Source organism: Enorma burkinafasonensis, assembly GCF_902150035.1.
GTDB lineage: Bacteria > Actinomycetota > Coriobacteriia > Coriobacteriales > Coriobacteriaceae > Enorma > Enorma burkinafasonensis.
On record NZ_LR597502.1, the window covers coordinates 1 to 227,265 of the forward strand.

A 227,265-nucleotide genomic window follows, 5' to 3' on the forward strand; every position below is an offset into this window, starting at 1 on the left:
CCGGTGTCCCGGGCGATCGAGGCGACGGTCGCCCCGTTCCTCCCGAGCTTTCTGATATCGTCGATCTTGTCCACGCCGATCATTTCCTCTCTGGCCCCCAATCGTCGTAACCGAAGCAACGACAACGGTAGGCCGAACGGGACGGTCGGCGTGCCCGCGCTCAGACCCGAAACTTTTTCGCGCTCATTCCCGAAAGATCACCGCGCCCAAACCCGCAAGACGGAGGCTATCAAACACATTTTTGTTGCGATACATCGGTCATCCGTCCAATTGAGAGCGACTTCCGCTCTTCAAGTTTTGGGCGGCGAGTTCTTCATTCCTGTTTAAACAAACAACTTCAATCATCTTTCGTCATCGTCTATACGTGACTGGATAATCCCTCTATTCAAGACTCGTGAACTTCTATTCCGATATTTGCAACCGTCATCCATCATTACCGTTGCAAGCGAGTTTAAAGTCAATTTCTGGGATATACGTAATATCTGATGAAGTATGCAGAACAATCTATTCGATGCATGAATATTGGGAACTATTCATACTTGTTCGTTTTTGGTGCAGTGCTTGTCCGCTGATTCGGACAATATGATTCGTTGAGGTCTATATCCGCGGTTGGCATGATGAATCTATGAAAGGAGTCGTGAATGTCTGACCGCATTATCGCTGTTATCGATTTGCTGCAGCAGGCACATGGCCTCCTCAGGATCAACGAGCTCTCCGCTCAGCTCGGAGTAGGCGATCGGTCGGTAAGGCGCTACATCCAGAAGGCTAACTCCCTGTTGGATGGCTCAGCGAAGATCAATGCTGTACGACCCGGTCTCTATCAGCTCAAGATCTACGATCAAGATGAGTTCTCCCAAGCGCTCAATCGCGCCAAGCATATCTCGGCTGCGCCGGATTCGCCTGAAGAGCGCGTCTCATATCTGGTAAACGACCTTCTGTCGAGAACCGATTGGGTGACGCTCGATACGCTCGCGCAGATACTCTACGTCTCGCGTCGCACGATCTCAACGGACTTGCGCGAGGTCGAGTCCATGCTCGCGCGATTCGATCTCTCATTGGAGAGCCGCCCGTACCGCGGTATCCGTGTGGTCGGGGATGAGGCACGCAAGCGGCTGTGCCTGTCCAGCATGGCATTTCAGCGCATGATCGATTCGCAGGGCGAGAGCTCTCGCGGCGTCACGGTGGAGAGCATCAAGGACTGTGTCGATCGAGCGCTCGAGGGCAAGCACCTTGCGTTCAGCGCCATCAACTACCATAACCTCCTGGTGCATATCGCCATTGCGGTCATGCGCATCCGCGCGCATGCGTATGTGCCGATGGAGGGTACGGACCTCGAACATATCAGGGGTACACGGGCTTATGCGGCTGCGCAGGATGTCGCCGGCGAGCTGACGGTACGCTTCGATGTCGATCTTCCTTCCGAGGAAATCGCCTATATCGCCCTCCATCTCGCAGGGAAGCAGATGCCTGTCGAGGGGTCCGCCTCGCAGCCTTCGGGCCCGGATCGGCAGCTTGCCGCGATCTCCGATGAGGTCTGGGATGTTGTTTCCGATATGGTCGATGTCGTCTGGAGCATCTATCAGATCGATTTCCACGATGACCTTGAGCTCCGCATGAACCTTGCGCGCCATGTGGCCCCGCTGTCGATCCGCCTGCGTCATCACATGGTCGCGGAGAACCCTCTTACCGACGAGATCCGCGCGCGCTTCCCGTTGGCGTGGTCCATGGCGGTGGACGCATCGCACGTGCTCGAGCGCCGCTACGGGTCCGAGCTCCAGGCTCCCGAGATCGGCTATCTCGCGCTCGCGTTCGCGCTCGCCATCGAGCGCTCCGGCAGCGAACCGCCGAAGAAGAGTGTGCTCATCGTTTGCGCCTCCGGTGCCGGGACGGCAAGGCTGCTCGAGTACCGTTGCCGCAAGGAGTTCGGCGCATATGTCGACTCCATCAGGACGTGCGACGTCAGCCAGGTCGAGCGCATGGACTTTTCCGGCATCGACTATGTGTTCACCACGGTCCCGCTCGGGATCGAGGTTCCGGTCCCGGTGCGCGAGGTAAGCGCGTTCCTCGATCCCTCCGATGTCGTCGACATCATCGAGCTGTTGCGCAGGGACTGTCCCGAAGGTCTGCTGCGGTACTTCCCCCATGAGCTCTTCTTTGGGCATATGGCCGGAGAGTCCAAGGAAGAGGTTCTCAGCGCGCTGGTCGATAAAGCGATCGAGCATTTCGGGCTCAATGAGGAGTTCCGCGAGCTCGTGTTCGAGCGCGAATCCATCGCCCCGACAGCCTTCGGCAACCGCGTCGCGCTGCCGCATCCGGCGCGCGCCGTGGCGGGCGTGCCGTTCGTCGCGGTGGGGCTACTCGAGCACTCAATCGCCTGGGGCTCCCATGAGGTACAGGCGGTCTTCCTCGTCTCGTTTTCCAACGATCCTGGATTCAATCCAGATGAATTCAACGACGGCATTGCCGCCTTGCTCTCAAGCGAGGAGGCGATCGGCCGCCTCCTCGAAGAGCGAAGCTATGAAACGCTCCAGGCGCTACTCAGCCCAGCTGGGGATGCGCGCCGATAGGGTATCTCGGCGCCGGGCCCGCGCCAGATCATAGGTAAGTCCGATGGATTGGAAGGAGAGGACATGGCGGTAGACAAGAGCTTCCTTTGGGGCGGCGCCACGGCGTCGTATCAATGCGAGGGCGCTTGGGATGCCGATGGCAAGGTCGAGTCTATTTGGGACTGGTACCTGCACGAGCGCGAACTCCCTGATGCCGATGTGGCATGCGACCACTATCACCGCTTCAGGGAGGATATCGCCCTCGCGAAGGCGGGCGGCCACACGGCATACCGCTTCTCGCTCGCTTGGCCGCGCATTATCAGCGACCGCGAGGGCACCGTCAACCCGCGCGGCATCGCGTTCTACAACGACCTCATCGACTGCTGCGTCGAGGCGGGCATCGAGCCGTATGTGACGATCTTCCACTGGGACCTTCCCATGTATTGGGAGGAGCTCGGCGGCTGGACGAATGATGCGACGGCGCTCGCTTTCGAGCACTACGCCCGCGTGTGCTTCGACGCCTTCGGCGACCGCGTACGCTTCTGGGTGACCATGAACGAGCCGAAGTGGGTTACGTCGCGCGGCTACATGGGCGGCGATTACCCGCCGTTCCATACGGATGTCCAGGAGTATATCAAGGCCGGTTTCCACATCATGCTGGCGAGCGCGCTCGGCGTGAAGGCGTTCCGCGAGGGTGGCTATCCGGGTACGATCGGCATCGTGCACAGCTACACGCCGGTCTACGGCGTCGATGATGACATCGAGACCAAGATCGCCGTGCGCTACGCGGACAACTTCAACAACAACTGGGTGCTCGATACCGCCGTGTTCGGCGAGCCGCCCATCGACCTCATCGCCGAGCTCGCCAAGAGCTACGACGTCTCGTGCATGAAGCCCGAGTACCTGAAGATCATGCGCGAGAACACCGTCGATTTCCTGGGGCTCAACTACTACTCGAGCGCCGACATCAAGAAGTACGAAGAGGGCGAGAGCTGCGTCACCTTCAACACGAAGGGCAAGGGCGGCGGCCGGAGCAAGATCGTCGTCAAGGGTTGGTTCGAGCAGGTGAACAGCCCTAAGCGTAAGGCGACCGAATGGGGTATGGAGATCAACCCCGAGGGGCTCTACTGGGGTCTCAAGCGCGCATGGAAGAAGTACCAGGTGCCGATCTTCCTTACCGAGAACGGCATGGGCTGCTACGAGGAGATCGGCGACGAACCGGTAGACGATGCCTACCGCATCGCGTTTCTCCAGGACCACATCGCGGCGCTGCTCGACGCCATGGACGACGGCGTCGACATGCGCGGGTACTTCGTGTGGTCGCTCATGGACCTCTATTCGTGGATCAGCGGCATGGAGAAGCGCTACGGCCTCATCGGCGTGCAGGACGGCACGTTGAAGCGCGTCCCCAAGCGTTCCTATGGCTGGTTCAAGGAGGTAATCGAATCGGGCGGCGACATCGTCGACCGATCGAAGTACAAGTCGGATGACATGGCAACCGAGTAACGGAAAGGACGGATCTCATGGCATCGATCAACGAGACGATTGAGCGGAAGCTTCTGCCGATCGCGAACAAGATGGCCAACTGGCGCTATCTCAAGGCGATTCGCGACTCGTTCCTCACACTCCTGCCCATCACCCTCACGGGTGGCATCGCGTCGGTCCTCGGCGCGGCGCCGTTCGCCAAGGAGGAGGCCGAGGGCTTCTTCTATGTGTGGGCGGTGTTCGCCGAGAACGCGAACTTCATCCTCACCTGGATCAACACCGTGACCATCGGTGCGCTGGCTTTCTACTTCGGCATCGGCATCACGTACTATCTGTGCCGTCACTACAAGATCCACCCGTTCACGCCGCTACTCGTGAACATCGTGGGTTTCCTCATGCTCGTGGTGGGGCCGCAGACGCTCGGCTGGGACGGCACGATAGCCGACCTGAGCTATATCGGCGGCAAGGGCCTCATCCCCGCCATGATCATCTCCATCTTCACGGTGGAGGCGTACCGCTTCATGACCGCCAAGAACTTCGGCCGCATCAAGATGCCGCCGAGCGTTCCCGAGGTCCTGAGTGATACGTTCGCGAACATGGTTCCCTGCATCGTCATCATCCTGGTGTTCTCGCTCGGCTTCGTGCTCTTCCACAGCATGGGCACCACGATGGCGGGCTTCCTGTACATGGTCATCGCCCCGTCGTTCGCCGCGTCCGACAATATCGTCTTCCTGACGCTCGTGATCCTCGTCACGCACTTCCTGTTCTTCTTCGGCATCCATGACACCGCCATCACCGGTTTCGTCGGTCCCATCCGCGAGAGCAACCTCGCCGTGAACGCCGCCGCGCAGCTCGCCGGCGAGCCCCTGCAGTTCATCTACACCACGCCGTTCTGGGTGTACTTCGTGATCATCGGCGGGTGCGGCAGCGTGCTGGCGCTCGGTATCCTGCTGCTGCGCTCCAAGTCGAAGATGTGCAAGTACGTTGGCCGCATCGGCATCATCCCGAGCTTCTTCGGCATCAACGAGCCGATCGTCTTCGGCCTGCCTGTCGTGCTGAACCCCATCTTCTTCATCCCGTTCATGCTCGCCCCGCTGGTGAACGGCATCGCCGCCTACCTGCTCATGAGCGCCGGGATTCTGGAGAAGACGTTCGCGCTCCTCTCGTGGAACATGCCCAACATCTTCGGTGCGTTCCTCTCCACCATGGACTGGAAGGGTGTGGTCTTCATCATCGTGTTCACAATCGTCGACGCGCTGATCTACTACCCGTTCTTCAAGGTGTACGAGAAGCAGCAGATCCAGCTCGAAACCGAGGGCGAGGGCGAGGAAGACGATGAGTAACGACACGACGATGGACGAGGTCCAGCTTGCCTGCTTCGACATCATCGCGCACGTGGGCGAGGCCAAGTCGTGCTACATGGAGGCGCTCCGTGCGGCGCGCGCCGGCGAGTTCGACCGCGTCGACGAGCTCATCCAGAAGGGTTCCGAGCTGTTCGTCGAGGGGCACAACACGCACATGGCGCTCATCCAGCGCGAGGCCGAAACAGGTGACGTCCCTTCGTCCCTCATGCTCATGCACGCGGAGTCCCAGCTCATGGATGGAGAGAGCTGCAAGACCTACGTCAAGGAGTTCATCGAGGTCTATCGCGAGCTCAGCGAGCTGAGATCCTAGGCTAACAAGTGCGCCTGCCGCGTCGCTTGCAGGGTATCGTGGGCGGCGGTCCCTCCCCACCGCCGCCCTGATCCAGGTTTCACGCGACACAGGTCGCGCGAGTGGGCTCGGGGTCGTTCACCGCGAGCCATGAAGGCGGTCCGACGGAAGTCGTCGGGCACGAGCAAAGGAGTGTTTGCTATGGAAAAGATCATGCTGGTCTGCAACGGCGGGATGTCGACGAGCATCATGGCCCGCCAGATCCGCGAGGCTTCCGAAGGCCGCTACGAGGTCAAGGCGTACTCCGAGAGCGTCTACGCGAACAACCTCGAGGACGACATCAAGGTGATCCTCATCGCCCCGCAGATCCGTTTCCTGGTGGATGACATCCAGAAGATCGCCGGCCCGAATCGCGTGGTCCAGGCGATCGACATGCAGACCTACGGGCTCATGGACGGCAAGAAGGTCACGAAGCTCATCGACAAGATCTACAAGGAGCACAACCTGTAGCGATCGGTGCCGGCTGCCGCGGCCGATCGCGGCCCGGCGGTCGTCAGGTCGTCCAGCCATCGATCCCGCGTCCATGCGAGCGGAAAAGAGCCTTTGGATTTCCAAAGGCTCTTTTGCTATCTAGCGCGCCTGTTGCGTGCGATGGACTATGATACCTAGGCGTTTCCTACCGACATCCGCACTCAAATCGAACTCGTTTTGGTGGTTTCAACCTGATGGATACCGTTTTCGTCATCGGCACGATAGCTTCGGGCAAGTCGACGGCCGCCCGCTACTTCGAGCGCCTCGGCGCCCGCCGCATCGACCTCGACCGCTTCGCTAAGGACCTCTACCTTCCGGGCTCCGAGCTCGTGGGCGAGCTGGCCGCTGAATTCGGCGTCGAGGTCATAAGCGAGGACGGCGGCATTGACACCAAGCGCCTTGCCGCACGGGCCTTCGGGACCGCGGAATCCACGGTGCGTCTCAACGAGATCGTCCATCCCGTGCTGCGGGAACGCCTGGCGCAGGTGCTGCTTCCCGTGCCCTGCGCGTCGATGGCCGCTCCCCGCTGCCCGTTCACGGTCGTCGAGGCGTCGGTGCCCGCAGCCGTGCGCGACCTCTTCCCGCTCGCCGACGAGGTCCTCGCCATCGTCGCCCCGCTCGAGGTGCGCCGTTCGCGCGCGATCGGGCGCGGCATGGACCCTGCGGACTTCGACCGCAGGGCGGCGCTGCAGCCCTCCGACGAGGGGATCGCGGCCATGGCGACCTCCGTCATCGAGAACACCTTCGAGGACGAGGACGGCTTCACCGGTGCGCTCAGGCGATGGCTGCTTGCACGCGGCGTCGCGATCGATGCCGACGAGGCGGCGGTGTCCCATGCCTAGCCTTTTGCTCTCGTCGCGTCCGCGCTTCCTCGCCTGGTACCGCATGCTGCCCTTGGTGGCGGTGCTTATCTTCGGCGTCTGCGCCTGGGTGTACTCCTATGCCCCGACGCCCTTGCTCGGCTGGATGTACCCCTTGAAGTACGAGGACTATATCGCCGAGGCCAGCGCCCGCTACGATGTCGACCCCTTCCTTGTCGCGGCGGTCATCGAGGCTGAGTCCAACTGGGATGCCGGCGCGCGCTCGGCCCGCGGTGCCGAGGGCCTCATGCAGGTGATGCCCGCGACGGCCCGCGATATGGTCGCGCTCGAGTTCGTCGACGGGGAGGCCTACCCGGCAGACGACCTCTTCGACCCCCGCGTCAACATCGAGTACGGGTGCGCCTACCTGTCGTATCTGCTCGAATACTTCGACGGGTCGGTCGACCGCGCCATCGCCGCCTACAACGGCGGCATGGGCAACGTCGACGAATGGGCCGACGAGGGCACGGCGCTGCACAACGCCATCACGTTCCCCGAGACCCAGGCGTATCTCATACGTGTCACCAACGCGCACATGCGCTATCGTGAACTCTACGGGGACCGCTTCGTCCCCGACGGGTCCCGGGGCAGCGCACCCATCTAGGCGGGGCCCGCACACGGTGCCATAGATCCAAAAGGAGGGGCTTCATGCCTGCATTCGAGGTCGAACGTGTCGGCGGCGAGCTCAAGCGCTTCGGGCTCACGGGCGATCCCGTCGAGTTCAAGGTGGAGGCCCCCTACGACCCCGCGGGCGACCAGCCCCAGGCGATCGCCTCCCTCGCCGAGGGCGTGCGCCGCGGCGACCGCTATCAGGTCCTCTTGGGCGTCACCGGTTCGGGCAAGACCTACACCATGGCCAAGACCATCGAGGCGGTCGGCAAGCCGACGCTCGTCATGGCCCCCAACAAGACCCTCGCCGCCCAGCTCGCGAGCGAGCTCAAGGAGTTCTTCCCCCATAACGCGGTCGTCTACTTCGTCTCGTACTACGACTACTACCAGCCCGAGGCCTACGTCCCGCAGAGCGACACCTACATCGAGAAGGACGCGTCGATCAACGAGGAGGTGGAGATGCTCCGCCACCAGGCGACGGCGCAGCTCTTGAGCCGGCGCGACGTGATCGTGGTGGCGAGCGTCTCGTGCATCTACGGCATCGGCTCGCCCGAGGACTACGCGGGGCTCGCCCCCAACGTCGACAAGAAGCAGCCGCTCGAGCGCGACGACTTCATCCACTCCCTCATCGACATCCAGTACGACCGCAACGACTTCGATCTGGCGCGCGGCACGTTCCGCGTGCGCGGCGACGTGGTGGACGTCTTCCCGCCGTACGCCGAGCACCCCCTGCGTTTCGAGTTCTTCGGCGACGAGGTCGAGCTCATCGCCGAGATCGACGAGGTGACGGGCGAGATCCTGCGCGAGTACGAGGCCATCCCGGTGTGGCCCGCCTCGCACTACGTGACCGAGAAACCCAAGGTGACCGCGGCGCTCAAGACCATCGAGGAGGAGCTCGAGGCGCGCGTCGCCGAGCTCAAGGCCTCGGACAAGCTGCTCGAGGCCCAGCGCCTGCAGCAGCGCACCGACTACGACCTCGAGATGCTCGAGACGATGGGGTACTGCAACGGCATCGAGAACTACTCGCGCCATCTCGATGGGCGCGCGCCCGGCGAGCCGCCCTTCACGCTCATCGACTACTTCCCCAAGGACATGCTCTGCATCATCGACGAGAGCCACGTGACGGTGCCCCAGATCCGCGGCATGCACGAGGGCGACCGCTCGCGCAAGGTGACGCTTGTGGAGCACGGCTTCCGCCTGCCCTCGGCCCTCGACAACCGCCCGCTGCGCTTCGACGAGTTCGAGGCGCGCGTGCCGCAGTTCATCTACGTCTCGGCCACGCCCGGCGACTATGAGCTGCGCGTGAGCCAAAACGACGTCGAGCAGATCATCCGCCCCACGGGACTCCTCGACCCCAAGATCGACGTGCGGCCCGTGCGCGGCCAGATCGACGACCTGCTCGACGAGATCCGCGAGCGCGTGGCGCGCCGCGAGCGCGTGCTCGTGACGACGCTCACCAAGCGCATGGCCGAGGACCTTACCGACCACCTGCTCGACGCGGGCATCAAGGTGAACTACATGCACTCGGACACGGCGACGCTCGACCGCGTCGAGATCCTGCGCGACCTGCGCCAGGGCAAGATCGACGTGCTCGTGGGCATCAACCTTCTGCGCGAGGGGCTCGACCTGCCCGAGGTCTCGCTCGTGGCGATCCTCGATGCCGACAAGGAGGGGTTCCTGCGCAACCGGCGCTCGCTCATCCAGACGATCGGCCGCGCGGCGCGCAACGCCGACGGCGAGGTGGTCATGTACGCGGACACCGTCACGGACTCCATGCGCGAGGCCATCGACGAGACCAACCGCCGCCGCAAGATCCAGATGGCGTTCAACGAGGAGCACGGCATCGAGCCAAAGACCGTGCGCAAGGCCATCAACGACATCTCGAGCTTCATCGCCGAGGCCACGGACAACGTGGGCAAGCGCAGCCGCTCGCGCGGCGACTCGCTCGGCCACGGGGAATTCTTCACACCCGCGGGGGACAGCACCGAGGCGGCGCCCGCCTCGCAGGAGTCCACCGGCCAGCGCCTCGCCGAGGAGCTGGCGAGCCTGCCGCACGACGAGCTCGTGCGCATCATCCAGACCATGGAGGACGACATGCGCAGCGCCTCCGAGGCCATGGACTTCGAGGAGGCGGCGCGCCTGCGCGACGGCATCGTGCACCTCAAGGCCATCGTCGAGGGCACGACCGAGGACGAGGTGATGGAGGCCCTGCGGCGCACCGCCCGCAAGGGGAGCGTGTTCGGCGGCGGGCGCAAGCGCCAGGGCTGGAAGGGCAAGCACTGAGGAGGGCCGGCTCCCGGGCGGCGTGCGGTGCGGATGCCGCGCCGTCCGCTTTCGACCTCACCTAGGAATGCCGTCTGACCGCGTCCGGAAAGCTATACTAGGCGTATGACATGGCGTGCCGGTGCGGCATGCTGAACGGGAATCACCCTGTCGGGGAGCGGGGAAGGGGAGGCTGCGATGTCGAGGTTTCTGGACGATTTGGTCTTGGCGCCCGTGGCGCGGGCGATGGCCGTGGGGGCGGCGGCGCTTCTGATCGCCGTGGGCGCGCCGGGGTGCAGCTCCGAGGGCGTGTCCGCGCAGACGGGCGACGCCCCGGCCGCCGAGGAGCAGCAGGAGGCCGCGCCCGCCGAGGCGGATCGAACCCCTGAAGCCGGTTCGGATGTCAGTGGTATGAGCTGGATCGAAATCATCGGCGAGGAGCAGCGCGACGATGACGGTGTCCTGCTCACCACGCAGGAGCTTGCCGGCTACATAGGTGTTGAGCCATCGGAAATTGCGGTGAATAGCCCTACGCCATTCATTACCTGCATGGAAGAATGGTCCGATTTCAACGATTTGGATACGGCGGGCAATGATCTTATCGAATACGAGGGTCAAGAAGCGCCTTTTCTGACTACGGGGTTCCGCGCGGAAAATGGCGTGTATATCAGCATGATGATTGGAATAAGCCCGAATTCCGGCAATTTCGTGCTCCGTCTGAGCGCTCCCGCAGAGACGGACAATTTCTACCTCTTTGAAGATGACGAAATACCTTCAACGGATATCCTTGCTACGATTGTCGATGAGAATGTTCTCTAACGTTTAGAAGCGCACTTGAACGGCGTACCGGTGTGATCAATGCCCCATGGGGGATTGAGGGGAGGGGGTTCCGATGTCGAGCTATCTGGATGCGCTCGGTCTGAGGTCGGTTGGACGAGTGCTGGTCGCGGGTGCCGCGGCGGCGCTCCTCGCGGTCGGCGTGCTGGGGTGCAGTTCCGGCGGTGCTGGCTCGCAGACGGGCGACGCCCCGGCCGCCGAGGACCAGCAGGCGGAATCGACTGCCGTGGAGAGCCAGGCCTCCGACGCCGGTGTGGACACCAGCGGCAAGAGCTGGATCGATATCATTGGCGAGGAGCAGCGCGACGATGATGGCATCCTGCTCACCATTGACGAGCTGGCGGCATTCATCGAGGCGGATCCGAAGGAGCTCGCTAGCGATTATGCGACCACCGTTTGCTCCCGTATGGAAGAGTGGGCGGAGTTCAATGACATGGATGTTATAAACTGCGAGGTCGGGCCCTATCAGGGCGATGACATACCCCAGCTCTCTGCCAATTTCTATATGAGCGATGATTCCGTGGGAGTTCTCACGGTGGCGGTCGGAATGGACGGTACCTTTATTATCCAGGTGCGTACGACATCGGGAGATGGCGAGCCCTATCGATTCACGTCCGACTCCATTCCGGATATCGCTGAGCTTGAACGCCTCATGAAGGACTACGTTATCAGCTAAGCTTCAGCCTACTAGTGAGTGCTGTGTATGTGAGTGGGACTTTAAGACCTGGTGTTAACGTCCTACTTTGTTCAGAAGGCGCGGAAACGGGCGTAGCGGGCGGCGAGGAGTTCCTCGGTGGCGAGGGAGCCAAGCTCGTCGAACGAGGCCGTAGCGAGCCTCACGATGCGGCTCGCGAGCTCTTCGGGACTGCATGCGTCGTCGATGGAGCCCTCCACGATGCCGAGCTCGCAGAGCCGCTCCGCCGTGAGGCCGAGCGCCTCGGCGGCTTCAGCCGCACGGTCGGTGCTCTTCCACAGGATCGAGGCGCAGCCCTCGGGGCTCACCACGGAATAGGCGGCATGGTCGAGCATGTAGACGCGGTCGCCCCCTGCGAGCGCGAGCGCGCCGCCGCTCCCGCCCTCGCCGGTGATGACGCTCACGAGCGGGGTGCGAAGCCCCGCCATGGTCACCAGGTTCGAGGCGATGGCCTCGCCCTGGCCGCGCTCCTCGGCGCCGATGCCGCAGTAGGCGCCCGCGGTATCGATGAGGCAGAGGACCGGCCTGCCGAAGCGCTCCGCCTGCCGCATGAGGCGCTCGGCCTTGCGGTAGCCCTCGGGGTGCGCGGAGCCGAAGTTGCGTGCCACGCGCTCCTTCGTGGAGCGGCCGCGCTCGGTCGCGATGACGGTCACGGCGCGCCCGTCCTTCCAGGCAATGCCGCCCACGATCGCGGGGTCGTCCCCATAGCGCCTGTCGCCGTGCAGCTCCACGAAGCCGTCGAAGCCGAGCTCGATGAGCTCGAGCCCGGTGGGGTGGTCGGCCGAGCGGGCGGCGCGCACGATATCGTAGGCACCGGCCGGCGCCTTGCCGCCTTTGCCGCCGCGCTTCACGATCTTGGCGAGGAGCGTGTGGGGCTTGCGCCCGAGCTCGAGACGGTGCGGCGCGTCCTCGGCGGGTGCGCGGTGCCCGTGGAGCGCGAGCAGCTCGGACAGGGTGGCGGGGACGTCGCGGCGCTCGACGATGCGGTCGATGAAGCCGTGCTCGAGCAGGAACTCGGAGCGCTGGAACCCGTGGGGCAGGCGCTTGTGCGTCGTCTGCTCCACGACGCGCGGGCCGGCGAAGGCGACGAGCGCCCCGGGCTCGGCGAGGATGATGTCGCCCTCCATGGCGAAGCTCGCGGTGACACCGCCCGTGGTGGGGTCGGTGAGCAGGGCGATGTAGGGGAGGTGCGCCTCGGCGAGCCGGCGCCGCGCGGCCGAGACCTTCGCCATCTGCATGAGCGAGAGCGTGCCCTCCTGCATGCGCGCGCCGCCGGACACGGTGATGCCCACGACGGGAAGCCCCTCGTCGCACGCCCGCTCGAACGTGCGGCAGATCTTCTCGCCCACGACGGTGCCCATCGAGCCCATCATGAACTCGCCGTCCATGACGAACAGGGCGCACGGCTCGCCGCCGATGCGCGCGGCACCGCAGACGACCCCCTCGCGCATGCTCGACCCGTCCTTGGCGGCATCGAGCTTCTCCCGGTAGCCGGGGAACGCGAGCGGGTCGGGCGTGGGGAGGTCACAGAACCATTCCTCGAAGCTCCCCTCGTCCGCGGTGGCGCAGATCCGCTTGCGCGCGGAGAGGCGCAGATGGTGCCCGCAGCGGGGACACACGTCGAGCGAGCGCTCGAGCAGCTCCTGGTCGATGATGCGGCGGCAGCCCGGGCATTTCACGTAGGCGCGGCGCTGGGGCATCTCGACGGGCACGTCGGTGACGGGACCCTCGAGTTTGTTGATGGCGATGCGTTTAGCGCTCATACAGGTGCTCCATGAGGTCGGTGTGGTAGCAGCCCGACAGGAATTCGGGGTGCGAGAGGATATCGAACATGAGCGGCGCGTTGTGGCAGACGCCCTCGATCGTGAGCTCGGACAGGGCGGCGCGCATCTTGCGGATTGCCTCCTCGCGCGTCCCCGCGCGCACGATGAGCTTGCCGAGCATTGAGTCGTAGTACGGGGGGACCGAGGCGCCGGGGAAGAGCGCCGAATCGAAGCGCACCCAGGGGCCGTTCGGGACGTGCAGCGTGCTCACGGTGCCGCACGAGGGCACGAGCTCGGGCGTCTCGGCGTTGATGCGGCACTCGATGGCGTGCTTCGAGATCGCGATGTCGTCCTGCGTAAACGGCAGCGCGACGCCCGCGGCGACGCGCAGCTGCCACTTCACGAGGTCGATATCGCTCACGAACTCCGTGACGGGGTGCTCGACCTGCAGGCGCGTGTTCATCTCCATGAAGTAGAACTCGCCGTCATCGGTGTAGAGGTACTCGATGGTTCCCGCGCCCTCGTAGCCCACCGCGCGGGCGAGGTCGCGCGCGGCGGCGTACATGCGCGCGCGGGTGTCGTCGCGGCCGTCGAGGCAGGGGGCGGGGCTCTCCTCGACGAGCTTCTGGTTGCGGCGCTGGACGGAGCACTCGCGCTCGCCGAGCGTCACGACGTGGCCGTGCGCGTCGGCGAGGACCTGCACCTCGACATGGTGCGCCCGGGCGATGAACTTCTCCATGTAGCACTCGCCGTCGCCGAAGGCGGCCTCGGCCTCGGCCCTCGCCTCGATGAACGCACGGCCGGCGTCCTCGGCGCGCTCGACCTTGCGGATCCCGCGCCCGCCGCCGCCGGAGCGCGCCTTGATGAGCACGGGGCAGCCGATGCGCCGTGCTTCGGCCTCGGCCTCCTCGGCGGAGGAGATGAGGTCGCAGCCCGGCACGACGGGCACGCCGGCCTCGCGCGCGGTGCGTCGCGCGGCGTCCTTGTCGCCCATGCGGTCGATGACCTCGGGCGCAGGCCCCACGAAGACGATGCCGTACTCCTGGCAGCCGCGCGCGAACCCGGCGTTCTCGGACAGAAAGCCGTAGCCCGGGTGAATGGCGGTCGCGCCGCTCTTCGCGGCGACCGTGAGGATGGCGTCCTCGTTGAGGTAGCTCTCCTGCGGGCGCGGCCCGCCGATGCAGTACGCCTCGTCGGCGAGGCGCACGTGGAGCGCGCCGGCGTCGGCGGTGGAGTGGACGGCGACGGTCTGCACGCCCATCTCCTTGCAGGCGCGGATGACGCGCATCGCGATCTCGCCGCGGTTGGCGATGAGGATCTTTTCGAACATAGTGGCCTCCCTACCGAGCGGCGTCTCAGCCGGCTGTCCCGTCGCTCGGCATGAGCGCGAACGACATGTCGGCGACGCAGCAGAGCTCGCCGGCGACATGCGCCTCGCCATGGGCGAAGTGGAACGGTCCGCGCGAGCGCGTGATGCGGCACGTGAGCTCGACGGTGTCGCCGGGGCGGACGGGGTGCTTGAAGCGCACCTTGTCGAGGCTCGTGTAGAAGGGCGTGACGTCCTTGCCGGCGAGCCCCTCGCCCATGAGCACGCAGCAGTTCTGCGCGAGCATCTCGCACAGGATCACGCCGGGCACCACGGGGTTGCCGGGGAAGTGCCCCTGGACGAAGAACTCATCGCCCGTGACGGTGATGCGCCCGCGCGCCTCGCCGTCGACCACCTCGGCCTCGTCGAGCAGGAGCATGGGTGCGCGATGGGGGAGGATCGCCTCGAGTTCCGTGCGGTCCATCACGCCTCACCCCCTACGGCGTCGGGCTCGATCGCCATGATGCGGGCGCCGAACTCGACCAGGTCGCCGTCGGCGGCGTCGATGGCCACGACGGTGCCGTCGGCTTCGGCCACGACCTCGTTCATGAGCTTCATGGCCTCGATGATGCAGAGCGTGTCGCCGCGCTTGACGTGCGAGCCGAGGGTAACGAACGGCTCGGCCTCGGGCGAGGGGGCGGCGTAGAAGACGCCCACCATGGGCGCGGTGACGGGCACGGCGGTTGCGGTCGCCGCGGCGCCGCCGTCTGCGGGCGCCTCCGCCACGGGGCGCTCATGCACGGGCGCCGCCGCCTCCGGCGTGCCCGCCGCGGAGGCCGAGGCGGCCTCCGCAAGGGGGAGCGGGGCCACGATGGTCGCCGCGGGCGCCGGGGGCACCGGGGCCATGCGCTCGAGTTCTATGACGCGGCCGTCCTCCTCTGAGAGCCGGACGCGGGTGAGGCCGTGGTCCTCCATGAGGGCCGCCACCTCGTTGAGCTTCTGGGAATCGATCTTCATGGTCAGTCCTCGTATGCCTTGAAGGCCAGCGCCGCGTTGTGCCCGCCGAACCCGAGGTTCGTGGAGAGCGCCCAGCGCACGGGGGCGCTGACGGCGTGGCCGGGTGTGTAGTCCAGGTCGCAGTCGGGGTCGGGGTCGGCGAGGCCGATCGTCGGCGGGATGGTGCCGTGTTCGAGCGCGAGCGCGCAGACCATGGCCTCGAGCGCTCCGGTGGCGCCGAGCATGTGCCCCGTCATCGACTTGGTGGACGAGATGTGCGCGGCCCGCGCCGCGTCCTCGCCGAGGGCGCGCTTGAGGCCGAGGGTCTCGGTCTTGTCGTTCAGGGGCGTCGAGGTGCCGTGCGCGTTGACGTAGAGCCCCTCGGAGGCATCGAGGCCGCTCTCGGCGACGGCGAGCTCGATGGCGCGGGCGATGCCGGCGGCGTCGGGCGCGGGGCTCGTGATGTGGTAGGCGTCGGCGGTGTTGCCGTAGCCTGCGACCTCGCAGTAGATGTGCGCCCCGCGCGCCAGGGCGTGCTCGAGCTCCTCGAGGACGAGTACGCAGGCGCCCTCGCCCATGACGAAGCCGTCGCGGTTCCTGTCGAACGGGCGGCAGGCCGTCGCGGGGTCGGGGTTGCGCGTGAGGGCCTTGCAGTTGGTGAAGCCGGCGATCGCTTCGGGGATGATGCAGCCCTCCGCGCCGCCCGCGAGGATCGCGTCGGCGTAGCCGTGCTTGATGGCGTGGAACGCCTCGCCCACCGTGTGGGCGGAGGTCGCGCAGGCCGTCACCACGGGCAGGGTCGGGCCGGTGAGCTTGTGGCGGATGGACACCTCGCCCGCCGCCATGTTGGCGATCATCATGGGGATCATGAAGGGCGGGCAGCGGCGCAGGCCGCGGTCGCGCATGGTGTCGAGGGCTGCGGTGTAGGAGGCCATGCCGCCGATGCCGGACCCCACGTAGACGCCCACGCGCGTGCGGTCGAGCCCTTCGGCGTCGCCGAGGCCGCTTGCGGCCATCGCCTCGTCGGAGGCGGCGAGCGCGTACTGGACGTTGAGGTCCTGGTGGCGGACGTCCATCCCCAGGCGCTCGGCGCCGTCGAAGCCCTTGACCTCGGCGCCCACGGTGACCTTGAGGCCGTCCGTGGCGCAGTGGGCGAGCGGGGCGATGCCGCTGGTGCCGGCGACGAGCGCGTCCCAGGTCTCGGCGGCGGTGTTGCCGACGGGCGAGACGGCGCCCATGCCGGTGATGACGACTCTGTGTTCCATCTGTTCTGCTCCTTGTGCGAATCTGGTGCGCGGCGCATCCCGCGCGCGGCGATCTTGCGCCGGCTACATCGCCATGCCGCCGTCGACGCGGATGACCTCGCCGGTCACGTAGGCGGCGGCGTCGCTTACGAGGAACGACGCGACGGCGGCGACCTCCTCTGCGCTGGCGAGCCGGCCGAGCGGGATCTCGCGCTCGTAGCGGGCGCGGACCTCCTCGGGCAGGACCGCCGTCATGTCCGTCTCGACGAAGCCGGGCGCGATGGCGTTCACGGTGACGTTGCGCCCGGCGAGCTCGCGGGCGACGGACTTGGTGAGGCCGATGACGCCGGCTTTGGACGCGGCGTAGTTGGCCTGGCCGGCGTTGCCCATGAGGCCCACGACGGACGTCATGTTGACGATGCGCCCGCCGCGCTGCCGCATGAACGTGCGCATGAGCGCACGGATCATGTGGTAGCTGCCCTTGAGGTTGACGTCGATCACGCGGTCGAAGTCCTCCTCGCGCATGCGGGCGACCAGGCCGTCTTTGGTGATGCCGGCGTTGTTGACGAGCGCCCAGATGCCGCCGAAGTCGGCGAGCACGGCGTCGACGCAGGCGGCGACCTCGTCGGCGTCGCTCACATCGCAGCGGTAGTCGCGCGCCGCGGCACCCGCCTCCTCGACGGCCGCGACGGTCTCGCGCGCCGCCTCGTCGTTGCCGGCGTAGACGACGGCGATGTCGTAGCCGTCGCGCGCGAGCGCACAGCAGACGGCGCGGCCGATGCCGCGCGAGCCGCCGGTCACGAGGGCGCAGCGGCGCTGTTCGGTGGTGGCCATGAAGATCACGCCTCCTGGTTGGTCGCGGCCGCCCCGAGCTCGGAGAGGACCGCCTCGAGTTGGTCTGGGGTCTCGCACGGCAGCGCGCGGACGCCCTCGAGCGTGCGCTTCACGAGGCCGGTGAGGGTCTTGCCGGGCCCGACCTCGATGAAGGTGTCGATGCCGCGGCGCTCGAGCTCGCGGAGCGTCTCGACCCATTGCACGGGGTTCGCGACCTGCTCGGCGAGGAGCTCCGCGCGCTCGGCACCCGCGGCGGGGCCGTCCGGGTAGGCGCGGGCGGTGCGGTTGGCGATGACGGGGAGCTCAGGCGATGCGGGCTCGCGCCCGTCGGCGAGCAGGTCGGCGAGCGCCGTGGCGGCCTGTGCCATGTAGGGGCTATGGAAGGCGCCCGACACGGCGACCGGCATGGAGCGCCCGCGCTCGGCCTTGACGAGGGCGTCGAGCCGCTCGAGGGCATCGGGCGTCCCGGCGACGACGGTCTGCTGGGGGCTGTTGTAGTTCACGGGCCAGGCCTCGCCCGCCTCGCGGGCGAGCTCGCCCACGCGCTCGGCGTCGAGCTTCATGACCGCGCGCATGGCGCCGGGGTGCCGGCGCGCGGCGTCGGCCATGAGGGCGGCGCGGTGGCAGACGAGCTCGAAGCCCGCCTCGTCGGTGTAGGCGCCGGCGAACGTGAGCGCGGCCACCTCGCCGAGCGAGAACCCGGCGACCGCCTGGGGCTCGACGCCGCGCTCGACGAGCGCGCGGGCGCAGGCGAGGTCGACCGCGAAGACGCAGGGCTGCGTGTTCGCGGTGTCGTTAAGCTCATCCTGCGTGCCCTCGAAGCACTGCGCCGAGGTGCCGGGGCGCCGGGCGTCGGCCGCGCCGAAGACCGCGCGTGCCGCGGGCGACGCGGCCGCGAGCTCGGCGCCCATGCCCGGATGCTGGGCACCCTGGCCGGCGAAGAGGAACGCTACGCCACCCATGACGGCGCCCCCTTGAGCAGCCTCTCGGCGCCCTCGACGAGGTCGTCGACGATCTCGCGGGCGGTGGCACGACGGCTGACGAGGCCGGCGATCTGCCCGCACATGAACGAGCCCTCCTCGTAGTTGCCGTCCTGCGCGGCCTTGCGCAGGGCGCCGGCGCCCATCTGCTCGAGCTCCTCCACCGGCGCACCCTCGTTCTCGCGACGGGCGAACTCGTTGGTGAAGGGGGTCTTGAGGCAGCGGACGGCGTGCCCGGTGCGCCGGCCGGTGACGATGGTCGAGATGTCCTTGGCCTTGAGCACGCGCTCCTTGTACTCCTCGGAGACGGTGCACTCCTCGGCCACGAGGAACCGCGTGCCCACCTGGACGCCCTGGGCGCCCAGCATGAAGGCGGCGGCGACCCCGCGCCCGTCGGCGATGCCGCCGGCGGCGATGACGGGAATCTTCACGGCATCTGCGACCTGCGGGACGAGCGCCATGGTTGAGGCGTCGCCCACGTGCCCGCCCGACTCGCCGCCCTCGGCCACGACGGCCGCGGCGCCGGCGCGCTCGACCATGCGGGCGAGGCCCACGGAGGCGCAGACGGGCACGACCTTGATGCCGGCGGCGACCCAGGCCTTCATGTACTTGGTGGGGTTGCCGGCGCCGGTGACCACGACGGGCACCTGCTCGTCGACGACCACCTGGGCGACCTCGTCGGCGAACGGGCTCATGAGCATCACGTTCACGCCGAAGGGCTTGTCGGTCCTCTCGCGAAGCTCGCGGATCTGGCCGCGCAGCCAGTCGGCGTCGGCGTTCATGGCCGCGATGATGCCGAGGCCGCCCGCCTCGGACACGGCGGCGGCCAGGCTCGCGTCGGCGATCCAGGCCATGCCGCCCTGGAAGACGGGCTTCTCGATCCCCAGGATGTCGCAGATGGCGGAGCGCAGCATCCTAGTTCTCCATGAGGGACTCGATGAGCTCGACGAGCTCGCCCACGGTCTCGGGGTTGGACTCGGTCTCGATCTCGATGTCGAACTCGTCCTCGCAGGCGATGACGGCCTCGACGGTGGCGAGCGAGTCCAGGCCGGCGTCGGCGAGCTTGGTCTCGGGGGTGAGCTCCATCTCGGTGCCGCCGTTGTCGCGGATGATGGTGCAAATGCGATCGAAGGTGGTCTCTGCCATGGTGTTCTCCTTTTCTATCTGCCAAGCGCGGGTGCGCTGTGGTCGCGGTGATGGGGTGCGTCAGCTCCAGCGCATGAGGCACGAGCCGACGTCGAGGCCGGCGCCGAAGCCCACGAGGGCGACGAGCTGGCCGGGGGCGAGGCTTCCCTCGCGCACGAGGGCGTCGAGGGTGAGCGGGATGCAGGCGCTCGAGATGTTGCCGGTGGTGCTGAGGGTGCGGGCCACGCGGGCGTCGTCGATCTTGAGCCTCGAGGAGGCGGCGGCGAGGATGCGCTCGTTCGCCTGGTGGAACACGAAGTGGTCGATGTCGCCGAGCTCGACGCCGGCGTCATCGGCAAGCGCGCGCACGGCGTTGCAGATCGCGTTCACGCCGAACTTGAAGACGCGCTGCCCCTCCATCGCGAGCACGCTGCGCGCGGCCGCTTGCTCGGGGCAAAACGGCGAGGTGCCGCCGACGCCGGGAACCGAGAGCGCCCTAAGGTCGGGGTCGCAGGAGAGCTCGAGCGCCAGCGGGCTCTCGCCCCCGGCCTCGAGCACGCAGGCGGCAGCGCCGTCGCCGAAGAGCACGCAGGTGGCGCGGTCCTCCCAGTCCAGGAGGCGCGACATCTTCTCGGCGGCGACCACGAGCGCGCGCCGCGCCCGGCCGCGGGCGAGAAAGCCGTCCGCGACATCGAGGGCGTAGACGAAGCCGGCGCAGGCGGCCGAGATGTCGAACGCGGGGCAGGCCGCCCCGAGCCCGTGCGCGACGGCGCAGGCCTCGGCGGGCATGAGATGGTCGCCCGAGGTGGTGGAGCACACGATCAGGTCGAGGTCCGCGGCGCGGATGCCGGCGGCCTCGAGGGCGCGCCCGCTCGCCGCGACCGCGAGCTCGTCGAGCGTCTCGGTCGTGCAGATGCGGCGCTCCCTGATGCCGGTGCGCGTGAAGATCCACTCGTCAGAGGTATCGAGGAAGCGCGAGAGGTCGTTGTTCGTGACGCTTCGCGCGGGCAGCGCGGAACCGGTGCCGATGATGTGGAAGGACATGATCCTCCAAGTGGCCGTCGTTTGCTATTGACGTTTTGACAATAATCGTCAACCGTATATACGCTAGCAAAGGACGGGGATTTCGCAATCCCGGGCGGGCGCACGCGCTCCCGCCGCCACGGGAAGTCCATGTTTGACGAATGGTCAATTGCAGGTAGATGGCCTAATCGCGCGGACGGCTCGCGCAGCTAGCGGCCCTCGGGCGCGAGGCGGTCGAGCACCGCGCGGGCGCAGCGGATGCCGTCCGCCGCCGCGCTCATGATGCCGCCCGCGTAGCCCGCGCCCTCGCCGCAGGGGAAGAGGCCCGGCGCGTCGAGCGCCTGGCAGCCCCGGTCGCGCACGACCGTGACCGGAGAGCTCGAGCGGGTCTCGACGCCGGTCATCACCGCGTCGGCGCGGTCGAAGCCGGCGAGCTTGCGCCCGAGGCGCGGGATGCCCGCGCGGAGGGTATCGGTGATATGGGAGGGCAGCAGACCGTCGAGGGCGCACCAGGTCACGCCGAGGGGATAGGTGGGCGCGACCGACCCGGGGCCCTCGCTGGGGCGCCCGGCGATGAAATCGCCCGCGAGCTGCGCCGGGGCGCGGAAGGCCCCGCCGCCCGCCTCGAAGGCGCGCCGCTCGCAGTCGCGCTGGAGGCGCACCGCGGCGAGCGGGTCGGTGCCGGGCAGGTCCTCGGGCGTGACGTTCACGAGGAGCGCCGAGTTGGCGTTCTCGCCGGCGCGCGCGAAGCGGCTCGCCCCGTTGGTCACCACGCCGCCCGGCTCGGAGGCCGCGGCGACCACCTCGCCGCCCGGGCACATGCAGAACGAGAAGAGGCTGCGGCCGCCCGGCAGGTGGTCGACGAGCTTGTAGGGCGCGGCGCCCAGGCTCGGGTGCCCGGCGGCGGCTCCGTACTGGGCGCGGTCGATGGCGGCCTGGGGGTGCTCGATGCGCACGCCCATGGCGAAGGTCTTGCGCTCGAGGGCGAAGCCGCCCGCGCGCAGAAGCTCGAACACGTCGCGCGCGGAGTGCCCGCAGGCGAGCACGAGCTCCGAGCAGGGAATGCGTTCGATGCCCGCATCCCCGGGGCCCGAGACGGCGATGGCGCGGATGGCGCCGGCGCGCGGGCGGGCGCGCTCGATCTCGACGAGCTTGGTGCGGAAGCGCACCTCGCCGCCGAGCTCGCGGATGCGTGCCACGATGTTCTCGACCACGTCGGGCAGGATATCCGACCCGATATGGGGCTTCGCGTCCCAGAGGATGCAGCGGGGCGCCCCGCAGGCGACGAAGGTCGAGAGGATCTTGCGGTGCGCGGCGTTCTTGGTGCCGGTGGTGAGCTTGCCGTCAGAGAAGGTGCCCGCGCCGCCGAGGCCGAACTGGATGTTGCACTCGGGGTCGAGCTCGGCGGTCGCGATGAATCGCTCGATGGCGGCGGTGCGCCGCCGCGCGTCGTCGCCCCGCTCGATGAGCAGCGGCTCCGCGCCCGCCTCGGCGAGCTCGAGCGCGCAGAAGAGCCCCGCGCAGCCCGCGCCGACCACGACGGGGCGCGGACGGGGCGCGCAGGCGAGGCGGGGCGCGGCGGGCTCGGCTCTCTCGACGACGCGGACGCGCCGGCGGTCGGCGGGGGCGACCCGTGCGAGCATCTCGGCCTCGTCGACGCCGCGAGCGAAGGTCACGCGCACGCTCAGGATGAAGTGCACGTCGCTCTTCCTGCGCGCGTCGATGGAGCGGCGGTGGAGCTCGATCGTGGCGAAGAGGTGGGGCAGGCAGCCGAAGACGCCCATGGCGGCGCGCAGCCCCATGGCGAGGCAGCTCTGCTCGCCCGCGCCCTGGGCGAGCGTGGCGCGGATGTCCGAGATCTCGATCATGCGCGCACCTCACCCGATGGCGCCTCGGTGCGCGCGGGCCGGGGCGCCGTCGCGCCGAGTGTCGAGCGCGCCGCCGCCGTTCCCGCGCGGGTGCCCGAGAGCCACGCCCATGCGAGGTTGAACCCTCCGCAGTCGGCGTCCATGTCGAGTGCCTCGCCGCAGGCGAAGATGCGCCCGCCTGCGGCAGACGCCACCTCGAGGGTAGCGGTGTCCACGGCCGAGAAGGGGATGCCGCCTCGGTGCACCTGGGCGGATTTGGGCTCGGTCGTGCCGCGCACGCGGAAGGCGAGGTGCTTTGCGACCTCGGCGCAGCGGTTGCGCACGCCGGCCGCCTCGATGACGGCCTTGCCCAGGTCGGGCGCGAGCACGCCGTCGAACCAGTCGGAGCGCTTGGGCGCGAACGCCCCCACGACGGCCTCGCGCTCGCGGAGGCGCTGCCTGAGGGCGTCCTCGTCGAGCGCGGGGAACAGGTCGACCTCGATGACGTCGCCCGGCTCGATGCGGCGCGAGAGGTTGAAGGCGGCGATGCCCGAGAGGCCGTAGGCGCGGAAGAGGACCTCGCCCCCCTCGCTCCAGAGCGGGATGTCGTCGCGGACGAGCGTGAGCCTCACGTCGGCGCGGATGCCGTCGAGGCGCGCGAGCCCGTCCGCGCCGAGCGCGGGGCCCGCGCCCGCCGGGGCGCAGGCGATGGGGCAGAGTGCGGGGCGCTCCTCGATATGGGGGACACCGAAGAGCTCGGCGGCGGCGCCCGCGCCGCCCCCGGGCGCGAGGACGACGGCCGCCGCCTCGACGGTGGCCGAGGCCAGGGCGGTCGAGGCGAGGGCGCGGCGGAGCGCCCGCAGGCGCGCGTGCTCGTCGCGGGCGCGGGGCGCGTGGAGGGGAGAGGTGGGCGCGAGCGCCTCGAGACGCCAGCGGCCGTCCCCGGCATCCCACGAGGCGCGCATGAGCTTCCAGCCGCTCAGCATCTCGATGCCGGCGCGGCGGCAGGCGCCGAGCAGGGCGTCGCGCACGGACGCGGCGCGCTTGCTCGCCGGGTAGAGGCGGCCGTCCTCGGACGCCGTCCAGATGCCGACCGAGGCGAACCAGGCGGCGAGCTCCTCCTCGGGATGCTCGCCCATCACGGCCCGCGCGATGACGGGGTGCCGGTAGCGCGCCGGGCGCAGGTTCTCGTTGGAGAGGTTGCAGCGGCCGTTGCCGGTGGCGAGGATGGGCAGGCCGCACTCGACGTCGCGCTCGACGATGGCGACGCGTGCGCCCGCGCGCGCCGCCGCGAGCGCCGCGGCGAGCCCCGAGGCCCCGCCGCCGATCACGACGGTGTCGTAGGTTCTCGTCTCCTTGCGGGCCATGTCGCCCCCTCCTTTGCCGTGGCACCGCCCGTCACCCGGGGTCGGGCGGCGGGCGGTGCGCTCGTCAGACGGTGTCCCGTGCCTTCGCTTACGCCCCCTGCTCGGCGTCGCCGGCGGGCTCGTGGGCGGGTACCGCCTCGACCGCCGCGAGCGCCTCAGGCAGGAAGCCCTGAGGCAGGGCCTCCTCGATGGCGCCGGCGTCGCAGGCGAGGGCGAGCGCGGGGTCGATGGGCACGCGGCCGAGGACCGGGATGCCGTAGCCCTCCGCCACCTCGTCGAGTTTGCTCGGCCCGAAGACCTCGATCTTCCTGCCGCAGTCGGGGCAGGTGATGTAGCTCATGTTCTCGACCACGCCGAGCACGGGCACGTTCATCTTGTCGGCCATGTTCACGGCTTTGGCGACGATCATCGAGACGAGGTCCTGCGGGCTCGTCACCACGACGATCCCGTCGACGGGCAGCGACTGGAAGACGGTGAGCGCCACGTCGCCCGTGCCCGGGGGCATGTCGACGAGCAGGTAGTCCAGAGGGCCCCACGAGGTGTCGCTCCAGAACTGGCGGATGGCGCCGGCGATCACCGGGCCGCGCCAGAGGACCGGGTCGGTCTCGCGCTCGAGCAGCAGGTTCGACGACATCACCTTGATGCCGGTGCTCGAGATCTCGGGGAGCAGCAGCTTGCCAAGGCCGTGGGCGCGCTTGCCGCTCATGCCCATCATCTTGGGGATGGACGGGCCGGTGATGTCGGCGTCCAGGATGCCCACCGTGTGCCCGCGGCGCGAGAGCTCCACGGCGAGCGCCCCCGTGACGAGGGACTTGCCGACGCCGCCCTTGCCCGAGAGCACGGCGATGACGCGCTTGGTCTCGGACAGGCTGTTCTCCTCGAACTGCGTGGGCGCGCTCTGGCCGCCCGCCGCGTTCGCGTGCTCGCATGTTGCCATGGGATGTCCTTTCATGCTGAGCCCGGCACCAGCGGCGCCGGGCGCGTGTGTCATGGCTCCATTGTACCCATCTCGCCGCGGGAGGGCGGGGACGCCGCGCACCGGCAGGGACGGGGCCGGCCGCGCCGACCGCATGGGCCGGAGGCCGGCTGGCCCGCGCGAGCCCTCACATGACGCGCGTGCGCTCGAGCTCCTCCTCCATCCAGGCGGTGAGCCGCATCACGGGGCGTCGGCCCGCGATGCCCAGCAGCAGCGCGGGCACGAGGTAGGCGGCGGTGAGGGCGAGCTGGACCGGGTAGTCCGCGCCCCACAGGCCGAACAGCGCGGCGCGCATGGCGCCCTCGGCGTGCACGAACGGCAGCCACCGGTAGACGTGCTGGAACGCGACGGGGAGCATCTGCTCGGGGAAGGTGCCGCCCGCGCCCGCCACCTGGACCACCATGAGCACCACGGCGATGGCCTTGCCAACGTCGCCGAAGGAGGCGGTGAGCGCATGGATGATGCCCACGAAGGCGAGCGAGGCGACCCAGCACGCCACCAGGAAGAGCGCGGGGTGCGCGCACTGCACCTCGAGGTAGAGCACGTCGCCCGCCCAGATGAGCGTCGCCTGCAGAAGGCCGATGCCCGCGAAGAGCGCGAGCCGCGCGAGGTAGGCCTGGGTGGTGCTGCAGCCCGTCTCCCGCCGCGCGCGCTCGCTCGGCAGGGCGCGGACGAGCGCCGCGAGCACCACGCCGCCGATCCAGATGGAGAGCGTGGTGTAGAAGGGCGCCATGGCGGAGCCGTTGTTCTCGACGGGGAAGATCGCGGTGCGGTCGAGCGCGACGGGCCGGGAGACGAAGGCCGCGAGCGCGGTGGGACTCGTCGCGAGCACCGCGCGGAGCGCGTCGGCGTCGCCCGCATGGTCTGCCGCGGCGATGCGCCCGCGCAGGGCCTCGAGACCGTCCGCGCCCTCGTCCAGGCGCTGCGCCGCCTCGCCCAGGGTGCCCTGGACGTCGCCGAGGCTGCCCGCCGTCGCGGTGAGGGCGCTATCCACGGCGGAAGCCGTCTCGTCGAGGCCCGCGCCCGCGCCCTCGAGCGCGTCCGCCGGCACGCCCACGGCCGCCGCGAGGTCATCGAGCGTCCCGGTGGCGGCGCCGGTGTAGGCGTCCCGCGCCTGGCCGAGCTCCTCCCGCGCGTCCTCGACGAGCCCCGCGAGCTCGCGCCGGGCGCCCTCGGCATCGGTCTTCCCCTGCGCGAGGTCGTCCACGGTGCGGCCGATGCCCTCCGAGAGGTCCGTGAGGCTCTCGTTCAGCTTGCCGAGCCTCCCGGCGAGGCCGTCGAGCGCCTCGGCTGCCGCGGCGACCTTCTGCTGCGCCGTGCCGCCCTCGGGGAGCGCCGCCGCGAGGTCGCGGGCTGCCGCCGCCTGGTCGGCGACCGCCGCGGCGAGCGAGGACGCCCCCGCGGCCTGGTCGTCGATCGCGGCCTGCGCCTGCGAGAGCGCGCCTTCCAGACCCTCCACCTGGTCGCCCGCGGCGGCGAAGGCGTCGTCTAAGGCGGCGTCCACGGCGTCCATGCCCGAGGCGGCGCCGTCGAGCGCGCCCGCGACCGACGAGGACGCGCCATCGAGCGCCCCGCGCACGCCGCCCAGGTCGCCCGCGGCGTCGCGCAGGGCGTCGTCCGTCCCTGCGAGGGGCTCGAGCGCGGCGCCGAGGGTGCGCGAGCTGCCCGCGAGCAGGTCCTGCGTCGAGGCGAGGAACCCCGCGAGGGAACGGGCCTGCCCGGCCGCGTCGGCGAGCGATGCCGCCGCGTCGGCGAGCGAGCCGTCGAGCCCGCGCGCGATGTCGGCGAGACGATCGTCGCCGAGGGCGTCCGCGAGCTCGGTTGCCGCGCCCGCGCCCACGTCGGTCACCGCCTGGGTGAAGCCCTCGTCGACGGAGCGCTCCACGGCGGCGCCCGCCTTGTCGGTCACGATGGTCGCGATGGCGTTGGCCTTCTCGTTCTGGTAGAAGAGCACCTGCGCCCGGCGCGGCTGGCCCCCGAAGCCGCTCAGCAGGCAGGCGGAGAAGTCCTCGGGGATCACCACCGCGGCGTAGTAGGCGCCGGAGCGCACGCCCTCGAGCGCCTCGTCCTTCGAGACCGCGACGTAGCCGATGCTTTCGGACGCGATGAGCTCGGAGACGACCCGGTCGCCGAGGTTCAGGCGCACCGGCACGAGCTCCCCCTCGTACCCCTCGTCCGCGTTGGCGACCGCGACGGTCACGTTGCGCGTGCTGCCGTAAGGGTCCCAGCTGCCCGCGATGTTGAACCACGCGTAGAACGAGGGGACGGCGATGATGCCCGCCACGACGACGATGGTCACGGCGTTGGCGCCGAGCTTTCGGATGTCGTGGCGGAGCAGGGCGAGAAGGTGCGTCAACGTGACCCCTCCTTGCGGGTCCGGTCGATGAGCCCGTGGAGCTCATCGGGCGAGAGGCCGGCGAGCCGCAGGGTGCGGGCGGCCTGGTCGCGCAGGTACTCGATGACGATGAGGTAGGCGCTGGCTGCCGCGAGCGACGCGATCCAGCAGATGAGCAGGGCGAAGGTGCGGTGCAGCACGAACATGAGGCCGAGCAGCACCAGGGGCACCGCGACGAGCGCCGCCACGCCGCGCCGCACAAGGTGCGGGTACGCGCGCTCGAAGCGCCGCGCGCGCAGGGCGGCCTCCTCGCGCAGGCCGGGCTCGAGCGCGAGCGCCTGCGCGAGGGCGGCGATGCCCGGCCGCGCGCCCTCGAGGTCGTCGCGGTCGCAGAACATGAGGCCGCTCTCGGCGAGGCGGCGGTCGAAGAGCGCGTTCACGTTGACGAGCCGCTTGCGGGCGATGAGCCCGATCGCGAACGCGGGGACCAGGAAGAGCAGGAGCATGCCGAGGTCATGCGGGTAGTTGGCCCCGAAGAAGCCGCCGACCGCCTCGCGCATGGCGCCGATCCCGTAGGTGAAGGGCAGCCAGGGCCCGATCGCGCGGAAGAACGGCGGCATCATCTCGATGGGATAGGTCCCCGATGCTCCGGGGATCTGGAGCACGACGAGCAGCACGCCGAGGGCCTTGCCGACGTGCTTGAACGCGACGGCGAGCGAGAACACGAACGTCACGTAGACGAACGAGGCCACCATGCCCGCGAGCACGTACGCCCAGGGCGCCGTGCACTGGATCCCCAGCAGGATGTCGCCGGTGCAGCAGATGACGGCCTGCACCTGGCCGAGCGCCACGAGGAGCAGCCAGCGCGCGAAGAAGGCGCGGCGCGGGGTGAGCTCGCCGGGGCGCAGCCCCTCGCGGTCCACCTCGAGCTTGTAGATCGCGACGAGCACGAACCCGCCGACCCACAGCGCGAGGTTGGTGTAGAACGGCGCCACGCCGGAGCCGTAGTTCGCCACCGGGAAGACCGCCTCGGTCGTAAGCTCCACGGGCTGCGCCAGGTAGGAGCCGAACGCGGCGGGGTCGAGCTCGCCGAGCTCGCGCAGGCGGGCGAGCGCCTGGCTCCCGGAGACGACCGAGAGGTCCCGGGCGAGGCCCTCGAGGTGCCCGGCGTCCTCGCGCAGGCTCGAGGCGCCGTCGGCCGCAGCCGTGCCCGCCTGGTCCAGGACGGCGTCGAGCCCGTCGATGGTGCCCGCGGCCTGATCCGCCAGGCCGGCGAGCCCCGCCGCCGTCCCGCTCGCGCGCCCGCCGAGGTCGGCGAGGTCGTCGAGGGCCGCCGAGAGGTCGGGGAGGACCGAGGTCTCGAGGTCGCTCGAGAGGCCGTCGAGCGATGCCGTGCCCGCGGCGATCGCGTCGTTCACCGCGCCCGCGAGCCCGCTGGCGCTCTCGGCGCCGGCCTTGATGTCATCGGATGCGCCCTCGAGGCGGCCGAGCGCCGCGGTCTGGTCGTCGATGAGGGCCTGGAGCGCGGCGATCGCGCGGTCGAGCTCGGCGACGATGTCGCCTTGGGCCGTCTGGGCGCCGCCGGCGGGAGCCTCGGCCCCCGCGATCGCGTCGCGCGCGTCCTCGAGCGCGCCCTTGAGCTGCGACAGCGATTCTGTCGCGGACGCCATCTGCGTGAGGGCGGCGTCCAGGCGGCCCTGCGCCCAGCCCACGTCGCCGGCGATGCGGCCGACGTCGTAGGACGCCTCGGACGAGAGCTCGGCGAGCGCGCCCGCGCCGCCCTTGAGCGCCTGGGCGAGCGACGCGGCCCCGCCCTGGACCTCTGACCGGGCGTCGCCCATGCCCGCGAGGGCGTCGTCGAGCGCGCCGGCGACCGTGCGCGAGGAGCCGGCGAGCCCGTCGAGGGTGGTCGCCGCCGATGCCACGGCGTCGCGCGCGGCGGAGACGGCGCCCCCGGTGCCGTCGAGGTCGTCGGCGACGTCGCGCAGGAGGCCCGCGGTGTCTTCCAGCGCGCGGGCGGTGCCCGCGACCGCGTCGTCTCCCCGTTCCGCCGCGTCGCGCGCGCCCTCCGCGATGCGCTCGGACACCGTCTCTCCCGCGACGCGCGCGAACTCCGACGAGATCTGGGCCTCGAGCGTCGTGGCGCCCGTGTCGGTGACCTTCGGCGCGATGGCGTTCGCCTTCTCGTTAACGTAGTAGGCGATGTGCGCCGGCTCGGTCGCGCCGTCGAGCACGCCGGCGAGCGTGGCGGTGAAGTCGCGGGGGATGACAAAAGCGGCGTAGTAGGTGCCCGCGCTCACGCCGTCGTCGCCCGCGCGCTCGTCGTCGACGAACGTCCAGCCGAGCTGGTCGTTCTCCTCGAGGCGCTCGCGAATCATCTCGCCGGCGTTCATCGCGCCCATGCCGGGCAGCTCGGCGCCCTCGTCCTCAATCACCACGGCGATGGGCACCGTGGAGGTGTTCGCGTAGGGGTCCCAGTTGGCGAGGATGTTGATCCATGCGTAGAGCGAGGGTATGAGGCAGACGCCGACGGTCACGATGACGGCGACGGGGCGTGCCGCGATGCGGCGCGCGTCGCGGGCGAGGATATGGAACACCGTGTTCACGGACGCTTCCTTTCCGGCTGCAGTGCTTCGGTCCATGCGGTGGCGCCATCATACCCATATATGGAATATTCCACAGATGTAGATTAAGATGATGTGAGTAAGCAACGAAGAGGGCCCATCTGTTGCGTAACCCACGAAAGGAGGGCGCGTGATGACCGAACTCCGCCGGGAGGACCGCCGCGTGCGCAGGAGCAGGAAGCTGATCGTGCAGGCGTTCGAGCGGCTGCTCGGGGAGCGGCCGTACGCCCAGATCACCGTGAGCGCCATCGCGCGCGAGGCCGATATCGACCGCAAGACGTTCTACCAGCACTTCGGGAGCATCGACGGCCTCCTCGCGGCACTCGCCGACATGCTGGCGGAGCAGGTCCTGGACCAGGTGGCGGCCGAGCTCGGCGAGGCGGGCGTCGCCCCGGATGGCGACCGCGCGCTCCGCGTCTTCTTCCGGGCGCTTGCGGAGCATTTCGAGCAGGGTGCCGCGCGCGACCGGCGCTATGCCGAGCGCATCCCGTTCGACGTGCTCTACGGGCACCTGACGCGGGCGTTCGAGCGGCAGATCGTGCGCCGCGGCCTGCTCGACGAGGTTGTGGGGTCCGGCGAGCGCGACGCGTGCCTCGCGTTCATCCTGGGCGGGCTCTTCTCGCTCTTCCGGTCGTGGCTTCTCGCGGAGCGCCCCTGTTCGGCGGAGGAGGTCGCGGCGACCGCCTGCACGCTCACCGAGCACGGCCTCGCCGGCATGGCGGCGCGCGGCCCGGCCGCGGGCCGCAATCGATCTGCGGGCAGGATATAGCAAGAAAGGGCCCGCGGAAGGCGCCTCTCCTGCTAAATCGCGCCCGCAGAATCGAACAAGGCTTGGGGTTCCCGTGGTCCGTGCGCGGCGGGCGCGGCGGAGGGCGTGCGCCTGGGGGCGCCTGCGCTAGAATCGGGGGTTGCGAACATATCCGGGCCCCGCCGCCACCGGGAAACCGCTCCGGTGCGCCGCAGCCGGCAGGGCCCGCAGCCGGAAAGGATAGCCATGTCCGATTCCTCCATCCGCATCCGCGGCGCCCGCGAGCACAACCTCAAGGACGTCGACGTCGAGATCCCGCGCGACGAGCTCGTCGTGATCACCGGCCTCTCCGGCTCGGGCAAGTCGAGCCTCGCGTTCGACACCATCTACGCCGAGGGCCAGCGCCGCTACGTCGAGTCGCTCTCGAGCTACGCCCGCCAGTTCCTGGGCCAGATGGACAAGCCCGACCTCGACTCGATCGACGGCCTCTCGCCGGCGGTGTCCATCGACCAGAAGACCACGAGCAAGAACCCGCGCTCCACGGTGGGCACCGTGACCGAGATCTACGACTACTTGCGCCTGCTCTTCGCGCGCATCGGCACCCCGCACTGCCCGGAGTGCGGCCGCGTGATCGAGCGCCAGACCACCGACCAGGTGGCCGACAAGATCCTCGAGGCCGGCCAGGGCCGGCGCGCCTTCGTGCTCGCGCCCGTGGTCACGGACCGCAAGGGCGAGTTCGCCAAGCTCCTCGACGACCTCAGGAGCGAGGGCTTCTCCCGCGTGCGCGTCGACGGCGAGGTGCGCTCGCTCGACGACCCCATCGAGCTCGACAAGAAGTTCCGCCACACCATCGAGGTCGTGGTCGACCGCATCGTGATCCGCGAGAACTCCGTGGGCCGCATCGCCGAGGCGGTGGAGCAGGCGACGGCACTCGCGCACGGCCGCGTCGCGGTCTACCTGCTGCCCGATCGCGACGCACCCGAGGGCACCCAAGGCGAGCTCCTCACGTACTCGCTCGCGCTCGCCTGCCCGGAGCACGGGCACTCCATCGACGACCTGCAGCCGCGCGACTTCTCGTTCAACGCGCCCTACGGCGCCTGCCCGGAGTGCGACGGCCTGGGCTTCAAGAAGGTCGTCGACGCCGAGGCCCTCATCGAGGACCCGACGCTCTCCATCGAGGAGGGCGTCTTCGGCAGCTTCTTCGGCAAGTCGAACTACTACCCGCAGATCTTCCGCGCGCTCTGCCTGCACCTGAAGGTCGACCCCGCGACCCCGTGGAAGGAGCTCCCCGCGCGCGTGCGCAAGATCTTCCTCGACGGGTTGGGCGACAAGAAGATGCGCGTGGACTACCACACGCAGGACGGCCGCGACACGCACTGGTTCACCAAGTACTCCGGCGTGCGCAACATCCTCTACGAGCGCTACATCGAGACGACGAACGAGAACACGAAGGCCAAGCTCGAGCGCTACATCCGCGAGGAGCCCTGCCGCACCTGCCACGGCGCGCGCCTGCGCCCCGAGATGCTCGCCGTCACGGTGGGGGACAAGTCGATCTACGACGTGTGCTGCATGAGCTGCCGCGAGAGCCTCGCGTTCTTCGAGGGGCTCGAGCTCACCGAGCGCCAGCAGTTCATTGGCGGGCGCATCGTGAAGGAGATCCTGGAGCGCCTGCGCTTTCTGGTGGACGTGGGCCTCGACTACCTCACGCTCGACCGAGCCTCGGCCACGCTCTCGGGCGGCGAGGCGCAGCGCATCCGCTTGGCAACGCAGATCGGCGCCGGCCTCATGGGCGTGCTCTACATCCTGGACGAGCCGTCGATCGGCCTGCACCAGCGCGACAACGAGCGCCTCATCGCCACGCTCGAGCGCCTGCGCGACCTCGGCAACACGGTGATCGTGGTCGAGCACGACGAGGACACCATCCGCGCGGCCGACTTCGTGGTGGACATGGGCCCGGGCGCGGGCGAGAACGGCGGCGAGGTGGTGTGCGCCGGCACGCCCGCCGACATCATGGCCTGCCCCGCCTCGCTCACGGGCGCCTACCTCACCGGCAAGCGGATGATCCGCCTGCCCGAGGAGCGCCGCAAGCCCGGTCGCGGGTGCCTGAAGATCACGGGCGCGCGCGCCAACAACCTGCAGAATGTGACGGCAAAGATCGAGTTCGGCACGTTCACCGTGGTGACGGGCGTCTCGGGCTCGGGCAAGTCGAGCCTTGTGACCGACACCATCGCGCCTGCGCTCACCAACGCCATCCACCGCTCGGCGCGCCCCGTGGGGCCGTACAGGAAACTTGAAGGGCTCGAGCAGATCGACAAGGTCATCGACATCGACCAGTCGCCCATCGGGCGCACGCCGCGCTCCAACCCGGCGACCTACATCGGGCTCTGGGACGACCTGCGCGCCCTGTTCGCGAGCGTGCCCGAGAGCAAGGCGCGCGGCTACAGCCCGGGGCGCTTCAGCTTCAACGTGCCCGGTGGCCGCTGCGAGGCCTGCAAGGGCGACGGCCAGATCAAGATCGAGATGCACTTTCTGCCCGACATCTACGTGCCGTGCGAGGTCTGCGGCGGCAAGCGCTACAACCGCGAGACGCTCGAGGTCACCTACCGCGGCAAGTCCATCTCCGATGTGCTCGACATGTCCGTGACCGAAGCGCTCGCCTTCTTCGGCAACATCCCGCAAATCAAGCGCAAGCTCCAGACGCTCTACGACGTGGGCCTGGGCTACGTGCGCCTGGGCCAGCCGGCGACGACGCTCTCGGGCGGCGAGGCGCAGCGCGTGAAGCTCGCCAAGGAGTTGCACCGCCGCCAGACGGGCAAGACCTTCTACATCCTGGACGAGCCCACCACGGGCCTGCACTTCGAGGACGTGCGCCAGCTCATCGACGTGCTGCAGCGCCTCGTGGACGCCGGCAACACGGTGCTCGTGATCGAGCACAACCTCGACGTGATCAAGGTCGCCGACCGCATCATCGACCTCGGCCCCGAGGGCGGCTCGGGCGGCGGCACCATCGTCGTCTCGGGCACCCCCGAGCAGGTCGCCGCCTGCCCCGAGAGCTACACGGGCCGCTTCCTCGCGCCCATCCTGGAGCGCGACCGCGCCCGCCAGGCGAGGTAGCCCCATGGCCAAGCGCGAGAAGCTCCAGAAGACCAACGCGATGCGCGAGCTCGAGCGCGCGGGCATCGCCTTCGAGGTCCGCACCTACGAGGTGGACGAGAGCGACCTGTCCGGCGTGCACGTGGCCGAGCAGCTCGGCGAGGAACCCGGCCAGGGCTTCAAGACGCTCGTGACCGCGAGCCCCCAGGGCGGCCACGTGGTCTGCTGCATCCCCGTCGCCGAGGAGCTCGACCTCAAGCGGGCGGCGGCCCAGGCGGGTGAGAAGTCGCTCTCGATGCTCGCCGTGCGCGACCTGCTGCCCGTGACCGGCTACCTGCGCGGCGGCTGCTCGCCCGTGGGCATGAAGAAACGCTTCCCCACGATCATCGACGAGAGCTGCCTTATCTGGGACCGCATCTTCATCTCGGGCGGGCGGCGCGGCATCCAGCTCGTGCTCGCGCCCGAGGACCTCGTGGCCTTCACCGGGGCCACCGTGGCGCCCATCACGCGCGGCGCGTAAGGCGGCCGCCGGGGCCGTCGCGTAAGCCGGCGCTTCAAGCTCGGGGCCGGCGCGCATCCCACCCCCCGCGGCGTCCCGCGCCCGGCCGTGCCGTGGCTAACGTGTGAAGTGTTTAGCCCGGGCGGCGATGGCTGGTATGATGGTGCCCATATCCTAGGCATACCGCTGCGGAAGGATCTAGATGAAGCTCATACACACCAACGCCTTTCTCGCGGGCGGTGCCCGGCGCTGCGTCGCCGCGGCGCTGGCCGTCACGCTCGGCCTCGGCTGCATCGCGGCCGTTCCCGCACCCATCTACGCAACCGAGAGCGAGGACCTGCAGGCGCAGGTCGACGAGGCGCAGGAGCGCCTCGGCTCGCTGACCCACCAGCTCGAGGAGGCCCAGGCCCAGGTCGACGCGACCGCCTACGAGCTCGAGGAGACCCAGGCCCGCATCGCCGAGCTCGAGGACGAGATCGCCGCCAACCAGGAGGAGCTCGCCGCGGCCCAGGGCGACCTTGCCGACCACGTCGCCGACTCCTACAAGACGGGCGGCATCTCGCTCGTGAGCATCCTGCTGTCGAGCGACTCCTTCAACGACCTCACCTCGCAGCTCTACTACGCCGGCCGCGTCGCCGACGCCGAGAGCGCACAGATCACGAGCGTGCGCGAGCTCCAGGCCGAGCTCGAGTCGCAGCAGACCGAGCTCACCGACCGCGAGACCGAGCTGACCGAGCTCCTCGACGAGCAGACGCGAAGCCAGGAGGAGATGGAGGCAGCCACCGCGGAGGCCAACAGCTACTTGAACGGGCTGTCGAGCGAGCTGCAGGAGGCCCTCGAGGCCGAGCGCCAGGCCGCCGCCGAGGAGGAGCGCCGCCGCGCCGAGGAGGCCGCGCGCCAGGCCCAGGAGGAGCTCGAGCGCCAGGAGCAGGAAGAGCAGCAACAGCAGCAACAGCAGAACCAGCAGCAGAACCAGGGCTCCACGGCCCCGTCCGGCAACGAGACCGTCACCGTGCCGTCAGGCGGCGGGTCGGGTGGCCTCACCGCGGCCCAGCGCCAGACCATCGTGAACGCCGGCATGTCGCAGATCGGCGTCGACTACGCACTCGGCGCCTACCAGCCGGGCGTGCTGCTCGACTGCTCGGGGCTGACCACCTACGCCTACGCGCAGGCGGGCATCTCGATCATCCATCAGTCGGGACGCCAGTTCAACACGGTCGTCAACGCGGGCAACCTCAAGACGAGCATGAGCGCGCTCGAGCCGGGCGACCTCGTGTTCTACGGCCGCCCGAACATCTCGCACGTCGCCATCTACATCGGCGGCGGGCGCATTGTCCACGCGAACGGCTACGGCCGCGGCGTCATGACGTCGCGCGTGGACTACAACAGAAACTTCCGCGGCGGCGGGAGCCCGATCTGATCTAGGGGATGGACCTTACGCGGCGGGCACGTGCCCGCCGCATCTCGGTATGGGGAAGGACTGGTCGACACATGCGTGCGTTGCACGATGAGGCGGAGGTGCGCGAGCGCCTCGTGCCGGTGATTCTTGGCGCGGACATCTTGGGCTACAGCTTCGTGCGGGGGTTCCACGAGACCTACGGGCTCACGTCGATCGTGCTCTCGTCCTCCGACATCAAGATGACGTCGTCGAGCCGCTTCTGCGACTACCGCATCATCGAGGGCATCGACGACGAGGAGCGGCTCCTCGCCGAGCTCGCGCACATCGGCACCGAGATCGACGCCGCCGGCAAGACGGGCATCGTCGTGGGCAGTGGCGACTGGTACGCCCGGATCCTCTCGTCGCACAAGGCGGAGCTCGAGCGCTGGTACCACGTGCCCTACATCGACTTCGACCTTCTGGACGAGATCACGCAGAAGGAGCGCTTCTACGACATCTGCGAGGAGCTCGGCATACCGTATCCCCGCACGTGGAAGTTCGACTGCGGCGACCCCAACGCCGAGATCTGCGCCGAGCGCTTCACCTACCCGCTCATCGCGAAGCCCTCGAACTCCGCGCGCTACCACTACGCGAAGTTCCCGGGCAAGAAGAAGATCTTCGAGGTCGAGGACGCCGCCGAGCTCACGCGCATCTTCGGGGCGCTCAAGGACTCGTGCTACGACCGCGAGCTCATCGTCCAGGAGTTCATCCCCGGCGCGGACGACGGCCTGCGCACGATCACGATCTACATGAACGCCGACGGCACGCCCGCGATGACGTGCTCGGGGCGCGTGGTGCTGCAGGACCACCACCCGGCTGCCATCGGCAACCCGGTCTGCATCATGTCCGAGCGCGTCGAGGGCGCCATCGAGGACGCCGTGCGCTTCCTCGAGCACGTGGGCTACCGCGGCTTCGCCAACTTCGACGCCAAGCTCGACCCGCGCGACGGGAAGTACAAGTTCTTCGAGGTCAACACCCGCCCGGGGCGGAACACCTTCTACGTGAACCTCGCCGGCGCGAACTTCGTGAAGCTCATCGTCGACGACTGCGTGCTCGGCCGCACCGCGGAGCGCTTCGACGCCTGCGACCCGTTCCTGTTCGCCTGCGTGCCGCCCTACGTGGTGAAGCGCACCGTGGAGGAACCCATCTTGCGCGAGCAGGTGCTCGGCATGTACCGCGACGGCCTGGCCGAGTTCCCGCTCTTCTACAAGGCGGACACGCTCTCCCACCGGTTCTGGTCGGCGATCACCTACTACCACCAGATCTCGAAGTTCAAGCGCTACGTGTGGGATACCGGCGGCAAGCAGGCGTCGGTCGACTGAGGACGCTGGGCTGACGCGGGCGCGCCCGGTGCGCCCATGAGGCTGCGGTCGGGGAGGGGCCCCGTCCGCGGCGGGAGGGGGAGATGACGCATGGCTGACGACATACGGCTGCGCGGGCGGCATTTCGCCCCTGCGCGCGACGAGGACTTCTCCGGCTCGGGCGACTACGAGAGCGTCGGCCGGTCCGCGAGCCTCATGACCGGGCTCATCATCGTCTCGCGCGTGACCGGCTTCGTGCGCACGTGGGTCATGGGCATCGCGTTCGGCGTGTCCTACCTCGCCTCGTCCTATAACATCGCCAACAACCTGCCCAACATGCTCTACGAGCTCGTCATGGGCGGCATGCTCGTCACGGCGTTTCTGCCGGTCTACCTCGACGCGCGCCGCAACGGCGGGCGCGAGGCCGCGGATGACTATGTGGGCAACCTCCTCTCGGTCCTGCTCATCGTGCTCGGCGGGGTGTCCGTGCTCGCGATCGCCTTCGCGCCCGGCCTCATCTGGACGCAGTCGTTCATGAGCGACGGGTCCGAGATGGACACGGCGGTCTACTTCTTCCGCATCTTCGCCGTCCAGGTGCTCTTCTACGGCCTGGGCTCGGTGTTCTCGGGTGTGCTCAACGCGCACCGCGACTACTTCTGGAGCAACTTCGCGCCGATCCTGAACAACGCGGTGGTCATCGCGAGCTTCGCGGTGTTCCCGTGGCTCGAGGGCGTGAACGAGGGGCTCGCCATCACGGTCGTGGCCCTCGGCACCACGGGCGGCGTCTTCGTGCAGATGGCCTGCCAGATCCCCGCGCTCGGCCGGCACGGCGTGCATCCGCGCTTCCACGTGGACCTCCGCGACCCGCTCCTGCGCAAGACCGTGTCGCTCGGCGTGCCCACGCTCGTGGCGACGCTCTGCACCTTCGTCACCGCCTCGGTCCAGAACTCCTCGGCGCTCGCGGTGCAGCCCGGCACGGGCGCGTCGGTCATCGCATACGCCCGCCTGTGGTACACCCTGCCCTACGCGCTGCTCTCCGTGTCGCTCAACACGGCGCTCTACACCGAGCTCGCGCGCGACGCGGCCCGCGGCGACGACGGCGCGGTGCGCGCCGGCATCTCGCGCGGCATCGGGCACCAGCTGTTCTTCCTCATCCCGTTCGCGCTCTACCTCATGGTGTTCAGCTTCCCGCTCAACATGATCTACTGCTCGGGCAAGTTCGACGTGACGGGCGTGGAGCTCGTGTCGACCTACCTGCGCTACCTCGCGGTCGCGCTGCCGCTCTACGGCGTGTGCATGCTCATGCAGAAGGGCTGCTCGGCGCTCATGGACATGAAGCCCTATGCGGTGTTCATGACGCTCGGCGCGCTCACGCAGGTGGTGTGGTCGCTCACGCTCGGCGTGGGCCTCGGCGGCGGGATGCCCTTCATCGCCCTTTCCACCGCGGCCTTCTACGTGGTGGCGAACGCCGGCGCTATGGTCTGGATGCGCCGCCGCCTGCACGGGCTCCAGCTGAGGACCATCCTGCACGGCGCGGCCTGGGGGCTCGCGCTGGGCGGGGCCCGCCGCGCGGCGGGCGGGCTCGTGCTCTGGCTGCTCGAGGCCCTCGTTCGGCCGCTCGTCACCGTGGCCGCCGACGGCGCCGTCGCGACCGCGGGCACCCTCACGACCTTCCTGTACGTCGCCGTGGCCGGCATCGTCTCGCTCGCGGTCACCTTCGTGCCCGCCGTGGCGCTCAAGCTGCCCGAGGCCTCGATGGTCTCCTCGATCGTCCGGCGCTTCAAGAGGTAGCCCGTGGACGCGCACGTGGAGCCCACGCTCGCCGAGCAGGTCGCCCAGGTCCCCACCCAGCCCGGCTGCTACCTGTGGAAGGACGCCGAGGGCACGGTCATCTACGTGGGCAAGGCCAAGAACCTGCGCGCCCGCATGCGCCAGTACGTCCAGCTCACCGACGACCGCGCCAAGATCCCGCTCATGATGCAGCTCGTGCGGAGCTTCGACTACATCGTGGTCGACACCGAGCACGAGGCGCTCGTCCTCGAGCGCGAGCTCATCGGCCAGTACCGGCCGTACTTCAACGTCGACTTCAAGGACGACAAGAGCTATCCCTTCATCGCCATCACGCGGGGCGACACCTTCCCCGCGATCAAGTACACGCGCGAGCGGCACAAGGCGGGGACGCGCTACTTCGGCCCCTACACCGACAGCCGCGCCGCGCGCGAGACCATCGACACGCTACGCAAGGTCATCCCCATCTGCAGCGCCACGTGCGCGGAGTGGAAGCGCACGCGCCGCCTCATCAAGGCGCACGCCGAGGACGAGGACATCATCGGCCTCATCTGCGCGCAGCACGGCAGGCCCTGCTTCGACTACCATGTGGGCCGCGGGCCCGGCGTGTGCGTGGGCGCCATCTCACCCGAGGACTACGCCAAAAGCGTCCGGCGCGTGGAGCGCTTCCTCGCGGGTAGGCGCGGCGAGGTGGTCGACGAGCTCAGGTCCGAGATGGCCGAGGCCGCCCAGGAGCTCGATTTCGAGCGCGCGGGCCGCATCAAGCGCCGGCTCGAGGTGATCTCGGGCCTCGACGACCGCCAGCAGGTGGTCTTCCCCTCGAGGATCGACATCGATTTGGTGGGCTTCTACCGTGAGGAGACCATCGCGGGCGCCTGCGTGTTCGTGGTGCGCGAGGGCAGGACCGTGCGCAGCTGCGAGTTCATCCTGGACAAGGGGCTCGACGTGGCCGAGGACGAGCTCGTCTCGGGCTTCATCAAGCGCTACTACGACGAGACCTCGGACATCCCCGCCGAGGTCGACGTGGCCATCGACCTCGCGGACGCCGAGCTTCTAGGCGAGTGGCTCACCGAGAAGCGCGGGCACGTGTGCCGGCTCCACCGGCCGCAGCGCGGCGAGAAGCGCCACCTGCTCGAGACCTGCGAGCGCAACGCCCGCCACACCCTCATGCGCTACATGATGCGCACGGGCTACGCCGACGACCGCACCAACCAGGCGCTCCTCGAGCTGGAGAGCGCGCTCGCGCTGCCCGCGCCGCCGCTGCGCATCGAGTGCTTCGACATCTCGACCATCCACGGCGCCTTCACCGTGGCGTCGATGGTGGTGTTCACCAACGGCCGCGCGGACAAGGCGCAGTACCGGCGCTTCCGCGTGCGGAGCGTGACCGGCGAGGCGAACGACTTCCTCTCCATGCAGGAGGTGCTCGGCCGCCGCTACGCACCCGAGCGCATGGCCGACGAGCGCTTCGGCGCCCGGCCGGACCTGCTGGTGGTCGACGGCGGCAAGCCGCAGCTCACCGCCGCGCTCACGCAGCTCGAGGAGCTGGGGCTCGACATCCCCGTGTGCGGCCTCGCCAAGGCCGACGAGGAGGTCTTCGTGCCGTGGGACGACACGCCCGTGGTGCTGCCCAACGGCTCGGCGTCGCTCTACCTCATCAAGCAGGTCCGCGACGAGGCGCACCGCTTCGCGATCACCTTCCACCGCGAGCTGCGCGACAAGGCGATGACCGTGTCGGTGCTCGACGAAGTGGAGGGCGTGGGGCCCACGCGCAAGAAGGCCATCATGCGGCACTTCGGGTCGATGAAGCGGCTGCGCGCGGCGAGCGTGGAGGACATCGCCGCGGTGAAGGGCGTCTCGCGCGCCGTCGCGCAGGCGGTGTTCGACACGCTGCGCGCTTGGGACGAGGAGCGCGCCCGGGAGGGGAGCGGGGAGTAGCCGATTCGGCGGCTCGACATGGCACCCGGTGTACGCTCGTTGCGGAATTCGGTGTGAACATCGGCGGCGTGCGCTGAGCCCCGATTGCGCCGACGCTGCTACCTGCGGATTCTCTAACGCAAGATTCCCGTATCGGGAGGCACCCCGGTTTCCCACACCGAATACCGCAACGAGTTGCCACGACGTCGCCGAAAAGGCGCCGCGGCCATCGCTCGCGGCGGCCGAACGCGCCGTGAAGCCCCTCCGCGGCGGGCGAATGGCGGGCGAATGGGTCGCGGAACCGTCCCCGGGCCCGCGGCGGGCAGCCCCGGGAACCGCCGCCCGCGGCGGGGGCGGCCCGCGGGGTATACTTGAGACCGGACCGGGAACCCGGCACAACCCGGCGAGGAGGAACCATGGCAGACACCAACCCCCAGGCGATCACGGCGGCGGAGCTCGCCGACCGCGTGCCCGACATCGTGGTCATCACCGGCATGAGCGGCTCGGGCCGCACCCAGGCCATGCATGTCTTCGAGGACATGGGCTACTTCTGCATCGACAACCTCCCGCCGAGCCTCGTGCTCCAGCTCGCGCAGCTCGTGGGCATCAACACGGGCGTCGGCCGCCATCTCGCCGTGACGTGCGACCTGCGCAGTCAGGGGCTCTTCGACGAGCTTTTGGACACCATCCAGACGCTGCGCGACCACGAGATGAGCTGCAAGGTGGTGTTCCTCGAGGCGTCCGACGAGGTGCTCATCCGGCGCTACAGCGAGAACCGGCGCCGCCACCCGCTCGCCAAGCCCGGCGAGACCACCGCCGACGCGATCCAGCGCGAGCGCGCGCAGCTCGCCGACGTGCGCGAGCACGCCGACATGATCATCGACACGAGCCGCCTGCGCACGAGCGCCCTGCGCGCCAAGCTGCACCAGGCGTTCTCGGAGCTCTCGGACGAGCAGCTCATGGAGATCCAGGTGTTCTCGTTCGGTTTCAAGCACGGCATGCCCGTCGAGGCCGACCTCATGATCGACGTGCGTTTCCTGCCCAACCCCTTCTACGACCCCGAGATGCGCCGCCTCACCGGCCTCGACGAGAAGGTCGCGCGCTTCGTGCTCGACCACCCCAACACCCAGTCGTTCCTGCGCGCATGGTACCAGCTGCTCGACGCGGTGGTGCCGGGCTACATCGCCGAGGGCAAGCCCAAGCTCTCCATCGCGATCGGGTGCACGGGCGGGCAGCACCGCAGCGTCGCGATCGCCGAGGCGACGGGCCGCTACCTCGAGCGCCGCCAGTACCACGTGAGCATCTCGCACCGCGACCTGCCCCGGGCCAACATGACGGCGAACGGGGAGGCCCACTAGGGCCCGCCCGCGAATCCGAAAGGGGTTGTGCGTCCATGTCCTATACCGCCGAGGTCCGCGACGAGCTCTCGCGCTGCGAGCCCGCCTGCGAGTACTGCGACCTCGCCACGCTCGCCGCGCTCGTGCGGGTCTGCGGCACGCTCTCCATCGCGGGGCCCGACCGCTACCGGCTCACGGTGGCGACCGAGACCGGCGCCGTCGCGCGCACGATGATCAACCTCGCGCACAAGATGCTGAAGCTCAGGACCGAGTTCACGGTGCGCCGCTCGGTGCTGCACAAGGTGAGGAACTACCTCATCGCCCTGCCCGACCAGCCCGGCCTCGACAAGGCGCTCGTGCTTCTGGGCGTGCTCGATCGGCAGGGCGGCCTCGTGCAGGGGGTGCCCCGGCACGTGGTCGCGCGCCCGTGCTGCCGGCTCTCGTTCATCCGCGGCGCGCTCATCGCCGGCGGGTTTGTGGCCGACCCCCGCGGCGACTTCCACCTCGAGATCGCCGTGCAGGGCGAGCAGTTCGCCCGCGACCTCGCCCGGCTCATGCGCCAGATCGACGTCAACGCCCGGGTGAACCGCCGGCGCGGGGCGTTCGCGGTCTACGTGAAGAGCGCCGAGGACGTGCGGCGCCTGCTCGACGCGGTGGGCGCCGAGCGCAGCGTGCGGATCCTGGAGGACGCGCGCGCGATGAAGTCGGTGAAAAACGACGTGAACCGCAAGGTGAACGCCGAGCTCGCCAACCAGACGCGCAGCGCCGGCGCCGCCCAGCACCAGCTCGAGCTCATCGCCGAGCTCGAGGAGCGCGGGCTGCGCGCCACGCTCCCGCAGGCGCTTAGGGACTTCTGCGACCTGCGCGAGGCCTACCCGGACCTGTCGCTGCGCGACCTCGGTGCCATGTGCGACCCGCCGCTCTCAAAGTCCGCGCTCTACCACCGGGTGCTCCGCTTGGAGAAGCTGCTCGAGCGCTAGGGGTGCCGGGCGGGGGTGCCGAGGTGCGCCCTTGAGGCGTTGAAGCGCTTCAAACTTCTGTGACCTGCAATTTTAAAACGTTTCAGACGTCAGGTAATCGTCAAAAAGTGCGCATTGCCGTGCATGGGCAATCGAAAAAAAGGTATATTTGACGAGTGGTTAGTTTGTGGGCCCGATTGGTGGGGAAGGACCGCCGGGGTCCAACGAAAGGAGACACACATGGCAGTAAAGGTTGCGATTAATGGCTTCGGCCGCATCGGTCGTCTCGCGTTCCGTCAGATGTTCGGTCATGAGGGCTCCGAGATCGTCGCCATCAACGACCTCACCTCGCCCGACATGCTCGCGTACCTCCTGAAGTACGACTCGACGCAGGGCAACTACAGCCGTGACCACAAGGTCGAGGCCGGCGAGAACTCCATCACCGTCGACGGCAAGGAGATCACCATCTACAAGGAGGCCGACGCCAACAACCTCCCGTGGGGCGAGCTCGGTGTCGACGTCGTGCTCGAGTGCACCGGCTTCTACACCTCCAAGGAGAAGGCCCAGGCCCACATCAACGCAGGCGCCAAGAAGGTCGTCATCTCCGCTCCCGCGGGCAACGACCTGCCGACGATCGTCTACAACGTCAACCATGAGCAGCTGACGGCCGAGGACAACATCATCTCCGCCGCCTCCTGCACCACCAACTGCCTCGCCCCGATGGCCAAGGGCCTGAACGACTTCGCGCCCATCGTGTCCGGCATCATGACCACCATCCACGCCTGGACCGGCGACCAGATGCCGCTCGACGGCCCGCAGCGCAAGGGCAACAAGCGCCGCAGCCGCGCCTGCGCCGTGAACATCGTCCCCAACTCCACCGGTGCCGCCAAGGCCATCGGCCTGGTGCTCCCCGAGCTCAACGGCAAGCTCATCGGTGCCGCCCAGCGCGTCCCGACGCCCACCGGCTCGCTCACCAACCTCTACGCCGTGGTCGACAAGGAGGTCACCAAGGACGAGGTCAACGCCGCGATGAAGGCCTACGCCGAGACCATCTCCGAGACCTTCGCCTACAACGAGGACGACATCGTCTCCACCGACATCATCGGCGAGACCCACGGCTCGATCTTCGACGCCACCCAGACCATGTGCGCCCCGCTCGGCAACGGCCAGACGCTCGTGCAGGTCACCTCGTGGTACGACAACGAGAACTCCTACACCTCGCAGATGGTCCGCACCATCAAGTACTTCGAGAAGTTCGTGGCGTAACGCCCGTGCTTCGCGCGGCGCTCATATAGGCGTCTGATGGAGGGCGCGGCCCCATGGCGTGGAACGCGTCGGGTCGCGCCCTTGTCATGAACGGGGGTACCTCGCCCCATGCGGCGCCCCCGAGTCCGAATCGACCCGAAAGGTAGGTCAGCTATGGCTTTCACCAAGAAGACCGTCCGCGACATCGATGTCGACGGCAAGCGCGTCCTCATGCGCGTCGACTTCAACGTGCCGCTCAAGGACGGCGTCGTGACCGACGACACCCGCGTCAAGGCCGCCATCCCCACCATCCAGTACCTGAAGGAGCACAACGCCAAGATCATCCTCATGAGCCACCTCGGCCGCCCGAAGGGCGACGGCCCGGAGCCCGAGCTCTCGCTCAAGCCGGCCGCCGACAAGCTCGCCGAGCTCACCGGCTATGAGGTCAAGTTCGTCGAGGACACCTACGGCGAGGCCGCCAAGGCCGCCGTCGACGCCCTCGAGCCGGGCGACATCCTCGTGCTCGAGAACGTCCGCTTCGACAAGCGCGAGAAGAAGAACGACCCCGAGATCGCCAAGACCCTCGCCTCCTACGGCGACATCTTCGTGCTCGACGCCTTCGGCACCGCGCACCGCGCCCAGGGCTCCGTGGTGGGCCCCGCCCAGTACCTGCCCGCCGTGGCCGGCTTCCTGCTCGAGAAGGAGGTCGACACCCTGACCTCGATCTTCGCTGAGCCCGAGCGCCCGTTCGTCGCCATCGTCGGCGGCTCCAAGGTGTCCTCCAAGATCGGCGTCCTCGACCACCTCATCGACTCCGCCGACACCCTCATCATCGGCGGCGGCATGGCCTACACCTTCTTCCTCGCGCAGGGCATGTCCGTGGGCATGTCCCTCAAGGAGGAGGACTGGGTCGAGCGCGCCGGCGAGATGCTCAAGAAGGCCGAGGAGAAGGGCGTCAAGATCCTGCTCCCCATCGACAACCGCGTCGCCGACCACTTCGGCGAGGACGCCGTGCCCGAGGTCGTGGCCTCCGACGCCATCCCCGATGACCGCGAGGGCATGGACATCGGCCCCAAGACCGAGGAGCTCTACGCCGAGGCCATCGCCGGCGCCAAGACCGTCTTCTGGAACGGCCCCATGGGCGTCTTCGAGTTCGACAACTTCGCCCACGGCACCCAGGCGGTCGCCGAGGCCGTCGCGGCGAACACCGACTGCACCTCGATCATCGGCGGCGGCGACTCCGTCGCGGCCGTGAACAAGTTCAACCTGGCCGACAAGATGTCCTGGATCTCCACGGGTGGCGGCGCCTCCATGGAGCTCGTCGAGGGCAAGGCCCTTCCTGGAGTGGAGGCTCTCAATGACGCAGAGTAAGCGCACCCGTCTCATCGCGGGCAACTGGAAGATGAACAACAACCTCGACGAGGCGAGCGCGCTCGCCAAGGAGCTCGTGGCCGCCATGCCCGAGATCCCCGAGGGCGTCGAGGTGTGCGTCTGCCCGCCGACCGTCGACCTCAAGATCGTGTCCTGCCACGGAGGCATCGCCGACAGCCCGATCAAGCTCGGCGCGCAGAACGTGTACTGGGAGGAGAAGGGCGCCTACACCGGCGAGACCTCCGTCGACATGCTCAAGTCCGTGCCCGTTGACTACTGCATCATCGGCCACTCCGAGCGCCGCGACTACTTCAAGGAGACCGACGAGGACGAGAACAAGAAGGCCAAGGCGCTCATCGCCGGCGGCATCGTCCCGATCTTCTGCTGCGGCGAGTCGCTCGAGACCCGCGAGGCGGGCGAGCACGTCGCGTTCGTGACCGGCCAGATCAAGGCCGGCCTCGCGGGCGTCGAGATCGCCTCGGGCAATCAGCTTGTCATCGCCTACGAGCCCATCTGGGCCATCGGCACCGGCAAGACCGCCACGGCCGATGACGCCCAGGAGGTCTGCGGCGCCATCCGCGCGACCCTCGTCGAGATCTTCGGCGAAGAGATCGCGAGCGGCATCCGCGTGCTCTACGGCGGCTCCGCCAAGCCCGAGAACATCGCCGGCTTCCTCGAGAAGGAGGACGTCGACGGCGCGCTCGTGGGCGGCGCCTCCCTCAAGGCCGACAGCTTCTCCGCGATGGTCGAGAAGGCGGGCGAGTAGGTCATGCCCAAGCGTCATCTTCCTGCGCTCCTGGTGATCATGGACGGCTTCGGCCTGGCGCCCGCCGGCGACAACAACGCCGTCTGCAAGGCCAAGAAGCCCTTCCTGGACAAGCTCTGGGAGGAGTACCCGCACACCACGCTCGGCGCCTCGGGCGAGGACGTGGGCCTGCCTGCGGGCCAGATGGGCAACTCCGAGGTCGGGCACCTGAACATCGGTGCCGGCCGCATCGTGTTCCAGGAGCTCTCCCGCATCAACAACTCCATCGTCGACGGCTCGATCGAGGAGAACCCCACCCTCGCCAAGGCCATGGAGGACGTGGCGGCGCATAACGGCACCGTGCACCTGCTGGGCCTCGTCTCGCCGGGCGGCGTGCACTCCATGCAGCGCCACGGCGAGGTGCTCTCGGTGCTCGCGGCCATGCACGGCGTGGAGCGCATCCGCTTCCACTGCTTCATGGACGGCCGCGACGTGGACCCGCATTCCGGCGCGGGCTACATCGAGACCCTGAAGGAGAACCTCGAGGCGCTCTCCAAGTACACGGGCGTCGACGCCCGCATCGCCACGGTCTCCGGCCGCTACTGGGCCATGGACCGCGACAACCGCTGGGAGCGCGTCCAGCGCGCCTACGACGTGATCACGCAGGCGTCCGACGCCGACGTCGACCCCGTCGAGGGCGTCAAGGCCTACTACGAGCGCGACGAGCGCGGCGACGAGTTCGTCGAGCCCTTCGCCTGCCATAGCGAGGGCGTGCACGACGGCGACGCGATGGTGTTCTTCAACTTCCGTCCCGACCGCGCCCGCGAGATGACCCGCGCCTTCACCGAGCCCGACTTCGACGGGTTCGAGCGCGCGGTCGCGCCCAAGCTCAGCCACTTCGTCACCATGACGGAGTACGACGACACCTTCAAGAACGTCGAGGTGGCCTTCCCCAAGACCTTCCCCGAAAACGTGCTCGCCGACGTCATCGCGCAAAACGGGCTCAAGCAGCTCCATACCGCGGAGACCGAGAAGTACGCACACGTCACGTTCTTCCTGAACGGCGGCGTCGAGGAGCCCAAGGAGGGGGAGGAGCGCGTGCTCGTGCCCAGCCCCAAGGTCGCGACCTACGACCTGCAGCCCGAGATGTCCGAGCCCGAGGTCACCGAGAAGCTCGTCGAGGCCATCAACGAGGACCGCGCCGACTTCTACATCGTGAACTACGCGAACTGCGACATGGTGGGCCACACCGGCGTCTTCGACGCGGCGGTCAAGGCCGTCGAGGCCGTCGACGACGGTCTCTCCAAGGTGATCCCCGCAATCCTCGCCAAGGGCGGCTTCGCGCTCATCACCGCCGACCACGGCAACGCCGACCACATGTACGACGTGGACGAGGCGGGCGAGAAGCACCCCTTCACCGCCCACACTACCAACCGCGTGCCGTTCATCGTGGTCGACCCGGCCGCCAAGCTCACCAGCATCGAGGACGGGCGCCTGTCGGACATCGCGCCGACGATGCTCACCCTCGCCGGGCTCGAGCCCTCGGCCGAGATGACCGGTCGCGTCCTCGCCACCGAGGAGTAACCGGGTACCGCCAGCCCATCGGCTGCCATCGCGCCCCCTGCCGGAGCCCATCCGGCAGGGGGCGTTTCCGTGCGGGGGGGGGTTGCCGGTCGGTCTGGGACCTGTCCGCATCGCCGTCCTTCATCGAGATACTGCGGAATGGACGGAATCAGCCTCTTGAAGCGCTTTAAATGTCCATATTCCAGTATCTCGATGTGGGGCACGGGCCCCATCAAGAGGCCCCGAGGCACCCAACCGTGCGTCAGCGTCCCCGAGTGTGTCGACGTTCCGTGCGTCGCGGCTGCCGAGCGAACGCGCTCGAACCTTCGCGCGGGCTGTGGTATCATACCGCCTGTTAGGCCGACTATCCACTAGCAGGAGCTATACCATGGGTCCGTTCCAGATCATCATCTTCGTCGTGTGGGCGCTTTCCGCCCTCGCCCTCGTCGCCCTCGTGCTCATGCACTCCGGTAAGGGAACCGGCGTGTCCGACATGATCGCGAGCTCGCTCTACAACTCCAGCACCGCCACCGGCGTGATGGAGCGCAACCTCGACCGCCTCACCGTGATCGTGGCCGTCATCTTCGCGGTCTGCGTGCTGCTCTGCATGTTCTTCTTCCCGCAGGGCGGCGTCTACGGCGTCGACTTCCTCTAAGGGGCGGCCCGGCTCTCCGGGCGCATATATCTAGGTTCGATGGGCCGGTGCGAGAGCGCCGGCCCTTTTGGTAAGCTGATGCGGAAAGATGGCGTCGAGGACGTGAAGAGGGCGGGCGCATGGCCGATATGAGAGAGCGTTCGATGGATCGTCGCACCCTGGTCGCGGGGGCGCTCGCGGCGGAGGCGCTCGGCATGCTCTCGGCGTGCGCGTCGCTCGATGGCGTCCAGGGCAGCGACGAGGTGACGGTCGAGCAGCCGTTCACGGCAGGGATCGTGCGGCCGCGCTCGATCGACCCCTTCGACGCGGTCGATGACGGGGGCCTCACGGTGGCCCGCCAGCTCTTCGAGCCGCTGTGCGCCTTCGAGTACGGCACCGGCGAGCTCGTCTGTCGCGCGGCCTCCTCCTATGAGGTGTCCGAGGACGCCCGCACCTTCACCTTCCACCTGCGCGCTGCGGCCTTCCACAACGGCGACGCGGTCACCTCCGCGGACTTCAAGCGCGCCTGGGAGCGCCTCATCGACCCGGATGCGGCGGTCGCGAAGGAGCGCGGCGCCTCGCCCCATGCGTACCACCTGTCGCTCGTGGAGGGCTATGACGAGCTGCGCGCGGGCGACGCGCGCGAGCTCGCCGGCATCTCCTGCCCCGACAACGCGACCCTCGTGGTGACGCTCGCCGCGCCCTATGCGGACTTCCCGACCGTGACGACGCACCCCGCGCTCGCCCCCGTGCCGGCGCTCGCCACAGACGACCCCGAGGCCTTCGCCACCCGCCCGGTCGGCAACGGCCCCTTCAGGCTCGAGGGCGACTGGACCGCCGACGTGGGCTCGCTCTCGCTCGCCCGCTTTGATGAGCACTTCGACTCCGCGGCAGACCTCGCGCGCGTGGTGCTCAGGCTCGAGGCCGACACCGATGCCGCCTACCAGGACTTCCAGACCGGTGAGCTCGATGTGAGCCCCTGCCCGGTGAACGAGGCGAGCGAGGCGGCGTCGAGCCACGGCCGCTCCGAGGACGGCCGCACCATGACGCTCGGCCAGCGCTTCGTGTGCGGCCCCGCGCTCGCGACGTATTGCCTCGTCTGCAACACCGCGGCGGGCCCGTGCGCGGACGCCGCGGTGCGCCAGGCTCTCTCGCTCGCCATCGACCGCACGTACCTCGCCGAGACCGTGTTCAGGGGGACGCGCCTCGCCGCGGACGGGATCATCCCCCCGCCGGTGCCGGGCTACCGCCTGGGAGCCTGGGCCTACACCGCCTTCGACCGTGAGCGCGCCGCGGCGCTGCTGGAGAGCTCCTATCCCCTGGGGACGGACGATACGCGCCCGCTCTCCGTGCGCCTCATGTACCTCGCGGGCGGCGGCCACGACGACGTGGTGGACGCGGTCGCAGGTGACCTCGAGCGGCTTGGCGTGGCCTGCGTGCCGGAGGCCGAGGACCTCGAGACGTTCCAAGCGCGCCTCGACGCGGGCGACTTCGACCTGGTGCGCCTCGACTGCACAGCCGAGGTGCCCGTGGCCGAGCGCCTGCTCTTCCCGTGGTTCCACTCGAGCAGCCGGGAGGGCGCCAACCGCTCCGGCCTCGCCGACGCCCAGATCGACGAGCGGCTCGATGCGGTGCGCTCGACGGTGGACGCGGCCGCGCGCGTGGCCCTCATCGAGGACGTCGATGCCGAGATAGGCCGCCGGTGTCCGGCCATACCGCTCGTCTTCCACGCCCAGTGCCAGGTGGGCTCGGACCGCGTGGCGTACCTCACCGTGGACCCCGCGGGTCAGGTGGACTTCGCGGGCGCCGAGCTCGAGGAACGCTAGGGGAGAGCTGGCCTTTCGTGCCATTGCGCGCCCCGCGGCGGATTTTCTCGAAATTACCCCTTGCGCATCCCGGGGCATTTGGGTACTATTCTTCTTGCTGCTTTTGTCGGAGTGGCGGAATTGGCAGACGCGCTAGCTTGAGGTGCTAGTGACCACTTTTCGGTCATGCGGGTTCAAGTCCCGCCTCCGACACCACGAACTCTCAGAGCCTCTCCGGAGGCTTTTTTCTTGCCGATTTGCTCCGTGAGAAGTGGGCTTATAGGACAGAACCTCCTTGCAGGTAAAGATTATCCAAAATAGAATAATGCTGTATAGAATAATCTCTCAGGATAGTTATGCTGCTGAGGAGGTCGCGATGCGTGCCTTTGTCGATCGAGAGCGAGAACTGCAGACCCTTGAGCGCGAATATGCGCGAGAGGAGGCTTCCTTCGTGGTGGTCTACGGTAGGCGCCGTGTGGGAAAGACCGAGCTCATCTCGCGTTTCATTCAGGACAAGCGCGCCCTCTATTACCTTGCGACGGAAGAGCCCGAGCTCCAAAACCTCGAGAGCTTCCAGGCGGTCGCGGCGGATTTCCTGGGGAGCGACTTGCTGCGCTCCGTGCGCATCTCTCGTTGGGAAGACGTCTTTCGCGAACTCGCCCGCACGTGCGATGCCGCGCGCGAGCGCGCGGTGATCGTCATCGACGAGTTCCAATACCTCGGCAAGGCGAACCCGGCATACCCCTCGATATTCCAGCGCATCTGGGACACGATCCTCAAAGACGCGAACGTGATGCTCATTCTTTGCGGCTCGCTCGTCTCGCTCATGAAAGACCAGGTGCTATCCGAAGAAAGCCCTCTGTACGGGCGCAGGACGGCGCAGATCCGGATGGGGCAGATTCCGTTTTCGCATTACCGCGAGTTCCTTCCGGGGCATACGACGCGCGCCCTCGTGGAGCACTATGCCGTGACCGGCGGCGTGCCCAAGTACATCGAGCTGTTCGAGGACGAGGATGACATCTTCGCCGCGATTTCCGCGAACGTGCTCGATCGCAACGGGTTCCTCTATGATGAGCCGAACTTCTTGCTCCAGCGTGAAGTGCCCGATATAGGTACGTATTTCGCGCTCATCCGTGCGATCGCGGGCGGCGCGCACCGTCCGAGCGAGATATCGCGCGCGTTCGGTATGAAGCAGACGAGCCTGAACAAGTATCTCAAGACGCTCATCGATCTGGATGTCTTGCAACGAGAGGTACCGGTTACGGAGGGCAACCCCGACAAGAGCAAGAAGAGCCTGTACATCATCAAGGACAACTTCCTGCAGTTCTGGTTCAAATTCGTATTGCCCAACGTAAGCTACCTGGAGACAGGTCGGACGGCTGCGGTAGAGCGACGCATCCGGGAGCATTTCATCGATAACCACGTTGCGTTTGTGTACGAGGGCGTCTGCCGGGAACGGTTGTGGGATATGGTCGATTCCGGGGCGTTGGGTTTCGTTCCGGAGCGCGTCGGCCGCTGGTGGTCGGGTGGTGGCGAGATTGATGCCGTCGCCCTAAGTGCCACCGAGAAGCGTGTCGTATGGGGCGAGTGCAAGTTCTGGAAGGACCCTGTGGGGGCAAATGTGCTGCGCGATCTTGAGGGCAAGGCGGCGCGCGTCCCATGGGAGAAGGGCGACCGCACGGAACAGTTCGTGCTCTTCAGCGTGAGCGGGTTTACCAACGGGTTTCGCAAAATCGCAAGCGCCAGGGACAACGTGCTGCTGGTGGATGATTCGATTGAGGAGGCGTTATGAGCCATCACAGAGTCGATGACCCGGTTCTTTCTTGTTGTTTGTCCCTATGGAACAGGGGGTTTGAAAGAGTGCGGGACAAGCGGCATGTCGCTAAGCTTGCTGGGTTGATTATCCTATGGGCGGTGACGTTAATCGCCGGCTTGGGCCTTGCGCTCCAGATGTCAATTTGTATCGGGAGCGCCGTCCTCTTCCTGGCATTCATCCTTGTGGCGTGTTTGAAGAGCGCGTTGCCGTACGTTTTTGTGCAGCGAGAACCTGATTGGCCTTCTGGTAAGCAGAAGGCTGCTATGTCTCGATTCATTGCTAGCTTGAAAAGAGAGGGCGGGTTTGAAGCGTCCGATCTATCCAATTTGATTGCTTTGGTGGACAAGCAGGTGGAATCCATTGACAAGGAACGGAATGATTTACAGATGCTCATGACCGGTGCTTTTGCTACGGGTGTATTCGGAGCAGTTTGTTCCCTGGCTTTGGATCTCGACGAGCCAATCGCTTGGGCTTCTATGTGGGAGACCGCTGTGTTAATTCTCGCATTCGGGACGGATTTATTTGTTCTCGGTTCGTTGCTCGCGGAGTTCCTGCAGCGCTGTGTCATTGAACGCATCTGGATATCCAGATCGGATCTCGGTTCCTGTAGGAGCGCTCTATACCGCGCGGGCCTGAGCTGCTTCGCAGATTGCTGGATGGAAGGCGAGCGCATCGGTAAGCATGCGAGACACGCCTGATCGGACTGAATGGCTCAGATCACGCGAGGGATGTTGCGTAGGAAAACGGGACAATGCAGCGCATATCTCTCTTGTGCTTGAAGCCATCAAGTGGAATGAATCGTTCGATTTGAGTATACAATATATGACAAAGTAGGACATTGTAGTAAGGAGTATCCATGGCCACCGCAGCTGCGACCGAGTCCATCTCTGCGAAGCTTCGCAAGGACGAGAAGGACCGCTTCACCATGATCTGCGACGAGATCGGTACCTCTCCGAGTAACGCGATCCGCATGTTCGTGTCTGCGTTCAACCGCCGCGGCGGCTTCCCATTCGATCCGTCCAATCCGTATGGGTTTAGCCGGGAGACGCTTGCCGCGATGGATGATGCGGTGACGGGCAGGAACCTCTCCGGCCCCTATCGCACCGTCAAGGAGGCACTGGCCGCGCTCGACGAGGAGTAGGCCATGCTGGAGCTGAAGTTCACTGCCAAGTTCAAGAAGGACTACAAGCGCGTGAAGCGGCAGGGCAAGGACCTCTCGAAGCTCGAGCGGATCCTAGAGGCGCTTATTCGTGAGGAGGCTCTTCCCGATGCGATGCGTGACCATTCGCTCGGCGGGGCATATCACGGTCATCGCGAGTGCCACATCGAGCCTGACTGGCTGCTTATCTATCGTGTGTATGAGGAAGGGCTCGTCCTCATCGCTACACGCACGGGGAGTCATAGTGAGTTGTTGGGGCTGTAGGGGTCGGTAGAGAGCAAAGAGGTTGTTTCGCGCGGCGCTCGAAGACGCGGTCGTTGTGGTAGTGGATGAAGTCGAGGCTCGGCCAGGTCGACTCGTCGCTGCCTGGCAGGGCGATCTTCCTCCCGGCGAAGGCGTAGAGCCACTTCTCGTTCGCGGGCGTGTGCGGCACGTGCGAGGAGACCACGACGCGGTAGCGGTCGTCGAGCGTGATGAGGCCGCGGTCGAAGGCGCGGTCGTGCAGCGCGTTGAGCAGAAGACCGTTCGACGACATGAGGCGCTCGCTCGGCGTGGCCGCCGCCCACGGCTTGATGTGGCTCGCCGTGAGCAGGGCGGGAATGTCGATGCCCGTGAGACAGCAGGTGCCGCCATAGTTGGAAAGGAGCACGCTGCGGAAGTAGTCCTGGTTGACGCGTGTGCAAACCTGCTCAACGCGTTCCAGTCCGAGCTGCTGTGGCTGATTGGGGCGAGAAGAACCTGAGGTCTCGATCTCCCCGTCGTAGGAGATTCGGATCCCGATCTGCTCGAGCTCCACATCGCCTCAAACATGGTCGCGTCCGGATCGGCGAGGTACTCGCTCATCACCTGCGCGTCCATTGCGTCAGCATGGGTAAAGCCGCTGCCCGAACGGTTGGGATCACATGCCTTGAGGTTGGCAATCTTGTAGCAAACGGCTGAGACCTTGCGGCTTATCGCCCCTGCGAAGAGCTGAATCTCGGCGTCGCTGTCATCCCAGTTCTTCCGGGGAAGGGGAGGGCACAGGTAGAAGGCAAGCGCCATGAGGGTCTCTTGGCGTGACCAGTTCCTGCGGGACATCGCTCCTCCTCTCATCTGCGTTCAGGATACCAAGAGGAGCCAATTGCTCATAGAGGTCATCTGCTCTTCGGCGGAGCCACCTGTGGAGGTTGCCCTCTATTCGTTTGGAAGAAGATAGAGAGCCTTCGAGTCAGCGGCAATTGCTAGAGGCTTCTCGCGTAGCGAGGCGAGGGACTCGACTCCTTGCTGTAGGGGGAGCACCTCGGGAGAGCTCATGCTGCGCAGTTGAGCCATGAGGGAATCGGTGATTCCCTCATTGAATTTGCCGATCTCTTCCCCAGCGCCCTTGAGTGCTTCGTCAACGGGGGTTGCCTCTCCGAGGGGCGTCTGCGAAAGAAATCCGCCGAGCGCTTTACCGGCATCAGCAATGCCACCCAGTACGGCAGAGTCAAGCGAGTTGCGAGCGCCCTCTTCAACGGCGTTATAGCACTCGGTATAGAGCTCGCGATACGCGAGGCCATGGGCGGAGATTCGCTCGGACACCGAGCGCAGGTAGGCAGCGTCGTTGTTTCTGCTTAGAAGAGGCTCGAGGAACGATGAGAGGGCGTGGGTGTAGACTGCGAGACGGTATTCAGCAAGATGGTCAACAAGCTCGGAGAGACGAGCCTCTACGGATGCCCTTATCTCGATGGGACCTCCGTTGAGCTTTCCTCTGATCTGAGCTCGTTGAAGCGTTGCGATAGCATCAGCCTGTTTTCTGATTTCGAGTACCTGTGCGTGCGAGCTCTGCATGAAGGTGTCGTTCGACCAGTTGAAGCGATAGTCCCGAGCAATATCGGCAAGAGCCTGGAGAGCTCCTCGGAGCTCGGCTTTGTCTCGCTGCTGTAGGTACTCGAACATTTCTTCCTGCGCGCGCTGCATCGAGTCGAGCTTTTGCGACACAACCATGAGAGTGGCGGCCATCATGAGCGTTACGGGATCAACGACGACGGCGGTAGCCTGCGCAGCCTCGGCAACATGGAGGCGCGCCTGTCCAAAGCCTTTTATTGGATCCCGGAAGGAGCCGAGAAGCCCGGACCCATCATTGAATGCCTGTAATACAGCGGGAGGTATCGGATTGCCGACGGCGTCAGTGACTGTGAAAAGGACCGGTGCCGCAGCGGAAGCAACAGCGGGAGCGAGTGCGCTGGCCAGTGAGGATAGCCCCAGTCCAAGAGCTGGCAACCGGTCAAAGGGGATGCAAAGGGCATCATCAGTCTTAACCTCGATGTCGGTCGGAACGAGGCCGAGGACAAGCTCGTCGGGCTTCTGGATGCTCTTCTTCTCGCACATGATTTACCTCTCGACCCACTTGATGTTTACGGGATTTTGCTTGGGTTTCCACGTGACCCGTTATGAGAGAATTATGTCAGAAATCTGAGCTCGCGATATTGAGGGGGCAAAAGATGTCTGCCAAGCTTCCGCTTAGTGAGATTGAGCAGGTACGACTTCGAGATATATGGCCTAACGAGGCGAACGACTTCACTACGTGGCTTGCTGTTCCAGAAAACCTTTCCAAGCTCGGAAATGCGTGTGGTATAGAGTTGGAGCCCTACGAAACCGAGAGCGCGGTGGGCACCTTCTCAGTGGATATCTTTGCTCGAGAACTTGATACCGAGCGACCAGTTGTCATCGAGAATCAATTGGAGGACACCAATCACGACCATCTTGGCAAGCTCATAACGTACGCGGCTGGCAAGGACGCTGGCATCATCATCTGGGTTGTTAAGAGGGCCCGCGGTCCGCATCGCAAGGCAATCGAGTGGCTAAACAATCACACAGTTGGGAGCTATGCGTTCTTCCTGGTTGAAGTCGAGGCCTGGCGAATCGATCAATCTAATCCAGCAGTTGTGTTCAAGGTCGTTGAGTCTCCAAATGATTGGGCGCGAGATGAGAAGGGCAAGACAGGCCTCACTCAAACTGAACGTGCGGCGTTCGAATATTGGCAGACGTACTATGAGCTGGCCAGCTCAGATGCCTACGGTGACTCCGACGAGCTGTTGCCAGATGCAAGCAAGAAGCTCTGGATAAAACTTAACGTCGGATCTGCGAAGTACTTCCTTGCTGTTCAGATTTACTCTCAATATAAGAGGGTGAGCGTTGAGGTTCGTATGACGGACGACGCGTTCTCTTCCTTCATCAACGCGCACATTGACGAACTCATGTTGGCGCTGGGCCAAGACTATGATGAATATGAGACGCGGAAAGAGAACAAGGGGATTGTCTTTCATAAGACCGGCTGCGACGTGGTGAATGGGCCTCGCGAGAAATGGCCAGAGTATATCGGCTGGCAGCGAGATAAGCTTGGCAAACTATATGCTGTGGTGGGCAAGCTTGAGGCTGAATTCGAACAGGGGAGCACGTCGTGAGCAAAGGCGTCATCTACATCCTCACCAACCCGAGCTTCCCGCAATACGTGAAGATTGGTTACGCGAGCAACCTGCAGCGTAGGCTCCATGAGCTCAACCGCTCCGAGGCGCTCCCGTACGCGTTTCGGGCATACGCGACCTACGATGTCGACCACAAGCTGACGGATAAGGCGCTCCACGAGCTCATCGACCAGCTGAATCCCGACCTTCGCACCATCGAGACCTTCAATGGGAAGACCCGTACCAAGGAGTTCTTCGAGATGTCTCCCGAGGATGCCTATGCCATCCTTGAGGCCATCGCCCGCATCTCGGGAACGGAGGGCAGGCTCCATCGCGTCACTCCCACTGGCGGGCAGATTGAAGAGGAGCGCGAGGCGGAGGAGGCCCGCCATGATGCAGAGACTGGAAGGCGAACTCGCTTCCGCTTCTCTATGGTTGGCATCAAGCCTGGCGAGAAAGTGGTTTTCGCAAACGACCCATCAAAGGTGGCGATCGTTGTTGACGACACGCGCGTCGAGTACAAAGGCGTAACTACTTCGCTCTCTGCACTGGCCAAGGAGTTCCTGGGCCGCAATAGCGGGGTGCAGGGGCCGCTTCACTTTACTTACGAAGGGGAGCGTCTCTCTGAGAGAAGACTTCGCATGGAGGACGAGAAGAAACTCTGATTGTCTGTGTTACCCAGTTTTCTGCTACATGAGAAGATGCTGGCGATTAGCTGGCGAGTCATTCATCTACACCGCTTCCGATGGGTCGCCCTATGAGAAGCGCGTGGACGCCAAGGGGCGCGTGCTGAGCGACGAGAGCATCGCGGACGAGGTGCCGTTCGAGCTGCCCGAGGGGTGGTGCTGGGCGAGACTGGAAAGCGTAATTGACATCGCTTCCAACCTTGTTAACCCAAGAGAATATGAAACCGTCGCGCACGTTGCTCCGGACAACATAGAAAAAGGAACTGGTAAGCTCCTAGATTGTAGAACGGTTCTTGAGGATAGCGTAAAGAGCAGTAATCACCGCTTCTCATCTGGACAGATTCTCTATTCAAAGATTCGGCCTGCGCTAAAAAAAGCTGCTATTGCCCCGTTTGACGGCCTCTGTAGTGCAGACATGTATCCACTCGATTCCCATCTGGACACCTCATTTACTCTAATCCTTGTGCTCAGCGACATGTTCACCCGTCAAGTGCTCAAAGGTGACACACGCGTCAAGATGCCCAAGACCAATCAGAAAGCGCTACGCGTTGTTCTATTGCCTATTCCGCCCCTCGCCGAGCAGCGCCGCATCGCGGAGCGCGTCTCCGAGCTCATGCGCCTCGTGGACGCGTACGGCGAGCTGGAGGACGCCCGCGAGGAACTGGACGCGGCCCTGCCGGACCGCCTGCGCAGGTCCGTCCTCCAGGAGGCCGTCCGGGGCCGCCTGGTGCCCCAGGACCCCTCGGACGAGCCCGCGGGCGAGCTGCTCGGGCGCATCCGCGCCGAGCGCCGCGCGCTCGCCGCCGAGGGGAAGGCGAAGCTGCCAAAGGGCGGCGACTCCGTCATCTTCACCGGTTCCGATGGCCGCCGCTATGAGAAGCGCGTGGACGCGAAGGGACGGGAGCCCGAGCCGGTGTGCATCGAGAGCGAGATCCCCTTCGAGATCCCGGAAGGCTGGGAGTGGACGAGGCTCGGCACTGTCTTTTCAATGCAGGCTGGAAAAAACATCAAGGCGTCCGATATTTTAGATAATAAGTCCGTGGAAGCTCTGTATCCGTGCTTTGGTGGGAATGGGATTCGAGGATTTGTCTCCAAACCCAATGTCAGCGGAGACCATCCGCTAATTGGGCGACAGGGAGCACTTTGCGGAAATGTTCAGAGAGCAACTGGCGCGTTTTATGCCACCGAGCACGCTGTTGTTGTTACTACGTTTGCAAGTACGAATGTCGCTTGGGCATGCATGTTCTTAAAAGCGCTTAACTTGAATCAGTACGCAACAGCAACAGCCCAGCCCGGTCTTGCGATTTCGAAGCTATGTGAGGTCCTCATTCCATTTCCACCTCTTATGGAGCAGACCCGCATCGTGACCGCCTTAGAAACGACGTTGGACGTATTCACCAATCAATAGTTGCATCGACTGCGGCGCGCTGTTCGGACGCGGTGCGCCGCAGGTAGATTCGAGTCGTCTCGAGGCTCTCGTGTCCCATGAGATCAGCCAAGAAAGCAATGTCAGGGTTCCTCTCTATAAAGTTCTTCGCGAAGCGATGACGAAAGGAATGCGGGTACACCACATCTTGATCAATGCCGTACCTGGCGGCGCACCGCTTCAAGCCGAGCGAAAGTCCTCTCGCTGTCATGGGCACACTACCTTTCGACGTGAAGATGTAGCCATTCACCTTCCCAGATTGCATGAACCATTCAATAGCATCCCGCTGCAAACTCATCGGGATATAGATGCGCCTTAGCTTCTGTCCCTTCGATACCAAGTCAAGGTAGCCGCTGAGCACTGATTCAACAGTAAACTGTCGCAGCTCGCTGATGCGGGCGCCGGTTCCTGCCAGGAACCGGATTACGAAATGCCAGAACAGGTCGCCGTCACGTTTCAGCGAATCTCGCAATAGCTCGTAGTCACTTTGGCTAATTACGTTATCAAGATAGGGCTTCTGCTGCACACGCAGGCTCTTCAGGCGCATTCCATCGTATCCGACGAAATCGAGATAGCTGTTAATCGCAGTGATTCTAAGGTTTACGGTCTTCGCGGCGTAACGCGAAGCGAGCCAGTCCTTGTGTGCGAGCAACGCTTCATTAGAAAGCCCGTCGCACATCCTGCTCTCAAGCTGCTTTGCAGCATAGAGGTAAGACGCAACCGTATGGTTTGAAAACCCGCAATCGAATAGATGGGCTTTGAAATCCTCCATGATTGACCCCTTTCATCAGTCATGGAGGATTGTCTACTCAAGAGCGCCCAGCAGAGTGTTAGCTCGATCCATTATTCGTTTCTGTTCTTTTGCCGGGGGAACTGCGAACAGCAACCTGTCGAGTGCCCTGGCGGATAAGTGCTTTACGGTCGTTTTGCTCGTCTGCTTCCAAATCTGGTTGAGATACCAGTTGATTGTAAAACTGACGTAATCACGGTCCACTGTTTCACTGAGATAACGGAAGCAGCAAACTCGCTGGTTCAGCAGGGCATCTGGACCTCTCCATCGCTTACAGATGAACTCCCCGTCCATTCCGACGAGGTCGTCACCCGAGCGAATTAGGTACTCTTCCGACCACTCTCCCGAATAATTTACAGTTGTATGTACGAGATCACCAGAATTTACATCACGAATACGGATGAGCCCAATAGATTCATCCGTTACGAACTTCGAAGAGTCTGCCGCAAAGCCGTACTGGACAGGAACGACTTGAGTAAATCGTGCCCACGCCCAGCCCTCCGGGATCTCGAAGGGGATCTCGTCCTCGATGCACGCCGGCTCGGACTCGCGTCCCTTGGCGTCCACGCGCTTCTCATAGCGGCGGCCATCGGAACCGGTGAAGATCACCGAGTCGCCGCCCTTGGGGAGCTTCACCTTCCCCTCGGCGGCGAGCGCGCGGCGCTTTGCACGGATGCGCCCGAGCAGCTCGCTCGCGGGCTCATCCGAGGGGTCCTGGGGCGCCAGACGGCCCCGGACGGCCTCCTGGAGGACGGACCTGCGCAGGCGGTCCGGCAGGGCCGCGTCCAGCCCCTCGCGGGCGTCCTCCAGCTCGTCGTAAGCCTCCACGAGGGGCATGAGCTCGGAGACGCGCCCCGCGATGCGGCGCTGCTCTGCGAGGGGCGGGAGGGGATATAGAAACGCCTGAAAATCTCTTGCCGCAAGATTCGGCTGAGCAGTTCCATTGTTATATCGTTTTATTTCTTGTGTAGTAACTGGAGAGTCGAACAGCAACTCGATGTATTGAGTGAGTACTAAGTCAGAATTGATAGGACGGACGATCACCAGAGAAGATGCAATGGCACCGCGCTCAAATGGAAATACGCCGTGCTTTCCCAATGAACCTCTTATGCAGAAAACAGAATCACCCTGCTCGAGCTTGCCTGCCCGCAAGGCTCGATACTGGCCTTCGCTTAAGTAGAGCATTTTATTATCTGTAACCCGCCCGTCCTCAATATTGAGAGCGCTGACAAAAGGAATGCCCGAGTCATGTAGTTTTGACTTTGCGGGATAACTCTTACCCCTATCCCCATTTAAGAGCATGGATATCGATTCAAGCCTCGCCCAGCACCACCTCTCGGGCAGCTCGAACGGCACCTCGTCCGCGATGCTCTCGTCGCTCAGCACGCGCCCCTTGGCGTCCACGCGCTTCTCATAGGGCGACCCATCGGAAGCGGTGTAGATGAATGACTCCCCGTTCTTGGGGAACTTCGCCTTCCCCTCGGCGACGAGGCGATGCTTCTCCTCGCGGATGCGCTCAAGCAGAACGCTCGCGGGCTCGTCGTCGGGATCCTGCGGCACGAGCTTGCCTTCGACCGCCATCTGGAGTATCGAGTTCTTGAGATCCTTCGCCTTCATCTACGCCTCAATTCCCAGAATCTTACAGATTTGTGCAAGCTTCTGGTCGATTTCCGCATCGAGTCTCGCACGCTCTTCTTTGTAGTTCCGGATAAGCTCGTCCGGCGGCAGAATCTCCTCCTCCTCGTGAGGGTACCCACACAGGTCAAGGTTGAAGTTGCCGCTTCTCAGCTCGTCGACGGTGTAGAACTTAGCCTTAGGGTTGCCTTCAACGACGATTTCATGGCGGTCGTCCCACCACGCCTTTGCGTTGTCGAAGTGCTCAAGCCTGATTGGCTTGGTCTTTGAGAAGTGCTTGTGGCCCTCGGGCATGTCCATGCGGTAGAACCAGACTCCTTCGGAGGGGCTCGTGTTCTCGAAGAAGAGGATGTTGGTGGTGATGCTCGTGTAGGGGGCGAAGACGCTTTGTGGCATACGCACGATGGTGTGCAGATTCATCTCCTCCAGAAGGCGGCGCTTGATTTCCACCTTGGCGGCATCTTGGCCGAAGAGGAAGCCGTCGGGGATGATGACCGCCGCACGACCGCCCTTCTTGAGGCGGTAGAGGATGAGTCCTAGGAACAGGTCAGCCGTCTCAGAGCTGCGCAGTGCTGTGGGAAAGTTGTTCTGGATCGACGCGCTCTCTGATCCTCCGTAAGGTGGATTCATGAGGACAACATCGAACTGTCCGTCTTGCTTGTGTCGCCACTCGCGTACGTCGCTCTCAAGGGAGTTGTCGTGGAAGATCTCCGGGTTGTCGATGTCGTGCAGGAGCATGTTGGTGACGCATAGCAGATAGGGCAGCTGTTTCTTTTCAACGCCGTAGATAGAGTGCGTGTAGAGCTCCTGGTCGGCCGGCGTTTTCACCTGCTCCGCGAGAATCTTGAGTGCGCTCGTGAGGAAACCTCCGGTGCCACAGGCGAAGTCGGCGACGCGCTCACCGAGCCTCGGAGCGAGCGCCTGCGCCATGAAGTCCGTGACGGCGCGCGGTGTGTAGAACTCGCCCGCGTTGCCAGCCGATTGGAGATCCTTGAGGATTGTTTCGTAGATCTCGCCGAAGGCGTGGCGCTCCTTGTACTCGGTGAAGTCCACGGCGTTATCTATCTCGTTGACTACCTGGCGCAGGAGGATGCCGTCCTTCATATAGTTGTTTGCGTCGGTGAAGGCCGCCTTTACCACGACTTGCCGTAGAGGAGCGTTGGGCGAGAGCTCGAGATTGGGCAGCGTCTTGAACAGGTCGTTGTTCACGAAGTCGAGAAGCGCATCGCCGGTGAGGGCCTTGCCGTCCTTATGGTCTACCGCCCAGCTGTGCCACCGCAGTCTCTCGGGGATGATCGACTCATAGGAGTCGTCGTGGAACTCCCACTCTTCCTCCTTGGCATCGTAGATTTTGAGAAAGAACAGCCAAGTCATCTGTTCGATGCGCTGGGCGTCGCCGTTGATGCCTGCATCCTTGCGCATGATGTTCTGAAGGGTCTTAACAAGAGTTCCGAGGGCCATGTAGCGCTCTGCCTTTCGCTATGCGACGTAGAGCTCGTTCTCGAGCTTGCGGGTCGCCTGAATGTATTCCTGTTTTCCGCCAAACGCCTTGACGATCTTCATCGGGCTCCCGAAGCGGCGGAACTCCTCCAAGTCGAGCACGCGGGTGTCGTCGAGATCAACAAGGTTGGAGGTCGCGAACTTGTCGAGAAGCGTCTCAAGGACCTCGCGAGCCACTCCCGAGTACTCGTAGAGGATGCCTTTTTTCTTGACGTTGTTTGCGCGCTCGCTCCGGGTGAGCGGCTTCTGGTCGTAGGCGATGTGACAGATGAGGTCGAAGTCGCTCATCTGGTCCTGCCCGGACTCTCGGCGCAGCTCATCGAGAAAGACGCCGTGGGCGCGCAGCTCGTCGATGATGGCCTGCTTCCGGTCCTCGGCGCTCCATGCGACGAGGAAGTGATCGAGGGTGTCAAACTCGCCGAGAATGTTTTTACGCGTGTAGTCCTTTAAGCTCTCCGTCACGAGCTGGCCGTCGGAGGAATAGTATTCCACACGCTCTGAAACGATATGGACATCCACGCCGTGGACGTGATACTTGATGCGTTTCTTCTCGGCATCGCCGCCCGGGCCGTCGGGCCAATCGGGAGGTGGCGTCACGTCGGGAGGGGAGTCGGGTTTATCCTCATCGGGTACCATGGGCCCGTCGGGCGCCGGCTCGAAGATCACGGCGGGTTCCCCGTCGAAGTCGGGGTCGGCGAAGAGGCGCGACGCATCTCGGAAGTCGAGGATGGTGAAATAGCGCTTATCGTATTCCTCACATATGCGCGTGCCACGTCCGACAATCTGCTTGAACTCGGTCATGCCGTGCTCGCCGAACTTGTTGTCGAGCACGACGACCTTGCACGTCTTGCAGTTCACGCCCGTGGTGAGGAGCTTGGAGGTGGTGACGATGGTCGGGAACCGCTCGTCGGGGCCAATGAAGTTGTCGAGCTGTGCCTTGCCCTCTTTGTCGTCCCCCGTGATTTTCATCACGTAGGTCGGGTGGTCCTTGACGATGTCGGCGTTCTCGTTGACGAGCGCCCTGCGCATGTTCTCTGCATGCTCGATGTCAACGCAGAACACGATGGTCTTTGCGTAGCGGTCGGTTTCCTTGAGGAACTGCGTGATCTTCTTGGCAACCTGCTCGTTTCTCTCCTTGATGACGATCTCGCTGTCGAAGTCCTGCTTCTCATAGACCCGGTCGGGAAGCTCCTCGCCCCGGTCGTCGATCTTTCCGGCTTCGGGGCGGTATCCGTAGACGTCCACGTTCATCTTGGGTCGGATGACCTTGTAAGGGGCGAGGAACCCATCCTCGATACCCTGCTTGAGTGAGTAGGTATAGACGGGCTCTCCGAAGTAAGTGATGTTCGAAACGTCCTTTGTCTCCTTGGGTGTTGCGGTCATGCCGATTTGGATGGCGCAGTCGAAGTACTCGAGAATCTTGCGCCAGGCGGAGTCTGCCGCTGCGCTTCCCCGATGGCACTCGTCGACGATGATTAGGTCGAAGAACTCGCGATCGAACTCACGGAAGATCTCCTCGCCCTTCTCGCCCACGAGCTGCTGATAAAGCGAGAAATAGATTTCGTACGCGGGGTCGAGCTTTCTGTTCTCGACCTTAGTGGTTACCTTCTTGAGCGGCTTGAAGTCGCCGTCGATGGTTTGGTCAACGAGGATGTTACGGTCGGCGAGATAGAGAACCTTGGCGACCTCGGTCGTCATACGCAGACGATGGACGATTTGGAAGGCGGTGAAGGTCTTGCCTGTGCCCGTCGCCATAACGAGGAGGATGCGATCCTGTCCCCGCGCAATCGCCTCAAGGGTCTTGTTCACGGCGTTCCGCTGGTAGTAACGCGGAGCGTTCCCGCTGTGCTCCTGGTAATAGGGGGCGGTAACAATTTCCTGGGCATGCTCGTGCTCCAGCCCCTTAGCCTTCGAGTAACGTCCCCAAAGCTCTTCGGGTGTTGGAAACTCGTCCATGGCAAGGCCGCGCTCCTTGCCAGTGAGGAAGTCGTGCTCGATGAAGCCCTTTCCATTTGTGCTATAGGCAAAGGGAACGTTGAGAGCTTGGGCGTATCCCATGCCCTGTTGAAGGCCTGCCGAGATCGTATGCTCGGTGTCCTTAGCCTCGACTATGGCGATGGGGATGTTGGGGGCGTACATGAGGAGGTAGTCGGCTTTCTTCCTTTCCTTGCGAGTCACGAAGTTACCGCGCACGATGATCTCGCCGTCGGTGAAGTAGTACTCGGTAAAAACCTGTCGATCTCTGTCCCACGACTTCATGATCGCAGGATCTATGAGTTTCAATCTTGTGTCTGATTCGTTCATAGGTGACGCGCCCTTCGAAACAGCGACACATTTCGCGAGCCCTACACGTTGAGTCTATCATTACGTGTTGTAGTAGAGTCCGAATTGGTGGTCCGCGGGCTTCGCCGAAGTGCATCGAGGAGACGCCCGGTGCCGATAGCTATGACGAGGTCTTCGACGAGTTCCTCCGCAACTGGCCCACGGTCATCAACGCCCCAGCCAGCACACCACTCGCGACGTGTACTGCCTGTTCAAGCGTCATGTGACCGACAACGGGTCCGACAGGCCCGGACAGATGGCAAACCTCCTCAAGGTGATCCGTCGCTTTGCCGGGCATTACGTCTGCATTACTGATGGTGCCTGTGAGGATAAGGAGCTCCGCGTTCTTCTCGCCCGCATACGTGCGCTCGATATCTCCGTGGTGAACCCGCTACTCATGTCCTTCTTTGAAGACCTATGTCAGCGGCCCCTCCTCACATGACGACTTTGTCTCCATGCTAAGGTCCGCGGAGAGCTATCTTTTCTGCTGAACCGTGCGTGACACCGCGACGAACAGTCTGAACAAGTTCTCCTCGTCCGGGATTGCGCGGCTGAACGTGGTGAGGGCGACGGCGGCAACATCCGCGAGACTTACGAGGCTATCCTCTTGGGCGAGGAGGGGCGGCGCGGCGCATACCGAGCGATGCGGAGTTTGAGCGGGCGCTCAGGACGCGCGACTGCTACGCGTTCAAGAGGGGCTTCAACCTGCTCACCACGATCGAGAACAGCTGGCACGCGAAGGGCCTGCTGGGCTTCTCGGGTGGCTCCTTCTCCATCGAGCACATCATGCCGCAGAACGCACTCGACAGTGTGGAGTGGCGCGAGATGCTCGGGGACGACTGTGAGCACGTCTACGAAGAGCTCATCAACACGCTGGGCAACCTCACGCCTACGGCGTACAACCCCGAGCTCTCGGATGCGCCCTTTGCGGAGAAGAAGGCGCATCTTAAAGGGGGTCAACAGGTTTGCTGTTGCGGGCCGGAACGCGTGAGGGCCCCGGCCCGCAACGCGCGGCTCCTTAGGACGCCTGTTTTGCGAGCATCTTCTGGAAGAACTTGGTGTTGTAGAGGGGGAGCGCAGCCGGAACGTCGAGCTGGTTCTTTGCCATGCCCAGGACCTTCTCTCCGTTGTGTCCCATGTCGGCGATGAACATGAGTCCTGAGACGAAGCTCGCCATATCGGAACCGAGATACACGATGGGGTCTGCCATCTCACGCGACGTGGCAAGGCGCCCGATGGCCCCGTTCTCCTTGAGGAGCTTGTCGGCGCCGCCCGCCATTTTCTCGAACTCTGCCTTCATGCCCGTGTCGGTCGACCCGGGCAGCACGGCGTTGACGCGAATGCCGCGGCTGCCGTACTCGACCGCCTTGAGCGTCGTGTAATAGTTCATGGCGCGCTTGGAGAGCGTGTAGGCCATGATGCCGACGCCGTTTCTCGGCGAGACGCGCTTCATGAAGGCGACCATCTCGTCCCAGGTGGCGCAATCCATGATCTTCACGTACTCGCGCTTCCACTTCTCCCACATAAGGCCGCCCGTCGAGGTCACGTAGACGATGGCTCCGCCCGCGGCCATGCGCTTATCGAGATGGGTATCGGTGATGTACTTGTTGGCGATGAAATTGACCGTGAAGGTGGTCCAGTAGTCGGTCTTCGCGCCCGAGAGGCCGGCTACACCGAAGAAGCAGTCGATATGGCTCGGGATCGCGGTAAACGCCTCGTCGATGCTTTGCTTGTTGGAAAGGTCGCACGTGAGGAACGCCTTCGATCCGGGAAGCTCGACGATGTTTCTGTCGAGTGCGTACACCTCGGCACCGAGCTCGATGAGCAGCTCGCAGGTCGCCTTGCCCATGCCGCTTGCCGCTCCGGTAACCACGCACGTCTTGCCCTGATATCCCAGCAGATCGTTCAAGATGCCCTCCTTCGAAATGAGACAAATGTATATTGACCATAGGGCAGGGCTCCCCCGCGGGTAGGTGGCGGTGGGCAAAATGAGACAGAAGGGGCGAGTATTCTCATGAGACGGAGCTATGTGAAAGAGAGCCTTACCCAAGCGTTGCTGCGCCTGCTCGAACGAAAGCGTTTGGACGAGATCAGCGTGAGCGAGCTTGTCGCGGAGGCGGGGGTGTCGCGCGCGTCGTTCTACCGGAATTTCATCTCCATTCGGGATATCGCCGACAGATTCGTCGCCGATCGGTTCGCCGAGCTCTTCGCTCGCAACACCATGACAGCTAAGAACGTATCCCAAGTTGTCGAGTGGATCTTCCAAGGGATTTATTCATATAGACGCGAGTTCACGGTGCTGTATCGAAGAGGCCTGCTTGCCGGGTTGGACGATCTGTTCTATGTGTGGACTGTTGAGCAGATCGAGCGCTTGGGGGTTCTCAACAACCGCTACCAACCTCATTACTTCGCGGGCGCTTCGTCCGCTTTGGTGAAGGCGTGGATAGGATACGGCTTTGAGGAGAGTCCGTGCGAGATGGCGCGCATTTTCGCCCGGTCGCTGGAGGGGTATCTCTAGGAAAACAACCTCTCGCCGGCGTGTGCCGAGCGGCTCCGGGGGCTCGGTCTCGATGAACCAGTGGTCCTCAAGATAATCGCGGATGTAGACCCCTTGCTGCTTGCTTTGCGCTGCTCGCGAAATAGATGATGTGCGAGCCCGCGAGCGACTGCTCGCGAATAGGGGTGCCCGGACCAGGGTGCCTCCTCGAGGACGGGGTTAGGTGCAGTCGATTTCGCGTTAGGTGCAAATGGTCTGAGAAAAAACTCGAGGGCGCCTGAGATGTCCCTGCTGGTTTGCACCTAACGCGAAAAGAGGCGCACCCAACGGGAAAAGGGGGGCGCGGAACGGGGGATGCGGGGTCCCGCGCTGCGGGGGAGAGGCCTGCCATGACCGCATCAAATATGGAGATAGGCGGGTATGGAGATTCTGCTGGCATTTCGCACGCGAGACGCGTATCATACCGACCTGTATTGACCGGCTCCTGTCGGCTATTCGTCATGCCCCGGGGCAGCCATCCCGGGACGCGGCGCGGCAGGAGGCACGAGGACAACCCAGTGTGGCCAAGCCCCGTGCTTAAAACCCCAAAGGAGTTGACATGGCTGAGGAGAAGTACGTCCCGCGTCTCAAGACCAAGTACCAGAACGAGGTCCGCAAGCAGCTGCAGGACAAGTTCCAGTACAAGAACGTCATGATGATCCCGAAGATCGAGAAGATCGTCGTGAACATGGGTGTCGGCGAGGCCGCCACCGATTCCAAGGCTATCGACGGCGCCGTGCGCGACCTGCGCGCCATCACCGGCCAGCAGCCGATGGTCACCCGCGCCCGCAAGTCCATCGCGTCCTTCCGCCTGCGCGCCGGCATGCCGATCGGCGCCAAGGTCACCCTGCGCGGCGACCGTATGTGGGAGTTCCTCGACCGCCTCACCGCCGTCGCGATCCCCCGTATCCGCGACTTCCGCGGCATCTCGCCCAAGAGCTTCGACGGCCGCGGCAACTTCTCCATGGGCGTGACCGAGCAGCTCATCTTCCCCGAGATCGATTTCGATTCCGTGGACCACACCCGCGGTATGGACATCACCATCGTCACCACCGCCCAGACCGACGAAGAGGGCCGCGCCCTGCTCGACGGTTTCGGCTTCCCGTTCAAGAAGTAACTTTTTGCCTCGCACCCGGGCGGCGGGCACCGAGCCCGCCGCCTGCGGGGCATGTGGATATCTACGTAAGGAGGAAATGTGGCTAAGAAATCGATGATCGCCAAGCAGCAGCGTGAGCCGAAGTTCTCGACGCGCGCGTACACCCGTTGCCAGCGTTGCGGCCGTCCGCATTCGGTCTACCGCAAGTTCGGCCTGTGCCGTGTCTGCTTCCGCGAGCTGGCGCTCAAAGGCGAGCTTCCCGGCATCAAGAAGGCCAGCTGGTAAGTCACTGCCAGTGTCCGGGTAGTGCAGCCCGGGCAGGGAAGAGCGTGCACGGCAGGCTCGACCGCTATGGGTGGCCGAGGACCGGTTGCACGAGTTCATCTAGAACGAAGGAGAATCTGCATGAACCTCACTGACCCGATCGCAGACATGCTTACGCGTATCCGTAACGCGAATGCTGCGAACAAGGCCACGGTCTCGATGCCGAGCAGCAAGAAGCTCGTCGAGATCGCGCGCGTTCTGTATGAAGAGGGCTACATCGAGAGCTACACCGTCGAGGATACGGTGCCTCAGAAGACCCTCGACATCACCCTTAAGTACGGCCCCAAGAAGCAGAAGGTCATCTCCGGCATCAAGCGCATCTCCAAGCCCGGTCTGCGCAAGTACGCCGGCGTCGGCGACCTTCCCCGCGTGCGCGGTGGTCTTGGCACCGCCATCGTTTCCACCAGCAAGGGCGTCATGGCCGACCGCGACTGCCGCAAGGCCGGCGTCGGCGGCGAGATCGTCGCGTTCGTCTGGTAAGACGACTGGCGAGTAGAAGGAAGGAGAACACCGTGTCCCGTATCGGTAAGAAGCCTGTCCAGATTCCCGCCGGAGTCGACGTGGCAGTCGACGGTTCGCATGTGACCGTCAAGGGCCCCAAGGGCCAGCTCGAGCTTGACATCTACAGCAAGCTCTCCATCTCCATCGAGGAGAACGTGCTCACCGTGATCCGCCCCGATGACGAGCGCGAGACCCGCGCCCGCCACGGCCTCACGCGCGCGCTCATCCAGAACATGGTCACGGGCGTGTCCGAGGGCTATACCAAGTCCCTCGAGCTCGCCGGTGTCGGTTACCGCGTGCAGCTCAAGGGCAAGGACCTCGAGCTCTCGCTCGGTTACTCGCATCCCGTGAACTACCCTGCTCCCGAAGGCATCACCTTCGAGGTGCCCGACAACACGCACATCCACGTGAAGGGCATCGACAAGCAGCAGGTCGGCCAGGTCGCCGCGGAGATCCGCACCAAGCGTCCGCCGGAGCCCTACAAGGGCAAGGGTATCCACTACGTCGGCGAGCACATCCGCCGCAAGCTCGGCAAGGCCGCCAAGTAGTAGGTACGCCCGACTGGTAAGACCAGCACCCCGTCAGGTGCTGGCAAGATCCTCTAAGGAGATTCAAGGATGGATAAGAACAAAGCGAAGCTCGCCGGCCTCAAGCGTCGCCAGCGTCGCGTCCGCGGGAAGATCTTCGGCACGCCCGAGCGTCCGCGCCTGCGCGTGACCCGCACCAACGCAAACATCTACGCGATGATCGTGGACGACACGAAGGGCCACACCCTCGTCTCGGCCTCGACCCTCGAGCCCGAGTTCAAGGGCACCCACACCTCGAACAAGGAGGCTGCCGAGAAGGTCGGTAAGCTCGTTGGCGAGCGCGCCATCGAGGCCGGCATCAAGGCCGTCACCTTCGACCGCGGTGGCCGTATCTACCATGGCCGCGTCAAGGCCCTCGCCGACGGCGCCCGCGCCGCCGGTCTCGAGTTCTAGGAGGTTTGAGCATGGCTCGTAATCGTGACAACAAGCAGCGCGAGGCCTCCGAGTTCGAGGAGCGCGTCGTCTTCATCAACCGTGTGGCCAAGACCGTCAAGGGTGGCCGCCGCATGTCCCTCGTGGCGCTCGTCGTCGTCGGCGACGGCAAGGGCAACGTGGGCCTGGGTATGGGCAAGTCCGCCGAGGTGCCCCTGGCCATCTCCAAGGCCTCGCTCGACGCCAAGAAGCACATGTTCCACGTGCCCGTCACCGAGACCGGCACCATCCCGCATGAGGTCGAGGGCCACTTCGGCGCCGGCCGCATCATCATCAAGCCCGCTGTCGAGGGTACCGGCGTGATCGCCGGCGGCGCCGTGCGCCCCCTCTTCGAGCTTGCCGGCATCAAGAACGTCCTCTCCAAGTCGCTCGGCACCGATAACGGCCTGAACATCATCAAGGCCGCCGCCGAGGGCCTCAAGGAGCTCTCGAGCCCTGAGGATGTCGCGGCCCGCCGCGGCATCACGGTCTCCGAGATGTTCGTGGGCAAGAAGGAGGCTTAAAGATGGCAGACACCATCAAGGTCAAGCAGGTCCGTAGCACCAACGGCTGCAAGCAGGATCAGGTCAGGACCATCAAGGCCCTCGGCCTCGGGAAGATCAACCGTGTTCACGAGCTTCCCGACAACGAATCTGTCCGCGGAATGATCTTCAAGGTCAAGCACCTTGTTGAGATTGTAGAGGAGTAGCAATGCAGCTTCATGACCTCACCCCCGCGCCGGGGTCGACCCACAGGCGCAAGCGCATCGGCCGCGGTAACTCCTCCGGCCATGGCACCACGGCCGGTCGCGGCCAGAAGGGCCAGCTTTCCCGCTCCGGTGGCGGCAAGGGCTCGGGCTTCGAGGGCGGCCAGACGCCGCTCGCGATGCGTCTGCCCAAGCTCCCGGGTTTCCGTAACCCCCGCCGCATCGAGTTCGCGGCCGTGAACATCGCCCGCCTGGACGAGAAGTTCGAGGACGGTGCCGTGATCGACGGCGCCGCGCTCAAGGCCGCTGGCATCATCAAGAAGGAGTTCCAGCCCGTGAAGGTTCTTGCTGAGGGCGAGACCACCAAGAAGTTCACGGTGCGCGTCGACAAGGTCTCGGCTGCCGCCAAGGCCAAGATCGAGGCGGCTGGCGGAAAGGTCGAGCTCCCGTGCTAACTGGCCTGAAGAACGCGTTCCGTGTCAAAGACCTCCGGGATAAGATTCTCTTCACCATAGCGATGCTCGTCGTGTACCGCATCGGTGCACACGTTCCCGTGCCCGGTGTCCCCTTCCAGGGGATGCTGGGCCTTTTCGGCGACTCGGGCGCTATGTCGCTGCTGAATCTGTTCTCCGGCGGGGCCCTGAGCTACGTCTCGGTGTTCTCCCTCGGCATCATGCCCTACATCACGAGCTCCATCATCATGCAGCTTTTGCAGAGCGTGATCCCGAGCCTGCACGAGCTCGCCCGCGAGGGCGAGGTCGGCCAGACCAAGATCACCCAGTATTCTCGCTATCTGACGCTCGGCTTGGGTATCCTCAACTCCATCGGCTACCTGTTCCTGTTCAAGAGCTACGGGATCAGCTTCGCCGACGCGGGCGCGCCCGAGATCATCTTCGACATCATGATCGTCGGCACGCTCACCGCGGGCGCGATGCTCATCATGTGGATCGGTGAGCTCATCACCCAGCGCGGTATCGGCAACGGCATGTCGCTCATCATCTTCGCGAACATCATGGCCGGTCTTCCGCAGTCCATCGTCGCCTCCATGTCGGAGGGCTCGATGGGCCTCGCGATCACCGCGCTCATCCTCGTGGTGATCCTCTGCGTCATCCCGTTCATCGTGTACCTCGAGCGCGGCCAGCGCCGCATCCCGGTGCAGTACGCCAAGCGCGTCGTGGGCCGTCGCATGATGGGTGGCCAGTCCACCTACCTGCCGATCAAGGTCAACACCGCGGGCGTCGTGCCCATCATCTTCGCGAGCGCGCTTCTGTACTTCCCGGCGCAGCTGGCGGTCTTCTTCCCCAGCGTCGGCTGGGTGCAGGCCGTCGCCAACGCGCTCGCCACGGGCTGGATCAACTGGATCCTTAACGTGGTGCTCATCGTGTTCTTCGCGTACTTCTACACGTCGATGATCTTCAACCCCGATGAGACGGCCGAGAACCTGAAGCGCCAGGGTGGCTTCATCCCCGGCGTGCGCCCGGGACGCGCCACGGCGAACTACATCAAGAACGCCCTCAACAAGATCACGCTCCCGAGCGCGATCTTCCTGGCGCTCATCGCCATCGTCCCGTCGATCGTCTTCTCGGCGACCGGCAACCAGCTCATCCAGTCGTTCGGCGGCACGTCCGTCCTCATCATGGTGGGCGTGGTCCTCGATACCATCGACAAGGTGGAGGGCCAGCTCAAGATGTACGACTACGATGGGTTCTTCAAGTAAGTGAGAGAGGAGTCACCCATGAACATCGTTCTGTTGGGAGCCCCCGGTGCCGGCAAGGGCACCATGGCCCAGAAGCTCGTCGCCGAGTTCGGCGTCGCGCACATCTCGACGGGTGACCTGCTCCGCGCCGCCGTCAAGGGCGGCACCGAGCTCGGTGTCCAGGCCAAGAAGTACATGGACGCCGGCGAGCTCGTGCCCGACCAGCTCGTGATCGACCTGGTCAAGGAGCGCCTCGCCGCCGACGACGCCCAGCGCGGCTTCATCCTGGACGGCTTCCCCCGCAACACGGTCCAGGCCGTGACGCTCGACTCCGAGCTCGCGGGCATGGGCCGCTCCATCGACTGCGCCCTGCTCATCGACGTGGAGCCCAAGGTCATCATCGACCGCCTCTCCGCCCGCCGCACCTGCCGCGCCTGCGGCTACACCGGCACCGCCGCCGACGCGGTGTGCCCCTCCTGCGGTGGCGAGATGTACCAGCGTGATGACGACAAGCCGGAGACCATCCAGAACCGCCTGGACGTCTACCAGAACTCGACGGCCCCGCTCGTCGAGTACTACCGTGGCCAGGGCCTGCTCAAGGCTGTCGACGGCGCCCGCGCCATCGACGAGGTCTATGCGGACGTCAAGGAAGCGCTCGGTCTATGATCAAGATCAAATCCGAGCGTGAGATCGAGGAGATGAAGAAGGCCGGAGCGCTGTCCAAGATGGCGCTCCGCCACGTTGGCGCCATGGTGCGTCCCGGCGTCTCCACCTTCGAGCTCGACCAGCTCGCCGAGCAGATCATCCGCATGCACGGCGGCAAGCCGGCCTTCAAGGGCTACGGCGGGTTCCCGGGGACCATCTGCGCGTCGCTCAACGACGCCGTGGTCCACGGGATCCCCAACCCCGACGTGATCCTGCGCGACGGCGACATCCTGTCCGTCGACACGGGAGCGGTCGTGGACGGCTGGGTGGGCGACAACGCCTGGACCTTCTACGTGGGCAACCCCGCGCCCGAGGTGAAGGCGCTCTGCGAGTGCACCCTCGACTGCCTGAAGGCGGGCATCGCCCAGGCCGTGCCGGGCAACCGTATCGGCGACATCGGGCACGCCATCCAGTCGCTCGCCGAGTCGAACGGCTACGGGGTGCTGCGCGAGTACGTGGGCCACGGCGTGGGCCGCGTGATGCACGAGGAGCCCAACGTCCCCAACTTCGGCAAGAAGGGGAGGGGCGTGCGCCTCGAGGTGGGCATGGTCATCGCGATCGAGCCCATGATCACCTTGGGCACGCACCACGTCTCGACCGGTCCCGACGGCTGGATCGTCACCACGAACGACCACCTGCCTGCCGCGCACTACGAGAACACGATCGCCATCACGGCGGACGGTCCCGTGGTCCTCACGCAGGATGCCCAAGGGCCGTGGTGCTCGCTCCGGGGCGGGGTCATGTAAGCCCAAGTGCCACCTCCCGCGCGGCTGCGGGGGAGTTATGAAGTCATTACGAAAAATCCACGGTACAGCACGAAGTGTTGTATCATTCGCTGTTGCTGTCGTTTCCTAGAGAAAGATGTGCCTGTGAAAAAGGAAGATGCAATCGAACTCGAGGGTAAGGTCACCGAGCCGCTCCCCAATGCGATGTTCCGCGTCGAGCTCGAGAACGGTCATTCGGTGCTTTGCTCCATCTCGGGCAAGATCCGCATGAACTACATCCGTATCCTCCCGGGCGACAAGGTCGTGGTGGAGCTCTCCCCCTATGACCTCACGCGCGGGCGCATCACGTATCGCTACAAGTAGCGACAGCCCCGCCCGCTGAGCGGGCATTCCAGCTTTGGGTATTCACGTCTGCGGCTGGACGAGTAGATAGTAGGCAGTGTTTCGCGTATCCGAAAGGAAGCATCATGAAGGTACGTCCTTCGGTCAAGAAGATGTGCGACAAGTGCAAGATCATCAGGCGCCATGGCAAGGTGCTCGTCATCTGCGAGAACCCGCGCCACAAGCAGCGTCAGGGTTAAGAGAGGAGATTGAAAGTTGGCCCGTATCAATGGTGTCGACCTTCCGCGCGAGAAGCGCGTCGAGATCGGTCTGACCTACATTTACGGCATCGGCCGCACCACCGCGTCTAAGATCTGCGCGGAGACTAATATCAACCCGGACACCCGCGTCCGCGACCTCACCGACGAGGAGGTCGACGTCCTCCGCAAGTACATCGACGAGAACCACCTCATGGTGGAGGGCGACCTCCGTCGTGAGCGCAACCAGAACGTCAAGCGCCTTATGGACATCGGTTGCTACCGTGGCCTGCGCCACCGCAAGGGCCTGCCGGTCCGCGGCCAGCGCACGCACACCAACGCTCGCACCCGTAAGGGCCCGAAGCGTCAGATCGGTGCAAAGAAGAAGAAGTAAGGAGCGCTAGATGGCTACTGCAAAGAACAAGCGCGGCGCTGTCACCCGTATCAAGCGCGCCGATCGCAAGAACATCGCCGTGGGGCAGGCGCACATCCGCTCCACGTTCAACAACACGATCATCTCGATCACCGATCCCCAGGGGAATGTCATCGCGTGGCGTTCCGCCGGCCAGGTGGGCTTCAAGGGCTCCCGCAAGAGCACGCCCTTCGCTGCCCAGATGGCCGCCGAGGCCTGCGCCAAGGCCGCCATGGAGCACGGCATGCACAAGGTCGCCGTGTTCGTGAAGGGCCCCGGCTCCGGCCGCGAGACCGCCATCCGCTCGCTCCAGGCCGCCGGCCTCGAGGTCACGAGCATCCAGGACAAGACCCCCATCCCGCACAACGGCTGCCGCCCCAAGAAGCGTCGCCGCGTGTAACTGAAAGGATCGCATTACCATGGCAATCGACAGGACTCCTGTTCTTAAGCGCTGCCGCCAGCTCGGGGTCGATCCCGTTGAGCTGGGCTACAGCAGCAAGAAGGAATCGAAGCGTCAGCCCAAGCGCCGCCGTAAGGAATCCGAGTACGGCATGCAGCTGCGCGAGAAGCAGAAGGCTAAGTTCATCTACGGTGTGCTCGAGAAGCAGTTCCACCGCTACTTCGAGCGTGCCCGCCGCATGAAGGGCGTCACGGGCGACAACCTCATGACCCTTCTGGAGAGCCGCCTCGACAACGTCGTGTTCCGTCTCGGCTTCGCCCGCACGCGTCGCGAGGCCCGTCAGACCGTCACCCACGGCCACTTCACCGTGAACGGCGTGCGCGTCGACATCCCCTCCTACCAGGTCAAGCCCGGCGACGTCGTCGCCGTCGGCGAGAAGTATCGCGACCTCCTTCCCATCAAAGAGGCCCTCATCCAGTCCGAGCGCTTCGAGGTGCCCGGCTGGCTCGAGGTCGATATCGAGAAGCTCTCCGGTAACGTGCTCTCGCTGCCCACGCGCGAGCAGATCAGCACTGATATCCAAGAGCAGCTCATCGTCGAGCTCTACTCTAAGTAGTCCATCCGGGCTGCTGAGGCTGGAGGTTAATACATGTCAGAATTCATTAGGCCTCAGGTTCAAGTCGAGGAGATCGATGCGACGTCCGCTCGCGTCTCCGTTGAGCCGCTCGAGCGCGGGTACGGCGACACGCTGGGCAACTCCCTGCGTCGCGTGCTCCTGTCCTCCCTGGAGGGCGCCGCGGTCGAGGCGATTCAGATCGATGGAGCCCAGCATGAGTTCATGACCATCCCCAACATGGTCGAGGATGTCACCGATATCGTCCTCAACGTGAAGGGCCTGGTCTTCCGTGCGCTGGGCACCAGTGCGGGCGAGGGTACGGCCACCATCTCCGTCGATGGTCCGTGCGAGGTCACCGGTGCGGATTTCTTCATCCCCTCCGAGTTCGAGCTCGTCAACCCAGAGCAGCACATCGCCACGCTCAACGAGGGCGGTCACCTCACCATGAGCATGCGCATCGGCTACGGCCGCGGCTATGTGTCCTACGAGGGCAACAAGCGCGATAACGACCCGATCGGCGTCATCCACGTCGACTCGCTGTTCTCGCCCGTGCGCCGCTGCGCCAAGCTCGTCGAGGCGTGCCGCGTCGGCCAGCACACCGACTACGACCGCCTCGTCCTCGAGATCGAGACGAACGGCGCCATCGCCCCGCGCGACGCCGTGGTCCAGGCTGCGAACATCATCAACCAGCACATGAGCGCGTTCATGAACCTCGCCGAGACCCCCGAGGTCGAGGAGGAGGCTTCCATCTTCGCTCCCGAGGTCACGAGCGATAACGCCGAGCTCGACAAGCAGATCGAGGATCTCGATCTCTCGGTGCGCTCCTACAACTGCCTGAAGCGCGCGAGCATCCACTCCGTGCGTCAGCTGGTGGAGTTCTCCGAGAACGATCTGCTTAACATCCGCAACTTCGGCGTTAAGTCGATCGAGGAAGTCAAGGATAAGCTTGAGTCGATGGGTCTGAGCCTCAAGGCATAGGCTCTGCACATAGAGGAGAAACGAGACCATGCGTCACAACAAGAAGAAAGGCCTGAAGCTCGGCACCGACGCGAGCCACACCAAGGCCATGAAGAAGAGCCTTGCCAAGGCGCTCTTCGAGAACGACCGCATCAAGACCACCGAGACCCGCGCCAAGGCGCTGCGTGGCTACGTCGAGCCCATCATCACCTGGGCCAAGAAGGGCGACCTGCACTCCCGCCGCCTGGCCATCGCCAAGCTCGGCGACAAGCAGCTCGTCGCGGAGGTCTTCGACAAAGCCGCCCAGGGCATGTGGGCCGACCGTGACGGCGGCTACACCCGCATCATGAAGCTCGGTCCCCGCAAGGGCGACAACGCCCGCATGGTGATCATCGAGATCGTCAGCGAGCCCGTGGTCAAGAAGGCCGCCAAGGCCGCGCCCAAGAAGGCCGTCGCCCCCAAGAAGGTCGAGAAGGTCGAGGAGGAGGCCGCTCCCGCCGAGGAGGAGGTCGTCGAGACCGAGACCGCCGAGGTCGTCGAGGAGGCTGCCGAGGAGACCGCCGAGTAACCGGCTGCCACAAGGTTTTGGCAAGGGCCCCGCAAGGGGCCCTTTTTCTTTGCGCGGGTGCCTCGGAGGTATCCTGACCGGGCCCGGCGGGGCATTGCTGGGGAATCTCTGCATGACGCGCGGGCCGGGCGCGCTGTCTGCGCGTTCTGCTATCGTTGCGGGGGCACGTACAAACGGCGGCGACCCGGTGCGCGGGCGCCCGGACCATGAGGGCGAGGTTGGCCATGCTCGAGGTCATCGACGCGACCGTGACATACGGCGACGCCGCGCTCGAGGGCGCAGGCGAGCGGGAGCGCCGTGCGCCCGCGCTCGCCGGCGTCAGCGCGGGCGTGGCGCCGGGGGAGCTCGTGGCGCTCATCGGCCGTAACGGCTCGGGCAAGTCGACGCTCGCACGGGTGCTCTGCGGCGCTCAGGCGCTCGATACGGGCACGGTGCGCGTCACCCGGGCAGGCGCCGCCCCGATTGAGGATACGGACGGAATACGGCATCTGGTGGGCCTGGTGGGCCAGAACCCCCATGACCAGGCCGTGTCGACCGAGGTGCTCGACGAGGTGGCCTTCGGCCCCAGGAACCTCGGCCTCGATGAGGGCGAGGTCCGCCGCCGCGTGGAGCGTGCGCTCGCCGCGGCGGGCATCGAGGGCCTCGCCGGGCGGCAGGTGGCCTCGCTCTCGGGCGGGGAGCTGCAGCGCCTGGCGCTCGCGGGGATCCTCGCCATGCAGCCGGAGTACCTCGTGCTCGACGAGGTGACCGCCCAGCTCGACAGCGCCTGCCGCCCGGCCCTGAGGAGGCTCTTCCGCGCGCTCGCCGAGGGTGGCGCGGGCGTGGCCCTGGTCACGCACGACCCCATCGAGGTCTTGGCCTGCGACCGTGTGGTCGCGCTCGATGGCGGCCGCGTCGTCTGGGAGGGCTCGCCGCGCGAGCTGCTCATGGGCGCGGGCGGCGGCCTCTGGGACGCGACGCTCATCGCCAACCCCTATATCGACGCCGTGCGCCGCTGCGTGGAGCTCGGCTACGACCTCGCGCGCGGCACCGAGCCCGAGGACCTGACCGTGTGGCTTAGCGAGGACGCCCCGCGCGGGGCGCGGGAGGCTGTGCTCGGCGCCTGCGGGGGCGTGGCGGACGGGCCGCTCGCGGCCCCCGGGGAGGCCTGCGGCGCCATCCGGGTCGAGGGCGCGCGCGTGGAGCTCGGCGGCACCATCGTGCTCGAGGACGCCGACCTCGCGGTCGGCGCGGGCGAGGTGCTCCTCGTGGCCGGGCGCTCGGGCGCGGGCAAGACCACGCTCGCGTGCCTCGTCGCGGGGCTCGTCGAGCCCTCGGCGGGTACGGTCGAGGTCCTGGGCGAGCCTCCCCGCCCGGGGGACGTGGGCCTCGCCTTCCAGAACCCCGAGCAGCAGTTCTTCCTGGAGAGCGTCGAGGCGGAGCTCGCCTTCGCGCCGCGCAACCTCGGTCTTGGGGAGGACGAGGTGGCCGCGCGCGTGGCGGACGCCGCGGCGCGCCTGGGGCTCGACGTGCCGCTTGCGGCGGACCCCTTCGCGCTCTCGGGCGGGCAGGCGCGGCGCGTGGCGCTCGCGAGCGTCGTCACCATGGGGCCGGGGGCGCTCGTGCTCGACGAGCCCACGGCGGGCCTCGACGCGACATCGCGCGCGTCGCTCCATCGGCTCGTCGCCTCCTTCGCCCGCGCGGGCCTGCCGGTCATCGTGGTCAGCCATGACCTGGAGGAGTGGCTGCCCGAGGTCGACCGCGTCGCGGTGCTCGCTCAGGGGCGCATCGTCTGGGCCGGCGTGCCGCGGGAGCGCGCGGGCGCTGCGGCGGCCTTCCGCCGCGCCGGCATGGAGCCGCCCGAGTCGTGGCGCCTCGCCGAGGCACTCGACGGCATCGCGGCGCCCGCCGCCGCGACGGCGCCCGAGGCCGCGCCGGTGCAGGACCGCCCGCAGCACGCCGCCGGCACCCCCGCGGCGCCCCCGCTCGGCCGCATCGACGCCCGCGTGAAGATCGTGCTCCTGCTCATCGCCACGGTCGCGGTCTTCGTCGCCCACGCACCCTGGGCGCTCGCGTTCTGGGCCGTCCTCGTGACGGCGGCGCTCGCCGCCTCGGGCGCATCGCTCAAGAGCCTCGCGCGCACGCTCAGGCCGGTCGCGGTGCTCCTCGTCTTCATCGTCTGCGCGAACCTGGTGTCGTGCGACGGCTCGGGGGACATCGCGCTCACGGGCCCGGTGGGGCTCAGCACGGCGGGCGCGGCGCGTGCCGGCGGCGCGGTCGCGCGCATCGTGCTGCTCGTCTGCCTCGCGCTCGCGGTATCGTCCTCGACGACCCCCACGGCCCTCGCCGAGGGGTGCGTGCGGCTCATGCGGCCGCTCGCCCGGGTGGGCGTGCCCGTGGGCGATGTGGGCCTCATGCTCTCGATGGCGCTCCGCTTCATCCCGCTCGTCAGCGAGGAGGTGCAGCGCATCCGCCTAGCCCAGGCGGCGCGCGGCGCCGCCTTCGACGAGGGCTCGGTCCTGCGGCGCGTGCGGGCGTGGGCGTCGGTGCTCACGCCGGTGGTCGTGGGCCTCTTCAGGCGGGCGGACCGCGTGGCCGAGTCGATGGACGCGCGCCTGTACGGCTCGTCCGCGCGGCGGGGCCCCCGGCCGATGCCGCTCGACGGTGCGAGCCGTGCGGTGCTCGCCTTGGGCGTCGCGCTCATGGCGCTCGCGGTTATCATGTCCTGGATAGGGTAGGCGCCCCGTGCGCGGGCGGAAGGAGCAGGTGGTTCACATGGCACTCGACGCGGTCGACCTCTCGGCGGGCACGGTGGTGCTGCGCGTCGCGTACGCGGGCGGCGCCTACAGCGGCTTCGCCGAGCAGCCCCAGCCCGGCGTGCGCACCGTCGCCGGTGAGCTCAGGCGCGCGCTCGAGACCTTCCTGCGCCGGGGCGTGGAGCTCACCTGCGCCGGCAGGACCGACGCGGGCGTGCACGCGCTCAGCCAGTACGTGAGCCTCGCCGCCACGGCCGCCGAGCTCGAGATCCCCTCCCGCCGGTGGCTGCGCGCCATGGACGCGCTGCTGCCGCGCGACATCGCCGTGAGCGCGGTCTTCCACGCCGCGCCGGGCTTCTCCGCGCGCTTCGACGCCGAGGCGCGCACCTACGCCTACCGCATCGCCGACCGCCCCGAGCGGCCGGTCCTCACGCGCGATAGGGTCTGGTGGCTGCGCACCCCGCTCGACGACGGGGCGATGCGCCGTGCGATGGGCTGCCTCGTGGGCGAGCACGACTTCAAGAGCTTCTGCAAGGTCGCCTCGGCGGCGGGCAAGCCCACCTGCAGAAACGTCATGGAGGTGGGGCTTTCGCGCACTTGCGAGCTCGACGAGGAGCTGCTCGAGTTCACCATCACCGGCAACGCCTTCCTGCACTCCATGGTTCGCACCATCGTGGGGACGCTCGCCGAGGTGGGACAGGGCCGCCGGCAGCCCGAGTGGGTCGCCGAGGCGCTGGCCGCGCGCGACCGCGCCGCCGCAGGCCCCACGGCGCCCGCGGACGGGCTGGTCTTCCGCGCCGTGCGCTACCCCGAGGGCGCGCTCAAGCCGGCTCCCTAGCGGCATGCCCGCCGAGCTGCGCTTTTCCTCATCGCACACCTGTCTGTGCCCCGCGGAATAATGGACATGGCGTGCAGCCGGCCGCGCCGGCGCCCGGGCATTTTCCGGGTGCTACCATAACGGATATCAGGCTGGTCGTTCCTTGTGAGGGGAGGCTCGGGTCCCGTGTCGCGCCGCGCTGCCAAGCAACCGTTCGTGTCCGTCGTGATGGCGGTCCGCGATGCCGAGCGGCATATCTCCCGCGCGGTCGACAGCGTGCTCACCCAGGACTGCCCCGACATCCAGCTCGTCGTCGCCGACCGCGCCTCGCGCGACGGCACGCTCCGCATCCTCACCGGCATCGCCGAGCGCGAGATCTCCCTCGATGTCATAGCCTGCGACGACGCCGACGGGGACGCCGCCCTCGATGCCGCCGTCGCCGCCGCGCGCGGCCGCTACGTGCTCGTCATGGAGCAGGACGACTGGCTTGCCCCGCACGCGCTCGCCGCGCTCACCCGCGCGCTCGCCGCGGGCGACCTCGAGCTCGGCATCATGGCCCTCTCGATCGACACCTACGTCGGGCACGGCGAGCGCATCTCGCAGATGCTCGACGTCCCGCTTTCCGCCACCTCGTCGAGCGCGGCCTTCCGCGCCGCCGCGGCCCCGCTCATCGAGGAGGGCATGCTGAGCCTCCTCAAGGGCAAGGCGCTTCTGCGCTCGCGCATCGACGCGCTGGGACTGCGCATGGCGCTCTGCGCGAGCCAGGTCTCCTACCTCGCCTCCTACCTCGAGGACGTCGCGCGCGTCGCGGTCGTGCCCGAGGCGGTCTACCACGCCACCGCGGTGCCCGAGGGCGCCGAGCTCGCCGGCGGGGCCGGCCTCGCGCGCCGCGAGCGCGACCACGAGCGCCTGCTCGGCCTCATCGCCAGCTGGCATATGGAGGACGACCGCACGCTGTCCGGCGCCGTGCACCGGCTGCACCTCCGTCAGATCGTCGCCGCCATCGAGCGCATCGTGCTCGCGCGCGGGATCTCGTCGATCGAGCGCACCGAGCGCGTCCGCGACATCCTCGAGGCGCCGAGCACCCAGCGCACGATCCAGGCCCTCGACAAGGGCAAGGGCCCTGTGGGCCTCATGTACCGGCTCGTCGCGCGCCGCAACGTCATGGGGTGCTGCCTGGGCGCGCACATCGGCAAGCTCGCCCGCGTCTCGCACCTGCCGCTCGCGCGCCATCCCTTGAGCATGCTCGGCCTTATGTAGGGGAGCCCCCGCGCTTTTGCGCCGCATTTCCGCCCGCTCACCTCATCTGTTTGTTAACGAACGTTTACGCGGGGATATTACGGGATAATATTCATGGCAGCGCCCTATTTTGAGTAAGATATGCAAAATCGGGTTGTACCGTCAGGTGCTCGGACGTCGCGATGGGAGTGCGCTATGGCAAAGAAGCGGAACGGTCGTCAGGATGCGATCAGGGAGATCGTGCGCAACAAGAACGTCCGCACGCAGCGCGTTCTCGTGGAGGAGCTCAAGGCGCTCGGTTTCGACTGCACGCAGGCGACCGTCTCGCGCGACATCGCCGACATGGGCCTGCGCAAGCTCCCCGAGGGCGTCTACGTGCTCGCCGAGGACCTGCACCTGCAGCGCATGGTGTCCGAGCTCGTGGTCGAGGTCGTGCACGCCGGCAACCTGGTCATCGTGAAGGCCCAGCCCGGCACGGCCTCCGGCATCGCCGCCGCCATCGACGCCGCGGAGCTGCCCGAGGTCCTGGGGTCGCTCGCCGGCAACGACACGATCCTCGTCGTCACCAGCACCGACGAGGACGGCGCGCGCCTGGAGCAGATCATCTCCAAGCTCTGCGACCCGCGCTACTAGGGGAGGCGGGAGGGCCCGACCGGGCCGCCCGCGCGCCCCGGCGAGGCGCGGCCCCAAGTGGCATCCAGAGCGCGGCCATCATAGCCAGGAAAAAGGCCACCGGCGCGATGCCGGTGGCCTTCGTCGTCACAGCTGCGTCTCGCGCCACGTCACTGCGTGGCGTTGCCGGTGCCGTCCCCCGTGTTCCCGGGGGGCGTCGTGGAGGTGACGGGCGGGTTGGGATCGGTTGTGGATGCGGGCGGCGTGGGATCGGTCGTGGACGCTGGCGGGTTCGGGTTCGAGGGCGAGGTGACGGGCGCGTTCGGCTCCGTCGCGGGCTGCTCGGTGGTCGGGACCTCCTCGGTCTCCGGTTCCTCGGTCTCCGGTTCCTCCGTCTCGGGCTGCATGCTCAGGAGCGGCTCGCCGTCGACCTCCCACACGTCGTCGTCCTTGTAGGTGGGGGTGCCGCCCTCGGGGAACTCCTCGTGCTCCACGCCCTCGAGCGCGGCGTTCAGGAAGTCGCGCACGATCGGCAGCGGGAGGTCGGCCGTGGTGGCCTGGCGGCCCCAGACGGTGATCTTGGTCGAGCCGCCGCTGTGGCCGCACCACACGGCGACCGAGTACTGCGGTGTGTAGCCGCAGAACCAGAGGTCTGACGGCAGGTCGGTCGTGCCGGTCTTGCCGGCGAAGGGCTGGTTCACCGAGAGGCGCGCCGTGGTGGCGGTGCCGCGGGAGACGACGCCCTCGAGGATCTCGGTCACGGTCGAGGCGACGTCGGCGTCGAGCACGCGCTCGGAGGTGTCCTCGCTCTCGTAGATGGTCTCGCCGTCGCGGTTCTCGATCGAGGTGATCGCGATCGCATCGCGGTGGATGCCGCCGGTGGCGAAGGTGGAGTAGGCCTCGGCCATCTGGAGGGTCGAGAGCGACTGCGTGCCGAGCGTGAGCGACGAGTAGGCGTTCATGTGGTCCTCGATGCCGAGGTTGTGGCACATGTCGACGATGTTCTGCACGCCGATGGCCTTGGCGACCTGCACGTAGCCGGTGTTCGAGGAGACCTCGGTCGCGCGGGCGAGTGAGATGTAGCCGTAGTTGTGGTTGCCGTAGTTCTGGACGGGGTAGGAGCCGTCGTCGAAGGTCATGGGCGAGCCGCAGTTGATGGTGATGTTGGGGTTCATGCCCTCGTCTATGGCGGTCGCGAGCGTGAACGCCTTGAAGGCCGAGCCGGTCTGGCGCTGCGCCGTGGCGTGGTTGATGTGCTTGGAGTCGGCGTAGTAGTCCTTGCCGCCCACCATGGCGACGATGCCGCCGGTCTCGTTGTCGATGACCGTCATGCCGGCATCGAGGTCGGGCTCGTCGTAGACGGCGAGCCGCTCGGTGACCGCCGCCTCGGCGGCCTGCTGCACGTCGGGGTCGATGGTGGTGTGCACCGTGAGGCCGCCCGAGAAGATCTGGTCGTAGCCGAACTCGTCCTCGAGCAGGCTGCGCACGTAGTCGACGAAGTAGGGGTAGGCGTTGATGTTCACGCCGGTGTCGGACATCTCGGTGACGTTGAGCTCGAGCGGCGCGGCCTGCGCGGCGTCGTGCTCCTCCTGCGAGATGCAGCCGTTGCGCAGCATGCGGTCGAGGACCGTGTTGCGGCGCTGGACGGCGAGGTCGGGGTTGACCGTGGGGTCGTACTGCGACGGCGCGTTGGGCAGGCCGATGAGCAGCGCGGCCTCGGCGAGCGTGAGGTCGGCGGCGCTCTTGGAGAAGTAGGTCTGCGAGGCGGCCTCGATGCCGTAGGCGCCGTGGCCGTAGTAGATGGTGTTCAGGTACATCATCAAGATCTCCTCTTTCGAGTAGATCTCCTCGACCTTGAGGGCGAGGTAGGCCTCGCGCACCTTGCGCTCGAGGGTGATGTCGAACTGCTCGTCGGAGAGGATCGTGTTGCGCACGAGCTGCTGCGTGATGGTGGACGCGCCCTCGGAGCCGCCTGTGAGCTGCACCATCACGGCGCGCATGATGCCCACGAAGTCGACGCCGTTGTGGTCGTAGAAGCGCTCGTCCTCCGTGGCGACGGTGCCGTCGAGGACGTACTTCGACACCTGGTCGATCGAGATGGTCGAGCGGTTCTGGGTATAGAAGCTCGCGATCTCGTTGCCGTCGGCGTCGAGGATGACGGTCGGCTCGCTGTTGAGGTACAGGTCCGCGTTCTCATAGTCGGGCAGATCCTGCAGCCAGGTCTCGACGACGCCGATCATGCCCACACCGAACGCGATGCCGGTGAGGAGCAGGAAACCGAAGATCGAGGCGACGATCATCGATGTGGCGTGCGTCTTCGCGCGCGAACGCATATTGCGCTGACGTGGGCCCATGAAGACCTCCTGAGTGGATGGGCCGCCGCGGGTGCGCGGCGGGGCGGGTCGTCAAACATACATGCTCACACAATACCGCAACACATGCTCACGCGGCGTCGTGTATCCTTGTCCGAGGTAAATTACAGACCTGCTGCATACCTGGCACGCGCCGTCCGCGATGGGAGCCTATGGAGACCGAGCTGGAACATACCCCTACCGTCGCCGCGCACGCGGCTGCTGCCGCCCCGGCGCATACGGGGCCCGCTGCCGGACGCGGGGCGCACGGCGCGCCGGCGCATGCCCGCCGCGTGGACCCCATCGCCGTCCTCGCCTGCGCGCTCTGCCTCGTCACGGCGGTCGCGCTCGGCGTCATGGTCGCGATCTCGGCCTTCGACCACAGCTTCGCGGACGACTGGCACTACGGCGTCGACGCCCATCTCGCGCTCGAGGCGGGGGAGGGCCTCGCGGGCGCCGTCGCCGCCGCGCTGCAGCAGACGATCGACACGTTCGGGACCTGGCAGGGCACCTACTCGGCGATCTTTCTCATGTCGCTCCAGCCCGGCGTGTTCTCCGAGTCGCTCTACGGGCTGGGCGCGGTCCTCATCATGGCCTCGCTCGTGCTCGCGACCGCCTATGCGGTGAGCATCGCGGTGCGCGGCGGGCGCGGCGGCGACCGCGCGTCGTGGCTCGCGCTCACCTGCCTCGTCCTTCTGCTCCAGACCCAGCTCGTGCCGAGCCCCGTCGAGGCGTTCTGGTGGTACAACTCGGCGATCTACTACACCTTCTACCATGCGCTCATGCTCGTGGGCGCGGGGCTCTCCGTGCGCCTGCTGCGCGGCCGCACGCGGCGCGGGGAGCTCTCGGGCGCGGGCACGGCCGTGCGCACGCTTTTGCTCGCCGTCGTCGCGTTCGTGGTTGCGGGCGGCAACTTCGTGACGGGCATCGTCTGCGTGCTCGCGCTCGCCGCGGCGACGGCCGCGGGTATCTGGCGCGTGCGCGGCCGGGCGCTCGCGCTCGTGCCGGCGCTCGTCATCCTCGTGGCGGGATTCGCGTGCTCCATGGCGGCGCCGGGCAACGCGGCCCGGCAGGAGACGCAGTTCCCGGGCGACGGCGCAGGCGTCGTCGGCACAATCGTGCGGAGCGGTCTTGCAGGCGTCGAGTACAGCGTGCTGTGGGTGAACGGCCTGCTCGTGGTCGCGCTTCTGCTCGCCATCCCCGTATTCTGGCGCATCGCGCGCCGAGGGAGCGCCTCCTTCCGCCTGCCCGCCGTGCCCGCCGCCGTCGCGCTCGCGCTCTTCATGGCGAGCTTCACGCCGACCTTCTTCTCGATGGGCAACGTCGGTCCCGGCCGCGTGCAGAACATCCGCTACGACTTCTTCGTGCTGGCGGTCTTCTTGTGCGCGGGCTGGCTCGTGGGCTGGCTCGCCCGGCGGCGGGAGCGCTCGTGCGCGGACGCGGCGGTCGCGGGGCCGAGGGCGCGCAGCCTGCCGCCTTCTCGCGCGCTTCCCGCCTACCTCGGCGCGGTCATGCTCGCGCTTGCGGTTGCGATCGCGGCCTTCGCCGTCGACGAGCGGCACCGCGACGACCTCACCTCGCTTTCCGCCGCCGCGTCGCTCATCTCGGGCGAGGCGGCAGACTACGACGAGCAGGTGCGGGCGCGCCTCGCCTACCTCGAGGAGTCGCCCGAGCGCTCGGTCGAGGTCGCGTACTACACGGCGGGGCCCAAGGTGCTCTTCATGGGCGATATCCGCGACAACATGGACAACTACATGAACTTTCGCCTGGCGCAGTGGTACGGCAAGGATTCCGTGATCGGGTACAACCCCGACCTGCGCTAGGGGTGCGCCGCGCGGCGCCTTGAAATCCGCGAAAAGGCGGCGCCGGCCTTGGTCGGGATGCGAAACTCGGCTACACTGGAAAAGTTGCCAATCCAGCACCGCCCGGCGGCTTCCGGGCGAGGGCGCTAGATACGAGCAGGAGGACCAACCTTGCTTTCAGTCGACGAACAGATGCGCATCATCACCTCGGGCGCCGCGCAGATCGTGCCCGAGGCGGACCTCAAGAAGAAGCTCGAGCGCGGTGTGCCCCTGAACATCAAGCTCGGCGTCGACCCCACCTCGCCCGATCTGCACCTGGGGCACGCGGTGCCGCTGCGCAAGATGCGCCAGTTCCAGGACCTCGGCCACAAGGTGACGCTCATCATCGGCAACGGCACGGCGATGATCGGCGACCCGTCGGGCAAGAACTCCACGCGCCCGCAGCTCTCGCAGGAGCAGGTCGAGGCCAACGCGGCCACCTACGTGAGCCAGGCCATGAAGATCCTCGACCCCGAGAAGACCACCATCGTCCATAACGGCGACTGGATCCTCTCGCTCGACCTCAAGGGCATGCTCGAGCTCTGCAGCAAGTTCACCGTGGCGCGCATCCTCGAGCGCGACGACTTCACCAAGCGCTACCAGTCGCAGACGCCCATCGCCCTGCACGAGTTCCTCTACCCGGTGATGCAGGCGTTCGACTCCGTCCAGATCAAGGCGGACGTGGAGATGGGCGGCACCGACCAGCTCTTCAACCTGCTCGCCGGCCGCGAGCTCATGGAGAAGATGGGCATGGAGCCGCAGGTGGCGCTCACGATGCCGCTCCTCGAGGGCACCGACGGCGTGCGCAAGATGTCCAAGAGCTACGGCAACTACATCGGCCTCACCGACGAGCCGGCCGATATGTTCGGCAAGACCATGTCGATCCCGGACGAGATGATCGGCAAGTACTACCGCCTCGCGAGCTCCAAGACGCCCGATGAGGTCGACGCCATCGAGGCCGCGCTCGCCGACGGCTCGGCCGACCCCTACGAGCTCAAGCGCGCGCTCGGCCGCGACCTGTGCGACACCTACCACGGCGCCGGCGCCGGCGACGAGGCCCAGGCCGAGTTCGACCGCGTGTTCAAGGAGTCACAGCTGCCCGAGGACATCGCCGAGGTCGCGGTCGACCTCACGCCCAACGCCGAGGGCCTCGTGTACCTTGCGGGCGTGCTCAAGGAGGCCGGGCTCGCGCCGTCCGCGGGCGAGGCGCGCCGCCTCATCGACGGCGGCGGCGTGAAGATCGACCAGCAGCCCGTGGCGCCCAAGAGTTACAACGTGGACCCGGCGCTGCTGCATGCGGGAGCCGTGCTCCAGGTGGGCAAGCGCAAGTTCGCGCGCCTGGCGTAAGCGCCGCCGCGTCCTTGCGGTCCCGGACCCCTCGTCCGATCGTTGAGGAGGGGATCTGCGGACGCGGGAGGGGACCTGCGGACGCGAGAAGGGCATCTGCGGGCAGGATTTAGCAGGAAACGGTCTTGGAAACACCCTTTTCTTGCTATTTTGCGCCCGCAGATTCGTTCCCGTAGACGGGACTCACGGAACCGGTCGCCGGGTTGGCGGCCGGTTTCGCCTGGTCCTGGGGTAGGGTGGCTCCATAGTACACGACGCGCGGGCGACTTTCCGGTGGGGAGGCCGCCCGCGTCGCGTTTGCGGGGTTCTGCCGGGGTGCGGCGGCGTGCGCGGGAGCTTCCCGCCGGGGCGCCGCGCCGTGCGGCGCTAGCCCTCGTAGTCGTGCAGGACCGCCTCGATGTTGTTGCCCTCGGGGTCGTGCACGAAGCAGGCGTAGTAGCCGGGATGGTAGTCGCGCGGGCCGGGTGCGCCGTTGTCGGTCCCGCCGTCGAGCGCGGCGTCGTAGAACGCCTGAACCTCGTCGGTCGTCTTGGCGCGCCACGCAAAATGGCTCGGCGTCGGCGCCTGACCCTCCTCCGCGGCCGAGATCCACACCGAGTCGCCGGTCGCGTCATCGACGAACTGCGTGCCGCCGGGGTACTCGACGCCCTTGCGGTAGCCGAGCGTGCCGAGCACACGCCCGTAGTAGGCCGCCATGGCCTCGGGGTCCGCGGCGTGGATGGTCAGATGGTCGAGCATGTCTCCTCCTTGCTCTCGGGCGCCGTTGCCGCCATTGTGCCCGCGTGCCGGCGCGCGCTTGCACCGCTATCGGCGAGCGGTACGTCCGGGAGAGGTTCCGGAGGGCGCCTACTCCGCCTCGAGGGAGACGTGGATGTAGGCGGAGCTGTACTCGCCGAAGTCCTCCTCGGAGTCGGTGTAGAACGCGACGATGAGATCGCACGGGTCGCCGTCGCTCTCGTCGAGGACGCTCATGAAGATCTCCTCGTAGGGCGAGCCGGCGAGGTAGGCCTGGCGGAACTCCTCGGGCAGGGTGTCGAAGGACGCGAGCTCGTCTGCCGACACGGCGACGCCGCTCTCGGCGATGAGCGGGGCGAGAGCGGCGAGGTCCTCCTCCGCGCGGGCGAGGCTCTCCTCCAGCGGCAGGGTGACGTCGATATCGAGGGTGTAGGTCACGTCGCGCACGACGCCGTCGGGGTCGACGGTGGCCGTCACGGTGGGGTCCAAGGGCGAGTCGTAGTCGAGCAGGTGCCCGGTCACCAGGTACCCGTCATCGTCGTAGCTCTCCTCGGGGTCGTTAGCCGTGGTCCAGGAGCAGGCACTCGCGAACGTGCGCTCGAGGTCGTGGACGGGGCCTGCGGCCTGCGCGCGCTCCTGGCGGATGCCGGCGATCCGGCCGACGTAGCCCGGGACGAACGAGAGCGCGAGCACGGCAGCCACGGCCAGCACGGCCGCGCGCCCGCGGGCCTTCGCGTTGGGCAGCGGCACGCCGAGGCGCCCCGCGACGGCAGCGATGTGCCGCTCGAAGGCGGCGAGCATCGAGGACGCCCACCGGATGCTGTCGACGGAGCCGGCGAGCACCGCGGCGTCACCCAGGTTGTCGAGGGCGGGGTCGGCCGATCCCCGCATCATGCTGCCCATCGCCGCCGTCGCGCGCCCGCGGGCGATGCCCATCTGCTGCTCCGCGAGGTCGGGGACGGTGCCGCGCGCCCGGTCGACGAGTGCCCGCCAGGGCTCCTTCTGCAGACCGGTCCTAAGCGAGACCATGCCGTAGCAGCAGTAGATAAGGGCGCCCGCGACCAGGGCGAGCATGGCGACGGTACCCGGGACGTAGAGGCGGTGCGCGGTGAGCACCAGGTCGTCCACCATGACGAGCACGATGAACTCGATGAGCAGGATGCCGATCGCCCCCATCATGCTCCGCGAGAGGCGGGCGCGCGTGTAGTAGCTCTGGATCAGCTTCTGCTCTCCGGCGGTGACCATGGGGCGCTCCCGGGTGTCGAGGGGGGTTACATTTGCATCTCCCATTATGCCAAACCGCGCGGGCATGCGCCTGAGCGCTCCGATGAGCGACGCGCGGGCCGTCCACGGGGCCGCGTTCCGTCGTATACTGCTGGGCGTCCGGCGCGGCGCGACGACAGGAGGGACCATGGCGGAAGCGCGCACGCTCTATATCGATGCCGACGCGTGCCCGGTCACGCGCGAGGCACTCGCCTGCGCCCGGCGCGCCCGCGTGCCCGTCGTCATCGTCGGCAACACCACGCAGAACCTCGAGCGGCATATCCGCCGCGACGACCCGCGCGACGCCGCAGATGCCCGCGGGCGCGACGGCGCCCATGCCGGGTTCTGGGTCGAGGTGCTCGACGTCTCGGTGGGTGCCGACAGCGCCGACTTCGCGATCGTCGAGCGCCTGAAGCCCGAGGACGTCGTGGTCACACAGGACATCGGCCTCGCGAGCATGGTGCTCGGCCGCGGCGCGGCGGCCATCGGCGTGCGCGGCCGCGTCTACACGAAGGCGACGATCGACATGGACCTCTTCATCCGCCACGAGGAGAAGAAGGTGCGTCGCGCGGGCGGGCGCACGCGGGGTCCGGCGGCCTTTACCGCTGAGGACCGCGAGCGCTTCAGCCGCAACCTCGCCGAGCTGCTGCGGTGATGCCGTTGTATCGAGATACTGTCTGGTGGACGGTTTTGCCGTCTTTTTGGGCCGATTCTGTCCATCTGGCAGTATCTCGGTGAAATCAACTGAAATCGAGATACTGAAATCCGTACACCCTGAGGGGCAGCCGGTGTCGGCGGGTCCGCGCGCGGGCGGCTTCCCACGGGGCATGCGCGACCCCGGCGCCTCACATGCTGCGGAAGACGAGGAACGACACCGCGAGGGCCACGGCCCAGAAGCCGGCGGCATACCAGGCCGCGGGCGCGAGCGCGGCGACGAGGACGCACGCGACTGCGACGATGGCGGTGGCGGCCTCGCAGGAGAGGCGGATGCGCCCGCGCGCGGGGTCCGCCGCGGAGGCCGCCCCGCAGAGCGCGAGCGCGAGGTCGAGCGCGGCGGAACCAAGGAAGAGCTCAAGGGCGTCGATGGCCGGCATCCCGAGCGCCATGACCGCCGCCGAGACCGCGCCGGACGCGACCAGCGCGACCGCGAGGGCGGGGAGCGTCGCGAACGCGAAGAGGGCGGGCGTCGACACGGGCAGGTGGTCGCGGATGAAGCGGTTCCGGGCATCGGCGATGAACACGCGGGCGAGCGCGCGCTGCACGTCGGCGCCCTGCACCGCGAGCATGATCCAGCTCGCGGTGCCCATGACGCGCGCGCCGATCTCGCCGCCGAGCAGGCCGAGCGCCGCGCTCTGGCTTGCGAGCGCGCCCGAGAGCAGCAGGGCGCCTAGCGGCGCGACGAGCGCCCCGGCGAGCAGCAGCTGGGGCAGCGTCTCGTAATGGCGGACCGTCGAGATGGCGGCGCGCGCCAGGACCGCGGCGCTTCCGCGGGCGCGCGGCATGCGGCCGAAGGGGCGTCGCGCCGCCGAGCGCTGGCTCCTGACGAGCGAGCGGTAGAGCTTGGGGTCGTAGACGGCCATGCGGCGCACCGCGTAGAGCGAGGCGTCGGCGGCGGCCACGCGGGTGAGCTGCGCCGGCGTGATGCGCCGCGCGAAGAGCAGACTCGCCGCGATGCAGATGCCTGTCGCCGCGCCCGTGGCGAGGACGATGGCAGCACCTCCGCCCGTGCCTTCCAACAGCATGCCCGCCGCCGCGACGAGCTGCGGGAACGCTATGACGGGCAGGGCCGCGAGCGCGATGGCCGCCGCGCCGGCGACAGCGAGCGGCACGCGGCGCCCCTCTCTGCCCGCGCGTATGCGCGCCTCGCCCGCAAGCCAGGCGAGCGCGTGGACCGCACTGACACCGAGCCCCATGGCGAGCGCGTAGGGCAGGCACGCGCTGGGGCCGGCCCCCAAGCCGCAGGCCGTCGCGGCATAGGCGGCGACGAGGTAGCCGAGAAGACCGCCGACGACACCGCGCACGAGCAGGCGGGGGACGAGCTCGCAGGCGCTCCAGCCCGCGACCGGTACCGGCAGCTGCGCGAGCCAGGCGGCGTCGGGGGCCGTGGGCACCCAGGGTGCGCGCCACGCGGCCCTCACGAGCTCAACGGCGCCTATCCAGGCAGGGATCGCGATCGCCGCGCCGGCGGCCAGGCGCGCGAGGTCCGCGGTGAGCGCCGCCATCTCGGCGCCCTCGACCTCGGCCGCACCGCATACGAGGCCGAGCAGCCAGAGCCAGCAGGCGCCGGCGGCCGCGGCGGCGATCGCCACGATGTAGAGCAGGTAGATGCGCTCCATGGCGTCGCGGGTGTCGTCGAGGTCGGCGCCCGCGGCCCAGAGCCAGAAGTTGAGCTCCGCGCGTAGGTGCCTGCCCTTCAACCAGAGCACGGTTGCAAGTCCCCGGAACATGGCGCACCTACAGCGAGGCCCAGAGGGAGGCGTCGCGCACGGCCGCGCCGTCGAGCTCCTCGATGGCGCCGTCGCCCAGCTTGAGCACGCGGCGGGGTTCGAGGACCTCGAGCTCGCGGTGACAGCTCATGAGGATGGCGCACCCGCGCGACGCGGCCGCGGAGAGCTCCTCCTCGAGGATGGCGGCCGAGGAGGGGTCGAGCGGACCCGTGGGCTCGTCGAGCAGCAGGCAGTCGGGTGCAAGGGCGAGCGCGAGCGCGCAGGCGAGCTTCTCGCGCATGCCTCGGGAGAAGCTCTGCGGGTACTGGTCGCAGAAGCGCGCGATGCCGAAACGCTCGAGCAGCCGGTCCGCCTCGTCCCAGCGCGCGTCGTCCCACAGGTTCGCTCGGCCGAGCAGCTCGACGTGCTCGTAGGCGGTGAGGTCGTCGTAGAACGCGGGAACGTCGGCGATGAACGCCATGCGGCTGCGCTCGGCGGGGGAGAGCGCGTCGAGCGGCTCGCCCCGGAACGCGACCGTCCCGGCGCGCAGGTGCTCCCAGCCGGCGAGACAGCGCAGGAGCGTGGACTTGCCGGCGCCGTTCGCGCCTACGAGTAGGGCGACCTCGCCGGGCTCGAGGGAGAACGACACGTGCTCCCACACGTTGGCGCGGCCGTAGCCGAACGCTATGTCGCGGACCTCGAGAACGCCCATCGCGGCCTCCCTCACCATCGTCCCGCAGCGCAGCGCGCCGCGGCGTGTTGGCGACATGATACCCCCTTGGTGCCGGACGGAAACCGGTCGCGAACATGCGAGCGCGCCTCGGCGTGCCGTCTCGTCACGATGCGGCGAACGCCTCGAGCACGGCGATGCGCGGGCGCAAAACATTTCGAGGTCAGCGCCGGCTGTCCCGGAACCGCCGCAGCGCCCATCCGCAGACGAGGCCGATGACGCCGGGGGCGAGCCCCATGAGGAAGGCAGCGAGGCCGACGGGCGCGATGTTCGCGATGCCGAGGGCGGTGGAGAGGCTGAACGTCAGCAGCAGGGCCGCGACGTAGAGCACGGCTCCGGCGAGCGGCGCGACGAGGCGAGCCGCCCCGAGCTCCCGGCGCCAGCCCGCCAGCGCGCAGGCGACCGTGGCAGCGCTGGGCAGCACCAGGTAGTACACGACAAGCGTGTAGGCGAAGATCCCGCCGCCGGAAAACGGCATGCCCAGCCAGAACCAGAGGATGCATGCCAGCCAAAGGAGCGCATAGACGATGGCTGCGATGGAAAGCGCCCGTCCGGCGCGTGCGAGCAACGCCTTCATACCCGATCACCCCCGGTGGTCGTATGGACCCTCAGTCGGATGATACCCTCATCGAACCGGGGGCGATCAGGCACGAGTACGTACGGGGCCGAGCGCGTCACGGCGCGACGGGAGCCTCCGGCGCCTCGGGCGCGGCGATGCCGGAGGTATCGATCTCGCCCAGCTCCGCGAGCTGCTCGATGAGGGGGAGCCCCGTCGGGTCATCCACCTCGACGCCGCCAAGGACGATGCTGTCGTCGCGCGTGTCGATCTGCGTCGAGAACACGGCCGGGTCGAACCCTGACGCGATGAACCCCATGGCCGCGATGACGATGCCCGCAGCGACGAGCCCGCCGGCCACGGCGAGGAAGGTCTTCTTTGCGATGCTCATGGTTCCCCTCCTAGTTATGTGCCATGACAAGATGGCCGCTGTGATCTGCATCCGCTTCGCTTGCGGGACCGCTCTCCCTGATAAGGGAGGTGTAATGGCGTCCGCCACCATCGCCGTTCCGGTCCTTCCAGAAGGGCGAGACGGCCTTTTTCACCCAGAGCGCCGAGATGCGCGCGATCTGCTTGGAGATGACCCATGCCGCGGCACCGACGAGCAGCGCGCCGCCGATGAGGGCGAGCCCCGAGCCGAGCATGGCGAGCGCGTACGGCACGTTCCCGATGGCGATGCCCGCGGCCACGAGCGCGAGGACTGCCAGCCCCACGGCGCCGAGCGCGGCGGCGACGACCCACACGCAGAGCGCCAGCGCCCAGATGCACACGTATACGCTCAGCGCCACGGCGGCAAAGGCGACCAGCAGCGAGAGCCACACGGGCGACCCCAGGATCACGAGCACCCAGAGCAGCACGTTGCTGCGCCGGCGCGTCCGCGCGATGGCGCGCGGCACGGCGGGCAGGTCGTCGAGCGTGGCCTCGGCCACCTCGCCGGGCGTGCCCAGGGCCGCTACCGCCTCCTTTTCGGTCATGCCGTCCTCCATGCGGTCGGCGATGGCCTCCGCGTAGAACGCCTTGGTGTCCTCGATCTGCTCGGCCGGCAGACAGGCGAGCAGCTCGCCCAGCCGGTTCAGGAACTCTTCCCTCGTCATGATCGCGCTCCCTCCACGTAGCGGTAAATCTCCTGCACGGACGGCCACTCGGCGAGAAACTCGTCGATACGTGCCCGGCCGGCATCGGTGATGCGGTAGTACTTGCGCAACCGCCCGTTGTGCTCGGCGGAGCGCGCCGCGATGCATCCGGCCTTCTCCAGGCGCTTCAAGAGCGGGTAGAGCGTGGACTCCGTGAGCCCCATGCTCGCCGGCACATCCTTGACGATCTGGTAGCCGTAGGACTCCTCGTCGCGTAAGGCCGCGAGCACGCATGCCTCGAGGAACCCGCGCTTCATCTGGGCTTCCATCCGCACACCTCCTTTCGTCCTATACTGTACGACGCATACTATACGCTACATAGTATATGACGTCAACAGTTGTGCGAAAGGAAAATGATTCAGTTCGGGAGGGGGGAGAACGGGCCTCTCCGTGGCGCTACGCCTCGCTATCGTGGTGCATGATCTGGACGAGGGCGAGGCACGCGACACCGATGCCGAGAAGCCCAAGCGCGTTTCTCGGATCCACCTCGTCCATGACGGTGAGCGCGGTCACGCCCACGCCCATGGCGAGCGCGACCGCCTTGAGGACGAGCTCCACGAGCGCGGGCACGCGGGACCCCGCCGGCTTCTCCTGCGCGGCCGTCTTCACCTCGAGCAGCTCATCCACCGAGGTGCCGAGAACCTCGGCCAGTTTGGGCAGCGATGCCACGTCGGGAAACGACAGGTCGCGCTCCCACTTGCTCACGGCCTTGTCCGTGACGCCCATCTGCCGGGCGAGATCGAGCTGCGTCATGTCCTTCTCCTTGCGGAGGGCGGAGATGGTGGCGCCGAAGGTCTGCTTGGTCATGGTGGTCCTTTCGCTGGGATTCGGCTGGCAGGCTCATCTTCACGCGACGCCGTCTCGCACTCAACCGACCGTCAGTTGAGCCGGCTCGATCGTTGGTAGAGTCCCAGTTTACGACAGGTAACCTTGCGAAGCCGTTAGGGGAGCGTAAGCCCGGGCGATGGGGCGCCTGGCGGGTGAGAAGGACGATGGTCCTGTTACTGACGCAGCACGAAAGGAGCTGCCCTGGCGTCGCGCTGAGCAATGTCTAGCGCTGCGCGCGCGACTGCTTATGCCTCATGCTTGTGCGCCAGCTCGCAGGTGGCGTGCCGGACGAGGTGCTTCCCGCCATCGCGGACGGCTCGGTCGTGGACGCGCTCGGGCTTCTCGCCCTGTACTACCTGCTCCGCGTCCGTGAGTACTCGCGCCTACTATGCTGCCGAATAGACTACATGATGGTCTAATGTGGTATAAATAGAATCATACGATGACACTTGGACAATCTGAAGGGGAGGTCCCATGGCAACGACAATGACGTCGCTCAACACCAAGCTGAGCGCCGAGGAGAAGGACGCCTTCGTCAGAAACACCGCTGCCCTGGGCCTGACGCCGTCCGCTGCCATCAAGGTCTTCGTCCACATGTTCAACGAGTGCGGTGGTTTCCCATTTGAGGTTCGCAGGCAGGTGAGCGATGAGACCACGACCTACCTCTCCGCGGACGACTACGGGCGCTTTGTGAATGCCCTCGACTCCGCCGTTCCCGCGGCCACCCGCGAGCTGCTCGATCGCGAGTTCTCATGGGAGGACTAGCGTTTCGTCGCATCCGCCCGCTTCTCGACGAGGAAGATGTGAGCGGGTTCTTCTCGGGCAACAGTGACAATGACGCCTGGCTCAAGGAGCGCGCACATCGTGCGATGCGCGACGGGACGGCACGGGTGTACGTCCTGCCCCTCGCTACGGGTGAGATTTGCGGCTTTTATGCCCTGAGCGCCCATGCGGTCGCGCGGGTCGGGACGGTTGCTGGGTCGTTGCGCCGAAACGCCCCGAACCCTATTCCCTGTACGCTGCTTGGCCAGCTCGCTGTCGACGAGCGCTATCAGGGAGAGTCGGCAGGAGCTCGACTGCTGCAGGACGCCATTCGCCGCGCGGCCGCGGCGTCGCGCATCGTTGCGTCGCGGGCGCTTGTCGTCGACCCGGCCGACGAGCACGCGGAGGGCTTCTACGCCCACTTTGGGTTCCAGCGCCTGGCGAGCGATTCCCATCGCATGTTCGTGCGGCTCTAGGGTAGGGAGTAGATCTTCGGTTGACCGCGTACGCGAAACGTCAACCAGCACTCCTTTGATTCCACTGCTGCTCGACCTCATACTGGAGGTGTCAGTCGGTCGCAGCGTTAAGGGGAGCCATGAGCGAGATCGTAAACATTAGTCGTACCATCGCGCGGGAGCGCCGCCGCAAGGGCGTCACGCAGGAGGCCCTCGCCGCCCACCTGGGTGTCTCGAAGGCCGCCGTGAGCAAGTGGGAGCTCGGGCAGAGCCTCCCGGACGTGAGCCTGTTGCCGCGCATCGCCGCGTACTTCTCGCTCACCCTGGACGAGCTCTTCGACTGGCGTGACGAGCTTTCTAGTGAGGAATCTGCCACGCTCTACGCCGAAGTCTATGCATTGGGCGAGAAGGACCTCGGCGCTGCGCACGAGCGGCTGCGCGCGCTTGCTACGGAGCATTACTCAGACGCGAGCCTACTGCTCATGCTTGCCTCGCTTCTCACGATCTGGGCGGCTGGCATGGCAACGCCGTTCTCGCCGGCTGACGAGAAGGACGGCGTGCCTGATGCCGACGCGCTCACCGACGAGGCAATTGCCCTGCTCGACCGTGTCCTCGAGGTGGCGACGGACCCCTCGAACCTGTATCTCGCGCAGCAGCAGAAGGCCACGACGCTCTTCCAGGCAGGTCGCTACGAGGAGGCCGCCTCGCTGCTGGAGCCGCTCGTGCGCCGACAGGACGCGGGTGCCCCTACGATGCTTCTCGCCTCCGCCTACCGCAAGCTGGGCCGCGACGACGAAGCCCTCGACCTTTTGCAGGCGGAGCGCCTAAGGGCTGCGAGCTTCGTGCTCTCGTCGCTCATGCAGGAGGTTGGGATGCGGGGCGACGCTGCGTTCGCGCGGACGGCCGGAGATGCCGCGGAGACGGTCTACGCCGCGCTCGACATGGGCGCGGTGAACCCGTTCTTCTCGGCAACGATGTCCCTTGAGGTTGCAGAGACCCTACGACGCGCCGGCGAGAAGGACGGTGCGCTCGATGCTCTTGTTCGCGCCGCCGACGCCATGCGCGCGGTCCCGGCGCACCCGGCCCCGTCCGGCTCTCTGCTCTGGGATCGGATGGCCGACCGTCTCGACCCCGCCCAGGCCGGAGAAGCTTGGTCAGCCCACAAGGCGCACCAAGCGGACGAGGCGGCATCGCTCATGCACCAGGCGTTCGCCGAGCGGGTGTCGTCTTCCGAGTGGCGCGAGCTCGCGGGCGCCGATCCACGCTTTCTGAGCGTGCTTGCGGCAGCCGAGAAATGGTCAGCTTCCGAGGACAGCGCCTAGCGCGTCGCGCCTGTCGCAAAGGGCTCAATCCATGGCAACCTCTCAGACAGACGCGCCGTCTTTGCGATTCTGGTACGGCTGCCCTCGTCAGAGACCCGTTGGGTCGGGAGAATCTTAGCACAGGCGCGGGGAAACGAGGGGCGTGCGTCCGGCTGGGTTCCCGACTATTACTTGGCCGCGCAACGGGTTGTTTCTTGTGCGGCTTCGGGCACGCAGCGACAATGGCCTTACCGAGAGATCCGAGCAAGGAGGACCCATGGCCATCAAGGACGTCATCGCCGCCATCCGCAAAGAGGCGAACATCACGCAGGAGGAGATGGCGCGCAGGCTCTACGTGACGCGGCAGGCTGTGAGCCGGTGGGAGACGGGCGAGACCGCGCCGGGGATCGACATGGTGAAGCTCATCTGCGTCACCTTCGGCGTGCCGCTCGAGCGCTTCTTCGACATGCCCATGAGCTACTACTGCCAGTGCTGCAGCATGCCCATCCCCGACGAGGAGATGCACGGCACCGAGGCGGACGGCTCCCGGAGCGCGGACTTCTGCAAGTACTGCTACGACCACGGCGACTTCACCGCCAAGGGCATGACGATGGACGAGTTCATCGAGGCCACAGCCCCTATGGAGGCGAAGGCGCTCGGCATCTCGCTCGACGAGGCGGTCTCGCTCATGGCCACGCTGCTGCCGCATCTCAAGCGCTGGCGCGAGGTGGAGGAGAACGAGGAGGCCTTTGGCGAGGAGGTTCGGGCTGCCTACGGCGACGAGGTGATGGACGCCGCCAACGAGAAGTACGTGGCGATGGGGGAGGCGGCGCACCTGCAGGCTGATGAGCTGGCACTGGCTATCAACGAGCAGCTGCGCCGCGCGATGGAGGCGGGCGACCCGGCCGGCCCGGAGGCGCGCAGGCTCGTGGCGATGCACGGCCACTGGCTGCGCATGTACTGGCCGGACGGGCTCTACACGCCCGAGGCCCACAGGGGCCTGGCCGACGGCTACGTCTCCGACGAGCGGTTCCGCGCCTACTACGAGAAGGTGGCCCCAGGCGCCGCTCAGTTCCTGTGCGACGCGATCCACGCGTGCGCGTAATCAGGTCTTCCTATCCCACCTCGGGGAGTATGCATCATGTCAGACAAGGTGTTCATCCGTTGGATGCGACAATGCGCGCGGCGAGCTCATGCGGCATGAGGCCGGTGGTGTCTATGAGCTCCGTGTCGAGGTCGCGATAGCGCGGGAGGTAGGAGAGCGAACGTGCCACCGCCTCTTCGTCGCGCAAGCCCGCGCGAACGTCCCCCTCGATGCGCCGGCGTAGCTCGTCCTCGTGGGCAATCAGGGAGATGACTCGGAGCTTGGCGCCGCACTCCTCGATAGGCAGTCGTTCGAGTATTTCGTCGATGATAGCGCGCTCGTGCATGACCCAGCAGAGGATGACGTTCTCGTACGCGCTGCAGCGCAGGAAGTTGCCGAGCAGGTGGCAGATGTTGTCGAGCACCATGAGCTTGGTCTCCGGGGTCACCTGGAACGGGTCGGCGCACCAGCACCAGTCCCCGTCGAGCATGACGGAGGCGGGCAGCATCCGGTTGAGCTCGCGGCAGACGGTGGTCTTGCCCACGCCCATGGGACCGCCGATGAGGTACAGGGTCTTTGCCAAGTGAGTCCCTCCGAGACGCTTGGATAGTCGTAGCATATTACTGCAGGTAATCAAGCCTGTAAACCACTTTATACTGCATCATGGACCCCCCCCTCGGCTACGTTGGGAGCGTCGAAGAGGCCGCAGCGGAAGGAAACGCATGGACGTCGGAAACCAGATCAGGGAGCGCAGGCAGGCGCTCGGGCTCTCCCAGGAGGAGCTCGCGCAGCGGCTCTACGTGAGCCGCGTCACGGTGAGCCACTGGGAGACCTCGAAGACCCTGCCCGACGTCCAGAGCATGCTCCTGCTCGCGAACCTCTTCGGCACCACGATCGACGAGCTGGTGAGAGGGGACGTGGACGAGATGCGCGAGATGGTCGAGAAGAACGAGCGGAGGACGAGGACCCTCGCGGTGGCGCTGGCCGCGGTCGAGGTTGTCGTGGTCACGGCGCTCGCCGTGACGGCGGTCGCTGGGCGCGAGTACCTGGAGCCGGCGCTGCGCCTGCTGCTCGCGGTGCTGGCGCTGGCGTTCTCGGTGGCCGTTCTGGCGGCGCGGCGCGGGAGGGGGGCGAGGACGCGAGGAGCGCCGCCGAGCTTCTCGGCGCGGCCACGGGCGAGCCCGTGGAGGCCGCCCGCGCGAGCGGCGCCGCCCTGGGGATGCGGGTCGTCCTGCAGGTCTTTGTCGGCCTCGCAGTCGGCGTCGGCGTGCTCGTGGCGGCAGACGTCCTCCTCGACCCCGTGACGTTCCGAAAGCTGGCGGTCGTTCTCGCCGTCGCCGTCGTGCTCGCGGGCTCCTTCGCCCTGGGGCGCCTCGCCCGCCCGGCCTGGACGGCGGCCGTCCTGCCGGCGCTCTGGGTGGCGGGCGCCGTCGCCCTCGGCGCCGCGACGGGCGGCCTCGGCACGCCCCGGGACTGGTTCACCGTCGTGGGCGGCGCGGTGGTGCTCCTCGCGTTCTATGCGATCGGGCGGAGCCGCCGCGGGTAGGCGTGGCATCGTCCCGTTGCCCCGCCTGGCTCCGCGTGCGAGAATGTAAGAAATACATTCCACGGCAGGCAAGAGAGGGGGGGTGCGGCGGTGGCCAAGCAGAGGTACGCCTTCGAGAGCAAGATCCACGTGTACCGCGCCACGCGGCGCATGACGCAGGCCGAGCTCGCCGAGGCCGTGGGCGTCTCGCGCCAGACCATCGTCCAGCTCGAGCGCAACCGCTACAACCCCTCGCTCCTGCTCGCCTACAGCATCGCGCGGGTCTTCGGCGTCGCGGTCGAGGATCTCTTCGACTTCAGGGAGGCCGATTGATGGACGCCCTCGGAACCGCCATGTACCAGCTGCTCGACAGCGTTCTCGCGCTCAACGTGGGCGCCTGGTTGTGCCTGCCGCTCTCCGTCGCCGTGATCGTCATGGTCGCCCGGCCCAAGAACCGCGACGAGCGCGGGTGGCAGATCTTCGGCAAGGCGGGGGTCGTCGCCTTCGCGGTGTTCTTCGTTGCGGTGAACCTCATCGCCAAGTCCTCGGGCGGCGTGCCGATGGAGATCTCCTACGTCTTCTACGCAAGCACGCTCCAGTGGCTCTACAACCTGGTGCTCGCCGTGTGGATCGTGGCCGTCCTGGTGCTGCGCCGCGTCATGTAGCGTCTCCGGCTCCGCTGCGGCGGAGCCATCTCTTTCACTCAGGATGACAGAAATAATTGACATGGAGCGAGAAATACCGGATACTCCGGCCATGGACAGACAGCCCGGAAGGGCGCGAAAGAAAGGAGCCACCCATGGCCGAGACCACCGCAGCAGCCATCGAGAAGGACGTCGAGAGGGGCGCTGCCACCGAGGACCCGCGCCCGGCGGACCTCTTCGTCGTCGGCGCCGTCCTCGTCGCCGCGCTCGCGGCCTTCGCCCTCTACTTCTGGCGCCTCGCCGTGGGCGACGCCGCCGGGGCGAACAGCGTCACGCCGCTCCTCTTCGCCCTCAGCTGCGTGTACCTGTGCTTCGAGGCGCCGCGCCGCCGCACCGCCAGCGTGCGGGCGGTGAGCGCGCTCGCGGGTGTGGACGCCGTGCTCCTCTGCGCCTGGGCGCTCGTCCAGGTCGTGCAGGTGGCGCTCTCGTAGGCGCGGCGATTTGCCCCAGGGTGCGGGCGATGGGATAATGGACGCGTCTGCACGCGGCGTCTGGAAGGAGTCGGCCTTGGACACGATCGCCGCCCTGCTCGACAGCCCCCTCGCGCTCAAGGTCAACGTGGGCGTCGGCGTGGCGCTGTTCGTGGCCTTCCTCGTCTACTGGTTCTCCCGCGAGGGGCGCGACGAGCGCGGCCGCAGGGTCGTCTCCGTCGCGGCCCTCGCCGCCTTCGTCATGCTGTTCGCCGCCCTCAACGCCTTCGGCGTGCTGTACCCCTGGATGGTCGAGGGCGGCTGGGTCCGCGTGGCGAACTGCCTCCAGCTCGCCTACGGCGTCGTGCTCCTCACGGCGGACGCGGCCATCCTCGTCGCCCGCCGCTCGAGGTTGGAGTAGGCGCGCCGCAGGGGGTTGCCCCCTCTTGCTCAGAGGTGCCATCGGGCGCCCCGTGGGAGCCTCCCGCGGGGCGCCCTCGCGTCTCCATGCATCTATATCGCTTTTCACGGGTACAATCGCATCGATGTAGCCGCACAAGGAGACGCGTATGACGACTTCCCTCTAGCCGACCAGCCTGACAGCAGTGCGGGCCGCTCTCCCCGGCGACGCCGGGGCGGTTCCTCGTGGCCTGCAATCGGATAGAGAGAAGAAAGCCATGGCCAAGAACGCCAACACCTTCGCTTCAATTCATCCCGTCCCGTTCCCGCAGGCGCGCGCAGCGGCCCTGCGGGTGCTGACCGCGCCCGAGTTCGCCGGGAGGGCTTTCCTCGAGGGCGGCCTCGTCCCCTGGGTTGCCTCCGGACGCGACTCGGGGCGCCTTCACGGTGACGTGGACATTTCGGTTCGCATGGCCGACATGCCGGCCGTGCGCGCATGGCTCGCCGCCGAGGGCCTGTACAATCCCGCACTCGACTCGCTCAACCTCCCGTGCAACGCGGATCACGGGGACTTCGGCGTCCATGCCGTGGCGGGCGGCGTGCTCGTGAGCTTCTGCCCGTTCCGCTTCGAGGGCGGCGATCTCCGCCAGCGCAACGCCGCGCTCGCGGCGACCGACGGCTTCGACGCCCTGCTCGAGGCGACCGTCCCCGGCGCCGCGGAGGGCGACCTCTTCGAGGTGCGCGCGCTGCCGGGCGGAGCCGTCGTCGGCTGCGCCACGCTCGAGTCCGTCCGCGCCGCCAAGGTCGCGAGCGGGCGCGAGAAGGACGCGACCGACATCGCCGAGATCGACCGCATCGGGTACGACCCCGCGCGGTACACCCGCGTCGCCGCCGCCTACGCTGCCATGCGCATCGAATGCGTCGCCCACGGGGAGTAGGCGACCCTCTGGTACAATCTTTTCTCCAACGAATCAGGGGGTGCGCCTTGTGAAGCCCGTTACCGCGCAGATGGCCAAGCAGGTGCTCGGCCTCATCTACATGGCCGTCCGTTACGACGACCGTCTGCCCGACCCCGCGACGGGTGCGTCGTCGGTCGCGTACTCGTTGCCGTTCTCGGGCGCGTGGACCGTGCTCAACGGCGGCGTCGACGAGGCGACCTCCCACTCCTGGGACGTCTACACGCAGCGCTACGCCTACGACTTCGTGGTCGTCGGGGAGGACGGGCTCACCTACGCGGGCGACCCCGCCGACGTCCGGTCCTACCTGTGCTACGGTCTCTCCGTCCTTGCGCCTGCCGACGGCGAGGTCGTCTGCGCGCGCGACGCCGACCGGGACACGCCTCCCGCGCCTGAGGGCGGGGAGCCGGGCTGCGCCGGTGACGATATCAGGGGCAACTTCGTTCTCATCCGCCACGCGCCCGGCGAGTACTCGTGCCTCGCGCACCTGGCGCCCGGCAGCGTTGCGGTCGAGGCCGGCCAGCGCGTGGCGCGCGGCCAGGAGGTCGGGCGGTGCGGATGCTCCGGCAACAGCTCGGAGCCGCACCTCCACTTCCACGTCCAGGCGGGCGAGAGCTTCTACACGTCGCCCGGCGTGCCCGTGAGGTTCCCCGGCATCGACGCCCGCCCCGCTCCGGGCTACGACCGTATCGACCCGCGTCCGCAGCCGGCCGACCCTCTCGCCGCCTTCCCACCCTTCATCGCGCGCGGGCTCGTCGTGTCGAACGGAGTGAGGCCGCCATGGACCTCTCTCGCATAGACGCCCGCCTGCTCTCGCGCCCCGGCGCCACCAAGGCCCTCCACGAGAAGTGGGGATGGATGGTCTACTGGGTGGGCGGCAGGCAGTTCGCCTGCGAGCTCACGGCCTCGCCCGAGGCCAAGCCGCCCTACGCGGGGCGCCACCTGCTCTCGCTCAAGTGCGACCCCGACCGCATCCTGGAGCTGCGCGCCGAGCACCCGGAGGCCGTGCTGCCCGGCTACTACTCCGACGGGCGCACGTGGGTCTCCGTCGACCTGGACGCAGACCTGCCCGAGGAACTCGTGCTCGGCCTGTGCGAAATGAGCTACGACCTCGTCTTCTCCAAGCTGTCCAAGCGAGTTCAGCGGGAGCTCGCGGGCGTGTAGCGCTACCCCGCGAGCGCGCGCAGCGAGTCGGCTGCCGCCCGCGACGTGATGTGGAGCCTGAGGCCGATGGGGCTCACCTCGAGCTCTACGACGGGTGACCCCTCGTAGGTGGTGACCTCGAGCACCTTGACCTCGTCGAGGTCGTCGGCGCTCTGTCCGAGCCTCTGCGTCTCGGGCTGCCACAGCTCGAAGGCGTACTCCGCGTCGGCGTCCGGCTCCGCGGCCAGTCCGTTCTCGTCGGAGAGCGGGTCGAAGGCGCCCTCGATCTGGTCTTGGTCGGTCAGCTCGCGCACGACCTCGCCGGTCCTCGCGTCCCTCACGACGAGGCGGGAGATCTTGCCCCAATCGACGCCCGAGAGCGTGTCGGCGAGCTCCTGCGCCTGCGAGGCGAAGTCCTCCGCCTGGTCAGCGATGTCAACCGGCGCGGGCAGGCCGAAGCACCCCGCGAGGGGCAGCGCGACGGTCGCGGCGAGCAGGGCGGCGATGGCGGTGCGTGCTCTCATTGGTCTCCTTCCGGCGGGGCTCCCGCCTATTCTACCCCCCGGGGCCGCCCCCGCGGGACCTCTCCCACGGGGGCGTCTCGCCCAGGGGCCGGGGCTCGTGGGGACTGTCTTTTGGGCCCTGGCCTAGTTGTCCCGGGCGAGCCTGCGGTAGAGGGCCGCGAAGACCGCGGCGCCGGCGACGGCCCACGCGATCGTCACCGCCATCGGGGCCAGGGAGTCGGACGTGAGGAGGCGGCCGTCGGCGGCGAGGCCGAGCAGGTCGTAGACGCCCCCGAGCGGCGTGAACGCGGCGATCGCGTCGACGGCGTCGTTCGCCATCCCGAAGGTGGGCACGAGGGCCAGCAGCAGCACGGGCACGCTGTAGAAGCCCGCCGTCATCTGGTCGCGCGAGGCGAGCCCGAGCACGAGCGACACGAGCACCACGGGCACGGCGCCCAGCGCGGTGAGGGCGAGGTAGGCGGGCAGCAGCGCGGGGTCGCCGCCCGCGACGGCGAAGCACGCCGCGCCGACCGCGACCACCGCGGCGAGCGTCACCCCGCCCTTGGACGCGGCCACCTCGCCGGCTCCGACGTTGGCGAGCATGAGGGTGCGCAGGGTGTGCTTCTCCTTCTCCTCGGCGATGCCGTAGATGAGCACCATCGAGGCGACCATCCCGACGCTCATACAGAGCCCGGAGCCGAGCAGGAACTTCTGGAACTCGCCCTCGACGGCGGCGAGCCCCGCGCCGGCGAGTCCCGCGTCCGCCGCCGTGTCGCCGATGACGAGGCGGAACAGCAGCATGAAGCCGATGGGCATGAGCAGCACCACGAGCATCGTGGGGTTCTTGAAGAGGTCGGCGAGGTCCTTCGCGGCGAGCGCGCCGATGCGCCTCATCGTGGCGTCCATCCTACAGCTCCCTTCCGGTCAGCTCGAGGAAGACCTCCTCGAGGTCGGGCTCGTCCGAGTGTATCGAAAGCACCTCGTCGGCGGCGAAGAGCTCGCGCGCGGCGTCGGCGGACGCGGCGTCCTTCGTGAGCTCGACGGCGCCGCGGGTGCGCGTGGCCACCACGACGCGGTTGCGCGCGTGCTCCATGGTGAGCTCCGCGGGCGCCCCCGTCGCCGCGATGCGGCCCTCGTTGAGGATCGCCAGGCGGTCGCAGCAGCCCTCGGCCTCGGCCATGTCGTGCGTGGTCAAAAAGACCGTGGTCCCGGCGCGGCGGAGCTCGGCGAGCATCCGGTGCACCTCGGTGCGGGCCGCCGGGTCCAGGCCGCTCGTCGGCTCGTCCAGAAAGACGAGCTCCGGGCTGTGGACGAGGGCCGCGAGCAGCGCCGCCCTCTGGCGCATGCCCTTCGAGCAGTTCTTGACGAGCGTCTTGCGGTCCCGCTCGAGGCCCACGCGCTCGAGGAGCGCCGGTATGCCGCGCTCGCCGCGACCGCGCACCTTCGCGTAGAGGCGCAGGTTCTCCTCGATGGTGAGCCGCTCGTAGAGGGCGCTCGTGTCCGAGAGGATGCCGATGCGGTCGTAGTCGGCGCCCGACGCGTTCTCGATGGGCCTGCCAAAGAGGGTGATGCGCCCGGTGTCCGCCGAGAGCTGGCGGGTGAGCAGCTTGATCGTGGTGGTCTTGCCGGCGCCGGAGGGGCCGAGGAACCCGAAGCACTCGCCGCGCGCGACGGCGAAGGTGAGCCCGTCGAGCACGCGCTTGGCGCCGAAGGAGAGGCAGACGCCCTCCATCGAGAGCACGGGGCTATGCGTCGCAGCCATCGTCGCCCTCCTTCCGGGGAGCCTCCCCGCTCCCGCCCCTCTCGTCCTTCCGGTCCTTCTTGCGCCTGCCGGTCTCGAACACGCCGGCGGCGAAGCAGCACGCGATGATGATGACGCCCATGATCGCGGGGTCCATGCTACATCGCCTCCCTCGCGGTGCGGTTGCCGGCGGCGAGCGCGGCCTCGAGGCTCTTGATGCGCTTCTCGGCGCGGGCGATCTGGTAGCCGAGCCCCGCGGCGAGGAGCACCGTCGCGATGGCGAGCACCATGAGGAGCGCGGAGAGCTGCTCCAGCGTGAGCGGTGCGTTGGGCCCCAGCGCGTCGGCCACGATGTCGAGGATCTGCTGTTCGGTCATGGCGTTTCCCTTCTCGTCTCCCCGGCGCCCCCTCGGGCGGGGCCGGGTGCCTTTCCGATGGCACCATCCTCGCCGGCGCGACGCGCCGCCTCAAGGGGTTTCGACCATCAGGAGCTGCGGAAACGACGAGAGGAGCAATAGGGGCCACGAGAGGAGCGCCGGGGGCGCGCCTACCTCCACCCGTAGCGGTCGCGCATGGCCTCGGCGCGCCCCTTGGCGAGCGGGATCTGCGTCGCGGCCGCGTCGGCCAGCGTGAGGTTGAAGCTGTTGCGCGTGAAGCGCTCGACCTTGGCGACCTTCTGGACGTTCACGATGTAGGAGCGGTGGCAGCGGAAGAAGCCGTAGCGCTCGAGCTCGGCCTCAAGCTCGTCGAGGGTCATGCTCACGGGGTAGAGCTCCCCGCGCACGGAGGCGAAGTTGGCGCGGTTCACGCTCTCCACGAAGTCGACCTCGCGCGGGTCGAACAGCAGCGTCGCCCCGTCGGACCTCGCCGGGACCTTGAAGACGCGGACCTCGTCGCCGGCGAACCCCGCGCCGTCCTCCTCGTCCCCCTCGACGGCCGTCTTGGCCTCGCGGATGAGGCCGTCCTCCTCGTAGAACGCCGTGCCGGGCATGAGCAGCGCCTCGCGCAGCGGCTCGCCCGCGGTGATGAGGACGCCGCCGGCGTCCGCGACCTGGCCCATCCACGCGGTGACGAGGCCGCGCGTGGCGGGCGTCACGTCGGCGAGCGGGCGCTCGCAGAAGACCACCTCCGGCTCGGAGAGGCTCATGCGCGCGAAGTTGAGCAGAGCCCGCTGCTCGCTCGTGAGGTTCTTGACCTGCGTGCGCGCCGCCGGGGCCAGCCCGAAGTGGGCCATGGCGTCCTCGGGCGCGACGGCGCCGCCCGCGAGGCGCGAGAAGAGCCTGAGGTAGGAGCGCACCGTCTCGCGGTCGAAGCCGCGGTCGGTGCTCACGTAGAACGCGCACCGGCGCCGGGCGTAGCGCCCGTGCACGAAGCGCACGGCGCGGTCCACCGTCTCGCGGCGGCACTCGAGGTGGACGCTCTCGCCCTCGCGGTCCGCGAGCAGGTCCTCGACGGTCTCGTACGATGCTGTGTCCGGCACGTGCCCCTCCCGGTCCCTCGTCCAATGGAAAGTAAACCAAGTATATCGGGTATCATGGGGCGCATGGGAACAAGCGCACTCCGAAACATACGCGCGCTCGTCGCGCGCGACCTCCTCGACGCCGTCCGCAACCCCACGACGCTCATGTCGTGCGCCGCGGGCGCGCTCATCGCCGCGTTCTTCGGGCGCGTGGTCGCCGGCGCGCCCAGGCTCTCCGCCGCCGAGGGCGACGCGTTCGCGCTCGTCGCGGCCCTCTGCATCGCCCCGGCGTTCGCCGGCTGCGTGGTGGAGCTCTACGTCATGGCGGAGGAGCGGGAGCGCGGCGCCTACGTCACGCTCGCCGAGGCGGGCGTGGTCCCGGGCGAGATCGCCGCCTCCAAGTGGGCCTCCGGAACCATCGCCACGCTCGCCACCCAGGCGGCCTCGTGCCTGCTCCTGGGGCTCCCGCCCGCGACCGCGGCCGCGCTCCTCGCGCTCTCCGCCGCGGGCGCCCAGCCCCTCCTGCTCGCCGGCCTCGCCGCCGGGCTCTCCGCACGCGAGCAGATGGCCTCGAGCCTGCTCGCCGTGCCGCTCACGGTCGTCGCCGTCGCCCCCGTCCTCTCGTTCGTCTCCGGGACGGTCCGCTCCTTCACCTGGTTCTGGCCCCTGGGCCCCGCCGCCGAGGCGGTGCGCGCCGCATGCGGCGCGGGCACCGCGGCGCCGGCCTCCGCGCTCGCCGCCCTCGCGGTCGCGTGGACGGCAGCTGCCGCCGCGCTCGCCGCGCGGGGGTGCCGCCGTTTCGCCCGTGAGCTCGCCGCCGAGCGCGACCGGCTGGCGTAGGTGCCGGCACAGGCGAGACCCGCTGTCGACCGAAGTGGCGCCAGAGACGCACGCCCCAAGCCTATGCTCCCCGTCGAGCAGCAGATTGCCCACATGAGGGGAAGGCATAGCGTTCGGCCTCGCCAGACCCCAGGCCGCCCTACGCGGGGCGCCACCTGCTGTCGCTCAAGTGCGGCCCCGATCGCATCCCGGAGCTGCGTGCCGAGCACCCAGACGCGGTGCTGCCCGGCTACTACTCCGACGGGCGCACGTGGGTCTCCGTCGACCTGGACGCCGACCCGCCCGAGGGTCTCGTGCTCGACCTCTGCGACATGAGCTACGACCTCGTCTTATCCAAGCTGCCCAAGCGCGTGCAGCGGGAGGTCGCCGGCGAGTAGCCGTGCAACGATCTGTTTCTCGACGGGCGGTCCGGCCTCAGGGACAATGGGCGAGAAGGATCCAGACGAGAGGAGCTCCCGATGATCATGCTCAAGGACGCCCTCGCCCGCCTTCGCCGCGAGCGCGGGCTCACCCAGGAGGAGCTGGCGCGCCGGCTCTATATCACCCGCCAGGCCGTGAGCCGCTGGGAGACCGGCGCCACCGAACCCGGCATCGACATGCTCAAGCTCATCGCCCGCGAGCTGGACGTGCCCGTGACCGCCCTTCTCGACATGCCCGAGCACTACTGCCAGAGCTGCGGCATGATGTTCACCGGCCCCGGCCAGCGCGGCCACGAGGCCGACGGCTCCGAGGCAGAGGATTTCTGCCGCTGGTGCTATGAGAACGGCGTCTACACGTACGAGACCTCGATGGACGAGATGATCGAGGATTGTGCGCCGCGCATGGCCGAGGCGATGGGCTGGACCGTAGACGAGGCGGCGTCGCTCCTGGGCGCGGTGTTGCCGACACTCCGCCGCTGGCGCGAGGTTTCCGAGAACGAGAAGACTTACGGCGAGGAGACTCGCGCGGCCTACGGCGACGAGGTGATGGACGCCGCCAACGAGAAGTACGTGGCGATGGGCGAGACGGCGCACCTGCAGGCAGAAGAGCTGGCGCTCGCCATCAACGAGCAGCTGCGCCGCGCGATGGAGGCGGGCGACCCGGCCGGCCCGGAGGCGCGCAGGCTCGTCGCGATGCACGGTCACTGGCTGCGCATGTACTGGCCGGACGGGCTCTACACGCCCGAGGCCCATAAGGGCCTGGCGGACGGCTACGTCTCCGACGAGCGGTTCCGCGCCTACTACGAGAAGGTGGCTTCGGGCGCCGCGCAATTCCTGCGCGACGCGATCCACGCGTGCGCGTGATGGGGATTCGGTGGCTTTCGGTATAATCCCATGGCACCCACCAGCATCTTCGAAGGGAATCCCGTGAAGTCGGTACTGCTCGTCGGACAATCCAACATGGCCGGTCGCGGCTACTTGGACGATGTTCCCACCATCTGCAACGAGAACGCGTTCATGCTGCGCAACGGCCGTTGGCAGCTCATGACCGAGCCGATCCATTTCGACCGGTCCATCGCAGGGGTCGGCCCTGCGGGCTCGTTCGCCGCTCTGTGGTGCCAGGACCATCCGGGCGAGCAGATCGGCCTCATCCCCTGCGCCGAAGGGGGAAGCTCTATCGACGAGTGGACACCCGAGGGCACCCTGTTCCGCCACGCGGTGAGCGAGGCCCGCTTCGCGCTCGAGAGCTCCGAGCTCATCGGCATCCTCTGGCATCAGGGCGAGAACGACGCGCGTGGGGGCGGGTACCGCACGTACCGCGAGCGCCTGGCCGGGGTGGTGCGCGCTGCGCTCGGAGCTCGGGGCGGAGGGCCTGCCGTTCGTGATGGGCGAGCTGGCCGATTTCCTGGGCAAGAGCGGATTCGGGCTCAGTGCCTCGGAGCACGAGCGGATCAACGGCGAGCTGCGCCGCTTCGTCGAGGAGGAGCCGGGGTGCTACCTCGTCTCCGCCGAGGGGCTCACGTCCAACCCCGACGGCATCCACATCGACGCTGCGTCCCAGCGCCGCTTCGGGGTGCGCTACTACCGGGCGTTCGCGGAGCGGCGTAACGTCGCCTCCGCCCTTCCGGATGAGGACGAGCTGCTCGATGCGTGCATCAACCGCCACGTCTTCACGCGGACCGAGCAGCTGAACCTCGATATGACCGCCTTCGTCAAGGGACGCATGTCCTTCGAGGACCTTGCAGCGAGGTTGAAGCCGTCGGCGTAGGTGCCCCCGGCAAGATCGCCGGGGACGATTCTCATAATAGTCACGAACACGTGTTCGGTTTATGATATAATCCCCCCTAAGGTACGAGGACGAGCAAGAGCCGGCACGGAGGCCCCCACTGGTACGTGTCGGCGGGTATGCCAGATACCGCCTAGAGCAAAGAGGCTGGCTGCACTGGTTCGACCTCGGGCGGTGTAGCGCTCCCGCTCCCCGGCGCCCGTCAATGCCGGGGCTCACAAGTTGGTATGTTTGGAAACCGACGATGGGACGGGTGATTCGCTATGGCGCATGAGGAATTCGGGCATCTCGATCAGACGCATGGGAACGCGGACGACCAGCGTATCGTGCTGTTCGAATCGCAAGACGGGGAGGTGGCCCTTTCCGTCAATGTGGAGGAAGAAACCGTTTGGCTCACGCAGGCTCAGATGGCTGAGCTGTTCGGACGCACGCAACCTGTTATCGCGCGGCATATCTCGAACGTATTCAAAGAAAAAGAGCTGGTAAAAGAGGGTAATATGCATTATTTGCATATTGCTTCCTCGGCTAGGCCGGTCGCGCTTTACAGTCTCGACGTCATCATCTCGGTGGGCTATCGCGTGAAGTCCCAACGCGGCGTCGAGTTCCGCCGCTGGGCGACCGAGGTGCTCAAGCGCTATATCCTGAAAGGCCATGCAGAGAACGAGGGGCGTCTGCGCCAGCTCGGCGAGATCGTCCAGATCATCGAGCGCCTCCCCGGAGAGCTCGGGTCGCGCGAGATCCTCGATATCGTGGAGAGCTATACGGATGCGTACGAGCTGCTCGATGCCTACGACCGCGAGGCGGTGCCGCGCCCGAAAGGCGAGCGGTCGACGTACGTTCTCGATTACGACGAGTGCACGTCGCTCATCGCGCAGATGCGCCCGCGGTTCGCGAGCGACATCTTCGGCCGCGAGAAGGATGACTCGTTCCGCAGCAGCATCGCTGCCATCTACCAGTCGTTCGGCGGCGAGGAGCTCTATCCATCCCTCGAGGGGAAGGCTGCCAACCTGCTGTACTTCATCATCAAGAACCACTCGTTCGTCGACGGCAACAAGCGGATCGCGTGCAGCCTCTTCCTCTATTTCCTCGACCGCAACGGTGCGCTGTTCCGCGGCATCGAGAAGCGCGTATCCGACAGCATGCTCGTGGCGATGGCGCTCATGATCGCCGAGTCGCGTCCCGAGGAGAAGGAGACGATGGTCTCGCTCGTGATGAACTTCCTTGTGTGAGGTTTTACGTGCACGCGCGCTGCGCGCAAGCGCATTGGACAAGATGGTAGATGGATTTGCTGGCGCGATGATGCGCTCTTCGAGAGAATGGGGGAGGCGGGGTTCTCGACAGGAGGGCCTTGCCTCCCGATCGGAGGAGGGCCGACGATGATAGCAGACAAGCTGCTCGCGCTGCGCAAGCGCTCGGGTTTGAGCCAGCAGGAGGTCGCGGCCGCCATCGGCGTGACGCGGCAGACAATCAGCAACTGGGAGCTCGGGCAGGGCTCGCCCGCGCTCGACAAAGCCGCCGAGCTCGCCCGGCTCTACAGGGTATCGCTCGACGACCTTGCGAGCGATGAGGTGGACGTGGTCAGCTCCGGCAAGGCAGCGCGCATCCGCGACCTCCATGTCGTGGAGGGGCTCGTGGGCAAGGTCGCGACGGTGGAACTCGCAGACGGCGAGGGCGCCCTCACGCACGCGCTCATCCGGGGCGTGGGTGCCGGTTGGATCCGGCTGGAGTGCGACGCGCCCCGGGCCGTCTTCCCGACGCCCATTCTGCGCGAGAAGGAGCCGCCGCGCCGCGTCCTCAAGCTCGTCGACCTCGCCGATGTCGCCGGCTTCACAATCGAAGGGGGCGCTAGCTGATGGAGTACACGATCCTCGCGATGGCGGGCGCGACGTTCGCCATGGTCGTCTACATCATGGCATCCATGCCGACGAAGAAGGACCTGCGGAAGCTCGCGGATGATGCGCGCCCGCGCGAGGCCGAGCTCGAGCGGATGCTGCGGGAGCGGATCGGTTCTGTGTGTGAGCTCGTCCTCGCCGAGGCGGGCGTCACGGCGGGAGGCATGCGCCTTGCCGGCACGGTCCTGGATGTCGACGACGAGTGGGTGCTCATGGAGTGCCCAGACAAGAAGGGCGGGGCCCAGCTCAAGGCCCTGCGAATCGCGCTCGTGGAGGGCGTCGAGTCTGCCTGATGTGGGCGGTTATAATTCGATCTGCATTCAGCAGTCGAATCGAACGCTATGCAAGAGGAGGGGAATGGCTGAACCAATGGACCGGGACCGCTCTGCAGGAGCTTCGAGATCATGGATCACAAAGCTCGCCTTCGTATGGGGCGGCGAGCTCGTGTCCGTGCTCACGAGTTCCATCCTGCAGATGGGCTTCGTGTGGCACATCACCATCACCACCAACTCGGCGAGCATGCTCTCGCTGGCGTCGCTCGCTGGTTTTCTGCCGCTGGCGCTCATCGGCACCTTCGCGGGGACCATCGTGGACCGCCTGCCGCTCAGGGTCACGCTCGTCGGGGCGGACCTCTTCATCGCCGCGGTGAGCGCCGTCGTGGCTGCGGTCTCGCTCACGGGGGCGCTCCCCGTGTGGGTGGTCATGGCCGCGCTCTTCGTGCGGGCGATCGGAAGCGCCTTCCACACGCCCGCCTTCCAGGCGCTCACGCCGCTCGTGGCGCCGGCCGAGCACCTCACGCGCCTTTCGGGCGTGACACAGGCCGTCCAGTCCGGCGGCTACATCCTCGGTACGGCCATCGCGGCGGTGATCTACCCGCTCTGGGGGCTCACGGCCATGATCGCGCTCGACGTCTTGGGCGCGCTTTTCGCCACGGTCGCGGTGCTGGCGGCGCGGCTCGACGTGGGCGGCTCGGCCAAGGACGCTTCGGCGGACGAGGGGAGCCTCGGTCTTCGCGACCAGGTTCGCGCCCTCGCGGCGGAGACGGCCGACGGCTATCGCGTTCTGCGCGGGTACCGCGGGCTCTTCGCGCTGCTCTGGTGCGGCTTCGTATTCACACTCGTGTTCTCGCCCATCTCGGCACTCTTCCCGCTCATGACGCTCGACCACTTCGGTGGCACGACGGGCGACGCCGCTACGGCGGAGATCGTGTTCGCGGTGGGCATGATCGCGGGCTCGGCGCTTCTTGCCGGCTGGGGCGGGTTCAGGAACCGCGCGCTCACCGTCTGCTTCGCCACGGCGCTCTACGGTTTCGCGACGCTGGTCGCAGGTTCCGCGAGTCCGAGTGCGGGCGGTATGCAGCTCTTCTTCGTGATGAGCTTCCTCATGGGGTTCAGCTCGCCGTTCTACTCCGGCCCGCAGACCGCCCTCATGCAGGAGAAGGTTCCGGCAGAGTACCTAGGGCGCGTCTTCGGCCTCTACGGCGCCATCATGTCGTGGGCGATGCCGCTGGGGCTTGCGTTCTCGTCGCTTTTCGCGGATGCGGTGGGCGCTCCGGCGTGGTTTGCCGGCGCGGGCGCCGCGATGGTCGTTCTCGCCTGCGTTACCTGGGCGATTCCCGCTATCCGCCATATCGAGAGCGCGGCCATCGGGTAGGGCGTCATGCAAGGGAAACTCACCCATAGCGACTACGCCCGCTTCGCGCGCCAAACGCCCGAGGAGCTGCTGCGGGACTGCACGGTCCAGGTGTTCCGAGCGACCGGTCCCGGAGGCCAGGGCGTGAACACCACGGATTCGGCGGTCCGCATGACCCATGTCCCCACGGGCGTGACCGTCGTGTCGCGCGAGACGCGCAGCCAGCACAGGAATCGGGAGCGCTGCCTGGAGAAGCTCATCGAGATCCTGCGCCGCCGCTCGCATCCGCCCAAGCGCCGCATCAAGACGAAGGTGCCCGCGCGCGCCAAAGAGAAGCGCCTGAGCCAGAAGCGCAAGCAGGCGGAGCTCAAGCGGCTCCGGCGCCGCGTCGAGGCGGAGTAGGCCGGCGGCTCTACGTTCCGTAGGTGGCGCGAGCGGGCGCGCGCCCGCATACTGTGGGCGACAGGGAAAGGCGCCGGAGAGCGGCGCGCTACCGAAAGGACCCATCATGGCAGCCTATCTGACCTCAGAGACCATCAAGAGCCTCCGCGAGCGGCGCGGGCTCACGCAGCGCGCCCTCGCCGATGCCGTGGGTGTGACCGACAAGGCGGTGAGCAAGTGGGAGTCCGGTCGTGGCCTTCCCGACATCTCGCTCGTGGAGCCCCTTTCCTCCGCGCTCGGCATCTCGGTCGCCGAGCTTCTGACCGGCGACGTTCGCCAGAACGCCAACCGTTCGGCCAACCTCATGCGCTCCAAGTTCTACGTGTGCCCCGTCTGCGGCAACGTGGTCCACGCCTTGGGCGAGGGGTCGTTCTCGTGCTGCGGCGTGCAGCTCGTGCCCTGCGAGGCGGAGGAGCCCGACGTCGACCACGCGATCGCCGTCGAGCGCATCGAGGACGAGTGGTACGTCACGCTCGACCACCCCATGACCAAGGACCACTACATCAGCTTCATCGCCTACGTGACTACCGGCGGCATCACGTTCGCCAAGCTCTACCCCGAGCAGGAGGCAGCCGCCCTCTTCCGCGCGGGCATGTCCGGCGCGATCTTCGCGTATTGCAACCGGCATGGGCTCTTCCGGGTCCCCACGCCCCGTCGGGCGCGGTAGGTTCGACCGCCGATGTGGGTAGAACCGTTAGCGACCCTATCGGTTCCCCGGACATCCAACGAGGTGGAAACCATGAAGCATATCCTGCTCGTCGTCGGCTCCCTGCGCCGCGCATCGTTCAACCGCCAGCTCGCGGAAGAGGCGTCATCGGCGCTCGACGGCCGCGCGACCGTCGAGTTCCTCGACTACGCCGACCTGCCCTTCATGAACCAGGACATCGAGTTCCCTGCGCCCGAGGCGGTCGAGCGCGTGCGCCGATCCGTCACCGCCGCCGACGGCCTGTGGATCTTCAGCCCCGAGTACAACTACAGCTACCCCGCCGCGCTCAAGGACCTCATCGACTGGCTGAGCCGCCCGGTGGTGGCCGGCGACCGCTCGACGGCGGTGATCGCGGGCAAGAAGGTGGCACTCAGCTCGGCTGCGGGCAGTTCAGCCGGTGCCGGCACGCGCGGCATGCTCGCCAAGCTCATGGCCGCCGTGAACGCGCAGCTCATGGAAGAGCCGCAGACCGGCGTGAGGCTCGACCGCACGGCGTTCGAGACGGACGTACTCGCGCTTTCGGAAGACGACCGCCGCGCGCTCGCCGCCGAGGCGGACGCGTTCCTGGCGTTTCTGGAGCGCTGACCCCGGGTGCGCGGGCGGCGCCCCGCCCGGCGCGATCCCGCATCCGGGGCCACGGCCACGCCCGCGCGCGACCCTTACATAAACGTTAGCCGCGCGTAAGGTATATCGATGGCAGGGATGCCACCCGTTCCGGACAATGGTGCCGTGCCGCTCCGGGCGCGTGCTCGCGCCTGTGGGCGGCTGGCTCAAGAACCGGTTCCGGCTCTCGGGAGGCGCCCATGCTCATCAAGCTCGCCTTAGGGAACGTGCGCCGCAGCGTGCGCGACTTCTCGATCTACTTCGCGACGCTCGTCTTCGCCGCCTGCCTTCTGTACTCGTTTTTCGCATCGACCGACTACCTGCTCGCCCTCGACCTCACGGCCGGCCAGCGCGGGGCGTTCGCGCGGGCGGGTGAGGTGCTGCGGGCGTTCGCCGTCTTCATTGACGTGATCTTCTGCTTCCTTCTGGGATACGCGAACGCCTTTCTGCTCAAGCGCCGCAAGCGCGAGTTCGGGACCTACCTCCTGCTCGGTATGGGGCGGCGCCATGTGGCGCTGGTGCTTGTCGCCGAGTTCGCCCTCGTGGGCGCGGCGTCGCTCGCATGCGGCCTGCTGCTGGGGTGGGTGCTCTCGCCGCTCGCCTCGCTCGTGGCGGCGTTCGTGTTCGGGGCGCCGTGGGCGCCCGCGCTCGTCTTCTCGTGGGCGGCTGCCGGGCAGTGCGTCTGCTCGTTTGGCGCGATCAGCGCCCTCGCCGCGCTCGCGGCGGTGCGCTCCGTCTGGAGGCGCCCACTCGTCGAGCTCATGCGCGCCGCCCGCGTGCCCGAGCGGCGGCACCTCGCGGGCACCGTGGCGCTGCGCGCGCAGAAGGTCGCGGCCGCGCTGCTGCTCGGGCTCGTCTGGGGCACCTGCCTGCTCAACCCCGGCTACTTCATGGTCTTCATCATCCCTCTGGGCTTCGTGGCCCTGTTCGGCTCGTACTTCCTCATCCGCGCGGTGGCGGCCTCCGCTCCCGAGCGGCTGCGCGCCCGGGCGGAGCACTACTGGACGGGGCTCGTCCCGTTCACGGTGCGCCAACTCGAGGCGCACGCCGAGACGGGGAGCATGGCCGCGGCGGCGGAATGCGTGCTTCTGGCCGCCTCGATCTGCATGACGGTCGCCGGCCTCGTCTTCAGCGTGGGGCTGCGCACGGGCGAGCTCGCCGACGGGGGCCAGGCGCTGCTGCCCGTCGCGTACTCCTGCGTCTTCTACGGGGCGGCGTTTCTCGTCGCGGCCGCCGCCGTGCTGGCCCTGCAGCAGCTCTCGCGGGCGGTCGATGCCGGGCGGAGCTACCGTGAGCTCGCGGTTCTCGGCGCCCCGGGCGGGATGGTCCGCGCCTCCGTGCGGTGCGAGGTGGGCGTCTGCTTCGGGGTGCCCGTGGCGCTCGCGCTCGTCCACTGCGTCTTCGGCTTCGTGCTCATCGGCGTGCTCGGCATCATGTTCGGCGCGGAGGGGGTCCTCGCGTTCATGGGCGGCACGATCGTGCTGACGCTCGGCATCCTGGCGCTCTACTACCTCGGCACCGTCCGCGCGATCGAGGCGCGCCTCTAGGGCCGTTACCCGATGATCGCATCCATGAGCGCGGCTCCCCAGTAACCGGCGAAGGCGCCGACGGCCATCGCGAGGAGCGTCCAGCCGACCGTGCGGACGGCCCTCATCCAACACGGGATGAGCCGCTCGCGGCGGCCGCGCGGCGTGTCGCGGTCCACCGGCTCGCCCTTCCAGTAGGCGAGGATCTCGCCGTAGGTGATGAGGTCGTGCGACTTCTTGATGCGCTCCACCCAGCAGGCGGCGAACATGGCGATGCCCCAGAGCACGAGGGCGAGCACGAAGGTGGGCACCATCTGCTCGAGCGGCCAGTCCCAGGCGAACGCCTGCACGGCGATCCATATCACGGCGCCTATCATGAGCAGCAGAAAGGCGAGCATTACGTAGCTCAGGCGCTTCATGGTCTCGATGTCGCGGTCGATGGTCTCGTTCATGGTGTCCACGTCTCCTTTGATGAGGGAGTCCACGGTCGCACCGAAGATCTCGGAGAGCAGGAGCAGGCTCTGGACGTCCGGGTAGGTCCTGTCGTTCTCCCAGGACGAGATCGTCTGGCGGCTCACGTACACGCGCGCCGCGAGGTCGTCCTGCGACATCCCCGCCCGCGTGCGCCGCTCGCGGATGCGCTGCCCGACTTCCATGGCCCCTCCTTCCCGGTCTCGATGCGGCCCTTGCGGCATCGACCATGCCACCGTGTGCCGCATCGTACCATCAAATGGGGCCGACACGGCGTCCGCTCGAGCCCGATGCGCGTGTCAAGAGTTCTTGACAGCCCGTCTACCTGCAGAGATGAGCGTGCGGAGCCGCCCTGCCGGACCGATCGCCCCGGGGTGCGGCAGCTTCCGTGCGGCACCCGTCGCCCGCGGTCGCGATGGCCTTGGGAACGTGCCCTACAGCTCCCGCACGGCGCCGTCGCGTACCTCCCAGGTGCGGCCGGTGCAGGCGGCGAGGAACGCCCGGTCGTGGCTCACGAGCACGAGCGCACCCGGGTAGGCGGCGAGCGCGCGCTCGAGCGCCTCGACGGAATGCAGGTCGAGGTGGTTGGTGGGTTCGTCCATGACGATGAGGACGGGTGCGCGCAGCATGCCGAGGGCGATCATGAGCTTGCGGAGCTCGCCGGGGCTCGTGCTGCCGCCCTCGAGCAGGCGGTCGGGCTCCGAGTTGAGCTGCGCCACGGTGGAGAGCACCCGGCCGCGGTCGGCGGGGGAGAGGCCGCGGGCATCCTCGATGACGCGCGAGCGCTCGCCCGCATCGAGCTCCTGGGGGATGTCGAGCACGGAGAGGTCGCCGGCGATGCGCGTGCGCAGGTGCGCGAGCAGCGTCGACTTGCCCGCGCCGTTGGGTCCCACAATGCCGATGTGGTCGGTGTTGCCCACGTAGAGTTCGGGGATCTCGAGCGCGCCCTCCCCGCAGGGGATGCTCGCCGCCGGGACACGGAGGAGCGTCTTGCGCGGGCTGGGCTCGGCGTCGAGCCAGAGGTCCCCGTCGTAGCGCTTGTGCACGTACGCGCCGGCGACCCGCTCGCGCGCCGCCGCCATGCGAGCGTCCATCTGCGCCGAGAGGCGTCCCGCCTGGCCGTCCTTGCCGGTGTACACCGCGAGGTCGATCTTGGCCTTGGCGGACTTGTCGCCGGGGTCGAGGTGCCGCTTGCTGCGCCGCGCCTGGGCGCGGGCCGCCTCGTGGTCGCGGCGGCTCCGCTCGGCGGCGAGACGGGAGAGCTCGGCCTTCGCCTCCGCGCGCTCCCGCACGGTCGCGGTGCGCTCGAGCTCAGCCTGCCTGCGCGCTGCGGTGTAGCCGCCTGGCCGCACGACGAGCGCGCCGCCGGGCTCGAAGGAGGCGCAGCGGCCGGCGAGGGCGTCCAGGAGCTCGCGGTCGTGGCTCACCAGGATCCCGATGCCGCGGAACCGCGCGAGCGCCCGGGCGAGCTCGGCGCGGGAGTCCCCGTCGAGGTGGTTGGTGGGCTCGTCGAGGGCGAGCACGTCGGGCGCGGCCCAGAGCGCGCAGGCGATCTGCAGCTTCTTGCGCTCGCCGAAGGAGAGCTCCCCGAAGCGCCAGGGCATGTCGTCCTCGATGCGGAAGGCCTCGCGGAGCATCCGGGCGTCACGCCCGAAGTCGAGCGCGAAATCGGCGAGGTTTCCGGGCGCCACGTCGGCATCCTGCGGGCAGAGCGCCGAGACGAGCCCGCGCGTCACCGAGCCGGCGTCCGGCGCGAGCTCGCCGCAGGCGATGCGCACGAGCGTCGACTTGCCGCAGCCGTTGTCGCCCAGAAGGCCGGTCCAGCCCTCGGGGAACGCGACGGTCACGTCGCGCAGGATCGGCTCCGTGGCCGCGGGATAGGTGTAGGTGATATGGGATAGCAGCAGCTGCATGGTATGTCCTCCGTTGACGTGCCGGACGCTCCTTCGCCGCGCGGCCGCCCGATGGGGCCCTACCGCGTCGTGTTCTCTTGCGTCTAACGGATGCGCACCTGCTCCTGCCTTTCCGCCCGTCCGATGGCGTCGCCACACGCGCTGCGGGCCCAGCTGCCCACTCGGCGAGCGCCCCCAGTATAGGCCATGGGTCCAGGCCGTGCCAAGGGGTGAGGGACGCTTTGGGTATGGGGTGCGCGGGCGCTCGGGGTCCCTGGGTGCCCGCGAGATCGGTGCGCCTACAGCTCCTTGATGAGGAAGCGGTCCATGGTGCTGTGCGCGGTGGGGACGGGCTGCTCGATCCGCCGGTAGCCCAGATGCCCGTAGAACCCCACGGCCGTCGCCAGGCTGTGATGCGTTTCCAGGTAGATGCGCCGGTAGCCGAGCCCGCGGGCGCGCGCCTCCACGGTCTTAAGCAGCGCGCGGCCGAGGCCTCTGCCCTGGAGGTCATCGATGAGGTAGATCTTCTGCAGCTCGCAGCAGCCCTCGACCCCGGGGAACTCCGCGAGGCCCGCCCCGCCGCCCACGCTGCCGTCGGGGCATTCGAGAATGAAGTAGGAGCGCTCTTCCGGCCGCTCGCCGTAGTAGGCACTCAGATGGTCGAGCTCGGGGTCGAAGTAGGCGGTCCCGGGAATCGCGAGGCCGTGCGCCGAGAGGCACGCGCGCACGATCGCGGCGATGGCGGCATCGTCGGCGGGCCCGATGGGGCGTATGCGAAAGCCGCCCTCGAGCGAGCGGGCGGCGGTTGCGGCGGTGGGTGCCACGGGATCCTCCAGATGACGGTTCGGGTCGGAGTTGCCGGGCCCGCGCGGCGCCCGACGGCTCCACGCTAGCAGATTCCCGGCCGGCCGGCGTCCCGCCACAGAAACTCAACCGCATGTTGCTCGTTGGGTGGTCGCCGCGACCGCGGCGCCTGTGTACATCGCGCGCTGCTATAGTCGAGACGATGCGCGGCAGGTGCGCAGCGATGCGCCCGCCCACGCGGCGCACGGTAACCCTTTCGGGAGAGGAGACCCCTATGAGATGCACCCTAACCGGCGATTCCGATTGCCCCATCGCCCGCATCGCCCTTTCGCAGGGCGAGTCGGTCAAGACCGAGAGCGGCAGCATGGTGTACTCGCGCGGAGTCGAGATCACGGGCGGTCTCAACTCCAAGAAGAAGGGCATCGGCGGCGTGCTCGGCGCCATCGGCCGCAGCATCACGAGCGGCGAGTCGATGTTCATCACCACCGCGACCGGCACCGCCCCGACGGGCGAGATCGCGGTCGCGCCGCCGGTCCCGGGCAAGATCGTCCAGCTCCCCATCGATGATGCGCACCGGTACCGCCTCAACACGGGCGCGTTCCTCGCCTGCGACGAGACCGTCGAGTACACGATGGTGAGTCAGGGCATCTCCAAGGCGGTCTTCGGCAACACGGGAGGCCTGTTCGTCATGGAGGTCGGCGGCCAGGGAACGCTTCTGGTGTCCGCCTTCGGCGACATCCTCGCGCTCGACGTGGCGCCCGACATGCCGCTCACGGTCGACAACGAGCACGTCGTCGCCTGGGACGCCGCGCTCGACTACCACATCGAGGCCGCGAGCGGGATCTTCGGCTTCACGACGGGCGAGGGCCTGGTCAACACGTTCACCGGCGCGGGTCGGGTCTACATCCAGACCAGGAACCTCGCCAACCTCGCGCAGGCGATGCATCCCTACCTGCCTACGAGCTCGAACTGACGCGGGCCCTGCCGCTATGGAACGGGCGCCCGGGAGATCGGATTGACCCCCGGGTGCCCGTGCGCTGCATCCCGGATGTAAACAACCTATTGACACACAACACCTAGCGCGCTCGCGCGCCGCCGGTGCCCGTGCTTTTCGGGGGCGCTTCGGGTAGAGTTTCCCTGAGTTCGCGACGAGAAGGGTTCGAGATGGACATATCGATTGTCGAGGTGCCGAGCGCGGCGCGCGACGGCGCGCTTGTGGCCGGCCTCTTCGCCGTGTGGGAGGCCTCGGTGCGCGCCACGCACGATTTCCTGCCGGCGGGCGAGGTCGAGCGCATCGGCGCCATGGTTCCCGAGGCTATCGCCGGCGTCCCGACGCTGCTCGTCGCGTACGCGGGAGGCGAGCCGGCTGAGGCGGCGGCGCTTCCCGCGACGGAGCCGGCGGCGCCCGCGGAACTGCCCTCAGGATGCGAGCCGGTCGGCTTCCTGGGGCTCGACGGGGCCTTTATAGAGATGCTCTTCATCGAGCCCGGGCGGCGCGGCGGCGGGATCGGTCGCGCGCTGGTGGAGTTTGCCCGGGACCGCTACGGTGCGGACGAGGTGTCCGTCAACGAGCAGAACCCCCAGGCGGTCGGGTTCTACGAGCACATGGGGTTCCGGGCCTATCGCCGGACCGCGACCGATGCCGAGGGCGGCCCCTACCCGCTGCTCTATATGCGCCGCGACGCCTAGGGCGCACCCGTCGCCCCGTGCGGGCCCCGGCGCCGGGTGCCCGGGCATCATGAGGGTACCTGGTGGCGTCGGCGCGAGAGGGGGCGGCATGCGCGTCATCATCGAGACGCAGGGGCGCGTCCGCGCGCGCGGCCGCCGGCGCTTCAAGCGCCTCGCGCGCCGTGCGTTCTGCCTGCTCGCCGGCGTGCCGATCGAGCTTCCGCCCGACTCGGTGACGTTTCGCCATACGTCCCGCCTCCGTGCGCGCGTGCGCGACCTCGTGCCCGATCCGCTCGTGGCGAACCGCCGGGCGCAGGCGATGGTCCTAGGGCTCGTCTTCGGGGTCTTCCACGTTGCCTTCGCGCTTGCGAACGTCGTGCTCGGGCTCATCGTCCGCTCGCTGTGGACGATCTCGGTCGGGGTGCTCGTCGCCGTGCTCAACGCCGGAAAATCGTATCTCGCCTCGGGCGCCCTCATGGGAGGCGCCCTGGGCCGCGGCCCCGAGTCCACCGAGTCGCTGCGCCGCTGCCGCAACGCCGGGTGGGGACTCGCCCTCGGGGTGATCGCGCTGTCGGGCACGGTCGCGCGCCTCGTGGTCGAGGGCACCGGCCGGCCGTATCCCGGAGCGCTCGTCTACGGGTACGCTGCCTACGCGCTCGTGCAGGTGACGCTCGCGCTGGTGAACCTCGTCCGCACGCGGCGCGAGGAGCTCGTCGCGGTCAAGGGCGTGCGCGCGTTCAACCTGGCGTGCGCCCTTGTGTCGATCTTCGCGCTGCAGGCGGTGCTGCTCTCGCACGTGGCGTGGGGGAGCCTGCCTGTCGCCGTGTCGCGCGGGCTCGTGGAGACCGCGCTCGGCGGTATCGTCTGCCTGTGCATCATGGGGCTCGGGTTTTGGCTCGCCCGAGCTGCCGGAGCGCGCCTGGCCCGGCGGCGGGGCGACGCGGCGTGAGAGGTCGGGGTGAGCTTGCCCCGGCCGCCGGGTGCCGTGCGGCCCGGGACGGCCCGCGGTGTGCCCTCGCGCGCCGCGCGGACGGCGCCGCTACAGGGCGACGACCCGCACGGGCGCGCCGGCCGCCCGCAGCACATCGATAAGGTCACCGGTCGCGACGAGCACGGTCGCCGTGTTGTCGCAGGGGTGCACGGCGACGCGCCCGAGGTCCACGAGCTTTTGGTCGATGATCACCTGGACCGCATGCTCGGCGTCGTTGAGCGCACCGAGCGGGGTCACCGCCCCCGGTATCAGCCCGAGCTTGCGCTCGAGGTCGTCCGCCGAGGCGAACGAGAGCCGCCGCGAGCCGATGGCGGCCTGGATCCCCTTCAGGGGCACCTGCTTTTCGTCGGGCATGGTCACCAGGTAGTAGGCGCGCTTCTTGTCGTCGCGCAGGAAGAGGTTCTTCGCCCCGAAGGGGGCGAAGGGGACGCCTACCGCATGCGCCTCCTCCACGGTGAAGACCGCGGGATGCTCGGCCAGCTCATAGCGTGCGCCGGCGCGCTCGAGCGCCGCGAGCGCCTTCTCTCGCCCGGACAAGCCCTATCGCTCCATCTTCTCCGCGACCTCGATCGCGGGGTCGACGGCGGCGGCGAAGGCGTCGAAGTCCTCGGGCGCGCCCACGACGCTGCCGTAGTGGGTCGGTATCGCGACCTCGGGCCGGATCTCGTTCACGAACGCCGCCGCCTGCGCGGGGTCCATGGTGTAGGTGCCGCCGATGGGGACGAGCGCCACGTCGCAGGAGACCCGGGCGTTGTCGGGGTTGCGGTCGGTGTCGCCGGCGATGTAGACGCGCGTCCCGTCGACCGTAAGCACGTAGCCCAGCCAGGCGTTCGCCTGGGGATGGAGCCCGAGGCGCCCGGGCTCGACGTTGTAGGCGGGCACGGCCTCGATCGCGATGCCCGCGACCTCGATCCGCTCGCCGGCGCGCATGGGGTGGACCGCCGTCATGCCGAGGCCGGCGACCTCGTCGGCGAGCGACGCGGGCGCGACGAGCTCGGTTGCCGCCTGCGCCACGCGGGCGATGTCCTCGGGCGAGAGGTGGTCGTAGTGTCCGTGCGTCACGAGGACGAGGTCCGCGTCGTGCGCGGCGTCGGCATCGGTGAGGTCGAACGGGTCGGCGTAGACGACGGTGCCCGCCGACGTCTCGATGCGAATTGCGCTATGGGTGATCACGCGGATGCGGTCAAGTGCCTCCATGGGCTGCCTCCTGCCGGTAGCTGCTAGAACGTGACGGTGCGCGGTTCCGCGGTGAACGAGCAGAAGGTCGCCGTCGCGTTCTCCAGCGCGAAGACCTCGCAGTTCCCGTCATCGGCGGCGTACATGCCCTGGAGATCGGGGTACTCGTCGAGCACCGCCTGGCGCGCCTCGACGCGGTCGTCTTCCACGGCGTCCGCCTCGATGCGCAGCCAGCCGCCCTCGACGTCGGCGGCGCAGATCGCGATGCGCGGGTGGGCGTGCATCTGGCGCGACACCGCCTTCACCTTGCCGGTCTGGATGAAGAGCCTCCCCTCGAACTTGGCGATGGTGCCGAAGGGCCGGACCTGCGGGTTCCCTTCCTCGTCGACGGTCGCGAGGAAGTAGGTGGGGTTCTTCTTGAGGTAGGCGAGTACGTCGTCCATGCTGGCTCCTTCCCTGGGGCTGCCCGGGCGCGCCTCGGCCGGGGCGCGGGCGCGCCGCTTTGCGCAATATGTACCCCATTCGGGTGCCGCGCCGCCGCGATCGGCGCGCCTTTTCGTGTCCGCCGCGCACGTTCGTTGCGGAATTCGGTGTGAACTTTTCCGATGGCCGCGGAGACGGCTGAGACGCAAGACTGCGACCTGCGCTTTTATCATTTCGAATCATCGGTCTCAGGGGCCATCCCGATTCTTCGCACCGAATTCCGCAACGAGTGTGCGGGATGGGGCACCGGTCCGCGTTTGCCCGGCGCCGCGAGCGGGTATTCCCACCATATCCGCCCAGCGAGGAAGGAGACCCGATGGCGCACATCACCGAGACCTATGTCGATTACGCGGGATTCAAGACGTACTGCAAGACGTTCACGCCGGAAGACCCCAAGCCCGGCAAGAAGCCGCTGCTCGTGCTGCACGGCGGCCCGGGCATGTGCCACAACTACCTGCTCACCTACGGCCAGCTCGCCGACCGCGCGGGCCGTCCCGTCGTCTTCTACGACCAGATCGGGTGCGGCAGGAGCGCCATCCCCCATCAAAAGGACGACTTCTACACCTACGACCTCTGGATCGATGAGTTCTTCGCGGTCCGCGAGGCCCTGGGGCTGGACGACATCCACCTGTTCGGCAACTCGTGGGGCGGCATGCTCGGGCTTCTGTGCATGCTGCGGGACGATGCGGGCGTCAACTCGTTCGTGATCAACAGCTCGCCCGTGTTCATCGACACGTGGCTCTCGGAGGCGCGCCGCCTCATCGAGTACCTGCCGCGCGAGATGCAGGATGCCCTGATGGAGGCTGAGCGCACGGGCGACTACGCCGCGCCTGCCGCCGCCGCTGCGGCAGACGAGTACTACAAGCGCCATGTGGTCGGCCTCTACGAGCGCGACTATCCAAAAGACGTGCTGGACTCCAACGCCGGCACGGGCGAGTGCTACATGGTCATGCAGGGCGCGAGCGAGTTCGTCTGCACGGGCAAGATGAAGGACTGGGACATCCGCGAGGACGTGAAGGGCATCCGCGTTCCGTGCATGGCGCTCTCCGGCACCGACGACGAGGGCACGCCCTACACCATCAAGGAGGGGGTCGACCTCATCCCCGGGTGCGAGTGGACGCTCATCCAGGGCGCGCCGCATATGGCGAACCTCACGCACCCGGACGCGTGCCTCGACGCGGTCGAGGGCTTCATCAGCCGCTTCGAGTAAGATTGCAGGGGCAGCCGTCGACGGGGCGGTGCGGCCGCGCGCGTGAGAAGGGGTGGGCATGGAGCTCGTGACGCTGGGGCTGTTCCTTGCGGTCCTCGTGGCATGCGTCGCGCTCGGCGTGCCGACCATCTGCGCCCTGCTCATCGGGCTCGCGCTCTTCTGCATCTACGCTTGGCGCAGCGGGAGCGCCCCGCGCGCGGTCGCCGCCATGTGCTGGCACGGGATCCGGCCCATCTGCCGCATCCTCGGCATGCTCCTCACCGTGGGCGTGCTCACCGGCATGTGGCGCGCGTCGGGCACCATCCCGGCGATCGTCGCCTACACGGTGCCGTTCGTCTCGCCGGCGCTCTTCCTCGTGATGACGTTTCTGCTTAACTGCCTGGTGTCGGTGCTCACGGGCACCTCGTTCGGCACGGCGGCGACCATGGGCGCCATTTGCGTCTCGCTCGCCTCCGGCATGGGGGTGCCGCTCGTGCTCGAGGGCGGCGCGGCGCTCTCGGGGGCGTTCTTCGGCGACCGGTGGTCGCCCATCTCGACGAGCGCCCTGCTCGTGGCGAGCGTGACGGGCACCGAGTTCTACGGCAACCTCCGCCGCATGCTCCGCACCGCTGCCGTGCCGTTCGTCGTCACCTGCGCGGTCTTCCTCGCGATGGGCGCCGCCGTGCCGGCGGAGGAGGGGTCATCCGAGCTCGTCCGGGCTCTCGGCGAGGCGTTCGAGCTCGGCCCGGTGGCACTCGTGCCGCCCCTTTTGGTGTTCGCGCTCGCCGCGCTGCGCGTGGACATCCTCATAGTGATCGTCGCGGGCATCGCGTCGGCCGTGCCGCTCTGCCTCGCCGTGCAGGGCATGGACGCGCTCGAGGTCGCGCGGACGGCGGTCTGGGGGTTCGCGGCTCGATCGCCCGCCACGGCGGCGAGCGCGGGCGGCGGCATCGTCTCGATGGTCTCGGCGATCGAGATTGTGTGCGTGACCTCGGCTTACGCGGGCATCTTCGAGGAGACCGACCTCCTGAGCGGGGTGGAGGGGCTCGTGGGCGCGCTCGCTGAGCGCGTGACGCCCTTCGCCGCGACGCTCGGCATCGCCGTCGCCGCCTCGGCGGTCTCGTGCAACCAGACGCTCGCCATCATGCTCACCCACCAGCTCGGCCGCGACCTGCCCCGCGCGCGCACGCAGGAGGCGCTCGACCTCGAGGACTCCGTCGTGCTCGTGGCGGGGCTCGTGCCCTGGTCGATCGCCGGCGGGGTGCCGCTCGCCTCGATGGGGGCGCCCGTGGAGAGCATGGCGCTCGCGGTCTTCCTCTACGCCGTGCCGCTCTGGCGGCTCGTGGCGGAGCGCCTGCCCGGGCGGCGCGCGGCCCGATCTTAGCGCCGCCGGCCCGCAGCCGCGGCCCGCCGCCCGGTCGCGGCTGCGGGCACGTTCGGCCGCGCCCGCGTGCGGCCGCGCCCGAAGTCCGGAGATTCTGTTGCGCGGGCGCGACGGCGCGGGACGGCTCGGCGGGCATGCTAAGATTGCCTCGCCCATCGCGGCGGTGCCGCCGCGGTAGCGTCCGGGCTCACCCGGGGAGGCGCGCTTCCAGGCGCGTGGATGTATCCGCGTGCGTACCTGGGAGGTCTCGCGTGTCGTTTCAAGAGGGTTCTGCTGCCCCGTCCCGTCCCCAACCGAATAAATGGGTGGTGCTCTTCACCGTCGTGGCCATGACGTTCATGTCCACGCTTGACAGCAGCATCGTCAACATCGCGTTGCCGGTCATGCAGCGCGAGCTCGCCGCCACGGCCGCGGGCATCCAGTGGGTCTCCACGGTGTACCTGCTCGCGTGCTGCGCCACGGTGCTCATCTTCGGGCGTCTGGGCGACGCCCTGGGCAAGGTGCGCCTGTTCCAGCTCGGCGTGGCGCTCTTCACCCTGGGGTCGCTCCTCTGCGGGCTCTCCACCACGCTGCCCGTGCTCATCTGCGCCCGCGCGGTGCAGGGCATCGGTGCGGCGAGCGCCATGGCCAACAACATGGGCATCGTGACCGAGGCGTTTCCCACCGAGCAGCGCGGCCGCGCGCTCGGCATCGTCTCGACGTTCGTCTCGCTCGGCATGATGTTCGGCCCCACCGTGGGCGGCATGCTCGTGGCGGCGTTCCCGTGGGAGTCCATCTTCCTCATCAACGTGCCCATCGGCCTCGCCGCCTTCCTCGTGGGGCTGCGCACGCTCCCGCGCGACGCCGTCTCGGGCGGGCGCGGCGGCATGGACGTCGCCGGCGCCGTGCTCATCGTCCCGGCGATCGTGCTGCTGTTCTGCGCGGTCACGTTCATCACGCAGGGCGTCACCCCGGCGATCCTCGCCATGCTCGCCTGCGGCATCGTGCTCTTCGGCATCTTCATCGCCGTGGAGCGCCGCGCCGCCCACCCGCTGGTGCAGCTCGACGCCTTCCGCAACGTCCCCTTCTCGGTGAACCTCGTGACCATGCTCATCTGCTTCTCGGCGGTGGGCGCCACCGAGTACCTGATCCCGTTCTTCCTGCAGGACGCCTGCGGGTTCTCGTCGAGCGTCTCGGGCCTCGCGCTCACGGCCATCCCGCTCGGCATGGCTGCCGTGGGCCCGATCTCCGGCGCGCTTTCGGACCGCATCGGGAGCGCCTTGCCGTGCTGCGTGGGCCTCGTGATCTACGCGGCGGGCATCGCCTTCACCGGCAGCCTGCCCGCCACGGCGCCGCTCGCCGTGATCGTGGGCGGCATGGTCTTCCTCGCGGTGGGCACCGGGCTCTTCCAGTCGCCCAACAACTCGCTCGTCATGGGCACGGTGAGCCACGAGCACCTGGGCTTCGCGGGCAGCGTGGTGTCGCTCGTGCGCTACCTCGGCATGTCGCTCGGCGTCACCTGCGGCACGGCCCTGCTCTACGGGCGCATGAGCGCGCTTGCGGGCCGTACCGTGACGACGTACGCCGAGGGCGGCCAGGAGCTCTTCACCGCGGGCTTCTCGTTCGCGTTCTACGTGTTCGCCGCGCTCGCGCTCGCCGGCGCGGTGATGACCGCCGCGGTGTCGCTCCGCCGCCGGCAGGCCCGCCGAGGCGCCCGGGAGCAGCGCGCGTAGGCGCCCCGCGCCCGGTCCCGCGCCGCGGCCGGCCCGTGCGCCGGGCCATCCCAAACGGATAGGGCAGGAGGGAAGCCGAGCCGGCCCCTCCTGCCGTTTTGTGCTTTCGGTCGCGCCCGCGCCGGCTCCTGCCGCCCGCGGGCGCGCCGGGCGCATATCCGCTACAATACCTCGGGTTCAGATAGGGGGTCCACCATGCCGAGTATCGCCGACGAGATCGCGTCGCGCCGCACGTTCGCCATCATCTCTCACCCGGACGCGGGCAAGACCACGCTCACCGAGAAGCTCCTGCTCTACACCGGCACCATCCAGAGCGCCGGCTCGGTCAAGGGCAAGGCGAGCGCCAAGCACGCCGTCTCGGACTGGATGGACATCGAGAAGCAGCGCGGCATCTCCGTCACGTCGTCGGTGCTGCAGTTCACCTACGACGGATGCTGCGTGAACATCCTCGACACCCCCGGCCACCAGGACTTCTCGGAGGACACCTACCGCACGCTCATGGCCGCCGACGCCGCCGTCATGGTCATCGACGGCGCCAAGGGCGTCGAGGCGCAGACCGTGAAGCTCTTCCGCGTGTGCGCCCTGCGCGGCATCCCCATCTTCACCTTCGTGAACAAGCTCGACCGCGAGATCCGCGACCCCTTCGAGCTTATGGAGGAGATCGAGAACGTGCTGGGCATCGGCACGTGCCCCATGATGTGGCCGATCGGCTCGGGCAGGAACTTCCGCGGCGTCTTCGACCGCGCGCACCGCCGCGTGATCGCCTTCGAGGGCGACGGCCGCGCCAACGCCGCTAAGAAGGTGGCCGAGGTCGAGGCCGAGCTCGGCGACCCGGCGCTCGACGGGCTCATCGGCGAGGAGAACCACCGCGCCCTCATGGACGACATCGAGCTTCTGGACGGCGCGGCCGACGAGTTCGACCTCGACGCCGTGCGCTCGGGCAAGCTCTCGCCCGTGTACTTCGGGTCCGCCCTCACCAACTTCGGCGTCGAGCCGTTCCTGCAGGACTTCCTGCGCTTCGCGCCGGCGCCGGGCCCGCATACGGACGCCCTCACTGGCGAGGAGGTGGAGCCCACGGACGAGTTCTCGGGCTTCGTCTTCAAGATCCAGGCCAACATGGACAAAAACCACCGCGACCGCATCGCCTTCGTGCGCATCTGCTCCGGCCGGTTCGAGCGCGGCATGGACGCCTGGCACATGCAGGGCGGCCGCAAGATCAAGCTCGCCACGGGCACGGCCATGATGGCGGACGACCGCGCGACCGTCGACGAGGCGTACGCCGGCGACATCGTGGGCCTCTTCGATCCGGGCATCTTCTCCATCGGCGACACGCTCTGCGCGCCTAAGCGCCGCGTGCAGTTCGCCGGAATCCCCACGTTCGCGCCCGAACACTTCGCGCGCGTGACGCAGGTCGACACCATGAAGCGCAAGCAGTTCGTGAAGGGCATGGAGGAGCTCGCCCAGGAGGGCGCCATCCAGATCTTCCGCGAGCTCGGGGCCGGCATGGAGAGCGTCATCGTGGGCGTGGTGGGCGAGCTGCAGTTCGACGTGCTCGAGCAGCGGCTCAAAAGCGAGTACCACGTGGGCGTGCGCCGCCAGCCCCTGGGCTACACGGACATCCGCTGGATTGCCAACGAGCCGGGCGAGGTGGACGTGGCGTCGCTCAACCTCACGCGCGACACGCTGCGCGTCGAGGACATGCGCGCGGGCAAGCTCCTGCTCTTCACGAGCCCGTGGAACGTGGACTGGGCGATCGAGCACAACCCCGATCTCAAGCTCTCGGAGTTCGGCAACGTGACGTTCTAGGGCTCGCGCGGGCGGGGGTGCGGCCCGCGGCGCGTGTGCCGCCGTCGTGCCGCGCCCGTCGCCATTCCCGCCGCCCCGTGCGGAAAAGTGTGCGTCTTTCCGAATAGAACAGTCCCCTCATCTGTGCCATAGTGTTCGCGAGAACGAATAGACGCCGGGCGGCGACGCGTCCGGTGCGGGCTCGCGCGCCCGGGGGAGGATTGCCGTGGAGTACATGACCGTTCGCGAGGCCGCGCGGCGGTGGAACGTCACCGAGCGCCTGGTGCAGCGGCTCTGCGCCGAGGGTCGCATCGAGGGCGCCGCCAAGTTCGGTGGCTCGTGGGGCATCCCCGTGAGCGCGCATAAGCCCGACGACCCGCGCCGCGCCGCCATCGAGCCGACTGCCGCGACCCGCCCGCGCCGCGTCCCCGGCGCCCATGCGAACCTCATGCCGCTCATGAACACGGCATTTGAACCGGGACGCTGTCGGGAGTTCGCCGAATCCTTTGAGGCCGGTCCACGGCGCGATATCGCGCAGGCGGAATACGCCTACTTCAGCGGTCGTCCCGAGGAGGCCGTCGCCGTGGCGGGCCGCTATCTGGGGAGCGGGGATTTTGACACCCAGCTCTCGGCCTGCCTCATCTGCGCCTACGCGAACCTGCCGCTGGGCCGGATCGACCAGGCGAGAAGCGCACTCGAGGCGGCGCGCGGGACCATCGCGGCGGAGTCCGCAGGCAACCCGCAGCTCCGTGCCGCTGAGTCGTTCATCGCGAGCACGGCGAGCGTGCTGCTGCACCTGCCCGCCCCCGACAACCTGCTCGACGCCCGTTCCGTCTTCCCGCTGCTGCCGTCGGGCCTGCGCACCTTCGCGTGCTACGTGCAGGCGCACATGGTGTACCTGAAGGGAAGCTACGCCGAGAGCCTCGGCATCGCCGAGGCCGCCCTCATGATGCAGGAGGACGTCTACCCGATTCCGGCTATCTACCTGCACCTCGTCGCCGTCATGGACCTCATGGGCCTGCGCGAGACCGAGCGCGCCCGCGAGCACCTGCTCGCCGCCTGGGAGCTCGCGCGCCCGGACGACCTCATCGAGCCCTTCGGCGAGCACCACGGGCTTCTGGGCGGCATGCTCGAGGCGGCGATCAAGCCCGCCTGGCCCGAGGACTTCAAGCGCATCATCGCCATCACGTACCGCTTCTCGGCCGGCTGGCGGCGCATCCACAACCCCGAGACCGGCGACGACGTGGCCGACGACCTCACCACCACGGAGTTCGCGGCATCCATGCTCGCCGCGCGCGGCTGGACCAACCACGAGATCGCGCGTCACATGGGCGTCTCGGTGAACACCGTGAAGAGCTACATCTCGCGCTCGCTCGCCAAGCTCGGCATCAAGCGCCGCCAGGACCTCGGCAGGTTCATGCTGTCGTAGGTTTTATGCCGTCATAGATTGTTCTGCCCTTCCGTCACCCGTTTTGCCCTGGCGCAGGAAGGATGTGCCCCCTCAACCTTTCGCTGAAAATGAGTTGACTATGTGCGCTTCCGGCGTGTGATGGCCTGGCGAGAAGGATGGTGGGGCATGAGGAAGAGATTCGTGGCAATGCTGGCGTGTGTGTTGGCAGCGTTGCTGCTGTTGCCGGCGACGGCGTTCGCGGATGTCTTTACGATTACGATTCCCGAGCGCAGCGATGCGATTGTGTCGGTGACCGTGGGTGGCGTAAAGTACGAAGAGGGCGAGACGATTAGCGTTGAGGCTGGCGCGCAGGTGAGCGCCCAAGCCATGCAATACAGCTCCACGGGAAGCATGTTCACCGGCTGGTCCGTGACGCCTGAGGGCTCGCTCGCGCTTGAGGATACGAAGATCGTTAAGTTCACCATGCCCGAGCAAAACATCACGCTCGAGCCGGTCATCAAGCAGTTTGAGGCGAATGCCGGCGTCGATGCGAACGGTGTGCTCACATGGGAAGAGCCGGTTGCCGGGTATGTGAGCCGCGTATACGTGCTACCCGCCTCTTCCTCCGATGCGATCACGAGTCGCGTTGCGGAAAGTGGGTGGGTCAGTGCGGAGCAGGGGCGCTATACGGTCGATGTCCGCGAGCTTCTTGAGGAACAGGCCGATGCAGACGAGCTTTCGGAAGGTGCTGAATACAGCATCTATCTGGAGTACGTTGCCAACGAGGCCGAACTCAGCCCCAATGGTATCAGGGGGTCGTACTTCAACGCCGCAACGTATACCTATCACGCTGTCGACTATCATCTCGCCGTCGAGCGCGTCGATGTGACGAGCGCGAATGCGGCGGATGTGCTCGGCGACGGCACGGTGTCTTACGACCCGGACACGCAGACACTCACGCTTAACGGCGCGAAGGTTACGCAGGGTGAGTACAAGGGTGCGGCCATCTACTGCGAAACGGGCAATCTCGGCATTGAGCTGGTAGGAGACAATCGGGTTGTCGGTCCAGACCTAGATAGCGGAAATCCGGTTTACAGTCGAGGCATCTACGTCTACGACGGGACGTTGAACATCTTCGGTGACGGTAACCTCACGGTCGAGGGTGGCGATGTTTCGGTTCCGTATGGCATGGCCTATTCATATGGTATGTGGGCTGCTGGGGATGTTGAGATCTCGAGCGGAACGGTGACTGCGACGGGCGGTGCGGTAACGAACGGCAACGGTACTGCCGGCAGTTACGGTATCTCTGCCAACCAAGACGTCGTCTTCTCCGGCGGTACCGCTGAGGTGGCGGGAGGAGACGCGAACACACTGAGCTACGGCGCGTACGCTGCGCTCGGTGACATCGCGTTTACTGGTGGGAAGCTCACGGCTACGAGCGGTCAGGTCGGAACGCAGATTCAGCCGGAGAGCCACGCGCTTTACGGATTCAGCGGTGTTACCGTTGGCCCGCAAGAGGGCGAGATGATTACCGTTGCCGCGGGTATGACGGTTGGAGACGCTGTCGATCTCAACGATTCGCCGTTCCGGGAAGAAGCAGAGATTGCCGACGACATTGACGGCAAACGTTGTGTTCTCATGGAGGCTACTGAGGCAACAGCGCCGCTCTACGAGCTGCGCGTCCAGGGCGGCACGGGCGGCGGCATGTACGCCGAGGGTACCGAGGTGACTATCTCCACCGTTGAGTTCGACGAGAACGGGCATTTCACCGGCTGGTACGTGGTGGATACGGGTGGCGGCGACTTTGAGGATTGGCACGACGCTACGACCACCTTCACGATGCCGGCGAATGACACGAATGTCGTTGCTGGCTATGAGGAGCATACGTTGGTGCACCACGACGCTAAGGCGCCCACCTGCACCGAGCCCGGCTGGGAAGCGTACGTCACCTGCGAAGGGTGCGCCTATACGACGTACAAGGAGATTCCCGCCACAGGTCATGCGTACGAGGACGGAGTGTGCGTCGACTGCGGCAAGGAGGATCCTAACTACGTTGCGCCTGAAGATCCAGCTGAGCCGTCCGATGGAGGTTCCGATTCTGAGGGCGACGGTGCGATTCCCGCAACGGGCGATGCTGCCGCGCTGGCGGTAGGTGTTCCTGCTGCGTTGGGAGCGGTAGCGCTTGCAGCTGGCGCGGTTGCTCGCCGTCGCCGGTAGGGATGCTGTGGGGTAGCGCCCGGGTCGCGCTGGGTTAATCGGTAGGCCGAGAGTTTAGACAGATGGAAAATGCGGGGAGGCGCTATGTGGTGGTGCCTCCCTGCTTTGCTGAGTGCGGGCAGAGAATTTGCCATTATAATCGAACACATGTTCTAAATATGATATAATCTACTACAAAGACAAACAGGCTTTAGGGTGATTAGGCAGGCAAAATCGTAACAGCAAATTAAGTCAATATGTATTGATTTGTGGTATCAATAGGGGTAGAAATGAAGTATCGCCTACTGAAGAAGCTTATCACCGAGCACGCTCGCGAACGGGGTCTAGATGTTGAATGGTCTGAGGGAGCGAATCATATGAAAGTGCGTGTCGGAAGCGTGAAGACGACGATTCCCCGGCATAACGAGGTGAACGAGATAACCGCACGCTCCATCCTGCGTTATCTCTTTGGAGGTAGATGATGTCCGCTCAAAATGTGCATGCAAAAGTTACACGCAATATGGGCTGGTGGGCCATTTCGGTCGATGAGATTCCCGGACTGTTTTCTCAAGCTCGCCGTTTAGATCAGGTTGATGCGATGGTTCGCGATGCCGCGGCGATGCTTGGTTTTGAGGTCGCGAATGTGGAGATCGTTCCCATCCTTGACGCCGATGCTCAAGAGATGCTCGAGGAGCTTGAGAGGGCTCGTCATGATGCGGAGGAGAAGCAGAGGGCCGCATCCGATCTTACCCGTCAGGCAATCAGCCGATTTCGTGGGGAGGGGTTAACGCTTCGGGACATAGCTTCCTTGGTTGGTCTTTCGCAGCAGCGCGTCTCCGTGCTCATGAAGGAAGGCTAGCGTACCGGCGAAGCAAGAAGACGGGACGGACGGCGGAGCTGTTCGGGTGCTAGATCGTTTGCTCGGCATCGCGGGGAACGTTCCTGTCGTCTAGAATGCGGGACGGGCGTATAAGGTTTCAATCCGTGAGTTGAACGCGGGGCAGGAGGAGACACTCCATGGCTTTGCTGCGAAAGATCCTGCTCGGCGGCGAGCTCGACCCCGAGGTCGTGGCCGCGGCGGAGCGCTCCGGTTTCGTGACGGTCGACGACCCGCTCAGGCAGTACTCATCTTTTTTCCTGCGGCTCGTGGTCGCCACGGTCATCGCCACGGCGGGCATCGCGGCCGACTCGGCGACGACCATCATCGGCGCGATGCTCGTGGCGCCGCTCATGTCGCCCATGCTCGGGTCCGCGCTCGCCACGGCGGTCGGCAGGCCGCGGCGCACGCTCGCGACCTTCGCCCTCACCGTCTGCGGCATGGCGGTGGTCTTCGCGGTCTCGATCGGCGTCACCGCCATCATCCCCGTCGATGTCGACATGAGTACGAACTCCCAGGTGCTCGCGCGCACCTCGCCGCGCCTGGTCGACCTCATCATTGCGCTCGCCGCCGGCTTCATGGCGGCCCTCGCCTCGATGCGCCGCGACATCCCCGACGCCGTGCCGGGCATCGCCATCTCGGCGTCGATCGTGCCGCCGCTGTGCGTCGTGGGCGCGGCGTTCTACGAGGGCGCACCCGCCGCCGCGCACGGCGCCTTCCTGCTGTTCGTCACCAACTATGTGGCCATCCAGATTGCCGGCGCTGCGGTCTATTTGCTCGCGGGGCTGGGGACGCGCGCGTTCTCGGTCATGGAGGGCAAGGCGCGCGAGATGTGGTACCTCACGGTGGCGTTCGCCGCGGTGGTGATCGCCTTGCTACTGGGTGCGTCGAGCATGGGCGTCATCCATGAGAACGACCAGCTGCGCCGGGTCCAGGACATCGTGTCGGCGTGGGCGGGCGATTCGGAGTACCGGGTTGCGCGCTTCGAGTTCGAGGACGGCGTCCTGCGTATAGAGATCGCCGGTTCGGGGAACGTTCCCGATGCCGAGGAGCTCGACGACGACCTCATCGACGCCGGTGTCGAGATCAGGGAGCTGTCGCTCGCCGTGGTCGAGGAGCATCGGATTTTGCATGGATGACCCCTTCGAATCTCCGGTAGCTCCGGCAGCGGTCTTGCCTCAAGGTTCGCTGGGTATAGGGGAGAGGATTGAGAGGAGCAGTGCGATGGAGATGGATGCAACAGGCAGGCCGGCTTGCGGCAATGGGTTTCAAGACCGGCTCGCCCTTGCGCAGACGGTGGTCGACCTCGATGTCGAGCGCCGCGGCGAGGACGGCCTCATAGACCGGTTGCTCGCAGATGCCCGCACGCGCGTGATGCTGGTCGATGGCGGACTCGTGGCGGTGCCGCGCCGCGCGCACGGCTTGGCTCCGGAGGCGCTGGACTGCGCGGATGACCCCGCTGCTCCCCGACCGGATGCCAAGGCGCCCGCAGGCGAGGTTCCGCTCGCCTTCATTGAGCCCGCCGAAGCGCGCTCGATCGCAGCGCTTGAGGGCTGCCTTGCCATCTACCTCGGCATCGACTGCGCTGCGGAACCTGAGGTTCCCTACCTCGCTCTCGATATCACGCGCGCCACGGACGTGCCGCCCGCGAGCCATCGCGGTGCCGACGCCGAGTTCGGTGCCGCGGGCATCCCGATGCTCGGCACGGTGCGCCGGCGCTTCGATTGGGTTGAGCTGCGCTCCTTTGCGCCGGGTGCTTCCCAGCTCGACGCCGGCCTCGCTACGAGCGCGGTGGCGGTGAGCATGTGGCACGCCGGACAGCGCTTCTGCCCGGCATGTGGCGCGCCCGTGAAGTCCGCGCTCGCTGGTTGGGCTCAGACCTGTTCCAACCCTGCCGACCCCGATCGGCTTCTCTTTCCGCGCATCGAGCCGGCGGTCATCACGGCGATCGTGGATGATGACGACCGGATTCTCCTGCAGAACAACACCGCGTGGCGACCGCGGTTCTTCTCGGTATCCGCGGGGTTCGTGGAGGCGGGCGAGAGCCTCGAGCACGCGGTTGCCCGCGAGGCGATGGAGGAGGTGGGTATCGAGCTCGACCAGATCCGCTATCTGGGTTCCCAGCCGTGGCCGTTCCCCGCGTCCATCATGCTCGGTTTTCGCGCTCATGCCCGTACGACCGATGCCCGCGTGGACCACGAGGAGGTCGCTTCGGCGCGTTGGTTCACGCGGGCTGAGCTCGCGCGCGCCGTCGAAGCCGGAGAGGTCGAGCTTCCCGGACGGGCGTCGATCGCACGCCACATGATCGAGGACTGGTTTGGAGCCCCGCTCGGCGGGATTGGCTCCCCGTCGTAGGCGCGGATCGTCGACGTGCGCGCCCTAGATGCCCGTAGCTTTTTCGAGCGGCGACGCCGCTGCTTGGTTCAAGCAGGACAGTAGCTGCTCGAGAATCTGCTGTCGCCGGTTGATGAACATCTCCATGACCTGGTAGTGCTCGGTCTCCTCATAAGTGACCTCATGGATGCGCCCGTCATCGAACGAGAGGATGCGGGCGCCGGGCATGCCTATCAGGATGGGGGAATGCGTGGCGATGACGAACTGCGCGCCGTGCTGCGCGAGCAGATGGAGCTCGTAGAGCAGCGTGAGCTGGCGCATGGGGGAAAGCGCCGCCTCGGGCTCGTCGAGCAGGTAGAAGCCGTTGTCGGTGAACGTGTTCTGCACCAGCGCAAGGAAGCTCTCTCCGTGCGATTGCTCGTGGAGCGACTTGCCACCGTAGCGCGCGTAGTAGATCTCCTTCGGCGTGAGGGATAGACCGTCGTCGCGATACGACTCGGCGGCGCTGGCGACGTTGTAGAAGCTTTCCGCGCGCAGGAAGTAGCTCGTTTTGGGACGGCGAATGCTCCTGGTGAGGTGGACCGCCTCATGGAGCGAGCCGTGCGAGTCGTACGTGGTGAAGCGGTAGCCCTGGGAGCCGCCTTCGGCGTTGAGCCCAAAGGCCACCGCCATGCTTTCGAGCAGGGTTGACTTACCCGACCCGTTCTCGCCGACGAACAGGGTGACAGGGGTGGTGAAATCGATGGGCCTATCGAAGTGGAGGGCGGGGATGCCGTGGGTGTAATCGCCGCTTGGGACGACATCCCAATCGATGGAGACACGGGTGATAAACGGCTGGATGTCCATGGCGCCTCCTTTGTTCGCGCAGTTCCATCATATTCTGCGGTGCGGACATGGTTGTGGCTCGGGTGCCCCAATGTGGGAATGATGGCGAACAGATGTTCTTACTATTGGTATAATCGACATGAAAGTGAGAGGTTTATGGCATGGCTGCGTACGAGAGCCCCTGGTAGTGGTGGGTAATTTGCATATTTTGCAAATTACCCATCTTGGCATTTCTGCTGGTAGTGGCCAGTAATATGCATGTTTTGCATATTGTTCATGTCGTATAGGCCTTCCAGTTGTCGCGCAAATTGCGACAACTGAACTAATGAAACGCTGAAGCCGTGATGGGGGAGGTGGGCGCGCATGATCATCAACACTGGCGGGCGGACGGATACCGTGCAGTATTACACGGACTGGCTGCTCAGGCGGTTTGCCGAGGGCTACGTGCTGGTGCGGAACCCGCGCTTCCCGGAGAAGGTCACGCGCTACGAGCTCGACCCGTCGGTGGTGGACTGCGTCGTGTTCTGCTCGAAGAACTACGCGCCCATCCTTTCGCACCTGCACGAGATCACGGACCGCTTCAACACGTATTTCTTCTACACCATCACCGCGTATGGGCGCGACATGGAGCCCGGGGTTCCGGATGTCGATGCGAGTATCGAGACGCTTATCGAGCTCGAGCGCATCGTAGGGCGCGAGCGGATCGTCTGGCGCTATGACCCGGTGCTCTTAAGCGAGCGCTACACCACGGAGGCGCATCGGCGCACATTCGACGATATGGCCCGCCGCCTGGCGCCGCATGTGAGCCGCTGCGTGTTCAGCTTCGTGGAGCCGTATCGAAAACTCGACCGGAACATGCCCGAGCTTTTGCCCCTTATGGAGGAAGAGCGCATCTACATGGCGGAGCTTTTGGGCGGCATCGCGCGCGAGCGCGGGCTACGCTTGCAGGCGTGCGCGACGCGAAAGGATTACTCCGCTTATGGCATCGCACAGGCGGGCTGTGTGACCCTGGAGGCGCTCGGCGCGGCGAACGGCGTCACATGCAGGCAGCTCGCACATCGCGGCATGCGTGAGGGCTGCGCCTGCATGGAGATGCGCGACATCGGGGCGTACAACAGCTGCCCCAACGGGTGCCGGTATTGCTATGCGAACGCCGACGCTCGCGGAGCGGCGAGGGCGTTTCGCGACCAACACGACCCGGAGTTCCCGCTCATGCTGGGGCATCTCATGCCGGGTGATGTGGTGACGCAGGCAACGCAGCGGAGCTACCTTGCGGCGAGAGCACGGGCGGCTGCGGAGCAAGAGCGGCTTGAGCTGTAAGACGGCGGTGTCCGCGTGCAACGATCGCCCGTGCTGGGGTACACGTTGGACGTGACCACAACGTGTCCTGCAGAAGGAACCGACCATGAAACATCAGTGCAAGGTGACGGTGCTCGAGACCAAGTGCTTCCCTGAGTTGCAGGAGCGCTATCTGGCGGATCCGGCGAGCGGGCCGCGCCCGTGCTTTGCGGTGGGGTAAGAGTATCTGTTCGAGCGCGAGGACGGCAAGGACGACTTCTGGCACTTCGGGCGCGATCTGGACCCGAAATTCCCCTGCGCGGAGGCGTGGGACTGCATCAGCCGCTATATCTACACGGCCATGCAGGGTGGTTCCATCATGCACGGCTGGACCGCGGACGACCGCATGATGATTGCCTGCTGCAACGACGGCACGCGCCCCGTGGTGTTCAAAATTGAGCGCATTGACATCCCCGAGACGGACGCCGAGCGCGCCTAGCTCGTCGAGCAGGATTTCTCCAATAGCACGGAGGACGCGTATACGGGAGCGTAGGGGAGCGACAGCCAGGCCCTTTAGGTCGGCTGCATCGGGGTTAACCGTAGGCAGGAGCAACAGTTTCGAGGAATTTTTGGAACTCCGATTCAGCTTTCCGAGCTGCGAGGAACAATGCTGCATCGGCACCCTCTTCTCCCGCCTCGACGACCTCATCGCCCTTCACCAGCGTAATGGCAAGGGGCGCGACTGATAGACGCGCTGCGGTAGCGCGATCCGGATATTGATAGATGGAAGCAAACGCCATGCCCAGGGGCTTAATTTACTGCTCCGCTAGACAGAACGCCATATACGTCGGCACCCTCAACCCGTTCTCATCCACCGAGAGCGATTTCGGATGCACGATATAGGAGGCACCGATCCGTTTGCCGAAACGCTTCTTGAACGCGCCATAGGAAATGGCCGAGTAATTCTTCGACGACTTCACCTCGATGGGGTAGACCTTCACGTTGGTCTTGCTGCCGTTCGACAGCAAGAAGTCGATTTCGATGTCGTTTCGATGTTTCTGCTTGCTGTAATGTGCATAGAAATAGAGCTTTCTTCCCGCAGAGGCAACGGTTTGAGCGATGAGATTCTCGTGCAGCATACCCTCGTTGAGTGAGAGCCGTCCGTTTATTATCTGACGGTACAGCTCCATCGAGCCTAGCTCGTTCTCCGAGAAGGCCAAGCTCACCAGCAGCCCTGTGTCCGCCATATAGCACTTCACCTTGGTCTCATTTCTGGTGAGGGCGAACCCGACGTTCGGGTCATTGCACCCAAAGCACAGGTTGCACATCATCGAGTCCCCCAACCAAAAGATGGGATCGTCGTAGCGATCGAAGGTTCCGCCTGTGTCGACCTTGCTGAGTGTCACCTTTTTCTCATGGGTGGAGAGATAGCCGGGGATGTACTCGAACAGCGCCGACACCTTTGACTTGTACCTCTTCGCCGCCTTCTTTATGTCATCGCGGTAAAGATCGAGGATTCGCCGCTTCTCCCTATCTGCTGAGAAGAAATCGCGCCCTCCCTCAAAGTAGGCAACGACGCTCTGGGGCATACCACCGACCAGCATGTACTCTCTGACGAGATGCGAAGCCCTCTTGTGGAAGGCGTCCTCAAGCGGCTGGTGCAGCTGGAAACATTCGCGGATGTAGGAGAGCAGGGGCTCTTCCCCCGCCGCCGTCAAAAACTCCGGGAAGGTCAGCGGGTACATCTTGAGACGCTCTTCCTCTGACGGGATCACGATGTCCTCGACGTTCTCGCGAATGGAGATAAGGGAGCCCGTTTCGAGAATGTCGTAGCGTCCGTCGGCGACGAGGTATTTCACCGCCTCGCGCGCCTGCGGAAATCGTTGCACTTCGTCGAAGACAATGAGTGATTCGCGGGGGAACAGGCGGGTACCGTACTCGAGGGAAATCGTTTGGAAGAACCTGTCGAGATTCGTGAGATTATCCGTAAAATTATCCCGCACCGTCTTTGGTGCGACGGCAAAGTCAATGATGACGAAGGAACGATAGTTTTCCCTGCCGAATTTCTCAGCTATGGTCGATTTTCCGATGCGGCGCGCCCCCTCGATGAGAAGGGCGGTCCTGCCCTGGGAACGCTCCTTCCACTCCACGAGTTTGCTGTAGATGGTGCGTTTGAGTTCCATCGCAACTCCTCATCGTCGATCGGATCGGCACAAACCGAACATAGCTGCCATGTGGAGACGTTTCAATAATACGCAATCTATTATAGCCAAGCAGAATCAATAATACGCAGTTTGCAGATGATCGATATATCCAATAATACGCAAACTTCTGAGATGGACGTGACCAATACGGACAATCCTTGGGAACAGCGTAGGCTGGGATGTAGCAGGACAAGTGAAGGATGCGTATGCGGGGGTCATGGGAGCTTCCGTTAACGATAGAAATGAAGCGAGCTCTCGCCGAACTGGGAAATCCAGCTCCCGCAGCCGCGCGCCAAGCCTTTGCTCAGCGTTGATCAGCAAATTGCCCACATGAAAGCAAAGGGAATCAGCTTCGAGCTTTGCTCCGAGGATGAGGCCAAGGCGCACCTGCGAACAAAGTGCCAGTTCTTCCGCGTCTACGCATACCGGAAGCTCTTCCCCAAGCATGTTGGCGGCCCACGGGACGGCCAGTACGTAAACCTCGACTTCGGGCACCTGAGGACTCTCTCCAACCTCGACCGCATGCTGCGCGACGTCTCGTTGCATATGGCTCTCGACGTCGAACACTTCGCGAAAGCCCGCCTGCTCGCCGCTGCAGAGGATCATGAAGAGGATGGCTATACCCTCATGCGTGACTACCGCGAGAGCCTTTCCGACAGCGAACGTTCCCGCATCGAAGGGGAGTTCAAGAGGCGAAGGAATGACCCTTATACGGGTGGAGTCGTGAGGAGACATTTCGGCGACATGCCCATCTGGGCGTTCTGTGAGGTTGTGCCTTTCGGTATGTTCGCAGACCTAGTCCGGTTCTGCGCCGATAGGTGGGGCGATAAAATACTCAGACTCGCTCACTACCAGTACAAGGACGCGAGACAGGTCCGTAGCGCGGGAGCCCATGGCGCATGTATTCTCAACGAAATTACTTCGGCTGACGTTTCCGCCAAGCCGCCTGCGATGCTCGTCAACGCTATGAACTCTTACGGAATTCCCAGGCGCTTGCGTGTCAAGTGGCTCCATGGGCGCCGGATGGTACAGATTTGCAGCTTGATACACCTCTATGCCACTACCGTGCCCGATGGATCGGTCCGCGCTGATCGCAAACATGAACTCTTCGATTTTGTTCGAAGCTGTTGAGGCGAGCGGGCTTGCACTCGAGAATCCGGCGATTGCGGCATGGCGCTTCCTGCGTCGCTTGACAGACGCTGCAGGACTGTTACAGAAAACATGCGTTACAAAGCCTTCGGGCTTATCGGGGCGGGACTGCAAGAGCGGTTCTGCCCCGTTTTCGTTCGAGCGTAGCTGGCGCTTTATCGGTCGACAGCGTATCTCACGTGCTGGCAACTGCAGCGATTATGAAGTTTCATCCATGTTTTCGACCGTCAGATGTCGCCCTTGACTTCGACCCAACTCCAAGGAGTTGAATGGTGGCGATCCACATCCATCACCCAGCCAGGAGGCCGCTATGAGCACCCTCGTCGTCTACTATCGCTATCCAACGGGAACACGGAGCGCATCGTGGAGCGCTGGATCGATTCGCTGAAATAGCGGCACGCAGGCGAAAGGCCGCTGGCGCCCGCCGCCCTGCTCGTGCTATCCCCTGAACCCGATCTGCCTGAGCGCCTCGTACAGCACCACGGCCGCGGCGTTCGACAGGTTGAGCGCGCTGATGCGCACCTCGTTGGGGTCGATGAAGTTGCCGCAGATATCCTGCCGCTTGAGCGCCTCATGCGCCAGGTCCTCGCCTGCGGGCGTCTTCCACGACGCGGCGTTGTCGAGCGATTCCGCATCGGGCAGCATGGGGATGCGCTCGCAGCACGCAGGATGCGCCGCCAGGACCTCCTCGGGGATGCCGGAGCTCTCTTTGCCTAGCACCAGGTAGTCGCCGTCGCGATACGTCGCCTCGGTATAGAGCCGCTGCGCCTTCTTGGTGAGGAGATGCAGCTGCGGCGGTTGCGCCTCGCCCGCCAGCCCGCAGCGTTCGAGGTAATCCTCCCAGTTCTCATAGACCGCGACGTCGAGGTTCTCCCAATACCCCAGGCCCGCGCGGTGCAGCGCCTTGTCATCGAGCGAGAACCCGAGCGGCCTGATCAGATGCAGGCGCGTGCCGGTGACGACGCACGTACGGCCGATGTTGCCCGTGTTGGCGGGAATCTCCGGTTCGAAGAGGACGATGTTGAACATTGCTTCTCCTTGCTAGGGTGGAAGAACCTGCTGGCAATGGGGCAATCATGCCACGGGGAGCTGCCCTATGTCACGGGGCGGCCTCATGTCACGAGGAGCAGCCCCATGCCGCTGGGAGTGGCCCAGCTGTTACTTCCTGCGCCTGAAAAGCACGATGCCTGCCGCGCACGCCACGATACCTACGGCCCCAAGGACAACGGCGAGCCCCATGCCGCTGGCATCTCCCGTACCGGCGAGCGCCCCGGATGCGTTCTGCTGCCCTGCGGCGTCATCTGCAGAGCTTCCTGTGGCAGGTCCCGTCGACGAGGACCCGCCTCCGGGCTCGCCGTCCGTTCCGCCGCCGGTATCGCCGGGGTCGGTATCACCAGGCGTTTCGGGATCAGGGTCTTCCGTTCCGGGTTCCTCCGGCTTGGGCTCCTCGTGCTCCGTCTCGAAGCGGTACGAGCCATTGTTCCCCAGCTCGGCCGTGAGCACGAACGCCCCGCCCTCATGCGTGCCAGTGAGCAGCTGGCGGTACGATGCCGTGCCGGTGGCGTTCTCCGTCTTCGTCGTCGCGACCGCGGCGGAGGAGCTCGAGCGCGCCGGTGTTCCCGCGGAAAGCGCGTAGCGGCCGTCGGCGCCGGAATACCAGGACGGATTATCCTCTTGGGCGACCTGGTAGGGATGGACCGCATCATACGCTTCGGCGCTCGCGGTCTGCTCGCCAGCGGCGAACGTGGCGCGGTACGCGGTGGTCATGTAGTAGAGGGTCTCGCCAGCGCGCGGGGCGCGCATGAGGGGCGCGAGGTCGCTTGGCGCGGGGAGCTCGCCCGAAGGCTCCTGCGTTCCCGGGGCGAGCGTGTAGAGCGGTTGGTCCTGCGCGAGCACGTACGCGCTGTTGCCCGCAGCCGCCGCGCCGGTCACGATGGTAGCCGTCTGCGCGCTATCGCCGCTGCCATCGACCGCGAGCGCGGTGACGGCGAGCGATCCCGCGGCGTCTTCGTAGCAGGCGGACCCGAGCGCCGCTTCGAGCTCGCTCAGCGCCGCCACATCTCCTGCGTGCACCCGCTCGATTGCTCCGCGCACCTCGGCGCGCGGAGCGACTTCGAAGATCATGCGGAGCGGACTCAGGTCCTCGGCCCCGTCGATCGACATGCTCGCCCGTCCGTCGGCATGGAGGGTGACGTCGGTGCGCAGCGCGGGCACGGCGTCCGAGGGGACCGATACGTATACGGTCTGGGCGCGCGTGTCGAGGTCGGTTTCGACGGCGATGTAGAAGTCGTAGAGCGCCACATCCCCGCCGGTGTAGAAGTTGGGCAGGTTGCCGATGTAGAGATAGGTCTCGCATACGGCGGTCGCTCCAGCATCGCGGGCGCGGTCGATGCGCTCTAGAATCTGGGCGTCGCCGGTGCCCGTGGTGATGGTATCGATCTCGCGCTGCGTGGCGAAGCGGTAGGGGACGCCGCCATCTCCTGCAACCATATGATGGTCGGCATCGATGTACCACGAGACGCGGTTCGAGAACGCGCCGCTCGCCGCATCGTAGGAAACCTGTCCGTCCGCCTTGGCCTCATAGAACAGGTTGTAGGCGTCGTAACCCAGGTGGTAGCGATCATTGATGCTCTGGACGAGGTAGTTGAACTCGTGCGTCGCACCCGAGAGGTCGCCAGGGTTCTCGAGGCTCATCTGTATCGCCTGCGCCGCGAGGGAACCGGTGAGCAGCGAGTCGCCGTACTGCACGCCGGTGACGGACGAGACCTCCATTCCGGCGCCCACTGCGCTGTGCGCCTCGATGCGGCTTCCTCCTGCGATCGCATCGTCGGCATCGACGGGGGAGGTGTAGTGCACATCGAAGATCTCGTCGAGGGCAGAGGCGAATGCCCAGCCGACGGCCGATGCGCTGCGCGACGAGTAGTGCCGGTCCACGCAGCTCACATTCGCGGGGTCTTCCTCGTCTAGAAGGCCGGAGATGATCGGCAACTCGACGGATTCCGCCACGATGCCCGTTCGTCCCGACCCGTAGAGGTCGAGCGATACGGTGTCGTCGCCCTGCTCAGCCGCTTGGGCGTAGGAACGGGCGGCTTGCGCGAGGTTTGCCTTGAGGTCGACGGTGCGTCCGCCGACCGTGGCCGTGAGCTCGCGCTCCGCCTGGCCCTCCGCGGTATCAAGCAGGTAGGCGACGGCATCCGTGGTGTCGATGCCGGTCGTGTAGATGGTGAGCCGGCTTCCTCCCGGTGCGTAGGCGGCGTCCACGCGCTGCTGCACCGAGCGCATGGTGAGCATGGTCGCGAGCATGCTGTCGGTTCCGTAGCCGGTTTCACGGGAATTGGGGAGCGGTCCGAGGAACCCCGTGGAGCCACCGGTGTAGGCAGGAGGGTTCTCAACATTCGTGCTCGCCATGGGAGGGTTCTCCACGCCCATGATGACAAGCTCGGGAGAGTGGCCCGTAGCGCCGGCGGAGCCGGCGTGGGAGAGCATGTCGCCTGCAAGGTAGATGCCGCGCTGCAGGTACGAGCCGCCTCCCAGGCTCGCGCTCGCGGTGGTGCTCGCGCTGCCGGATGCAGGCGCTCCCGCCATGCGCGCCGTCACGTCGACGGAGCGGGATGTCTCGTCGTAGTCCAGGTAGGCTCCGTCAGGCGCGGGCTCGTATGCGGCGAGCGGCATGAGGACGGTGGCCTCGGAGGAGTAGCCGACGACGGCGACGCGCGTGGGCTCCGCACTGCCTTCGTTTTCTGCCATGAGTCGCCCGATGGCGCTGTTCAGGGCCGACACCACGTAGTCGGCATAGGGGCGTTCCGCATAGACCATGCTGCCGAGCACGCTGTTCATGCTCACGACGAACACGACATCGTGGCCGCCGCCGTCTTGCTGGTGGATGGACGCGGTCTGCGCGATGGCGGAGATGCTCACGAGAAAGCCGTTCTCGGGGTCGTGGAAGGACCCGTCGGCGCTGCCCGCCGCCGAAGCCGCTTCCTCGCCGGCGTATACCGAGGCATCGACCCAGATGCGGCCCGCGTTCGCCGTGCTGTAGGAGCCATCGTTCTCGCCGCCGAGGAAATCGGTCCAGGAGGAGGAGCTGTCGGGGTCGGCGATCTTGTCGACGCCTGTGACCGCGGGATCGCTCCCGTCCGGCGATCCGTCCGTGGATGCCGCGGCGACCGGCTCCTCGCCCGAGGGGGCGGGCAGCGCCAGCGCGGGCGCGCAGGTGACGAGAAGGAGGGTGCCCAGCATGAGGAAGGCGAGGATGGCGGTCTCCAGGCGGCGGGTGATACGGGTCATGGGACCTCGATTCTAGGCGGCGCGAACTGTTCGGGCGAGTTCTGCCGGCGATCCGTCGCCTATAGCATGGGTACTCTCCGCTTACCCGTTCCCCGCCTGCTTATACCGCGGACCGCCAAGTGGTGGGATTCATGAGGGATGCCGTCGGCGCGAGGCGATCTTTGGAAGCCCGGTGTGTGCCCGCGCGATGGGGTAGACTGAGGGGAACGTATAGACAGAGAGGATCTGCATGCCCGATACGCACGCCACCGCCAGTCCCAAGACCGCTTCCGACGCTCGCCGCGTCTTCGCCGTCATCGACGGCAACTCACTCATGCACCGCGCGTTCCACGCCGTACCGCCCACCATGAACGCGCCGGACGGCCGGCCTACCAACGCCGTGTTCGGGTTCCTCAACATGTTCCTCAAGATGGTCGACGCGTTCCACCCTGACGGCGTGGCCGTGGCGTTCGACAAGGGCAAGCCGAGCGTGCGCATGGAGATGCTCCCGCAGTACAAGGCCCAGCGCCCGCCCATGGATCCCGATCTGCGCCCGCAGTTCCCCATGATCAAGGAGCTGCTCGAGCGTCTCTCCGTCCCCGTGCTCGAGGCCGAGGGCTGGGAGGGCGATGACATCCTGGGTACGCTCGCGCGTGCCGGGGAGGCCGCCGGGTGCGACATGTTCCTCGTCACGGGTGACCGCGACATGTACCAGCTCTCGACTGAGCACGTGAAGATCGTGGGTACCAAGAAGGGCCTCTCGGACGTGCAGATCATGACGCCCGAGACGGTCGAGGACCTCTACCATGGCATCACGCCCGAGCTCGTGCCCGATTTCTACGGCCTCAAGGGCGACACGTCGGACAACATCCCCGGTGTGCCGGGCATCGGCCCCAAGAAGGCGAGCGCGCTCATCGCGCAGTACGGCTCGCTCGACGAGGTCATCGCCCACGCCGACGAGGTCAAGGGCAAGATGGGCGAGAACCTTCGCGCGCACATTGACGATGCCCTGCTCTCGCGCCGCGTGGCGACCATCCAGACGAACGCTCCGGTCGAGCTCGATTTCGAGAACACGGCGTTCCCCGCGTTCGATGCGGCGGCGGTGACCGAGGCGCTCGGCGCGCTGGGCATCATGGCGATGCAGAACCGCTTCCTCGCCCTCATCGGCGACGGCGAGCCCGCCCAGGCGCCGGGCGCCCTCGAGCTCGCGAGCGCCATCCGCGCCGACGCCGGCACGGGCGCGGGCGTCGAGGAGGCGCTCGCGGAGCTCGACCGCGCGATCGTGGCGGGGGAGTGGGTCGCGGCGGTCCTCGATGACGACAAGCAGGAGGGGGCGCTCTTCGGCCTCACCCACACGCTCTGGGTCGCGACCGGCCGCGCGCTCGTCGCGCTCGACGAGCCGGCCGGCGCCGCGGCCTCCGCGCTCGGGACGGTCGCGGGCTTCGACTGCGCGCACGGCCTCGTGGCGGGCGCGCTCGGGCGGCTCTTCGCCGAGGGCCGCGTGGCCTCGCCCGACGTCAAGGCGCTTCTGCACGAGCTCTCGCCGATCGATTCGGCCGAGCCCGAGCTCATGGACCCGCTCGATGTCGACCCGGAGCGCATCTTCGACACGGTGGTCGCCGCCTACGTGCTCGACTCGGTGCGCTCGAGCTTCGATGACGCCTACATCGCGGACACCTACCTGCACACCGCCCTGCCTGCCGCGGCGGGCGAGGAGGGTGCGCCGGACGGCGCCCCGGCGGGCGCGGAGCGCGCGGCGGCGGTCGCCCGGGCGGCGGTGGAGCCCCTCATGCGCGCGCTCGAGGCCGAGGGCGCTCGCGAGGTCTTTTGCGACATCGAGATGCCGCTCGTGCCGGTGCTCGCCGCCATGGAGCGCACGGGCATGTTCGTCGACCCGGAGCGCCTCGCGGAGCTCGCCGGCGGCCTCGGCGACCAGATCGACGACCTCGCCCGCCGCATCCGCGCGATGGCCGGCGACGAGTCGTTCAACATCTCGAGCCCCATGCAGCTCAGCCACATCCTCTTCGACGTGATGGGCCTGCCCGCCAAGGGCCTCAAGAAGACGCAGCGCGGCTACTACTCCACGAACGCCCACGTGCTCGAGGAGCTCGCCCAGGACAACGAGTTCGTGCGGCTCATCCTCGAGTACCGCGAGAAGACCAAGATCAAGTCGACCTACCTGGACACGCTGGGGCCGCTCCGCCGCGAGGACGGGCGCGTGCACACCACCTACAACCAGACCGTCACCGCGACGGGCCGCCTCTCCTCGTCCAACCCCAACCTGCAGAACATCCCCACGCGCTCCGAGCTCGGGCACACCGTGAAGACGGCGTTCTCGGTCGCGCCGGGCAGCGTCTTCGTGGCGGTGGACTATTCGCAGATCGAGCTTAGGCTGCTCGCGCATCTCTCGGGCGACGAGCACCTCATCCGCGCCTTCCGCGAGGGCGAGGACTTCCACGCCGAGACCGCGGCGCGCGTGTTCGACGTGCCCGTCGAGGAGGTCACGCGCGAGCTGCGCAGCCGCGCGAAGGCCGTGAACTTCGGCATCGTCTACGGCCAGCAGGCCTACGGCCTCTCGCAGTCGCTCGACATCCCCATGGCCGAGGCGCGCGAGATGATCGACCGCTACTTCGAGGCCTATCCCGGCGTGCGCTCCTACCTGGACCGCACCGTCGCCGACGCCAAGCGGCTCGGGTACGCGGAGACCATGTTCGGCCGGCACCGCCCCATCCCCGAGCTCAAGATGCGCATCCCCGCGCAGCGCGCGTTCGGCGAGCGCACGGCCATGAACCACCCCATGCAGGGGAGCGCGGCCGACATCATCAAGATCGCCATGGCGCGGGTCGCGCGCCGCCTGCGCGAGGAGGGCTTTGCCGCCCGCATGATCCTGCAGGTGCACGACGAGCTGGATTTCGAGTGCCCCGCCGAGGAGGTCGAGGCGCTCATCGCCATGGTCCGCGAGGTCATGGAGGGGGCCGTCGAGCTCAGGGTGCCGCTCATCGCCGAGGCGTCGTGCGGCGAGACCTGGGCGGACGCCAAGTAGCGAGTCAGCGGGGCGCCCTCGCGCCGGCGGGGTTCCCACCGGCGGGCCGGCGCCGAGCGCGAGGGGAGGGTCTGTGGTCGCGCATCCGGCGCCCGCGCGTCTGCCCCGCGGCACGTGGGCGCTCGTCGCCGTGCGGTTCCTGCTGTATCTGGGCATGCAGGCCGCCTACTTCATCGGGGTCATCGGCACGCTCACCTACCGGCTCGGCGCCGATACCGTCTACCTGTCCGTGACGGTGGGCGTGCTCGCGGCGGCGGTGGTCGCCGGCAACGCCGTGGGCGGCGTCGTCTCGTCCATGCGCGGGCCGCGGGCGCACACGGCCGTGACGCTCGGGTGCACGCTCGCGGTGAGCCTCGCCTTCCAGGTCGTCGAGCTCGATGCCGCGCGCGTGCTCGGCCTCGGCGCGCTCTTCAGCTTCTCCATGGGGCTCAACTACCTGTTCCTCTCGGCGTACCCGGCCTACCTCACCGCCGACGCCGACGAGCTCAAGCGCGTGAACGCGCTCATGTCCGTGGCCTCGTACGCCTCGGTCGCGGCGGGCCCCGCGCTCGGCGCGGCGGTCGCGACCGCGCTGCCCTCGGAGCGCGTGTTCCTCGTCGCCGCCGTGCTCGCCCTCGCCGCGGGCGCAGCCGCGGTGCCGCTCATGCGCACGTGCTCGGCCGTGTACGGTACCAGCGGGGAGGCGGGGGAGCGGGCGTGCGCAGGCGCTGCGGGCGTCCGGGATACGGGCGGCGATACCGTGGCGGCCGGCGGGGACGCGGCCGGCGATACCGTGGCGGCCGGTGAGCTGGCCGGCGGGGGCACCGCAGGCGGGGGCACGGACGCAAACGCCGAGCCGACGTTTGCCGACGCGCTCCGCCTCGTCATGGTCACGCCCTCGCTCGCGCTGCTCTTCTGGGTGGGGCTCCTCTCGTACGCGGGCTACGGCGCCTTCGACCCGCTCGAGTCGCTCTTCTACCGCGACGTCCTCAAGGTCGATATCGCGTGGATGGGGTGGCTGTCGAGCGCGGCCGGCGTGGGCAGCGTCGCGGGCTCCGTCCTCGCGCTCAAGGTGCCGCGCCGCCACGTGAACGTGCGCACCCTCATGCTCCTCATCGCGCTCGAGGGGGCGGCCTGCCTGCTCTACGTGGGCACGCCGCATGTCGCCTGCGCGCTCGGCGGGCAGCTCCTCCTGGGCGTGGCCTTCGGCGCGATCACGCCGCTCCAGAGCACGCTTGTGCAGCTGCACACGCCGCTCGGGGTGATGGGGCGCGTCAACTCGATCATGAACGCCGGGTTCAACGGCGCGGGGGTGCTGCCGCTCGAGGCCGCGCCCGCCGCCGCGGCCGCCTTCGGCGTGCAGGGCGTGCTCGTGGGCGCGAGCGCCTTCGTGATCGTCGTGCCGGTGGCCTGCCTCGCGCTGCTCCGTCGCCGCATCGCGTGCATCGTCGAGGACGAGCGGCGCGGTTTACCGTCTCGAAACAAAACGCGGCAGGAAGAACTTTAGCTTGGCAAAGCGGTGCGCGATAGGGTAGGATACCCCCCAACGCGCACGCGCCCGGAAACCTGCGGGCACGGCGCGCATCCAGATCGCGTCCGTTTCCGGCGAGGGGCTGTAAGGTGCACGACACGCAGGCGACATACGAGGGCATGGCGGCTAGCGCCATCCTGCCCGGCCAGTGCGCCGCCGATGCACAGAACCGACGCCAGCGCGCGATCTCTCGACGACGATAACCGGTCGTCTCTGCCCGCGCGCATCTCGCGCATCCCCAGAGTCCCGATAAGGTACGTCGTCGTTTCCCTCCGGGTGATGCCGAGCCCCGCGCGCCATGCGCCCGCCGCCTCCCAGGCACCCGGAACCCCCATCGACATACACCAGCGCCTTTGAAGGGCTCGTCCGCATCCCCACCATGTGAAAGGACGAACCATGAACGCCACCGCCACCGCCAACACCGGCACCCCCCAGGTCTCCGCGCCCGCCAAGGACAAGGTCGTGCTCGCCTACTCGGGCGGCCTCGACACCTCCGTCTGCGTCAAGTGGCTCCAGGACGAGCTCGGCTACGACGTGGTCTGCGTGCTCGGCAACGTGGGCCAGGAGCACGACGGGCTCGAGAAGATCGAGGCCAAGGCCAAGGCGCTCGGCGTGGTGGCCTGCGAGGTCGTCGACATGCGGGAGGAGTTCGCCTACGACTACCTCGCCTGCGCCATCGCCGCCAACGCCATGTACGAGAACAAGTACCCGCTGCTCTCGGCCCTCTCCCGGCCGCTCATCTCCAAGCACCTCGTCGAGGCCGCGCACAAGCACGGAGCCGTGGCCGTGGCGCACGGCTGCACGGGCAAGGGCAACGACCAGGTGCGCTTCGAGACGTCGATCATGGCGCTCGACCCCACGCTCAAGGTCATCGCGCCGGTGCGCGAGTGGGACCTCGGCATGCGGCCCGACGAGATCGCCTACGCCAAGGCGCACGGCGTGCCGGTCGACGTGAGCCTCGACAAGCCCTACTCCATCGACGACAACCTGTGGGGCCGCGCCATCGAGGCCGGCGTGCTCGAGGACCCCTGGAACGAGCCGCCCGAGGACATCTGGACGATGACCGCGAGCCCGCTCGAGGCGCCCGATGAGCCCACCTACGTGGAGCTCGGCTTCGCGGCGGGCGTGCCCGTGAGCCTGAACGGCGAGAAGATGGGCCTCGTCGAGCTCGTGGGCGAGCTCAACGCCATCGCCGGCGCGGCGGGCTTCGGCCGCATCGACATGATCGAGAACCGCTACGTGGGCATCAAGAGCCGCGAGTGCTACGAGGTGCCGGCGGGCCTCGCCATCATCCAGGCGCACAAGGCGCTCGAGGACCTCTGCCTGGAGCGCGACGTGCTCCACATGAAGCTCGGCCTCGAGCAGACTTGGGCCGACCAGGTCTACAACGGCCGCTGGTTCAGCCCGCTCAAGCTCGCCATCGACGCGTTCATGGGTGCCACGCAGCAGGTGCTCACCGGTAGCGTCAAGCTCAAGCTCTACAAGGGCTCCTGCACGGTCGTCGGGCGCAAGAGCGCCGAGGCCCTCTACGACCGGACGCTCGCCACCTACGACAACGACGACGCGTTCGACCAGCAGGCCGCGAAGGGCTTCATCGACATCCAGGCGCTCTCGCTCAAGACCTGGGCGATGAAGCAGGGCGCGCTGGCGGGCGGCCAGGGCTCGGCGCCGGCGGCCCCGGGCGTGGATTCGGGTGCGGCGGCACCCGCCGCCAAGGCCGATGCCGCGCAGGCCGCGGGTTTCGGCGTGGTCGAGGGCGGCGGCGCGGTAGCATATGCGCAGGCCGCTTCCCTTTAGGGGGCGCTCCCGCATGGAGGAGACGAGAAGGTCAGGAGGCGTCGCCGCGGCGTGCGCCGGGTTTGGAAAGGATCGGGCGCATGGCGCTGTGGAGCGGTAGGTTCGAGGAGGGCGCGGCGCCCGTGACGCGGGAGTTCGGCGCGTCGCTGCCCGTCGACAAGGTGCTGTACCGGCAGGATATCGCCGGGTCGCGCGCACATGCGGCGATGCTCGCCGCCCAGGGGATCATCTCCGAGGAGGATGCGGCGGCCATCCGGGCGGGGCTCGACGGCATCGAGGCCGATATCGACGCGGGGGCCTTCACGTTCGATATCGCCGACGAGGACATCCACATGGCTATCGAGCGCGAGCTCACCTCCCGCATCGGCGAGGCCGGCGCGCGCCTGCACACCGGGCGCTCCCGCAACGACCAGGTGGCGACCGACACCAGGCTCGCCGCCAAGGCGCTCGCCCGCCGGCTCATGGAGGCGAACCTCGGGCTCAGGTGCGCGCTGCTCGACGCCGCCGCGGCGGCGGGCGACACGGTGCTGCCGGGCATGACGCACCTGCAGCACGCGCAGCCGGTGCTCTTCTCGCACCATCTGCTCGCCTACGTGTGGATGCTCACGCGCGACTTCACGCGCCTGCGCGCCGCCTTCGACGCGGCCGACGCCTCGCCGCTGGGCGCAGCGGCGCTCGCCGGCACGAGCTACCCCCTCGACCGTCACATGACGGCCGAGGAGCTCGGCTTCTCACGGGTGATCGAGAACTCGCTCGACGCCGTGAGCGACCGCGACTTTTTGCTCGACCTCGAGTACGCCTGCGCCGTGTGCGCCGTGCACCTCTCGCGCCTCGGCGAGGAGATCGTGCTCTGGAGCAGCCAGGAGTTCGGGTTCATCACGCTCTCCGACGCCTTCTCGACGGGCTCGTCGATCATGCCGCAGAAGAAGAACCCCGACTTCGCCGAGCTCATCCGCGGCAAATGCGGGCGCGTGGTGGGCGACCTCGTGCAGCTGCTCGTGACCTGCAAGGGCCTTCCGCTCGCGTACAACAAGGACATGCAGGAGGACAAGGAGGGCGCGCTCGACGCCGCGCGCACGGTCGAGCAGGCGCTCGCCGTGATGGCCGGCATGGTCTCGACGTGGACCGTGAACGCGGACCGCATGCGCGCCTCCATGGACCGCGGGCATCTCGCGGCGACCGACGTGGCCGACTACCTCGCGAAACGCGGCATGCCGTTCCGCGAGGCGCACGCGGTCGTGGGGCACCTGGTGCTCGAGGCCGAGAAGCGCTCCTGCGACATCTCGGAGCTCCCGCTCGAGGCCTTCAGGGAGGCGAGCGAGCTTATCGGCCGCGACATCGTGCGCACGCTCGACCTCGACGCCGTCGTGGCGGCGCGCACCACCGAGGGCGGCACCGCGCCGGAGGCCGTCGAGGCGCAGTTCAGGCGCGCGCGGGCGCGCTACCTGGTGGACGAGAGCTCGATGGCGCTGCTCTCGGCCGTCATCGACTTCTAGGTTCGGCTCGGGGCGCCCCCGCCGGCCGCCATCTGCCTCACGGCGACCGGGGCGCTCTGCCGCCTACTGCTGCGAGCTCACGTAGCTCTCGTCGACGGTGATCTTGGCGATGGTGCGCGGGTAGCGGTCCTGCACGAGGGCGGCCACGCGCCCGCGCAGCTCGTCGGCGGTGAGTGCGAGGTCGGCGGGGCGCACGCAGTCGAAGATCACGTTCGTGTGCGTGGGGCCGGGCACGCAGCGCAGGTCGTGGATCGTGATGCGCCCGTCGATGCCGCGCACCGCCGTGGCGATCCAGTTGCGCATGTCGAGCACCTCGGGATCGTCGGTCACGATGGGGTCGTAGTGCAGGGTGACGATGAGGCCGTCCTCGGTCTTGAAGTCCTGCTCGATGTTGTCGATGAGGTCGTGGCTCTCGAGCGGGTCGGCCTCGGCGGCCATCTCGACGTGCGCGCTTGCGAACTGCCGCCCGGGGCCGTAGTCGTGCACCATGAGGTCGTGCGTGCCGAGCACGCCGGGGTAGGAGAGGATCTTGGTGCGGATGTGCTCCACGAGCTCGGGGCTCGGCGCCTCGCCGAGCAGCGGGTTCACGGCGTCGCGCAAAAGCCCCACGCCGCTCCAGCAGATGAAGGCGCCCACCGCGAGGCCCGCCCACCCGTCGAGCTCGATGCCGGTCGCCCGCGAGATGCAGGCGCAGGCGAGCACCGCCGCGGTGCTGATCACGTCGTTGCGCGAGTCGATGGCGGTCGCCTCGAGGGTGTCCGACCCGATGCGCCGCCCGAGCGCGCGGTTGAACGCCGCCATCCACAGCTTCACCGCGATGGAAAGCGCGAGCACCGCCACGAGCGCGGCGGAGAAGCCCGTGGGCTCGGGCGCGGCGATCTTGCCCACCGAGGACATCACGAGGTTGATGCCGATGGCGAGCACGAGCGCCGCGACCACGAGGCCGGCGAGGTACTCGTAGCGCCCGTGCCCGTAGGGGTGCTCGGGGTCGGCCGGGCGGCTCGCGAGCTTGAACCCCAGGAGGCTCACGATGTTCGAGGCGGCGTCCGAGAGGTTGTTCACCGCGTCGGCGACGATCGAGACGGAGCCCGCGACAAGGCCGATCGCTCCCTTCGCCAGGCAGAGCGCGATGTTCAAGACGATGCACACCGCTCCCGCGAACTGCCCATAGCGGGTGCGCACGTCAGGGTCCGAGGTGCGCTCGTGGTCGCGGATGAATCGACGTACCAGCCATTCGGTCATAGCGCGGGGTCTCCTCCTCTGGGTTTCAGGCGCCCGTGCGCGCGGCTGGCCGCCGCGGCGCCCAGGGCGCGGGTATCCACGGTACCGGGTCGCGGAATCGGGTGCCGTTGCACGCTCGTTGCGGAATTCGGTGTCAAGTTTAGTACCGTTGCCCGCATCGCGCAGCGAGGCTCACAAAACCGCAGGTCGCAGAGGTGCCCGTCGCGGGTCTCGCGACCCCATGGCGATTCTCACACCGAATTCCGCAACGAGCGCGCGAAAACGGCCCCGCGATGCGGAGAGGCGGCCCGTGGCGGGCGCGAAAACGGTCCCGGCACGGCCCCATCGCGCGTGCGATGCTGCCGCCGCGCGCGAAAACGGCCCCGCGGCTCGTCGCCGCGAGGCCGTCCGGGGCGCCTGCCGTCGATAGACGGGCTTATGCGAGGTCGAGGTGGTAGTAGTGGCCGAGCGCGTCGGCGGCGAGGATGGCATCGCAGACCATCGCGGGGGTCACCGTGAAGGGCATGTTGCCCATGGTGTCGCCGGGCGCGCACGCGGCCTCGGCGACCGCCATGATGCGCTCGCGCGAGGCGTCCTCGACGCCCAGCTCCTCGAGGGTCACGGGCAGGCCGACCTCCATGCAGAAGCCGAGCACCTCCTCGAGCTTCTCGGTGGGGGCGTTCTCGAGCACGAGCTGGACGAGGGTGCCGAAGGCGACCTTCTCGCCGTGGTAGCAGCCGTGCGTCTCGGGCAGCTGCGTCATGCCGTTGTGCACGGCGTGCGCCGCCGCCAAGCCGCAGCTCTCGAACCCGATGCCCGAGAGCAGGGTGTTCGCCTCGATCACGCGCTCGACGGCGGGCGTGAGGCAGCCGGCCTCGAGGGCGACCTTGGCCTTCACGCCGTCGGCCATGAGCGTCTCGAAGCAGAGCTTGGCCAGCGCCAGCGCGGCGCTCGTCGCCTTGCCGCCGGCGCAGGTGTCGGCCTCGGAGTCGACGGAGGCCTGCGCCTCGAAGTAGGTGGCGAGCGCGTCGCCCATGCCGGAGACCGTGAGGCGCACCGGCGAGGCCGCGATGACGGTCGTGTCCATGAGGACGATGTCGGGGTTGGAGGGGAGGAAGAGGTAGCGGTCGAAGACGCCGTCTTCGGTGTAGATGACCGAGAGCGCGCTGCACGGCGCGTCGGACGAGGCGATGGTGGGGCAGATCGCCACCGGCACGCCGAGCTTGTACGCGACGGCCTTCGCGGTGTCGAGCACCTTGCCGCCGCCCACGCCGGCGATGACGTCGGCGCCGGCCGCCGTGGCCGCGGCGCAGATGCGGTCGATCTCGGCGTCGGAGCACTCGCCGTTGAACGCCTCGAAGGCGACCGACGCGGCGCTCTCGGCGAAACCCGCCTCGATCTTGGCGCCGACGCGCTCGATGCCCGCCGCGGTCGAGATCGCGAGGACGGAGGAGCCGAGCGCCTCGGTGTAGCGGGCGAGCTCGGCGAGGGCGTCGGGGCCCTGGACGTACTTGCCGGGGCTGTTGAAGATGCGTGCCATGATATCTCCTGTTCCTATGGCGCGGATGCGGCGCGCCCACCGGGGCGCAGGGCGCCGGCGCGGGGCGTGCCGCCTGGGCGCGGGTGCACCCGGTCCCCTTGTACCCATCGGCGCGCACAACATCTAGGCTCAAGCGGAATCCCCCGAGCTTTCCCCAACCGCGCCTCCACCGATTGTGAAGGCGCGTCCACGTCTATGGAGAGCGCCCTTGCGCCGCCGCGGCAGGTAGAGCGCCCAAGGGGGAGGGGGACGCGCGCCGTGCGCTCCGCCAGGCTAATGTGAGCGGAAATAAGCCAATTGCGTTGACCTGCCAAAACACAACATGTAGATGTCGAAGCGGAAAAGTTCACAATGTGTAGTGCCGAAGTCTCGCGTAAGATAGATTACCGATGCGGCACGGCGCCCGCGCCCGGCACGCGCCGGCAGCGCCTGGCGCACCCCCGCAAAACAGTCCGCGAGCAGACACGAGAGGGCTCCCATGAAGATCATCAAGCGCAGCGGTACCGAGGTCGCCTTCGACATCGAGAAGATCGAGAACGCCATCCGCGCCGCCAACCGCGAGGTGCAGGAAAGCGACCGCCTCACGGAGCGCCAGGTGGTCTACGCCTCCCAGAACGTCGCCGACGCCTGCGAGGCCGCCGGCCACACCGTCTCGGTCGAGGAGATCCAGGACCTCGTGGAGGACGAGCTCATGAAGCTCGACAAGTTCGAGGTCGCGCGCCGCTACATCATCTACCGCTACGTGCAGAGCCTGAAGCGCCAGAAGAACACCACCGACGACAAGATCCTCTCGCTCATCGAGTGCAACAACGAAGAGGTCAAGCAGGAGAACTCCAACAAGAACCCGACCGTCAACTCCGTGCAGCGCGACTACATGGCCGGCGAGGTCTCCAAGGACCTCACGCAGCGCGTGCTGCTGCCCGCCGACGTGGTCGAGGCCCACAACGAGGGCATCATCCACTTCCACGACTCGGACTACTTCGCCCAGCACATGCACAACTGCGACCTCGTGAACCTCGAGGACATGCTGCAGAACGGCACGGTCATCTCGGGCACGCTCATCGAGCGCCCGCACAGCTTCTCGACGGCCTGCAATATCGCCACGCAGATCATCGCGCAGGTGGCGAGCTGCCAGTACGGCGGCCAGTCCATCTCGCTCACGCACCTCGCGCCGTTCGTCGAGGTGAGCCGCCAGAAGATCCGCCACCGCGTCGAGGAGGAGCTCGCCGAGCTCGGCTTCGAGGCGAGCGAGGACAAGATCGCGCACGTGGTCGAGGAGCGCCTGCGCGACGAGATCCGCCGCGGTGTGCAGACCATCCAGTACCAGGTCGTGACCCTCATGACCACCAACGGCCAGGCGCCGTTCGTGACCGTGTTCATGTACCTCGGCGAGGCCCGCTCCGAGGCCGAGAAGCACGACCTCGCGATGATCATCGAGGAGACGCTCCGCCAGCGCTACGAGGGCGTGAAGAACGAGGCCGGCGTGTGGATCACGCCCGCGTTCCCCAAGCTCATCTACGTGCTCGAGGAGGACAACGTTTCCGAGGGGAGCCCGTACTTCTACCTCACGCAGCTCGCCGCCAAGTGCACCGCCAAGCGCATGGTGCCCGACTACATCTCGGCCAAGAAGATGCGCGAGCTCAAGCTCTCGGCAGGCGAGAAGCCCGGCGAGGGCGACGTCTACACCTGCATGGGCTGCCGCAGCTTCCTCACGCCCGACCGCTCGGGCAACGGCTACGACAACGTGGCGCGCGCCAAGAACTACGAGCCGGGAAAACCCAAGTACTACGGCCGCTTCAACCAGGGCGTCGTGACCATCAACCTGGTCGACGTCGCGTGCTCCTCGGCGCGTGATGAGGACCGCTTCTGGGAGATCTTCGACGAGCGCCTGGAGCTCTGCCACAAGGCCCTGCGCTGCCGCCACGAGCGCCTCAAGGGCACGCTCTCCGACGCCGCGCCGATCCTTTGGCAGTACGGCGCGCTCGCGCGCCTCGACAAGGGCGAGACCATCGATAAGCTCCTCTACGGCGGGTACTCCACCATCTCGCTCGGCTACGCCGGCCTCTACGAGTGCGTGAAGTACATGACCGGCGCGAGCCACACCGACGAGAAGGGCACGCCGTTCGCGCTCACGGTCATGCAGCACATGAACGACAAGTGCGCCGAGTGGAAGGCCGCCGAGAACATCGATTACTCGCTCTACGGCACGCCGCTCGAGTCCACGACCTACAAGTTCGCCAAGTGCCTGCAGCGCCGCTTCGGCATCATCCCGGGCGTCACGGACAAGGGCTACATCACCAACAGCTACCACGTGCACGTGAGCGAGAAGATCGACGCCTTCGACAAGCTCAAGTTCGAGAGCGCGTTCCAGGCGCTCAGCCCCGGCGGCGCCATCTCCTACGTCGAGGTGCCCAACATGCAGGACAACCTCAAGGCCGTCATCCGCGTCATGCAGTACATCTACGACAACATTATGTACGCGGAGCTCAACACCAAGAGCGACTACTGCCAGGTGTGCGGCTACGACGGCGAGATCAAGATCGTCGAGGACGACGGCAAGCTCGTGTGGGAGTGCCCCAACTGCGGCAACCGCGACCAGGAGAAGCTCAACGTGGCGCGCCGCACCTGCGGCTACATCGGCACGCAGTTCTGGAACCAGGGCCGCACCGAGGAGATCCGCGACCGCGTGCTGCACCTGTAGCGGGCCGGCCGGGGAGCAGGGCAGCGCAGCATGAACTACGCCGAGATCAAGTACTCAGATATCGCCAACGGCGAGGGCGTGCGCACCACGCTGTTCGTGTCGGGCTGCAGGCGCGGGTGCCCGGGCTGCTTCAACTCGGGTGCCTGGAGCTTCACGGCAGGTGAGCCCTTCACGCGCGCGGTGGAGGACGAGATCATCGTGAGCGTCGACCATCCGTTCTGCGACGGCCTCACGGTGCTCGGCGGCGAGCCCATGGAGCCCGAGAACCAGCGCGGTCTCGTGGGTTTCCTCGAGCGCGTGCGGGAGCGCTTCCCGCGCGGGCCGGTCGGTGCGGCGGGTGACGGGGCGGTTGCCGGCGCGACGGGCGGCGCTCCCGCCAAGACCATCTGGTGCTTCACGGGCGACACGCTCGATGAGCTCATGCCCGGCGCGCGCCATCACACCGAGGTGACCGACCGCCTGCTCGACTGCATCGACATCCTCGTCGACGGCCCCTGGGTGCAGGAGCTCTACGACATCACGCTCAGGTTCCGCGGCTCGTCGAACCAGCGCATCATCGACCTCAACGCCACGCGCGCCGCGGCTGCCGAGCGCGGCTGCCCGCTCGCCGGGGCCGTGCGCCTGTGGGAGGATGAGCAGGTCTACAGCACGCATACGATGTAGGCGCGGGCCGCGGGCGCGAACGCTGCCGAGTGCGCGTGCGGCCGTCGGTGCCGCATGAGGGCGCGCGGCCGCCGGCGCCGCGGACACGAGACCGCTTAAGGAGGGGCATGGCTGAAATCGTCGACGGGGCGCATCCCATGGCTGACGGGGGCCACAAGCGCGGCCTGCCGTCGCTCCCGCGCGTGGACGCGATCTGGCACGATACGCTGTACCAGCGGGAATACACCCGTCTCCAGGAGCTCGAGCGCGACCGGGCGTTCTGCCGGCATGGGCTGCGCCACCTCATGGACGTGGCGCGCATCATGTGGATCTTGAACCTCGAACGGGGATGCGGCCTCGGGCGCGAGGCCGTCTACGCCGCCGCGCTCCTGCACGACATCGGCAAGGCCGAGCAGTACGAGACCGGCGAGCCCCACGAGCTCGCGGGTGCGCGCATCGCCGCGGAGATCCTCGACGGGCTCGAGCCCGCGCTGCGCTTCGACGACGCGGAGCGCGCCGCCATCCTCACGGCGATCCGCGGCCACCGCCGCCTGCGCGCGGATGCCGAGCCGCTCGAGCGCCTGCTCTTCCAGGCCGACAAGGCCTCGCGCCCGTGCTTCGCCTGCCCGGAGGGCGTGCGCGCCGCCTGCTCGTGGAGCGATGCGAAGAAGAACCTCAACCTCGCGCTGTGACGGCGCGCCGCGTGACGGCCCCGCGGCGGGATCCATGAATCTGCGGGCAGGATTGAGCAGGACGCTGGCTTTCAGAGCCCCCATTCCTGCTAAATGACGCCCGCAGATTCAAGGGGGTGGTCGCGGGCGCGCCGTTATCGCCTTCCGGCGCGGCTCGCGCCGCGCGTCGCCGCTTCTTTCCGGGAGCTTCTCTGCGCGCCGTTGTGCCGGTACCCGCTTGGGGTATAGATGGATACCGAACGGAACGTGGGGCGCCGCGCCGCATGCCGGTGGCCGCCCGGGATCTCAGAAGGGGAAGATGCACATGTTCGGAAGGAAGCGCCTACCCGAGGACACCTCACGCGGCGAGAGGACCACGCTCGCCCCGCGCAAGAAGGCGACGCCGCCCGCGACGCGTCGCGCGCTCGCGCGCATCGAGCCCGCCGCGCTCGAGCGTGCGGACCGCATCGTGATCGAGGGGCTCGAGGTGTTCGCGAACCACGGCGTCTACGCGGCCGAGACCGAGCTCGGCCAGAAGTTCACGGTGTCCGCGACGCTCTACGCCGACCTGCATCGCGCGGGCGAGACGGACGACCTCGCGAGCTCGATCGACTACGGCGCGGTCTGCCACGAGATCGACGCGTTCATGCGCGGGCACACCTACAAGCTCATCGAGGCTGCGGCCGAGCACCTCGCCCGTCACCTGCTCGACAGCCACCCGCAGCTGATCGGCGTGCGCGTGAGGGTCGCGAAGCCCTGGGCGCCCATCGGGCTGCCCCTCACGAGCGTCGCGGTCGAGATCGAGCGCACCCGCTAGCGCCGCGGCCGCCGAGGCGGGCGTTCGCGCCGGTGCGCGCCTCGGCTATGTTCCGGCCATAGACGCGCACGCCGGTTAGCGCGCCGCGCGCCCGCGCGCCACATCCTCGGGCAGGCGCCTCAAAAGCGCCGCGGCCTCGCGGTTGGCGGGGCAGTAGGTGTCGAGGAGCATGTGGAACCGCGCGTTGTGCGACGGCTCCATGAGGTGCGTGAGCTCGTGCGCGACGACGAACTCCAGGCACGCGGGCGGGTAGGCGGCGAGGCGGGCGTTGATGCGCACCGTGGCCCGCGCCGGCGTGCACGACCCCCAGCGGCTTTTCATCGTGCGCACCTGCCAGCCCGCCGCATGCACCCCCATGCGCCGCTCGACCCGCTCGACGACGGCGGGGAGCGCGCGGGCGCAGGCGCGGCGGTAGAGCTCCGCGGTATGCGCGGCGAGGGCCTCGGGTGCGAGGTCGCCCGTCGCGATGCCCGCCCGGGCGAGGGCCACGGCGGCGGGGACGACCTCCCCCCAGAGGATGACGCCGGGCGTGCCGTCCGGGGCGAGGGGAGCGGGCGGGGCGGTTCTCGTGCGGGTGCGGTGCCGTGCGATCCAGTCTGCGCGGCGCTCGAGGAACTCCTGCGCCCGGGCGCGGCTCGTGCCCCAGGGTACGCTCAGCGTCACGGAGCCGTCGCCGTGCACGCGCAGGTTCAGGTTCTTGACGCGCTTGCGGGTCACGGTGACGTCCACCGTCCCGCCGTCCACGGGGACGGTGAGCGTGAACGTCCGCGTGCGATCTGTCGTCATGCTCCGCACCATATGCCCCCTTCGGTCCGCCCGTCAAGTATAGCCTCCGCGCGCCCGCGCCGCCGCCTGCGCCCGCGCCGCCGCCCGCAGTGCGGTATAGTGGTGGGCACTGCGCCGGTACGGAGCCGGCGCCGGCATGAAACGAGGATTCCCATGTCCAACGAAGGCAAGAAGGTCCGTGCCCACTACCGCGGCACGCTCGACGACGGCACGCAGTTCGACTGCTCGTACGACCGCGGCGAGCCCATCGAGTTCACCTGCGGCGCGCACCAGATGATCGCCGGCTTCGATGCGGCGGTCATCGACATGGAGGTGGGCGAGAAGAGGACCGTCCACATCCCCGCCGCCGACGCCTATGGCGAGCGCCGCGACGACCTCGTGCTGCGGTTCCCCGCGGCCCAGGTGCCCAACATCGATGAGATCAAGGTGGGCGACAAGCTCTTCCTCACCACGCCCGCCGGCCAGCCGGTGCCCGTGACGGTCATCGGGGTCGATGCCGAGGGCGTCACGCTCGACGCCAACCACGAGCTCGCGGGCAAGGACCTCAACTTCGACATCGAGCTCGTCGAGGTCCTGGACTAGCGCGTCCGGGAGCAGAGCCGCGCGCCCCGGGCGGGGTCGTGCGACGAGGTTACGGGACGGGGCCGCGCCTAGGGGCGCTCCCCGTCCCGCTCGCTTTGGCGCTCCGCCCGGCAGGCGGGGCACAGACCCTCGAAGAACGTGTAATGCGAGACGCGCGCGTACCCGGTCGCCTTGTGGACCGCGCGGTCGAGCGCGGGGTCGTAGGGGAGCTCCACGTCGGCGACGGCGCCGCATACGGGGCAGATGACGTGCGCGTGCCGGTCGCGCCGCCCGTCGAAGCGGCTGCCGCCGGCGCACTTGAGCTGCTGGATGGCGCCCTCCTCGACGAGGAGGTTGAGATTGCGGTAGACCGTGCCGCGGCTCACGTGGCCGTCGCGGTCGCGCACGGCGCGGAAGACCTCGTCCGCGGTAGGGTGGTCGCTCGATGCCCGGACGGCGTCGAGCACCAGGCTGCGCTGGCGGGTGTTGCGTCGTTGGACGGCCATGCGGGGCACCTCCCGGGTCCGCGCACGCGCCGCCGGTGCCAGCAGCGCGCAATCGGGTGCTTCTCAGTACTTGGTCCTATTTTATACGACGCCTAGCTACTAGCATTTAGACGCTTTGTGCAGTTTTGCCCGAGATTTCGAGGAGCGCGCGCCCGGTGAGCCCGCGTGCGGTCGAAGGATGGCGGGGCGCGCCGAGCCCATCCTAGAAGCGCACCTCGAAGCCCGTCTCTCCCGGCACGACGCCGAGCTCGTCCCACCGCTCGAGCCAAACCGTGCACCACATGCGCGCGTAGTAGCGATGGATCGCGTCGAGGTGCCGGATGATCGCGCCCGCGGGCCCTTGGACCTCCATGTCGACCGAGCCGTCGTCGAGGTTTCTCACCCAGCCCGTGAGGCCGAGCTCCTCGGCCGTGCCGCGGTTGGTCCAGCGGAAGCCCACGCCCTGCACGCGCCCGGTGAAGCGCAGGTGGAGCCGCAGGTCGGCTGCGGCATCGTCGCCGCCGAGCCGGTCCTGCAGCCGCTTGATGAGCGCGAGCTCGAGCTCGCTCCGGCGCACCGCGTCGCCCGCGGCGCCGTCCCCGGTGCCGGCGTCACCCGTGAGGCCGAGCATGCGGTCGAGAAATCCCATGGCGCGCCCTAGGCCAGGTCGGGGTCGGCCGCGTCCGCGGGGAAGACGATGCCCGCCTGGCGGCGCACCTCGTCCATGACGGCGAGCGATGCCAGGGTTACGTCGCGGTAGTGCGCGACCGTGCCGAAGTCCCCTGCGGGGGCCGCGGCGGCTGCGGAGCCCGCGCGCACCGCCTCGACGGCGCACACGAAGTCGGCGAGCTCGTAGGCCATGGTGTTGTCGCAGGAGGGGAGCTTGAGCTCGCGCGACGTGGCGCCGCTCGCCACGCGCACGGCCTTCGCCGAGCTGCGCCCCACCTCGCCGCGCAGGTCGATCCGTCCCCACTTAGGGCACGAGACGCCGCCGAACACGAGCGTGGCGTCCTCGCCCTCGACCTGGCAGGAGAGGTTGTCGTTGGTGATCTTGGAGTGGTGCAGGGCGACCGTCTTGTCGGCGTAGGCGCACAGGATGTCGCCCGCGCCGTCGATGGCGCCGTGGGTGAGCCCGCGCGTGCCCTCGTCGAGCAGCACCGTCGAGCTCATGACGCGCTCGGGTGCCCCGAAGAGCTCGACCATGGGCTCGACGCAGTACACGCCGATGTCCATGAGCGAGCCCGATGCCATGGCGCAGTCGAAGATGTTCGTCTGGCGCCCGGCGAGCACCTCGAGGTAGCGCGACGAGAACTTGCCGAAGTGCAGGCTCGCGCGCCGCACGCGGCCGAGCTGCGCGATGGCGTCCTGGCAGCGGCGGAAGGCGGGGTCGTGGAGCGGGCGCATGGCCTCGAGGGCGACGACGCCTGCGGCCTCGGCGGCCTCGAACACCGCGCGGGCCTCGCGCTCGTTCGCGGCGAAGGGCTTCTCGACGATCACGTGCTTGCCGTGCGCGATGCAGGCGAGCGCCTGGCTGGCGTGCAGGGCGTTCGGGCTGCCGATGTAGACGGCGTCGATGCCGGGCGCCGCCGCGAGCTCCTCGAGGCTCGTGAAGCTCCGCGTCCCGCCACGCTCGGCGGTGAAGGCTTGGGCGCGCTCGGCGTCGCGGGAGAGGGTGCCCACGTAGGTCGCGGTGTCGCTCGCGTTGATCACCTCGATGAAGTCGTTGGAGATGGGGCTCGTCCCGATCGTCGCGAAGCTTACCATGCTGTCTCCTGTCCTCTCGAGGCGCGCCGGGGTGGGCTGCGCTGGGGGCCGCCCCGGCGCGGGCCGCCCGCGCCGCGCTAGTCCGCGTCGGCGTCCGTGAAGCCGGTATCGATGCTCAGTGTACCCGAATCGGCCGCGGCGGTCGCGAGCTCGTCGCAGCGCTCGTTGAACTCGTGCCCGGCATGCCCCTTCACCCAGATGAACGTCACGCGGTGCGGTTCCTTGGCGGCGAGCAGGCGCTGCCAGAGGTCCACGTTCTTCACGGGCTTCTTGGCGGACGTCTTCCAGCCGCGGCGGATCCACCCGTCGATCCAGCGGTCGTTGAACGCCTTGACGAGGTACTGCGAGTCCGAGTGGAGCTCGACCTCGCAGGGACGCGTGAGCGCCTCGAGCGCGACGATGGCGGCGAGGAGCTCCATGCGGTTGTTGGTCGTGCGCTCGAAGCCCCCCGAGAGCTCGCGGGTGAACGTCTGGCCCTTGCCGTTGGTGTAGCGCAGCACGGCGCCGTAGCCGCCGTTGCCGGGGTTGCCGCGGGCGGAGCCGTCAGTGTAGATGGTGACTTTCACGGGCATGCCTTTCCGCTCGGGTGTGGTGAGCCGGGACCATGATACGCCATGGGGCCCGCCGGCGCATGGCGGGCCTTAGCGCGACCGGGCGGGCCCACCTTGCCGAGCGCTTACCGCCCGCTTGCACGCGCATTGAACGGGGGCCCTAAGGTTGGGTGGTGACGGATTCGCCTGCGCCGCCTGCCGGCGCCGAGGGAAGGGGGAGCACGATGGGGGAGACGCTTGTCGCGATCGCGCTCACGGCGGGCGCCGTGGTGGCGTACCTGGCGTCCGAGGCGGTGCGCGAGCTCGAGCGCCGCGCCGAGATCGCGGAGGACGCGCTCGAGTAAAACGCGCTCGAGTAGGACGCGCCCGGGTGGGACCCGGCGCGGGCTCTTCGCTACAATACGGGCAGATGCACCGAAGACGCGAGGAGCCCCCATGCAATACCGGATCGACCCCAGAAGCGGCCAGCGCATATCGGCGCTCGGCCTCGGCTGCATGCGCTTCCCGCGCGGAGCGCTCGGCGCCATCGACCAGGATGCGGCGGAGCGCATCATCGGCCGCGCCGCGGACCGGGGCATCAACTACCTCGACACCGCCTACCTCTACCCCGGCAACGAAGCCTGCGTGGGCGCCGCCCTCGAGCACCTGGGACTGCGCGACCGCTTTTTTGTCGCCACCAAGCTGCCCCACGGCTCGTGCCGCTCGGTCGCCGACTTCGACCGCTTCCTCGACGAGCAGCTGCGGCGCTTGAGGTGCGATCGCGTCGACTACTACCTCATCCACAACGTGACGAGCCCCGCGCAATGGGAGCGCCTCGTCGCGCTGGGGATCGAGGCGTGGATCTGCCGCCAGAAGGCGGCGGGCCGCATCGGCCGGATCGGCTTCTCCTACCATGGCAGCGCGGGCGACTTCGCGCCGCTCCTCGACGCGTACGACTGGGACTTCTGCCAGATTCAGTACAACTACGCCAACGAGACCTACCAGGCGGGAACCGCCGGGCTCAAGGCGGCCGCATCGCGCGGGCTCGCCGTCTTCGTCATGGAGCCGCTTCTGGGCGGGCGCCTCGCGGGCAAGCTCGCGGACGAGGCGCGCCGCGTGCTCGAGGGCGAGCGCGGCCGCGTCATCTCGACCGAGGCGGGCACGGCGTCGCTCGACACGCCCGCTGCCTGGGGCCTCGCCTGGGTCTGGGACCATCCCGAGGTCACGATGCTGCTCTCGGGCATGGTCGCGCCCGAGCTGGTGGACGAGAACGCCGCGCTCGCTAGCGTGGCGTTGCCCGGGTGCCTCGACGCGGGGCAGCACGAGGCCATAGGCAGGGTGCGCGAGATCTTCGAGCGGTCGAACCGCGTGCCCTGCACGGGCTGCAACTACTGCATGCCCTGTCCGCGCGGCATCAACGTCCCCGGGTGCTTCGCGGCATACAACGCCTCGTACGCCCACGGGTGGTTCACGGGTGTGTCGCAGTACTTCACCGCCTCCGCCATCAGGAGCGGGCATCCGCGCCTCGCAAGCAACTGCGTACGGTGCGGCGCCTGCGCCAAGCACTGCCCGCAGCACATCGACATCCCCGACCGCCTGATGGACGTGCGCCGCCGCCTCACGCCCGGGCCGGTGGGCGCCGTCCTCGCGCTCATGGGAAAGAGGGGCTAGCCATGCTCACCATCGGATGCCATCTCTCGATCTCGAACGGATTCGCCGCCATGGGCGAGACCGCGCTTTCCATCGGGGCGAACACCTTCGCGTTCTTCACGCGCAACCCGCGCGGCGGCAGCGTGCGCGCACTCGACCTTAAGGACGTGGCCGCGCTCGCGTGCCTCATGGAGCGCCACGGCTTCGGCCCGCTCGTGGCGCACGCGCCCTACGCGTACAACCCCTGCTCGGCGAAGGAGCATGCGCGTGCGTTCGCGCTCGAGGCCATGCGCGATGACCTGGAGCGCCTGGAGGCGCTGCCGGGGAACCTCTACAACTTCCATCCGGGCGCGCACACCGGCCAGGGGCCCGAGCGCGGCATCGAGCTCATCGTCGACACGCTCTGCCAGGTGATGTTTCCCGGCCAGCGCACGACGGTGCTGCTCGAGACCATGGCGGGCAAGGGCACGGAGGTGGGCCGCAGCTTCGAGGAGCTCGCGGCCATCCTGGACGCCGTCGAGCGGCGGCGGGGCGAGCTTGCGGGGAATCTGGGCGTGTGCCTCGACACCTGCCATGTGAGCGACGCGGGCTACGACATCGTGCACGACCTCGACGGCGTGCTCGCCGCCTTCGACCGCACGGTGGGGCTCGAGCGCCTGCGGGCCGTGCACCTCAACGACTCGAAGAACCCGTGCGGCGCGCGCAAGGACCGCCACGCGCGGATCGGGGAGGGCTACCTGGGCTGCCCGGAGCTCGGCGGCAGCGAGGAGGCGCTCGCCGCCATCGTGCGGCACCCCGCCCTGCGCACCCTGCCGTTCATCCTGGAGACGCCCAACGAGCTTCCCGGCTACGCCCGCGAGATCGCGCTCATGCGGCGCCTCGCCGGCGATGCGTGATGCGGCCGGCCGTGCTGCGGGCGGCCGTGCTGTGGGCTCGTGGGGCCGAGACCCCGCTGCCGCGACGCGCGCCCGAGACTAGGAGATGATCCCCGCGCGTTCCTTGAGTCCGAGCACGCGCCGCACGCTCTCGTCGATGCGCTCCTCGCTCAAGCGCCCGTCGCGCACGGCGGCGACCACGCCCGGAAGCGCCTCGCGCAGGTTCGGCGTCATGAGCAGGATGTCGCCGCCCGCCTCGAAGTAGCGCACGGCGGCCTCCGCGGCGCTGAAGTTCTGCGTGATGGCGCCCATGCCGAAGGAGTCGGAGATGATGACGCCCGTGAAGCCCAGCTCGCCGCGGAGGACGTCGCCCATCATGAAGGGCGACAGCGACGCGGGCAGGCCGTCGGCCGCGAAGTTGGGGGTCTCGATGTGGCCCACCATGACCATGGGGCAGCCGGCCTCGATCGCGGCGATGAAGGGCTTGAACTCGCAGGACTCGATCTCCTCGCGCGAGCGCTCGGCGTAGACCGCGCCCGTGTGCGAGTCGCCCGCGGTGTCGCCGTGGCCGGGGAAGTGCTTCACGCAGGGCAAGGTGCCCGTCTCGAGCATGGCCTCGACCTCGGCGCCGACCATCTCGGCGGCGAGGTCGGGGTCCGAGCTGAAGGAGCGCGGGCCGATGGCGGTGTTCTCGGGGTTGGTGAGGACGTCGGCGATGGGCGCGAAGTCCAGGTTGAAGCCGATCTCGCGCAGGTAGGTGCCGATGGTCTCGCCCACGTGCGCCGCCTGCGCGGGGTCTCCCGTCGCGCCGATCTCGGCCATGTTAGGGAAGCGCTCGACGTCGAAGAGGCCGCAGTTGGCGACGCGCGCGACGAGCGGGCCGCCCTCCTCGTCGATGGAGAGGAAGGGCGCGGCGCCCGCGCCCGCCTTGAGGCAGAGCTCGCGTGTGCCGGAGAGGAGGTTTCGCACCTGCTCGGCGCGCACGAGGTTCTTGCGGAAGTAGATGAGCCCGCCCACGGGGAACTCGGCGAGCGCCTGCTCGGTCATGCCGCCCGCGATCGTGGCCGTCGAGGCGCCGGTGAGCTGCTCGGGCGTGACGATGAAGAGCTGGGCGACTTTCTGCTCGAGCGTCATGGCGGCCATGAGGCGCTCGGTGGCCGTGGGCTCCGGCTCGGGTTCGGCCTCCTCCTCGGCGGAGCCGTGCTGCGCCGCCGGGTGGTCCCATACGGTGACGTTGCCGTTATCGGGGAAGATGCCGCTGTCGGTGAGCGCGTCGCAGCCGCTCGCCGCCGCGGCGATGCCGCCGAGCGCGCCCGCGGCGATGAGGTTGCGCCTGGTGATGACGGGTCCGTTGGAGTTCAGCATGGGTCTCCCTCGTTCGAATCTGGTGCGTTTCACGGGTCCGTTGGGGTTCGAGCATGCCATAGGCGGCGCCGGTGCACAAGCTGTCAACGGAACGCTCAAGGGGGAGGGCACGGCAGGTGCCGCACCCGCCCCCTCGCTATCGGGCGTCCGCTTGCGCGGCGCGGCCTTCGCCCCTACAGGGCGCTCGCGTAGATGGCGCGCGCGTCGTCGAGCGTGAGCTGCTTGAAGCTGCCGAACACCTCGCCGCGGTTGATCTTGAGGCCGGGGAGCATCCGGTCGATGTCCTTTTCGTGCACGCCCAACTCGCCCAGGGTGCGGGGCATGCCGAGCGAGACGAAGAAGTCCTGCAGCTCGTCGATGGTGGCGGTGACGGCGTCCTCGACGGCCTCGGCGCTCTCGTCGACGGGCTCGATCTCGAAGACCTCGTAGGCGAAGGAGAGGAAGCGCTCCGGGTGCTCGCGCCAGACGTAGCGCATCCACGCGGGGAAGATCACCGCGAGGCCGGCGCCGTGGGTGATGCCGGTGTCGAGGGCCGAGAGCTCGTGCTCCAGCCCATGGCAGGTCCAGTCGCCGTCGCGCTTGCCGGGGATGTTGATGCCGCAGCCCGCCAGGCCGTTATGGGCGAGCGTGCCCGCCCACATGAGGCAGGCGCGCGCGTCGTAGTCGCGCGGGTCGGCGAGCACGCGCGGCGCGCACTCGATGACGCTTTTCACGATGCCGCAGGCGATGTGGTCGGTCACGGGCACGCCCGGTTCGCCCGAGAAGTAGCGCTCCATGACGTGGGACATGATGTCGGTGGCGCCCGCCGCGGTCTGGTAGGGCGGCAGGGTGAAGGTGAGCTCGGGGTCCATGAAGGCGATGACGGGGCGGTTGAGGTCGGTGTTGACGCCGCTCTTCAGGTGCTCGGCGTCGTTGCTGATGACCGAGGAGTTCGAGGCCTCGGAACCCGATGCGGGGATGGTCACCACGCAGGCGACCGGCAGGTGCGCGGCGGGCTTGACGCCGCGGACGAAGAAGTCCCACACGTCGCCGTCGTAGGGCACGCCGAGCGCGATCGCCTTGGCGCAGTCCATGGCCGACCCGCCGCCCACGGGCAGGACGATGTCGATCTGCCCGCCGCGCGCGAGCCCGATGCCCTGGCGCACGAGGCCGATCTCGGGGTTGGGGCGCACGCCGCCGAGCTCGATATGCTCGACGCCCGCCGCATCGAGCGACGCCTTCACGCGGTCGAGCGTGCCGGTGCGCACGACCGATCCCTGGCCGTAGACGAGAAGCGCCTTTCGGTAGCCCGCCTCGGCGAGATGCGCGCCCACCTGGTCGGTGACGCCGCGCCCGAACACGATGCGCGTGGGCGAGTAGAAGCTGAAGTCGTTCATGGTATGCCCCTTACCTGGTTGCCGCTGTTCGTGCCGCCGCGCGCCGGGGGAGACCCGCCGGTCGCGGCGCCGGGGCGCGCGGCGCCCCCGCCTGCCCCACGGTCATGGTAGCGCAACGGTGCGGTTTTCGAGCGTGTAACGCGCGAGACGCTCCCGCGTCCGCGGCTTATACTTCTGGGGGAAACCGACGAGAGGGGAATACCATGTCGCAAGCCGCACGTACGGTGAAGCTCATCCTGTCCGACATCGACGGCACCATCATGCCCCAGGGCGCGCATACGGTCTCCGAGCGCACGCGCGCCGCGTTCCACACGGCACGCGAGGCCGGCATCGCCATCGGCCCGGCGAGCGGGCGCGGCGTGGGCCAGATCCCCGCGTTCTTCGGCGGCGATGCGACGTGCTGCGCCACCTGCATCGCGACGAACGGTCTCGAGGGCTATCTCGAGGGCGAGCGCATCTTCGAGAAGCTGCTCCCGCGCCGCGGCCTCGAGCGGCTCGTCGAGGTGCTCGGCGAGATCCCCGGATCGGGCCTCGTGGTGTTCGAGGGCACCCGCCCGCTGCTCTGCTCGGGCTCGCTCGACGACCTGCTCGAGATCGTCCCCGCCTACGGGCGCGCCTGCGAGCCTGTGGGCGGCCTCCCCGCGTTCGAGGTGCTCAAGGCGAACGTCTTTCTGCCCACGGACCTCGACGGGACGCGCGCCTTCTCCGAGCGCCTCAACGCCGCGGTGGACGGGCTCGACTTCGACGTGCCCATGGCGGGCTTCCTGAACATCATGCCCGCCGGCTGGAACAAGGGCGAGGGCGTGCGCGAGCTCGCCCGGCGCCTGGGCGTCGGCCTCGACGAGGTGGTGGTCTTCGGCGACGCGGGCAACGACCTCACCATGTTCGCCGTCGCGGGCAACCCCGTGGCCGTGGCGGGCGCCATGCCCGAGGCCGCGGCCGCCGCGCGCTGGCATATCGGCCGGTGCGAGGACGACGCGGTCGCCGAGGCCATCGAGGTGCTCGCGGCAGGCGGCTGGCCGTTCACCGCGTAGCGCTCCCCGCGTGCCGGAGGCGCCCGCGCGCCCGTCGCCGGGTCACCCCGCTGCGGTAGAATAAAGTATCTGCGACAAGGCCGCCGGAGCGCGGACGGGTCGCCCCAAGCGACAAGGAGGAAGCCATGTCATCTATCCCGGAGCCCATCGACGCCGTCCAGACCGATGCCTGGAAGGCCCTGCAGGAGCACCACGACGCCCTCGTCGAGGAGGGGATCGACCTCAAGCGCTGGTTCGCCGCGGACCCCGCCCGCGTGGAGAAGCTCTCCTTCACGGCCGGCGACCTTTTCTTCGACCTCTCCAAGAACCTGATCGACGACACGACGGTCAAGCTCCTGGCCGACCTCGGCCGCGCCGTCAAGCTCGAGGAGCGCCGCGACGCCATGTACGCCGGCGAGCACATCAACACCACCGAGGACCGCGCCGTGCTCCACACGGCGCTCCGCCGCCCCAAGGAGCAGGCGGGCTCGCTCATCGTCGACGGCCAGGACGTCGTCGCCGACGTGCACGAGGTGCTCGACCGTATGTACGCCTTCGCCGAGCGCGTGCGCTCGGGCGCGTGGCGAGGCGTGAGCGGCAAGCGCATCGAGCATCTGGTCTCGGTGGGCATCGGCGGCTCCGACCTCGGCCCGGTCATGGCGTACGAGGCGCTCAAGCCCTACGCCGACGCCGGCATCGACTGCCGCTACATCTCCAACATCGACCCGAACGACGCGGCCGAGAAGCTCTCCGGCCTCGACCCCGAGACCACGCTCGTGATCATCGTCTCCAAGACCTTCACCACGCTGGAGACCCTCACCAACGCCCGCGAGGTGCGCAGCTGGATGCTCGACGCGCTTGCGGCCGCCGGCGCCATCGACGGGTCGGAGGCCTCCCAGGCCGACGCCGTGAAGAAGCACTTCGTCGCCGTCTCCACCGCGCTCGACCTCGTGGCCGACTTCGGCATCGACCCCGAGAACGCCTTCGGCTTCTGGAGCTGGGTCGGCGGCCGCTACTCCGTCGACTCCGCCGTGGGCCTCTCGCTCATCGTGGTGCTCGGGCCCGAGCGCTTCCAGCAGTTCCTCGACGGCTTCCGCGCCATCGACGAGTACTTCCAGGACACCCCGCTCGAGCGGAACGTCGTCGCGCTCATGGGCCTCATGAACGTGTGGTACGTCAACTTCTTCGGCGCCAAGACCCATGCGGTGCTGCCCTACACGCAGTACCTGCACCGCTTCCCGGCCTACCTGCAGCAGCTCACCATGGAGTCCAACGGCAAGCACGTGCGCTGGGACGGCACGCCCGTCACCTCCGCCACCGGCGAGGTCTTCTGGGGCGAGCCGGGCACCAACGGCCAGCACGCCTTCTACCAGCTCATCCACCAGGGCACGCAGATGATCCCGGCCGACTTCATCGCCTTCGCCAACACGGCGCACCCGGTCGAGGACGGCGGCCAGGACGTGCACGAGCTGTTCCTTGGCAACTTCCTCGCGCAGACCAAGGCGCTCGCCTTCGGCAAGACGGCCGACGAGGTCCGCGCCGAGGGCACGGCCGAGTGGATGGTGCCCGCCCGCGTGTTTGCCGGCAACCGCCCCACGACCTCGATCATGGGCGACGAGCTCACGCCCTTCGCCCTCGGCGAGCTCATCGCGCTCTACGAGCACATCACGTTCGTGCAGGGCACGGTCTGGGGCATCGACTCCTACGACCAGTGGGGCGTTGAGCTCGGCAAGCAGCTCGCCAAGCAGATCACGCCGGCGTTCCACGACGACGCGGCACTCGCCGAGCAGGACGCGAGCACGCGCTCGCTCATCGCGTTCTACCGCGCGCACCGTCGCTAGATGACGCTGCCGGCGCCTCCGGTCATCCGGGGGCGCCGCATTCTTTTTCAGGGAGTGACCATGAGAAACGTCCTGTGCTTCGGCGACAGCAACACCTTCGGGTTCGATCCCGCGGCGGCCGCCGCGGGCACGGGCATGCGCTACCCCTTCGAGCAGCGCTGGCCCGGCGTGCTCCAGGGCCTGCTCGGCGAGGGGTGGCACGTGATCGAGGAGGGGCTGTGCGGCCGCACGACCGTCCATACCGACCCCTACGAGCCCTACCGGTGCGGTGCGGCGGCGCTGCCCTACGCGCTCGAGAGCCACCAGCCGCTCGACGCCGTGGTGATCGCGCTCGGCACGAACGACTTCAAGACGCGCTATGGCCTGCCCGCCGCGGACATCGCGCGCGGTTTCGAGTCGCTCGCGGGCATCGTGAAGACGTACCCGTGGGGGCCGGGAAGCCGCGTGCCGCACATCGTGATCGTGGCGCCGCCCCATCTGGGGGAGGGCGTCGAGCAGGTCGTGCTCTCATCGTTCGACGAGCGGTCGGCCGCCGTGTCGCGCGAGGCGGGGCGGTGGTGCCGGGTCATCGCCGAGGAGCAGGGGTGCGGGTTCGTCGATGCCGCGCTCGTCTGCGAGCCGAGCGAGATCGACCACATCCACCTCACCCCCGAGGGGCACGCGTCGCTCGCCGCCGCCATCGCCCGCGAGCTTGCCGTGGCGTTCCCCGGGTGCTGACGCCCGGGCGGTGACGGTTCCGCCGACTCGGGGAAATAGGCTATGATACTCACAGGTTCCGCGCGGCCGCATGCCGTGCGGTTGCCGTGCGCGCCCGCGCAGTCCGTCCGACCGTGAGTTGCCGAGGAGTTGCCATGCCGACCGCCTTCCCGTTTCGCGCCGTGATCTTCGATATGGACGGCGTGATCGTCGACACGGAAGCGGCCTACATCGTCGAGCAGCGCGTCTTCCTCGACGAGCACGGCATCGACGTCCCCACCGAGGAACTGAACGCCATGGTCGGGACCTCGCACGAGACCTTCGTGAACGCGCTCGTGGACTGGTGGGAGCGCGGCGGCTACGGCACCTTCACCCCCGACGAGGCCTACGCCCGCTTCGAGGAGTGGAGCAGCCGCTACGTCTACCACTACCGCGACCTGCTCAACCCCGGCGTCGTCGAGACCCTCGACGAGCTGGCCCGCCGCGGCGTGCGTCTCGCGCTCGCCTCGTCGTCGCGCATGGACAACATCCTCGACGTGCTCGGCCAGTGCGGCATCACCGACCGCTTCGAGGTGATCGTGAGCGGCGAGCAGTTCCGCGAGAGCAAGCCCGACCCCGAGATCTACCTGCACGCCATGAAGCGCCTGGGCCTCACTGCCGACGAGTGCTGCTGCATCGAGGACTCAGAGGTGGGCATCACGGCGGGCAGGCGCGCCGGGCTCACGGTCTTCGCCAAGCGCGAGGAGCGCTTCGGGTTCTCCCAGGCGGCGGCAGACCAGATCATCGATTCCGTTCCCGACCTTCTGAATGTGACCCTAAACCATGAATGAGAAGATGACCAAGGGGGCTGCGGTCCCGCTGTACCAGCAGGTGATGGACAACATCCGCGGCGAGATCGAGGCGGGCACCTACGCGCCCGGCTCGCAGATCCCCACCGAGCTCGAGCTCGCCGAGGCCTACCAGGTCGGCCGCGTCACCGTGCGCCGCGCCATCGAGGAGCTCGTCTACGAGGGCTACCTCACCAAGCAGCAGGGCAGGGGCACCTTCGTGAACGCGCCCAAGCTCGTGCGCAAGGTGCGCCAGGAGGCCGATGTCCAGAGCTTCAGCGAGGCGTGCCGCGTGAACGGGATGAGGCCCACGTCGCGCCTCATCTCGCGCCACGTGGTCCCCGCGAGCAAGGAGATGGCAGCGTTCCTCGGCCTCGAGGAGGGCGCCGACCTGCTCGCCGTCGTGCGCCTGCGCATGGCGGACGGCGTGCCCGTCATGTTCGAGAACAACTACTTCCCCTATGAGGAGTTCAAGTTCCTCGAGCAGGAGAACCTGGGCGGTTCGTCGTCGATCTTCGAGGTCGTCCGGGCGCATACCGGCCGCTACCCCGAGAACTCCGGCGACTGCACGGTCGAGATCGCGCGCGCCGACCAGGAGACCGCGTCCTACCTCGCGGTTCCCGCCGGCGAGCCGCTCTTCTTCATGAAGGTCGACTTCCTCGACGGGGACGACAAGCCGTTCTTCATCGGCCGCCAGTACATCGTGGGGTCGCGGTTCATCTTCAGTATCTAGCCAGCGGCCCGCAGTCGTTGCGAGCCGGAATGCCGTTCGCGCTGGCGGTGAAAAGGCGTTCACGCCCGCTTGCCTCCTTTTTTCTGAGTTGACCTTGCGCCAGCGGATGCGAATGGGGTCCAGGTGCGGCTGTGGCTCATGTTCGGGCATCTTGGCGGTGGGTGGATGGCAGCGATCGCCGGTGACCTACGTAAGTCAGTGCGCCTACCTGTGAATTTCCTGCTCTGGTACTCCGCTTTATCGTAACGGTCGCCTGCGAACCACCGCCAAGATGCGCGAGTTGCGGCGCTGACGTCGCGACACGCGTCCGTGCCGTACCCTTTTGCGCCGTTATGCGAGCATGCCCCTATGTTCGGTATCCTGTGCCGAGTTGTTTTCGCTTACAACCCGAGATTCCACCAATCGACGAGGACGAGTGCGCGGAGCCTGATCTCAGCGCGCTTGAGCCGCTCGCTTTTCCGTGTAAAGGGTCTTCCCATGAGTTTGGATATGAAAGACACGATGCACTCGAGACGCATGGGGTCCGAGATCTGCTCATAGCGCAAGCGGATGAGAACTATGCCCATGCTTTGCAGGGCGACAGCGCGGCTGTCGTCAGCGGAGGCGATGGCGCCGCTGTCGTGGAATGCCCCGCCTTGGCACTCGAACAGGATCGCGGGGTGCGTCTCCGCCCCCTCGATGTAGAGGTCTCCATAACATGTCGCTTTGCCGGCTATGATGCGTGCCTGCTGGGTCAAACCGATCTTCTTGTTGTGCTCGAAGGGCCCTAGATTCCAGCCGCCCCGCCTTTTGGGCATGCCGAGCAGCATGCTGCTTTGAGCCTCAAACGGGGAGGCCGAGCCCTCATGGGCATCTCGCAGGGCTAGCTGAAGCTTGCGCGATCCTTTCGCGCTTTCCGCACCGGCGAGGAAGTGCTCGACCTGAAAGCTGTCGAGCAGCGGCGGACGCCGCCAGACATCGGTCAACTTGCCTTTACTGAGCGCCGGCTTCCACCCGTGGAGTACAGGGAGCATTCCCCGGTCGATGAGACCCTGCAGCAGCTTCCGAATCGGAGGAGTGGGCCTGAAAATCGCGAACGAGCCCATCATTTCATACAGGATCATGGTTAGGTGCGGAATCGGCCACGTGATCGCCAGGTCCATTAGGGTTGCGAGCGGCGATGTGACGTGGATATTGTAGTCGGTTATGATGACCGCTCCTTGCGGGTAGCCGCTCCTTCGATAGTGAAACGAGCAATGAGCGCTCGCGTGCGTCATCGCTTTCGTTTGAACGAGAAGGTGGAGCGGGTCTCCGAACAGGGCCAGGGGATTGTCTTCATTCAGGCAAGCAGCCTTGTCGGCTCTCGTGAGCAGATCGGGATATCTTCCCACGAGCTCATGGACGATAGGTGGGGTGCGGTGGAACAGCAGCGCCGAGCGATGGCAAAGCACCGGCTCGGCTTTCGTGAATTCGGTGTGCATGGTTCAGGCTCCTTCGACAGGGAATCGAGTAGAGCCTAGCTGGCAGTTCTAGCCGATATCGTCCTGCGTTCTGTCCGGGAGCTTCCCGTTTCCAAACGAAAGTGTCTCCTCGTTCCAACACCGCAGCGTATTCGCGTTGTGGTTGCGCGGTGTGCGCGCATGAGGGATGCCGGCGACCATACGGTCTCTGAAGAATATCCAGAAATGGCAACAGGCCGAGGGGACATCGGATGGACGATCACACGAAAAGTCGGGCAGGGGGCGCCGTGCACGGGAGCTCGGGTCTCTTGGCGGTGGGTCGGCGAAGCATGCCGCTCAATTAATTACTATTTATTTTAAAAATCGCAGGTCAAAGGGTTGCAAACTAAAGCTATACCTTGCCTGTCGGATGCGGGTCACCGCCAAGATGCGCGAGCGCGAAATCTGGTGCGCATGGCGCCTCGAGTGAGGGCTTGGATGTCGCCAGCAGATCGGGGCGCAACTCCGGGCCAGGCGTCTGCAGGGGATGCTCCGTTGCCGCCGTCAACCGTTCGGCGGCGATTCGGTACCGTTCGAACAATTCTCCGCCGCCGCCGGTTGATGACTCCTTGACGCAAAACAAACCCGCTGGTTATAAATAGAACATCTTAGAACGTTTGTCCTAAGCCGGACGGGGGTGCGGGGCATGCGTGATAGGGCAAGCCATACGGCATCGAGGAAATAGGAGGGAACTATGTCCGAGACAACGTCCGTAGAGCCCAAGAAGAAGTTCCAGTTCAGACTACCGCATGTGTACACGATCGCGTTTCTGCTGATCGTGCTTTTTGCTGTTCTGACGTGGATCGTCCCTTCGGGCCAGTTCGACCGTGAGGTCATCGAGGTCGCCGGTTCCGAGCGCGAGGTCGCCGTCGCCGGTACCTACCAGGAAGTGCCCAAGGTCTACACCGACGAGGAGACCGGCGAGACGGTCGACCTGCGTCAGGGTGTCCCGCAGGTGCTGCAGGCCTTCACGCTCGGCATCCAGGGCGCTGCCGACGTCGTGGCCTTCGTGCTGCTCATCGGTGGTGCATTCGCCATCATCAACAAGACCGACGCCATCAACGCCGGTCTCTCTCGTGTCGCCCGTAAGCTCAAGGACAAGGACGTGCTCATCATCCCCGTCACGATGACGCTCCTGTCCATCTGCGGCACCACGTTCGGCATGTCCGAGGAGGCGCTGCCGTTCTACGCCATCTTCATCCCCGTCATGATGGGCATCGGCTACGACTCCATGACCGCGTTCATCATCTGCTTCATGGGTCCGCAGATCGGCTACATCGCCTCGACGCTCAACCCGTTCAACGTCCTGATCTCCCAGGGCATCATCGGCATCGAGGGCAACCCGCAGCTGTGGCTCCGCTTCATCGTGTGGATCGTCTTCACCGCGGCCGCCATCTTCTGGGCCATGAGCTACGCCCGCCGCGTGAAGAAGAACCCCGAGAGCTCCATCACCTATGAGGACGACAAGCAGAAGCGCGTCGAGTTCGACGTCAGCGAGGCCAACGACGACGCCCCGTTCACCCTGCGCCAGAAGCTCGTCCTCGTGATCTTCGCCGCCGGCATGGGCCTCATCGTCTGGGGTCTCGTGACCCAGGGCTGGTACATGAACGAGATCTCCATGGTCTTCATGGGCATGGGCATCCTCTCCGGTATCGTCGGCGGTCTTGACGAGAAGACCATGGCCGAGGAGTTCGTCGCGGGTCTTGCCGACTTCTCCTACGCCGCCTGCATCATCGGTATCGCCCGCGGCATCCTGGTCATCGCCGAGGCCGGCATGATCATCGACACCATCCTGAACGGTCTCGCCACCGCGCTGGCCGGCGCCCCCGCGCCCGTCTACACGACGCTCATGTACCTGGTGCTCGGCTTCCTGTCGATCTTGGTGCCCTCGAGCTCCGGCCTCGCCGCGCTCACCATGCCCATCATCGGCCCCCTGACCGAGCTCATGGGCGTCAACCCCGAGGCTGCCGTGACCGCGCTCGTGATGGCCAACCAGACCATCAACACCATCAGCCCGACCGCCGGCATGACCGTCGCAGGCCTCTCCGTGTCGAAGATCTCCTTCGGCCAGTGGTGGAAGACCTGCTGGAAGTTCATGATCTTCCTGGTCGTCGGCGGCCTCGTGGTCACCGCTATCTCCGGCATGCTGGCCTAAGGAGCATCTGATGTCCGATTCCAAGATCGTTCTCACCTCGCGGTGCGTGTTCACCGCGACCGATGGCGAGCCCTTCGACGGCTTCGTGGCCATCGAGGGCGAGCGGATCGCCGCCGTGGGCAAGGCTGCTGACGCCGCGTCCTACATCGAGGCGGCCGACGAGGTCATCGACCTCGGCGAGGGCACGATCATGCCCGGTCTGGTGGACGTGCACACGTTCTTCACCGGTTGGGCCCTGCGCACGCTCGGCGCCGACCTCTCGGGTGCCGCCGACGGCGCCGCCGACGGCGCCGCGATGCGCGCCTGGAAGGACGCGCACGAGGCCTGCCCGGGCGCCTTCGGGCACGACCTGCCCGAGAACCTGCTCGACGCCGCGACCGAGGCCCTCGATGCCGAGTTCGGCGCCGTGCCCGCCGTGGCCTTCACGGAGGGCGCCGGGACCTGCGCGCTCAACGCTGCGGCCCGCGAGCACTACGGGTTCACGCCCGAGGCGTGCTACTCCGAGATGGTCTGGCGCATGATGCCCGAGTTCCTGGCGCTGCCCGAGGTGCGCGCCCAGTACACGGACTACATGGCCATGCTCAACGCCCGCGGCGTCACCGCCATCAAGGAGATGGCCTTCGACGACTACTACGGCTTCGCCGACGAGATGGAGCGCCGCGAGCAGGCAGGCGAGCTCACCGTCCGCGTCTCGATGATGAGCCAGCCGGTGGGCGAGGGCGCGAACCTCGAGTACGCCCGCGCCGCCCGCGACCGCTTCACCGGTCCGTTCGTCCGCTTCTCGGGCTTCAACCGCATGACCGACCGCGGCGTGTGGGCGGGCCTGGCCGAGATGATCGAGCCGTACGAGGACACCGCGGAGGAGGGCGCCGCCGGCAAGACCGTCGTGGAGCCCCCCGAGTGGGACCTCATCGAGAGCGAGCTCAAGGCCATCGACGCCGAGGGCTTCCGCTACTCCCTGCACTGCCAGGGCGACGGCGCCGTGCGCCACACGGTCGCGCTCTACGACGCGCTGCCCAAGGGCGCCGACGGCAAGCTGGCTCATCGCCACGCCATCACCGACCTTGAGAACTCCGACCCCGCCGACCTCGAGCGCTTCGGCGCCATGGGCGGCATCTGCGAGGTCTACCCGCAGATCCTCACGCTCGACAAGCGCGAGGACTGCCTGTCGATGATGCGCACCCAGATCGGCGAGAAGCGCCTCGAGCACAGCTGGAACCGTCGCGGCATGGAGGACGCCGGTTGCACGGTGTGCTGCGGCACGGACCTGCCCCTGCTCATCCCGAGCATCGGCGAGTCCATCTACAGCGCCTGCGGCGGCTACTTCGACGACGGCCTGCCCGTGAACCAGGGCAACACCCTCACGGTGGCCGAGCTCCTGCGCGCCTGGACCTACGGCGGCGCCTACGACTGCCTGCGCGAGGACGACTTCGGCACGCTCGAGGCCGGCAAGTACGCCGACATCTGCGTGCTCGACCGCAACGCGTTCGCGGTCGATCCGAATGACGCCCGCGACATCCAGGTGGCGCTCACCGTCTCCAACGGCAAGGTGGTCTATCGCGCCTAGCCGCACGCGCTCGGATCGAAACGATGTGCCCGGCGCCCCGGCGCCGGGCACCCAGGGAAGGGAGTATCAATGGCAGACACCGAGAAGAAGCCCTATCTGCGCCGTGAGCAGGTAGCGGGCATGAACATCCACTACATCATGTGGTCGCTCGATTACTTCCTCGACACCCAGCAGCGCCTGGGCTTCAAGTCCCTCGAGCTGTGGTGCGCAGAGCCCCACGTCACGCTCGACCACACGGGCTACTTCGAGGCTGAGGTCATCGCCAAGAAGGCGGCCGACCGCGGGCTCAAGATCCGCACCCTCTGCCCGGAGAACGTCGTCTATCCCTACCAGTACGCCGCGCGCAAGCCGCTCCATGCCGAGCGCAGCGTGAGCTATTTCAAGCACGGCATCGAGCTCGCCGAGGTCCTCGGCGCCGAGCGCATGTCCATCAACTCCGGCTGGGGCGATTGGGACGAGGACCGCGAGGAGGCGTGGAAGCGCAGCCGCGAGCACCTCTCCATCCTGGCCGAGTACGCCGGCGAGCACAACATCATGCTCACCATGGAGAGCCTGCGTCCCGAGGAGAGCAACCTCGTGACCACCGTCGCGGACGCCAAGCGCATGATCGACGAGGTGGGAAGCCCCTACCTCGAGCCGATGATCGACACCACGGCCATGGGCGTGGCGGGCGAGACGCTCGAGGACTGGTTCGAGGCCTTCGGCGACGACGCCTTCCATGAGATGCACTTCATCGACGGCGACCCCTACGGCCACCTGGTCTGGGGCGACGGCAAGCACGACCTGGAGGCGTGGATCCGCACGCTCAACGAGCACCACTTCGAGGGCGTGCTCGGCCAGGAGATCACCGACGGCAAGTACTACGACGACCCAGCCGCCGCCGATGAGCGCAACATGAAGGCATTCGAGCCCTTCTTCATCGACTAGCGCACGCGTCCGCGCGAGCGCGCCATAGTTTTACGTGAACAGGAGGGGACGCACCCCGCCCCCTTGGGGAAAGCTGTACAGAAAGGCGGTATCCCTATGAACGCACATGACCTTATCAAGGAGACCATCGAGAAGCACGGTGGCATCGACACCGTGTACTTCCTCGCCTGCGGCGGCTCGCTCATCGACCTCATCCCGGCCAACGCACTGCTCCAGCGCGAGGCCAAGAATATCGTGAGCTGCGCCTACACCGCCCGCGAGTTCGACATCATGCGCCCGGCGCGCCTCGGCGACAAGACCCTCGTCATCGCCTGCAGCCACAGCGGCAACACCCCCGAGGTCGTCGACGCCTGCAACATCGCGCTCGAGGCCGGCGCCTCCATCATCGCGCTGACCGACAACGCCGGCTCCAAGATCGACACCGGCAAGTGGACCACCTGGGTCTACCCGTGGGGCGAGGGCGTGCCGCAGGCCGAGGTTCCGGCCGGCATCTCGCTCGCGCTTGCCGCCGAGCTGCTCGACCAGCAGGAGGGCTTCGCCGACCTGGCCGACCTCTACGCCGGCATCGCCAAGATGGACGAGATCCTGCCGCCCGCGCGCGAGAAGGTCAACGCCGAGCTCGGCGATCGCTTCGCGGCGCTCTGCCAGGATCACAAGTTCCTCTACATCCTGGGCTCGGGCCCCAACTACAGCCAGACCTACGGCTTCGCGATCTGCTCGCTCATGGAGATGCAGTGGCAGAGCTGCGCCTACATCAACTCCGCCGAGTACTTCCACGGCCCCTTCGAGGTGACCGAGCCGGGCGTGTTCTACTTCCTGCAGATGGGCTCCTCCGAGTGCCGTCCCATGGACGAGCGCGCGCTAGCGTTCCTTGAGACCCACACCGACACCCTCATGGTGCTCGACGCCAAGGAGTACGGCATGGAGCAGGTGCCCGCGAGCGTGCGCGCCTACCTCGACCCGATCCTGTTCTACGCCATGAACTGCGAGCTCCGCGCCGCCCGCGGCAAGGTCTTCGACCATGACCCGGACGTCCGCCGCTACATGGGCATCGAGAAGTACTAACCCCTCCTCCTCACGGCGCGGCCGCCATGGTGGCTTCGGGCGGCCGCGCCACCTCACCTCCCGCCGCGCGGCGGGCATAGCGATTGGAGATGCAATGGCAACCTATCCCATCAGCGTGCTGGGCTTCGGCGACAACGTCGTCGACAAGTACGAGCACATCAAGACCATGTATCCCGGCGGCAACGCGGTGAACTTCGCCGTGTTCGCCAAGAAGCTCGGGGTCGACCGTAGCGCCTACATGGGCATCTTCGGCTCCGACGCCGAGGCCGAGCACGTCATCACCTCCCTTGAGGAGGAGGGCGTCGAGCTGCTGCGCTGCCAGCAGGTCGTGGGCGTCAACGGCGCCGCCCGCGTGACCGTCGACGAGACCGGTGACCGCATCTTCCTCGGCTCCAACGAGGGCGGCATCCGCGGCGACATGCGCTACGTGATCGACCGCTTCGCCGCCGAGTACGTGCGCGGCTTCGACCTCGTGCACAGCGGCAACTACTGCTTCACCGAGCGCGAGCTGCCCAAGATCAAGGAAGCCGGCGTGCCGATCAGCTTCGACTTCTCCGACGACTCGACCGACGATTACTTCGAGCAGATCGCGCCCTTCGTGACTTACTCCTTCATGTCCATGGGCGATGCGCCCATCGAGGACATCAAGGCCAAGCTCGAGTGGATCAAGGGCCTCGGCCCCGAGATCGTGTGCGCCTCGCGCGGCAGCAAGGGCTCTGTCGCCTACGACGGCGAGAACTTCTACGAGCAGGGCATCAAGCCCGTCGCGCCCGAGGAGCTCAAGGACGCCATGGCGGCCGGCGACTCGCTGCTCACGGCGTTTTTGGTGACCTACCTCGCCAAGAAGAAGGCCGGCGAGGCGGGCCCGGACGCGATCCGCGCGTGCCTCGACTTCGCCGCCGGCTTCGCGGCCGACACCTGCAAGATCGAGGGCAGCTGGGGCCACGCCAAGGTTTACGCGTAAATCCATCTGCTATGCGGCGGGGTCCCAAGGGGCCCCGCTGCCCTTATCGGGAGGAACCATCATGACCGTCAAGGTTTGCGCGGCGGGGTTCTGCTGCGCCGACGTCTACAAGAAGCTCGACATCTTCTATCCCACCGGCAACGGCATCGACTGGGGCGTGCACCTCGCGCGCGCGGGCGTGCCCGTGTCGGTCGTCTCGGTCGTGGGCACCGACGAGTACGGCACCGCCATGCGCGAGGCGCTCTCCGCCGAGGGCATCGACATCTCGCATCTGCGCACCGAGGAGGGCCAGACCTGCGTCATGCTCATGGACCTCAAGAACGGCACGGACCGCGTGCACCTCGAGGCCATCGACGGCGTCATGGAGCACTACGCCCTCACCGACGAGGACGAGGCCTTCGTGCTTACGCACGACGTCATCCACACGGACCTCTTCGGCAACTGCCTGGGGCTTCTGCCCGAGTGGCACGAGGCGGGCAAGACCGTCGTCATGGACTTCTCCGTCTTCAGCCAGGACCCGGAGTACGAGTGCGAGAAGCACTTCCCCTACGTGGACTATGCCTTCATGTCCTTCGAGGAGGACACGCCCGAGCTCCGCGAGTGGGTCAAGCACGTGCAGGAGCTGGGGCCCAAGGTGGCCGTGGCCACGCTCGGTGACAAGGGCTCGATCGCCTACGACGGCGAGCGCTTCCACGAGTGCGGCATCGTCGAGTGCCCCGAGCTCGTGAACACCGTGGGCGCCGGTGACTCCTACATCGCGGGCTTCACCAAGGCCATGCTCGACGGCAAGGACATCGACGCGTGCATGCAGGCGGGCGCCGAGCTCTCGTCGAAGGTCATCGGTCTCTTCAAGCCGTACTAGCGGGCAGGCGGCGGGCGGTCCGTGCACGGCGGGCCGCTTGCCCGGGCGCCGCGCGCGGCGGGCTCGCCGCCGATCTGGCCCGTGCATCCGTGAGCTGTCTGTAAGGAGGCCCCATGGTCATCGATATGCTGGTCCACCCGTTGCTCTACGGGGAGATCTACAAGCCGGGCGACGGCCCGGACGGTTTCGCGTTCTGGGAGCGCGAGTACGGCATGGGGCACATGGGCCCCATGGATTGGGAGGAGATCGAGGTCGAGCTCAACGCCGGCGACGTCCAGCTGAGCGCGCTCATGCCCATCGACGCGACGACCGCCTCGGGCGGGTGCTTCGCCACCAACGAGCAGATCGCCCAGATCGTCGCGGCGCACCCCGACCGCTTCATCGGCTTCGCGAGCGTCGACCCGCACTGCCCGGATGCCGCCGGGAAACTCGAGCGGGCCTTCCGCGACCTGGGTGCCCGCGGCCTGTCGCTGCACCCGGCCAAGCAGGGCTTCGCGCCCGACGACCCGCTCGCCGAGCCGCTCTACGAGCTCTGCGAGACCTACAACCGCCCCGTGGTGTTCCACGCCGGCATGTCCTGGGAGCCCAAGGCGCCGCTCGCCCAGAGCCATCCGCTCGCGTTCGAGCGCACCATCATGGACCATCCGAACGTGCGCTTCAGCCTCACGCACTTCGGCTGGCCCTGGGTGCGCGAGACCGTGGCGATGCTGCTCAAGTACCCCAACTGCTACGCCGACACCTCGATCACCTACCTCGACTCGCCCGAGGAGATGATGAGCCGGCTCTTCACCGTCGACATGGGCGAGCACTGGTTCGAGCGGAGCTTTTCGCACCAGGTGATGTTCGCGAGCAACACGCCGCGCTTCCGCGCGTTCAAGCTCAAGCGCGCCCTCGACGCGGTGCCCATGCCCGATGACGTCCGCGAGCTTCTGTACAGCGGCAACGCGCTCAGGTTCCTTGACGGGGAGGAGTAGGCCATGGTCACGCTGAAAGAGCTGAGCTACCTCAGCACCGAGCCCGATCAGTTCATCGACATCACCGAGGACGTGCACGCGGCGGTGGAGTCGAGCGGAGTCACCGACGGCCTGGCCGCGGTCATCCTCTCGCATACCACCTGCGGCATCGTGGTGAACGAGGGCCTGCCCTGCGTGGAGAAGGACCTCGGCGCGGCCCTCGACCGCATCGCGCCGCTCGACGCGCCCTACGCGCACGCGCACTTCCTGCCGAGCTACGGCGCCACGGGCAACAACTCGCAGGGGCACATCAAGAGCATGATCACCGGCAACAGCTGCTTCTTCCCCGTGAAGGACGGTAAGCTCGTGTGCGGCGGCGCGCAGAACATCTACCTCGCCGAGTTCGACGGCCCGCAGCGCCGCCGGATCTACGTCGAGGTGCTCGGCGAGTAGCCGGGCGGGTATATACCGCTTGAAGCCCCGGCTGCCCGCGAAGCGCCGTCGCGCGGGTGCCCAGCCGGGACCGGATACGGATTCCCCCGTCGGGTGGTCCCGCCCGACGGGGTCGTCGTGGAAGGAGAACGGATGTCGTTCCTCACTGAGCTCTTCGGTACCGAGAAGCCGATCATCGGTCTTCTGCACCTGAGGCCGCTGCCCGGTGACCCGCTCTACTACCCGGGCGGGAGCGTCGCCAAGGCGGCCGATGCCGCCAAACGCGACCTTGAGGCCCTGCAGGCGGGCGGGGTCGACGGCATCCTCATCACCAACGAGTTCTCGCTGCCCTACGAGCAGCACGTCTCGGCATCCACGCTCGCCGCCATGGGCTACGTCATCGGGTCCATCGCCGGCGACATCTCGTGCCCCTGGGGCGCCGAGGCCATCTACGACGGCGACGCCACGATCGAGCTGTGTGCCGCCACGGGCGCGCAGTTCACGCGCTGCATGTTCTGCGGCGCCTGGGCGGGCGACCTGGGCCTCATCAACCGCGACTTCGCGCGCACGATGCGCCTCAAGAGCGCGCTGCGCCTCGACGACCTCAAGCTCTTCCACTTCGTGACGAGCGAGGGCGAGGTCTACCTGAACGACCGCACCACGGCGCAGATCGCCGACTCGCTGATCTTCAACTGCTACCCCGACGCGCTCGTGGTGGGCGGCGACGCCGCCGGTCGCGGCCCCGATGCCGAGGTCATCGCCGGGGTCCGCAAGGTCTCGGGTGACGTGCCCGTGGTCTGCGGCACCGGCTGCAGGACCGAGACGGTCGCGGACGTGTTCACGCGCTGCGACGGCGCCTTCGTGGGCACGTGCCTCAAGGAGGGCGGACAGTTCACGGCGCCCGTCGACGCCGAGCGCGTCGCGACGTTCATGGCGGCGGCCCGTGCCGCCCGCGGGGAATAGGAGCGCGTCATGGCCTACTATCTGGGTATCGACATCGGGACCGATTCGTCCAAGGGCATCCTCATCGACGAGGCCTGCTCGATCGTCGCGCAGGCGAGCCGCGCGCATGCGACCGAGAACCCGCAGCCGGGTTGGTACCAGCACGACGCCGAGGCCGTGTGGTGGGGCGACTTCTGCGCGCTCTCGCATGAGCTGATCGACGCCGCCGGCATCTCCGGCGACGAGATCGGCTGTGTGGGCCTCTCCGCGCTCGGCTGCGACTGCGTGCCGGTCGACGAGGAGGGCACGGCGCTCGCGCCGGCGATCCTCTACGGCATCGACGCGCGCAGCCAGCCGCAGATCGAGCGGCTCATCGCCGAGTTCGGCGAGGACGGCGCCCGCGCCCTCATCGGGCACGACCCGTGCTCGTCGGACATCGCGCCCAAGGTGCTGTGGTTCAAGGACAACATGCCCGAGATGCACGAGCATGCGGCCAAGTTCCTCACCGGCTCGTCGTATCTCTCGGCGAAGCTCACCGGCCGCTTCACGATCGACCGCTACCTCGCCGAGGACTTCCTGCCCATGTACGACCGCGAGACATGGGAGATCGACGAGGAGCACTGCGGGTACTTCTGCCGCCCCGACCAGATGGCCGAGGTCCTCGCCGCGACCGACATCGCCGGCGGCGTGTGCGAGCGCGCGGCGGCCGAGACCGGCATCGCCCCGGGCACGCCGGTGCTCGTGGGCACGGGCGACTCCGGTGCCGAGGCCATCTCGACCGGCGTCTTCCGCCCGGGCGACATGATGGTCCAGCTGGGGAGCACCTGCTACTTCATCTGCCTCGCCGACCGCATGATCGACGACGCGCGCCTGTGGCCGGGCACCTTTATCATCCCCGGCACCTACGGCATCTGCGCCGGCACCAACACCGCCGGCACGCTCACGCGCTGGCTGCGCGACGAGCTCTACCGCGACGCCGTCGCCGCCGAGCAGGCGGGCGGCCGCAACGCCTACGAGGTCATGGCCGAGGAGGCGGCAGCCGTCGCGCCCGGCGCGGACGGCCTCGCCTGCCTGCCGTATTTCGCCGGCGAGCCCACCCCGCTCAACGACCCCGCCGCGCGTGGGACGTTCTTCGGCCTCACGATGGGGCACACGCGCGGGCACGTGGTGCGCGCGGCGCTCGAGGGCATCGCCTACACCGTCGCCGCGCACGTCGATATCCTGGAGCAGGAGCACGGCCTGCCCGTCAACCGCATCCTCGCGGTGGGCGGCGGCACCAAGAACCCCGTGTGGATGCAGGCGATCGCCGACGTCTGCGGGCGCGAGATCCTCACCGCCAAGGTCACGGTCGGCGCGAGCTACGGCGACGCCCTCATGGCGGCGCTCGCGGGCGGGGCGTGCGCGTCGTGGGACGAACTCGCCGAGCGCGTGGGCCAGGGCGCCATCATCGAGCCCGATGCCGCGGCGCACGAGCTCTACGCCAGCCGCCGGCACATCTTTGACGAGCTTTACCAGCGCAACCGCGACCTCATGCACGAGCTCGGGGAGTAGGGGCCATCCTACCGCGCGCTTTGCCGGGTTTGTGCCGCGGCTTTCATCTGGTCGCATCTTGAAGGGGAGGGTCCCGGTGGGCCCGCCCCCTCTTTGGGGACAGCGTGGCCTACCGATGGCCGGAGAACCTTAAGAGAGCTGCCGACCTGCGAGCGATGGCCGCCCCCAGCGCTTCGGGGTCGCACCCGCGCAGCTCGGCGAGGAGTTCCAGGGTCGATGCGAGGGAGCGCTCGATCTTATCGAGCCCATAGGGCGCGCCGAGCTCGGGCGGGGCGTCGGTCTCGAGGAGCAGGCGGTCCTCGGGGAGGATGCGCGCGTACTCGCGGCCGCGCTTGGTGGCGAGCATGTGCTCGTTCACGGAGAAGAGAAACCCTGCCCGGACCGCGCGCCAGAGCTCGTCGGTCGTGCCCGAGAACCAGTGGAGGATGCAGGCGGCGCCATCGGTAAGGCCGGTTTCCTCGACGAGGTCGATCACGGCGCCGGCGCTCCTGATGGCATGGAACGACGCCGCGCGGCCCGCGAGCGGGTGCGCCGCCGCGGAGCGCAGGATGCGCCTCAGAGCATCGGTCTGCGCGTCGAGCGTGCCTGCACCGCGCCTGCCCCCGTCGAGCCCCAGCTCACCGAGGTACGGGGCCTCGGCGGCGAGTTCGCAGGCGCGCTCCACATCCGCCTCCCCGCAGGTGCCGTCGGCGAGCCACCAGGGGTGGAGCCCCGCGCCCACGCGGACGTTGGGGCAGGGTGCGAAGCGCCGGCGCGCCTCCTGCGTGCCGTCCGGCGTCACCGTCGTGCAGAAGAAGCCTATCCCACGCCCCTCGGCCTCCCGGGCGACCTCAAGCCCGTTGGCCATGAGGTCCAGGTGGCAGTGCATGTCGACCAGGCGCATCGTCAGCCTCCTTTCGCGGGCGGTTCAGATACCGCGCCCGACGAGCTTGCGGATCACGAACCCGGCGAGCATCTGGCCCATGATGGGCGGGAAGTACGAGGCGGTGCCGAGCGGGGGGCGCGAACCATCGTGCGGGATGGGGGAGGCCGGCCGCGCGACCGGCTCCTCGTCCGAGTAGAGCACGTCGAGGTGGCCGATGCCGCGCTTCCGGCATTCCTTGCGCATCACGCGCGAGAGCGCGTCGCCGCTCGTCTCGTAGATGTCGGCGATGCGCAGGCGCTCGGGTGCGAGCTTCATCGCGCCGCCCATGCTGCTCACCAGGGGTATCCCCGCGCGCTCGGCGAGGTCGGCGACCGCGAGCTTGGTCGAGACCGTGTCGATGGCGTCGATGAGGTAGTCGATGCGTCCGCCGGCCTCCGCCCGGCAGTCCTCGATGAGCGCCTCGACGTCCTCGGCGCGCACGAACGCGTCGCGGGCGACCACGCGGGCTCCGGGGTTGATGCGGCCGATCATCTCGCGCATGACGTCGACCTTGCGCCGGCCCACGGTGTCCGTGAAGGCGATGGCCTGGCGGTTGATGTTGCTGGCGGCGACGGCGTCGCCGTCTACGATGACAAGCGTGCCCACGCCGCCGCGCGCGAGCGCCTCGATGCAGTTGGAGCCCACGCCGCCCGCGCCGAGCACCATCACCGTCGAGCGCTGGATGCGCCCGAGGCCCTCCGCGCCCCACATGGCCTCGAGCCGCGACAGCGCGGTCTCAGAGGGTTCGGTGGCGGTCGTCTCGCGTTCGACCATGTTGGCTCCCGATTCTCGAATGGGCGGCAGGGAAGGCGGGCCGCCTTCACGGAACAGTGTAGCCCAGCCGCGCCTGCCGGGGGAGGGCGGGCGCCAGGCGCACCGGGGCCGGGGTTCATGTCGCGCATCGTCTAGCGCGGTATGACGGTGGGCGCGGTGCTCGCCGGCACCGGGGGCACGGGACCATGCGCCGTGGCGGATCCGGAGGCGGGCGACAGCCGCCCGGAGGCGCCCTGCCATGGTTTGCCGATGGAAACCGGCGGTCTCGCCGCAATGCGCGCGGCAATCTGAGACGATAGCTCGCGAACACCGCGCAACGGGCGCAGACGGCGCCCGGACGACCCGCAAGCACACCGTTCATAGGGGGAACGTATGGCAGAGTTCATCTACCAGATGTACCAGGCGCGCAAGGCGCATGGCGACAAGGTCATCCTCGACGACGTGACCTTGAGCTTCTATCCCGGAGCCAAGATCGGCGTCGTGGGACCCAACGGCATGGGCAAGTCGACCCTGCTCAAGATCATGGCGGGCATCGAGGAGGTCTCCAACGGCGACGCCCGGCTCACGCCCGGCTACACCGTGGGCATCCTCGAGCAGGAGCCGCCGCTCGATGACGACAAGACCGTCATCGAGAACGTGCGCATGGCCTTCGGCGACCTCATCGCCAAGATCGACCGCTTCAACAAGATCGGCGAGGAGATGGCCGAGCCCGACGCGGACTTCGACGCCCTCATGGCCGAGATGGGCAGGCTCCAGGACGAGATCGACGCCGCGGACGCCTGGGACATCGACTCCAAGCTCGGCCAGGCTATGGACGCGTTGCAGCTTCCCGACTCCGACATGCCCGTGAACGTGCTCTCGGGCGGCGAGCGCCGCCGCGTGGCGCTCTGCAAGCTCCTGCTCGAGGCGCCCGACCTGCTGCTTCTGGACGAGCCCACGAACCACCTCGACGCGGAGTCGGTGCTGTGGCTCGAGCACTTCCTCAAGAACTATCCCGGCGCCGTGCTCGCCGTCACGCACGACCGCTACTTCCTCGACAACGTGGCCGAGTGGATCTGCGAGGTCGACCGCGGGCACCTTTATCCCTACAAGGGCAACTACTCGACCTACCTCGAGACCAAGGCCGCGCGCATCGCCGCACAGGGCCAGCGCGACGCCAAGCTCGCCAAACGCATGGCTGCCGAGGTCGAGTGGGTGCGCTCCTCGCCGAAGGCCCGCCAGGCCAAGAACAAGGCGCGTCTCGCCCGCTACGAGGAGATGGAGGCCGAGGCCCGCGCGAGCCAGAAGCTCGACTACACCGACATCCGCATCCCGGTGGGCCCGCGCCTGGGCGCGAAGGTCCTCGAGGTCGAGCACCTGCACAAGGAGTTCGACGGGCGCGTGCTCATCGACGACCTCTCGTTCAGCCTGCCGCGCAACGGCATCGTGGGCGTCATCGGCCCCAACGGCGTGGGCAAGTCGACCCTCTTCAAGATGATCATGGGGCTCGAGCAGCCCACCTCGGGCACCATCACGCTCGGCGAGACGGTGAAGCTCTCCTATGTCGACCAGGGGCGCGAGGGCATAGACCCCGACAAGTCGCTCTGGGAGGTCGTCTCGGACGGCAACGACATCATGATCGTCGGCGAGTCCGAGGTGCCGAGCCGCGCCTACGTGGCGAGCTTCGGCTTCAAGGGCTCCGACCAGCAGAAGCGCGCGGGCGTGCTCTCGGGCGGCGAGCGCAACCGCCTGAACCTCGCGCTCACGCTCAAGCAGGGCGGGAACCTCCTGCTCCTCGACGAGCCCACCAACGACCTCGACGTCGAGACGCTCTCGTCGCTCGAGGCGGCGCTGCTCGAGTTCCCGGGCTGCTCCGTGGTGATCAGCCACGACCGCATGTTCCTCGACCGCGTGGCGACGCACATCCTCGCCTGGGAGGGCACCGACGAGAACCCCGGCGCCTGGTATTGGTTCGAGGGCAACTTCGAGGCCTACCAGGAGAACCGCGTCGCCCGCCTGGGCGAGGACGCGGCGCGCCCGCACCGCATCCACCGCAAGCTCACGCGCGATTAGCCGCGTGGGGCGAGCCTGCCCGGTAGCGGCCTTCGCTGCCTGTCATGTCGCACCGGCGGGCGCATCGGGCCGCCCTCCTTTTCGCATGGGTCTGCCGATGCGAGTTGCCGATGCGAAGACCCTTTCGCTGGACGCCAAGCCTCCCCGCACCTTGTATGAGCAGGTCGGGGAGGTTTTCCGTTTGATTCCGCGGCGTCTTGCGCCGCCTCGGGGACAGGCGATCGGGCGTCTGTGGTGAATGCCGTAGGATGCCGCCGCATCGTATCTTTTCTGCAAAAGAACCACTGGTATCGTACGATTTATGCAAAGCTCAGTAGTTCATCGTAAGATTAATGCACTCTTGGTCTTAAAATTGCATTCTTCTTACGATACCACTGGTTCTTTTGCAGAGAACGTACGATACCAGTGGCTCTTTTGCAGAAAGCGTACGATAAACCGCCACAGCGCGGTCAGTTCGCGGGTGCGGAGTCCTTGTCTGCAGTGGGATCCTCGAGCTCGGAGACCTCCCAGGGCGCGCCCGGCGTGCCCTGCGCGCGTCGGCGGATGCGCACGGTGACGGACCTGCGCTCGCCGCTCTGCGTGTAGCGCAGGGGGAACGACGCCTGGCCGCGACCGTGTTCGAGCTCGCCGCGCAGGTGCGCGATGTAGTAGTACTCGGTGAGGATGCCGAGCGCGTCGGCGCCGTACGGCAGCAGGTACCCGAGCTCGCGTAGCAGCGGCGCGGGGCAGTAGACGTCTTGGGCGAAGTCGCGCGGGAAGCCCTCGGGCAGCTCGCCGTCGTTTCGCGGGATGAGGTTCTCGGGCACGGGATCGGGGCCTGCAGGCGACGCCTGCGCTGCGGGCTCGGCGGTCTCGCCGGCTGCCGCCGCGCCGACTTGCGGCGATGCGACGTCCTGCGCATCCACGGCGTCCTGCGCATCCGTCTCCAGGTCCTCGGGGATGTAGGTGATGGTGAGCGAGATCGAGGGGGCGGGAGGCACTGCGCCGGGCGCGGGCTCCTCAGGTGCGGTCGCCTCGTCAGTGGGGCCTTCCTCCAGGGCGGCTTCGGGGGCGTCCGCGACCGAATCGGCGTCAGCCGTTCCGCCTGCCTGCTCGGCCATCGCCTCCTCTGCGCCTGAGGCTTCCATCTCTTCGGCGGGCATCGCTGCCTCCGCTTCCGCCGGCTCCTCGGCTGTCGTTTCGGCAGCCTCGTCATGGGCCTCGACGGCAGCGCGGCCGCCCTCCGGATTCTCGGACGTGGCCTCGGCATCCGCCGACTCCTTTGCGGCCAGCGGTTCAGCTTCCGGCGCCGCTTCCTCCGCGGCCACCGGCTCGGCTTCCGGTGCCGGCTCCTCCTCGACGCGCGGCACGTGGCGAGGGCGCACCGGCTTCACCGTCTTGTCGCCGCGCTTGCGCTTCCAGGGCTTCCCCTGGCCGCCGGCGGGTTTCTTTGCGGCGGCGTCCGCGGCATCGAGCGCCTCGTCCCAGGCGGGCTGGGCGACGAGGGTCACGTAGATGCGTCCGCCCTTGAATACGGTGAGCCGCGCGAACTCGGAGAGCTCCTCCATGAGCTCGCGCGCGTCGACGAAGCCGAGATCCTGTGGCGCGAGGTCGTCTGCGACAAGCGCCTCCTCGACGCGCGTCATGAAGGTCTGCCTGCCGCAGCCGATCGCCTGGCGCAGCAGGTTGTAGAGATAGATCCGGTTGCCGGCGGTGAGCGCCGGTCGCTGCTCGTGAGACATGCTTCCTCTTTCCCGTTGGCTGTACAGCATCTTACCATCGCGGGAGAGGGTGCCGTCTCAGGCGCCTAGCTCGCGGCCGCCGCCGTCCCGCCGGCAGCGGCCCCGGCCGCGGCGTTCCCGCCGGCAGCGCCACTGGAACCGTCGCCATCGGTGGCGGGGGAGGAGGGCTTGTCCACGGTGTCCTGGCTCCCGCCGGCCGCTCCCGTCTCCGTGTCGGTTGCGGATCCGTTGCCGGTCGCCGGGTCGTCCGCTCCCACGACGCCGCCGTCATCCGGGGACGTCGGCTCGGCGGGTGTCGCGGGCTCCCGCGCATCGTCTGCGGAGGACGTGCCACCGGCTCCACCCGCCGCGTCCGTCGCGGCATCCTCCGCCGCGGGCTCCTCGGGCGTCGCCGGCTGCGTGAAGATGGGATCCGGCCTCGTGCCGATGCCCTCGCCCGCGGTGCCGAGCAGAATCGCGCAGGCGCAGGCGACGACGGCGATCGCGGCGATGAGGACTGAGAACCCGATGACCTTGCGCTGGGTCGCGGCCCGCTCCGCCTCGGCGCGCGCCTGCAGCCGCACAGGCGCCACGCGCGCGTTCCACGCGCTGTCCGCGCGGTCCGCGGCCGTGTCGCGCCGGTCGAGGACCGTCGTGCGCCCGGGGACGCCGGCGGCCTGCACCCCGTAGCCGCCCGCCGCCTCGCCGTGCCGCGCCCGCGCCGGGCCGTCGCTCCCGGGAAGGGCCGTCCCCAAGAGGTCCTTGCCCTGCTTGAGCTTGCGCGCGCCCGCCGTGAGGAACTTGCGGTACAGCTGCGAGGAGACCACCGTCACCACCGAACTCACCGCGGCGCCGATGACCGACCCGCCGATGCCGATCTTCGAGGCGAGCAGCACCGAGGTGGCTGCCGCCGCCGCGCCGGCGATGACCTGGGGGAGCGTGATGCCCTCGAAGAGGCCCTCCTCGCGCTTGCGCATGATCTGGGTGCCGCCGATCGAGGGGCGCTCCTCGGGCGCCTCGCGCCGGTAGACGCGCGTGCGCTGGCGGTCGGTGAACCCGTCATCGGGGGTAGGGCGGTAGGTCGGCATATTGGGAGCCTCCTTCACGAGGGGCGTCAGATTCCGTTCGATGGGGCCGCGGCGCGGTGCTCGAGTGCGCACGGCCCGGGCAAACTATAGGACTCCTACCCGCCCGCGGCGCCGGCGCGGCGCGATCTTCCCAGACAACAAAAAGTGGGAACAGACGAGGAGACGATATGGAGATTCGCGGGCGCGCGGGCGGCGGTCGCTCGGCGGACTCGGGCGGCGGTCGCCCGGTGGTCGCCCGGCGCGCTCGGGCAGTGCGGGTCCGGCGATCTATACGCGCGGACGGGGCCGCGATGCGCCGCTACGCCACCGGCGGCATGGGCTTCCAGTCGGGGTCGCGGTAGATCTTCCGCGCGGCGCGCATGCCGCGGACGAGCTGGCGCACGCCGGTCTTGAAGGTGCGGTCGACCACCGCGAGGCGGATGAGCTCCTTGGCGAGCGTTGCGGCCGTCCCCACGCCGAAGAGGAAGCGCCGGTAGTCGCCGTGTTCGCGCAGGTAGCGCGCGAAGAACCCGCGGTTGCGCATGATGTAGTAGCGGTTGGTGTCGCTCGTGCTGCTGAGCTGCCGCACGCCGGAGACCTCCCAGTTGGCGATCACGCGGCTGCGCTGCAAGATCACGTCGGAGACCACGACGGTGTCGGTCACCTTCGAGGCGAGGTAGCCGTAGCAGGCGTCATCGCCGTAGATGAAGAAGCGCGGGTCGGGGAAGCCGATGCGCCGCACGACCGCGCGCGAGAAGAGTCCGCCCTCGAAGCACAGTGAGTTCATGCGCCGCGCGCCCGTGGGGCCGAGGTCCGATTTCGCCAGCGGGTTGGGTATGCCGAGCGCGGTGAACTGCTGGTACTGCCAGAAGAAGGGGCCGCCGTCGTAGTCGAGGCGCGAGCCCTGCACCACGTCGTAGCGGTCGGTCCAGCGGGCGAGCCGCTCGATGGCCTGAGGCATGACCAGCACGTCGTCGTCCATGACCCAGAACCACTCGGCGCCCAGCTCGAAGGCGCGCCGCACGCCGGCGGAGAAGCCGCCCGCGCCGCCGAGGTTGTCGGTCTGCGGCGCGTAGACCATCCGCGAGCGCCCGCCCTCGGCGTCCGGCCCGGTCGGGCCCCAGAGCGCGTCGAGGCGCGCGCCGGTCCGCTCGACGAGCGCGCGGGTCTCGGGCGCGCTCTCGTTGTCGACGACCACGATGCGCCAGGGGGCGCAGGTGAGGGAGGCGTAGGAGTCGAAGAGGTTCGCGAGGAGCTCCTGCCGCTTGTAGGTGACCACCACGATCGCGAGGCGCTCGAGGGGCTCGGGGGCCGGCGCGGACGCGGCGGGTGCGGCCTCGGCGGCGCCCGGGACGGACGCGGGCTGCGCCTGGTGGTTACTGTTCTCGGTTGCGGTGCTCACGGAGCCGGCCTTCCGGTTCTCGACGACGGATGCGCGCTTTCGCGCAGCCCCATTATAGGGCAGCGCCCCGCGCGCCGGCGCCGCGCCCGCGGCAGACGGCCTCCCGCGGCGAAAAACCCGCAAAGGGGCCGCGCCACGCGGCGGGCGTCCGTGGCGAAAATGCCAGGCTCCCGCTCGCGCCGCCCGCGCACGTGCCGGCGCGGTATCATGGATGCGAAACGCTACGACAAGGAGGGACCCGTGGAGAGCCCCAACGACGCGAACGGCCCGATGGCCGCCCCGCACGACGATTCCGCCCCTCACGACGGAGTCGCCCCGCTCGTCTCGCTGCTCATGCCCATCATGAACGTCGAGCGCTACCTGCTCGAGAGCCTCGCCTCGGCGCGCGCCCAGACGCTCGCCGACATCGAGATCATCTGCATCGACGACGGCTCGACGGACGGCTCGCCCGCGATCATGCGCGCAGCCGCCGCCGAGGACGGTCGCATCCGCGTGGTCGAGAAGGCGAACTCCGGCTACGGCGACTCGATGAACCGCGCCCTCGACCTGGCGCGGGGCACCTACATCGGCATCCTCGAGCCCGATGACATCATGTACCCCGACGCGCTCGAGCGCCTGGTCGACGCCGCCGAGGCGGCAGGGGCCGAGGTCGCCAAGGGCAACTTCGAGCTCTTCTGGTCGAGCCCCCATGAGCGCACGGAGTTCTTCGAGGTCGCGTCCGGGAAGCGCTGTGCGGCGCCGTCGTGCCCCCTCGACGAGCCGTTCATCTTCTACCAGAAGCCCTCGATCTGGTCGGCCGTGTACCGGCGCGACTTCCTCGAGCGCAACGCCATCCGCTTCTTGCCCACCCCGGGCGCGTCCTTCCAGGACTGCTCGTTCTCCTTCAAGGTGTTCGCGAGCGCGGCTCGCGTCGCCTACGTGCACGAACCCGTGCTCCGCTACCGGCAGGACAACGAGGGCTCGTCGGTCAACGCGCGCGACAAGGTGTTCTGCACCTGCGACGAGTACGCCGAGATCGAGCGCTGGATCGCGCACGAGTTCACCGCGGCCCATGGCAAGGCGGCGGCGCGCGACCTTGCGCGCATCGCGCAGGTGGCGAAGTACGATTCCTACATGTGGAGCTACGTGCGCCTCGCGCCGGGGTTCCGCGTGGCGTTCCTCGAGCGCATGGCGGCCGAGTTCGCCGGCGCGCTCGAGCGCGGCACGTTCTCGCTCGAGGACCTCAAGCCGTGGAAGCGCGCGAATCTCTCCGCCATCATGCGCGACCCGGACGGGTGGGCCCGCGACAACGCCTCGTACGCAGGTGCCGGCCCGGTGGGCCGCATGCTGCACTACCTCAAGCTCGGCGGACCGGGGCTGCTCGTGTCCTTCGCGATGAGCCGGGTGCGCCATGAGTAGGGGGGAGCGGCCCGCAGGGGCCGCTGCCGCGCCCGCCGCCGCGCTCGCGCCACGCGTCAGCTTCATCGTGCCGGTCTACAACACCGAGCGGACGCTGCCGGCCTGCCTCGACTCCGCGCTCGCGCAGACCGTGGCCGACATCGAGGTCGTCTGCGTGGACGACGGCTCGCCCGACGGCGCCGCGGCGGTGCTCGCCTCGTACGCCGCGCGCGACCCGCGTGTACGCGTGATCCATCAGGAGAACGCCGGCCTCTCCGCCGCCCGGAACACCGGGCTTGCCGCGGCCCACGGCGAGCTCGTCGCCTTCCTCGATTCCGACGACACCGTCGAGCCGAACCTCTGCGAGCGCGTGCTCGCCGCCTTCGCCTCGGCTCCGGACGTAGATGCGGTGACGTTCGGCGCCGTCTGCGAGCCCGAGGAGGCGGCATCGGCGCGCATCAAGCGCCTGCTGAGCCCCGAGGACGGGGTCTTTCGCGGTTTCGACCCGGCGCTGCTCTTCTCGGCGAACGCCCAGCCCTACGCTTGGCGCACGGTGCTCTCGCGCGCCTTCGTCGAGCGCTGCGACATCCGCTTCGACGAGTCGCTGCGCTTCGCCGAGGACGTGCCGTTCCACTTCACGGTCTACCCGCTCGCCCGCACCACGGTGCTCATCGCAGACAGGCTCTACCGCTACCGCATGACGGACGGCTCGCTCACGCACGTCTTCAACGCACGCTCCTCGCGCTCGCGCAAGCTCGAGCAGCACCTCGAGGTGCTCGCGAGCATCTTCGGCGCCTGGGAGGAGCACGGCATCGGCGCGCTCTGCCCGGCCGAGATGGTCACCTGGTGCCTCGACTTCACGCTCTTCGACATCCTGGGCGTCGACGCCGAGACCTCCGCGCACTGCGCCCGTCGTCTCGTCGCGCTCCTGGAGCGCGCCTACGGGCCCCGCTGGGCCGACCTGCCGCGCCAGAGCGCCGTGCGCCACGCCGCCCATGCCGTCGCGCGCGCGGACGGCGCGGGGGTCCACCTGGGCAAGGCCGGCCTCATGCGCTTCTTCGTCGCGACGCGCGGCCTCGCCCAGTGCGTGGAGCGGGCGCTGCGCCGCGGCTGATCTTACCGGTTCCGGTCGCGCCCCCGCGCGGCCGCAGATGGAAGGAAACGAGATGGACGAGCAGAAGGTACCCGCGACGGCCACGGGCCCGCAGCCGATGGGGGCCGCCCCGGCGCCCGCCGACGGCTTCTTCCGCGTCGCCGCCGCGACGCCCGAGATCCGCGTGGCCGATGTCGACGGCAACGCCGACGCCGTGGTCGCGTGCGTGCGCGCGGCGGCTGAGCGGGGCGCCCGCGCGCTCGTGCTCCCCGAGCTCTGCCTCACGGGGTACACCTGCGCCGACCTCTTCCTCGACCGTGCCCTGCAGGCGGCATCCGAGCGGGCGCTCGCGCGCGTCCTCGATGAGACGGCGAAGCTTCCCGTCCTCTTCACCGTGGGCCTGCCCGTGCCGGTGGGCGGCGCGCTCTACAACTGCACGGCCGCCTGCTGCCGCGGCGAGCTTCTGGGCCTCACCGCCAAGGAGAGCCTGCCCAGCTACGGCGAGTTCTACGAGCGCCGCTGGTTCACGCCCGCGCCCGCGCCCGAGGAACCCGTTCCGGTCGAGGTGGCCGGGCAGGTGGTACCGCTCGCGTCGCGCATCGTCTACCGCTGCGCCGACGAGGGCATGGGGGATGTCGCGGTGGGCGTCGAGGTCTGCGAGGACCTCTGGGTCGCCGCGCCGCCGAGCGTCGACATGGCGCGCGCCGGCGCGACCGTGATCCTCAACAGCTCGGCGTCGAGCGAGGTCATCGGCAAGGCCGAGTACCGCCGCAGCCTCGTCGCCGGGCAGAGCGCGCGGCTTTTCTGCGCCTACGCCTACGCAGACGCGGGCGAGGGCGAGTCGACCACGGACCTCGTCTTCGCGGGCGAGAACCTTATCGCCGAGAACGGCTCCCTGCTCGCGCGCACGCCGCTCTTCAGCTGCGAGATGGCCGTGGCCGACGTGGACCTCGACCGCTTGGTCGCCGAGCGCCGGCGCTGCACGACCTGGGTCGAGCCCGCCGCGCCGCGCGTGCTCGACGTCGGCTTCTCGTTCATGGCCGATGACGAGGCGCCGGCATGCGCCGGTGCGCGCACGCTGTACTCGGCGCTCGACACCCTGCGCACGTTCCCGCGCACGCCGTTTGTGCCCGCCGCCCGCGAGGACCTCGCGGAGCGCTGCGAGACCATCTTCGGCCTGCAGGCCGCCGGCCTCAAGACGCGCCTCGCCCACACGGGGACCAGAAGCGCCGTCATTGGGCTCTCCGGCGGGCTCGACTCCACGCTCGCGCTGCTCGTGGCCGTCCGCGCCTTCGATGCGCTCGGCCTCGCGCGCACGGGCATCACGGCCGTGTCGATGCCGGGGTTCGGCACCACCAGCCGCACGAAGGGCAACGCCCAGACGCTTGCCGAGGCGCTCGGCGTGAGCTTCCGCGAGGTGCCCATCGGCCTCGCGGTCGAGCTGCACTTCGCCGATATCGGCCACGACCCGGCCGTTCAGGACGTCACCTACGAGAACAGCCAGGCGCGCGAGCGCACGCAGGTGCTCATGGACCTCGCCAACGAGCTCGGCGGCTTCGTGATCGGTACGGGCGACCTCTCCGAGCTCGCGCTCGGCTGGGCGACCTACAACGGCGACCACATGAGCATGTACGGGGTGAACGCGAGCGTGCCCAAGACGCTCGTGCGCCATCTCGTGGCCTACGCCGCGGACGCGTTCGGCGGCGAGATCGCGCGCACGCTCCTCGACATCCTCGACACGCCCGTCTCGCCGGAGCTTCTGCCGCCCACGGGCGCGGGCGAGATCGCGCAGAGGACCGAGGACCTCGTGGGGCCCTACGAGCTCCATGACTTCTTCCTCTATCACCTGCTGCGCTTCGGGTTCGCTCCGGGCAAGATCTTCCGCATGGCCTGCCGCTCGTTTACGGGCGTCTACGACCGCGAGACGGTGCGCTCGTGGCTGCGCGTGTTCTACCGGCGCTTCTTCGCGCAGCAGTTCAAGCGCAGCTGCCTGCCGGACGGGCCCAAGGTGGGCTCGGTCACGCTCTCGCCGCGCGGCGATTGGCGCATGCCCTCGGACGCGGCGGCGCGTCTCTGGCTCGAGGAGATCGACGCGCTCTAAGGCCGGCGCGCTCTGACCGGTGGCGGCCGGGCGCACCCGCACGCGGCCCCGCTCCGGGCGGCATGCGGCCGCATGCGGGGCCCGGGCGTGCTACATTGTTGACGTTTGCATTGGGATCGCGCGGGCGCCGCGGCGCTCGCGCAGGGGATAAGGGCGGTTACCATGGAATTCTCGCATCGTCTTGACCGGTTCGGCGCGGAGGTCTTCTCCTCGCTCAACGCGAAGCGCCTCGAGCTCGAGGCGGAGGGTCGCACGATCTACAACCTGTCCGTGGGCACGCCCGATTTCGCGCCGTACGCCCACGTGGTCCAGGCGCTCCGCGACGCCGCGGCCGACCCCGCCCAGTGGAAGTACAGCCTGGGCGACCTGCCCGAGCTCAAGCAGGCGGTCTGCGACTACTATGAGCGGCGCTTCGGTGTGACGGGCATCACGCTCGACATGGTCGCCTCCTGCAACGGCACCCAGGAGGGCGTGGGGCACCTGGGGCTGGCGCTGCTCGACCCCGGCGACACGGTGCTCGTGCCCGACCCGTGCTATCCCGTGTTCGAGGCGGGCGTGAAGATCGCCGACGGCGAGCTCGCGTACTACCCGCTCAACGCCGAGCACGACTTCCTGCCCTATGTGGCCGGCATCGACCCCGAGGTCGCCGACCGCGCGAAGTACATGATTGTGTCGCTTCCGGCGAACCCCGTGGGCAGCGTCGGGACGCCTGAGCTCTACGAGGAGATCATCGCGTTCGCGCGCGAGCATGACCTGCTCATCGTGCACGACAACGCCTACTCCGACATCGTCTACGACGGCCCGCGCGGCGGGAGCTTCCTGTCCTACCCCGGCGCGCTCGAGGTGGGCGTGGAGTTCTTCTCGCTCTCCAAGTCGTTCAACGTCACGGGCGCGCGCATCGGCTTCATCGTGGGTCGCGCCGACGTGGTCGCCGCCTTCGCGAAGCTGCGCAGCCAGATCGACTTCGGTATGTTCTTCCCCATCCAGAAGGCGGCCATCGCCGCGCTCACGGGTCCGCTCGACGAGGTCGAGCATCAGCGCATGATGTACCAGGAGCGCCGCGACGCGCTCTGCGACGGGCTGGAGACGATCGGTTGGGAGCGGCCCAACGCGCACGGCTCGATGTTCGTCTGGGTCAAGCTTCCGGGCGGCCGCACGGACTCGATGGCGTTTTGCGAGGAGCTCATGGAGCGCGCGGGCGTCGTGGTCACGCCGGGCGCGAGCTTCGGGCCGTCGGGCGAGGGCTACGTGCGTATGGCGCTCGTGCTGCCGCCGGAGGGCCTGCGCGCCGCCGTCGCCGCGATCGAGGCGGCGGGCATCAGGTAGCCGTTCCGAGAGAAGACGCAATCGGGGCCGCATCCGGTAGCTCGGATGCGGCCCTTGCTGTGAGCGTGCCTCCCGTGTGCGCCACATGCACGCGCACTCCCGGTGCACACTCGTCGGCCGCTCGAACCCCGTTTTGCGTCATCTGCGTATCCGGAGGCCGCTCGGGTAGACACATATTTCGTTTTTGTACGATTGGGGCCCAAGACCCCACATTCGGAAAGTCTCTCAACTGGGCTTTTGTTAGTCGATATCCACCGGGTGGAGAAACCGCACCGGTAAACGCCGAGGACCGATCGTGCAAAATCGAAAAAAGTGTCTAGGAGGGACGTCGGGACGTGAGTTTCCTGTCGTGATCCGGGGCCCTGATTAGCCGTCTGAAAATGGGAGAGAATCAGTAGCGTATAGACGGACCCGTCGGCACCTGCCGGACGGGAGATGGGAGGCAGCTATGATCAACGATCGCAAGGTGGCCATCGTCGGCTGCGGATTCGTGGGCTCCTCGTCAGCGTTCGCCCTCATGCAGAGCGGGCTCTTCTCGGAGATCGTCCTCATCGACGTCGACCGCGCTCGCGCGGAGGGCGAGGCGCTCGACATCGCGCACGGCGTGCCCTTCGCGAGTCCGTGCAAGGTCTACGCGGGCGACTACGCAGACGCGGCCGACGCCGCGATCATCGTGGTCACGGCGGGCGCCGCCCAGAAGCCTGGCGAGACACGGCTCGACCTCGTGACCAAGAACGTGCAGATCTTCAAGTCCATCATCCCCAAGATCCGCGAGAGCGGCTTCGCGGGTGTGCTGCTTGTCGTCTCCAACCCGGTCGATGTGCTCACGTATGCGGCCATCCGCATGTCCGGCCTGCCCGAAGGCCAGGTCATCGGCTCGGGCACCGTGCTCGACACAGCCCGCCTGAAGTACATGCTCGGCGAGCACCTCGAGGTCGACCCGCGTGCCGTCCATGCCTACATCATGGGCGAGCACGGCGACTCCGAGTTCGCCGCCTGGTCGAGCGCCATGGTCGCAGGCGTGCCGCTGGATACGTTCTGCGAGATGCGCGGCCACCGCGACCACGAGGCCGCCGAGCGGCGCATCGCCGAGGACGTCAAGATGAGCGCGTACGAGATCATCGAGCGCAAGCACGCCACCTACTACGGCATCGCCATGACGGTGAAGCGCATCTGCACCGCGATCATGCACGACGAGGACAGCGTGCTGCCCGTGTCGAGCCTCATGGTGGGCGAGTACGGCCTGGACGAGATCGCCATCTCCATGCCGACGGTCATCGGGCGCAAGGGCGTGGTCTGCCGCGTGCCCGTCGCGCTCTCCGAAGACGAGATGGAGAAGCTCCACGGATCGGCCCGCGCGCTCAAGGAGATCATCGAACAGGTCGACTTCGAGGCGTAGACCCGCGCTAGAATCGATAAGGTAGGGGAGGGCTGCCGGGAGTAGGATAGGGCTTCCGACCGGGCGGCCCGGTGCACGCGGACGGGGGAGTATGGCTGCGGAGCGGGAAGAGGAGCTGGGACGGGCGCATGGCGCCGACGCGCAGGAGGGCGGCACGATCGTCACCTACGCGCGCACCTGCCTCGATACGTTCCGGGAGCGCCCCCTGGGCGCGGTGGACAGCCTCATCCTCTCGTGGCTCTCCTACTTCCGCCTGCCGGCGCCGCTTCTCGCGGAGGTCCCCGACTTTGCGGGGAGCCGCGGCGCGCCGCTCGCGACCCTTCTGCGCGCCGAGCACTTCGACGAGATGATGGGCACGAGCTGGGACCCTGAGGGCAGCCGCGACCTTCTGTTCGCCGTCTGTGCGAGCCCGCGCTTCCGCGACATCCGGGTGGCCCTCTGCCGGGCGACATCGAACGAGGAGCGCGAGGAACAGTTCGCCGCCGCCACGTTCCTTCTGCCCGATGGGGCGGTCTACGTGGCCTTCCGCGGCACGGACTCGACGATCGTGGGCTGGAAGGAAGACTTCAACATGGCCTTCCAGTGCCCCGTGCCGGCTCAGGTCTCCGCCGCGGCGTACCTCAAGCGCGTCGCCGAGACCTACCCGGGCGCGCTCTACGTGGGCGGGCACTCCAAGGGCGGCAACCTCGCGGTCTACGCCTCCATCATGCTGCCGCACACGCAGCAGGACCGCATCGTCCGCGCGTTCTCGCACGACGGCCCGGGTTTCAACGAGAACTTCCTGCGCGGGCGCGGGTTCGCGCGCATGCGCGACCGCGTGGACAAGACTCTGCCGCGCTCGTCGGTCTTCGGGATGATCTTCGAGGACCAGGAGGACTACTCGATCGTGGACAGCACGAGCTTCGCGCTTCTGCAGCACAACCCCTTCTCGTGGGTGGTCGATGGGACGGAGTTCCGCTGCGTGGAGCGCATCTCGGCCGGCGCGCGCTACGTCGACTCCACGCTCGCGAGCTGGATGCGCAGCGTCACGCCCGAGGAGCGCGGCCGCTTCATCGACACCGTGTTCGAGGTGATCGGCGCGGCGGACAGCGAGCGCTTCGCCGAGATCCGCGGCAGGTGGCAGACGACCGTGCCCAAGATGCTCGCCGCGGCGGGCGACATCGACCCCGAGACGCGCCAGCTCATCATGAGGACCGTGGGCGCGCTCGTGAAGTGCGCCACCGTGGGCCAGGTCGCGGACGCCGCCGCGCGCGTGGCCGCATCGGCGAGCGATGCCGCGGCGCGCATGGCCGACCGCCTGCCCACGACGCGCCCGCGGCTCTAGCAGCGCCCGCGGCTCTAGCGGTTCTCGATCGAGCCGATGTTGCGGAGCTCGATGGAGATGAGGCCGTTCGGCTCGTTGCGGAAGGCGATGTAGTCGGAGTTCGATCCCATCTCGGCGGGGAAGGTGATCTCGATGCCGGTGTCCGTGCGAATCTTGTGGTTGCGCACGGTGGCGCGTTCCACCTGGGCGCGCTCAGCACGCACGCGTTGGGGCACCTGCTCGCGCTCGAGCGCCTGCTTGACCTCGTCGCGCACCTGCGGCTCGTCCTCAAAGATGTCGTCCACGATGTCCCAGGGCGGCAGCTCCTCGTCCTCCTCCACGTGCTCCACCATCGCGGCCTTGGCCATGGCGAGCGCCACGGCGGTGTTCGCACCGTGCTCCTCGGCGACCTCGGCCACCACGCGCGTCACCGTGTCGATGACCTCCTTGGTGGAGATGCCCGTCTCGCACTGGAGGAGTCCGTCGGGGATGAGCATGGTCTCCGTGCCGGCGATGGAGCGCGGCTTGTCCTGGTAGAGCACCTCAAGCGAGCTCGCGCGCACGAGCGCGTAGGAGGTCACCTTCTGCGAGGGGTTGGGGAGAATCGCGTAATGCCGGGCGATATCGGCCTCGACGGCGCCGTTCACGTTCGCGACCTCGTGCATGAAGGCCATGCGGCTCGCCATGAGCAGCACCGCGAACCAGCGCACGTCCTCGTCGTCGGTGAAGTCGGCGATGAGGATGTCGGTGGACTCGGGCTTCTCGGCGCGGGCGAGCTCCTGGGCCAGGAACTCGGCGATTTGCTGTGAGAGGTCGATGAACTCGCGCTCACCGAAGAAGTAGCGCTTGAGCTCCTCGGCGAAGGCGGAACCGTCGGCGAAACTGCCGGGGCGGTTGTCCGCCGCGGTGCGGGCGCGGCGCAGGTGCTTGGTCACGAAGCCCTTCACGGCGCGCGTGTCGAGCGCGAGCTCGCGCGCGGAGAACACGTTCACGGCGGACTCGGCGTCGAGCACGTGCAGGATGGCGTGGTTGATGTTCATGGCGAGCCTTTCGGAGTCGGGCTTGGTAGCGCTATCGTCCAGTCAAGGAATTCTAGACCATACCGCTCATGTGAGCGGCAATCGGTGATGGCAGTATTGTCCGAATTGAAGTTTGCGAGTAAATGAGTCGTGGTGTTTCCGCATCCCCGTTTGACTTCCTCGTGAGCAGGAAGTGGGCGAGTCTATTTCGCTGTGTATAATCAATGTGGTTAGCTTTCATGACATGCTGCAAATCTGATTCGAAAGGTTCTGTTGTATGCGTAGTGACAATAATTCGCTAGTTTCGGTGATTGTCCCGATTTACAACGTCGAAAAGTACCTTGACCAATGCTTGGAGAGCATTTCTGCACAAACACATAAGAATCTTGAGATTATCTGCATCAATGATGGAAGCACTGACGGATCGCTCGAAATCATCAAGAAGCATGCTGATCGAGATAGCCGGATTCGCGTAATCGATAAGGAGAACGGTGGCTACGGCGTAGGCTGCAATCTCGGTATTCAGGAGTCGCATGGCGAGTGGATCTCCATCGTCGAACCTGATGATTGGATCGATGCATCGATGTACGAGGATATGCTTGCGTTTGCCTCGAGTTTCGAAGAGACAATCGATATCGTTAAAACACCATGGTGGAGTGTTGAAAAATGGGATAACCCGAAGAAGCAGCGAATAAAGCACTGTAAGCTCCACAAGCGAATCAAGACATCTACGAGGCCATTTACTTTGGACGAGCATACGCTCCTTATCGAGATTCACCCTGGGATATGGTCGGCGATTTATCGCAAGGAGTTCCTCAAGGAAAACGGGATCCTTTTTCCGGAATATCCAGGGGCCGGATGGGCCGACAATCCGTTTTTGGTAGAAACCCTTTGTCAAGCAAAGGCCATTCTCTACTTAGATAAACCCTATTACTACTATCGTGCTGATTTGCCGAAATCCACCCTGTATCACAAGACAAATGAGGCTATTGCCCGACCTTTTGATCGCTGGATTGACATGACAGATGTTATGCAGCGCATCGGTGTAACCGATTTGGGTATCTGGCAGTCCCATTATCTACGTGGTTTTAATTACATAGACGGCGCTCGTTATGACGACGGAGAAACAAACCCCGTAGTTCTTAAAAAAACTCTTGAAGTGTTCCAACATATGAATAGCGAATATGTTCTGAATAACCCAAAGCTCAATAAAAAGAGAAAGCGTCGGTATCTCCAAGCTCTAGGAATTAACTATACAAATATTCCCATGGACGGAAGAATGGCCCATTTTGCTCATGAAACCGTTGAAACGCTTCGTGTCGAAGGACCATTTATCTTCATAAAGCGTGTTTGGATTCTATTCCATGGAGCCAAAAAACATCCGAAGAGGAAGCCGAGATAGACGAAAGGTCGCTAGAGCCATTGGGGATTCGCTTCATACGATTCAACGGCTCAATATCGGATAGCTGCGACGTGTGGTTTGGATAGCTGTCTGCTTGCTGCTATACAATGTGGGCATGTCTTCTAGTGTCGGTCCTGTTCAATGGATCAAAAGGACTGGAGTGTTATGAAGGGCATCATCCTCGCGGGCGGCTCGGGCACGCGCCTGTACCCGCTCACCACGGTCACGAGCAAGCAGCTCCTGCCCGTGTACGACAAGCCGATGATCTACTACCCGCTATCGGTCCTCATGATGGCGGGCATCCGCGACATCCTCATCATCTCGACGCCCACGGACCTGCCCAACTTCGAGCGCCTGCTGCGCGACGGGTCGGACTTCGGCATCAACCTCTCGTACGCCGAGCAGCCCTCACCGGACGGCCTCGCGCAGGCCTTCATCATCGGCGAGGAGTTCATCGCCGGCGAGCCCTGCGCGCTCGTGCTCGGCGACAACATCTTCTACGGCAACGGCCTCTCGCGCCACCTGCGCCGCGCCGTCGCGAACGCCGAGGAGCATGGCGGCGCCACGGTCTTCGGCTACCACGTGGACGACCCCGAGCGCTTCGGCGTCGTCGAGTTCGATGCGGACGGCAAGGCCGTCTCCATCGAGGAGAAGCCCGAGCACCCCAAGAGCTCCTACGCCGTGACGGGGCTGTATTTCTACGACTCGCGCGTGTGCGACCTCGCCCGCCAGGTGAAGCCCTCCGCCCGCGGCGAGCTCGAGATCACGGACCTCAACCGCATGTACCTCGAGGACGGCACGCTCTCAGTCGTGACGCTCGGCCGCGGCTACGCGTGGCTCGACACCGGCACCATGGAGAGCCTGTACGAGGCCGGCGAGTTCGTGCGCGCCGTCGAGCGCGCCCAGGACACGCCCGTCTCGGTGCTCGAGGAGATCGCCTACGAGAACGGCTGGATCGACCGCGACACCCTGCGCGCGTGCGCCGAGCGCTACGGCAAGAGCGTCTACGGCCAGCACCTGAAGAAGGTCGCCGACGGCATGTTCATCAAGCGGCCGGCGGAGTAGGGCGCCCCGCTCGGGCCTCGCGGCCCGCTACCTTGCACGAGCGACAGGAACCTAGGAGAATCATGTCAGAAGAGATCTTCGAGCCCAGAAACATCATCGTCACGGGAGGCTGCGGCTTCATCGGCAGCAACTTCGTGCACTACGTGGTGAACAACTGCCCCGGCGTGCACGTGACGGTGCTCGACAAGCTCACCTATGCCGGCAACCCCGAGAACATCGCGGGCCTGCCCGCCGACCGCGTGGAACTCGTGGTGGGCGACATCTGCGATGCCGAGCTCCTGGACCGGCTCGTCCCCGGGCACGACGCCATCGTGCACTACGCGGCCGAGAGCCACAACGACAACTCCATCGCGAACCCCGAGCCGTTCCTGCGCACCAACGTGGAGGGCACGTACTGTCTGCTTGAGGCCGCCCGCAAGTACGGCGTGCGCTACCACCACATCTCGACCGACGAGGTCTACGGCGACCTCGCGCTCGACGACCCCGCGCGCTTCACCGAGGAGACGCCGTACCACCCGTCGAGCCCGTACAGCTCCACGAAGGCGAGCTCCGATTTGCTGGTGCGCGCGTGGCACCGCACCTTCGGCGTGCGCGCCACGATCTCCAACTGCTCGAACAACTACGGTCCCTACCAGCACATCGAGAAGTTCATCCCGCGCCAGATCACCAACATCCTGGAGGGCATCCGGCCCAAGCTCTACGGCGACGGCAAAAACGTCCGCGACTGGATCCACACCGACGACCACTCGAGCGCCGTGTGGACCATCCTCACCAAGGGCAAGATCGGCGAGACCTACCTCATCGGTGCCGACGGCGAGAAGTCGAACATCGAGGTGCTCCGCGCCATTCTCGAGCGCATGGGCAAGGATGCCGACGACTTCGACTGGGTGCGCGACCGTCCCGGCCACGACCGCCGCTACGCCATCGACTCGACCAAGCTCCGCCGCGAGCTGGGCTGGCAGCCGCGCCACACCGATTTCTCCGAGGGCCTGGACCAGACCATCGCGTGGTATACCGCCAACCGCGCCTGGTGGGAGGGCGCCAAGGCCGCCACGGAGGCTAAGTACGCCGCACAGGGACAGTAGGGAAGGGCAACCTAGATGGCACTTGCGTACGAGAAGGACATGACGGTCATCGAGACGGGCATCGAGGGCCTCAAGGTGCTCGACCTGCCCGTGCACGGCGACAACCGCGGCTGGTTCAAGGAGAACTGGCAGCGCGCCAAGATGGCGCTCGGGTTGGGCCTGCCCGACCTTCGGTGGGTGCAGAACAACATCAGCTTCAATACGGAGCGCGGCGCCACGCGCGGCATCCATGCCGAGCCGTGGAACAAGTTCATCTCCATCGCGACGGGCTCGATCTTCGGCGCGTGGGTCGACCTGCGCGCGGGCAGCCCCACCTACGGCAAGGTCTACACCTGCGAGCTCGATCCGTCGAAGGCCATCTATGTGCCGCGCGGCGTGGGCAACGCCTACCAGGCGCTCGAGGACGGCACGGCCTACGTGTACCTGGTCGACGCTCACTGGTCGGCCGAGCTCAAGAAGACCTACACCTTCGTGAACCTCGCCGACCCCGAGCTTGCCATCGCGTGGCCCATCTCGCTCGATCAGTGCGAGATCTCCGAGGCCGACAAGCATCATCCCTACCTCAAGGATGTCGTGCCCATGGAGCCCAAGCGCACGCTCGTGACCGGCGCGAACGGGCAGCTCGGCCGCGCCGTCCGCGCGCTCGCCGAGAAGCGCGGGCTCACCGGCTTCGACTACTGCGACATCGACACCTTCGATATGAGCGATGCCACCGCCTACGGCAGCTACGACTGGGACCTTTACGGGACCGTGATCAACTGCGGCGCCTACACCGCGGTGGATGCCGCCGAGACGCCCGAGGGGCGCGTGCTCGCCTGGAAGGCGAACGCCCAGGGCCCGGCGCTTCTGGCACGCACCTGCGCCGAGCACGGCATCACGCTCGTGCACATCAGCTCGGACTACGTGTTCGACGGCGTGTCCGAGGAGCATGGCGAGGACGAGCCCTTCGCCCCGCTCTCCGTCTACGGGCAGAGCAAGGCAGCGGGTGACCTCGCCGTGGCGGGGTGCCCTGCGCACTACATCCTGCGCTCCAGCTGGGTGATCGGCGATGGGCGAAACTTCGTGCGCACCATGGAGGCGCTCTCGGCACGCTGCACCGACCCCGCAGACGGGCTTTCGGAGGTCACGGTCGTCGACGACCAGATCGGCCGGCTCACCTTCACGGACGAGATGGCCCGCGCCATCTTCCACCTGCTCGATGTGCAGGCGCCCTATGGCGTGTACAACTGCACCGGCTCCGGTGAGCCCGCGAGCTGGGCCGAGATCGCCCGCGAGGTCTTCGAGCGCGCGAACGGCAACGGCGACGCGGTGCGCCCCGTCACGACCGGGGAGTACTACGCGCACGCAACCGGCCCCATCGCGCCGCGGCCGCGCTACAGCACCTTGCCGCTCGGAAAGCTCGAGGCCGCAGGCTTCGAGGCGGCCGATTGGCGCCAATCGCTCGCCGCCTACCTTGGTTCTTTGTTGGTATAGTTTTAACCGTAACCGCTTTTCAGCCGTTTAGGCGGGAGCTCGGGCGATACGGTGGGAATGATGGCGGCTGCAAGATGACAATAGGAGTTTCCATGCAGAGTAGACAGATTCTAGTTACTAGATCTTCAATGCCCGAGTTCGAGGAATATGTTGAAGAAATTAGGCTTCTATGGGAGAGTCATTTCCTTACCAATATGGGCGCGAAGCATCGGGAGCTGGAACGCCGACTTATCGATTATCTGGGGATTGAGGATATCGCGCTTTTCGTGAACGGTCATAGCGCGCTTGAATGTGTTATCGAAGCCATGGATTTAAAGGGAAAGGTAATCACAACGCCCTTCACCTTCGCTTCTACAACCCATGCTATCGTTCGCATGGGATTGACTCCTGTTTTCGCAGATATTCGGGCGGATAACTACACGCTTGACCCTGAAAGCGTCGAAGCCTTAATCGATGAAGATGTTTGCGCCATTATGCCGGTGCATGTGTACGGAAACATTTGCGATGTCGATACAATCGAGGCAATTGCAAAAAAGCACTCTCTTAAGGTTATCTACGATGCCGCTCATGCCTTCGGAGTGCAGCGCAACGGCGTTCATGTCGCTACATTTGGTGATGCGTCGATGTTTTCTTTTCACGCTACGAAGGTTTTCAACACCATCGAAGGAGGAGCGGTCTGCTTTCATGACCATTCGCTGAAGGATTTATTGAATCAGTGGAAGAATTTCGGGATAACCGGGACGGAATCAGTTGAGTATATTGGTGGCAACGCGAAGATGAACGAATTTTGCGCTGCTATGGGCATTTGCAACTTGAGGCACCTACCTGATGAAATTTCAAAACGGAAGAAGGTTGCGGAACGCTATTGGGATCGATTGGAAGGTGTGCCCGGTATCGTGCTATCGAAGCCTGAGCAGGGTATAACCTCGAATTACGCATACATGCCGGTTTTGTTTGACGAGAAGCATTTCAATGCGACGCGGGACGAAGTCTATGATGTCCTGCTTTCCATTGATATCCATCCAAGAAAGTATTTCTATCCCCTGACAAGCGATTTTGATTGCTATAACGGGCGTTTCGATTCTAGATACACGCCTGTTGCGAAATACGTTTCAGATCGAATTCTCACCTTACCGATGTATGCTGACTTGTCGCTAGATGATGTCGATAGAATCTGCGACGCGGTGGTTGGGATTCGCTAAAGGAAGCTCGTCCTCAGAAAGGGGGACGAAGGACCTTTGGCGGTGGTAGAATTCTATCGATTTGATACCGCTGGCGTTATGGAATGAGACCATGAGAATACTAGCCGTTATTCCAGCTTATAACGAAGAGGAATGCATCAAGTCTACCGTTTCATCCTTGGTCGAGGCTTGTCCGCAGATAGACTATCTCGTTATAAATGACGGCTCAAAAGATGCAACGCCCATGATCTGTAGGCAGGAAGGGTTCAACTATCTGTCGCTACCTATTAATACGAAACTCGCATCTGCGTTCCAAACTGGCATGAAATACGCATGCCGTAACGGATACGATGCCGTTGTGCAATTCGATGCTGATGGTCAGCATCTACCGGAGTACATTGGCCTCATGGCAGATGCTATGGAATCCAATGATGCTGACGTTGTTATAGCATCCCGCTTGTTGGCCGGAGAAAAACCAAAGGGAGCACGGGGATTGGGCTCTCGGCTGATTTCTTTCCTGATTCGGATAACTGCAAGGGCAAAGATTACTGATTCGACCAGCGGCTTGCGTATGTACAATCGGAAGCTCATCAAGTTCTTCTCTACGGAGTTCGATACATCACCAGAACCCGACACGATTGCTCTTTTGGTTCGTAAAGGCTATTCGGTTGTGGAGATACCTGCCGTCATGCGGGATAGGCAGGGTGGTGAGAGCTACCTTGACCTTCCTCATGTCATCGGATATATGGCTCGAATGTGCACCTCTATAGTGCTTTTTCAGTGGCTTCGATAAGGTGATTGCTGTGTCTGTGTTGCTTAGACTGTTTCTTATCTCCGGTGCATTGGTTTTATTCTATTTCGTTGCATACAGGATTAGAAAATCCATGATACTGATGGGCGATGCGATTTTCTGGGTGTTGTTTTCGATTCTGCTGGTTGTGTTAGCAGTTTTTCCTGGTATTGCTTTCTGGTTCTCGGAAATGTTCGGCTTCATCTCACCGAGTAATTTCGTCTTCCTATGTATCATTGCGATACTTCTTGCTAAGATGTTCGCGAATTCCTCAGAAATATCTCTATTAAAGTACAGGATTAATGAGATTGCTCAGGAAAACGCGTTGCTTGAGAAGCGCGTGCGTGAAGAAGAGGCAAAAGAGTAGGGTATCCCCTATAGCAGGCGTCCAAAAGAACGCAACATTGCCCTAAACAACATTTCATGTTGTACAAATAACCAGGTTGCAATACGATTCGGGATGGCATCACCGGTCGGCTTTCGTGGAGTCGCAAACGCATCGTTGCGCCAGTCGGGAATAGCCTCATCGAGCCAGTGAATGCAGGAATCTAACGATTTCATGCTTTGAGAGGATCCATCACCTTTTCTGGTGTAAAAGAGGAACCAAACGATCAGGCGTACGATGTAATGAAGTGTAAGTCCTTCGATGGGAAGGCTGCGCATCTGTAAAAAGCTGTGCAGTTCGGTGAGGGTCCTGCTAAATTCCAGATTGTTCGAAGTTTTATGAAGGGTGTTAGAAACGCTTTCAGTGTTATAGAACCAGTTGTACACAGCCTGAGGCAGAATGACCGTTTTGGTGGAGAGCAGTTGAGCGGGAAGGGTGAAGTATATATCCTCCCCAATATTTGTCGATAAAAAAGAGAGATAATTTTCCCTGATAAAATCTGTTCTATAAAGCTTGGCCCATGCGGCGCTTACTTTGTATGGCGCCCACTGGGTTTCTGGTGAAGGAATGACACGGGATACGATCGTTCCATGGGTATCGGGGCGTTGAAATCCAGCGCATACGATGTCAGCATTAGCTTCAAGTGCCTTGTTGACGAGTAATTTGATTGAATCGGGTTCAAGATAGTCATCATTGTCGGCAAACATGAGGTAAACACCGCTTGCGAGAGAGATCGCCTTGTTCCTTGTGACGGCAACACCTTGGTTCTGCTGGTGATAAGCGCGAACAACGGAAGGATGACGCCTCTCGTAGCCCTCGAGGATGGAAAATGACGAATCGGAAGATCCGTCGTCAATTGCGACGATTTCAAGAGCGGGATAATCCTGGCTCAATATGCTATCGAGGCACCGTCCGATGTAGGTTTCTGCGTTATAGACGGGGATGAGGACGGAAACGACAGGATACTGTGATTCACTATAGCTCATTGCTTGCGGTTCCCCGGGAATAGGCCCGCTCGATGAGTCGGGCAAGCGGACGTGGCCAAAACCTCTGTAGCATCAAGAGGTCCTCTTCGTTGCGCTTATTGTTTGCGATGAGTTTGCTCGTGGCAGATCCTTCATGTATTCGATGGTACACAAGTATGCGCTTGTCGTATATGAACGAGCCGTCAAGGCGAGACATATGCTCCCATGTGTCCCAGTCAAGATTCGAGCTCATCTGGGTAGTAAAGGGAGGACGCGGACAACGTTCGGCATTGAAAGTGACCGAAGGGCAGCAAATGGAAGACCCAAATCGCAATATGGCTCGCTTGCGCCATGTTTTATGGGACTTTTGCTTGCTCTCAATTGGCTTAAGCAGAAGTCGTTTCACGTTCAGCAGCGTGTTCTCAGTTACCACCTTCTTGCCTCGGACTTCTCCGTAGTTTGTAAAGAAAAGAAGTGCATAGGGGTCACTGTTGAGCTCGTACACTGCATTCTTAGCATAGTCGGGGAGGTAGATATCATCTTGATGGGCTATTGTGATGTATTGCGTATGTGCCATCGAGTAGGCGAAATTCCAATCGTTTCCTATACCGCTATCGCCTTCGTTAATGTAGAGGGGGAGATCGTAGCGTTCGGCCGTAGAGCGAATCCAATCGTTTGGCGTTGATGTAGCCAAAAAGATGTCGCTGCAGTTGTCGCTTTGCGCACGAAGGGACTCGATGCATTCTGCGAGATAGGGACTCTCCCCATACGCGCAGATGGCAAAGGTATGCCTATTCCTTGTGAATGATTGCGCAGTTGACATGTTGGGCATCTTGTTATCCTCTGCCTGTCCATTCGTCGAAGTGATGCCAGCTGTTCCATTCGGGGACCCAGGTATTTCCGTGGGCCATTTTACCGGTGGTAGGATCGAAGTAGTACCAGGACCCATCCCAATACTGAAGGCCTTTAACCATGATTCCGGTGTAGTGGTCATAGCGGACCCATTTCCCACCGCTGGATTCAAGATATCGGTCGCCGTGGTACATTTCGCCTGTCCACTCGTCGAAGTAGTACCAGCCGGTGTGATCGGAATCATAGGAGAGATAGGCTTCTCCATGGGCCATCTTTCCGGTTATTACGTCGTAATAGACCCACTTACCGCCCCCGGCTTCCACATATCTCACTCCCTTGGCCATGGCGCCTGTTATGGGGTCAAAATAGTACCAAGCACCGTATCGGTAGTCTTCCCCCTTGACCATGAGCCCCTCTTCGTCGAGGCGAACCCATTTGTCAGTGGGCGGAATGTAGACATCTTGGTCGTAGGCGATTTCCCCTCCGACTTGCAGCCATCTCCATCCCCCCGCTGCCGCGTCGTACATCTCGCGGCCCTCGACCCGAATGCCGCTCTCGTACCAGTAGCGGGTTCCATTCCTGGTAATCCATCCGTTGAGGGAAGGTTCATATTCAGATAGGGGGACGAAGCGGAAGCGCTGGCTATTGGAGCCGCTTACGGACCAAAGCTGAATGGGGGAACTGTCAGCTGCCGTTTCTCCTGAAACGGTCATTACTTTGTTTTGCGATGATGCGTATACCGAAGCGATATAGCAGTAACCTGTAGAATCGCGCCAGATGGTCCATCTTTGGTTATCTCCGCCATGGTAGTCCCACTGAACAATAGGCGTTCCGTTGGCGCTTGACGGTCCCGAGACATCTAACGATTTGCCGGAGTGCTTCGCGCTGATATTGTACGATCCGTCTCCGTTGGGCGAGACGTGAAATATCTGATTGCTAGTTCCGCCTAAACGGTAGAGGGAGGCAGCCTCTCCATTTTTCAGGCTGGACCAACCGATATCGATTACGGCATTCGGTTGCCCGTCCATGCCGGAATAGCCTGATAGAAGCAGATAATCGCCTTCCGGAAGATCGGATACCTGCGTCCCGAGAGAGTCAAGTGTTACATCCGACCTGTCCAGTGCCGAGAAGGCGTTCATATCGACGTCTCCGGCGATGCCGGAGACGCTTCCAGTGGAGGAGTACTGCCATCCAATCTGCCCGTCGGCAGTAATATCGAAGGTGAGGCGAGGGCCGTACTGTGCGACCCAGGTTGTCTTGGAGTGTATATAGCTGCTATTCAGCTGGTTTTTTAGATAGCTGGTATAGCTGTAGACATGAATCTGGTCTTCATTCCAGCCATAGCCGGTAAGAGTGCTTACGTAGTGGCGAACAATCGATTCGTATGCTGCCGGAGTTGTGGGATGCTGGTGCCCAGTCCACTCCCATGCTTCAAGGTCGTAGAAGATGCCCAGTTCCGGATCTGCGTCATAGTTTGCAAGCGTTTCGCCCGTTAAATGTGCTTCGTTAGATGCGAATGTATCGTCGTACGCGTATGAGTAGAGATAGACGCCATAAGGGATGTCGAGGCGCTTTACTTCGGCGATGTTACGAGCGAACCACTTGTCCACCGTATCCTCTCCGTATCCCAGACGCAGAATCGCGCCGGCATTTGGATTCTGCGCTTTAAATGCATCCCAATCTATCTCACCCTGCCAGCTAGAAACGTCTACCACGAACATAGCGGGCGACACAAATAAATTGCCGTCTCCGTCATAGAAGGCCCTGCCTCCCGGAATATCCTCCCAATAGGGGGAGCTTGACATGGGCATGATGGCGTCTTCAGAATCTTCCCGCATGTTCCACATATGCTGGGGGTCGGGAGGCGTGGCGGAATCTGTGGAGCTATCGGCCGGCGCAGCGCTATTTTCCAGCTCGGGATTATCCGTCTCGGCCGCTTCGCGTTCTGCGAAAGCGACAGTGGGGGTAAGTAGCGTGGCGGCTAGAAGAACATATGCAACAAGATGCCTAAAACCTAAATGTGTCATGAGATATCCAGTCGATCGTGTGTACCCTGCTATGAATTGTACCAAGTGTTCTTCTATAGTGAGGATGCTTCGTGAAGTGTGGAGAAAAGCCGTCCCCTAGCAAACAAAACGCCGGTTTGCGCGACAGAAATGCTCTCTACATTATGCTTGTACTCAACGTATTTACAATGCGGCCAATTCGATAGAATATCGTGTCCGTGTGGACGTTTTGGGTGCTGGCATCTACTGAGGGGATGAGCAGTGAAGGTTATTGAGGATCATGCAAAGTTGAGTGCGCATCCGGTGGTCAGCATTCTGTGCATCACGTTTAACCAAGTCGACTATATCCGCGACGCCATCGATAGTTTCCTTGAACAAGACTTTGGTGATGATATCGAGATCCTGATCAATGATGACTGCTCAACCGATGGAACGTTGGACATACTTCTCGAGTATCAGCGGACACATCCCGACCTGTTTCGAATCGTTACCCATGAGGAGAATCAGTTTTCCAAAGGGGTCAGCCCTATGGGAGAATTTCTGGTTCCGCTCGCTCGAGGTGAGTTCATATCGATGTGCGAAGGGGACGATTACTGGACAGATCGAAACAAGCTTGCAAGGCAATTGGCTGTCATGAGGCAGCATCCGGACATCGCGGCGTGTGTTCATGCAAACGAGAATGTTCAGGCGGGAACAAAACGCCAGCTCTCTATCGTGCGCTATCGAGACCATGATTCGATGATTTCGGAACGCGATATCGTTACTCACTCCCAGTGCTATGCGACGAACAGCCTTTTTGTCCGCACCAGCGCCCTGCAGCAATATAGGGATTCTCCGTTCGGAAGTCTCAAGACAGATGGCGACCATAAGATGCTTGTCTATTTCGGTCTTGTAGCAGGAGGAATTTACTACATCAACGAAGTTATGAGTGCCTATCGCGTGCTTGCGAAGAATTCAGTCAACAGAAGCATGGTCACAAGCGCCAGATTGCCGGAAGCTGCAAGAGGTAAGTACGAAAAGCGTGTCGCCCTGTTGAAGCTTGTAGATAGGTATACCGACAATCGCCTGCATGAGCTCGTGGCACTTGGAATGGAATCGATGGAATACTCGTACTATCGAGATATTCGAGATCTTCGCACCTTGAAAAGGCGTTGGCCGAGTAAGCTGAAAGACGAAAGTTTCTTTTCGCGGGTCGATTTGTACCTGTACACATACTGTCGTCCACTTCATAAAATGCTTATCGGGCTCTATTGTCGGCTGTAGTGTGGGGATAGGGTTTTGTTGCTATGGGGCTGAAGGAACGGACAATCGGATCTCTGTTTTGGAAGATGTTCGAACAAGGGGGCGCGGCTGTAATCACCCTTGTCGTGCAGATTGTCCTTGCCCGCATTCTTGCACCAAATGAATTTGGCATGCTGGCAATCATGCTGGTTTTCGTGAATGTCGGAAATGTCATTGTCCAATCGGGGCTCAATACGGCGGTCATCCAGGCTCCCGATGTAACGGAGCGAGACTATTCCACCGTTTTTTGGATGAGCCTGCTCGTTTCTCTAATCCTGTATGCGGCGATATTCGTCAGCGCCCCTGCCGTCGCCGCGTTTTATTCCATGCCGGCGATAGTCGGTCCGCTACGTGTCCTCGTTCTCGTTTTGGTTATCAACGCATATAACGCCATTCAGGAAGCTTTTGTGGCGCGCCGGCTTGAGTTCAATAAAACGTTTCGCTCCACTATCGCCGCGGGATTTGTGTCCGGCGCAATCGGAATAGGGGTCGCCTTGACGGGCGGTGGAATTTGGGCGCTTGTGGTACAACAGTTGCTATATCAGCTTTGTAAGACCATATTCCTTGCCGCACAGGTATCGTGGCGACCTCGTCTGGTGTTTGATTGGGACAGGGCAGCCGTGCTATTTCGATTCGGGTGGAAACTGCTCGCATCGGGTTTGCTCGAGCAATGCTATCAGAGCCTCTCCGATCTCATTATCGGGCGTATCTTTACGAGCAACCAGTTGGGTTACGTTTCGCAAGGTAAGAAATATCCGCAAGCGCTTGGAAGCGTTCTGGACGGAGCGATCCAGCCGGTCATGCTCTCGGCTGTGGCGCATGTACAACAAGACAGGGATCGGGTACATCGCCTGGTTCGCCGCGCGTTGAAAACCAGTACGTTTCTAATCGTTCCCGCTATGACGCTATTTGGTCTATTGGCTCGTCCGATTGTGACGTTGTTGCTCGGTAGCAAGTGGCTGCCGTGCGTTCCATTTTTGCAGGCGTATTGCTTCGTTTATGCGTTGCTGCCAATTCATAGCACAAACCTTCAGGCTCTGAACGGAGTGGGCAGAAGCGATCTATTCTTGCGCCTTGAGGTGATAAAGAAGATACTCGGTGTCAGCATCCTGTGTTTCAATGCCTTTGTCTTAAATAGTTTGACGGCGATCGCAATTGGCTACATGTTGAGTGGAGTGATCTGCACGTTCATCAACGCTTCGCCAAACAAGAGGGTTATTGGCTACTCCTATTTGCAGCAGATTCGGGATATCGCTCCCGCGTTCGCCTTATCGTTCGCTGCGGGGCTTGTCGCTTTTCCGGTTTCGATGCTGGGGCTTTCCGATTTCATGACCATTGTGCTTCAGTCGCTTGTTATGGCAATCGGGTATCTCGGATTGGCGAAGTTGTTTCATGTGGAGGAACTCGCATATCTCCTCTCCACAATCAAGGAGATTGTTTCCTCGCGCAGAAGCAGAGCGTAGGGCATCGCAGCGATGATCCTTAACTGCGCTTACGTTTTGCGCCCCGTGCGATATCGTTTCCGGTTCTCCATTTTGTGAGGTGATCACCTGTGTGGTCGGGTTTACTCTATAGCGCTTGCATCGGGCTATCGCTCATTGTGATTCCTGGATTTGTCTTATTGCGCGCGATGTGGTTCTCCCTACCGTCCTCCTGCGTGCTCTCTCCGGTGGTTTCGGCTGCGCTGGCTGCCGTTTCCGTCGAGATCTTGTCTGTTTTAGGTATTCCCTGCGTTTGGTGGACCGTGTGTCTTGCGATGCTGCTGCCTTCTTTCGTAGTGGGTGCGTTTCGATGCGTCCGCTGCCGCCTAGGCGCTTCCGTAGACGGTGCTGATCAAATCTGCCTTTTTCAGCGCGGTGAATCCGATAAGAACGATGGGGTGAAACGCACTTGGGCAGCCATAGCGATGTCAGTCGCCATCGGCGGCGCTATCTGCATCGTGGTTTACCTTTCATCGATAGGCTCGCCCGAAGCTTTTGTCCAAAACTACGACAGCGCATTCCATGCAACTCATGTGAAGGAGATGCTCGATGCGCAGAATTACAGTTCGCTAACGAGCGGTTTCTATCCTTCACTTTGGCATGCCTTCGTAGCGATGATTTCTTCGGCTACGGGAGCGAGCTCTCTTGTGGCGGCAAATGCGTTCAATTCGGTGATAGCAACTTTTGTGTACCCGTTGAGCTCCGTTGCCCTAGTTGCGACGATTTTTCCGGGAAACTCACGAAGAGTGGCGCTGGGGGGAATATGCTGCACTTCGATTGCGTACTTCCCTTGGCGCCTCATGCTGTTTGGACCGTTATATTCCAATGTTCTGGCGTTCAGTTTTATGCCTGCTGCGGTAGCTTGCTTCATCAAGCTGGTGCTTCCCGATGCACCAGGAGGATACCGCTTGCGTTTTGGTATCATGTTCTGCTTGAGCGGAATTGCGCTGCTCTTTGCGCAGCCTAATGCAATCTTTTCCGCTGGCGTGTACCTGGTACCGTTCATCATGTGGCGTCTTTACGCCGGTTGCATTCAGAATGGGTCGGAGGCTAAATACCGCTTCAAGGGTGTTACGCTCGCTGTTCTTTTTTCTGTCCTTGTCGCGGCGGTGTGGATTGCCCTCGCCTCGTCGCAGTTCCTTCAGGCGACGGTTACGTACGCGCGGGATACGCCGCTTTGCCTCTCGGATGCCTTGAAATGGGCCTTTCATCTATCGTTCGTGTTGAGGCGCCCTCAATTCATAGCCGGGACCCTCATCGCATTCGGTGGCATTGCCCTGCTTGCTGAGCGGGGAAGGCGATGGGTCGTCTTTTCGTATTTGCTTTCGATCTTGTTATACGTCGTCGCCGTAAGCTTCGATGGGCATTTTCGAGAGCTGTTGACGGGCTTCTGGTATAACGACTATCACCGCCTAGCCGCTGCGGCAAGCGTGTTCGCTGTTCCCTTGCTCGTAGCAGGCTTGGATTCCTGCCTGCTGCTTCTTTCTCGTATCGCTGGTTTGATCGCCGATCGCATCCAGTGCGATCCCAAACGTTTCTCTGCAGAGAAAATGCGGAAGACCGTTTGTATCAGCGCATTGCTTCTGCTCATGATCACGAACGCATTTCCGTTGCCGTTTCTCCCGCCCTCAATTCGATCGACCGGTTTTGATGCGGTGCGATTTGAGTTGAACGACATGTACGATACTGCTGGGGTGGGACCGCTCGATGCAGAAGAGCTGGCCTTTTTGGATCGGGTTGAATCAGAGGTTGGCAACGAGGCTGTTATTGCGAATCAGCCCTTCGACGGCAGCGTCTTCGCATATGCTACGAATGATTTAAACGTTCTATTCGATAGGTATAATCCCCCCACCGACGAGGTGCACGATGCGGTGCGATTCGAGTTGTTCTCTATCGCCGATAACGAGGAGGTCGCGCTGGCGGCGAGGGAATTGTCTGTCGAATATGTGCTTCAATTAGATGCCGGCGAAAACGCGAATGGCAATGCTTCCAATTCGACGATTTACGCTTTTGCCTATGTCGAGGACACTTGGACGGGCATTAACGAGATCGACGAAAACACCCCGGGTTTTACGCTGCTGCTCAGTGAAGGCGATATGAGGCTGTATCGAGTTGATTGGGCTGATTCCGGCGTATAGCCAATATGGCGGCTGTGGTCATTAGTTCGATCTTGCGCCGGTTCAGACGACTGCGGTGGAGTGCTCGAACGTTTCGGCAGGGTTGAAAGGGGACGTTTTCTCTGCCTACAATAATTGCTTGTTCATTGGTCGATTCTAGGGACGGAGATGGGTGACTCTATGCAGAAGAGCCCTCATTCTAGGAAGCGGGAACACGGGGAGCTGCCGGTCCTTTACATGGTGAGCCCCTGTTTCAACGAGCAGGATGTGCTGCCAAAATCATATAAGCTGTTTCTGGAGCAGCTCCATAAGCTCGTTTCCGATGGAATCGTTTCGCCTGAGAGCCGTATCCTATTCGTTGACGATGGAAGCTCCGATGCCACTTGGCAAATTATCGAGAGGCTATCGGACTCGCATGCGGAAATTGAGGGCATATCCCTCTCGGGAAATCGTGGCCATCAGAATGCCTTGACTGCCGGGTTACTGGTTTCCATGAATCGATGCGATGTCTGCATCTCGCTCGACTGCGATGGACAACATGATCCTGCGGTGATGCGCGAGATGCTTGCGAAATATGACGAGGGGTTCGACGTTGTATATGCAGTTAGGACCAGCAGGGATACCGATTCCTTTTTTAAGAAGGTGACCTCTCAGGGGTTTTACGGCCTGCTTAGGGTCATGGGAGTGGACACCATTCCGAACGCCGCCGATTTTCGTCTTATGTCTGCTCGTGTATTGCGTGCCTTTGCCCGCTACCGCGAGGTCAATCTGTACCTCCGTGGATTGGTTCCGCTGCTGGGCTTCAAAAGCACGACAATCGAATATACATGCAGAGAGCGCTTGGCAGGGCATAGCCACTATTCGTTGAAAAAGATGCTCTCTCTTGCTGGCAATGGCATCACCAGCATGTCCGTTCAGCCGCTCCATATCATCTTCGTTCTCGGAGCCGCCTGTACCGTTCTCGGGCTTGTTTGGATCGTCTACAATCTGGTTGCTTTTTTTATGGGCCATGCGGTTCCTGGCTGGACGAGCACCATATGCGCCATCTGCTTATTCGGGGGCGTTCAGCTGCTGTCGCTGGGCATCATAGGGGAATATGTGGGGAAAATATACTTGGAGGCTAAGGCTCGTCCCCGGTTTTTTGGTAGAGGAATCGACTTTCACCGATCTTTCGTATGAAGAGAAACTGGACGATGTGTCGCTGTCCAGCTAGATGCCCTTTTGAACAGCAATCGACGGCGGAAGGGCGGCGGCTATCTCGTATTGAGTGTGATAGAGGCAAGAAATCGAACAATATCTATTCAGTTGTTTGCGCCTAGTGGGGGCATCTGTGCGATAGTATTGCCTAGTTAACCATCTCGGTAGAAAAAGGGATTGTATGATCGACTATAGGCTCTGCAACGTTCTTATGTCTGACGGTAGTCGTACGAACGATTATCCAGATCTTTATTACAAGCAGAAGAAGCCTATCGGCGTGGAGGAAGGCCAGTTCCGCTTTTCCCAGCCGTCATACAGCAAGTATGACTTCGCTACGTATTTCAACGCTTTCTCATTCCAGAAGTGGAAACGCTATACCGTTGTCGACAACGTCTGGATTCGCATTGTTGCACGAGGGTCATTCAGGGTTGAGTTCACTGAGTACCGAGCTACCCAGGCGGCACCCAAGCGCGATGTGGTTGCTGATCGTAAGTATGATTTCGACGATTATGGCGTTGTTGACTTTGAGTATCCGGCCGATACCGATGCGGCACTCCTCGCCTTTGAGGTAACTACGTTTTCAATGCTTGACGTAAAGGAGATCTACTACTACACAAAGATCGATGAGTCTAAGCTCCGTGACGTCGAACTTGCTGTGGCGACGACCACCTTCCAGAAAGAGGACTTCATCCTCCCCAATATCGAACTCGTCAAGCGTGAGGTGCTTGGCTGCGCAGAGCCGAT

At 66.4% G+C, this 227,265-nt stretch carries 213 protein-coding genes, 1 tRNA gene and 3 pseudogenes (1 of these 217 only partly in view); 148 read left to right on the forward strand and 69 right to left on the reverse strand.

Features of this window, described 5'->3' with window-relative positions; translation table 11 throughout:
• From FS885_RS09995 to FS885_RS01455, 11 genes are all read left to right on the forward strand, one after another.
• The coding region (locus FS885_RS09995; protein WP_222419857.1) for a hypothetical protein at positions 1 to 327 on the forward strand (327 nt) is incomplete at its 5' end.
• Positions 328 to 641: 314 nt separating this feature from the next.
• Positions 642 to 2,567 (forward strand): BglG family transcription antiterminator, encoded by a 1,926-nt coding sequence (locus tag FS885_RS01410; protein ID WP_144743232.1) that lies wholly within the window; start codon positions 642 to 644, stop codon positions 2,565 to 2,567.
• Between the two features lie 63 nt (positions 2,568 to 2,630).
• Positions 2,631 to 4,052, forward strand: coding sequence for a glycoside hydrolase family 1 protein (locus tag FS885_RS01415; RefSeq protein WP_144743233.1), 1,422 nt, complete (start codon positions 2,631 to 2,633; stop codon positions 4,050 to 4,052).
• A 17-nt stretch (positions 4,053 to 4,069) separates the two neighbouring features.
• Positions 4,070 to 5,374 (forward strand): PTS sugar transporter subunit IIC, encoded by a 1,305-nt coding sequence (locus FS885_RS01420; protein WP_144743234.1) that lies wholly within the window; start codon positions 4,070 to 4,072, stop codon positions 5,372 to 5,374.
• Positions 5,367 to 5,705, forward strand: a complete 339-nt coding sequence (locus FS885_RS01425; RefSeq protein ID WP_222419858.1) for a PTS sugar transporter subunit IIA — start codon at positions 5,367 to 5,369, stop codon at positions 5,703 to 5,705. Before FS885_RS01420 ends, FS885_RS01425 begins: the two co-directional genes overlap by 8 nt.
• Positions 5,706 to 5,885: 180 nt before the next feature.
• Complete coding sequence (locus FS885_RS01430) at positions 5,886 to 6,194, forward strand: PTS sugar transporter subunit IIB (protein ID WP_144743235.1); 309 nt, start codon at positions 5,886 to 5,888, stop codon at positions 6,192 to 6,194.
• 215 nt (positions 6,195 to 6,409) lie between these two features.
• Complete coding sequence (gene coaE, locus FS885_RS01435) at positions 6,410 to 7,057, forward strand: dephospho-CoA kinase (RefSeq protein WP_246060694.1); 648 nt, start codon at positions 6,410 to 6,412, stop codon at positions 7,055 to 7,057.
• Entirely contained in the window at positions 7,050 to 7,679 is a 630-nt protein-coding gene (locus FS885_RS01440; protein WP_246060696.1) for a lytic transglycosylase domain-containing protein, read from the forward strand. The genes coaE and FS885_RS01440 overlap by 8 nt, the downstream gene beginning before the upstream one ends.
• Positions 7,680 to 7,723: 44 nt before the next feature.
• Complete coding sequence (gene uvrB, locus FS885_RS01445; protein WP_144743237.1) at positions 7,724 to 9,967, forward strand: excinuclease ABC subunit UvrB; 2,244 nt, start codon at positions 7,724 to 7,726, stop codon at positions 9,965 to 9,967.
• Positions 9,968 to 10,144: 177 nt separating this feature from the next.
• Positions 10,145 to 10,765, forward strand: a complete 621-nt coding sequence (locus FS885_RS01450; RefSeq protein WP_144743238.1) for a hypothetical protein — start codon at positions 10,145 to 10,147, stop codon at positions 10,763 to 10,765.
• 73 nt (positions 10,766 to 10,838) lie between these two features.
• Positions 10,839 to 11,459: a hypothetical protein gene (locus FS885_RS01455; protein WP_144743239.1), complete on the forward strand. Its 621-nt coding sequence runs from the start codon at positions 10,839 to 10,841 to the stop codon at positions 11,457 to 11,459.
• A 71-nt stretch (positions 11,460 to 11,530) separates the two neighbouring features.
• Here the strand turns inward: FS885_RS01455 and accD are convergent, their stop codons facing one another.
• The 15 genes from accD to FS885_RS01530 all read right to left on the reverse strand — a co-directional run bounded on the left by accD (position 11,531) and on the right by FS885_RS01530 (position 29,879).
• Positions 11,531 to 13,240: an acetyl-CoA carboxylase, carboxyltransferase subunit beta gene (accD, locus tag FS885_RS01460; protein WP_144743240.1), complete on the reverse strand. Its 1,710-nt coding sequence runs from the start codon at positions 13,238 to 13,240 to the stop codon at positions 11,531 to 11,533.
• A complete protein-coding gene (locus tag FS885_RS01465; protein WP_144743241.1) occupies positions 13,230 to 14,570 on the reverse strand; it encodes an acetyl-CoA carboxylase biotin carboxylase subunit in 1,341 nt (446 codons plus the stop codon). The genes accD and FS885_RS01465 overlap by 11 nt, the downstream gene beginning before the upstream one ends.
• Positions 14,571 to 14,595: 25 nt before the next feature.
• Positions 14,596 to 15,030 (reverse strand): 3-hydroxyacyl-ACP dehydratase FabZ, encoded by a 435-nt coding sequence (gene fabZ / locus FS885_RS01470; protein WP_144743242.1) that lies wholly within the window; start codon positions 15,028 to 15,030, stop codon positions 14,596 to 14,598.
• Entirely contained in the window at positions 15,030 to 15,563 is a 534-nt protein-coding gene (accB, locus tag FS885_RS01475; protein WP_144743243.1) for an acetyl-CoA carboxylase biotin carboxyl carrier protein, read from the reverse strand. The genes fabZ and accB overlap by 1 nt, the downstream gene beginning before the upstream one ends.
• 2 nt (positions 15,564 to 15,565) lie before the next feature.
• On the reverse strand, positions 15,566 to 16,807 hold the full coding sequence (gene fabF, locus FS885_RS01480) for a beta-ketoacyl-ACP synthase II (protein ID WP_144743244.1): 1,242 nt from the start codon (positions 16,805 to 16,807) through the stop codon (positions 15,566 to 15,568).
• A gap of 63 nt (positions 16,808 to 16,870) precedes the next feature.
• On the reverse strand, positions 16,871 to 17,620 hold the full coding sequence (gene fabG / locus FS885_RS01485; protein ID WP_144743245.1) for a 3-oxoacyl-[acyl-carrier-protein] reductase: 750 nt from the start codon (positions 17,618 to 17,620) through the stop codon (positions 16,871 to 16,873).
• Between the two features lie 5 nt (positions 17,621 to 17,625).
• The gene (locus FS885_RS01490) at positions 17,626 to 18,582 is read right to left on the reverse strand and encodes an ACP S-malonyltransferase (protein ID WP_144743246.1); all 957 of its coding nucleotides are present in this window, start codon (positions 18,580 to 18,582) and stop codon (positions 17,626 to 17,628) included.
• Positions 18,570 to 19,514 carry an enoyl-[acyl-carrier-protein] reductase FabK gene (gene fabK / locus FS885_RS01495; protein ID WP_144743247.1) on the reverse strand — a complete coding sequence of 315 codons (945 nt, stop codon included), beginning with the start codon at positions 19,512 to 19,514 and terminating at the stop codon, positions 18,570 to 18,572. Before fabK ends, FS885_RS01490 begins: the two co-directional genes overlap by 13 nt.
• Position 19,515: 1 nt before the next feature.
• Positions 19,516 to 19,746: a phosphopantetheine-binding protein gene (locus FS885_RS01500; RefSeq protein WP_144743248.1), complete on the reverse strand. Its 231-nt coding sequence runs from the start codon at positions 19,744 to 19,746 to the stop codon at positions 19,516 to 19,518.
• Between the two features lie 60 nt (positions 19,747 to 19,806).
• The gene (locus FS885_RS01505) at positions 19,807 to 20,769 is read right to left on the reverse strand and encodes a beta-ketoacyl-ACP synthase III (protein ID WP_144743249.1); all 963 of its coding nucleotides are present in this window, start codon (positions 20,767 to 20,769) and stop codon (positions 19,807 to 19,809) included.
• Positions 20,770 to 20,957: 188 nt separating this feature from the next.
• Positions 20,958 to 22,616, reverse strand: a complete 1,659-nt coding sequence (locus tag FS885_RS01510) for an NAD(P)/FAD-dependent oxidoreductase (RefSeq protein WP_144743250.1) — start codon at positions 22,614 to 22,616, stop codon at positions 20,958 to 20,960.
• Entirely contained in the window at positions 22,613 to 23,962 is a 1,350-nt protein-coding gene (locus FS885_RS01515; protein WP_144743251.1) for an NAD(P)/FAD-dependent oxidoreductase, read from the reverse strand. Before FS885_RS01515 ends, FS885_RS01510 begins: the two co-directional genes overlap by 4 nt.
• An 88-nt stretch (positions 23,963 to 24,050) precedes the next feature.
• Positions 24,051 to 24,899, reverse strand: coding sequence for an Mrp/NBP35 family ATP-binding protein (locus FS885_RS01520; RefSeq protein WP_144743252.1), 849 nt, complete (start codon positions 24,897 to 24,899; stop codon positions 24,051 to 24,053).
• Positions 24,900 to 25,065: 166 nt separating this feature from the next.
• Positions 25,066 to 27,294 (reverse strand): YhgE/Pip domain-containing protein, encoded by a 2,229-nt coding sequence (locus FS885_RS01525; RefSeq protein ID WP_144743253.1) that lies wholly within the window; start codon positions 27,292 to 27,294, stop codon positions 25,066 to 25,068.
• Complete coding sequence (locus tag FS885_RS01530; RefSeq protein WP_186365731.1) at positions 27,291 to 29,879, reverse strand: YhgE/Pip domain-containing protein; 2,589 nt, start codon at positions 29,877 to 29,879, stop codon at positions 27,291 to 27,293. The genes FS885_RS01525 and FS885_RS01530 overlap by 4 nt, the downstream gene beginning before the upstream one ends.
• A gap of 151 nt (positions 29,880 to 30,030) precedes the next feature.
• Between FS885_RS01530 and FS885_RS01535 the strand changes: the two genes are divergently transcribed.
• The 20 genes from FS885_RS01535 (at position 30,031) to FS885_RS01630 (ending at position 53,576) form a co-directional block, all read left to right on the forward strand.
• Positions 30,031 to 30,666 (forward strand): TetR/AcrR family transcriptional regulator, encoded by a 636-nt coding sequence (locus FS885_RS01535; RefSeq protein ID WP_144743420.1) that lies wholly within the window; start codon positions 30,031 to 30,033, stop codon positions 30,664 to 30,666.
• Between the two features lie 225 nt (positions 30,667 to 30,891).
• Complete coding sequence (gene uvrA / locus FS885_RS01540; protein WP_144743255.1) at positions 30,892 to 33,759, forward strand: excinuclease ABC subunit UvrA; 2,868 nt, start codon at positions 30,892 to 30,894, stop codon at positions 33,757 to 33,759.
• Positions 33,760 to 33,763: 4 nt separating this feature from the next.
• Positions 33,764 to 34,258 (forward strand): Cys-tRNA(Pro) deacylase, encoded by a 495-nt coding sequence (gene ybaK, locus FS885_RS01545; protein ID WP_144743256.1) that lies wholly within the window; start codon positions 33,764 to 33,766, stop codon positions 34,256 to 34,258.
• Between the two features lie 181 nt (positions 34,259 to 34,439).
• A complete protein-coding gene (locus tag FS885_RS01550; RefSeq protein WP_144743257.1) occupies positions 34,440 to 35,657 on the forward strand; it encodes a coiled-coil domain-containing protein in 1,218 nt (405 codons plus the stop codon).
• Between the two features lie 71 nt (positions 35,658 to 35,728).
• A complete protein-coding gene (locus tag FS885_RS01555) occupies positions 35,729 to 36,997 on the forward strand; it encodes a carboxylate--amine ligase (RefSeq protein ID WP_144743258.1) in 1,269 nt (422 codons plus the stop codon).
• Between the two features lie 90 nt (positions 36,998 to 37,087).
• A complete protein-coding gene (gene murJ / locus FS885_RS01560) occupies positions 37,088 to 38,767 on the forward strand; it encodes a murein biosynthesis integral membrane protein MurJ (RefSeq protein WP_144743259.1) in 1,680 nt (559 codons plus the stop codon).
• 3 nt (positions 38,768 to 38,770) lie between these two features.
• On the forward strand, positions 38,771 to 40,699 hold the full coding sequence (uvrC, locus tag FS885_RS01565; protein ID WP_144743260.1) for an excinuclease ABC subunit UvrC: 1,929 nt from the start codon (positions 38,771 to 38,773) through the stop codon (positions 40,697 to 40,699).
• Between the two features lie 395 nt (positions 40,700 to 41,094).
• A complete protein-coding gene (gene rapZ / locus FS885_RS01570; RefSeq protein WP_144743261.1) occupies positions 41,095 to 42,036 on the forward strand; it encodes an RNase adapter RapZ in 942 nt (313 codons plus the stop codon).
• Between the two features lie 35 nt (positions 42,037 to 42,071).
• Entirely contained in the window at positions 42,072 to 42,995 is a 924-nt protein-coding gene (gene whiA / locus FS885_RS01575; protein WP_144743262.1) for a DNA-binding protein WhiA, read from the forward strand.
• A gap of 219 nt (positions 42,996 to 43,214) precedes the next feature.
• Positions 43,215 to 44,240, forward strand: coding sequence for a type I glyceraldehyde-3-phosphate dehydrogenase (gene gap, locus FS885_RS01580; RefSeq protein ID WP_144743263.1), 1,026 nt, complete (start codon positions 43,215 to 43,217; stop codon positions 44,238 to 44,240).
• Between the two features lie 153 nt (positions 44,241 to 44,393).
• Positions 44,394 to 45,590, forward strand: a complete 1,197-nt coding sequence (locus FS885_RS01585; RefSeq protein ID WP_144743264.1) for a phosphoglycerate kinase — start codon at positions 44,394 to 44,396, stop codon at positions 45,588 to 45,590.
• On the forward strand, positions 45,577 to 46,356 hold the full coding sequence (gene tpiA / locus FS885_RS01590; protein ID WP_144743265.1) for a triose-phosphate isomerase: 780 nt from the start codon (positions 45,577 to 45,579) through the stop codon (positions 46,354 to 46,356). Before FS885_RS01585 ends, tpiA begins: the two co-directional genes overlap by 14 nt.
• 3 nt (positions 46,357 to 46,359) lie before the next feature.
• Positions 46,360 to 47,919, forward strand: coding sequence for a 2,3-bisphosphoglycerate-independent phosphoglycerate mutase (gene gpmI / locus FS885_RS01595; RefSeq protein ID WP_144743266.1), 1,560 nt, complete (start codon positions 46,360 to 46,362; stop codon positions 47,917 to 47,919).
• Between the two features lie 367 nt (positions 47,920 to 48,286).
• A complete protein-coding gene (gene secG, locus FS885_RS01600; protein ID WP_144743267.1) occupies positions 48,287 to 48,553 on the forward strand; it encodes a preprotein translocase subunit SecG in 267 nt (88 codons plus the stop codon).
• Between the two features lie 143 nt (positions 48,554 to 48,696).
• Complete coding sequence (locus tag FS885_RS01605) at positions 48,697 to 50,358, forward strand: peptide ABC transporter substrate-binding protein (protein ID WP_144743268.1); 1,662 nt, start codon at positions 48,697 to 48,699, stop codon at positions 50,356 to 50,358.
• 105 nt (positions 50,359 to 50,463) lie between these two features.
• Positions 50,464 to 50,553 (forward strand) — tRNA-Leu (locus FS885_RS01610).
• Between the two features lie 160 nt (positions 50,554 to 50,713).
• A complete protein-coding gene (locus FS885_RS01615; protein WP_144743269.1) occupies positions 50,714 to 52,129 on the forward strand; it encodes an AAA family ATPase in 1,416 nt (471 codons plus the stop codon).
• Positions 52,126 to 52,851: a hypothetical protein gene (locus FS885_RS01620; protein WP_144743270.1), complete on the forward strand. Its 726-nt coding sequence runs from the start codon at positions 52,126 to 52,128 to the stop codon at positions 52,849 to 52,851. The genes FS885_RS01615 and FS885_RS01620 overlap by 4 nt, the downstream gene beginning before the upstream one ends.
• A gap of 158 nt (positions 52,852 to 53,009) precedes the next feature.
• The gene (locus tag FS885_RS01625; protein ID WP_144743271.1) at positions 53,010 to 53,294 is read left to right on the forward strand and encodes a type II toxin-antitoxin system RelB/DinJ family antitoxin; all 285 of its coding nucleotides are present in this window, start codon (positions 53,010 to 53,012) and stop codon (positions 53,292 to 53,294) included.
• Positions 53,295 to 53,297: 3 nt separating this feature from the next.
• Positions 53,298 to 53,576, forward strand: a complete 279-nt coding sequence (locus FS885_RS01630) for a type II toxin-antitoxin system YafQ family toxin (RefSeq protein WP_144743272.1) — start codon at positions 53,298 to 53,300, stop codon at positions 53,574 to 53,576.
• Here FS885_RS01630 and FS885_RS01635 read toward each other — a convergent pair.
• Both FS885_RS01635 and FS885_RS01640 read right to left on the reverse strand, forming a co-directional pair.
• Positions 53,536 to 54,108 carry an HNH endonuclease gene (locus tag FS885_RS01635; protein ID WP_222419859.1) on the reverse strand — a complete coding sequence of 191 codons (573 nt, stop codon included), beginning with the start codon at positions 54,106 to 54,108 and terminating at the stop codon, positions 53,536 to 53,538. The genes FS885_RS01630 and FS885_RS01635 overlap by 41 nt on opposite strands.
• A gap of 377 nt (positions 54,109 to 54,485) precedes the next feature.
• The gene (locus FS885_RS01640) at positions 54,486 to 55,661 is read right to left on the reverse strand and encodes a hypothetical protein (RefSeq protein WP_144743273.1); all 1,176 of its coding nucleotides are present in this window, start codon (positions 55,659 to 55,661) and stop codon (positions 54,486 to 54,488) included.
• Positions 55,662 to 55,774: 113 nt separating this feature from the next.
• Between FS885_RS01640 and FS885_RS01645 the strand changes: the two genes are divergently transcribed.
• The 3 genes from FS885_RS01645 to FS885_RS01655 all read left to right on the forward strand — a co-directional run bounded on the left by FS885_RS01645 (position 55,775) and on the right by FS885_RS01655 (position 58,831).
• Entirely contained in the window at positions 55,775 to 56,737 is a 963-nt protein-coding gene (locus FS885_RS01645; protein ID WP_186365732.1) for a DUF4268 domain-containing protein, read from the forward strand.
• Positions 56,734 to 57,402 carry a GIY-YIG nuclease family protein gene (locus tag FS885_RS01650; protein WP_144743275.1) on the forward strand — a complete coding sequence of 223 codons (669 nt, stop codon included), beginning with the start codon at positions 56,734 to 56,736 and terminating at the stop codon, positions 57,400 to 57,402. Before FS885_RS01645 ends, FS885_RS01650 begins: the two co-directional genes overlap by 4 nt.
• A gap of 121 nt (positions 57,403 to 57,523) precedes the next feature.
• Complete coding sequence (locus FS885_RS01655) at positions 57,524 to 58,831, forward strand: restriction endonuclease subunit S (protein ID WP_186365733.1); 1,308 nt, start codon at positions 57,524 to 57,526, stop codon at positions 58,829 to 58,831.
• Here FS885_RS01655 and FS885_RS01660 read toward each other — a convergent pair.
• Genes FS885_RS01660 through hsdR form a run of 4 tightly spaced genes read right to left on the reverse strand, consistent with a single transcriptional unit; the run spans position 58,818 to position 65,078 of the window.
• Positions 58,818 to 59,621 (reverse strand): tyrosine-type recombinase/integrase, encoded by an 804-nt coding sequence (locus FS885_RS01660; protein WP_144743277.1) that lies wholly within the window; start codon positions 59,619 to 59,621, stop codon positions 58,818 to 58,820. The genes FS885_RS01655 and FS885_RS01660 overlap by 14 nt on opposite strands.
• A 33-nt stretch (positions 59,622 to 59,654) precedes the next feature.
• Positions 59,655 to 61,256 carry a restriction endonuclease subunit S gene (locus tag FS885_RS01665; RefSeq protein ID WP_144743278.1) on the reverse strand — a complete coding sequence of 534 codons (1,602 nt, stop codon included), beginning with the start codon at positions 61,254 to 61,256 and terminating at the stop codon, positions 59,655 to 59,657.
• Positions 61,257 to 62,735, reverse strand: a complete 1,479-nt coding sequence (locus tag FS885_RS01670; RefSeq protein ID WP_144743279.1) for a class I SAM-dependent DNA methyltransferase — start codon at positions 62,733 to 62,735, stop codon at positions 61,257 to 61,259.
• A gap of 18 nt (positions 62,736 to 62,753) precedes the next feature.
• Entirely contained in the window at positions 62,754 to 65,078 is a 2,325-nt protein-coding gene (hsdR, locus tag FS885_RS01675; RefSeq protein WP_144743280.1) for an EcoAI/FtnUII family type I restriction enzme subunit R, read from the reverse strand.
• Positions 65,079 to 65,729: 651 nt separating this feature from the next.
• On the opposite strand from hsdR, the pseudogene FS885_RS10165 reads away from it, so the two are divergent.
• A pseudogene (locus FS885_RS10165) lies at positions 65,730 to 65,984 on the forward strand (HNH endonuclease family protein); the annotation flags it as partial.
• 130 nt (positions 65,985 to 66,114) lie between these two features.
• On the opposite strand, the gene FS885_RS01685 reads toward FS885_RS10165, so the two are convergent.
• On the reverse strand, positions 66,115 to 67,005 hold the full coding sequence (locus FS885_RS01685) for an SDR family oxidoreductase (protein ID WP_144743281.1): 891 nt from the start codon (positions 67,003 to 67,005) through the stop codon (positions 66,115 to 66,117).
• A 120-nt stretch (positions 67,006 to 67,125) separates the two neighbouring features.
• Here FS885_RS01685 and FS885_RS01690 point away from each other — a divergent pair, with 120 nt between their 5' ends.
• From FS885_RS01690 to FS885_RS01800, 23 genes are all read left to right on the forward strand, one after another.
• Complete coding sequence (locus FS885_RS01690; protein WP_186365734.1) at positions 67,126 to 67,614, forward strand: TetR/AcrR family transcriptional regulator; 489 nt, start codon at positions 67,126 to 67,128, stop codon at positions 67,612 to 67,614.
• 577 nt (positions 67,615 to 68,191) lie between these two features.
• Positions 68,192 to 68,749, forward strand: a complete 558-nt coding sequence (gene rplE / locus FS885_RS01695; RefSeq protein ID WP_144743283.1) for a 50S ribosomal protein L5 — start codon at positions 68,192 to 68,194, stop codon at positions 68,747 to 68,749.
• A gap of 78 nt (positions 68,750 to 68,827) precedes the next feature.
• The gene (locus FS885_RS01700) at positions 68,828 to 69,013 is read left to right on the forward strand and encodes a type Z 30S ribosomal protein S14 (protein WP_102372541.1); all 186 of its coding nucleotides are present in this window, start codon (positions 68,828 to 68,830) and stop codon (positions 69,011 to 69,013) included.
• A 120-nt stretch (positions 69,014 to 69,133) separates the two neighbouring features.
• The gene (rpsH, locus tag FS885_RS01705; protein WP_144743284.1) at positions 69,134 to 69,532 is read left to right on the forward strand and encodes a 30S ribosomal protein S8; all 399 of its coding nucleotides are present in this window, start codon (positions 69,134 to 69,136) and stop codon (positions 69,530 to 69,532) included.
• Positions 69,533 to 69,564: 32 nt separating this feature from the next.
• Positions 69,565 to 70,101 carry a 50S ribosomal protein L6 gene (gene rplF, locus FS885_RS01710; protein WP_144743285.1) on the forward strand — a complete coding sequence of 179 codons (537 nt, stop codon included), beginning with the start codon at positions 69,565 to 69,567 and terminating at the stop codon, positions 70,099 to 70,101.
• A 69-nt stretch (positions 70,102 to 70,170) separates the two neighbouring features.
• On the forward strand, positions 70,171 to 70,533 hold the full coding sequence (rplR, locus tag FS885_RS01715; RefSeq protein WP_102372538.1) for a 50S ribosomal protein L18: 363 nt from the start codon (positions 70,171 to 70,173) through the stop codon (positions 70,531 to 70,533).
• Between the two features lie 11 nt (positions 70,534 to 70,544).
• Positions 70,545 to 71,075 carry a 30S ribosomal protein S5 gene (gene rpsE / locus FS885_RS01720; protein WP_144743286.1) on the forward strand — a complete coding sequence of 177 codons (531 nt, stop codon included), beginning with the start codon at positions 70,545 to 70,547 and terminating at the stop codon, positions 71,073 to 71,075.
• A 2-nt stretch (positions 71,076 to 71,077) separates the two neighbouring features.
• A complete protein-coding gene (gene rpmD / locus FS885_RS01725; RefSeq protein ID WP_144743287.1) occupies positions 71,078 to 71,260 on the forward strand; it encodes a 50S ribosomal protein L30 in 183 nt (60 codons plus the stop codon).
• A 2-nt stretch (positions 71,261 to 71,262) separates the two neighbouring features.
• On the forward strand, positions 71,263 to 71,712 hold the full coding sequence (rplO, locus tag FS885_RS01730; RefSeq protein ID WP_144743288.1) for a 50S ribosomal protein L15: 450 nt from the start codon (positions 71,263 to 71,265) through the stop codon (positions 71,710 to 71,712).
• Positions 71,706 to 72,974: a preprotein translocase subunit SecY gene (secY, locus tag FS885_RS01735; RefSeq protein ID WP_144743289.1), complete on the forward strand. Its 1,269-nt coding sequence runs from the start codon at positions 71,706 to 71,708 to the stop codon at positions 72,972 to 72,974. Before rplO ends, secY begins: the two co-directional genes overlap by 7 nt.
• Positions 72,975 to 72,992: 18 nt before the next feature.
• A complete protein-coding gene (locus FS885_RS01740; protein ID WP_144743290.1) occupies positions 72,993 to 73,619 on the forward strand; it encodes an adenylate kinase in 627 nt (208 codons plus the stop codon).
• Complete coding sequence (gene map / locus FS885_RS01745) at positions 73,616 to 74,404, forward strand: type I methionyl aminopeptidase (RefSeq protein WP_144743291.1); 789 nt, start codon at positions 73,616 to 73,618, stop codon at positions 74,402 to 74,404. The genes FS885_RS01740 and map overlap by 4 nt, the downstream gene beginning before the upstream one ends.
• 123 nt (positions 74,405 to 74,527) lie before the next feature.
• Positions 74,528 to 74,746 (forward strand): translation initiation factor IF-1, encoded by a 219-nt coding sequence (infA, locus tag FS885_RS01750; RefSeq protein WP_144743292.1) that lies wholly within the window; start codon positions 74,528 to 74,530, stop codon positions 74,744 to 74,746.
• Positions 74,747 to 74,850: 104 nt separating this feature from the next.
• A complete protein-coding gene (gene rpmJ / locus FS885_RS01755; RefSeq protein WP_006363204.1) occupies positions 74,851 to 74,964 on the forward strand; it encodes a 50S ribosomal protein L36 in 114 nt (37 codons plus the stop codon).
• Positions 74,965 to 74,980: 16 nt separating this feature from the next.
• Positions 74,981 to 75,355 carry a 30S ribosomal protein S13 gene (gene rpsM / locus FS885_RS01760; protein WP_144743293.1) on the forward strand — a complete coding sequence of 125 codons (375 nt, stop codon included), beginning with the start codon at positions 74,981 to 74,983 and terminating at the stop codon, positions 75,353 to 75,355.
• A gap of 10 nt (positions 75,356 to 75,365) precedes the next feature.
• Positions 75,366 to 75,773: a 30S ribosomal protein S11 gene (rpsK, locus tag FS885_RS01765; protein WP_144743294.1), complete on the forward strand. Its 408-nt coding sequence runs from the start codon at positions 75,366 to 75,368 to the stop codon at positions 75,771 to 75,773.
• A 19-nt stretch (positions 75,774 to 75,792) separates the two neighbouring features.
• Positions 75,793 to 76,389, forward strand: coding sequence for a 30S ribosomal protein S4 (rpsD, locus tag FS885_RS01770; protein ID WP_102372528.1), 597 nt, complete (start codon positions 75,793 to 75,795; stop codon positions 76,387 to 76,389).
• A gap of 33 nt (positions 76,390 to 76,422) precedes the next feature.
• Positions 76,423 to 77,367 carry a DNA-directed RNA polymerase subunit alpha gene (locus tag FS885_RS01775; protein ID WP_144743295.1) on the forward strand — a complete coding sequence of 315 codons (945 nt, stop codon included), beginning with the start codon at positions 76,423 to 76,425 and terminating at the stop codon, positions 77,365 to 77,367.
• A gap of 28 nt (positions 77,368 to 77,395) precedes the next feature.
• Positions 77,396 to 77,914 carry a 50S ribosomal protein L17 gene (gene rplQ, locus FS885_RS01780; protein ID WP_144743296.1) on the forward strand — a complete coding sequence of 173 codons (519 nt, stop codon included), beginning with the start codon at positions 77,396 to 77,398 and terminating at the stop codon, positions 77,912 to 77,914.
• 206 nt (positions 77,915 to 78,120) lie between these two features.
• On the forward strand, positions 78,121 to 80,631 hold the full coding sequence (locus tag FS885_RS01785; protein ID WP_144743297.1) for an ATP-binding cassette domain-containing protein: 2,511 nt from the start codon (positions 78,121 to 78,123) through the stop codon (positions 80,629 to 80,631).
• Positions 80,632 to 80,668: 37 nt separating this feature from the next.
• A complete protein-coding gene (gene truA, locus FS885_RS01790; RefSeq protein WP_144743298.1) occupies positions 80,669 to 81,487 on the forward strand; it encodes a tRNA pseudouridine(38-40) synthase TruA in 819 nt (272 codons plus the stop codon).
• Between the two features lie 195 nt (positions 81,488 to 81,682).
• A complete protein-coding gene (locus FS885_RS01795) occupies positions 81,683 to 82,726 on the forward strand; it encodes a glycosyltransferase family 2 protein (RefSeq protein WP_144743299.1) in 1,044 nt (347 codons plus the stop codon).
• Positions 82,727 to 82,900: 174 nt separating this feature from the next.
• Positions 82,901 to 83,338 (forward strand): arginine repressor, encoded by a 438-nt coding sequence (locus FS885_RS01800; protein ID WP_144743300.1) that lies wholly within the window; start codon positions 82,901 to 82,903, stop codon positions 83,336 to 83,338.
• Positions 83,339 to 83,487: 149 nt separating this feature from the next.
• Here the strand turns inward: FS885_RS01800 and FS885_RS01805 are convergent, their stop codons facing one another.
• Positions 83,488 to 85,671, reverse strand: coding sequence for a PBP1A family penicillin-binding protein (locus FS885_RS01805; protein ID WP_144743301.1), 2,184 nt, complete (start codon positions 85,669 to 85,671; stop codon positions 83,488 to 83,490).
• A gap of 170 nt (positions 85,672 to 85,841) precedes the next feature.
• Between FS885_RS01805 and FS885_RS01810 the strand changes: the two genes are divergently transcribed.
• Together FS885_RS01810 and tyrS are read left to right on the forward strand one after the other, a co-directional pair.
• On the forward strand, positions 85,842 to 87,491 hold the full coding sequence (locus FS885_RS01810) for a DUF6056 family protein (RefSeq protein ID WP_144743302.1): 1,650 nt from the start codon (positions 85,842 to 85,844) through the stop codon (positions 87,489 to 87,491).
• Between the two features lie 150 nt (positions 87,492 to 87,641).
• On the forward strand, positions 87,642 to 88,856 hold the full coding sequence (gene tyrS, locus FS885_RS01815; RefSeq protein ID WP_186365735.1) for a tyrosine--tRNA ligase: 1,215 nt from the start codon (positions 87,642 to 87,644) through the stop codon (positions 88,854 to 88,856).
• 366 nt (positions 88,857 to 89,222) lie between these two features.
• Here the strand turns inward: tyrS and FS885_RS01820 are convergent, their stop codons facing one another.
• Together FS885_RS01820 and FS885_RS01825 are read right to left on the reverse strand one after the other, a co-directional pair.
• Entirely contained in the window at positions 89,223 to 89,594 is a 372-nt protein-coding gene (locus FS885_RS01820) for a VOC family protein (protein ID WP_144743303.1), read from the reverse strand.
• A gap of 108 nt (positions 89,595 to 89,702) precedes the next feature.
• Positions 89,703 to 90,836, reverse strand: coding sequence for a hypothetical protein (locus FS885_RS01825; protein ID WP_144743304.1), 1,134 nt, complete (start codon positions 90,834 to 90,836; stop codon positions 89,703 to 89,705).
• A gap of 166 nt (positions 90,837 to 91,002) precedes the next feature.
• Here FS885_RS01825 and FS885_RS01830 point away from each other — a divergent pair, with 166 nt between their 5' ends.
• The gene (locus tag FS885_RS01830) at positions 91,003 to 91,509 is read left to right on the forward strand and encodes a YaiI/YqxD family protein (protein WP_144743305.1); all 507 of its coding nucleotides are present in this window, start codon (positions 91,003 to 91,005) and stop codon (positions 91,507 to 91,509) included.
• Positions 91,510 to 91,699: 190 nt separating this feature from the next.
• Here the strand turns inward: FS885_RS01830 and FS885_RS01835 are convergent, their stop codons facing one another.
• From FS885_RS01835 to FS885_RS01865, 7 genes are all read right to left on the reverse strand, one after another.
• Positions 91,700 to 93,280 carry a hypothetical protein gene (locus FS885_RS01835; RefSeq protein ID WP_186365736.1) on the reverse strand — a complete coding sequence of 527 codons (1,581 nt, stop codon included), beginning with the start codon at positions 93,278 to 93,280 and terminating at the stop codon, positions 91,700 to 91,702.
• A 28-nt stretch (positions 93,281 to 93,308) separates the two neighbouring features.
• Positions 93,309 to 94,049, reverse strand: a complete 741-nt coding sequence (locus FS885_RS01840) for an ABC transporter ATP-binding protein (RefSeq protein WP_186365737.1) — start codon at positions 94,047 to 94,049, stop codon at positions 93,309 to 93,311.
• A gap of 124 nt (positions 94,050 to 94,173) precedes the next feature.
• On the reverse strand, positions 94,174 to 94,587 hold the full coding sequence (locus tag FS885_RS01845; RefSeq protein WP_144743308.1) for a hypothetical protein: 414 nt from the start codon (positions 94,585 to 94,587) through the stop codon (positions 94,174 to 94,176).
• A gap of 97 nt (positions 94,588 to 94,684) precedes the next feature.
• On the reverse strand, positions 94,685 to 94,957 hold the full coding sequence (locus FS885_RS01850) for a hypothetical protein (protein WP_144743309.1): 273 nt from the start codon (positions 94,955 to 94,957) through the stop codon (positions 94,685 to 94,687).
• A 10-nt stretch (positions 94,958 to 94,967) separates the two neighbouring features.
• Positions 94,968 to 95,660, reverse strand: coding sequence for a DUF1700 domain-containing protein (locus FS885_RS01855; RefSeq protein ID WP_144743310.1), 693 nt, complete (start codon positions 95,658 to 95,660; stop codon positions 94,968 to 94,970).
• A complete protein-coding gene (locus FS885_RS01860; protein ID WP_186365738.1) occupies positions 95,657 to 95,968 on the reverse strand; it encodes a PadR family transcriptional regulator in 312 nt (103 codons plus the stop codon). The genes FS885_RS01855 and FS885_RS01860 overlap by 4 nt, the downstream gene beginning before the upstream one ends.
• 127 nt (positions 95,969 to 96,095) lie before the next feature.
• Positions 96,096 to 96,506, reverse strand: coding sequence for a helix-turn-helix domain-containing protein (locus tag FS885_RS01865; protein ID WP_144743311.1), 411 nt, complete (start codon positions 96,504 to 96,506; stop codon positions 96,096 to 96,098).
• Positions 96,507 to 96,781: 275 nt separating this feature from the next.
• Between FS885_RS01865 and FS885_RS09870 the strand changes: the two genes are divergently transcribed.
• The 5 genes from FS885_RS09870 to FS885_RS09875 all read left to right on the forward strand — a co-directional run bounded on the left by FS885_RS09870 (position 96,782) and on the right by FS885_RS09875 (position 100,150).
• Complete coding sequence (locus tag FS885_RS09870; RefSeq protein ID WP_186365739.1) at positions 96,782 to 96,946, forward strand: hypothetical protein; 165 nt, start codon at positions 96,782 to 96,784, stop codon at positions 96,944 to 96,946.
• A gap of 55 nt (positions 96,947 to 97,001) precedes the next feature.
• Positions 97,002 to 97,292, forward strand: a complete 291-nt coding sequence (locus FS885_RS01870) for a type II toxin-antitoxin system RelB/DinJ family antitoxin (protein WP_144743312.1) — start codon at positions 97,002 to 97,004, stop codon at positions 97,290 to 97,292.
• A gap of 38 nt (positions 97,293 to 97,330) precedes the next feature.
• On the forward strand, positions 97,331 to 97,765 hold the full coding sequence (locus tag FS885_RS01875; RefSeq protein WP_186365740.1) for a GNAT family N-acetyltransferase: 435 nt from the start codon (positions 97,331 to 97,333) through the stop codon (positions 97,763 to 97,765).
• Between the two features lie 119 nt (positions 97,766 to 97,884).
• Complete coding sequence (locus FS885_RS01880) at positions 97,885 to 99,066, forward strand: helix-turn-helix domain-containing protein (protein ID WP_144743314.1); 1,182 nt, start codon at positions 97,885 to 97,887, stop codon at positions 99,064 to 99,066.
• Between the two features lie 256 nt (positions 99,067 to 99,322).
• Complete coding sequence (locus FS885_RS09875; protein WP_186365741.1) at positions 99,323 to 100,150, forward strand: TipAS antibiotic-recognition domain-containing protein; 828 nt, start codon at positions 99,323 to 99,325, stop codon at positions 100,148 to 100,150.
• Positions 100,151 to 100,202: 52 nt separating this feature from the next.
• Here the strand turns inward: FS885_RS09875 and FS885_RS01890 are convergent, their stop codons facing one another.
• Positions 100,203 to 100,712: an AAA family ATPase gene (locus FS885_RS01890; protein ID WP_144743315.1), complete on the reverse strand. Its 510-nt coding sequence runs from the start codon at positions 100,710 to 100,712 to the stop codon at positions 100,203 to 100,205.
• Positions 100,713 to 100,851: 139 nt separating this feature from the next.
• Here FS885_RS01890 and FS885_RS01895 point away from each other — a divergent pair, with 139 nt between their 5' ends.
• The 9 genes from FS885_RS01895 to FS885_RS01930 all read left to right on the forward strand — a co-directional run bounded on the left by FS885_RS01895 (position 100,852) and on the right by FS885_RS01930 (position 105,287).
• Positions 100,852 to 101,433 (forward strand): helix-turn-helix transcriptional regulator, encoded by a 582-nt coding sequence (locus tag FS885_RS01895; protein WP_246060699.1) that lies wholly within the window; start codon positions 100,852 to 100,854, stop codon positions 101,431 to 101,433.
• Entirely contained in the window at positions 101,403 to 101,675 is a 273-nt protein-coding gene (locus FS885_RS10055; protein ID WP_246060701.1) for a hypothetical protein, read from the forward strand. Before FS885_RS01895 ends, FS885_RS10055 begins: the two co-directional genes overlap by 31 nt.
• Positions 101,676 to 101,765: 90 nt before the next feature.
• Positions 101,766 to 101,987, forward strand: coding sequence for a helix-turn-helix transcriptional regulator (locus FS885_RS01900; RefSeq protein ID WP_144743316.1), 222 nt, complete (start codon positions 101,766 to 101,768; stop codon positions 101,985 to 101,987).
• Entirely contained in the window at positions 101,987 to 102,319 is a 333-nt protein-coding gene (locus tag FS885_RS01905) for a hypothetical protein (RefSeq protein ID WP_144743317.1), read from the forward strand. Before FS885_RS01900 ends, FS885_RS01905 begins: the two co-directional genes overlap by 1 nt.
• A 134-nt stretch (positions 102,320 to 102,453) precedes the next feature.
• The gene (locus tag FS885_RS01910) at positions 102,454 to 102,789 is read left to right on the forward strand and encodes a hypothetical protein (protein ID WP_144743318.1); all 336 of its coding nucleotides are present in this window, start codon (positions 102,454 to 102,456) and stop codon (positions 102,787 to 102,789) included.
• Between the two features lie 76 nt (positions 102,790 to 102,865).
• Positions 102,866 to 103,189, forward strand: coding sequence for a hypothetical protein (locus FS885_RS01915; RefSeq protein ID WP_144743319.1), 324 nt, complete (start codon positions 102,866 to 102,868; stop codon positions 103,187 to 103,189).
• Between the two features lie 256 nt (positions 103,190 to 103,445).
• On the forward strand, positions 103,446 to 104,105 hold the full coding sequence (locus tag FS885_RS01920) for a hypothetical protein (protein ID WP_144743320.1): 660 nt from the start codon (positions 103,446 to 103,448) through the stop codon (positions 104,103 to 104,105).
• 49 nt (positions 104,106 to 104,154) lie between these two features.
• Positions 104,155 to 104,922, forward strand: a complete 768-nt coding sequence (locus tag FS885_RS01925) for a M23 family metallopeptidase (RefSeq protein WP_222419860.1) — start codon at positions 104,155 to 104,157, stop codon at positions 104,920 to 104,922.
• Positions 104,904 to 105,287 carry an MmcQ/YjbR family DNA-binding protein gene (locus tag FS885_RS01930; RefSeq protein ID WP_144743321.1) on the forward strand — a complete coding sequence of 128 codons (384 nt, stop codon included), beginning with the start codon at positions 104,904 to 104,906 and terminating at the stop codon, positions 105,285 to 105,287. Before FS885_RS01925 ends, FS885_RS01930 begins: the two co-directional genes overlap by 19 nt.
• Before the next feature lie 2 nt (positions 105,288 to 105,289).
• Here the strand turns inward: FS885_RS01930 and FS885_RS01935 are convergent, their stop codons facing one another.
• The 6 genes from FS885_RS01935 to FS885_RS01955 all read right to left on the reverse strand — a co-directional run bounded on the left by FS885_RS01935 (position 105,290) and on the right by FS885_RS01955 (position 108,990).
• Entirely contained in the window at positions 105,290 to 105,790 is a 501-nt protein-coding gene (locus FS885_RS01935) for a hypothetical protein (protein ID WP_144743322.1), read from the reverse strand.
• Positions 105,791 to 105,913: 123 nt separating this feature from the next.
• Positions 105,914 to 106,675, reverse strand: a complete 762-nt coding sequence (locus FS885_RS01940; protein ID WP_144743323.1) for a hypothetical protein — start codon at positions 106,673 to 106,675, stop codon at positions 105,914 to 105,916.
• 1 nt (position 106,676) lies between these two features.
• Positions 106,677 to 107,531 (reverse strand): ABC transporter ATP-binding protein, encoded by an 855-nt coding sequence (locus FS885_RS01945; RefSeq protein ID WP_144743324.1) that lies wholly within the window; start codon positions 107,529 to 107,531, stop codon positions 106,677 to 106,679.
• On the reverse strand, positions 107,515 to 107,667 hold the full coding sequence (locus tag FS885_RS09880) for a hypothetical protein (protein ID WP_186365742.1): 153 nt from the start codon (positions 107,665 to 107,667) through the stop codon (positions 107,515 to 107,517). The genes FS885_RS01945 and FS885_RS09880 overlap by 17 nt, the downstream gene beginning before the upstream one ends.
• A gap of 1 nt (position 107,668) precedes the next feature.
• Positions 107,669 to 107,887, reverse strand: coding sequence for a hypothetical protein (locus FS885_RS01950; protein WP_087431290.1), 219 nt, complete (start codon positions 107,885 to 107,887; stop codon positions 107,669 to 107,671).
• Positions 107,888 to 108,057: 170 nt separating this feature from the next.
• Entirely contained in the window at positions 108,058 to 108,990 is a 933-nt protein-coding gene (locus FS885_RS01955; RefSeq protein ID WP_144743325.1) for a LytTR family DNA-binding domain-containing protein, read from the reverse strand.
• Positions 108,991 to 109,053: 63 nt separating this feature from the next.
• On the opposite strand from FS885_RS01955, the gene FS885_RS01960 reads away from it, so the two are divergent.
• The 13 genes and pseudogenes from FS885_RS01960 to FS885_RS02015 all read left to right on the forward strand — a co-directional run bounded on the left by FS885_RS01960 (position 109,054) and on the right by FS885_RS02015 (position 118,835).
• Positions 109,054 to 109,809: an ABC transporter permease gene (locus FS885_RS01960; protein ID WP_144743326.1), complete on the forward strand. Its 756-nt coding sequence runs from the start codon at positions 109,054 to 109,056 to the stop codon at positions 109,807 to 109,809.
• A gap of 158 nt (positions 109,810 to 109,967) precedes the next feature.
• The gene (locus FS885_RS01965) at positions 109,968 to 110,186 is read left to right on the forward strand and encodes an MmcQ/YjbR family DNA-binding protein (protein ID WP_281281371.1); all 219 of its coding nucleotides are present in this window, start codon (positions 109,968 to 109,970) and stop codon (positions 110,184 to 110,186) included.
• Between the two features lie 81 nt (positions 110,187 to 110,267).
• Complete coding sequence (locus FS885_RS10000; RefSeq protein WP_222419861.1) at positions 110,268 to 111,092, forward strand: TipAS antibiotic-recognition domain-containing protein; 825 nt, start codon at positions 110,268 to 110,270, stop codon at positions 111,090 to 111,092.
• A 96-nt stretch (positions 111,093 to 111,188) separates the two neighbouring features.
• Positions 111,189 to 111,509, forward strand: a pseudogene (locus FS885_RS10235) (sialate O-acetylesterase); the annotation flags it as partial.
• Positions 111,510 to 111,522: 13 nt separating this feature from the next.
• The gene (locus tag FS885_RS10240) at positions 111,523 to 111,996 is read left to right on the forward strand and encodes a sialate O-acetylesterase (protein ID WP_222419862.1); all 474 of its coding nucleotides are present in this window, start codon (positions 111,523 to 111,525) and stop codon (positions 111,994 to 111,996) included.
• A 515-nt stretch (positions 111,997 to 112,511) separates the two neighbouring features.
• The gene (locus tag FS885_RS01980) at positions 112,512 to 113,243 is read left to right on the forward strand and encodes a type II toxin-antitoxin system death-on-curing family toxin (RefSeq protein ID WP_246060703.1); all 732 of its coding nucleotides are present in this window, start codon (positions 112,512 to 112,514) and stop codon (positions 113,241 to 113,243) included.
• 147 nt (positions 113,244 to 113,390) lie between these two features.
• Positions 113,391 to 113,867 (forward strand): helix-turn-helix transcriptional regulator, encoded by a 477-nt coding sequence (locus FS885_RS01985; protein WP_144743328.1) that lies wholly within the window; start codon positions 113,391 to 113,393, stop codon positions 113,865 to 113,867.
• Complete coding sequence (locus tag FS885_RS01990) at positions 113,867 to 114,199, forward strand: hypothetical protein (protein WP_144743329.1); 333 nt, start codon at positions 113,867 to 113,869, stop codon at positions 114,197 to 114,199. Before FS885_RS01985 ends, FS885_RS01990 begins: the two co-directional genes overlap by 1 nt.
• 64 nt (positions 114,200 to 114,263) lie before the next feature.
• Positions 114,264 to 115,559 (forward strand): MFS transporter, encoded by a 1,296-nt coding sequence (locus tag FS885_RS01995; RefSeq protein ID WP_246060705.1) that lies wholly within the window; start codon positions 114,264 to 114,266, stop codon positions 115,557 to 115,559.
• 75 nt (positions 115,560 to 115,634) lie between these two features.
• Positions 115,635 to 115,940, forward strand: a pseudogene (locus FS885_RS02000) (peptide chain release factor-like protein); the annotation flags it as partial.
• Positions 115,941 to 116,046: 106 nt separating this feature from the next.
• Positions 116,047 to 116,646 (forward strand): helix-turn-helix domain-containing protein, encoded by a 600-nt coding sequence (locus FS885_RS02005; protein WP_144743331.1) that lies wholly within the window; start codon positions 116,047 to 116,049, stop codon positions 116,644 to 116,646.
• A 72-nt stretch (positions 116,647 to 116,718) separates the two neighbouring features.
• Positions 116,719 to 117,270, forward strand: coding sequence for an NADPH-dependent FMN reductase (locus FS885_RS02010; protein WP_144743332.1), 552 nt, complete (start codon positions 116,719 to 116,721; stop codon positions 117,268 to 117,270).
• Between the two features lie 218 nt (positions 117,271 to 117,488).
• A complete protein-coding gene (locus FS885_RS02015) occupies positions 117,489 to 118,835 on the forward strand; it encodes an FtsX-like permease family protein (protein WP_144743333.1) in 1,347 nt (448 codons plus the stop codon).
• 5 nt (positions 118,836 to 118,840) lie between these two features.
• Here FS885_RS02015 and FS885_RS02020 read toward each other — a convergent pair whose 3' ends face one another.
• From FS885_RS02020 to FS885_RS02030, 3 genes are all read right to left on the reverse strand, one after another.
• A complete protein-coding gene (locus FS885_RS02020) occupies positions 118,841 to 119,470 on the reverse strand; it encodes a helix-turn-helix domain-containing protein (protein WP_144743334.1) in 630 nt (209 codons plus the stop codon).
• A gap of 249 nt (positions 119,471 to 119,719) precedes the next feature.
• The gene (locus FS885_RS02025; RefSeq protein WP_144743335.1) at positions 119,720 to 121,198 is read right to left on the reverse strand and encodes an ATP-binding cassette domain-containing protein; all 1,479 of its coding nucleotides are present in this window, start codon (positions 121,196 to 121,198) and stop codon (positions 119,720 to 119,722) included.
• Positions 121,199 to 121,476: 278 nt separating this feature from the next.
• Positions 121,477 to 122,001: a GNAT family N-acetyltransferase gene (locus FS885_RS02030; protein WP_246060707.1), complete on the reverse strand. Its 525-nt coding sequence runs from the start codon at positions 121,999 to 122,001 to the stop codon at positions 121,477 to 121,479.
• Between the two features lie 254 nt (positions 122,002 to 122,255).
• Between FS885_RS02030 and FS885_RS02035 the strand changes: the two genes are divergently transcribed.
• From FS885_RS02035 to FS885_RS02045, 3 genes are all read left to right on the forward strand, one after another.
• Positions 122,256 to 122,954 carry a TIGR00266 family protein gene (locus tag FS885_RS02035; protein WP_144743336.1) on the forward strand — a complete coding sequence of 233 codons (699 nt, stop codon included), beginning with the start codon at positions 122,256 to 122,258 and terminating at the stop codon, positions 122,952 to 122,954.
• Positions 122,955 to 123,145: 191 nt separating this feature from the next.
• Positions 123,146 to 123,670 (forward strand): GNAT family N-acetyltransferase, encoded by a 525-nt coding sequence (locus FS885_RS02040; RefSeq protein ID WP_144743337.1) that lies wholly within the window; start codon positions 123,146 to 123,148, stop codon positions 123,668 to 123,670.
• An 88-nt stretch (positions 123,671 to 123,758) separates the two neighbouring features.
• Positions 123,759 to 124,598: a hypothetical protein gene (locus tag FS885_RS02045; protein WP_144743338.1), complete on the forward strand. Its 840-nt coding sequence runs from the start codon at positions 123,759 to 123,761 to the stop codon at positions 124,596 to 124,598.
• 90 nt (positions 124,599 to 124,688) lie between these two features.
• Here FS885_RS02045 and FS885_RS02050 read toward each other — a convergent pair whose 3' ends face one another.
• Genes FS885_RS02050 through FS885_RS02060 form a run of 3 tightly spaced genes read right to left on the reverse strand, consistent with a single transcriptional unit; the run spans position 124,689 to position 126,259 of the window.
• The gene (locus FS885_RS02050; protein ID WP_144743339.1) at positions 124,689 to 125,177 is read right to left on the reverse strand and encodes a prolyl-tRNA synthetase associated domain-containing protein; all 489 of its coding nucleotides are present in this window, start codon (positions 125,175 to 125,177) and stop codon (positions 124,689 to 124,691) included.
• Between the two features lie 3 nt (positions 125,178 to 125,180).
• Positions 125,181 to 125,837, reverse strand: a complete 657-nt coding sequence (locus FS885_RS02055) for an MBL fold metallo-hydrolase (RefSeq protein ID WP_144743340.1) — start codon at positions 125,835 to 125,837, stop codon at positions 125,181 to 125,183.
• A 23-nt stretch (positions 125,838 to 125,860) separates the two neighbouring features.
• Positions 125,861 to 126,259: a pyridoxamine 5'-phosphate oxidase family protein gene (locus FS885_RS02060; RefSeq protein ID WP_144743341.1), complete on the reverse strand. Its 399-nt coding sequence runs from the start codon at positions 126,257 to 126,259 to the stop codon at positions 125,861 to 125,863.
• A 356-nt stretch (positions 126,260 to 126,615) separates the two neighbouring features.
• On the opposite strand from FS885_RS02060, the gene FS885_RS02065 reads away from it, so the two are divergent.
• From FS885_RS02065 to nudC, 9 genes are all read left to right on the forward strand, one after another.
• Positions 126,616 to 127,509 (forward strand): proline iminopeptidase-family hydrolase, encoded by an 894-nt coding sequence (locus FS885_RS02065; RefSeq protein WP_144743342.1) that lies wholly within the window; start codon positions 126,616 to 126,618, stop codon positions 127,507 to 127,509.
• A 58-nt stretch (positions 127,510 to 127,567) separates the two neighbouring features.
• Positions 127,568 to 128,872: a Na+/H+ antiporter NhaC family protein gene (locus FS885_RS02070; RefSeq protein ID WP_144743343.1), complete on the forward strand. Its 1,305-nt coding sequence runs from the start codon at positions 127,568 to 127,570 to the stop codon at positions 128,870 to 128,872.
• Positions 128,873 to 129,123: 251 nt separating this feature from the next.
• Positions 129,124 to 130,584: an MFS transporter gene (locus FS885_RS02075; RefSeq protein WP_246060714.1), complete on the forward strand. Its 1,461-nt coding sequence runs from the start codon at positions 129,124 to 129,126 to the stop codon at positions 130,582 to 130,584.
• A gap of 195 nt (positions 130,585 to 130,779) precedes the next feature.
• Positions 130,780 to 132,390, forward strand: a complete 1,611-nt coding sequence (locus FS885_RS02080) for a peptide chain release factor 3 (protein ID WP_144743345.1) — start codon at positions 130,780 to 130,782, stop codon at positions 132,388 to 132,390.
• 214 nt (positions 132,391 to 132,604) lie between these two features.
• Positions 132,605 to 133,798 carry a LuxR C-terminal-related transcriptional regulator gene (locus FS885_RS10175; RefSeq protein WP_246060728.1) on the forward strand — a complete coding sequence of 398 codons (1,194 nt, stop codon included), beginning with the start codon at positions 132,605 to 132,607 and terminating at the stop codon, positions 133,796 to 133,798.
• Positions 133,799 to 133,945: 147 nt separating this feature from the next.
• The gene (locus FS885_RS02090; RefSeq protein WP_144743347.1) at positions 133,946 to 135,976 is read left to right on the forward strand and encodes an InlB B-repeat-containing protein; all 2,031 of its coding nucleotides are present in this window, start codon (positions 133,946 to 133,948) and stop codon (positions 135,974 to 135,976) included.
• 457 nt (positions 135,977 to 136,433) lie between these two features.
• On the forward strand, positions 136,434 to 136,814 hold the full coding sequence (locus tag FS885_RS02100; protein WP_144743349.1) for a sigma factor-like helix-turn-helix DNA-binding protein: 381 nt from the start codon (positions 136,434 to 136,436) through the stop codon (positions 136,812 to 136,814).
• Between the two features lie 158 nt (positions 136,815 to 136,972).
• The gene (locus FS885_RS02105; protein ID WP_144743350.1) at positions 136,973 to 137,971 is read left to right on the forward strand and encodes a DUF389 domain-containing protein; all 999 of its coding nucleotides are present in this window, start codon (positions 136,973 to 136,975) and stop codon (positions 137,969 to 137,971) included.
• An 85-nt stretch (positions 137,972 to 138,056) separates the two neighbouring features.
• Entirely contained in the window at positions 138,057 to 139,187 is a 1,131-nt protein-coding gene (gene nudC, locus FS885_RS02110; RefSeq protein WP_246060716.1) for an NAD(+) diphosphatase, read from the forward strand.
• 24 nt (positions 139,188 to 139,211) lie between these two features.
• On the opposite strand, the gene FS885_RS02115 is transcribed toward nudC, so the two are convergent.
• Complete coding sequence (locus tag FS885_RS02115; RefSeq protein WP_144743351.1) at positions 139,212 to 140,012, reverse strand: AAA family ATPase; 801 nt, start codon at positions 140,010 to 140,012, stop codon at positions 139,212 to 139,214.
• A gap of 342 nt (positions 140,013 to 140,354) precedes the next feature.
• On the opposite strand from FS885_RS02115, the gene FS885_RS02120 reads away from it, so the two are divergent.
• Both FS885_RS02120 and FS885_RS02125 read left to right on the forward strand, forming a co-directional pair.
• A complete protein-coding gene (locus FS885_RS02120; protein WP_144743352.1) occupies positions 140,355 to 141,311 on the forward strand; it encodes a DUF1848 domain-containing protein in 957 nt (318 codons plus the stop codon).
• 205 nt (positions 141,312 to 141,516) lie between these two features.
• Positions 141,517 to 141,768: a TIGR04076 family protein gene (locus tag FS885_RS02125; RefSeq protein WP_222419865.1), complete on the forward strand. Its 252-nt coding sequence runs from the start codon at positions 141,517 to 141,519 to the stop codon at positions 141,766 to 141,768.
• 94 nt (positions 141,769 to 141,862) lie between these two features.
• Here the strand turns inward: FS885_RS02125 and FS885_RS02130 are convergent, their stop codons facing one another.
• Both FS885_RS02130 and FS885_RS02135 read right to left on the reverse strand, forming a co-directional pair.
• Positions 141,863 to 142,069: a hypothetical protein gene (locus FS885_RS02130; protein WP_144743353.1), complete on the reverse strand. Its 207-nt coding sequence runs from the start codon at positions 142,067 to 142,069 to the stop codon at positions 141,863 to 141,865.
• A 15-nt stretch (positions 142,070 to 142,084) separates the two neighbouring features.
• Complete coding sequence (locus tag FS885_RS02135; protein ID WP_144743354.1) at positions 142,085 to 143,452, reverse strand: ATP-binding protein; 1,368 nt, start codon at positions 143,450 to 143,452, stop codon at positions 142,085 to 142,087.
• A gap of 351 nt (positions 143,453 to 143,803) precedes the next feature.
• On the opposite strand from FS885_RS02135, the gene FS885_RS02140 reads away from it, so the two are divergent.
• A complete protein-coding gene (locus tag FS885_RS02140) occupies positions 143,804 to 144,604 on the forward strand; it encodes an Abi family protein (RefSeq protein ID WP_144743355.1) in 801 nt (266 codons plus the stop codon).
• 456 nt (positions 144,605 to 145,060) lie between these two features.
• Here the strand turns inward: FS885_RS02140 and FS885_RS02145 are convergent, their stop codons facing one another.
• Both FS885_RS02145 and FS885_RS02150 read right to left on the reverse strand, forming a co-directional pair.
• Positions 145,061 to 145,651: a TrmH family RNA methyltransferase gene (locus tag FS885_RS02145; protein WP_144743356.1), complete on the reverse strand. Its 591-nt coding sequence runs from the start codon at positions 145,649 to 145,651 to the stop codon at positions 145,061 to 145,063.
• A 129-nt stretch (positions 145,652 to 145,780) separates the two neighbouring features.
• Positions 145,781 to 148,909 (reverse strand): vWA domain-containing protein, encoded by a 3,129-nt coding sequence (locus FS885_RS02150; protein ID WP_144743357.1) that lies wholly within the window; start codon positions 148,907 to 148,909, stop codon positions 145,781 to 145,783.
• A gap of 229 nt (positions 148,910 to 149,138) precedes the next feature.
• Between FS885_RS02150 and polA the strand changes: the two genes are divergently transcribed.
• From polA to argH, 4 genes are all read left to right on the forward strand, one after another.
• A complete protein-coding gene (gene polA / locus FS885_RS02155; RefSeq protein WP_144743358.1) occupies positions 149,139 to 151,931 on the forward strand; it encodes a DNA polymerase I in 2,793 nt (930 codons plus the stop codon).
• 73 nt (positions 151,932 to 152,004) lie between these two features.
• Positions 152,005 to 153,417 (forward strand): MFS transporter, encoded by a 1,413-nt coding sequence (locus tag FS885_RS02160; protein WP_144743359.1) that lies wholly within the window; start codon positions 152,005 to 152,007, stop codon positions 153,415 to 153,417.
• 420 nt (positions 153,418 to 153,837) lie between these two features.
• Positions 153,838 to 155,238 carry an argininosuccinate synthase gene (locus FS885_RS02165; protein ID WP_144743360.1) on the forward strand — a complete coding sequence of 467 codons (1,401 nt, stop codon included), beginning with the start codon at positions 153,838 to 153,840 and terminating at the stop codon, positions 155,236 to 155,238.
• An 80-nt stretch (positions 155,239 to 155,318) separates the two neighbouring features.
• Positions 155,319 to 156,734: an argininosuccinate lyase gene (gene argH, locus FS885_RS02170; protein ID WP_144743361.1), complete on the forward strand. Its 1,416-nt coding sequence runs from the start codon at positions 155,319 to 155,321 to the stop codon at positions 156,732 to 156,734.
• A gap of 63 nt (positions 156,735 to 156,797) precedes the next feature.
• Here the strand turns inward: argH and FS885_RS02175 are convergent, their stop codons facing one another.
• Positions 156,798 to 157,976, reverse strand: coding sequence for a cation diffusion facilitator family transporter (locus FS885_RS02175; RefSeq protein ID WP_144743362.1), 1,179 nt, complete (start codon positions 157,974 to 157,976; stop codon positions 156,798 to 156,800).
• Between the two features lie 415 nt (positions 157,977 to 158,391).
• On the reverse strand, positions 158,392 to 159,495 hold the full coding sequence (locus tag FS885_RS02180) for a glycerol dehydrogenase (RefSeq protein ID WP_144743363.1): 1,104 nt from the start codon (positions 159,493 to 159,495) through the stop codon (positions 158,392 to 158,394).
• A 478-nt stretch (positions 159,496 to 159,973) separates the two neighbouring features.
• Between FS885_RS02180 and nrdD the strand changes: the two genes are divergently transcribed.
• From nrdD to folB, 4 genes are all read left to right on the forward strand, one after another.
• The gene (gene nrdD, locus FS885_RS02185; protein WP_144743364.1) at positions 159,974 to 162,196 is read left to right on the forward strand and encodes an anaerobic ribonucleoside-triphosphate reductase; all 2,223 of its coding nucleotides are present in this window, start codon (positions 159,974 to 159,976) and stop codon (positions 162,194 to 162,196) included.
• 30 nt (positions 162,197 to 162,226) lie between these two features.
• On the forward strand, positions 162,227 to 162,859 hold the full coding sequence (locus FS885_RS02190) for a 4Fe-4S single cluster domain-containing protein (RefSeq protein ID WP_144743365.1): 633 nt from the start codon (positions 162,227 to 162,229) through the stop codon (positions 162,857 to 162,859).
• A gap of 107 nt (positions 162,860 to 162,966) precedes the next feature.
• Positions 162,967 to 163,530 carry an HD domain-containing protein gene (locus tag FS885_RS02195; protein ID WP_246060718.1) on the forward strand — a complete coding sequence of 188 codons (564 nt, stop codon included), beginning with the start codon at positions 162,967 to 162,969 and terminating at the stop codon, positions 163,528 to 163,530.
• A 304-nt stretch (positions 163,531 to 163,834) separates the two neighbouring features.
• On the forward strand, positions 163,835 to 164,326 hold the full coding sequence (gene folB / locus FS885_RS02200) for a dihydroneopterin aldolase (RefSeq protein ID WP_144743366.1): 492 nt from the start codon (positions 163,835 to 163,837) through the stop codon (positions 164,324 to 164,326).
• Positions 164,327 to 164,401: 75 nt separating this feature from the next.
• Here folB and FS885_RS02205 read toward each other — a convergent pair whose 3' ends face one another.
• A complete protein-coding gene (locus FS885_RS02205) occupies positions 164,402 to 165,112 on the reverse strand; it encodes a M48 family metallopeptidase (RefSeq protein ID WP_186365743.1) in 711 nt (236 codons plus the stop codon).
• A 153-nt stretch (positions 165,113 to 165,265) separates the two neighbouring features.
• On the opposite strand from FS885_RS02205, the gene FS885_RS02210 reads away from it, so the two are divergent.
• On the forward strand, positions 165,266 to 165,694 hold the full coding sequence (locus tag FS885_RS02210; protein WP_144743368.1) for an FKBP-type peptidyl-prolyl cis-trans isomerase: 429 nt from the start codon (positions 165,266 to 165,268) through the stop codon (positions 165,692 to 165,694).
• 68 nt (positions 165,695 to 165,762) lie between these two features.
• Here FS885_RS02210 and FS885_RS02215 read toward each other — a convergent pair whose 3' ends face one another.
• The 4 genes from FS885_RS02215 to rnhA all read right to left on the reverse strand — a co-directional run bounded on the left by FS885_RS02215 (position 165,763) and on the right by rnhA (position 168,494).
• The gene (locus FS885_RS02215; protein WP_144743369.1) at positions 165,763 to 166,179 is read right to left on the reverse strand and encodes a Fur family transcriptional regulator; all 417 of its coding nucleotides are present in this window, start codon (positions 166,177 to 166,179) and stop codon (positions 165,763 to 165,765) included.
• Positions 166,180 to 166,381: 202 nt separating this feature from the next.
• Positions 166,382 to 166,807 carry an acylphosphatase gene (locus tag FS885_RS02220; RefSeq protein ID WP_246060720.1) on the reverse strand — a complete coding sequence of 142 codons (426 nt, stop codon included), beginning with the start codon at positions 166,805 to 166,807 and terminating at the stop codon, positions 166,382 to 166,384.
• An 8-nt stretch (positions 166,808 to 166,815) separates the two neighbouring features.
• Positions 166,816 to 167,922 carry a Gfo/Idh/MocA family protein gene (locus FS885_RS02225; RefSeq protein WP_144743370.1) on the reverse strand — a complete coding sequence of 369 codons (1,107 nt, stop codon included), beginning with the start codon at positions 167,920 to 167,922 and terminating at the stop codon, positions 166,816 to 166,818.
• A gap of 77 nt (positions 167,923 to 167,999) precedes the next feature.
• A complete protein-coding gene (rnhA, locus tag FS885_RS02230) occupies positions 168,000 to 168,494 on the reverse strand; it encodes a ribonuclease HI (protein ID WP_144743371.1) in 495 nt (164 codons plus the stop codon).
• Positions 168,495 to 168,908: 414 nt separating this feature from the next.
• Here rnhA and FS885_RS02235 point away from each other — a divergent pair, with 414 nt between their 5' ends.
• Together FS885_RS02235 and FS885_RS02240 are read left to right on the forward strand one after the other, a co-directional pair.
• Positions 168,909 to 170,123, forward strand: coding sequence for an aldo/keto reductase (locus FS885_RS02235; protein ID WP_144743372.1), 1,215 nt, complete (start codon positions 168,909 to 168,911; stop codon positions 170,121 to 170,123).
• 2 nt (positions 170,124 to 170,125) lie between these two features.
• A complete protein-coding gene (locus FS885_RS02240; RefSeq protein ID WP_144743373.1) occupies positions 170,126 to 170,998 on the forward strand; it encodes a deoxyribonuclease IV in 873 nt (290 codons plus the stop codon).
• A 78-nt stretch (positions 170,999 to 171,076) separates the two neighbouring features.
• On the opposite strand, the gene FS885_RS02245 is transcribed toward FS885_RS02240, so the two are convergent.
• A complete protein-coding gene (locus tag FS885_RS02245) occupies positions 171,077 to 172,342 on the reverse strand; it encodes a glycoside hydrolase family 3 protein (protein WP_222419863.1) in 1,266 nt (421 codons plus the stop codon).
• 173 nt (positions 172,343 to 172,515) lie between these two features.
• Entirely contained in the window at positions 172,516 to 173,718 is a 1,203-nt protein-coding gene (locus tag FS885_RS02250; RefSeq protein ID WP_144743374.1) for an iron-containing alcohol dehydrogenase, read from the reverse strand.
• A gap of 203 nt (positions 173,719 to 173,921) precedes the next feature.
• Between FS885_RS02250 and FS885_RS02255 the strand changes: the two genes are divergently transcribed.
• From FS885_RS02255 to FS885_RS02275, 5 genes are all read left to right on the forward strand, one after another.
• On the forward strand, positions 173,922 to 174,752 hold the full coding sequence (locus tag FS885_RS02255; protein ID WP_144743375.1) for an HAD family hydrolase: 831 nt from the start codon (positions 173,922 to 173,924) through the stop codon (positions 174,750 to 174,752).
• A gap of 125 nt (positions 174,753 to 174,877) precedes the next feature.
• Complete coding sequence (gene pgi / locus FS885_RS02260; RefSeq protein WP_144743376.1) at positions 174,878 to 176,572, forward strand: glucose-6-phosphate isomerase; 1,695 nt, start codon at positions 174,878 to 174,880, stop codon at positions 176,570 to 176,572.
• 60 nt (positions 176,573 to 176,632) lie between these two features.
• Positions 176,633 to 177,289 (forward strand): SGNH/GDSL hydrolase family protein, encoded by a 657-nt coding sequence (locus FS885_RS02265; protein ID WP_144743377.1) that lies wholly within the window; start codon positions 176,633 to 176,635, stop codon positions 177,287 to 177,289.
• A 134-nt stretch (positions 177,290 to 177,423) separates the two neighbouring features.
• Positions 177,424 to 178,098: an HAD family hydrolase gene (locus FS885_RS02270; protein ID WP_144743378.1), complete on the forward strand. Its 675-nt coding sequence runs from the start codon at positions 177,424 to 177,426 to the stop codon at positions 178,096 to 178,098.
• Positions 178,091 to 178,828 carry a GntR family transcriptional regulator gene (locus tag FS885_RS02275; RefSeq protein ID WP_144743379.1) on the forward strand — a complete coding sequence of 246 codons (738 nt, stop codon included), beginning with the start codon at positions 178,091 to 178,093 and terminating at the stop codon, positions 178,826 to 178,828. Before FS885_RS02270 ends, FS885_RS02275 begins: the two co-directional genes overlap by 8 nt.
• A 380-nt stretch (positions 178,829 to 179,208) precedes the next feature.
• Here FS885_RS02275 and FS885_RS02280 read toward each other — a convergent pair whose 3' ends face one another.
• Positions 179,209 to 180,288 (reverse strand): hypothetical protein, encoded by a 1,080-nt coding sequence (locus tag FS885_RS02280; protein ID WP_144743380.1) that lies wholly within the window; start codon positions 180,286 to 180,288, stop codon positions 179,209 to 179,211.
• A 712-nt stretch (positions 180,289 to 181,000) separates the two neighbouring features.
• Between FS885_RS02280 and FS885_RS02285 the strand changes: the two genes are divergently transcribed.
• The 10 genes from FS885_RS02285 to FS885_RS02330 all read left to right on the forward strand — a co-directional run bounded on the left by FS885_RS02285 (position 181,001) and on the right by FS885_RS02330 (position 191,724).
• Positions 181,001 to 182,461 carry a YfcC family protein gene (locus tag FS885_RS02285; protein WP_144743381.1) on the forward strand — a complete coding sequence of 487 codons (1,461 nt, stop codon included), beginning with the start codon at positions 181,001 to 181,003 and terminating at the stop codon, positions 182,459 to 182,461.
• A gap of 10 nt (positions 182,462 to 182,471) precedes the next feature.
• Complete coding sequence (locus FS885_RS02290; RefSeq protein ID WP_144743382.1) at positions 182,472 to 184,028, forward strand: amidohydrolase; 1,557 nt, start codon at positions 182,472 to 182,474, stop codon at positions 184,026 to 184,028.
• 69 nt (positions 184,029 to 184,097) lie between these two features.
• Positions 184,098 to 184,955 (forward strand): sugar phosphate isomerase/epimerase family protein, encoded by an 858-nt coding sequence (locus FS885_RS02295; protein WP_102372396.1) that lies wholly within the window; start codon positions 184,098 to 184,100, stop codon positions 184,953 to 184,955.
• Between the two features lie 96 nt (positions 184,956 to 185,051).
• Positions 185,052 to 186,020: an SIS domain-containing protein gene (locus tag FS885_RS02300; protein WP_144743383.1), complete on the forward strand. Its 969-nt coding sequence runs from the start codon at positions 185,052 to 185,054 to the stop codon at positions 186,018 to 186,020.
• A 94-nt stretch (positions 186,021 to 186,114) separates the two neighbouring features.
• A complete protein-coding gene (locus tag FS885_RS02305; RefSeq protein WP_144743384.1) occupies positions 186,115 to 186,984 on the forward strand; it encodes a PfkB family carbohydrate kinase in 870 nt (289 codons plus the stop codon).
• 61 nt (positions 186,985 to 187,045) lie between these two features.
• The gene (frlD, locus tag FS885_RS02310; RefSeq protein WP_144743385.1) at positions 187,046 to 187,846 is read left to right on the forward strand and encodes a fructoselysine 6-kinase; all 801 of its coding nucleotides are present in this window, start codon (positions 187,046 to 187,048) and stop codon (positions 187,844 to 187,846) included.
• A gap of 113 nt (positions 187,847 to 187,959) precedes the next feature.
• Positions 187,960 to 188,820 (forward strand): amidohydrolase family protein, encoded by an 861-nt coding sequence (locus FS885_RS02315; protein WP_144743386.1) that lies wholly within the window; start codon positions 187,960 to 187,962, stop codon positions 188,818 to 188,820.
• 3 nt (positions 188,821 to 188,823) lie between these two features.
• On the forward strand, positions 188,824 to 189,252 hold the full coding sequence (locus FS885_RS02320) for a secondary thiamine-phosphate synthase enzyme YjbQ (RefSeq protein WP_102372391.1): 429 nt from the start codon (positions 188,824 to 188,826) through the stop codon (positions 189,250 to 189,252).
• 132 nt (positions 189,253 to 189,384) lie between these two features.
• Positions 189,385 to 190,194: a BtpA/SgcQ family protein gene (locus FS885_RS02325; protein WP_144743387.1), complete on the forward strand. Its 810-nt coding sequence runs from the start codon at positions 189,385 to 189,387 to the stop codon at positions 190,192 to 190,194.
• A 9-nt stretch (positions 190,195 to 190,203) separates the two neighbouring features.
• A complete protein-coding gene (locus tag FS885_RS02330) occupies positions 190,204 to 191,724 on the forward strand; it encodes an FGGY-family carbohydrate kinase (protein ID WP_144743388.1) in 1,521 nt (506 codons plus the stop codon).
• Between the two features lie 109 nt (positions 191,725 to 191,833).
• Here FS885_RS02330 and FS885_RS02335 read toward each other — a convergent pair whose 3' ends face one another.
• Together FS885_RS02335 and FS885_RS02340 are read right to left on the reverse strand one after the other, a co-directional pair.
• On the reverse strand, positions 191,834 to 192,607 hold the full coding sequence (locus tag FS885_RS02335; protein ID WP_144743389.1) for a TatD family hydrolase: 774 nt from the start codon (positions 192,605 to 192,607) through the stop codon (positions 191,834 to 191,836).
• 24 nt (positions 192,608 to 192,631) lie between these two features.
• Positions 192,632 to 193,402, reverse strand: a complete 771-nt coding sequence (locus FS885_RS02340) for a tRNA threonylcarbamoyladenosine dehydratase (RefSeq protein ID WP_144743390.1) — start codon at positions 193,400 to 193,402, stop codon at positions 192,632 to 192,634.
• 372 nt (positions 193,403 to 193,774) lie between these two features.
• Here FS885_RS02340 and ettA point away from each other — a divergent pair, with 372 nt between their 5' ends.
• Positions 193,775 to 195,454 carry an energy-dependent translational throttle protein EttA gene (ettA, locus tag FS885_RS02345; protein WP_144743391.1) on the forward strand — a complete coding sequence of 560 codons (1,680 nt, stop codon included), beginning with the start codon at positions 193,775 to 193,777 and terminating at the stop codon, positions 195,452 to 195,454.
• Between the two features lie 449 nt (positions 195,455 to 195,903).
• Here ettA and FS885_RS02350 read toward each other — a convergent pair whose 3' ends face one another.
• The 3 genes from FS885_RS02350 to FS885_RS02360 form a co-directional block, all read right to left on the reverse strand.
• Positions 195,904 to 197,175, reverse strand: coding sequence for a hypothetical protein (locus FS885_RS02350; RefSeq protein WP_144743392.1), 1,272 nt, complete (start codon positions 197,173 to 197,175; stop codon positions 195,904 to 195,906).
• 65 nt (positions 197,176 to 197,240) lie between these two features.
• On the reverse strand, positions 197,241 to 198,242 hold the full coding sequence (locus FS885_RS02355) for a hypothetical protein (protein ID WP_144743393.1): 1,002 nt from the start codon (positions 198,240 to 198,242) through the stop codon (positions 197,241 to 197,243).
• 298 nt (positions 198,243 to 198,540) lie between these two features.
• Positions 198,541 to 199,623 carry a glycosyltransferase gene (locus FS885_RS02360; RefSeq protein WP_144743394.1) on the reverse strand — a complete coding sequence of 361 codons (1,083 nt, stop codon included), beginning with the start codon at positions 199,621 to 199,623 and terminating at the stop codon, positions 198,541 to 198,543.
• Positions 199,624 to 199,863: 240 nt separating this feature from the next.
• Here FS885_RS02360 and FS885_RS02365 point away from each other — a divergent pair, with 240 nt between their 5' ends.
• The 6 genes from FS885_RS02365 to FS885_RS02390 all read left to right on the forward strand — a co-directional run bounded on the left by FS885_RS02365 (position 199,864) and on the right by FS885_RS02390 (position 208,243).
• On the forward strand, positions 199,864 to 201,021 hold the full coding sequence (locus tag FS885_RS02365; protein ID WP_186365745.1) for a glycosyltransferase family 2 protein: 1,158 nt from the start codon (positions 199,864 to 199,866) through the stop codon (positions 201,019 to 201,021).
• A complete protein-coding gene (locus FS885_RS02370; RefSeq protein ID WP_144743396.1) occupies positions 201,014 to 202,114 on the forward strand; it encodes a glycosyltransferase family 2 protein in 1,101 nt (366 codons plus the stop codon). Before FS885_RS02365 ends, FS885_RS02370 begins: the two co-directional genes overlap by 8 nt.
• Positions 202,115 to 202,166: 52 nt before the next feature.
• Positions 202,167 to 204,194 carry an NAD(+) synthase gene (locus FS885_RS02375; protein WP_425458920.1) on the forward strand — a complete coding sequence of 676 codons (2,028 nt, stop codon included), beginning with the start codon at positions 202,167 to 202,169 and terminating at the stop codon, positions 204,192 to 204,194.
• 162 nt (positions 204,195 to 204,356) lie between these two features.
• Positions 204,357 to 205,520 carry a pyridoxal phosphate-dependent aminotransferase gene (locus tag FS885_RS02380; protein ID WP_144743397.1) on the forward strand — a complete coding sequence of 388 codons (1,164 nt, stop codon included), beginning with the start codon at positions 204,357 to 204,359 and terminating at the stop codon, positions 205,518 to 205,520.
• Between the two features lie 448 nt (positions 205,521 to 205,968).
• A complete protein-coding gene (locus tag FS885_RS02385) occupies positions 205,969 to 206,919 on the forward strand; it encodes an L-lactate dehydrogenase (RefSeq protein ID WP_144743398.1) in 951 nt (316 codons plus the stop codon).
• Between the two features lie 91 nt (positions 206,920 to 207,010).
• Positions 207,011 to 208,243 carry a DUF2974 domain-containing protein gene (locus FS885_RS02390; protein WP_144743399.1) on the forward strand — a complete coding sequence of 411 codons (1,233 nt, stop codon included), beginning with the start codon at positions 207,011 to 207,013 and terminating at the stop codon, positions 208,241 to 208,243.
• A 14-nt stretch (positions 208,244 to 208,257) separates the two neighbouring features.
• Here the strand turns inward: FS885_RS02390 and FS885_RS02395 are convergent, their stop codons facing one another.
• On the reverse strand, positions 208,258 to 209,262 hold the full coding sequence (locus FS885_RS02395) for a nucleoid-associated protein (RefSeq protein WP_144743400.1): 1,005 nt from the start codon (positions 209,260 to 209,262) through the stop codon (positions 208,258 to 208,260).
• Positions 209,263 to 209,518: 256 nt separating this feature from the next.
• Here FS885_RS02395 and FS885_RS02400 point away from each other — a divergent pair, with 256 nt between their 5' ends.
• The 7 genes from FS885_RS02400 to FS885_RS02430 all read left to right on the forward strand — a co-directional run bounded on the left by FS885_RS02400 (position 209,519) and on the right by FS885_RS02430 (position 216,604).
• The gene (locus tag FS885_RS02400; RefSeq protein WP_144743401.1) at positions 209,519 to 210,643 is read left to right on the forward strand and encodes a glycosyltransferase; all 1,125 of its coding nucleotides are present in this window, start codon (positions 209,519 to 209,521) and stop codon (positions 210,641 to 210,643) included.
• Positions 210,644 to 210,808: 165 nt separating this feature from the next.
• On the forward strand, positions 210,809 to 211,708 hold the full coding sequence (gene rfbA, locus FS885_RS02405) for a glucose-1-phosphate thymidylyltransferase RfbA (protein WP_144743402.1): 900 nt from the start codon (positions 210,809 to 210,811) through the stop codon (positions 211,706 to 211,708).
• 62 nt (positions 211,709 to 211,770) lie between these two features.
• A complete protein-coding gene (gene rfbB / locus FS885_RS02410; protein ID WP_144743403.1) occupies positions 211,771 to 212,793 on the forward strand; it encodes a dTDP-glucose 4,6-dehydratase in 1,023 nt (340 codons plus the stop codon).
• Between the two features lie 15 nt (positions 212,794 to 212,808).
• On the forward strand, positions 212,809 to 214,266 hold the full coding sequence (locus FS885_RS02415) for a sugar nucleotide-binding protein (RefSeq protein ID WP_144743404.1): 1,458 nt from the start codon (positions 212,809 to 212,811) through the stop codon (positions 214,264 to 214,266).
• A gap of 92 nt (positions 214,267 to 214,358) precedes the next feature.
• Positions 214,359 to 215,468: a DegT/DnrJ/EryC1/StrS family aminotransferase gene (locus FS885_RS02420; RefSeq protein WP_144743405.1), complete on the forward strand. Its 1,110-nt coding sequence runs from the start codon at positions 214,359 to 214,361 to the stop codon at positions 215,466 to 215,468.
• A 91-nt stretch (positions 215,469 to 215,559) separates the two neighbouring features.
• Entirely contained in the window at positions 215,560 to 216,240 is a 681-nt protein-coding gene (locus FS885_RS02425) for a glycosyltransferase family 2 protein (RefSeq protein ID WP_144743406.1), read from the forward strand.
• Positions 216,241 to 216,250: 10 nt separating this feature from the next.
• Positions 216,251 to 216,604, forward strand: coding sequence for a DUF2304 domain-containing protein (locus FS885_RS02430; protein WP_186365746.1), 354 nt, complete (start codon positions 216,251 to 216,253; stop codon positions 216,602 to 216,604).
• Positions 216,605 to 216,612: 8 nt separating this feature from the next.
• Here FS885_RS02430 and FS885_RS02435 read toward each other — a convergent pair whose 3' ends face one another.
• The 3 genes from FS885_RS02435 to FS885_RS02445 are packed head-to-tail and all read right to left on the reverse strand — an operon-like array spanning position 216,613 to position 220,466.
• Positions 216,613 to 217,608, reverse strand: coding sequence for a glycosyltransferase family 2 protein (locus tag FS885_RS02435; protein ID WP_144743408.1), 996 nt, complete (start codon positions 217,606 to 217,608; stop codon positions 216,613 to 216,615).
• A complete protein-coding gene (locus tag FS885_RS02440; protein WP_246060722.1) occupies positions 217,598 to 218,419 on the reverse strand; it encodes a glycosyltransferase family A protein in 822 nt (273 codons plus the stop codon). Before FS885_RS02440 ends, FS885_RS02435 begins: the two co-directional genes overlap by 11 nt.
• Before the next feature lie 4 nt (positions 218,420 to 218,423).
• Entirely contained in the window at positions 218,424 to 220,466 is a 2,043-nt protein-coding gene (locus tag FS885_RS02445; RefSeq protein ID WP_144743409.1) for an RICIN domain-containing protein, read from the reverse strand.
• Between the two features lie 240 nt (positions 220,467 to 220,706).
• On the opposite strand from FS885_RS02445, the gene FS885_RS02450 reads away from it, so the two are divergent.
• The 5 genes from FS885_RS02450 to FS885_RS02470 form a co-directional block, all read left to right on the forward strand.
• On the forward strand, positions 220,707 to 221,708 hold the full coding sequence (locus tag FS885_RS02450; RefSeq protein WP_144743410.1) for a glycosyltransferase: 1,002 nt from the start codon (positions 220,707 to 220,709) through the stop codon (positions 221,706 to 221,708).
• A 23-nt stretch (positions 221,709 to 221,731) separates the two neighbouring features.
• On the forward strand, positions 221,732 to 223,189 hold the full coding sequence (locus FS885_RS02455; RefSeq protein ID WP_144743411.1) for a lipopolysaccharide biosynthesis protein: 1,458 nt from the start codon (positions 221,732 to 221,734) through the stop codon (positions 223,187 to 223,189).
• An 89-nt stretch (positions 223,190 to 223,278) separates the two neighbouring features.
• A complete protein-coding gene (locus FS885_RS02460; protein ID WP_144743412.1) occupies positions 223,279 to 225,345 on the forward strand; it encodes a DUF6541 family protein in 2,067 nt (688 codons plus the stop codon).
• A 147-nt stretch (positions 225,346 to 225,492) separates the two neighbouring features.
• Positions 225,493 to 226,503, forward strand: coding sequence for a glycosyltransferase family 2 protein (locus FS885_RS02465; protein ID WP_246060724.1), 1,011 nt, complete (start codon positions 225,493 to 225,495; stop codon positions 226,501 to 226,503).
• A gap of 199 nt (positions 226,504 to 226,702) precedes the next feature.
• On the forward strand, positions 226,703 to 227,265 hold the start of the coding sequence (locus tag FS885_RS02470; protein WP_144743413.1) for a glycosyltransferase. The gene runs 1,273 nt beyond the window's last position; only the first 563 of its 1,836 coding nucleotides appear in the window; its start codon is at positions 226,703 to 226,705; the stop codon falls past the right edge of the window.

Coding starts and splice junctions, on each gene's coding strand:
- gap (WP_144743263.1), top strand. CDS start 43,215: ATGGCAGTAAAGGTTGCGATTAATGGCTTCGGCCGCATCGGTCGTCTC.
- FS885_RS01845 (WP_144743308.1), bottom strand. CDS start 94,587: ATGAAGGCGTTGCTCGCACGCGCCGGACGGGCGCTTTCCATCGCAGCC.
- FS885_RS01585 (WP_144743264.1), top strand. CDS start 44,394: ATGGCTTTCACCAAGAAGACCGTCCGCGACATCGATGTCGACGGCAAG.
- FS885_RS01935 (WP_144743322.1), bottom strand. CDS start 105,790: ATGAGAGCACGCACCGCCATCGCCGCCCTGCTCGCCGCGACCGTCGCG.
- FS885_RS01615 (WP_144743269.1), top strand. CDS start 50,714: ATGCGTGCCTTTGTCGATCGAGAGCGAGAACTGCAGACCCTTGAGCGC.
- FS885_RS02275 (WP_144743379.1), top strand. CDS start 178,091: ATGAATGAGAAGATGACCAAGGGGGCTGCGGTCCCGCTGTACCAGCAG.
- FS885_RS02280 (WP_144743380.1), bottom strand. CDS start 180,288: ATGCACACCGAATTCACGAAAGCCGAGCCGGTGCTTTGCCATCGCTCG.
- FS885_RS02195 (WP_246060718.1), top strand. CDS start 162,967: ATGGCTGAAATCGTCGACGGGGCGCATCCCATGGCTGACGGGGGCCAC.
- rpmJ (WP_006363204.1), top strand. CDS start 74,851: ATGAAGGTACGTCCTTCGGTCAAGAAGATGTGCGACAAGTGCAAGATC.
- FS885_RS01640 (WP_144743273.1), bottom strand. CDS start 55,661: ATGTGCGAGAAGAAGAGCATCCAGAAGCCCGACGAGCTTGTCCTCGGC.
- rnhA (WP_144743371.1), bottom strand. CDS start 168,494: ATGCCCGTGAAAGTCACCATCTACACTGACGGCTCCGCCCGCGGCAAC.
- FS885_RS01910 (WP_144743318.1), top strand. CDS start 102,454: ATGGCCGAGACCACCGCAGCAGCCATCGAGAAGGACGTCGAGAGGGGC.
- fabZ (WP_144743242.1), bottom strand. CDS start 15,030: ATGGACCGCACGGAACTCGAGGCGATCCTCCCCCATCGCGCACCCATG.
- FS885_RS02300 (WP_144743383.1), top strand. CDS start 185,052: ATGAACGCACATGACCTTATCAAGGAGACCATCGAGAAGCACGGTGGC.
- FS885_RS02395 (WP_144743400.1), bottom strand. CDS start 209,262: ATGAACATCAACCACGCCATCCTGCACGTGCTCGACGCCGAGTCCGCC.
- murJ (WP_144743259.1), top strand. CDS start 37,088: ATGGCTGACGACATACGGCTGCGCGGGCGGCATTTCGCCCCTGCGCGC.
- FS885_RS02325 (WP_144743387.1), top strand. CDS start 189,385: ATGTCGTTCCTCACTGAGCTCTTCGGTACCGAGAAGCCGATCATCGGT.
- fabF (WP_144743244.1), bottom strand. CDS start 16,807: ATGGAACACAGAGTCGTCATCACCGGCATGGGCGCCGTCTCGCCCGTC.
- FS885_RS01895 (WP_246060699.1), top strand. CDS start 100,852: ATGGACGTCGGAAACCAGATCAGGGAGCGCAGGCAGGCGCTCGGGCTC.
- FS885_RS01950 (WP_087431290.1), bottom strand. CDS start 107,887: ATGACCGAACAGCAGATCCTCGACATCGTGGCCGACGCGCTGGGGCCC.
- FS885_RS02090 (WP_144743347.1), top strand. CDS start 133,946: ATGAGGAAGAGATTCGTGGCAATGCTGGCGTGTGTGTTGGCAGCGTTG.
- FS885_RS02105 (WP_144743350.1), top strand. CDS start 136,973: ATGGCTTTGCTGCGAAAGATCCTGCTCGGCGGCGAGCTCGACCCCGAG.
- FS885_RS01440 (WP_246060696.1), top strand. CDS start 7,050: ATGCCTAGCCTTTTGCTCTCGTCGCGTCCGCGCTTCCTCGCCTGGTAC.
- whiA (WP_144743262.1), top strand. CDS start 42,072: ATGTCCTATACCGCCGAGGTCCGCGACGAGCTCTCGCGCTGCGAGCCC.
- FS885_RS02165 (WP_144743360.1), top strand. CDS start 153,838: ATGAACGCCACCGCCACCGCCAACACCGGCACCCCCCAGGTCTCCGCG.
- FS885_RS01425 (WP_222419858.1), top strand. CDS start 5,367: ATGAGTAACGACACGACGATGGACGAGGTCCAGCTTGCCTGCTTCGAC.
- FS885_RS02435 (WP_144743408.1), bottom strand. CDS start 217,608: ATGAGCTATAGTGAATCACAGTATCCTGTCGTTTCCGTCCTCATCCCC.
- FS885_RS02115 (WP_144743351.1), bottom strand. CDS start 140,012: ATGGACATCCAGCCGTTTATCACCCGTGTCTCCATCGATTGGGATGTC.
- FS885_RS02190 (WP_144743365.1), top strand. CDS start 162,227: ATGAACTACGCCGAGATCAAGTACTCAGATATCGCCAACGGCGAGGGC.
- rpsD (WP_102372528.1), top strand. CDS start 75,793: ATGGCAATCGACAGGACTCCTGTTCTTAAGCGCTGCCGCCAGCTCGGG.
- FS885_RS01920 (WP_144743320.1), top strand. CDS start 103,446: ATGGCCAAGAACGCCAACACCTTCGCTTCAATTCATCCCGTCCCGTTC.
- rpmD (WP_144743287.1), top strand. CDS start 71,078: ATGGCAGACACCATCAAGGTCAAGCAGGTCCGTAGCACCAACGGCTGC.
- FS885_RS01450 (WP_144743238.1), top strand. CDS start 10,145: ATGTCGAGGTTTCTGGACGATTTGGTCTTGGCGCCCGTGGCGCGGGCG.
- FS885_RS09875 (WP_186365741.1), top strand. CDS start 99,323: ATGGCCATCAAGGACGTCATCGCCGCCATCCGCAAAGAGGCGAACATC.
- pgi (WP_144743376.1), top strand. CDS start 174,878: ATGTCATCTATCCCGGAGCCCATCGACGCCGTCCAGACCGATGCCTGG.
- fabG (WP_144743245.1), bottom strand. CDS start 17,620: ATGGCCACCACCGAACAGCGCCGCTGCGCCCTCGTGACCGGCGGCTCG.
- rfbA (WP_144743402.1), top strand. CDS start 210,809: ATGAAGGGCATCATCCTCGCGGGCGGCTCGGGCACGCGCCTGTACCCG.
- FS885_RS02015 (WP_144743333.1), top strand. CDS start 117,489: ATGCTCATCAAGCTCGCCTTAGGGAACGTGCGCCGCAGCGTGCGCGAC.
- FS885_RS01985 (WP_144743328.1), top strand. CDS start 113,391: ATGATAGCAGACAAGCTGCTCGCGCTGCGCAAGCGCTCGGGTTTGAGC.
- FS885_RS02305 (WP_144743384.1), top strand. CDS start 186,115: ATGGCAACCTATCCCATCAGCGTGCTGGGCTTCGGCGACAACGTCGTC.
- FS885_RS02465 (WP_246060724.1), top strand. CDS start 225,493: ATGGGTGACTCTATGCAGAAGAGCCCTCATTCTAGGAAGCGGGAACAC.
- FS885_RS01800 (WP_144743300.1), top strand. CDS start 82,901: ATGGCAAAGAAGCGGAACGGTCGTCAGGATGCGATCAGGGAGATCGTG.
- FS885_RS02350 (WP_144743392.1), bottom strand. CDS start 197,175: ATGTCTCACGAGCAGCGACCGGCGCTCACCGCCGGCAACCGGATCTAT.
- FS885_RS02245 (WP_222419863.1), bottom strand. CDS start 172,342: ATGCTGAACTCCAACGGACCCGTCATCACCAGGCGCAACCTCATCGCC.
- FS885_RS02225 (WP_144743370.1), bottom strand. CDS start 167,922: ATGGTAAGCTTCGCGACGATCGGGACGAGCCCCATCTCCAACGACTTC.
- FS885_RS01785 (WP_144743297.1), top strand. CDS start 78,121: ATGAGGGCGAGGTTGGCCATGCTCGAGGTCATCGACGCGACCGTGACA.
- FS885_RS01490 (WP_144743246.1), bottom strand. CDS start 18,582: ATGGGTGGCGTAGCGTTCCTCTTCGCCGGCCAGGGTGCCCAGCATCCG.
- rfbB (WP_144743403.1), top strand. CDS start 211,771: ATGTCAGAAGAGATCTTCGAGCCCAGAAACATCATCGTCACGGGAGGC.
- FS885_RS02235 (WP_144743372.1), top strand. CDS start 168,909: ATGCAATACCGGATCGACCCCAGAAGCGGCCAGCGCATATCGGCGCTC.
- FS885_RS02250 (WP_144743374.1), bottom strand. CDS start 173,718: ATGAACGACTTCAGCTTCTACTCGCCCACGCGCATCGTGTTCGGGCGC.
- FS885_RS02215 (WP_144743369.1), bottom strand. CDS start 166,179: ATGGCCGTCCAACGACGCAACACCCGCCAGCGCAGCCTGGTGCTCGAC.
- FS885_RS01995 (WP_246060705.1), top strand. CDS start 114,264: ATGGCTGAACCAATGGACCGGGACCGCTCTGCAGGAGCTTCGAGATCA.
- FS885_RS02295 (WP_102372396.1), top strand. CDS start 184,098: ATGGCAGACACCGAGAAGAAGCCCTATCTGCGCCGTGAGCAGGTAGCG.
- FS885_RS01465 (WP_144743241.1), bottom strand. CDS start 14,570: ATGTTCGAAAAGATCCTCATCGCCAACCGCGGCGAGATCGCGATGCGC.
- FS885_RS02130 (WP_144743353.1), bottom strand. CDS start 142,069: ATGGCGTTTGCTTCCATCTATCAATATCCGGATCGCGCTACCGCAGCG.
- FS885_RS01520 (WP_144743252.1), bottom strand. CDS start 24,899: ATGGCAACATGCGAGCACGCGAACGCGGCGGGCGGCCAGAGCGCGCCC.
- FS885_RS01665 (WP_144743278.1), bottom strand. CDS start 61,256: ATGAAGGCGAAGGATCTCAAGAACTCGATACTCCAGATGGCGGTCGAA.
- FS885_RS02370 (WP_144743396.1), top strand. CDS start 201,014: ATGAGTAGGGGGGAGCGGCCCGCAGGGGCCGCTGCCGCGCCCGCCGCC.
- FS885_RS02315 (WP_144743386.1), top strand. CDS start 187,960: ATGGTCATCGATATGCTGGTCCACCCGTTGCTCTACGGGGAGATCTAC.
- FS885_RS02255 (WP_144743375.1), top strand. CDS start 173,922: ATGTCGCAAGCCGCACGTACGGTGAAGCTCATCCTGTCCGACATCGAC.
- nudC (WP_246060716.1), top strand. CDS start 138,057: ATGGAGATGGATGCAACAGGCAGGCCGGCTTGCGGCAATGGGTTTCAA.
- FS885_RS01515 (WP_144743251.1), bottom strand. CDS start 23,962: ATGGCCCGCAAGGAGACGAGAACCTACGACACCGTCGTGATCGGCGGC.
- rpsH (WP_144743284.1), top strand. CDS start 69,134: ATGAACCTCACTGACCCGATCGCAGACATGCTTACGCGTATCCGTAAC.
- FS885_RS01820 (WP_144743303.1), bottom strand. CDS start 89,594: ATGCTCGACCATCTGACCATCCACGCCGCGGACCCCGAGGCCATGGCG.
- FS885_RS02065 (WP_144743342.1), top strand. CDS start 126,616: ATGGCGCACATCACCGAGACCTATGTCGATTACGCGGGATTCAAGACG.
- FS885_RS01455 (WP_144743239.1), top strand. CDS start 10,839: ATGTCGAGCTATCTGGATGCGCTCGGTCTGAGGTCGGTTGGACGAGTG.
- FS885_RS02455 (WP_144743411.1), top strand. CDS start 221,732: ATGGGGCTGAAGGAACGGACAATCGGATCTCTGTTTTGGAAGATGTTC.
- FS885_RS02270 (WP_144743378.1), top strand. CDS start 177,424: ATGCCGACCGCCTTCCCGTTTCGCGCCGTGATCTTCGATATGGACGGC.
- rplO (WP_144743288.1), top strand. CDS start 71,263: ATGCAGCTTCATGACCTCACCCCCGCGCCGGGGTCGACCCACAGGCGC.
- FS885_RS01880 (WP_144743314.1), top strand. CDS start 97,885: ATGAGCGAGATCGTAAACATTAGTCGTACCATCGCGCGGGAGCGCCGC.
- uvrB (WP_144743237.1), top strand. CDS start 7,724: ATGCCTGCATTCGAGGTCGAACGTGTCGGCGGCGAGCTCAAGCGCTTC.
- frlD (WP_144743385.1), top strand. CDS start 187,046: ATGACCGTCAAGGTTTGCGCGGCGGGGTTCTGCTGCGCCGACGTCTAC.
- FS885_RS02060 (WP_144743341.1), bottom strand. CDS start 126,259: ATGGACGACGTACTCGCCTACCTCAAGAAGAACCCCACCTACTTCCTC.
- FS885_RS01430 (WP_144743235.1), top strand. CDS start 5,886: ATGGAAAAGATCATGCTGGTCTGCAACGGCGGGATGTCGACGAGCATC.
- coaE (WP_246060694.1), top strand. CDS start 6,410: ATGGATACCGTTTTCGTCATCGGCACGATAGCTTCGGGCAAGTCGACG.
- FS885_RS01860 (WP_186365738.1), bottom strand. CDS start 95,968: ATGGAAGCCCAGATGAAGCGCGGGTTCCTCGAGGCATGCGTGCTCGCG.
- FS885_RS02120 (WP_144743352.1), top strand. CDS start 140,355: ATGATCATCAACACTGGCGGGCGGACGGATACCGTGCAGTATTACACG.
- fabK (WP_144743247.1), bottom strand. CDS start 19,514: ATGCTGCGCTCCGCCATCTGCGACATCCTGGGGATCGAGAAGCCCGTC.
- rplE (WP_144743283.1), top strand. CDS start 68,192: ATGGCTGAGGAGAAGTACGTCCCGCGTCTCAAGACCAAGTACCAGAAC.
- FS885_RS02355 (WP_144743393.1), bottom strand. CDS start 198,242: ATGCCGACCTACCGCCCTACCCCCGATGACGGGTTCACCGACCGCCAG.
- FS885_RS02145 (WP_144743356.1), bottom strand. CDS start 145,651: ATGTTCAACATCGTCCTCTTCGAACCGGAGATTCCCGCCAACACGGGC.
- FS885_RS02320 (WP_102372391.1), top strand. CDS start 188,824: ATGGTCACGCTGAAAGAGCTGAGCTACCTCAGCACCGAGCCCGATCAG.
- map (WP_144743291.1), top strand. CDS start 73,616: ATGATCAAGATCAAATCCGAGCGTGAGATCGAGGAGATGAAGAAGGCC.
- rpsE (WP_144743286.1), top strand. CDS start 70,545: ATGGCTCGTAATCGTGACAACAAGCAGCGCGAGGCCTCCGAGTTCGAG.
- FS885_RS02070 (WP_144743343.1), top strand. CDS start 127,568: ATGGAGCTCGTGACGCTGGGGCTGTTCCTTGCGGTCCTCGTGGCATGC.
- FS885_RS01645 (WP_186365732.1), top strand. CDS start 55,775: ATGTCTGCCAAGCTTCCGCTTAGTGAGATTGAGCAGGTACGACTTCGA.
- FS885_RS01740 (WP_144743290.1), top strand. CDS start 72,993: ATGAACATCGTTCTGTTGGGAGCCCCCGGTGCCGGCAAGGGCACCATG.
- rplQ (WP_144743296.1), top strand. CDS start 77,396: ATGCGTCACAACAAGAAGAAAGGCCTGAAGCTCGGCACCGACGCGAGC.
- FS885_RS02035 (WP_144743336.1), top strand. CDS start 122,256: ATGAGATGCACCCTAACCGGCGATTCCGATTGCCCCATCGCCCGCATC.
- FS885_RS02390 (WP_144743399.1), top strand. CDS start 207,011: ATGGCTGCGGAGCGGGAAGAGGAGCTGGGACGGGCGCATGGCGCCGAC.
- FS885_RS02335 (WP_144743389.1), bottom strand. CDS start 192,607: ATGCGCCTGGTCGACATGCACTGCCACCTGGACCTCATGGCCAACGGG.
- secG (WP_144743267.1), top strand. CDS start 48,287: ATGGGTCCGTTCCAGATCATCATCTTCGTCGTGTGGGCGCTTTCCGCC.
- FS885_RS01850 (WP_144743309.1), bottom strand. CDS start 94,957: ATGAGCATCGCAAAGAAGACCTTCCTCGCCGTGGCCGGCGGGCTCGTC.
- FS885_RS02340 (WP_144743390.1), bottom strand. CDS start 193,402: ATGGTCGAACGCGAGACGACCGCCACCGAACCCTCTGAGACCGCGCTG.
- FS885_RS02385 (WP_144743398.1), top strand. CDS start 205,969: ATGATCAACGATCGCAAGGTGGCCATCGTCGGCTGCGGATTCGTGGGC.
- FS885_RS02330 (WP_144743388.1), top strand. CDS start 190,204: ATGGCCTACTATCTGGGTATCGACATCGGGACCGATTCGTCCAAGGGC.
- FS885_RS01810 (WP_144743302.1), top strand. CDS start 85,842: ATGGAGACCGAGCTGGAACATACCCCTACCGTCGCCGCGCACGCGGCT.
- FS885_RS02040 (WP_144743337.1), top strand. CDS start 123,146: ATGGACATATCGATTGTCGAGGTGCCGAGCGCGGCGCGCGACGGCGCG.
- FS885_RS02100 (WP_144743349.1), top strand. CDS start 136,434: ATGATGTCCGCTCAAAATGTGCATGCAAAAGTTACACGCAATATGGGC.
- rpsK (WP_144743294.1), top strand. CDS start 75,366: ATGGCTACTGCAAAGAACAAGCGCGGCGCTGTCACCCGTATCAAGCGC.
- FS885_RS02375 (WP_425458920.1), top strand. CDS start 202,167: ATGGACGAGCAGAAGGTACCCGCGACGGCCACGGGCCCGCAGCCGATG.
- FS885_RS02020 (WP_144743334.1), bottom strand. CDS start 119,470: ATGGAAGTCGGGCAGCGCATCCGCGAGCGGCGCACGCGGGCGGGGATG.
- FS885_RS01550 (WP_144743257.1), top strand. CDS start 34,440: ATGAAGCTCATACACACCAACGCCTTTCTCGCGGGCGGTGCCCGGCGC.
- FS885_RS01555 (WP_144743258.1), top strand. CDS start 35,729: ATGCGTGCGTTGCACGATGAGGCGGAGGTGCGCGAGCGCCTCGTGCCG.
- FS885_RS02180 (WP_144743363.1), bottom strand. CDS start 159,495: ATGGCACGCATCTTCAACAGCCCCGGCAAGTACGTCCAGGGCCCCGAC.
- ybaK (WP_144743256.1), top strand. CDS start 33,764: ATGGCCAAGCGCGAGAAGCTCCAGAAGACCAACGCGATGCGCGAGCTC.
- FS885_RS01840 (WP_186365737.1), bottom strand. CDS start 94,049: ATGTCGCCAACACGCCGCGGCGCGCTGCGCTGCGGGACGATGGTGAGG.
- FS885_RS02265 (WP_144743377.1), top strand. CDS start 176,633: ATGAGAAACGTCCTGTGCTTCGGCGACAGCAACACCTTCGGGTTCGAT.
- FS885_RS02290 (WP_144743382.1), top strand. CDS start 182,472: ATGTCCGATTCCAAGATCGTTCTCACCTCGCGGTGCGTGTTCACCGCG.
- nrdD (WP_144743364.1), top strand. CDS start 159,974: ATGAAGATCATCAAGCGCAGCGGTACCGAGGTCGCCTTCGACATCGAG.
- tpiA (WP_144743265.1), top strand. CDS start 45,577: ATGACGCAGAGTAAGCGCACCCGTCTCATCGCGGGCAACTGGAAGATG.
- rplR (WP_102372538.1), top strand. CDS start 70,171: ATGGATAAGAACAAAGCGAAGCTCGCCGGCCTCAAGCGTCGCCAGCGT.
- FS885_RS01630 (WP_144743272.1), top strand. CDS start 53,298: ATGCTGGAGCTGAAGTTCACTGCCAAGTTCAAGAAGGACTACAAGCGC.
- FS885_RS02205 (WP_186365743.1), bottom strand. CDS start 165,112: ATGACGACAGATCGCACGCGGACGTTCACGCTCACCGTCCCCGTGGAC.
- FS885_RS01620 (WP_144743270.1), top strand. CDS start 52,126: ATGAGCCATCACAGAGTCGATGACCCGGTTCTTTCTTGTTGTTTGTCC.
- accB (WP_144743243.1), bottom strand. CDS start 15,563: ATGAAGATCGATTCCCAGAAGCTCAACGAGGTGGCGGCCCTCATGGAG.
- FS885_RS01960 (WP_144743326.1), top strand. CDS start 109,054: ATGGGAACAAGCGCACTCCGAAACATACGCGCGCTCGTCGCGCGCGAC.
- polA (WP_144743358.1), top strand. CDS start 149,139: ATGCCCGATACGCACGCCACCGCCAGTCCCAAGACCGCTTCCGACGCT.
- FS885_RS01410 (WP_144743232.1), top strand. CDS start 642: ATGTCTGACCGCATTATCGCTGTTATCGATTTGCTGCAGCAGGCACAT.
- FS885_RS02240 (WP_144743373.1), top strand. CDS start 170,126: ATGCTCACCATCGGATGCCATCTCTCGATCTCGAACGGATTCGCCGCC.
- FS885_RS01605 (WP_144743268.1), top strand. CDS start 48,697: ATGGATCGTCGCACCCTGGTCGCGGGGGCGCTCGCGGCGGAGGCGCTC.
- FS885_RS02440 (WP_246060722.1), bottom strand. CDS start 218,419: ATGCCCAACATGTCAACTGCGCAATCATTCACAAGGAATAGGCATACC.
- FS885_RS01930 (WP_144743321.1), top strand. CDS start 104,904: ATGGACCTCTCTCGCATAGACGCCCGCCTGCTCTCGCGCCCCGGCGCC.
- FS885_RS01805 (WP_144743301.1), bottom strand. CDS start 85,671: ATGGGCCCACGTCAGCGCAATATGCGTTCGCGCGCGAAGACGCACGCC.
- FS885_RS01825 (WP_144743304.1), bottom strand. CDS start 90,836: ATGGTCACCGCCGGAGAGCAGAAGCTGATCCAGAGCTACTACACGCGC.
- ettA (WP_144743391.1), top strand. CDS start 193,775: ATGGCAGAGTTCATCTACCAGATGTACCAGGCGCGCAAGGCGCATGGC.
- FS885_RS02380 (WP_144743397.1), top strand. CDS start 204,357: ATGGAATTCTCGCATCGTCTTGACCGGTTCGGCGCGGAGGTCTTCTCC.
- FS885_RS01660 (WP_144743277.1), bottom strand. CDS start 59,621: ATGGAGGATTTCAAAGCCCATCTATTCGATTGCGGGTTTTCAAACCAT.
- FS885_RS02285 (WP_144743381.1), top strand. CDS start 181,001: ATGTCCGAGACAACGTCCGTAGAGCCCAAGAAGAAGTTCCAGTTCAGA.
- FS885_RS01500 (WP_144743248.1), bottom strand. CDS start 19,746: ATGGCAGAGACCACCTTCGATCGCATTTGCACCATCATCCGCGACAAC.
- hsdR (WP_144743280.1), bottom strand. CDS start 65,078: ATGAACGAATCAGACACAAGATTGAAACTCATAGATCCTGCGATCATG.
- FS885_RS02220 (WP_246060720.1), bottom strand. CDS start 166,807: ATGGGATTTCTCGACCGCATGCTCGGCCTCACGGGTGACGCCGGCACC.
- FS885_RS01980 (WP_246060703.1), top strand. CDS start 112,512: ATGCATTATTTGCATATTGCTTCCTCGGCTAGGCCGGTCGCGCTTTAC.
- FS885_RS02025 (WP_144743335.1), bottom strand. CDS start 121,198: ATGCAGCTGCTGCTATCCCATATCACCTACACCTATCCCGCGGCCACG.
- FS885_RS02005 (WP_144743331.1), top strand. CDS start 116,047: ATGGCAGCCTATCTGACCTCAGAGACCATCAAGAGCCTCCGCGAGCGG.
- FS885_RS02045 (WP_144743338.1), top strand. CDS start 123,759: ATGCGCGTCATCATCGAGACGCAGGGGCGCGTCCGCGCGCGCGGCCGC.
- FS885_RS01990 (WP_144743329.1), top strand. CDS start 113,867: ATGGAGTACACGATCCTCGCGATGGCGGGCGCGACGTTCGCCATGGTC.
- accD (WP_144743240.1), bottom strand. CDS start 13,240: ATGAGCGCTAAACGCATCGCCATCAACAAACTCGAGGGTCCCGTCACC.
- FS885_RS01865 (WP_144743311.1), bottom strand. CDS start 96,506: ATGACCAAGCAGACCTTCGGCGCCACCATCTCCGCCCTCCGCAAGGAG.
- FS885_RS01510 (WP_144743250.1), bottom strand. CDS start 22,616: ATGATCGAGATCTCGGACATCCGCGCCACGCTCGCCCAGGGCGCGGGC.
- FS885_RS01905 (WP_144743317.1), top strand. CDS start 101,987: ATGGACGCCCTCGGAACCGCCATGTACCAGCTGCTCGACAGCGTTCTC.
- argH (WP_144743361.1), top strand. CDS start 155,319: ATGGCGCTGTGGAGCGGTAGGTTCGAGGAGGGCGCGGCGCCCGTGACG.
- FS885_RS02415 (WP_144743404.1), top strand. CDS start 212,809: ATGGCACTTGCGTACGAGAAGGACATGACGGTCATCGAGACGGGCATC.
- FS885_RS02425 (WP_144743406.1), top strand. CDS start 215,560: ATGAGAATACTAGCCGTTATTCCAGCTTATAACGAAGAGGAATGCATC.
- FS885_RS02010 (WP_144743332.1), top strand. CDS start 116,719: ATGAAGCATATCCTGCTCGTCGTCGGCTCCCTGCGCCGCGCATCGTTC.
- FS885_RS10000 (WP_222419861.1), top strand. CDS start 110,268: ATGATCATGCTCAAGGACGCCCTCGCCCGCCTTCGCCGCGAGCGCGGG.
- FS885_RS02080 (WP_144743345.1), top strand. CDS start 130,780: ATGCCGAGTATCGCCGACGAGATCGCGTCGCGCCGCACGTTCGCCATC.
- FS885_RS02400 (WP_144743401.1), top strand. CDS start 209,519: ATGCGTAGTGACAATAATTCGCTAGTTTCGGTGATTGTCCCGATTTAC.
- FS885_RS01625 (WP_144743271.1), top strand. CDS start 53,010: ATGGCCACCGCAGCTGCGACCGAGTCCATCTCTGCGAAGCTTCGCAAG.
- folB (WP_144743366.1), top strand. CDS start 163,835: ATGTTCGGAAGGAAGCGCCTACCCGAGGACACCTCACGCGGCGAGAGG.
- FS885_RS02210 (WP_144743368.1), top strand. CDS start 165,266: ATGTCCAACGAAGGCAAGAAGGTCCGTGCCCACTACCGCGGCACGCTC.
- FS885_RS01670 (WP_144743279.1), bottom strand. CDS start 62,735: ATGGCCCTCGGAACTCTTGTTAAGACCCTTCAGAACATCATGCGCAAG.
- gpmI (WP_144743266.1), top strand. CDS start 46,360: ATGCCCAAGCGTCATCTTCCTGCGCTCCTGGTGATCATGGACGGCTTC.
- FS885_RS01775 (WP_144743295.1), top strand. CDS start 76,423: ATGTCAGAATTCATTAGGCCTCAGGTTCAAGTCGAGGAGATCGATGCG.
- FS885_RS01420 (WP_144743234.1), top strand. CDS start 4,070: ATGGCATCGATCAACGAGACGATTGAGCGGAAGCTTCTGCCGATCGCG.
- FS885_RS01415 (WP_144743233.1), top strand. CDS start 2,631: ATGGCGGTAGACAAGAGCTTCCTTTGGGGCGGCGCCACGGCGTCGTAT.
- rapZ (WP_144743261.1), top strand. CDS start 41,095: ATGGCAGACACCAACCCCCAGGCGATCACGGCGGCGGAGCTCGCCGAC.
- FS885_RS01945 (WP_144743324.1), bottom strand. CDS start 107,531: ATGGCTGCGACGCATAGCCCCGTGCTCTCGATGGAGGGCGTCTGCCTC.
- FS885_RS02420 (WP_144743405.1), top strand. CDS start 214,359: ATGCAGAGTAGACAGATTCTAGTTACTAGATCTTCAATGCCCGAGTTC.
- FS885_RS10175 (WP_246060728.1), top strand. CDS start 132,605: ATGACCGTTCGCGAGGCCGCGCGGCGGTGGAACGTCACCGAGCGCCTG.
- FS885_RS01940 (WP_144743323.1), bottom strand. CDS start 106,675: ATGGACGCCACGATGAGGCGCATCGGCGCGCTCGCCGCGAAGGACCTC.
- FS885_RS01855 (WP_144743310.1), bottom strand. CDS start 95,660: ATGACGAGGGAAGAGTTCCTGAACCGGCTGGGCGAGCTGCTCGCCTGT.
- FS885_RS09880 (WP_186365742.1), bottom strand. CDS start 107,667: ATGGACCCCGCGATCATGGGCGTCATCATCATCGCGTGCTGCTTCGCC.
- FS885_RS02055 (WP_144743340.1), bottom strand. CDS start 125,837: ATGGAGGCACTTGACCGCATCCGCGTGATCACCCATAGCGCAATTCGC.
- FS885_RS09870 (WP_186365739.1), top strand. CDS start 96,782: ATGCTTGTGCGCCAGCTCGCAGGTGGCGTGCCGGACGAGGTGCTTCCC.
- uvrA (WP_144743255.1), top strand. CDS start 30,892: ATGTCCGATTCCTCCATCCGCATCCGCGGCGCCCGCGAGCACAACCTC.
- FS885_RS02135 (WP_144743354.1), bottom strand. CDS start 143,452: ATGGAACTCAAACGCACCATCTACAGCAAACTCGTGGAGTGGAAGGAG.
- FS885_RS01505 (WP_144743249.1), bottom strand. CDS start 20,769: ATGTCCTTCCACATCATCGGCACCGGTTCCGCGCTGCCCGCGCGAAGC.
- FS885_RS02175 (WP_144743362.1), bottom strand. CDS start 157,976: ATGACCGAATGGCTGGTACGTCGATTCATCCGCGACCACGAGCGCACC.
- FS885_RS01870 (WP_144743312.1), top strand. CDS start 97,002: ATGGCAACGACAATGACGTCGCTCAACACCAAGCTGAGCGCCGAGGAG.
- FS885_RS02140 (WP_144743355.1), top strand. CDS start 143,804: ATGAAAGCAAAGGGAATCAGCTTCGAGCTTTGCTCCGAGGATGAGGCC.
- FS885_RS01535 (WP_144743420.1), top strand. CDS start 30,031: ATGACCGAACTCCGCCGGGAGGACCGCCGCGTGCGCAGGAGCAGGAAG.
- FS885_RS02445 (WP_144743409.1), bottom strand. CDS start 220,466: ATGACACATTTAGGTTTTAGGCATCTTGTTGCATATGTTCTTCTAGCC.
- FS885_RS01830 (WP_144743305.1), top strand. CDS start 91,003: ATGGCGGAAGCGCGCACGCTCTATATCGATGCCGACGCGTGCCCGGTC.
- truA (WP_144743298.1), top strand. CDS start 80,669: ATGGCACTCGACGCGGTCGACCTCTCGGCGGGCACGGTGGTGCTGCGC.
- FS885_RS02150 (WP_144743357.1), bottom strand. CDS start 148,909: ATGACCCGTATCACCCGCCGCCTGGAGACCGCCATCCTCGCCTTCCTC.